Source organism: Candidatus Thiothrix sulfatifontis (assembly GCA_022828425.1).
GTDB lineage: Bacteria > Pseudomonadota > Gammaproteobacteria > Thiotrichales > Thiotrichaceae > Thiothrix > Thiothrix sulfatifontis.
This window is the reverse complement of record CP094685.1, coordinates 2583306-2813991: the sequence shown is the minus strand read 5'-3', so window position 1 is coordinate 2813991 and position 230686 is coordinate 2583306. Positions and strand designations below refer to the sequence as shown.

Annotated in this window: 222 protein-coding genes, 1 tRNA gene, 7 pseudogenes and 1 riboswitch (2 of these 231 only partly in view); of the genes and pseudogenes, 126 read left to right on the top strand and 104 right to left on the bottom strand. The window is 50.0% G+C overall.

Annotated elements, in window-relative coordinates; all coding sequences use genetic code 11:
* Window positions 1–484, bottom strand: partial view of a hypothetical protein gene (locus L3K52_14005; protein ID UOG91303.1) — the start only. The gene continues 1358 nt to the left of window position 1, outside the view; 484 of the gene's 1842 nt are visible here — the first part of the coding sequence; its start codon is at window positions 482–484; its stop codon lies off the left edge, out of view.
* Window positions 485–677: 193 nt separating this feature from the next.
* Between L3K52_14005 and ubiH the strand changes: the two genes are divergently transcribed.
* On the top strand, window positions 678–1892 hold the full coding sequence (gene ubiH, locus L3K52_14000) for a 2-octaprenyl-6-methoxyphenyl hydroxylase (protein UOG91302.1): 1215 nt from the start codon (window positions 678–680) through the stop codon (window positions 1890–1892).
* Window positions 1889–2494 (top strand): 2OG-Fe(II) oxygenase, encoded by a 606-nt coding sequence (locus L3K52_13995; protein ID UOG91301.1) that lies wholly within the window; start codon window positions 1889–1891, stop codon window positions 2492–2494. Before ubiH ends, L3K52_13995 begins: the two co-directional genes overlap by 4 nt.
* Here the strand turns inward: L3K52_13995 and L3K52_13990 are convergent.
* Complete coding sequence (locus L3K52_13990) at window positions 2491–3108, bottom strand: lytic transglycosylase domain-containing protein (protein UOG91300.1); 618 nt, start codon at window positions 3106–3108, stop codon at window positions 2491–2493. The genes L3K52_13995 and L3K52_13990 overlap by 4 nt on opposite strands.
* 141 nt (window positions 3109–3249) lie before the next feature.
* Between L3K52_13990 and bioA the strand changes: the two genes are divergently transcribed.
* From bioA to L3K52_13975, 3 genes are all read left to right on the top strand, one after another.
* Entirely contained in the window at window positions 3250–4551 is a 1302-nt protein-coding gene (gene bioA / locus L3K52_13985; GenBank protein ID UOG91299.1) for an adenosylmethionine--8-amino-7-oxononanoate transaminase, read from the top strand.
* 158 nt (window positions 4552–4709) lie between these two features.
* Window positions 4710–5963, top strand: a complete 1254-nt coding sequence (locus tag L3K52_13980; protein ID UOG91298.1) for a DUF1566 domain-containing protein — start codon at window positions 4710–4712, stop codon at window positions 5961–5963.
* A gap of 208 nt (window positions 5964–6171) precedes the next feature.
* A complete protein-coding gene (locus tag L3K52_13975) occupies window positions 6172–6912 on the top strand; it encodes a hypothetical protein (GenBank protein ID UOG91297.1) in 741 nt (246 codons plus the stop codon).
* Window positions 6913–6960: 48 nt separating this feature from the next.
* Here the strand turns inward: L3K52_13975 and L3K52_13970 are convergent, their stop codons facing one another.
* Window positions 6961–7647, bottom strand: coding sequence for an iron-containing redox enzyme family protein (locus L3K52_13970; GenBank protein UOG91296.1), 687 nt, complete (start codon window positions 7645–7647; stop codon window positions 6961–6963).
* 97 nt (window positions 7648–7744) lie between these two features.
* Here L3K52_13970 and L3K52_13965 point away from each other — a divergent pair, with 97 nt between their 5' ends.
* Window positions 7745–8950: a YihY/virulence factor BrkB family protein gene (locus L3K52_13965; GenBank protein UOG91295.1), complete on the top strand. Its 1206-nt coding sequence runs from the start codon at window positions 7745–7747 to the stop codon at window positions 8948–8950.
* Here L3K52_13965 and L3K52_13960 read toward each other — a convergent pair.
* From L3K52_13960 to rpsF, 12 genes are all read right to left on the bottom strand, one after another.
* Window positions 8928–10262 carry an IS4 family transposase gene (locus L3K52_13960; GenBank protein UOG91294.1) on the bottom strand — a complete coding sequence of 445 codons (1335 nt, stop codon included), beginning with the start codon at window positions 10260–10262 and terminating at the stop codon, window positions 8928–8930. The two genes, L3K52_13965 and L3K52_13960, sit on opposite strands and share 23 nt — an antisense overlap.
* A 28-nt stretch (window positions 10263–10290) precedes the next feature.
* Window positions 10291–10980: an OmpA family protein gene (locus tag L3K52_13955; protein UOG91293.1), complete on the bottom strand. Its 690-nt coding sequence runs from the start codon at window positions 10978–10980 to the stop codon at window positions 10291–10293.
* Between the two features lie 263 nt (window positions 10981–11243).
* A complete protein-coding gene (locus L3K52_13950) occupies window positions 11244–11600 on the bottom strand; it encodes a hypothetical protein (protein ID UOG91292.1) in 357 nt (118 codons plus the stop codon).
* A gap of 38 nt (window positions 11601–11638) precedes the next feature.
* Complete coding sequence (locus L3K52_13945; GenBank protein UOG91291.1) at window positions 11639–12055, bottom strand: periplasmic heavy metal sensor; 417 nt, start codon at window positions 12053–12055, stop codon at window positions 11639–11641.
* Between the two features lie 106 nt (window positions 12056–12161).
* On the bottom strand, window positions 12162–12857 hold the full coding sequence (locus L3K52_13940) for a response regulator (GenBank protein UOG94010.1): 696 nt from the start codon (window positions 12855–12857) through the stop codon (window positions 12162–12164).
* A gap of 20 nt (window positions 12858–12877) precedes the next feature.
* The gene (locus tag L3K52_13935; GenBank protein UOG91290.1) at window positions 12878–14314 is read right to left on the bottom strand and encodes an ATP-binding protein; all 1437 of its coding nucleotides are present in this window, start codon (window positions 14312–14314) and stop codon (window positions 12878–12880) included.
* Between the two features lie 100 nt (window positions 14315–14414).
* Window positions 14415–15101: a hypothetical protein gene (locus L3K52_13930; protein ID UOG91289.1), complete on the bottom strand. Its 687-nt coding sequence runs from the start codon at window positions 15099–15101 to the stop codon at window positions 14415–14417.
* A 91-nt stretch (window positions 15102–15192) separates the two neighbouring features.
* On the bottom strand, window positions 15193–16266 hold the full coding sequence (alr, locus tag L3K52_13925; protein ID UOG91288.1) for an alanine racemase: 1074 nt from the start codon (window positions 16264–16266) through the stop codon (window positions 15193–15195).
* 26 nt (window positions 16267–16292) lie between these two features.
* Window positions 16293–20420, bottom strand: a complete 4128-nt coding sequence (gene dnaB, locus L3K52_13920) for a replicative DNA helicase (GenBank protein ID UOG91287.1) — start codon at window positions 20418–20420, stop codon at window positions 16293–16295.
* Window positions 20421–20553: 133 nt separating this feature from the next.
* A complete protein-coding gene (rplI, locus tag L3K52_13915; protein UOG91286.1) occupies window positions 20554–21000 on the bottom strand; it encodes a 50S ribosomal protein L9 in 447 nt (148 codons plus the stop codon).
* 12 nt (window positions 21001–21012) lie between these two features.
* Entirely contained in the window at window positions 21013–21240 is a 228-nt protein-coding gene (gene rpsR, locus L3K52_13910) for a 30S ribosomal protein S18 (protein UOG91285.1), read from the bottom strand.
* Window positions 21241–21264: 24 nt separating this feature from the next.
* The gene (gene rpsF / locus L3K52_13905; GenBank protein UOG91284.1) at window positions 21265–21657 is read right to left on the bottom strand and encodes a 30S ribosomal protein S6; all 393 of its coding nucleotides are present in this window, start codon (window positions 21655–21657) and stop codon (window positions 21265–21267) included.
* Between the two features lie 251 nt (window positions 21658–21908).
* Between rpsF and L3K52_13900 the strand changes: the two genes are divergently transcribed.
* The 4 genes from L3K52_13900 to L3K52_13885 all read left to right on the top strand — a co-directional run bounded on the left by L3K52_13900 (window position 21909) and on the right by L3K52_13885 (window position 26052).
* Complete coding sequence (locus L3K52_13900; GenBank protein UOG91283.1) at window positions 21909–22760, top strand: serine/threonine protein kinase; 852 nt, start codon at window positions 21909–21911, stop codon at window positions 22758–22760.
* A gap of 67 nt (window positions 22761–22827) precedes the next feature.
* Window positions 22828–23340, top strand: a complete 513-nt coding sequence (gene xrtH, locus L3K52_13895) for an exosortase H (GenBank protein ID UOG91282.1) — start codon at window positions 22828–22830, stop codon at window positions 23338–23340.
* Window positions 23337–23948 (top strand): hypothetical protein, encoded by a 612-nt coding sequence (locus L3K52_13890; protein ID UOG91281.1) that lies wholly within the window; start codon window positions 23337–23339, stop codon window positions 23946–23948. Before xrtH ends, L3K52_13890 begins: the two co-directional genes overlap by 4 nt.
* Window positions 23949–24417: 469 nt before the next feature.
* On the top strand, window positions 24418–26052 hold the full coding sequence (locus L3K52_13885; protein UOG91280.1) for a hypothetical protein: 1635 nt from the start codon (window positions 24418–24420) through the stop codon (window positions 26050–26052).
* A 65-nt stretch (window positions 26053–26117) separates the two neighbouring features.
* On the opposite strand, the gene L3K52_13880 is transcribed toward L3K52_13885, so the two are convergent.
* Window positions 26118–27113, bottom strand: a complete 996-nt coding sequence (locus tag L3K52_13880) for a hypothetical protein (protein UOG91279.1) — start codon at window positions 27111–27113, stop codon at window positions 26118–26120.
* A gap of 114 nt (window positions 27114–27227) precedes the next feature.
* Between L3K52_13880 and L3K52_13875 the strand changes: the two genes are divergently transcribed.
* The 4 genes from L3K52_13875 (at window position 27228) to L3K52_13860 (ending at window position 30638) form a co-directional block, all read left to right on the top strand.
* A complete protein-coding gene (locus tag L3K52_13875; GenBank protein UOG91278.1) occupies window positions 27228–28379 on the top strand; it encodes a deoxyguanosinetriphosphate triphosphohydrolase in 1152 nt (383 codons plus the stop codon).
* A 130-nt stretch (window positions 28380–28509) separates the two neighbouring features.
* Window positions 28510–29835, top strand: a complete 1326-nt coding sequence (locus L3K52_13870; protein ID UOG91277.1) for an IS4 family transposase — start codon at window positions 28510–28512, stop codon at window positions 29833–29835.
* 48 nt (window positions 29836–29883) lie between these two features.
* A complete protein-coding gene (locus tag L3K52_13865; GenBank protein ID UOG91276.1) occupies window positions 29884–30276 on the top strand; it encodes an IS5 family transposase in 393 nt (130 codons plus the stop codon).
* Window positions 30189–30638 carry an IS5 family transposase gene (locus L3K52_13860; protein ID UOG94009.1) on the top strand — a complete coding sequence of 150 codons (450 nt, stop codon included), beginning with the start codon at window positions 30189–30191 and terminating at the stop codon, window positions 30636–30638. Before L3K52_13865 ends, L3K52_13860 begins: the two co-directional genes overlap by 88 nt.
* Window positions 30639–30652: 14 nt before the next feature.
* Here the strand turns inward: L3K52_13860 and L3K52_13855 are convergent, their stop codons facing one another.
* The 5 genes and pseudogenes from L3K52_13855 to L3K52_13835 form a co-directional block, all read right to left on the bottom strand.
* On the bottom strand, window positions 30653–31183 hold the full coding sequence (locus tag L3K52_13855) for a protein phosphatase 2C domain-containing protein (protein ID UOG91275.1): 531 nt from the start codon (window positions 31181–31183) through the stop codon (window positions 30653–30655).
* The gene (locus L3K52_13850) at window positions 31180–31839 is read right to left on the bottom strand and encodes a VWA domain-containing protein (GenBank protein ID UOG91274.1); all 660 of its coding nucleotides are present in this window, start codon (window positions 31837–31839) and stop codon (window positions 31180–31182) included. Before L3K52_13850 ends, L3K52_13855 begins: the two co-directional genes overlap by 4 nt.
* Window positions 31840–31968: 129 nt before the next feature.
* Entirely contained in the window at window positions 31969–32364 is a 396-nt protein-coding gene (locus L3K52_13845; protein UOG91273.1) for a type II toxin-antitoxin system VapC family toxin, read from the bottom strand.
* A gap of 2 nt (window positions 32365–32366) precedes the next feature.
* Window positions 32367–32603, bottom strand: a complete 237-nt coding sequence (locus L3K52_13840; GenBank protein UOG91272.1) for a DUF2281 domain-containing protein — start codon at window positions 32601–32603, stop codon at window positions 32367–32369.
* A 46-nt stretch (window positions 32604–32649) separates the two neighbouring features.
* Window positions 32650–33858, bottom strand: a pseudogene (locus tag L3K52_13835) (ATP-binding cassette domain-containing protein).
* A gap of 320 nt (window positions 33859–34178) precedes the next feature.
* On the opposite strand from L3K52_13835, the gene L3K52_13830 reads away from it, so the two are divergent.
* On the top strand, window positions 34179–35513 hold the full coding sequence (locus tag L3K52_13830; protein ID UOG91271.1) for an IS4 family transposase: 1335 nt from the start codon (window positions 34179–34181) through the stop codon (window positions 35511–35513).
* Here L3K52_13830 and L3K52_13825 read toward each other — a convergent pair.
* The 10 genes from L3K52_13825 to L3K52_13780 all read right to left on the bottom strand — a co-directional run bounded on the left by L3K52_13825 (window position 35491) and on the right by L3K52_13780 (window position 44417).
* Window positions 35491–36171 (bottom strand): 3-keto-5-aminohexanoate cleavage protein, encoded by a 681-nt coding sequence (locus tag L3K52_13825; GenBank protein ID UOG91270.1) that lies wholly within the window; start codon window positions 36169–36171, stop codon window positions 35491–35493. The genes L3K52_13830 and L3K52_13825 overlap by 23 nt on opposite strands.
* Before the next feature lie 37 nt (window positions 36172–36208).
* Complete coding sequence (locus L3K52_13820) at window positions 36209–36358, bottom strand: hypothetical protein (GenBank protein ID UOG91269.1); 150 nt, start codon at window positions 36356–36358, stop codon at window positions 36209–36211.
* The gene (locus L3K52_13815; protein UOG91268.1) at window positions 36355–37437 is read right to left on the bottom strand and encodes a hypothetical protein; all 1083 of its coding nucleotides are present in this window, start codon (window positions 37435–37437) and stop codon (window positions 36355–36357) included. The genes L3K52_13820 and L3K52_13815 overlap by 4 nt, the downstream gene beginning before the upstream one ends.
* Window positions 37434–38285 carry a hypothetical protein gene (locus tag L3K52_13810; GenBank protein ID UOG91267.1) on the bottom strand — a complete coding sequence of 284 codons (852 nt, stop codon included), beginning with the start codon at window positions 38283–38285 and terminating at the stop codon, window positions 37434–37436. Before L3K52_13810 ends, L3K52_13815 begins: the two co-directional genes overlap by 4 nt.
* Window positions 38282–40093 carry an AMP-binding protein gene (locus L3K52_13805; protein UOG91266.1) on the bottom strand — a complete coding sequence of 604 codons (1812 nt, stop codon included), beginning with the start codon at window positions 40091–40093 and terminating at the stop codon, window positions 38282–38284. Before L3K52_13805 ends, L3K52_13810 begins: the two co-directional genes overlap by 4 nt.
* 6 nt (window positions 40094–40099) lie before the next feature.
* The gene (locus L3K52_13800) at window positions 40100–40765 is read right to left on the bottom strand and encodes an acetyltransferase (GenBank protein UOG91265.1); all 666 of its coding nucleotides are present in this window, start codon (window positions 40763–40765) and stop codon (window positions 40100–40102) included.
* A 22-nt stretch (window positions 40766–40787) separates the two neighbouring features.
* Complete coding sequence (gene uvrA / locus L3K52_13795) at window positions 40788–43607, bottom strand: excinuclease ABC subunit UvrA (GenBank protein ID UOG91264.1); 2820 nt, start codon at window positions 43605–43607, stop codon at window positions 40788–40790.
* A gap of 67 nt (window positions 43608–43674) precedes the next feature.
* Window positions 43675–43842 (bottom strand): hypothetical protein, encoded by a 168-nt coding sequence (locus L3K52_13790; GenBank protein UOG91263.1) that lies wholly within the window; start codon window positions 43840–43842, stop codon window positions 43675–43677.
* On the bottom strand, window positions 43842–44069 hold the full coding sequence (locus L3K52_13785; protein ID UOG91262.1) for a hypothetical protein: 228 nt from the start codon (window positions 44067–44069) through the stop codon (window positions 43842–43844). The genes L3K52_13790 and L3K52_13785 overlap by 1 nt, the downstream gene beginning before the upstream one ends.
* Window positions 44070–44195: 126 nt before the next feature.
* Window positions 44196–44417: a hypothetical protein gene (locus tag L3K52_13780; GenBank protein UOG91261.1), complete on the bottom strand. Its 222-nt coding sequence runs from the start codon at window positions 44415–44417 to the stop codon at window positions 44196–44198.
* A gap of 246 nt (window positions 44418–44663) precedes the next feature.
* Between L3K52_13780 and L3K52_13775 the strand changes: the two genes are divergently transcribed.
* From L3K52_13775 to L3K52_13710, 14 genes and pseudogenes are all read left to right on the top strand, one after another.
* Complete coding sequence (locus tag L3K52_13775) at window positions 44664–44942, top strand: hypothetical protein (GenBank protein ID UOG91260.1); 279 nt, start codon at window positions 44664–44666, stop codon at window positions 44940–44942.
* Between the two features lie 82 nt (window positions 44943–45024).
* The gene (locus L3K52_13770) at window positions 45025–45906 is read left to right on the top strand and encodes an IS982 family transposase (protein UOG91259.1); all 882 of its coding nucleotides are present in this window, start codon (window positions 45025–45027) and stop codon (window positions 45904–45906) included.
* A 119-nt stretch (window positions 45907–46025) separates the two neighbouring features.
* The gene (locus L3K52_13765) at window positions 46026–47153 is read left to right on the top strand and encodes an IS4 family transposase (protein UOG91258.1); all 1128 of its coding nucleotides are present in this window, start codon (window positions 46026–46028) and stop codon (window positions 47151–47153) included.
* A 48-nt stretch (window positions 47154–47201) separates the two neighbouring features.
* Window positions 47202–47594: an IS5 family transposase gene (locus L3K52_13760; GenBank protein ID UOG91257.1), complete on the top strand. Its 393-nt coding sequence runs from the start codon at window positions 47202–47204 to the stop codon at window positions 47592–47594.
* Complete coding sequence (locus L3K52_13755; protein UOG94008.1) at window positions 47507–47956, top strand: IS5 family transposase; 450 nt, start codon at window positions 47507–47509, stop codon at window positions 47954–47956. Before L3K52_13760 ends, L3K52_13755 begins: the two co-directional genes overlap by 88 nt.
* 63 nt (window positions 47957–48019) lie before the next feature.
* Window positions 48020–48319 (top strand): hypothetical protein, encoded by a 300-nt coding sequence (locus L3K52_13750; protein ID UOG91256.1) that lies wholly within the window; start codon window positions 48020–48022, stop codon window positions 48317–48319.
* 1 nt (window position 48320) lies between these two features.
* Window positions 48321–49013: pseudogene (locus L3K52_13745) on the top strand (ATP-binding cassette domain-containing protein).
* A 60-nt stretch (window positions 49014–49073) separates the two neighbouring features.
* Window positions 49074–49913 (top strand): Rpn family recombination-promoting nuclease/putative transposase, encoded by an 840-nt coding sequence (locus L3K52_13740; protein UOG91255.1) that lies wholly within the window; start codon window positions 49074–49076, stop codon window positions 49911–49913.
* Between the two features lie 28 nt (window positions 49914–49941).
* Window positions 49942–50324: pseudogene (locus L3K52_13735) on the top strand (ATP-binding cassette domain-containing protein).
* 70 nt (window positions 50325–50394) lie between these two features.
* Window positions 50395–51540, top strand: coding sequence for an ISAs1 family transposase (locus L3K52_13730; GenBank protein ID UOG91254.1), 1146 nt, complete (start codon window positions 50395–50397; stop codon window positions 51538–51540).
* A gap of 25 nt (window positions 51541–51565) precedes the next feature.
* On the top strand, window positions 51566–51745 hold the full coding sequence (locus L3K52_13725; GenBank protein UOG94040.1) for a hypothetical protein: 180 nt from the start codon (window positions 51566–51568) through the stop codon (window positions 51743–51745).
* 60 nt (window positions 51746–51805) lie between these two features.
* The gene (locus L3K52_13720) at window positions 51806–52735 is read left to right on the top strand and encodes an Rpn family recombination-promoting nuclease/putative transposase (GenBank protein ID UOG91253.1); all 930 of its coding nucleotides are present in this window, start codon (window positions 51806–51808) and stop codon (window positions 52733–52735) included.
* 71 nt (window positions 52736–52806) lie between these two features.
* Complete coding sequence (locus L3K52_13715; GenBank protein ID UOG91252.1) at window positions 52807–52986, top strand: hypothetical protein; 180 nt, start codon at window positions 52807–52809, stop codon at window positions 52984–52986.
* A gap of 16 nt (window positions 52987–53002) precedes the next feature.
* Entirely contained in the window at window positions 53003–53485 is a 483-nt protein-coding gene (locus L3K52_13710; GenBank protein UOG91251.1) for an NYN domain-containing protein, read from the top strand.
* On the opposite strand, the gene hflC is transcribed toward L3K52_13710, so the two are convergent.
* The 4 genes and pseudogenes from hflC to L3K52_13690 form a co-directional block, all read right to left on the bottom strand.
* Entirely contained in the window at window positions 53482–54483 is a 1002-nt protein-coding gene (gene hflC / locus L3K52_13705) for a protease modulator HflC (protein ID UOG91250.1), read from the bottom strand. The two genes, L3K52_13710 and hflC, sit on opposite strands and share 4 nt — an antisense overlap.
* Window positions 54480–55317 (bottom strand): annotated as a pseudogene (locus tag L3K52_13700) (protease modulator HflK). Before L3K52_13700 ends, hflC begins: the two are co-directional and overlap by 4 nt.
* A 302-nt stretch (window positions 55318–55619) precedes the next feature.
* Entirely contained in the window at window positions 55620–56042 is a 423-nt protein-coding gene (locus L3K52_13695; protein ID UOG91249.1) for a type II toxin-antitoxin system VapC family toxin, read from the bottom strand.
* Entirely contained in the window at window positions 56039–56266 is a 228-nt protein-coding gene (locus L3K52_13690) for a hypothetical protein (GenBank protein ID UOG91248.1), read from the bottom strand. Before L3K52_13690 ends, L3K52_13695 begins: the two co-directional genes overlap by 4 nt.
* Before the next feature lie 171 nt (window positions 56267–56437).
* Here L3K52_13690 and L3K52_13685 point away from each other — a divergent pair, with 171 nt between their 5' ends.
* The 3 genes from L3K52_13685 to L3K52_13675 all read left to right on the top strand — a co-directional run bounded on the left by L3K52_13685 (window position 56438) and on the right by L3K52_13675 (window position 62741).
* Window positions 56438–61819, top strand: a complete 5382-nt coding sequence (locus tag L3K52_13685; GenBank protein UOG91247.1) for a CHAT domain-containing protein — start codon at window positions 56438–56440, stop codon at window positions 61817–61819.
* A 291-nt stretch (window positions 61820–62110) separates the two neighbouring features.
* On the top strand, window positions 62111–62491 hold the full coding sequence (locus L3K52_13680; GenBank protein UOG91246.1) for a hypothetical protein: 381 nt from the start codon (window positions 62111–62113) through the stop codon (window positions 62489–62491).
* 13 nt (window positions 62492–62504) lie between these two features.
* Window positions 62505–62741 (top strand): UPF0175 family protein, encoded by a 237-nt coding sequence (locus L3K52_13675; protein UOG91245.1) that lies wholly within the window; start codon window positions 62505–62507, stop codon window positions 62739–62741.
* A 416-nt stretch (window positions 62742–63157) separates the two neighbouring features.
* On the opposite strand, the gene L3K52_13670 is transcribed toward L3K52_13675, so the two are convergent.
* From L3K52_13670 to L3K52_13660, 3 genes are all read right to left on the bottom strand, one after another.
* Complete coding sequence (locus L3K52_13670; GenBank protein UOG91244.1) at window positions 63158–63553, bottom strand: type II toxin-antitoxin system VapC family toxin; 396 nt, start codon at window positions 63551–63553, stop codon at window positions 63158–63160.
* The gene (locus L3K52_13665) at window positions 63550–63792 is read right to left on the bottom strand and encodes a DUF2281 domain-containing protein (protein ID UOG91243.1); all 243 of its coding nucleotides are present in this window, start codon (window positions 63790–63792) and stop codon (window positions 63550–63552) included. Before L3K52_13665 ends, L3K52_13670 begins: the two co-directional genes overlap by 4 nt.
* Window positions 63793–63856: 64 nt before the next feature.
* On the bottom strand, window positions 63857–64045 hold the full coding sequence (locus tag L3K52_13660) for a hypothetical protein (GenBank protein UOG91242.1): 189 nt from the start codon (window positions 64043–64045) through the stop codon (window positions 63857–63859).
* A gap of 319 nt (window positions 64046–64364) precedes the next feature.
* On the opposite strand from L3K52_13660, the gene L3K52_13655 reads away from it, so the two are divergent.
* From L3K52_13655 to L3K52_13645, 3 genes are all read left to right on the top strand, one after another.
* Window positions 64365–64586, top strand: a complete 222-nt coding sequence (locus tag L3K52_13655; protein UOG91241.1) for a hypothetical protein — start codon at window positions 64365–64367, stop codon at window positions 64584–64586.
* Between the two features lie 195 nt (window positions 64587–64781).
* Complete coding sequence (locus L3K52_13650; GenBank protein ID UOG91240.1) at window positions 64782–69749, top strand: AAA domain-containing protein; 4968 nt, start codon at window positions 64782–64784, stop codon at window positions 69747–69749.
* Entirely contained in the window at window positions 69749–71164 is a 1416-nt protein-coding gene (locus L3K52_13645; GenBank protein ID UOG91239.1) for a hypothetical protein, read from the top strand. The genes L3K52_13650 and L3K52_13645 overlap by 1 nt, the downstream gene beginning before the upstream one ends.
* Before the next feature lie 138 nt (window positions 71165–71302).
* On the opposite strand, the pseudogene L3K52_13640 reads toward L3K52_13645, so the two are convergent.
* The 9 genes and pseudogenes from L3K52_13640 to L3K52_13600 form a co-directional block, all read right to left on the bottom strand.
* Window positions 71303–72742: pseudogene (locus L3K52_13640) on the bottom strand (DEAD/DEAH box helicase).
* A 20-nt stretch (window positions 72743–72762) separates the two neighbouring features.
* Window positions 72763–73839, bottom strand: a pseudogene (locus L3K52_13635) (acetylornithine transaminase).
* A 25-nt stretch (window positions 73840–73864) separates the two neighbouring features.
* Window positions 73865–75097, bottom strand: coding sequence for an amino acid permease (locus L3K52_13630; GenBank protein UOG91238.1), 1233 nt, complete (start codon window positions 75095–75097; stop codon window positions 73865–73867).
* Between the two features lie 13 nt (window positions 75098–75110).
* On the bottom strand, window positions 75111–75878 hold the full coding sequence (locus L3K52_13625; GenBank protein UOG91237.1) for a YqcI/YcgG family protein: 768 nt from the start codon (window positions 75876–75878) through the stop codon (window positions 75111–75113).
* Window positions 75872–77239, bottom strand: a complete 1368-nt coding sequence (locus L3K52_13620; GenBank protein ID UOG91236.1) for an FAD-dependent oxidoreductase — start codon at window positions 77237–77239, stop codon at window positions 75872–75874. The genes L3K52_13625 and L3K52_13620 overlap by 7 nt, the downstream gene beginning before the upstream one ends.
* A 276-nt stretch (window positions 77240–77515) precedes the next feature.
* Entirely contained in the window at window positions 77516–78496 is a 981-nt protein-coding gene (locus L3K52_13615; GenBank protein ID UOG91235.1) for a diiron oxygenase, read from the bottom strand.
* 97 nt (window positions 78497–78593) lie between these two features.
* Window positions 78594–78818: a hypothetical protein gene (locus L3K52_13610; GenBank protein UOG91234.1), complete on the bottom strand. Its 225-nt coding sequence runs from the start codon at window positions 78816–78818 to the stop codon at window positions 78594–78596.
* A 17-nt stretch (window positions 78819–78835) separates the two neighbouring features.
* Window positions 78836–79534 carry an MOSC domain-containing protein gene (locus tag L3K52_13605; protein UOG91233.1) on the bottom strand — a complete coding sequence of 233 codons (699 nt, stop codon included), beginning with the start codon at window positions 79532–79534 and terminating at the stop codon, window positions 78836–78838.
* Window positions 79531–80235 carry a glutamine amidotransferase gene (locus L3K52_13600; GenBank protein UOG91232.1) on the bottom strand — a complete coding sequence of 235 codons (705 nt, stop codon included), beginning with the start codon at window positions 80233–80235 and terminating at the stop codon, window positions 79531–79533. Before L3K52_13600 ends, L3K52_13605 begins: the two co-directional genes overlap by 4 nt.
* Before the next feature lie 28 nt (window positions 80236–80263).
* Here L3K52_13600 and L3K52_13595 point away from each other — a divergent pair, with 28 nt between their 5' ends.
* Window positions 80264–81562: an aminotransferase class I/II-fold pyridoxal phosphate-dependent enzyme gene (locus L3K52_13595; protein UOG91231.1), complete on the top strand. Its 1299-nt coding sequence runs from the start codon at window positions 80264–80266 to the stop codon at window positions 81560–81562.
* 1 nt (window position 81563) lies between these two features.
* Here L3K52_13595 and mfd read toward each other — a convergent pair whose 3' ends face one another.
* The gene (gene mfd / locus L3K52_13590; GenBank protein UOG91230.1) at window positions 81564–85067 is read right to left on the bottom strand and encodes a transcription-repair coupling factor; all 3504 of its coding nucleotides are present in this window, start codon (window positions 85065–85067) and stop codon (window positions 81564–81566) included.
* Window positions 85068–85263: 196 nt separating this feature from the next.
* Between mfd and minC the strand changes: the two genes are divergently transcribed.
* The 7 genes from minC to L3K52_13555 all read left to right on the top strand — a co-directional run bounded on the left by minC (window position 85264) and on the right by L3K52_13555 (window position 91041).
* Entirely contained in the window at window positions 85264–85992 is a 729-nt protein-coding gene (minC, locus tag L3K52_13585; protein UOG91229.1) for a septum site-determining protein MinC, read from the top strand.
* Between the two features lie 106 nt (window positions 85993–86098).
* Window positions 86099–86905: a septum site-determining protein MinD gene (minD, locus tag L3K52_13580; GenBank protein ID UOG91228.1), complete on the top strand. Its 807-nt coding sequence runs from the start codon at window positions 86099–86101 to the stop codon at window positions 86903–86905.
* Window positions 86906–86908: 3 nt separating this feature from the next.
* A complete protein-coding gene (minE, locus tag L3K52_13575) occupies window positions 86909–87166 on the top strand; it encodes a cell division topological specificity factor MinE (protein ID UOG91227.1) in 258 nt (85 codons plus the stop codon).
* 62 nt (window positions 87167–87228) lie between these two features.
* The gene (gph, locus tag L3K52_13570) at window positions 87229–87900 is read left to right on the top strand and encodes a phosphoglycolate phosphatase (protein ID UOG91226.1); all 672 of its coding nucleotides are present in this window, start codon (window positions 87229–87231) and stop codon (window positions 87898–87900) included.
* Window positions 87888–89210 (top strand): DNA recombination protein RmuC, encoded by a 1323-nt coding sequence (locus tag L3K52_13565; protein UOG91225.1) that lies wholly within the window; start codon window positions 87888–87890, stop codon window positions 89208–89210. Before gph ends, L3K52_13565 begins: the two co-directional genes overlap by 13 nt.
* Entirely contained in the window at window positions 89194–90132 is a 939-nt protein-coding gene (locus L3K52_13560; GenBank protein ID UOG91224.1) for a hypothetical protein, read from the top strand. Before L3K52_13565 ends, L3K52_13560 begins: the two co-directional genes overlap by 17 nt.
* Window positions 90133–90135: 3 nt before the next feature.
* Window positions 90136–91041: a hypothetical protein gene (locus L3K52_13555; protein UOG91223.1), complete on the top strand. Its 906-nt coding sequence runs from the start codon at window positions 90136–90138 to the stop codon at window positions 91039–91041.
* Window position 91042: 1 nt separating this feature from the next.
* Here the strand turns inward: L3K52_13555 and rlmB are convergent, their stop codons facing one another.
* Complete coding sequence (gene rlmB, locus L3K52_13550) at window positions 91043–91786, bottom strand: 23S rRNA (guanosine(2251)-2'-O)-methyltransferase RlmB (GenBank protein ID UOG91222.1); 744 nt, start codon at window positions 91784–91786, stop codon at window positions 91043–91045.
* On the bottom strand, window positions 91786–94122 hold the full coding sequence (gene rnr, locus L3K52_13545; GenBank protein UOG91221.1) for a ribonuclease R: 2337 nt from the start codon (window positions 94120–94122) through the stop codon (window positions 91786–91788). The genes rlmB and rnr overlap by 1 nt, the downstream gene beginning before the upstream one ends.
* A gap of 140 nt (window positions 94123–94262) precedes the next feature.
* Here rnr and L3K52_13540 point away from each other — a divergent pair.
* From L3K52_13540 to L3K52_13395, 30 genes are all read left to right on the top strand, one after another.
* Window positions 94263–94349, top strand: a tRNA-Leu gene (locus tag L3K52_13540).
* A 140-nt stretch (window positions 94350–94489) separates the two neighbouring features.
* Window positions 94490–95722: a tyrosine-type recombinase/integrase gene (locus L3K52_13535; GenBank protein ID UOG91220.1), complete on the top strand. Its 1233-nt coding sequence runs from the start codon at window positions 94490–94492 to the stop codon at window positions 95720–95722.
* 115 nt (window positions 95723–95837) lie between these two features.
* Window positions 95838–96401 carry a hypothetical protein gene (locus tag L3K52_13530; GenBank protein UOG91219.1) on the top strand — a complete coding sequence of 188 codons (564 nt, stop codon included), beginning with the start codon at window positions 95838–95840 and terminating at the stop codon, window positions 96399–96401.
* Between the two features lie 155 nt (window positions 96402–96556).
* Window positions 96557–96796: an AlpA family phage regulatory protein gene (locus tag L3K52_13525; GenBank protein UOG91218.1), complete on the top strand. Its 240-nt coding sequence runs from the start codon at window positions 96557–96559 to the stop codon at window positions 96794–96796.
* Window positions 96797–96918: 122 nt separating this feature from the next.
* Window positions 96919–97146 (top strand): hypothetical protein, encoded by a 228-nt coding sequence (locus tag L3K52_13520; protein UOG91217.1) that lies wholly within the window; start codon window positions 96919–96921, stop codon window positions 97144–97146.
* Window positions 97139–97399, top strand: a complete 261-nt coding sequence (locus tag L3K52_13515) for a hypothetical protein (protein ID UOG91216.1) — start codon at window positions 97139–97141, stop codon at window positions 97397–97399. The genes L3K52_13520 and L3K52_13515 overlap by 8 nt, the downstream gene beginning before the upstream one ends.
* A complete protein-coding gene (locus tag L3K52_13510; protein UOG91215.1) occupies window positions 97387–98646 on the top strand; it encodes an AAA family ATPase in 1260 nt (419 codons plus the stop codon). The genes L3K52_13515 and L3K52_13510 overlap by 13 nt, the downstream gene beginning before the upstream one ends.
* The gene (locus L3K52_13505; protein ID UOG91214.1) at window positions 98643–98978 is read left to right on the top strand and encodes a hypothetical protein; all 336 of its coding nucleotides are present in this window, start codon (window positions 98643–98645) and stop codon (window positions 98976–98978) included. Before L3K52_13510 ends, L3K52_13505 begins: the two co-directional genes overlap by 4 nt.
* A 594-nt stretch (window positions 98979–99572) precedes the next feature.
* A complete protein-coding gene (locus tag L3K52_13500) occupies window positions 99573–99785 on the top strand; it encodes a type II toxin-antitoxin system Phd/YefM family antitoxin (GenBank protein UOG91213.1) in 213 nt (70 codons plus the stop codon).
* Window positions 99786–99906: 121 nt separating this feature from the next.
* Window positions 99907–100464: a ProQ/FinO family protein gene (locus L3K52_13495; GenBank protein ID UOG91212.1), complete on the top strand. Its 558-nt coding sequence runs from the start codon at window positions 99907–99909 to the stop codon at window positions 100462–100464.
* Window positions 100465–100497: 33 nt separating this feature from the next.
* Window positions 100498–100935 (top strand): DUF29 domain-containing protein, encoded by a 438-nt coding sequence (locus L3K52_13490; GenBank protein UOG91211.1) that lies wholly within the window; start codon window positions 100498–100500, stop codon window positions 100933–100935.
* A gap of 27 nt (window positions 100936–100962) precedes the next feature.
* The gene (locus tag L3K52_13485) at window positions 100963–101400 is read left to right on the top strand and encodes a DUF29 domain-containing protein (protein ID UOG91210.1); all 438 of its coding nucleotides are present in this window, start codon (window positions 100963–100965) and stop codon (window positions 101398–101400) included.
* A 27-nt stretch (window positions 101401–101427) separates the two neighbouring features.
* On the top strand, window positions 101428–101862 hold the full coding sequence (locus L3K52_13480; protein UOG91209.1) for a DUF29 domain-containing protein: 435 nt from the start codon (window positions 101428–101430) through the stop codon (window positions 101860–101862).
* Between the two features lie 429 nt (window positions 101863–102291).
* Window positions 102292–102654: a hypothetical protein gene (locus tag L3K52_13475; protein ID UOG91208.1), complete on the top strand. Its 363-nt coding sequence runs from the start codon at window positions 102292–102294 to the stop codon at window positions 102652–102654.
* Window positions 102651–102842 (top strand): AlpA family transcriptional regulator, encoded by a 192-nt coding sequence (locus L3K52_13470; protein UOG91207.1) that lies wholly within the window; start codon window positions 102651–102653, stop codon window positions 102840–102842. Before L3K52_13475 ends, L3K52_13470 begins: the two co-directional genes overlap by 4 nt.
* The gene (locus tag L3K52_13465; GenBank protein UOG91206.1) at window positions 102839–103078 is read left to right on the top strand and encodes a hypothetical protein; all 240 of its coding nucleotides are present in this window, start codon (window positions 102839–102841) and stop codon (window positions 103076–103078) included. Before L3K52_13470 ends, L3K52_13465 begins: the two co-directional genes overlap by 4 nt.
* Complete coding sequence (locus tag L3K52_13460) at window positions 103071–103259, top strand: hypothetical protein (protein ID UOG91205.1); 189 nt, start codon at window positions 103071–103073, stop codon at window positions 103257–103259. The genes L3K52_13465 and L3K52_13460 overlap by 8 nt, the downstream gene beginning before the upstream one ends.
* Window positions 103256–103600: a hypothetical protein gene (locus tag L3K52_13455; protein UOG91204.1), complete on the top strand. Its 345-nt coding sequence runs from the start codon at window positions 103256–103258 to the stop codon at window positions 103598–103600. The genes L3K52_13460 and L3K52_13455 overlap by 4 nt, the downstream gene beginning before the upstream one ends.
* Window positions 103593–104876, top strand: a complete 1284-nt coding sequence (locus L3K52_13450) for a replication initiation factor domain-containing protein (protein UOG91203.1) — start codon at window positions 103593–103595, stop codon at window positions 104874–104876. The genes L3K52_13455 and L3K52_13450 overlap by 8 nt, the downstream gene beginning before the upstream one ends.
* 73 nt (window positions 104877–104949) lie before the next feature.
* Window positions 104950–105162, top strand: coding sequence for a hypothetical protein (locus L3K52_13445; protein UOG91202.1), 213 nt, complete (start codon window positions 104950–104952; stop codon window positions 105160–105162).
* On the top strand, window positions 105159–105392 hold the full coding sequence (locus tag L3K52_13440) for a hypothetical protein (GenBank protein ID UOG91201.1): 234 nt from the start codon (window positions 105159–105161) through the stop codon (window positions 105390–105392). Before L3K52_13445 ends, L3K52_13440 begins: the two co-directional genes overlap by 4 nt.
* A 10-nt stretch (window positions 105393–105402) precedes the next feature.
* Window positions 105403–107034, top strand: a complete 1632-nt coding sequence (locus L3K52_13435; GenBank protein ID UOG91200.1) for a hypothetical protein — start codon at window positions 105403–105405, stop codon at window positions 107032–107034.
* A 48-nt stretch (window positions 107035–107082) separates the two neighbouring features.
* Window positions 107083–107277: a hypothetical protein gene (locus L3K52_13430; GenBank protein UOG91199.1), complete on the top strand. Its 195-nt coding sequence runs from the start codon at window positions 107083–107085 to the stop codon at window positions 107275–107277.
* A gap of 16 nt (window positions 107278–107293) precedes the next feature.
* Window positions 107294–107677: a hypothetical protein gene (locus L3K52_13425; protein ID UOG91198.1), complete on the top strand. Its 384-nt coding sequence runs from the start codon at window positions 107294–107296 to the stop codon at window positions 107675–107677.
* Window positions 107678–108126: 449 nt separating this feature from the next.
* Window positions 108127–108783, top strand: coding sequence for an RluA family pseudouridine synthase (locus L3K52_13420; protein UOG91197.1), 657 nt, complete (start codon window positions 108127–108129; stop codon window positions 108781–108783).
* A gap of 116 nt (window positions 108784–108899) precedes the next feature.
* Window positions 108900–109544, top strand: coding sequence for an OmpA family protein (locus tag L3K52_13415; GenBank protein ID UOG91196.1), 645 nt, complete (start codon window positions 108900–108902; stop codon window positions 109542–109544).
* 99 nt (window positions 109545–109643) lie between these two features.
* A complete protein-coding gene (locus L3K52_13410) occupies window positions 109644–110192 on the top strand; it encodes a CDP-alcohol phosphatidyltransferase family protein (protein ID UOG91195.1) in 549 nt (182 codons plus the stop codon).
* Window positions 110189–111310: an AI-2E family transporter gene (locus L3K52_13405; GenBank protein ID UOG91194.1), complete on the top strand. Its 1122-nt coding sequence runs from the start codon at window positions 110189–110191 to the stop codon at window positions 111308–111310. Before L3K52_13410 ends, L3K52_13405 begins: the two co-directional genes overlap by 4 nt.
* Window positions 111307–112023, top strand: a complete 717-nt coding sequence (hda, locus tag L3K52_13400) for a DnaA regulatory inactivator Hda (protein ID UOG91193.1) — start codon at window positions 111307–111309, stop codon at window positions 112021–112023. The genes L3K52_13405 and hda overlap by 4 nt, the downstream gene beginning before the upstream one ends.
* 16 nt (window positions 112024–112039) lie before the next feature.
* Window positions 112040–112705: a tellurite resistance TerB family protein gene (locus tag L3K52_13395; GenBank protein ID UOG91192.1), complete on the top strand. Its 666-nt coding sequence runs from the start codon at window positions 112040–112042 to the stop codon at window positions 112703–112705.
* Here the strand turns inward: L3K52_13395 and L3K52_13390 are convergent.
* The 3 genes from L3K52_13390 to L3K52_13380 form a co-directional block, all read right to left on the bottom strand.
* The gene (locus tag L3K52_13390; protein UOG91191.1) at window positions 112702–112878 is read right to left on the bottom strand and encodes a hypothetical protein; all 177 of its coding nucleotides are present in this window, start codon (window positions 112876–112878) and stop codon (window positions 112702–112704) included. The genes L3K52_13395 and L3K52_13390 overlap by 4 nt on opposite strands.
* 89 nt (window positions 112879–112967) lie before the next feature.
* The gene (dsbD, locus tag L3K52_13385; GenBank protein ID UOG91190.1) at window positions 112968–115190 is read right to left on the bottom strand and encodes a protein-disulfide reductase DsbD; all 2223 of its coding nucleotides are present in this window, start codon (window positions 115188–115190) and stop codon (window positions 112968–112970) included.
* A gap of 373 nt (window positions 115191–115563) precedes the next feature.
* Window positions 115564–115893, bottom strand: a complete 330-nt coding sequence (locus tag L3K52_13380; protein ID UOG91189.1) for an H-NS histone family protein — start codon at window positions 115891–115893, stop codon at window positions 115564–115566.
* Between the two features lie 275 nt (window positions 115894–116168).
* Here L3K52_13380 and L3K52_13375 point away from each other — a divergent pair, with 275 nt between their 5' ends.
* The 8 genes from L3K52_13375 (at window position 116169) to L3K52_13340 (ending at window position 122940) form a co-directional block, all read left to right on the top strand.
* A complete protein-coding gene (locus L3K52_13375) occupies window positions 116169–117002 on the top strand; it encodes a diguanylate cyclase (GenBank protein UOG91188.1) in 834 nt (277 codons plus the stop codon).
* Between the two features lie 23 nt (window positions 117003–117025).
* Window positions 117026–118360 carry an IS4 family transposase gene (locus tag L3K52_13370; protein ID UOG91187.1) on the top strand — a complete coding sequence of 445 codons (1335 nt, stop codon included), beginning with the start codon at window positions 117026–117028 and terminating at the stop codon, window positions 118358–118360.
* A gap of 3 nt (window positions 118361–118363) precedes the next feature.
* Window positions 118364–119560, top strand: coding sequence for an EAL domain-containing protein (locus L3K52_13365; protein ID UOG91186.1), 1197 nt, complete (start codon window positions 118364–118366; stop codon window positions 119558–119560).
* A 77-nt stretch (window positions 119561–119637) separates the two neighbouring features.
* The gene (locus L3K52_13360; GenBank protein ID UOG91185.1) at window positions 119638–120108 is read left to right on the top strand and encodes an FxsA family protein; all 471 of its coding nucleotides are present in this window, start codon (window positions 119638–119640) and stop codon (window positions 120106–120108) included.
* Between the two features lie 98 nt (window positions 120109–120206).
* Window positions 120207–120497 (top strand): co-chaperone GroES, encoded by a 291-nt coding sequence (gene groES / locus L3K52_13355; protein ID UOG91184.1) that lies wholly within the window; start codon window positions 120207–120209, stop codon window positions 120495–120497.
* Between the two features lie 15 nt (window positions 120498–120512).
* Complete coding sequence (gene groL / locus L3K52_13350) at window positions 120513–122153, top strand: chaperonin GroEL (GenBank protein UOG91183.1); 1641 nt, start codon at window positions 120513–120515, stop codon at window positions 122151–122153.
* A gap of 161 nt (window positions 122154–122314) precedes the next feature.
* Window positions 122315–122542 carry an antitoxin gene (locus L3K52_13345; protein ID UOG91182.1) on the top strand — a complete coding sequence of 76 codons (228 nt, stop codon included), beginning with the start codon at window positions 122315–122317 and terminating at the stop codon, window positions 122540–122542.
* Window positions 122542–122940, top strand: a complete 399-nt coding sequence (locus tag L3K52_13340; protein ID UOG91181.1) for a type II toxin-antitoxin system VapC family toxin — start codon at window positions 122542–122544, stop codon at window positions 122938–122940. Before L3K52_13345 ends, L3K52_13340 begins: the two co-directional genes overlap by 1 nt.
* Here the strand turns inward: L3K52_13340 and L3K52_13335 are convergent.
* From L3K52_13335 to L3K52_13310, 6 genes are all read right to left on the bottom strand, one after another.
* Entirely contained in the window at window positions 122917–123639 is a 723-nt protein-coding gene (locus L3K52_13335) for a hypothetical protein (protein UOG91180.1), read from the bottom strand. The two genes, L3K52_13340 and L3K52_13335, sit on opposite strands and share 24 nt — an antisense overlap.
* A 26-nt stretch (window positions 123640–123665) precedes the next feature.
* A complete protein-coding gene (locus L3K52_13330) occupies window positions 123666–125900 on the bottom strand; it encodes a DarT ssDNA thymidine ADP-ribosyltransferase family protein (protein ID UOG91179.1) in 2235 nt (744 codons plus the stop codon).
* Entirely contained in the window at window positions 125881–126552 is a 672-nt protein-coding gene (locus L3K52_13325) for a hypothetical protein (GenBank protein ID UOG91178.1), read from the bottom strand. Before L3K52_13325 ends, L3K52_13330 begins: the two co-directional genes overlap by 20 nt.
* 39 nt (window positions 126553–126591) lie before the next feature.
* Window positions 126592–126969 (bottom strand): transposase family protein, encoded by a 378-nt coding sequence (locus L3K52_13320; protein UOG94007.1) that lies wholly within the window; start codon window positions 126967–126969, stop codon window positions 126592–126594.
* Window positions 126957–127502 (bottom strand): transposase, encoded by a 546-nt coding sequence (locus L3K52_13315; protein ID UOG91177.1) that lies wholly within the window; start codon window positions 127500–127502, stop codon window positions 126957–126959. Before L3K52_13315 ends, L3K52_13320 begins: the two co-directional genes overlap by 13 nt.
* Window positions 127503–127600: 98 nt before the next feature.
* Window positions 127601–127882 carry a hypothetical protein gene (locus L3K52_13310; GenBank protein UOG91176.1) on the bottom strand — a complete coding sequence of 94 codons (282 nt, stop codon included), beginning with the start codon at window positions 127880–127882 and terminating at the stop codon, window positions 127601–127603.
* Window positions 127883–128117: 235 nt separating this feature from the next.
* Between L3K52_13310 and L3K52_13305 the strand changes: the two genes are divergently transcribed.
* Window positions 128118–129281, top strand: a complete 1164-nt coding sequence (locus L3K52_13305; protein UOG91175.1) for an ATP-binding protein — start codon at window positions 128118–128120, stop codon at window positions 129279–129281.
* Window positions 129282–129286: 5 nt separating this feature from the next.
* Here L3K52_13305 and L3K52_13300 read toward each other — a convergent pair whose 3' ends face one another.
* From L3K52_13300 to L3K52_13285, 4 genes are read right to left on the bottom strand one after another with little or no spacing between them, the layout of a single operon-like run.
* Window positions 129287–130213 carry a 2OG-Fe(II) oxygenase gene (locus tag L3K52_13300; protein UOG91174.1) on the bottom strand — a complete coding sequence of 309 codons (927 nt, stop codon included), beginning with the start codon at window positions 130211–130213 and terminating at the stop codon, window positions 129287–129289.
* A complete protein-coding gene (locus tag L3K52_13295; GenBank protein UOG91173.1) occupies window positions 130213–131340 on the bottom strand; it encodes an FAD-dependent oxidoreductase in 1128 nt (375 codons plus the stop codon). Before L3K52_13295 ends, L3K52_13300 begins: the two co-directional genes overlap by 1 nt.
* Window positions 131341–131368: 28 nt before the next feature.
* Window positions 131369–132754, bottom strand: coding sequence for a cysteine--tRNA ligase (cysS, locus tag L3K52_13290; GenBank protein ID UOG91172.1), 1386 nt, complete (start codon window positions 132752–132754; stop codon window positions 131369–131371).
* A 17-nt stretch (window positions 132755–132771) separates the two neighbouring features.
* Window positions 132772–133191, bottom strand: coding sequence for an OsmC family protein (locus tag L3K52_13285; protein ID UOG91171.1), 420 nt, complete (start codon window positions 133189–133191; stop codon window positions 132772–132774).
* A 201-nt stretch (window positions 133192–133392) separates the two neighbouring features.
* Between L3K52_13285 and pta the strand changes: the two genes are divergently transcribed.
* The 3 genes from pta to L3K52_13270 are packed head-to-tail and all read left to right on the top strand — an operon-like array spanning window position 133393 to window position 137802.
* Window positions 133393–135483: a phosphate acetyltransferase gene (gene pta / locus L3K52_13280; protein ID UOG91170.1), complete on the top strand. Its 2091-nt coding sequence runs from the start codon at window positions 133393–133395 to the stop codon at window positions 135481–135483.
* On the top strand, window positions 135480–136622 hold the full coding sequence (locus tag L3K52_13275; protein ID UOG91169.1) for an acetate kinase: 1143 nt from the start codon (window positions 135480–135482) through the stop codon (window positions 136620–136622). The genes pta and L3K52_13275 overlap by 4 nt, the downstream gene beginning before the upstream one ends.
* Window positions 136564–137802: an FGGY-family carbohydrate kinase gene (locus L3K52_13270; GenBank protein UOG91168.1), complete on the top strand. Its 1239-nt coding sequence runs from the start codon at window positions 136564–136566 to the stop codon at window positions 137800–137802. Before L3K52_13275 ends, L3K52_13270 begins: the two co-directional genes overlap by 59 nt.
* Here L3K52_13270 and L3K52_13265 read toward each other — a convergent pair.
* Together L3K52_13265 and L3K52_13260 are read right to left on the bottom strand one after the other, a co-directional pair.
* The gene (locus tag L3K52_13265; GenBank protein UOG91167.1) at window positions 137799–139181 is read right to left on the bottom strand and encodes a VWA-like domain-containing protein; all 1383 of its coding nucleotides are present in this window, start codon (window positions 139179–139181) and stop codon (window positions 137799–137801) included. The two genes, L3K52_13270 and L3K52_13265, sit on opposite strands and share 4 nt — an antisense overlap.
* 62 nt (window positions 139182–139243) lie before the next feature.
* Window positions 139244–140437, bottom strand: coding sequence for a S8 family serine peptidase (locus L3K52_13260; GenBank protein ID UOG91166.1), 1194 nt, complete (start codon window positions 140435–140437; stop codon window positions 139244–139246).
* Window positions 140438–140576: 139 nt separating this feature from the next.
* Here L3K52_13260 and uvrC point away from each other — a divergent pair, with 139 nt between their 5' ends.
* Window positions 140577–142409 (top strand): excinuclease ABC subunit UvrC, encoded by a 1833-nt coding sequence (gene uvrC / locus L3K52_13255; GenBank protein UOG91165.1) that lies wholly within the window; start codon window positions 140577–140579, stop codon window positions 142407–142409.
* A 1-nt stretch (window position 142410) separates the two neighbouring features.
* Entirely contained in the window at window positions 142411–142959 is a 549-nt protein-coding gene (gene pgsA / locus L3K52_13250) for a CDP-diacylglycerol--glycerol-3-phosphate 3-phosphatidyltransferase (GenBank protein UOG91164.1), read from the top strand.
* On the opposite strand, the gene L3K52_13245 is transcribed toward pgsA, so the two are convergent.
* The 11 genes from L3K52_13245 to L3K52_13195 all read right to left on the bottom strand — a co-directional run bounded on the left by L3K52_13245 (window position 142954) and on the right by L3K52_13195 (window position 151360).
* On the bottom strand, window positions 142954–144171 hold the full coding sequence (locus L3K52_13245) for a hypothetical protein (protein ID UOG91163.1): 1218 nt from the start codon (window positions 144169–144171) through the stop codon (window positions 142954–142956). The two genes, pgsA and L3K52_13245, sit on opposite strands and share 6 nt — an antisense overlap.
* 95 nt (window positions 144172–144266) lie before the next feature.
* Window positions 144267–144899: a hypothetical protein gene (locus L3K52_13240; GenBank protein ID UOG91162.1), complete on the bottom strand. Its 633-nt coding sequence runs from the start codon at window positions 144897–144899 to the stop codon at window positions 144267–144269.
* A 153-nt stretch (window positions 144900–145052) separates the two neighbouring features.
* Window positions 145053–146126, bottom strand: coding sequence for an OmpA family protein (locus L3K52_13235; protein UOG91161.1), 1074 nt, complete (start codon window positions 146124–146126; stop codon window positions 145053–145055).
* 135 nt (window positions 146127–146261) lie between these two features.
* Window positions 146262–146681, bottom strand: a complete 420-nt coding sequence (locus L3K52_13230; GenBank protein ID UOG91160.1) for a rhodanese-like domain-containing protein — start codon at window positions 146679–146681, stop codon at window positions 146262–146264.
* A gap of 3 nt (window positions 146682–146684) precedes the next feature.
* Window positions 146685–146957, bottom strand: coding sequence for a succinate dehydrogenase assembly factor 2 (locus L3K52_13225; protein UOG91159.1), 273 nt, complete (start codon window positions 146955–146957; stop codon window positions 146685–146687).
* Window positions 146950–147186, bottom strand: a complete 237-nt coding sequence (locus tag L3K52_13220; GenBank protein UOG91158.1) for a succinate dehydrogenase assembly factor 2 — start codon at window positions 147184–147186, stop codon at window positions 146950–146952. The genes L3K52_13225 and L3K52_13220 overlap by 8 nt, the downstream gene beginning before the upstream one ends.
* Before the next feature lie 59 nt (window positions 147187–147245).
* On the bottom strand, window positions 147246–148025 hold the full coding sequence (locus tag L3K52_13215; GenBank protein UOG91157.1) for a succinate dehydrogenase iron-sulfur subunit: 780 nt from the start codon (window positions 148023–148025) through the stop codon (window positions 147246–147248).
* Window positions 148026–148039: 14 nt separating this feature from the next.
* Window positions 148040–149827, bottom strand: a complete 1788-nt coding sequence (sdhA, locus tag L3K52_13210; protein UOG91156.1) for a succinate dehydrogenase flavoprotein subunit — start codon at window positions 149825–149827, stop codon at window positions 148040–148042.
* Window positions 149828–149849: 22 nt separating this feature from the next.
* A complete protein-coding gene (gene sdhD / locus L3K52_13205) occupies window positions 149850–150227 on the bottom strand; it encodes a succinate dehydrogenase, hydrophobic membrane anchor protein (protein ID UOG91155.1) in 378 nt (125 codons plus the stop codon).
* 23 nt (window positions 150228–150250) lie between these two features.
* Window positions 150251–150628 carry a succinate dehydrogenase, cytochrome b556 subunit gene (sdhC, locus tag L3K52_13200; protein ID UOG91154.1) on the bottom strand — a complete coding sequence of 126 codons (378 nt, stop codon included), beginning with the start codon at window positions 150626–150628 and terminating at the stop codon, window positions 150251–150253.
* 42 nt (window positions 150629–150670) lie between these two features.
* Window positions 150671–151360 carry a GntR family transcriptional regulator gene (locus L3K52_13195; GenBank protein ID UOG91153.1) on the bottom strand — a complete coding sequence of 230 codons (690 nt, stop codon included), beginning with the start codon at window positions 151358–151360 and terminating at the stop codon, window positions 150671–150673.
* A gap of 262 nt (window positions 151361–151622) precedes the next feature.
* Between L3K52_13195 and L3K52_13190 the strand changes: the two genes are divergently transcribed.
* The 17 genes from L3K52_13190 to L3K52_13110 all read left to right on the top strand — a co-directional run bounded on the left by L3K52_13190 (window position 151623) and on the right by L3K52_13110 (window position 174221).
* Window positions 151623–154340: a 2-oxoglutarate dehydrogenase E1 component gene (locus L3K52_13190; protein ID UOG91152.1), complete on the top strand. Its 2718-nt coding sequence runs from the start codon at window positions 151623–151625 to the stop codon at window positions 154338–154340.
* Window positions 154337–155467 carry an AFG1 family ATPase gene (locus L3K52_13185; protein ID UOG91151.1) on the top strand — a complete coding sequence of 377 codons (1131 nt, stop codon included), beginning with the start codon at window positions 154337–154339 and terminating at the stop codon, window positions 155465–155467. The genes L3K52_13190 and L3K52_13185 overlap by 4 nt, the downstream gene beginning before the upstream one ends.
* 58 nt (window positions 155468–155525) lie before the next feature.
* The gene (locus L3K52_13180; GenBank protein UOG91150.1) at window positions 155526–155885 is read left to right on the top strand and encodes a hypothetical protein; all 360 of its coding nucleotides are present in this window, start codon (window positions 155526–155528) and stop codon (window positions 155883–155885) included.
* A 129-nt stretch (window positions 155886–156014) separates the two neighbouring features.
* On the top strand, window positions 156015–158837 hold the full coding sequence (locus L3K52_13175; protein UOG91149.1) for a monovalent cation/H+ antiporter subunit A: 2823 nt from the start codon (window positions 156015–156017) through the stop codon (window positions 158835–158837).
* Window positions 158837–159172 (top strand): Na+/H+ antiporter subunit C, encoded by a 336-nt coding sequence (locus tag L3K52_13170; GenBank protein ID UOG91148.1) that lies wholly within the window; start codon window positions 158837–158839, stop codon window positions 159170–159172. The genes L3K52_13175 and L3K52_13170 overlap by 1 nt, the downstream gene beginning before the upstream one ends.
* Window positions 159169–160704: a monovalent cation/H+ antiporter subunit D gene (locus tag L3K52_13165; GenBank protein ID UOG91147.1), complete on the top strand. Its 1536-nt coding sequence runs from the start codon at window positions 159169–159171 to the stop codon at window positions 160702–160704. Before L3K52_13170 ends, L3K52_13165 begins: the two co-directional genes overlap by 4 nt.
* A 2-nt stretch (window positions 160705–160706) precedes the next feature.
* Window positions 160707–161201, top strand: a complete 495-nt coding sequence (locus L3K52_13160) for a Na+/H+ antiporter subunit E (protein UOG91146.1) — start codon at window positions 160707–160709, stop codon at window positions 161199–161201.
* Window positions 161195–161464 (top strand): K+/H+ antiporter subunit F, encoded by a 270-nt coding sequence (locus tag L3K52_13155; GenBank protein ID UOG91145.1) that lies wholly within the window; start codon window positions 161195–161197, stop codon window positions 161462–161464. Before L3K52_13160 ends, L3K52_13155 begins: the two co-directional genes overlap by 7 nt.
* Window positions 161465–161468: 4 nt before the next feature.
* Window positions 161469–161780, top strand: coding sequence for a Na+/H+ antiporter subunit G (locus tag L3K52_13150; protein UOG91144.1), 312 nt, complete (start codon window positions 161469–161471; stop codon window positions 161778–161780).
* Window positions 161781–161835: 55 nt separating this feature from the next.
* Window positions 161836–162621 (top strand): DUF2189 domain-containing protein, encoded by a 786-nt coding sequence (locus tag L3K52_13145; protein UOG91143.1) that lies wholly within the window; start codon window positions 161836–161838, stop codon window positions 162619–162621.
* Window positions 162618–163388, top strand: coding sequence for a hypothetical protein (locus L3K52_13140; GenBank protein ID UOG91142.1), 771 nt, complete (start codon window positions 162618–162620; stop codon window positions 163386–163388). Before L3K52_13145 ends, L3K52_13140 begins: the two co-directional genes overlap by 4 nt.
* A 74-nt stretch (window positions 163389–163462) precedes the next feature.
* On the top strand, window positions 163463–166516 hold the full coding sequence (locus tag L3K52_13135; protein ID UOG91141.1) for a DEAD/DEAH box helicase family protein: 3054 nt from the start codon (window positions 163463–163465) through the stop codon (window positions 166514–166516).
* Window positions 166517–166520: 4 nt separating this feature from the next.
* The gene (locus L3K52_13130) at window positions 166521–168182 is read left to right on the top strand and encodes a putative DNA binding domain-containing protein (protein UOG91140.1); all 1662 of its coding nucleotides are present in this window, start codon (window positions 166521–166523) and stop codon (window positions 168180–168182) included.
* Window positions 168183–168231: 49 nt separating this feature from the next.
* Window positions 168232–169869: a type I restriction-modification system subunit M gene (locus L3K52_13125; GenBank protein UOG91139.1), complete on the top strand. Its 1638-nt coding sequence runs from the start codon at window positions 168232–168234 to the stop codon at window positions 169867–169869.
* A 365-nt stretch (window positions 169870–170234) separates the two neighbouring features.
* Window positions 170235–171464 carry a restriction endonuclease subunit S gene (locus L3K52_13120; protein ID UOG91138.1) on the top strand — a complete coding sequence of 410 codons (1230 nt, stop codon included), beginning with the start codon at window positions 170235–170237 and terminating at the stop codon, window positions 171462–171464.
* Window positions 171461–173182, top strand: coding sequence for an ATP-binding protein (locus tag L3K52_13115; GenBank protein UOG91137.1), 1722 nt, complete (start codon window positions 171461–171463; stop codon window positions 173180–173182). Before L3K52_13120 ends, L3K52_13115 begins: the two co-directional genes overlap by 4 nt.
* 70 nt (window positions 173183–173252) lie before the next feature.
* Window positions 173253–174221, top strand: coding sequence for a calcium/sodium antiporter (locus L3K52_13110; protein ID UOG91136.1), 969 nt, complete (start codon window positions 173253–173255; stop codon window positions 174219–174221).
* Window positions 174222–174263: 42 nt separating this feature from the next.
* Here L3K52_13110 and tsaD read toward each other — a convergent pair whose 3' ends face one another.
* On the bottom strand, window positions 174264–175265 hold the full coding sequence (tsaD, locus tag L3K52_13105) for a tRNA (adenosine(37)-N6)-threonylcarbamoyltransferase complex transferase subunit TsaD (protein UOG91135.1): 1002 nt from the start codon (window positions 175263–175265) through the stop codon (window positions 174264–174266).
* A 154-nt stretch (window positions 175266–175419) separates the two neighbouring features.
* Here tsaD and L3K52_13100 point away from each other — a divergent pair.
* The 3 genes and pseudogenes from L3K52_13100 to L3K52_13090 all read left to right on the top strand — a co-directional run bounded on the left by L3K52_13100 (window position 175420) and on the right by L3K52_13090 (window position 178652).
* Window positions 175420–176937: pseudogene (locus tag L3K52_13100) on the top strand (fumarate hydratase).
* Window positions 176938–177002: 65 nt separating this feature from the next.
* Complete coding sequence (locus L3K52_13095) at window positions 177003–177341, top strand: DUF1820 family protein (GenBank protein UOG91134.1); 339 nt, start codon at window positions 177003–177005, stop codon at window positions 177339–177341.
* A 78-nt stretch (window positions 177342–177419) separates the two neighbouring features.
* Window positions 177420–178652, top strand: a complete 1233-nt coding sequence (locus tag L3K52_13090) for a lytic murein transglycosylase (protein UOG91133.1) — start codon at window positions 177420–177422, stop codon at window positions 178650–178652.
* Window positions 178653–178659: 7 nt separating this feature from the next.
* Here L3K52_13090 and L3K52_13085 read toward each other — a convergent pair whose 3' ends face one another.
* From L3K52_13085 to L3K52_13050, 8 genes are all read right to left on the bottom strand, one after another.
* Window positions 178660–179076 (bottom strand): hypothetical protein, encoded by a 417-nt coding sequence (locus L3K52_13085; protein ID UOG91132.1) that lies wholly within the window; start codon window positions 179074–179076, stop codon window positions 178660–178662.
* An 84-nt stretch (window positions 179077–179160) separates the two neighbouring features.
* Window positions 179161–180804: an SWIM zinc finger domain-containing protein gene (locus L3K52_13080; GenBank protein ID UOG91131.1), complete on the bottom strand. Its 1644-nt coding sequence runs from the start codon at window positions 180802–180804 to the stop codon at window positions 179161–179163.
* Window positions 180804–184286 carry a hypothetical protein gene (locus tag L3K52_13075; GenBank protein UOG91130.1) on the bottom strand — a complete coding sequence of 1161 codons (3483 nt, stop codon included), beginning with the start codon at window positions 184284–184286 and terminating at the stop codon, window positions 180804–180806. Before L3K52_13075 ends, L3K52_13080 begins: the two co-directional genes overlap by 1 nt.
* The gene (locus L3K52_13070) at window positions 184283–185842 is read right to left on the bottom strand and encodes a reverse transcriptase family protein (protein UOG91129.1); all 1560 of its coding nucleotides are present in this window, start codon (window positions 185840–185842) and stop codon (window positions 184283–184285) included. Before L3K52_13070 ends, L3K52_13075 begins: the two co-directional genes overlap by 4 nt.
* A 323-nt stretch (window positions 185843–186165) precedes the next feature.
* A complete protein-coding gene (locus tag L3K52_13065; GenBank protein UOG91128.1) occupies window positions 186166–187404 on the bottom strand; it encodes an ATP-binding protein in 1239 nt (412 codons plus the stop codon).
* 54 nt (window positions 187405–187458) lie between these two features.
* Window positions 187459–188640: an alanine--glyoxylate aminotransferase family protein gene (locus tag L3K52_13060; protein ID UOG91127.1), complete on the bottom strand. Its 1182-nt coding sequence runs from the start codon at window positions 188638–188640 to the stop codon at window positions 187459–187461.
* A gap of 80 nt (window positions 188641–188720) precedes the next feature.
* Complete coding sequence (locus L3K52_13055) at window positions 188721–190052, bottom strand: hypothetical protein (protein UOG91126.1); 1332 nt, start codon at window positions 190050–190052, stop codon at window positions 188721–188723.
* A complete protein-coding gene (locus tag L3K52_13050) occupies window positions 190045–192246 on the bottom strand; it encodes a hypothetical protein (protein ID UOG91125.1) in 2202 nt (733 codons plus the stop codon). Before L3K52_13050 ends, L3K52_13055 begins: the two co-directional genes overlap by 8 nt.
* 108 nt (window positions 192247–192354) lie before the next feature.
* On the opposite strand from L3K52_13050, the gene L3K52_13045 reads away from it, so the two are divergent.
* Window positions 192355–193113 (top strand): IclR family transcriptional regulator, encoded by a 759-nt coding sequence (locus L3K52_13045; protein ID UOG91124.1) that lies wholly within the window; start codon window positions 192355–192357, stop codon window positions 193111–193113.
* Window positions 193114–193126: 13 nt separating this feature from the next.
* On the opposite strand, the gene L3K52_13040 is transcribed toward L3K52_13045, so the two are convergent.
* The 7 genes from L3K52_13040 to L3K52_13010 form a co-directional block, all read right to left on the bottom strand.
* Window positions 193127–193609 carry a DUF3368 domain-containing protein gene (locus L3K52_13040; GenBank protein ID UOG91123.1) on the bottom strand — a complete coding sequence of 161 codons (483 nt, stop codon included), beginning with the start codon at window positions 193607–193609 and terminating at the stop codon, window positions 193127–193129.
* Between the two features lie 5 nt (window positions 193610–193614).
* Window positions 193615–193944: a UPF0175 family protein gene (locus L3K52_13035; protein ID UOG91122.1), complete on the bottom strand. Its 330-nt coding sequence runs from the start codon at window positions 193942–193944 to the stop codon at window positions 193615–193617.
* Between the two features lie 71 nt (window positions 193945–194015).
* The gene (locus L3K52_13030; protein ID UOG91121.1) at window positions 194016–194969 is read right to left on the bottom strand and encodes an HpcH/HpaI aldolase/citrate lyase family protein; all 954 of its coding nucleotides are present in this window, start codon (window positions 194967–194969) and stop codon (window positions 194016–194018) included.
* A complete protein-coding gene (locus L3K52_13025; protein ID UOG91120.1) occupies window positions 194966–196039 on the bottom strand; it encodes a cysteine protease StiP family protein in 1074 nt (357 codons plus the stop codon). The genes L3K52_13030 and L3K52_13025 overlap by 4 nt, the downstream gene beginning before the upstream one ends.
* Complete coding sequence (locus L3K52_13020; GenBank protein ID UOG91119.1) at window positions 196036–196770, bottom strand: hypothetical protein; 735 nt, start codon at window positions 196768–196770, stop codon at window positions 196036–196038. Before L3K52_13020 ends, L3K52_13025 begins: the two co-directional genes overlap by 4 nt.
* Window positions 196767–197873, bottom strand: coding sequence for a phosphoribosyltransferase family protein (locus L3K52_13015; GenBank protein UOG91118.1), 1107 nt, complete (start codon window positions 197871–197873; stop codon window positions 196767–196769). Before L3K52_13015 ends, L3K52_13020 begins: the two co-directional genes overlap by 4 nt.
* 21 nt (window positions 197874–197894) lie before the next feature.
* Window positions 197895–199028: a trypsin-like peptidase domain-containing protein gene (locus tag L3K52_13010; GenBank protein UOG91117.1), complete on the bottom strand. Its 1134-nt coding sequence runs from the start codon at window positions 199026–199028 to the stop codon at window positions 197895–197897.
* 134 nt (window positions 199029–199162) lie between these two features.
* On the opposite strand from L3K52_13010, the gene L3K52_13005 reads away from it, so the two are divergent.
* The 7 genes from L3K52_13005 (at window position 199163) to L3K52_12975 (ending at window position 204937) form a co-directional block, all read left to right on the top strand.
* Window positions 199163–200188 carry an ATP-grasp domain-containing protein gene (locus L3K52_13005; GenBank protein ID UOG91116.1) on the top strand — a complete coding sequence of 342 codons (1026 nt, stop codon included), beginning with the start codon at window positions 199163–199165 and terminating at the stop codon, window positions 200186–200188.
* A gap of 91 nt (window positions 200189–200279) precedes the next feature.
* Window positions 200280–200879: a TerD family protein gene (locus tag L3K52_13000; protein UOG91115.1), complete on the top strand. Its 600-nt coding sequence runs from the start codon at window positions 200280–200282 to the stop codon at window positions 200877–200879.
* A 10-nt stretch (window positions 200880–200889) separates the two neighbouring features.
* Entirely contained in the window at window positions 200890–202107 is a 1218-nt protein-coding gene (locus L3K52_12995) for a TerD domain-containing protein (protein UOG91114.1), read from the top strand.
* Window positions 202108–202131: 24 nt separating this feature from the next.
* Entirely contained in the window at window positions 202132–202710 is a 579-nt protein-coding gene (locus L3K52_12990) for a TerD family protein (GenBank protein ID UOG91113.1), read from the top strand.
* A gap of 37 nt (window positions 202711–202747) precedes the next feature.
* Entirely contained in the window at window positions 202748–203326 is a 579-nt protein-coding gene (locus tag L3K52_12985; GenBank protein ID UOG91112.1) for a TerD family protein, read from the top strand.
* 95 nt (window positions 203327–203421) lie between these two features.
* Window positions 203422–204462, top strand: coding sequence for a DUF475 domain-containing protein (locus L3K52_12980; GenBank protein ID UOG91111.1), 1041 nt, complete (start codon window positions 203422–203424; stop codon window positions 204460–204462).
* A gap of 19 nt (window positions 204463–204481) precedes the next feature.
* Complete coding sequence (locus L3K52_12975; protein UOG91110.1) at window positions 204482–204937, top strand: tellurite resistance TerB family protein; 456 nt, start codon at window positions 204482–204484, stop codon at window positions 204935–204937.
* Between the two features lie 3 nt (window positions 204938–204940).
* On the opposite strand, the gene nhaR is transcribed toward L3K52_12975, so the two are convergent.
* Genes nhaR through L3K52_12955 form a run of 4 tightly spaced genes read right to left on the bottom strand, consistent with a single transcriptional unit; the run spans window position 204941 to window position 212328 of the window.
* Complete coding sequence (nhaR, locus tag L3K52_12970; protein UOG91109.1) at window positions 204941–205846, bottom strand: transcriptional activator NhaR; 906 nt, start codon at window positions 205844–205846, stop codon at window positions 204941–204943.
* A 2-nt stretch (window positions 205847–205848) separates the two neighbouring features.
* Window positions 205849–208734, bottom strand: coding sequence for a UvrD-helicase domain-containing protein (locus tag L3K52_12965; GenBank protein ID UOG91108.1), 2886 nt, complete (start codon window positions 208732–208734; stop codon window positions 205849–205851).
* Entirely contained in the window at window positions 208734–210110 is a 1377-nt protein-coding gene (locus L3K52_12960; GenBank protein ID UOG91107.1) for a hypothetical protein, read from the bottom strand. Before L3K52_12960 ends, L3K52_12965 begins: the two co-directional genes overlap by 1 nt.
* Before the next feature lie 40 nt (window positions 210111–210150).
* Window positions 210151–212328 (bottom strand): hypothetical protein, encoded by a 2178-nt coding sequence (locus L3K52_12955; GenBank protein ID UOG91106.1) that lies wholly within the window; start codon window positions 212326–212328, stop codon window positions 210151–210153.
* Between the two features lie 204 nt (window positions 212329–212532).
* Here L3K52_12955 and L3K52_12950 point away from each other — a divergent pair, with 204 nt between their 5' ends.
* The 6 genes from L3K52_12950 to L3K52_12925 are packed head-to-tail and all read left to right on the top strand — an operon-like array spanning window position 212533 to window position 217879.
* A complete protein-coding gene (locus L3K52_12950) occupies window positions 212533–213474 on the top strand; it encodes a DUF6174 domain-containing protein (protein ID UOG91105.1) in 942 nt (313 codons plus the stop codon).
* Complete coding sequence (locus L3K52_12945) at window positions 213474–214364, top strand: hypothetical protein (GenBank protein UOG91104.1); 891 nt, start codon at window positions 213474–213476, stop codon at window positions 214362–214364. Before L3K52_12950 ends, L3K52_12945 begins: the two co-directional genes overlap by 1 nt.
* A 39-nt stretch (window positions 214365–214403) precedes the next feature.
* Window positions 214404–215015, top strand: a complete 612-nt coding sequence (locus L3K52_12940; protein ID UOG91103.1) for a paraquat-inducible protein A — start codon at window positions 214404–214406, stop codon at window positions 215013–215015.
* Entirely contained in the window at window positions 215008–215640 is a 633-nt protein-coding gene (locus L3K52_12935; protein ID UOG91102.1) for a paraquat-inducible protein A, read from the top strand. The genes L3K52_12940 and L3K52_12935 overlap by 8 nt, the downstream gene beginning before the upstream one ends.
* Complete coding sequence (locus tag L3K52_12930) at window positions 215637–217301, top strand: MlaD family protein (protein ID UOG91101.1); 1665 nt, start codon at window positions 215637–215639, stop codon at window positions 217299–217301. The genes L3K52_12935 and L3K52_12930 overlap by 4 nt, the downstream gene beginning before the upstream one ends.
* 2 nt (window positions 217302–217303) lie before the next feature.
* Window positions 217304–217879, top strand: a complete 576-nt coding sequence (locus tag L3K52_12925; GenBank protein UOG91100.1) for a PqiC family protein — start codon at window positions 217304–217306, stop codon at window positions 217877–217879.
* Here the strand turns inward: L3K52_12925 and L3K52_12920 are convergent.
* Window positions 217876–218454 (bottom strand): YceI family protein, encoded by a 579-nt coding sequence (locus L3K52_12920; GenBank protein ID UOG91099.1) that lies wholly within the window; start codon window positions 218452–218454, stop codon window positions 217876–217878. The two genes, L3K52_12925 and L3K52_12920, sit on opposite strands and share 4 nt — an antisense overlap.
* 221 nt (window positions 218455–218675) lie before the next feature.
* Here L3K52_12920 and L3K52_12915 point away from each other — a divergent pair, with 221 nt between their 5' ends.
* The 4 genes from L3K52_12915 (at window position 218676) to gcvP (ending at window position 223613) form a co-directional block, all read left to right on the top strand.
* Complete coding sequence (locus L3K52_12915) at window positions 218676–218891, top strand: hypothetical protein (protein ID UOG91098.1); 216 nt, start codon at window positions 218676–218678, stop codon at window positions 218889–218891.
* An 86-nt stretch (window positions 218892–218977) separates the two neighbouring features.
* Window positions 218978–219078: riboswitch (glycine riboswitch) on the top strand.
* 168 nt (window positions 219079–219246) lie between these two features.
* Window positions 219247–220329 carry a glycine cleavage system aminomethyltransferase GcvT gene (gene gcvT, locus L3K52_12910; protein ID UOG91097.1) on the top strand — a complete coding sequence of 361 codons (1083 nt, stop codon included), beginning with the start codon at window positions 219247–219249 and terminating at the stop codon, window positions 220327–220329.
* Window positions 220330–220346: 17 nt separating this feature from the next.
* On the top strand, window positions 220347–220733 hold the full coding sequence (gcvH, locus tag L3K52_12905) for a glycine cleavage system protein GcvH (protein UOG91096.1): 387 nt from the start codon (window positions 220347–220349) through the stop codon (window positions 220731–220733).
* Between the two features lie 15 nt (window positions 220734–220748).
* Complete coding sequence (gene gcvP, locus L3K52_12900; protein UOG91095.1) at window positions 220749–223613, top strand: aminomethyl-transferring glycine dehydrogenase; 2865 nt, start codon at window positions 220749–220751, stop codon at window positions 223611–223613.
* A gap of 59 nt (window positions 223614–223672) precedes the next feature.
* Here the strand turns inward: gcvP and L3K52_12895 are convergent, their stop codons facing one another.
* Complete coding sequence (locus tag L3K52_12895) at window positions 223673–225244, bottom strand: tetratricopeptide repeat protein (protein ID UOG91094.1); 1572 nt, start codon at window positions 225242–225244, stop codon at window positions 223673–223675.
* Complete coding sequence (locus L3K52_12890; protein UOG91093.1) at window positions 225228–226523, bottom strand: AAA family ATPase; 1296 nt, start codon at window positions 226521–226523, stop codon at window positions 225228–225230. Before L3K52_12890 ends, L3K52_12895 begins: the two co-directional genes overlap by 17 nt.
* Window positions 226524–226731: 208 nt before the next feature.
* On the opposite strand from L3K52_12890, the gene L3K52_12885 reads away from it, so the two are divergent.
* Window positions 226732–227121, top strand: a complete 390-nt coding sequence (locus L3K52_12885; GenBank protein UOG91092.1) for a hypothetical protein — start codon at window positions 226732–226734, stop codon at window positions 227119–227121.
* A gap of 143 nt (window positions 227122–227264) precedes the next feature.
* On the opposite strand, the gene L3K52_12880 is transcribed toward L3K52_12885, so the two are convergent.
* The 5 genes from L3K52_12880 to L3K52_12860 all read right to left on the bottom strand — a co-directional run.
* A complete protein-coding gene (locus L3K52_12880; GenBank protein UOG91091.1) occupies window positions 227265–227600 on the bottom strand; it encodes a XisI protein in 336 nt (111 codons plus the stop codon).
* On the bottom strand, window positions 227588–228004 hold the full coding sequence (locus L3K52_12875; protein UOG91090.1) for a XisH family protein: 417 nt from the start codon (window positions 228002–228004) through the stop codon (window positions 227588–227590). Before L3K52_12875 ends, L3K52_12880 begins: the two co-directional genes overlap by 13 nt.
* An 80-nt stretch (window positions 228005–228084) precedes the next feature.
* The gene (locus L3K52_12870) at window positions 228085–228708 is read right to left on the bottom strand and encodes a hypothetical protein (GenBank protein UOG91089.1); all 624 of its coding nucleotides are present in this window, start codon (window positions 228706–228708) and stop codon (window positions 228085–228087) included.
* A 414-nt stretch (window positions 228709–229122) separates the two neighbouring features.
* Window positions 229123–229899: a dienelactone hydrolase family protein gene (locus tag L3K52_12865; GenBank protein ID UOG91088.1), complete on the bottom strand. Its 777-nt coding sequence runs from the start codon at window positions 229897–229899 to the stop codon at window positions 229123–229125.
* A gap of 79 nt (window positions 229900–229978) precedes the next feature.
* Window positions 229979–230686, bottom strand: the 3' portion of a protein-coding gene (locus tag L3K52_12860) for a DEAD/DEAH box helicase family protein (protein ID UOG91087.1). The gene runs 2832 nt beyond the window's last position; the window shows 708 of its 3540 coding nt (coding positions 2833–3540); its start codon lies off the right edge, out of view; it ends in the stop codon at window positions 229979–229981.

The following is a 230686-nucleotide window of genomic DNA, read 5'->3' as shown; positions in this document are numbered from 1 at the left end:
CATGACCGAGTTCATGCGACACAATGTCGTGGGATAAACACGTCCAGATGGGCGCTCGGCGGAATGGCGAGGTGAAAGAGCCAAAGTTGAGCGACGGCGACATCGGGTCGTAATAAGCGTTAGGGCCGTCGAAGGCGTGTGGGCGCAGAATGAGCTGGGCATCGTGTTTCCATTTCATTTCGCGCCCAATGGCATTTTCCACCAGATTGAGCGAGTAGGCTGTCACTGCAAAGGTATTGACTTGGTGAAATTGCGGGTTGTCGATGAAATCACCCTTTTTGTTCAGGGTGGCAAAGGACAGGTCGGCGGTCGCCCAATCCAGCCCTTGGTAGAGCCGTGAACCGTATTCGTCGGTGTCTTGTAGGCTTAGTTTGCCGGAACTCATCCCCGCCAGAAAATCGGTTTCTAGGGGGAATTCGTAGTCTTGATACAAGTCAGGTGCGGATGGGTCTTGCAATAGCATCCCCATGGGTTTGGTGGTCATGATGTACTCCTTCTCGCTCATTAAATGGATGACGTGAAAGGTATTATTTCGCAGCCCCTCTGCTGGAATAAGCAGGCTTATCGTGTTGCCCCTTTGCTTAGAGTATAGGCGGTTTTCAGTAAGTTGGCATTTCTTGACAGCGTATCTGCTTTGTTCAAGGATTGCAGTACGATTTCAGCCAGTGAGCAGCGTTATGTTGGATATTTTGATTGTCGGCGGTGGGATGGTAGGGGCAAGTTTAGCCGTGGCACTTCAGCCCTTGAAGTTGCAGGTGGGGTTGATCGAAGCATTCCCTTTCGGGGCGGCAGAACAGCCGAGTTACGACGACCGTTCGATTGCGTTGGCGTATGGTTCGAGCCGCTTGTATCAGGGGATGGGCTTGTGGCACAAGCTGCATTCGGGGGTGGAGGCGATTCAGCACATCCATATTTCGGATCGCGGGCATTTTGGCGCAACCCGTTTGTCAGCGGTGCAAGCGCGTGTGCCTGCCTTGGGTTATGTGGTGGAAAGTCGGGTATTGGGGCGCTTGCTGTATGACGAATTGGCGGCGGGTGACATTGCGCAATACGTTCCCGCCAGCGTGTTTGCGGTGGAACAGGATGCGGATGGCGTGACGGTGCGTATCGAGCGCGATGGTGTGGTAGATACGTTAAAAACCCGTTTGCTGGTGGTGTCGGATGGGGTGAATTCTAACGTGCGCGAGATGCTGGGCATTGCGGTGACGCGGCGTGAATACCAGCAGACGGCGGTCATTGCGAATGTCACCACGGCAGAACCGCATCGCCACACCGCTTACGAACGCTTTACCCCGCATGGCCCTCTGGCATTGTTGCCCTTGACGCAAGGGCGCTATTCGCTGGTGTGGACGCACGATGAAAAGGATGTTGCGGCTACGATGGCATTGGATGACGCAGCATTCTTGCGCAAACTCCAGGCGGAATTTGGCTATCGGCAAGGCGAATTTGTCAGGGTAGGGCAGCGCTCTGCTTACCCGTTGGTGTTGCAGAAATCGGTGTGTGAAGTGGCGGGGCGAGCGGTGTTGATTGGCAATGCCTCCCACGCGCTGCATCCGGTGGCGGGGCAGGGCTTGAATCTTGGGTTGCGCGATGTGGCAACCTTGGCAGATTTGCTGGCGGCGGCGGCGCAAACGGGTGCAGACCCCGGCAATGCGGTGTTGCTGAGTGCGTATGAGCAGCGGCGGCAGCCGGATTACGCGGCGGTCGTGCGCTATACCGATACGCTGGTGCGGGTGTTTTCTAACGATTTTGCACCGTTGGGTCATGCGCGTGCCGGGGGCTTGTTGGCGGTGGATCGGATACCGGCGTTGCGGCAGTGGATTACGCGTCAAAGCATGGGCTTGAATCATCAGCAAGCGCGGTTGTCGCGGGGTTTAGGGTTGCGGGTATGATGGATGCGGTAGTGGATGGCTTGGTTGAACGCGGCTGGGTGGTATTGCCAGATTTGCTGTCAGTGGCGCAGTGCCGTGAATTGCGTGAGCAAGCGCAGGCGAATCGGGCAGCGGGTGCGTTTCACGCGGCGGGGATTGGACGTGGGCAAGGCTTGAAGGTGAATGAGGCGATTCGCGGGGATGAGGTGTTGTGGTTGGAGCAGGCTGAGACGGGCGCATTGGCGGATTATCAAGGTTTCATCGAAAGCTTGCGGGTGAATTTGAATCAGGCGTTGTATTTGGGTTTGGCGGAATTTGAAGCGCATTTGGCAGTGTATCCGCCGGGCGCGTGTTATCAGCAACATCTGGATAATTTTCGGGGTACGTCAGCACGGATTATTAGCGCGGTGTTGTATTTGAACGAGGCATGGGCGGAAGCGGATGGCGGGCAATTGCGCTTGTATACCCGTGGTGACGCTAGGGAGGAATACGTGGATATATTTCCCCATGCTGGACAGTTGGTGTTATTCCGCAGTGATGTGTTTTGGCACGAAGTGCTCCCGGCGACGCGGGAGCGCTTTAGCTTGACGGGGTGGCTGCGTCGTCGTGGGGACGTTGTTTAATCGCTGAATTCATCCCATTTGAAGCGTTGTTCTGGCTTGGGTTGTGGTTTGACGATATAGCTGGCTCTAATAACCTGTGGTTGCACGACGCGAGCTTGGGGGCGTTTACCGTTACTGGCTAATTTGCCGTAGGCGTTGAGTACCCGGCGAGTGTATACAGCGGTTTCAGCGATGGGGACGTTCGCGCCGTAGCGGTCGACTCGGCCTTCCCCGGCGTTATAGGCGGCAATCGCGTGCGGGATGCTGCCGTTGTAACGGTTTAATAACCAACGCAAATAGCGCGTGCCACCGTCAATGTTTTCTGCCGGGTTAAAGCGGTCGTTCACTCCAAAGCGTTTCGCGGTAGCGGGGATCAGTTGCATTAAACCGCCTGCGCCTTTGTGAGATTGTGCATCATTGCGGAAGCAACTTTCGGCGGTGATTACCGCAGTGATCAGGGCAGGGTTGATGCGGTAGCGCATTGCGGAGTTGGTAATGGCTTCGTCGTAAATTTGGGCTTTCTGACGTAACACGTTCACATGCTGTTGGTCACATGATCCCGCAAGGCTACTGGTCGACACGCCCAGCAATATTATGCACACAACGAGGTGCGCGAAGAACTGTTCTAGTTTCATAGACAAATTGTACACACTACTGAAAAGACACGCCGAAGATCATAGCCTAGAATGGTGGTGGGGAACAGGGTTTGTGTGGGTTCTGAATAGTCGAGTACAGTATGCTCACCTTAATAGGAACAAAAAGCACGGTAAATTTGTATGAATATCCTTGACCTCGACCGCCGCCACGTCTGGCATCCTTTCACGCAAGCCCAAACCGCGCCTGACCCCATTCCGATTGCGTCCGCGCAGGGTATTCGTCTTTACGCCGAAGACGGGCGCGAATTCCTCGACCTGATTTCCTCTTGGTGGGTGAATATTCACGGACACGCTCACCCCACGATTGCCGCCGCGATTGCCCGCCAAGCGCACACGCTGGAACAGGTGATTTTCGCCGGATTCACGCACCAACCCGCCGCGCAATTGGCATACGAACTGGTGCAACGCTTGCCGGTTGGCCTTACTCGCGTGTTTTTCAGCGATGACGGCTCCACAGCGGTGGAGGTGGCGTTGAAAATGGCGCTGCAATACTGGCGCAATCACGGTGAAACCCAGCGTACCCGTTTTCTCGCCTTTGAAGGCGGCTATCATGGCGACACGGTGGGGGCGATGTCGGCGGGTAAAGGTTGCGGATTTTTTGACACTTACGGCAGCCTGTTGTTTGAAGTCGGTTTGTTGCCTTTTCCCGCAACGTGGGATGGCGATGCGGCGGTAGTCGCCAAAGAGCAAGCCGCTTTAACACAACTCGACACCTACCTTGCTGACCAGGGCGATACCCTCGCAGCCGTTATCATGGAGCCGTTGGTGCAAGGTTCCGCTGGGATGCGCATGTGCCGCCCCGAATTTTTGCAAGCCGTAGCTACCCGTTTGCGTAAAGCCGGTATCTTACTGATTTTTGACGAAGTAATGACGGGTTTTGGGCGCACGGGTGCGCTGTTCGCCTCCCTCAAAGCACAAGTGACACCGGATATTATTTGCCTGTCGAAAGGGCTGACAGCCGGGTTTTTGCCCATGTCGGTGACAGTAGCCAGCGAAGCCATTTACGCGGCATTTTTGGGGGAAAGCTTTGATCGAGCGTTGGTGCATGGGCATTCTTTCACCGCGAATCCCTTGGGTTGTGCGGCAGCGTTGGCATCCTTACAAGTGTTTGCCGATGAACAGACGCTGGCAAAATTGCCGCAAATCGAATGCTGGCAACGGCAAGGGCTGGCAACCTTGGCAGGGCATCCGTTGGTGCAACGCGTGCGGGTGATGGGAACGATTGCAGCGTTCGACGTGGTGACAGAGGATGCGGGTTATACCTCGGCGATTGGGACGCAACTCAAAGCGTTTTTCCATGAGCGCGGCTTATTATTGCGCCCGCTGGGGAATGTGGTGTATGTGTTGCCACCGTATTGTGTAACCGAAGCGGAGCTGAAACAGGCGTATGGTATTATTTTGGAAGGTTTAAACTTGCTATAAAATTTATATATTAATATTGTTTTTAATTAGTTTTTAACATTATTCATAATTAAATTGGATGATGTATTCATGACTTGCCGCTGTATTTCTAAATAAGATTGCGTTTATAATATTTTTGAATATTAATATTAACTCGATAAAGCGACGGGAGATTGTTTATGTCAATTATTTCTATCTATAGCCAATTCAATAATGATGGACTCATCGTTAAGAGAATGAGTATTGCCGTATCGTGTGTATTGTTATCAACCATATTAGGCGCTTGCAGCGGTAACAATGGTGGTTCTGAAGCGAGCGACGGTACCGGCACAACAACAGGCACCACCGGAACAGGCACCACCGGAACAGGCACCACCGGAACAGGCACCACCGGAACAGGCACCACCGGAACAGGCACCACCGGAACAGGCACCACCGGAACAGGCACCACCGGAACAGGTACCACCGGAACAGGCACCACCGGAACAGGCACCACCGGAACAGGCACCACCGGAACAGGCACCACCGGAACAGGTACCACCGGAACAGGCACCACCGGAACAGGCACCACCGGAACAGGCACCACCGGAACAGGCACCACCGGAACAGGCACCACCGGAACAGGCACCACCGGAACAGGCAACACCGGAACAGGCACCACCGGAACAGGTACCACAGGAACAGGCACGACAGGAACAGGCACGACAGGAACAGGCACGACAGGAACAGGCACCACCGGAACAGGCACCACCGGAACAGGTACCACAGGAACAGGCACAACAGGAACAGGCACAACAGGAACAGGCACAACAGGAACAGGCACAACAGGAACAGGCACAACAGGAACAGGCACAACAGGAACAGGCACAACAGGAACAGGCACAACAGGAACAGGCACCACCGGCTTTCCTTCTTCATTTGTTAAGTTGGACGTTGATGGCAGTGAATTACCAGCCGACGCCGATGTGTGGAGCTGTATTCTGGACACCAAAACTGGCTTGATCTGGGAAGTCAAAACCAATGATGGCGGTTTGCGTGATAAAGACTGGCGCTATCAATACAATGGCTCATCTGGTTTGATGCCCGTCGGGACTGAGTATCCTTGTACGGGTATTTATGCGTGCAATCCAATTTCATACATTGAAGCCTTAAATACTTATGGCGTTTGCGGTAAAACTGATTGGCATTTACCGACCGACGTTCAAATGAGTGGCGTAGGTGAACCGCATTCTGAACCACCGCATATTAATTTAGCGGCTTTCCCGAACTTCAATACCGATTTACCTTACTGCATTGCGAAATCAAACCCCGGTCATTATCAAGGCATTCATTTTGGTATGCAGATCCCTGAAGGGACTGAGTTGCTGGATGCTTTAAAAGTGAACATGTCAGATTACGATTTTCAGTGCCGGGTATTGGCGGTTAGCTATTAATAATTAACTAATAATAATTTTGATGAAAAATGTGTTGGAGTTAATGGTTTAATCCAGACTCCAACACTATTTCGTGAGAAAAATCTATCAGGCTGATAAATCAAATCCACTACCAGCTTATTCAATCTATTTAAAGTAATACGAAAGACTGTGCTATAAATAATGCGCGAGGTTAATTTCATTACTGATTAATAAGGATATTAGGTTTATGGATAATAAACAGTGCCAATCAATAACGCGCATGACTGGTTTACTGCTGGTCAGCCTGTCAGCGTTAGCAGGTTGCTCTTCTTTGGATAATATGCGCAATTTGAATAATAATACCACAAGTACCGCACTCAGTGCCGGTGACATTGCGGATTATGCCGCTAATCAAGAAGCCGTGTATCAAGCCCTATTGAGTTTAGCGGGTCTCCCCGGACAACCAGCAACAACCGATGAATGGGGTCAAGTCATTATGGCTGGCGTGCAGTATTCCAATCAGAAATGCGAAAACTATTTAGAAGCAGTGGATTGGGCGAAGCAAGGTCGGCAGCGTGATAGCAATTTGCTGGGTCAGGTTGGTACGTTCACTAACGGGGTCATGGGCATTACGGATGCCAGTGCTCGCGATTTAGCACTGACAGCCGCCGCCTTTGGCGCTACCAGTGTTGGTTTTAATACCTTGAATCAAGATCCGTTGGCGGGGTTAGAAGCTTCTGCCGTGCGCAGTGTTGTGCACACCGCGCAACAGCAATACGTTAAAGATTTGGATTTCAACCAATACACCAATCGCATTAGTGCTTTTAATGCGTTGCAAGGTTATATCCGCTTGTGTATGCCGGGGAATATCGCCGCTGAAGCCAATCAAGCAGTACGCAACACTCAAGTGCCTGAGTCAAGCAATAGCGACGTTATTAGCAGCGAGGCGTTGACGGTACCCGCCGTCCCTTTCACGTCACCGCAATAACCGATTAATAGGCTACAGACCGCTACGGTATTAACGGCTGTAGCGGTATTATTTAGCAAACACTTCGCGTTGTAACCCATTTAATTGCACGATCCGCGCATTCAGGTTGAGATTAATGCCGCGCCATAAAGAATCTTGCCCTTCGCGGGTTTCCAAATGCGGCATAATGGCTTCTTCAATCATGCGTGAATGTTCAATATCCAGCCCAATATGCCCGACGAACAATTCAAGCGCATCGTCATCCAAACCCGGTACGGTACGCAAACCCGTCAACAACAGGCGATAATACGGTGGAATCGGCCATTCACCGGCAATGCCTGCCACCCCGACGGCGGCCAGCCAGTCAGTGCCTTGGGTAAGGCGCATCATGGTGTCAATGTAACCTTGCTGTTCGGGCGTGATCGGCGGGTTGGCAATCTCTTCTGGGCTGCAATCCACTGCGCGTAGCAGCTTGCGGTAAACTTCCATGTGTGATTTTGACGGGTCGCCATTGCCGTATTCATCGTACAAAATATCCGCCAGCACTGCTTGAATGCGCTCATCGGGGGTCACACCCAGCGCATTTGCCTGATACAGGCGGGTGCGTAAAATATGCGGGTAATACAACAGCGCGAAGGTGCGGGCTTGTTGAAACGTCAGCGCTTGTGTCGAAAACTGTTGCAGGAACGGATGGCGCAGGAACGGGTGGTTATTGACCCGTTCTTTGAGTTCTTGCAGGAAAACAGGTGCGTTCATGTGCGAGTGCCTTCTAAAATGGGGGAGTTGCGTAACTGTAGCAGCAGTGTGCGGCAAAGCCGAATTTTCCATAAGTTTCTACTGATATACCACCGGAATGATCAAGAAATTGCTGATTTTTACCCGCGCACTCGCTATCGCCCTGTTTCATGATATGCATCAGGGGAGCATTACGCTGCGGGCGATGGGCTTGGTCTACACCACCTTGCTGTCCTTAGTGCCGTTGTTGGCGCTGAGTTTTTCAGTGCTCAAAGGTTTCGGGGTGCACAATCAGATGGAGCCGTTGTTGTTGGCGCTGTTAGAGCCAATGGGGGATAAAGCAGAGGAATTAACCCGTCAGGTATTGGGTTTCGTCGATAATTTGCAGGTGGGGGTGTTGGGTGTCGCGGGCTTGGCTATTTTGTTCTACACCGTGGTGTCGCTGATGCAAAAGGTGGAAGAGGCGTTTAATCACGTGTGGCGGGTGAAACGTCAACGCTCGATATTGCTGCAATTTCGGGATTACCTGAGTGTGGTGCTGGTGGGGCCGGTATTGATCTTTTCGGCGTTAGGGCTATGGACGGCGTTGGCGAATTCCGCGTGGTTGCATTCGTCGGCGGTGTTGGAAACGGGCTTGGCGGTATTGGTGCAATTGAGTCCCACTTTGCTGATTGTATTGGCGTTTACTTTTATTTACCTGTTTATGCCGAATACGCGGGTCAAGCCCTTGGCAGCATTTGGCGGCGCATTAATTGCTGGCATCGTGTGGCAAGTGGCAGGGTGGTTGTTTGCGGCGTTTGTGGTGAGTTCGGGGCAGCAAACCGCGATTTATTCGATTTTTGCCAGCTTGTTTTTATTCATGTTATGGTTATATGTGGGCTGGATTATTGTGCTGACTGGGGCACGATTGGCGTATTATTTTCAGCACCCGGATGCGGTGTATTTGCCCCAGCAACCCACTGAAACCAGTGCGCAAACCCGCGAATTATTGGCCGCAGCGGTATTGCGCGAAGTCGGGCAACGCTTCATCAGCAAGCAAGCACCGCCGTCATTGGATGCGCTGAGCCATGCGATTCCGGTATCCCGTTTGCTGTTGGAAGAATCGTTGGACGATTTGGTCAATTACGGCATTCTCAGCCGCGATGACGATGACCCGACGCATTATTTGTTACGCATCAGCCCGGAAACGCTCACGGTGGCGGATATTCGCCGCTATTTTTGGCAAGGGAGCAAGCAGCAACAACGGCAAGCCGCCCAAATTCAGCAGCAGACAGGGTTTAGTGCATCTCTTTATACACAAATCAGTCCTCCCCCAACTCACTAGCCATCTGAATCCCATAAATACAGTCCAGCACCCTTGAGTAGCCAAGCCAGATACTTTTAGCCCCCGGTTCGCCATCGCATTTTCTGCCCAAAAAGCCCCCCAGTTCTGCCAGATTGCGGATCACTTGATTGAGGGTGGGTATGCCATCGGGTAGTGCTTTTTTGCCGAGCCGGAAAGATACTTTCCATTCCAGCGGGTCAAACACCAGATCAGCCGGAAGTTCTGGGCAGGTACGCCCCAACCGCATCAGAAACATAATCCGCCAGGCCACCATGATGTAGAGCGCGAGGGCTTTTTCGATGCGCTCTTTAGTGTCCAGTTGCAGTTTTTCGACGCGACAGCCGACTTTCAGGACATCAAAAAACATCTCGATTTCCCAACGCGCCCGATACCAGTCGATGAGTTCACAGGCGGCATCGGCGGTCTCTACACAACGGTTGGTGACTAAACGCCAAATGAGGGACGATTTTCCGGCGGGTGGGTTGATTTCTTTGGCTTGAACCAAGGTCAATAGCATTGGATGCTTACTTTTGGGACGCAGGGTATAACGTAACACCTTGATTTCTTGTACCACTTTGCGAGGCTTTTCACCCTGCTTGCGCGGTTTGGTAAAGGTGATACGAGTCAACGCCTGTTGTTGATCAATGGCATCCCACAGTTTGAGGTCATCCCCCAAGGCGCGGTTATGTTGCGCCCGTATCAGCAGGTCAGCCGGGTAATCCAAGGCTTGCGCCCGTTTGAGTAAGTCATAAAAGTCGCTTTCACGGTCGCCCGTATAGATGAGGCGGTGTTCAGGGCAGCGTGCCGCCAGTTCGGCTACCCGTTCATACCCTTCAATCCAGCGACGGCTTTCTTTGATGCCGGGGTTGGCAAGATCCGCCGCTTTGCTCAAGCCCCGTGACCACATCCACGTATCGGTGATCCCCAATGGCAGACGGTCTGGGGTGATACACAAGGTCGGATGCAGGTACATCCCGCGTTGCTTATCGTAGGATAAACGCCCCAAACCCTCGGTTTCCTGCCCATTGAAATCCAGTTCGGTGGTGTCTTGAATACACAGGATAATCCGCGAATCTTGCTGACGGATTCGACACTCGGTCGCTTCAAAGTGGGATGCCATCAAAGCATCATGGCTCACCGCTTCATTCCAGAAGAAACGGTACGTCGCCAAGGTGCTTGACCAACTTTGACAAGCTTTCGGGATGCTCGATTGGGGGGCTTTTAGCATGGCGTTGAGGATATGGGCAGCGCGTGTTTCGAGACGCTTGTCTCCCAAATCAAGATCGGTGAGTTCGGTAGATGACCAGTTCATGGGTGAAAATTGCTTATCCTACATCAGCTTAGGGACTTGTGTATAAGGAGATGGCTTGAACCAACGCAACGCCGACTTCATTAGCGCGAATCAACGATAACTCGGTATTATTTTTAGCAGTGCCAACCTCGTCAGTATGTCCGCGAATTAATAATTTGATGTCGGGGTTCGCATGCAACAATGCCACCACTTGCTGAATCTGCGTGCTGGATTGGTTATTCGGTTTGCTCGAACCCGAATCAAATTTAATTTCGTCAAAAATAATCGGCTTATTAAGTTCTCGCTGAATAATGGCATCGCGAAACGCCAGCCCTGCATTGGCACTCGCGGAACCAACCGGCCCTGCTTCTAATGTGGCTGCTGTGGGTGTGGTAACAGCAGGCGTTGCCGATATATCAGGCACGGAGACTGGTGTGTTTTGAAGCGGTGCTGGCGCGGTTTTAGCGCTTAGCGTTGCGCTACCACCGTCAGTTTTTTTGGCATCCGGCGCTACGTTTGCGTCATTAACTTCCGCTGTTGCTGTTGCCACAGGTGTTTGTGGTGCTGCCAGCATGACCACTTGCGGCGTTGAAGTATTAGCCGCCATCAAAGCCGCTTCATCACTGTCGCCATGATTCAAAAACCAATAAAGCAAGCCAAACAATAGGATAACCACACCGGCAATCACGTATTCTTGCAGCGGTGTCAGGTCATCATTATCTGCGGTACTGTCCAACATATTCACCTTCCCTGTTGACTGTTCTGAAATGTGTTACGCTAATTCTAGTCAACTTTTTCAGATAGACAGATTTTTTAACGCAATTTAATCAGCAACAGACACTTATTAAAGAAATTTTTAGTGAATTAGCTTTATTGAATTTATTTTATAAATCATTAAAATAAATAAATTTTTTCGATAACAAAAAAATGGGCAGTCCATAGACTGCCCGAAGCGAGGTGAAATATGACTCAAATTAAGACCAGCGAAAAAATCAAACCAACTTAAAAACCGCCCCAATTACCCGCAGCAGGTGCGGCTGGTGCTGGTGCATTGCCTTGAAAACCGCCCATGCGATTGCCTTTGCGTTCGCCGCGTTGCTGTTCCATTTCTTGGAATTTAGCCGCTTGTTCCGGTGTCAACAGTGCCTGAATGCGCTGGTTGGTTTCATCGCGCAATGCCTGCATTCTGGCTTGCTGCTCTTGCATAATGCTATCCACTTGCGCCGCTTGGGTGTCGCTCAGACCGAGGAATGTTTTCATGCGATCCATGCCTTTGCCGCCGCCAAAACCGTAGTCAGCCATCGCAACAGACGTGCCTAACAAGGCAGCCAAAGACGTGATGATTAATGCTTTTTTCATGAGTAGTGTTTCCTATTTTGTTAATGGTATTGAGTTATTTAGAAAGTGTTGCTTTCAAGACGCTTTTTGACCGCTTCCAAGCGCTCTTGTTGGCGTTTTTGACGTTCCTCTTGCATTTGCTTGAACGTTGTTGCCTGTTCTGGGGTCAGAATTGCCGCTATCTTGGTTTCGTTTTCGGTTTGCAGTGCCTGCATTTGCGCTTGCATTTGGGTGCGCAGGGCTTCCATTTTGGCACGTTGCTCTTGCTTGATGGTATCAAACTGGGCTTTTTGAGCGTCATCCAACTTCAGCTTTTCAGTGAGCATTTCGCCCATCATCGCGCCGCGCCCGCCGAAGCCGCCATGCCCGCCTTTGCCACCACAAGCGCCTTTACCGCCGCCGAAACCGTGATCCGCAAATGCCACGGAAACGCCCAGTGCGCCAATCAATGCTGCTGCCATTAATACTTTTTTCATGTTATGTCCCTTTTGTGTGACTTGGTTGATGAGGAACATAGTACGGGTGAATTGCGCATCAAATTTGCTGCAATTGTGCAAACAATGCGGAAGTCACACGGCGAGATCACACCTCGAACTTGTAGCCCACCGAGTAGACCGAGTGGATGAGTTCGTGATCCGGCAATATTTCTGACAGTTTTTTACGTAACTTTTTGATATGGCTGTCAATCGTGCGATCAGACACAATGCGATTATCGGTGTACACCTTATTCATTAGTTGATCACGCCCGAAGATTCTGCCCGGTTGTTGTTGCAAGGTTGCCAGCAATTCAAATTCCACCAACGTTAGGGTGATTTCCTGTTGCCCAGCCATGACCAATAAACGGTCGCGATCCAATGCCAGCAAAGCCGTCTTAGGGCTGGAATGGATAGCCATGCTAGGGGTATCGCTGGGCATAATCTGCCAGCGTCGTAGCACCGCTTTGACCCGTGCCACCACTTCACGCGGGCTAAACGGCTTGCAAATATAGTCATCGGCACCGAGTTCTAAGCCCAATAAGCGGTCAATTTCCTCGACCCGCGCCGTTAGCATAATGATCGGCAGCAGCGAAAACTGGCGAATTTCCTTACACACTTCCAAGCCATCTTTGCCGGGTAGCATGAGATCCAACAAAATGAGGCTGGGCGGCGTTTGGCGTACCCAATCCCCCACTCCCACCCCACTATTAAGCCAATGGGTGCGATAATTGGCGTTTTGCAGGTATTTTTGCAGCAAATCGGCAATTTTGGGTTCATCTTCGACAATCAGAATCTGTTCCATCGGTTCCATGCCTTTATCCATTAGCGATGCAGCGGTAAGTGAACACGAATTTGCAGCCCACCCAGTGTTGCATGAGCGGCGCTAATCGTGCCACCGTGCGCTTCAACGATATTACGGCAAATGCTCAAGCCCAAACCAGCGCCGCCCGTCGCACGGTTGCGCGAACTTTCCACACGGAATAAACGTTCAAACAATTGGGGCAGCGCTTCGTTTGGCACACCCGGCGCAGAATCTTCAAACAAAATATCCATCCATTCTGCCTGCAACTGGCTGCTGATGTGTAATTGCCCCGGCTTATCGGTATAGCGCAGGCTATTTTCCAACAAATTTTTGAACAATTGTTGCAAACGTTGCGGATCGCCTTGCACCAGTACGGCTTGCTGCGCCAAACCTTGGGTTTGCACCTGTAGCCCCTGTTCTTGCAAAACGGTATGGTGCAAAGTCAGGGTTTCACGCAATAACGCAACAATATCAAGCGTTTCCTTGTGATAACTGAGCGCCCCGCTGTCTGACATCGAAAGGTCATAAAGGTCACTGACCAAGCGCTGTAAATGGCTCACTTCCTGATGCAACGAAGCCAGGGTAGCGGTATCCGGCTGATTAATGCCATCTTGCAGCGCTTCAATTTCGCCGCGCAAAATCGCCAGCGGGGTACGCAATTCATGCGCAATATCGGCAATCCACTGCTTGCGCGAGGTCTCATTTTGCTGCAAACGTTCCGCTAATTGGTTGAAATCGCGGGTCAGCAAGCCCAGCTCATCACGCCCTTGCGGTGTCATGCGCAAACTGTAATTGCCGTCAGTGAGTTGGCGCGTCCCCTTACGCAAAGCTTGAATCGGCTTGCCCAAATGCCGCGCCAATAAAAACGATAGCAGCCCCGCCATGGGCAGTGCGAGTAGCAACACCACCAGCCACACCGTGCGTTGCAAACGCTCCGCAAAGTCCACGTCCACTTTTTCGGTCAGACTTTGGCGGCGGTGCATTCCCAAATAGCCAATGGTTTTACCCGCTGACTTTAGCTCCAGCAAATTGTCTGGCATACCCAAGCGGCTGCTGCCTTTCACCACGGCGCGTTTGGCATCCAATAACACAATGCGCCCGACAAAGCGCTCCATGCGTTGCGCAATGTGCACCCGTGGCGGAGGCATTCTGCCTGATTCATGGTCACGTTCACGCAGGAGAGGGGGGGGCGGTTCAGCACCAAACTTGTCGCCATTCACCGGAAAAAAGCTGCTGCGTACCGCTGATAGGAGGATGGATGTCCAGAGTTGGGGATTTTGTTCAAGTTCTTCCCAACTGCCACGGGCTTCGTAGACGTCCACTAAACGGCTTTCCAATTGCGTTAGCGAACGATTTTCCTGTTCATTGAGATAATCCAGAAAGCTGCGATTGAGCCGGTATTGCAAAATGCCACCCAACCCGCCCGCAATCAGCAGGCAGGCAAGGAAGATAGCCATAAACAGTTTGGTGCGAATACTTAATATCATGATGCAAATAGAGACAACGGCAACTCAAGAATAGTTGCAAGTCTAGCACCATACGTATCAGCGCTGGTTATTATTGGTATTTAATTTCCAGCCAAATATGGCCTTTGCTGCCCGATTTTTTAACTTGCACCACTTCAATTTCACGACCGGGGGCTACGTTGCCAAGCGACTTGCTTAACTTGCCGCCTTCGCTACGCTTGCCGGGGGGATTTTCACGCACAGTAGCGCCCCACGTTAATGCATACTTAGCGCCACTGACGGGCAATTCCGCGCCAATTTTCAAACCTTGCTCCGACCACTTGCCATTAGCAAATTGTCCGGCATAAATCCAACCCGTAGCAGCGGGTGGCTCAATTATTTTTTCTGATACTTCAACGGGAGCAGCAGGGGTATTTTCTGGCATTTCCGGGGGTGTTTCCGTGAGTGCGGCTAACGCTGGAACCGTGACAGCCGTTGTCTCTGGTTCCGCTTGATCAGCAGCAATGGCAACAGTTGGACTGCTTGCAGGAATAGCGGGGGTGAGTTCAGGTTCAGGCTCTAAAGCCGCTGCAATTGCTTGCGGCTCTGGAACCTTGTCTACGCGTGGCGCTTCAATGGTTTGGGTAACGGTATTACTGGCGTTGCTGGCAACAATGCTTTGCGAAAACAGAAAAGCCATGCCCGCCATCAACAACGTAGTACCAATCACCAAGCCGATCAATTCACGTTTCATTTGTTCGCGGCGACCATTTTTCACCGCGTATACTGCTGTTGCCATTCCAAGCCCATCCATGATTTGATTAATCTGTACAAAAAATAGGATAGCAAATTCTTATTTAATTATCAGCAACAAAAAAATATTTATTCCATCAAAGATATTCATGCTTGCAAAGATTGCCTGCGTTACACAAAATCTCATAACTGATCGTCCCAGCGGCTTGCGCAACCCGGTCGACAGACAGGTGTTTGCCCCACAATTCCACCTGATCACCCACCCGCGCTTCAATGGCGGTGAGGTCGATTACGATCATATCCATCGACACGCGCCCTAGCAGACGGGTTTGCTTGCCATTGATCCAAACTGGCGTACCCGTTGGCGCATGGCGTGGGTAGCCGTCGGCATAACCAATCGCCACTACACCAGTACGGGTGTCTTCTGGGCATACCCAACTTGCCCCGTAGCCAATGCTTTCGCCTTGCGGAATGGTGTGAATCGAAATCAGCGGTGCAACCAAGCTCATCACCGGCTGCAACCCGTCACGCTTAGCATCGCCATTCACAAACGGGGAAGAGCCATACAACATAATGCCGGGGCGTACCCAATTCACATGGGTTTGCGGCCAGCCTAGAATACTGGCGGAATTGCCAATGCTACGCGGTGCCTGCAATCCAGCGGTGTATTTGGCAAAGCGTTCCAGTTGTTGCGGAGTTTTGTCGCTATCCAAGTCGTCGGCACACGCCATGTGTGTCATCAACCACGGGTTGGGCTTGACGTTCGGGTGCTTCTGCAAGCGCTCAAATAAGTGCGGCGCTTGCTCTACTGGAAAGCCCAGACGGTGCATTCCGGTATCCAGTTTCAGCGCGACATCCACTTTGACCGAGGCGGGCGCATTATCGAGCAATTCCAGTTGGGAAAGATCGTGCAGCACCACGCGAAAACGGTGTTCGGCGGCAGTTTTCATGCCTTGCAAATGATTGAAACCTTGCAACACCAAAATCGGGTGGATAAAGCGGGCTTGGCGCAATTCGGTCGCTTCCGACAAACATGAGACCGCGAAACCGTTAGCATTGCTGAGGGTTTCGGCAGCTTTGAGCATATTGTGTCCGTAAGCATTGGCCTTAATCACCGCCATTGCCAAACTATTCGGCGCGACTTCGCGGCAGCGTGCAAGGTTATGCCGCAGTGCAGCAGTATCAATAATGGCGCGTGCAGATCGTTTCATGCAGGCAGTGTAGCGGTTTGTAACAATTATTCAAATCCTGGGGTATAAATGTCAGGGGTATAATTCTCAAAACGGGTGTATTTACCGAGGAAGGTTAAACGCAGACTGCCAATCGGCCCATTACGCTGCTTGGCAATGATGATTTCTGCTGTGCCTTTGTCGGGGGATTCGGGGTTGTAGACTTCATCGCGATAGATAAAGATGATTAAGTCAGCATCTTGTTCAATCGCGCCCGAATTGTGGCTCACAATCCCATCCGCCAACCAACAGGCATTACCCGGAACAGTTAAATCAAAGACTTCAGCTTCACCCGCTGGTTCAACTGCGACCACTCTATCCCAAAATAAACCGTCACTCACCAATGTGCGCAAGGCATCATCATTCAAAATCTCAGCATAACTACTCAAAGTATCGCGTGACGGGGCAAAGTTAAAATGCGCATTGCCACCATAAGCCGTGCCACGCAAACTTGCCATGCGGCGATGCGTAATCCCTTGTTGCTGCATCTGCGCACGAACATAGTCAAACACGCTTTCTGGCAAGGTATCCACATTGGTATTATCAACGGTACTGTTCAGCAAGCACATGAGTTCGTCGCTATTATCCGCACGTGACCCAAATGCCCCAATCTCACGCATAAAGAGGCGTTGCTGGGTTACACCAGAAACATCGGCAGTAAACCAACCCTCTATACTTTCCGCAGTAGTGATATGTTTGATACGTGCCACAATCCCGAAACGTAGCAACAAAGCCGCAACATCCCGAATCAGCAGTTCACTGGCAGTGGCAAAATAAATGCGGCATTTAGTTTTCCCCACATGAATACTGCCATCGGTCGCCCACAAATGACGCAGAAATAGTGCCAATTGCGCATTAGGTAATTGAAACACACCCGCTGGCAAATATTTTTCACGCGAACGTTGCCCGAATATACCCAAGTCTTTTAGCCACTTGCCTACCCCTTGCGGATGCCAACGGTTGCCATTTCCGCTAATCACAAGCTGATGCCAATTACCTTTGCCGGGATAACGAGTCACGGTAGAACCCAGTGCTTCGGCAGCTTGTGTGACGGCTTGGCTGTTTGCTTCACAGGCGGTGGTATAGCGTAAGGGTTGGTGTTTAATGTAGCTACCATCACCCACCAAATGCGCCAGTAAAATAATTTCATGCTCAGGCCATGGCTGCGGCTGTGCTGGTTCTGGTAAATGATGTGCCAATGCAATACGGTCGCCGGGTTGCAATTCTCCAGCATATTGCCAATCCCACAAGGCGCGTAAACGGTGCTCTTTGGAACAACAAATCGTTCGCCCACTGGCAAAGCTAACACGCACGGTTTCTTTCTTACCAACTGACCACACTAAATCCGTAACGGCAGTTTCCAATTGTCCAGCAGCATTCACCGACACAACGCTAGGCGTTTGCCCAACCAAATCACGGATAGGTACGCGCCGCCCATCTGCCAACATAACTAAGGTATCGCCGGTAACGCATTCACGTAAATCCGACATCACTGGGCGCTTATTGGGGCGTTGTTCCAAGCTGCGATTAAGCTGTGACAGGGCAATCACGGGAACCGCGAGTTCTTTTGCCAACGACTTCAAACCGCGTGAGATTTCGGAAATTTCCGCAGTGCGGTTGTCGGTGCTCGTGCCAGTTTGCATCAATTGCAAGTAGTCCAACACAATCAAGCCGAGTTGCCCGTGTTCACGCATTAAGCGGCGGGCGCGGGCGCGAACTTCGGTCGGGGAAAGCGCAGGGCTGTCGTCGATGAACATGGGAACATCGGCAAAAATTTTCACCGCCGTGGCAATGCGCGGCCAATCTTCATCGGTGAGTTTGCCCGTCCGAATGCGGTGTTGATCTACCCGTCCCATCGAAGACAGCAAACGCAAAGTGAGCTGTTCGGCGGGCATCTCCATGCTGAATACAGCGGTCGGGAGTTTTTTGTGCGCAGCGGCATATTCGGCGATATTCATCGAAAAAGTAGTGTTATGCACCAACACATCATCAGCAACAAAATTGTGCGTATCCGGTACGCTCAAATCATAGACTTGCTGTTCACCCAAATAATCAATGGATTCAATTTCATCCCAATAAAGATCACTGTGCGCAAGCGTAGCAAGTGTCTCGGACGATAATGCGGCTGCCATTTCTGCCAATAACTCACGACCTATGCCGCGCTTACCCACATGGAAATTATGTCCGGGTTTACGCCCCATGCGATGAGCTAACTCTGCCCAAGTCAAATCGCTTTTGCAGTCTGCAACAATTGCCCATGTTTCACTTGGTAACGTATCTAAAATGACTTTGGGTGTTTTTTCTTGGCTGACCGTCAAGGCTTTTTGCACGGCTTCTTCTTTACCGTACACGCCAATTTCTTCTAAAAATTGGCGAACGTGTTGCTGATGTGTAATACGCAATTCATAGGCGGCACGATATTCACCCTGATACCGTATTTGCCGATGGCGTAATTTCGCAAGAATGCCAAAACGTACCAATAAATGCTGCATATCCCGCGCTAATGCATAGCTAACCGTGCTATAGGAAATACCCGCTTGAACACCGTTTTGGACGTAAACACTGCCATCACACGCAAACGCCCGATTCAAAAAAACCGCCATCAGCGCACGCGGCAATTCATATACAGGCGCCGGTATACGCTTTTCATAAGCATTTTTGCCCATCAAACCCAACGTTTGTAACCATTCCGTCACCGGATTTGGCGCAGAACGGGTAGTGGCAGCACTGCCATGTGGCATCAATGCAGAGGGTTCTAGCTGAAGTTGCCGACACAAAATACCGAACATATCCCCAGCAGGAACTGCTTTACCTACTGACCAATAATGTACCGTTGCCACGGCAACGCCTAATTGTCGCGCCAATGCATTCAAACTTAAGGAAAGTTCTTGCAAGCGGTGTTTAAAACGCGCAGCAAAATCTTGCCTTGCTTCGTGCTGAAATACGGTATCGGTTGCGACACGGATACTGGGGGTGCGTTGCCCCTTGCTGTCTTCCAAGCGCCATTGCACACCCGGAAAATCGTCGAGTGCGGCAATAAAATCTTGGCGAATTCGAGGGTTAATATTGGTGAATTGCGGGCAACTTTGCGTCAAGCCACCATCAGTTAAAAAATAAGCAATGAGTTTGGTGCGCTGTTCTGACAGCGTGCCTTTGCCAAAAAACGGTAAAATACGTGGCACAGCAATGCGTTTACCGACCTGAATATCCGCTAATGGCTTCCAACCTTCAATCGTGAGAAAAGGATGCGTCAGCGTGGTGGTGATTTCACGCCCAAGCGCCGTGCGTACCCGGAAAACGGGTTTGATACCATCATCAACATATTGCGACGGTTGCGCGACTTGCAAACGCATCTGTGCGTTTAGCGTAGCCAACGAACCTTGTTGTCGGGCAATCAAATCGTCAATAACTTCCAAACGCCCCGTGAGCGGATTCAATACGCGGCTGCCAGTAACAATGCATTTTCCCATGGATGGTCTCCCAGCCACGATGATCAAATCTCCTTTCTGCAAGCCTGAGGTCATTTCATCCAATTGGCTGTAGCCGGTGGAAACGCCGGTAATATTGGTGTCGAGTTTGCTTAATTCTTCGATGTGCGCCAAAGTAACTTTAAGTAGACTTTTCAGCGGTTTGAATACTTGGCCTTGCCGTGTGCCTTGCTCTGCGATCTTGAAAACCTTTTGTTCGGCTTCATCCAGCAATTCTTTGCTGGGGCGACCTTGGGCAGTGAAGGCGGAATCGGCAATGCCGGTCCCCACGCTAATCAATTGGCGCAGCACCGACTTTTCACGCACGATGTCAGCATACGCACGGATATTGGCAGCGCTGGGTGTGTCTTTCGCCATCGTCGCCAAATAAGCAAAGCCACCGGCATTTTCCAGTTCATTACGCTGCTTGAGCCATTCCGACACCGTGACCAAATCCAGCGGTTTGCTGTCTTCGACCAAATCGGCGATAGCGCGGAAAATCAGGCGATGGTCTTGCCTATAGAAATCGCTTTCGATTATTTTATCCGCAATGGTATCCCACGCGGTACTGTCGTTAGCTAAGCCACTCAACAACAAGCCGCCCAGAACAGATTGTTCGGCTTCGATGGAGTGGGGGGGGATTTTGAGGGATTCGTATGAGTCTGCCATGGGTGCAGTTTAACGAAAATTAGCGGTAAACGTTAGGGATAGAACAGTGGGAAAACTGTGGATAAATAAAAATACCCCGCCACACGATCAAGCATGGCGGGGCATTTTTCACAAGATATTGTTAAATCAGAAATTATTCTGCTTCAACGACAACCTTGATGGTGGTATCGACTTCGGCGTGCAAATGTACGCCGATTTCAAATTCACCCAAATGGCGGATAGCGCCATCCGGCATACGGATTTCACGGCGTTCGATTTCGATACCAGCAGCTTGAATCGCTTCCGCGATTTCAATATTGGATACCGAACCGAACAATTTGCCTTCGTTACCCGCTTTGCCTTTGATGGTCAACACCATCTCAGCCAGTTGGTCACGACGCGCTTGTGCGGCTGCCAGAATCGCTTCGGCTTCGGCTTCTAATTCAGCGCGACGGACTTCAAAAGCAGCTAAATTGGCTTTAGTTGCCATTTGCGCCTTGCCTTGTGGAACAAGGAAGTTGCGGGCATAACCAGGGCGCACTGACACAACATTGCCGAGCGTGCCAAGGTTTTCCACTTTTTTCAAAAGAATAACTTGCATCGTACTCACCTTTTACTTGTGCTGATCAGTGTATGCCAGCAACGCGAGGAAACGCGCCCGCTTGATAGCGGTTGCCAGTTGACGCTGATAAATCGCTTTAGTACCTGTAATGCGGCTGGGTACGATTTTGCCGGTTTCGGTGATAAAGCTCTTCAGGATTTCGAGATCTTTGTAATCAATCTCGGTGATCTTTTCAGCCGTGAAACGGCAGTATTTTTTGCGGCGGAATTGACGTGACATATATTAGCTCCAGATCAACCGTAATTATTCGTCATCGGATGATGAGTAATCATCATCTGACACAGGCTCTTCACGCATACGTCTAGCAGGCTTGCCTTCCGCGTCTTTTCTCAACGGGGATGGCTCAGTGACAGCCTTATCCATGCGCATGGTGACATTACGGATAACCGCGTCGTTGAAGCGGAAAATGCTTTCCAGTTCAGCCAGTGTTTCCGCGCCGCATTCGATATTCATCAGCACATAGTGTGCTTTATGCAGCTTATTGATCGGGTAAGCCAATTGGCGACGGCCCCAATCTTCCAAACGGTGGATTGCGCCACCGCTTTCTTGCACCATACTACGGTAGCGTTCTACCATCGCAGGTACTTGTTCACTCTGATCCGGGTGGACCAGAAAGACAATTTCATAATGTCTCATGACAGTTTCCTTTCGGGTTAAAAGCCTCCCATGAATGGTGAGGCAAGGATCTTGGGCAGATGCCCATAGAAAAGCGCGGAATTATGGGTGACTCCGCCCCGTTTGTCAATTCCGATTGCACCCGATTTCCTTGTTGATACTAGGTGAGACGACATACCCGTCGCCAATGTCCTACACTATTTACAGCGGTCGATTACCACACCAACATTTTATGAATGAGGGCTAATGAACAAGTACACAGGAACAGCGGCGTGAAACACCCTTTATTGGCGCAGTATCCGCTGGCATTACCGGGCTATCAGCAAATCGAGACGTTGCATGAAAGCGACAATGCCATCATTCTGTTGGCGCGAAAGACCGACGGCGCAGCGGTGGTGATTAAACGTTTCAAATTTGATGCCAGTCACTTGGCACAAGATTTAATTGACGAATTCATTTTGGAAAGCAAAGCCTTGGCACTGCTTGCGCACCCTGGGCTGGTGCAGCCGCTGGATGCGGGCATCAGCTCTGGCACCTTGTACATGATTATGGAATATGTGCCCGGCACTACTTTGCGGCGGCACTTAGCGGCATCGGGCAACCCCTCATCAGCGCAAGCGTTGCAATGGTTTGAAGAAATTGCGCTTGCGCTGGGCGTGATTCACGGCATCGGGCTGCTGCATCAAGACCTTAAAACCTCCAATATTATTGTGCGCCACGACCAATCATTGGCCTTGCTGGATTTTGGTTTAGAAACCCGTTTGTTGGTCGCCAGTGGCTTTTTGCGTGAAGATGAAATTTACTGTACGCCCTACTATATTAGCCCCGAGCGCATTATTGGCGACCCACCGGATGAACGTACCGATTTGTACGCCTTGGGGGTGATACTTTATGAATTGCTAGTGGGTCGCAAGCCCTACGAATCGACCACATTAGCGGAACTATTGAAAAAACATGCACTTGCCCCCATACCATCCTTACCGGATAACTTGTCTGCTTACCAACCGTTAATTAACGGCTTATTGGCGAAGTTCCCTGAAAACAGGCTACAGTCAGTCGAAACAGCCGTACAACTTTTGCATGAAATATCGCAACGGCGTAACACGGGAAGTTCTTTAACGTGAAGCGCTACCCATCCGCTCTAACATCAGCTAAAATGATAGCGTTATAAAAAATACAAGAAAGTGAGCTATGGTACGTTTCCTTCTGTTGTTTCTATTGGTGCAAGGCGTTTTGTTTGGGGTAGAAATGCTTCAACCCGTGCAAACCGCTGTTATCCTGCCGTGGACGAGCGTGTTAGCTGACGTGAGCGGTTGGTTAATGACCGCGTTCGACCCCAATGTAGCTACCGCCGGTAAAGTCGTGCGCAGCACGGTGAATGGCTTTGCGGTATCGATTGAGCCGGGGTGCAATGGGGTTGAGGCGATGATTGTATTGCTGGCAGCAATTATGGCATTCCCTGCCCCCTTCTTGTACAAACTGACGGGGTTATTGTGGGGCTTCATTGCCATTCAAGGCATGAATCTGTTGCGAATCATTAGTTTATTTTACCTTGGACAATGGAGTCAGGCACTGTTTGATTGGGCGCATCTGTACATTTGGCAAGCCCTGATTATGCTGGATGCCCTTATCGTCTTTTTGGTGTGGATTCGTTATTTGCCGGGGCAGCAGCGCCAAACACAATCAGCCGAGGCAGTGGCATGACACACAAGCCCCTGCACCGCTTTATGTTGGGCGTACTGATTTTTTTTCCACTCACGTTTTTCCTGTGGTATGCCAGTGCCACCTACCACCTTGCCCCTATCACGTTGATAACCGGCAAACTCGTGAGCATCGTTGTGCCTGAAGCGCTCATGTGGCTACGTTTAGACGGGCACATGCTGGTGTTAGCCTCTAACTTTGGACACGATAGCACTGGGATGATCGTCTCGCCCCCCGTCGGTGATGACGTCTTGGGGTTCCAGCTTAACCCGCTGATTTACAGCTACAGTTTGCCGCTGTTGATGGCATTAATACTCGCCACCCCAAGCCCGCACAAATGGTCGAATTTATTGTGGGGTATCCTTTTGATCCTACCCACTGAAATCTTCAGCATGACATTCAGCGTATTGAAAACACTGACTTTTGACGTTGGGGCAGCATTTCAAACACAACAGAGCATTTCACCCACTGAAGCGGATTTTATTGCGCTGGGCTACCAAGTCGGAACCTTGCTACTGCCGATGATTGCACCATTAATTATTTGGGTTGCACTCAATCGGGACTTTTTGCTTCAGCTTGCACCACAATGGGAACAAGCCTTCGCCCGTTAACCACGCCATTTGTCGGAAAAAATCACAAATATTGGATTTATAAGGGAATACCCCAGTGTTCCCGACCACTCACGCGCTTGAGGATCGTTATAAAATAGCGTTTACTCCGCAACCGATGAACACTCACTAACAAAACGGATGATAACCATGGAACGCTCACTTAAAAACTTATACGTCGCCATCACAATTATGGCACTGATGATATTGTTGAATGTCATTCTCACAGTGAACGGTTTATCGCCATTCGCACTGTAATTAGATTCTTCACATCGTGAAATCATTTCACTTTATCGGCTTATGAATGCTTCTTCATGAGGCTATGTAGTTTAATGTTATTGTATCCATTGGCTCATAAATAAAAACAATAGTTCAAATTAATGCAAACCTATGGATTTAGACTAGAATAACTGAACTTATAACCCCAACGAAAAAGGATTGACTTATGGGAGGCGATCCTGGAGAAGATTATATGGCTACTGTATTACCCAATTATCCGCACACCACAACCGGCAAATTATCAACAGGTCTGGCTGGTATCGTGGGATTGCTTGGTATGACACTGTTTTCGCCGAGTGCATTCGCTGTTTCCTGTGATTTCAGAAATGGTGACGTATTCAAGGAAATTTGTGGTTACATCGCAGCGGGTGATGTGCAAATCGGCGGGCAACTAAAGCTGCATGTCGCAAGCACAACGTCTGATTTCAGCGTACACATGCGGCGGGCGGGCAACCAAAATTCCAGCTTACAAAGTGTTAGCTTAAGTGGGGCAGGCAATCACAATCCCGCGCCTAATAGCTATAACGGCCTCAACTGGGGGTCTGCTTTCTCAGTGAACATCCCCGCTAACTGGACTAGCGGCATTTACGAGGTTAGCCTCAATAATGGCAAAGGCGATTACTCCGAATTCGTGGCGATCAAATCAGCGCAGCCGGGTAGTCATTCTAAAGTTTTAATTCTCGACAGCTTACCCACGAAAGTTGCTTACTCACCCATTGGCGGTAAGTCAATGTACGGCTTTAACTCAACGAATGGTGCATCACCTGAAGTTTCCACCGAACGCCCAACAGGTCGTGGCCAGTGGGCAGAGCACCGTGAATTTGTCAGTTGGCTCGATCAGCAAGGCATTGCTTACGAAGCTGCTTCCATGATGGATTTGCACCGTGACCCTTCATTATTAGGCCATTACAACTTGGTTATGCTAGTCGGGCATAATGAGTACTGGTCTAAAGAAATGCGAGATAATTGGGATAACTACCTCGCGGCGGGCGGCAATGGTGCTATTTTTAGCGGCAATACCATGTGGTGGCAAGTACGTTTCAGTGCCGATAATAAGCACATGATTTGTTACAAAAATGCCAACAATGATCCGTTGAAAAGTGATAATAGTCGCGTTACCACCAACTGGTTCACCTCTCCAGTTAATAGACCCGAAAATCTTTCCACCGGAGTTAGTTTCCGACACGGTGGCTACGCGAACTACACCGAAGGCGGAATTAATCATTATCTTAACGAAGGCTTCACTGTGACCGACGCCTCGCATTGGGCATTTGAGGGTACTGGGTTAAGCAATCAAGGTATCTTTGGTCATAAAACGGTTGGTTATGAAGTCGATGGCGCATTGTTCAAAATGGTGAATGGTAAACCTGTCGTCACGGGCGAAGACGGCACACCCACCAACTTCCAAGTTTTAGCGACGACTCCAGCATATGCAATCAACTCACCCTTTCTAACCCCTGGTATTCTACCCAATAATCACGGCAATCAAGGCTGGGGAACCCTTGGGGTATTTAAGCCCACCACAACAAGTGGCACGGTTTTTGTAGCGCCAACCATATCGTGGGGAACAGGTTTAAGTGACCCGCAAGTAGCGCAAATTACCCGCAACGTCATTGAACGCTTGAAATACCGCACCCAAGAAACACCCAGCCCAAGCGGCAATACCAATTCAGGCGCAACCACCAATACCAGTACATCAACCAACAATACGTCGAGCGAACCTCAGATAGCCGCATCAACCAACGCTGGTGGTGGCGGTAGCCTGCCACTAAGCGCAGTCTTGTTAGGTTTACTGGCAATCTTCGGCTTAAAAGCACGCAAGCCATAACAGAAAAAACCGCAATTGCTCACTCTTCAGCAGTTGCGGTTTACCCACTTTCAGCAGTCGGAATCTTATTCGTCTTGATTCGATTGTGGCGGCTGGGCGTGGGAATCTTTGTCTTTTTTCCACGACTCCAAACTGATCACTTTGTCTGGTGTATCACTGCGCTTACCTGCCACGTGCGCGTGACCCAACAACACCGAAGGATTTCCCGCTAGGAATTCGCGCATCAAGCGTAACTTTAAGCTGTTAGGAAATTTGCTTTGGCTCTGATCATTTTCCAACGCCTCAGCTTCTTCCTCGGTTAGGGAATTAACCAGCTTTTCCCAACGTTCATTCAACGCTTGTTCGATGCTGGCGCTGTCCGCTTCCAATTTCGCCAACACATCCGCCGGTAATGAATTCAAATATTCATCAATATTGCCCAGAATCTTACCAAAGCGCATTTCCAATAAAGCGCGAAGCACTTCATCCGTCCACTGCTCTTCCGCATATTTCGCAAAGCTATCGGTTTCACTGATCAATAGGCCATCGGCACTTACCGAACCTTGCTCTTCGCCGTAACGCCGCCACAAAATATGCAATTGCGGTAAAAATTGTTCCAAGCGCAAATATTCATCCGTCGATTTGGGCTGAAATGTTACCGGCCTGAATTGCGGGTAAAGCTGGCAAAACTGATACAGCGCACTCACGTATTGAAACGGGTCAAAAGTCAGCGTGATGACGTTTTCATCAAAATCTTCCAGCGGCTCGTCGTCCTCATCGTCTGCCAATTCAATATCAAGGAACGGCTCATAATGCTCATACACAACATCCCAGAGGATTTTATCATCACGATGCCGCACGAAAATGGCGGACTCCACCTGAAATTCCGGTAAATCGGGGGTGGTATTCACGATCCAATAATCACCCGTTGCTTGAGCGCTGCGCACCAGCGCACGGAAATCCAATAATCCAAACGGAATTTCCATTATCCGATCCGGGTGGCTATACCCTTCGAGAACCACCAGTTGCACCGACGGCGAACCGCCTTCGAGCGTAACCACAAACGATAGACTTTCTTCCATAATTCCAACTTAATCTGCTTATCAAGCTATATTACCACGAACGCCCACTATTCCCAGCAAACCTTAAGCGCCCTACACTACGGCATTACAGCCATCGTGATGACGGAGTTCGAGATGCATACAACTGCTTGTTACGCAGCACAACCGGAACATACCCAAGGGCGGCGTTATCCCGAAGCGCCGCCGCAATACCGTAGCGAATTCCAGCGCGACCGCGACCGCATTATCCATTCCAAAGCTTTCCGGCGGCTGGAATACAAAACCCAGGTTTTCGTCAATCACGAAGGCGATTTATACCGCACCCGCCTGACCCATTCGCTGGAAGTGGCGCAAATTGCGCGTTCAGTTGCCCGCAGCATGGGCTTGAATGAAGACCTCACCGAAGCGATTGCGCTCGCCCACGATTTAGGCCACACCCCGTTCGGACACGCGGGGCAAGACGAACTCAATGCCTGCATGAAAGATTTCGGCGGGTTTGAACACAACCTGCAATCGCTGCGGGTGGTGGATGTGCTGGAAGACAGCTACGCCGACTTTCCCGGCATCAACCTCACCTTTGAAACCCGCGAAGGCATCCTCAAACACTGCGCCCTCAAACACGCCCAAACTTTGGGCGATGTCGGGCAACGCTTTCTCAATAAAACCCAGCCCACGCTGGAAGCCCAACTCACCAATCTGGCAGATGAAATTGCCTACAACAACCACGACATTGAAGACGGCTTACGCTCCGGCCTGATCAGCTTGGAACAATTACAGCAAGTGCCAGTCTTTGCCCAAGAATATCAGACTGTATTGCAACAATATCCCGCACTGCAAGGCCGACGCCTGATCCGCGAAACCTTGCGGCGCATGATCGGGCGCATGGTGGTGGATTTAATCGAAAGCAGCCAAGCCGCCATCCAAGCCTCCGGGGTGCAAACCTTGGCAGAAGTTCGCGCCCAACCAGTGGCGTTGATGCGCTATGGCGATGAAATGCGGCAGCAAAAAAATGGGCTGAAAAAATTCCTGCACGACAACCTGTATTTTCACCCTACGGTATACCGCATGACTTGGCGAGCACGCCAAGTAGTACGGGCATTATTTGACGCATATTTGCAAGACACCCGTTTGCTGACACCCAAATATCAGGCGTTTGCGAAACGTTACAAAACCGAGATGGGGGACGCGGGACGTGCGCGCGCCATTGCTGATTTTATTGCGGGGATGACCGACCGCTACGCCATGCGCGAATACGGGCAATTGTTTGACTTGTCAGGGTTGCGTTGAGGCCGGTGCTGCTAACAGTTGTTGCAGTGTCAGGTGCGGATTATTATCCAGCGCGATCAATTGCGCCTCACTAAACCCATCTCCTTATACACAAGTCCCTAAGCTGATGTAGGATAAGCAATTTTCACCCATGAACTGGTCATCTACCGAACTCACCGATCTTGATTTGGGAGACAAGCGTCTCGAAACACGCGCTGCCCATATTCTCAATGCCATGCTAAAAGCCCCCCAATCGAGCATCCCGAAAGCTTGCCAAAGTTGGTCAAGCACCTTGGCGACGTACCGTTTCTTCTGGAATGAAGCGGTGAGCCATGATGCTTTGATGGCATCCCACTTTGAAGCGACAGAGTGCCGAATTCGTCAACAAGATTCGCGAATTATCCTGTGTATTCAAGATACGACCGAACTGGACTTCAATGGACAGGAAACCGAGGGTTTGGGGCGTTTATCCTACGATAAGCAACGCGGGATGTACCTGCATCCGACCTTGTGTATTACCCCAGAACGTTTGCCGTTGGGCATCACCGATACGTGGATGTGGTCACGGGGATTGAGCAAAGCGGCGGATCTTGCCAACCCCGGCATCAAAGAAAGCCGTCGCTGGATTGAAGGGTATGAACGGGTAGCCGAACTGGCGGCACGCTGCCCTGAACACCGCCTCATCTATACGGGCGACCGTGAAAGCGACTTTTATGACTTACTCAAACGGGCGCAAGCCTTGGATTACCCGGCTGACCTGCTGATACGGGCGCAACATAACCGCGCCTTGGGGGATGACCTCAAACTGTGGGATGCCATTGATCAACAACAGGCGTTGACTCGTATCACCTTTACCAAACCGCGCAAGCAGGGTGAAAAGCCTCGCAAAGTGGTACAAGAAATCAAGGTGTTACGTTACACCCTGCGTCCCAAAAGTAAGCATCCGATGCTATTGACCTTGGTTCAAGCCAAAGAAATCAACCCACCCGCCGGAAAATCGCCCCTCATTTGGCGTTTAGTCACCAACCGTTGTGTAGAGACCGCCGATGCCGCCTGTGAACTCATCGATTGGTATCGGGCGCGTTGGGAAATCGAGATGTTTTTTGATGTCCTGAAAGTCGGCTGTCGCGTCGAAAAACTGCAACTGGACACTAAAGAGCGCATCGAAAAAGCCCTCGCGCTCTACATCATGGTGGCTTGGCGGATTATGTTTCTGATGCGGTTGGGGCGTACCTGCCCAGAACTTCCGGCTGATCTGGTGTTTGACCCGCTGGAATGGAAAGTATCCTTCCGGCTCGGCAAAAAAGCACTACCCGATGGCATACCTACCCTCAATCAAGTGATCCGCAATCTAGCGGAACTGGGGGGCTTTTTGGGCAGAAAATGCGATGGCGAACCGGGGGCTAAAAGTATCTGGCTTGGCTACTCAAGGGTGCTGGACTGTATTTATGGGATTCAGATGGCTAGGTTCTGTTGACATTGTGAGGGTTGAATTGGTTAAAATGCTGCTTTTCAAGGTATTCCAATGAATCGCTACTATTTGACGGATGATCAATGGTCATTGCTGCATGAATTTCTGCGTGTTCATCCCCGTGTTTACGTGGGTGATTCTGGACGTTGTCGTCACTTTCTTAATGGTGTTTTATGGATACTCCGTTCGGGCAGCCAATGGCGTAGTTTGCCGCCCGAATACGGTCAGTGGAACAGTGTTTTCAAGCGGTATGACCGTTGGGTAACAGCGGGTATTTGGGATGAGATGTTCGCAGCGGTCAGCCTTGATGCGGATTTACAGGAAGGTTTTATCGACAGCACGATTGTGCGTGCTCATGCCTGCGCAGCGGGCGCAAAAAAAGTGATGCCGAAGCTGAGGCTCTCGGACGTTCCAAAGGTGGATTTAGCTGTAAAATCCATGCGTTAACGGATGCGTTGGGTTATCCCTTGCGATTTATTCTAACCCCCGGTCAAGCGTCCGATATTGGTCAAGCAGAGGCGCTGGTCACGTCTATTCCCCTTAAAAGACTCATGGCTGATAAAGGTTATGATTCAAAAGCCTTCGTGGAATATTTGGAAAAACAAGGGATCGAAGCACTGATTCCTTCAAAATCCAATGCGCTTGAGCCTCGGAAATGTGATTGGGTCGCTTACAAAGAACGTCACTTGATCGAGTGCTTTTTTGGAAAGATGAAACACTATCGACGCGTCTTTTCACGGTTTGAAAAGAAAGCGCAAAATTTTCTGGGCTTCCTCGCGTTTGTCGCTGTATTAATTTGGACTCGATGAAATGTCAACAGAGCCTAGTGAGTTGGGGGAGGACTGATTTGTGTATAAAGAGATGCGTTATCGGTAGCAAAGTAAGTCATGTTAGCGTATTCCCTTGACATTGGTTCGATAGGAACATGAAACCCATCTCCAATATCAATGACAACACCACCATCACCTATTTGCATTACCAGCGTACTTTGTGAGAAAGATAACAACCCCAAAAAAGTACAAGCATAATCACGCGCTCGAAGCCCTTCTTTCTCAGTATGATCATCAATAGCACGTCTTATCATCAACATACAGTCAATAGCTAACGCCTCATGCAAAGTGAATTCTGGCAAGAAATACTGTTTGGTAAAAAACTCGGCTGCGACTTCGATGGCTAATTCGGCTCCCTTTCCGCCACGCATTGCACTCCCAGCCCCATCTGCAACAAACATGTAAAGTAATGAGTCTTTATCCGATGCAGATTCTATTGAGGCAAAACAGCTATCCTGACATTCTCCACCTGTAGCAGTGTGCGATGTGCCTGCGGCTGATGCAGCAACAATTCGCCAACTCACACTGATGCCCAACCTGTTGGAGGCTGAAGTGCGACCTCTGCACCGGGCGTAGAATGTGATACCGAACGTAACGAGGTAGACAACCAAGAGAACAACTCACGGAATCTTAATCCATCAAGCATCAATGGTTCTCGAACACTGATTTGTTTGAGAATATCCATATTCGCACCTTTCACGCCTATTGTGAAAAATGCAAAAGATTTAGATGCTTCACCTTCTCGAACAGCGGCTGCGGCAGCTTGCCAGTTATCAGTCGGCCCACCATCTGTAATAAGGAACACCCACGGACGGTAGTAGGAAATGCCATTAGCTCGATATTCGCTCTTGCGTTGCTTCACCATATCAAGCCCTTGAAGAATCGCACTTCCCATCGGAGTATCACCCTGAGCCACCAAGTATGGGGGGTAAAACGTCGTGGTACTTTGGAAGGGAAGTTCTGTCCGAACTGGCCCAAATGTCACAATGCCAACCTCCACCCGCTTCATGGCGAGAGAATCAGCGGCAAGTTCATCCTTAAATGTCACCAGCCCTGAATTCAGTTCAGTGATCGGCTGTCCTCCCATTGAACCAGAAACGTCTAGTAACAACAGACATGGGCAACGCGGTTCTGGATTATCTGCAAATTCACTTGTTGCGAAAGAAATTTGTTCGATCATATTTTCTCCATACAGACATGAGTAACGCGGCAAAGCCACGACCATTATTCAATCAAATATGGCATAAGACAAGAAAATAGGTAACATATCTCGACTGATATGAAAAGAAATATGGGGATCAGCTACGTTTCAGCAAGGTGGATAAGGCAATAGCTGCAAACCGTCAATAAAGCGGTAATCCTTCTGGTTCTTGCTAATCAATGGGATAGCAGCTTCTATCGCAGTAGCAGCAATCAACCCATCAGGAATCAGCAAACCGTGGCTTAAACGGTATTGTTGCAACAGTTCTAAGCCCCGCTGTGAAATACTTGCCGATAAATGGATGACCTGAAAACGCCGCAAAAATTTGGCCAATTCGCGTAGCTCAGTTTTGTTGCGGCAACCGACCACCAATTCCATTTGGGTCACAATACTGACAGCAAGACCGGATGTTGATTCGATATTTTGCAATACAGTAACCGCCATCTCATCTTTGTGAGCCGCATCAATCAGAATATCCGTATCAACTAACGTCAACTCAGCCATCCTTAGCCCCACTCCTTACGGCGTAACTCGCGCACCCACTGGCTACTATCCTGCATGTCCTTACGCTCACGCCACATGCCGATGAATGCCTCTTCTGCCAACGCTGCACGGGCAACTTTCTTTTTTGCAGGTTTGGCTTTTTGGTAACGAACTTTCAGAAAATCAATGAAATCGGCAACTTGCTGTTGCGCATCAGGGGGAAGGGAAGAAAATCCCTCCATTACCGTTTGTGTATTCATGGCTAACCTCATGACGACAATGATTTTTTACATGATCGGTACTGTATCACAACATCCGCTTCAGAAACTCCCCCGTAAACGACCCCTCAGTTTCCGCCACCGCTTCCGGCGTACCCACAGCAATCACATGCCCCCCACGACTTCCACCTTCCGGCCCCAAGTCCACCACCCAATCCGCCGTCTTGATCACGTCGAGATTATGCTCGATCACCACCACGGTATTGCCGCTGTCACGCAAACGGTGTAGCACTTGCAGCAACTGGTCAACGTCGTGGAAATGCAGCCCCGTGGTAGGCTCGTCCAGAATATAAATCGTCTTGCCCGTGCCGCGTTTGGAAAGCTCTTTCGCCAACTTGACGCGCTGCGCTTCGCCACCCGAAAGCGTGGTGGCATTTTGCCCCAGCGTGATGTACGACAGCCCCACGTCCATCAGCGTTTGCAGCTTGGTGTGGATCGACGGCACGGCGGCGAAGAATTCGCAGGCATCTTCCACCGTCATCGCCAGCACTTCGCTGATATTCTTGCCCTTGTAGCGGATGTCGAGGGTTTCGCGGTTGTAACGCTTGCCGTCGCACACTTCGCAGGTCACGTATACGTCCGGCAAAAAGTGCATTTCGACCTTGATCAAACCGTCGCCGGAACAGGCTTCGCAGCGTCCGCCCTTGACGTTGAACGAAAACCGCCCCGGCAAATAACCACGTGAACGCGCTTCTTGCGTCGCTGCGAACATATCCCGAATCGCGGTAAACACGCCCGTGTAGGTGGCGGGGTTGGAACGCGGGGTACGCCCAATCGGGCTTTGGTCGATGTCGATGATTTTGTCGATTTGCTCCACGCCCAACACTTCGCGCACCGGGGCAACTTCCACGCTGCTGTCGTGCAGATGCCGCGCCAGAAACGGGTACAGCGTGCGGTTGATCAGCGTCGATTTGCCCGACCCCGACACGCCGGTGATGCAGGTCAGCAGCCCCAGCGGAATTTCCAGCGACACATCGTTGAGGTTATTGCCGGTCGCGCCAATCAGTTTGATGGTGCGTTCGGGGTTGAACGGGGTTCTTGTGCTTGGCATGGTGATTTTGCGCCGCCCGGACATGAATTGCCCCGTCACCGAATCCGGCGTGGCAAACACTTCTTCCGGTGTGCCTTGCGCAATAATGTAGCCGCCATGCACACCCGCGCCGGGGCCAATATCCAACACATGATCGGCGGAACGGATCGCGTCTTCGTCATGCTCGACCACGATCACGGTATTGCCAAAGCTAGGAGAAACAAATGACCATGAGTGATGTTTGCTTTGTAGAAGATCAGCCTTCTATACCTAACTTTACTCTTACTTTAGTACGTTCCATTAAGGGGCGTTCAAATAACGTCGCTTGTTGTATAATTCTTGTCAATAAATCCGTATTGGTTGCTAATTGTGTACGTTTCTGATCAAACCAAATGTTATCTTCCAATCCCACACGTACTGCATCGGCAAATAGTAAGCCAAGACCATTACTAATGAGTTGGGTTCGCCCAAGCCCATCTCCTTATACACAAGTCCCCAAACTGATGTAAGATAAGCAATTTTCACCCATGAACTGGTCATCTACCGAACTCACCGATCTTGATTTGGGAGACAAGCGTCTCGAAACACGCGCCGCTCATATCCTCAAAGCGATGCTGAAAGCCCCCCAATCGAGCATCCCGAAAGCTTGTCAAAGTTGGTCAAGCACCTTGGCGACGTACCGTTTCTTCTGGAATGAAGCGGTGAGCCATGATGCTTTGATGGCATCCCACTTTGAAGCGACCGAGTGTCGAATCCGTCAGCAAGATTCGCGGATTATCCTGTGTATTCAAGACACCACCGAACTGGATTTCAATGGGCAGGAAACCGAGGGTTTGGGGCGTTTATCCTACGATAAGCAACGCGGGATGTACCTGCATCCGACCTTGTGTATCACCCCAGACCGTCTGCCATTGGGGATCACCGATACGTGGATGTGGTCACGGGGCTTGAGCAAAGCGGCGGATCTTGCCAACCCCGGCATCAAAGAAAGCCGTCGCTGGATTGAAGGGTATGAACGGGTAGCCGAACTGGCGGCACGCTGCCCTGAACACCGCCTCATCTATACGGGCGACCGTGAAAGCGACTTTTATGACTTACTCAAACGGGCGCAAGCCTTGGATTACCCGGCTGACCTGCTGATACGGGCGCAACATAACCGCGCCTTGGGGGATGACCTCAAACTGTGGGATGCCATTGATCAACAACAGGCGTTGACTCGTATCACCTTTACCAAACCGCGCAAGCAGGGTGAAAAGCCTCGCAAAGTGGTACAAGAAATCAAGGTGTTACGTTATACCCTGCGTCCCAAAAGTAAGCATCCAATGCTATTGACCTTGGTTCAAGCCAAAGAAATCAACCCACCCGCCGGAAAATCGCCCCTCATTTGGCGTTTAGTCACCAACCGTTGTGTAGAGACCGCCGATGCCGCCTGTGAACTCATCGACTGGTATCGGGCGCGTTGGGAAATCGAGATGTTTTTTGATGTCCTGAAAGTCGGCTGTCGCGTCGAAAAACTGCAACTGGACACTAAAGAGCGCATCGAAAAAGCCCTCGCGCTCTACATCATGGTGGCCTGGCGGATTATGTTTCTGATGCGGTTGGGGCGTACCTGCCCAGAACTTCCGGCTGATCTGGTGTTTGACCCGCTGGAATGGAAAGTATCCTTCCGGCTCGGCAAAAAAGCACTACCCGATGGCATACCTACCCTCAATCAAGTGATCCGCAATCTAGCGGAACTGGGGGGCTTTTTGGGCAGAAAATGCGATGGCGAACCGGGGGCTAAAAGTATCTGGCTTGGCTACTCAAGGGTGCTGGACTGTATTTATGGGATTCAGATGGCTAGTGAGTTGGGGGAGGACTGATTTGTGTATAAAGAGATGGCCCAAGCCCTGCTACACCGATAATACACTCATCAGGTAGGGCTGCAAAAATAGCTCCCAACTGAATTAAATCAACCTGTGCGCCAGCAATATTACCAAGTAATATATTAACATAAAAAGGAGGTGTAATAATTTTCTCTTTAGCCAAAACATGTATAAAGTTAGCCATTCCTAAATCAAAAACTTCTAGTTCTGGTTTTATTCCACACTCTTTCATCTTTGCAGCTAGTCTACGTATAGTTCCAGGTGTGTTGATACTTGCTGAACCGATAAAATTCATCGATCCAGGTGTCAGACTCGCCATATCTGGCTTTCTATCTCCTTCCAAATCAATAACTTGAGTTCGTTTAGCAAAATCAGCATCTGATCGTCCGCTGGTAGTAACACAAATAATCATATCTTTTCCGTGCGGTAACTTTCGAATACTTGAAATGATTTCTCCGTATTGTTCAGGGTCTGATGTATGCTTACTTTGTTCGTCCCTAGCATGAATGTGTACCATCTGTACGCCAAGTTTAATAGCTTGCTCTACATCCGAAAGGATTTCCTTTGTCGTTAAAGGTATATAAGGAGTCATTTCTTTGGTTGGAATGACTCCAGTGCAAGCCAGATTAATAATTAACTCAGATTTTTCTTTCATAAATTTAAACTTTCCAAAAAAGCTGCTTAAGCAGTGATTAACCTATATCAAGATAATTCATCGGATCAGGATTGCGACCAATTAATACAATGATGGCAACCAGCGTTAACGTATAAATACTTATTGCCATCAGTAATGCCAATGGCTTAGGCAGATATTTTTCAAGAAATGCGGTAAGAGGCGTCATAATGGTAAACCTAAAATTTTAGCGATCACTGGGTTGGCAAGGGATAACCACCCTAATACATAAAAAGGCGACAGTTTGGCTAATTTGGTTGCATTTTTATGTATTTTTGGATTTTTATTGAGCATATTCTTCACTAATCTTGTTAAGATAATTCCAATAACTTGCCACAAAGCCCATAATACGTAATAAACTGATGACTCATGCCATAGACCAATGACCAACATAGCAGCAATTAATCCGATAACTGGGGAGCGAGTTAATGCAGTAATAGGCTGAAACACATAGTCTCTGACCCATTGAGAAAGCGTAATATGCCAGCGCAGCCAGAAATCAATGAGATCCTTTGCTAACCAAGGACGATTGAAATTTTCCTCAAGACGTAGCCCCATCATCAAAGACAAACCAAGCGCAATGCTGCTATAACCAGAAAATACGAAATATAACTCAATCCAATCTATGATTGAATAAATCCAGACCACAAAGAAATTTTGGGTTTGAAAAATACCTGCCAATATATTTGCTTCAACTTGATTAATTAACCAACCACCTAGAATAACTACTTGAGCAATGCCAAACAGTAAACGCTCCGCACCAGTGAAAAATTCGCTTGCATCCCATCTACGCCTTGCAATTTGTCGCTCAAAAATTTGAAACCGATTAATAGGCCCTGCCATTAAAGTAGGTAAGAATAATTGATAGCGTAAATTATTAATTACACCAAGGCGAATAATTTTCCCCATCCACCAATCAAATAAAATATGTAAGTTGCGAAGTGTAAAATAAGCCCCACCAACCCATAAAAATTGGGGAAGTTCTCGAAAAAATAGCAATGATATGGTTAACAAACTAGCGCCACATAACATCAAATAACTTTTACCACCCCAACGATCTCCTACAAACATAATTATGGCAACGAGTAGGCTACTGCTAACCAACCAAACTGCCGAAAGGGGTGATACACTAATTATACAAAGTAGGCTCCATACGGCTAAGATTTCCCATGTATTTCGTTTAATTAACCAAGAAAACAAAACAGCAAAAAGACTGCAAAAAATCAGGAAAAGTGCTTCTGGATTCATTTTTGTGTATTCCACCAAACTTTCAATTCTTGCAAAAATCTTTGCCGCCCTGTGCTATTCATATGAGCACTATCCCAGAAGTTTTCATTTTCCCAAAAACTATCAGGCTGAAATAATGGAAGGTTAAGTTGTTTAGCTAAATTTTGATGAAATGACCCCAGATTTTTTGTTGCCACATCTCCTATAAACTGAGCACTCCACATTGAACGTGGTGGAGCAATTAAGATCACTTTGACACCTTTTCTTTTTAAAGAATTAATCAACTTATATAATTCTTCGGAATGCTTAGGCAGTCGTAAATACAAAGGGTATTTTTTTGCCTCGTTTAAATTAACTTGGAATGTATTAGCCAATCTACTAGCATCATCCGCCGTCATGACCTCATGCGAAGAACCGCGCCCTAGTAGCTTATTGAGTTTTAAAGCCAAGTCCTGACTTTTCTGTTTCATTAATACTGCAATGGATAATGAAGAAGATTGACGTGAATTATCTTTCTTATGTGCAAAATCGAAAACAAATGGATTTGTTTCAAAAAATATAAGCTTCACATCTTGGTGCAAAAGTTTTTCCAGTAAACGCAGTACTTGTTCTTCACTGATGCTGGAAACTGCCAAGCGCACATGAGGTCTCCCATCTCCCAATATTCCCCCATTGTCTCCAGAACCTAGTCCCGGTACCGCGTAACGCATCAGAGAAGATCCAATCACAACGATCGGCGCTTTTGGTATTGCTTGCTCTGTTGGGTCAGTAATAGTATTGGGTAACGGATACAAAGCTACCACCAATATAAAAATACCGGATAAAGCAATAGAAACAAGCCAGATTGCTAACAAACGAGGTATTTTCATTTTAACAAATCTTTGACAGTTGTTACCAATTCACCAAGATTACGGATACTTGCAGCTTTTGCCACCGGAATTCTGATCGAGAAATGACTTTCCATCGCAATAATAAGCGCAATTTGGGAAAAACTATCCCAGCTTCGAACAGAAGCGGGGCTTGAATCTGCTTGAAGTAACTTAGGATCTATGTGTAAGACCTGTGCCGCAACCTGATAAACCTCTCCAGAAACATCACGAGAATTTCTTTCTTGTGTGTATTCTTTTTTACGACTAAGCATCATCAAAAGCTCTTCTCTCAGCTCTTTTAATTTAGGTTTACCCGCATCCCCTCGCGGTATAGAAGCCAAAGAAATAATTCTTTTAGGTACTTTAAGTGCTTCAAGGTTAGAACGCGCATATTCTAATAAAGTATCTTCATCAATTCTCTCGTCTGACAAAACAACCGCCGTTACAGGAACTTCATCAAAGTTAGGGTCTGGCATTGAAACAGTAACTGCCTCAATTACTGATGGGTGTGTCAGTAGAACTTCATCAATTTCTTCAGGGCGAATCAAAAATCCACCTGACATAATAATTGTTTTCAAGCGACCTAATATTTTATAAGAACCATCCGAACAAGATTGCACCAGATCCCCTGTTTTCATCCAGCCATCTTGTGTGAACGTTTCTGTTGTACGCTTAGAATTTTTCCAATAACCTAAGAAAATATTATCACCGCGTAATTGCAATTCACCAATTTCAGAATCCACATCATCGGCATTTCTAATGCGAGCTTCACAATCAATCGGCTTTCCAATGCTACCAAAACCACCCATTTCTGAATGAAAATCTCCAGAATAAAGAGCAGAGGTAACAGTTTCTGTTAGACCGTATTGATTGGAAATGCTTTTGCCAAATCGATTTTGTAAACGCCCCCACAGCTCTTGCTCAAGTTTTGCAGCGACTGAGATTAAATGAAGGCATTCACTGGAGTCAAAGTAATCATCATGATTCGCATATTGATCAATAAGCGACCATATCGTAGGAACGGTAATAAAATGAGTAGCCTTTTCTTGGCGCACTCGATTTAACCAATTTTCAAGGTTACTGATTTTAAATCCACCTGATCGAATCAAGGTTGCTGCATTAGCCATAGCCAATAAAATTCCTTGCACCAAACCGTCAGCATGAGCTAGAACCATATCGTTAAATAGTCGTACATTTGGGTTGCAGTCAAATAATCGCGATATAGTTTGCAAATTAGCAATAATATTTTTTCGGGAAATCATTACTCCACTGGGAGCTTGTGTAGTGCCCGATGTAAACAGTATATAGGCTAAATCATCATTTACTTTTGGTAAATGAGGCTCTCGTATCGCGGTCGGCAAATTCAAACCACAATGATGCATTGCGCTGCGTTTATGGCTGAAGTTGAATAACTTTTTACGGGGGTAATTATTAGAATCGTGAATTACAATGCGAGCAGGGATTTGTTTTACCCAATCTTCGTCTAAGCGACTATAATCAATGATAACAAGAGCGGGTTCTGTAGAGCTGACAATTGAAGCAACGCGCCGATGAGGCGTATCAGGTGTTAACATAATAGGGACTACACCATCTAATAGAGAGGCGATAAACCCGACAATAGCAGCCCCTTCATTGTGAGTAAGGATGATAACTCTACTGGATGGCAAGATATTATATTCATCAAATAACGTTACTAAGCGGTTAATAAGCTCAATAAGATCACTATGACTTAACCGATACTCAGGCGTTACCAAGAAATCGTTATTTTTGGATTTTTTAAGGTTTTTCCAAATAGAATGAAAGTCCATTGAGTTCTACTCTCCATCTTCTACATACAGGCTTGATTTTGCGGGATTATAAGAACGCTCTTGAGCAGGATTCCCTACTACTAATACCCCATCAGGAACATGCTTACGAACTACTGAACCGGCGGCTATCAGTGCATTTTCACCAATGCGAATATCAGGAAGTATGGTTGCCCCTGCCCCAATCATAGTACCAGCACCTATATGTATGTTCCCAGCCAGGGTTGCTCCGGGTCCAATACTTACATAATCACCTAATACAGTGTGGTGTCCCAAAGATACTGCGCGATTAACCAATACACCATTACCGATCATGGAGACTGCCCCGACGACAACGCCTGCATTAATAAAGCTTCCCTCTCCGATACGTACAGACCGTGCCAGTATCGCGCTTGGATCAATTAATGGGTCATCCAAAACAAAACCTAACTGTTGTGCCTGAGCAATCAACGCTGCTCGGCGGGATGGAGTAAAAGCACAAGCAATGAATCTTTTACCTATGATAGAAGGAGGGAGTTCATTAATATTAACAACGCGGGATTGATCAACTAATCGAGGTGAACCATTCACGCTGACTGCCATTTCTATCTTAAGCCCTAGTCGATGACAGGTTTCCTCATACTCCACAACCAGCGGAGATCTCACGCCAAACAAAATCATTTTTGACAAACCCACTTAATAAATTTCCGTGGCTTTATCATAACATCCGCTTCAAAAATTGCCCAGTAAACGACCCTTCCGCCTCCGCCACCTGCTCCGGCGTACCCACCGCAATCACATGCCCCCCACGACTCCCACCTTCCGGCCCCAAATCCACCACCCAGTCCGCCGTCTTGATCACATCCAGATTATGCTCAATCACCACCACGGTATTGCCGCCGTCACGCAAGCGATGCAGCACTTGCAGCAACTGGTCAACGTCGTGGAAATGCAGCCCCGTGGTCGGCTCATCCAAAATATAAATCGTCTTGCCCGTGCCGCGTTTGGAAAGCTCTTTCGCCAGCTTGACGCGCTGCGCCTCGCCGCCGGAAAGCGTGGTCGCATTTTGCCCCAGCGTGATGTACGACAGCCCTACGTCCATCAGCGTTTGCAGTTTGGTGTGGATCGACGGCACAGCGGCGAAGAATTCGCAGGCATCTTCCACCGTCATCGCCAGCACTTCGCTGATATTCTTGCCCTTGTAGCGGATGTCGAGGGTTTCGCGGTTGTAACGCTTGCCTTCGCACACTTCGCAAGTCACGTACACATCCGGCAAAAAGTGCATTTCGACCTTGATCAAACCGTCGCCGGAACAGGCTTCGCAGCGTCCGCCCTTGACGTTGAACGAAAACCGTCCCGGCAAATAACCGCGTGAGCGTGCTTCTTGCGTCGCCGCAAACATATCGCGAATCGCGGTAAACACGCCCGTGTAGGTCGCGGGGTTGGAACGCGGGGTGCGCCCAATCGGGCTTTGGTCGATGTCGATGATTTTGTCGATTTGCTCCACGCCCAGCACTTCGCGCACCGGGGCAACTTCCACGCTGCTATCGTGCAGATGCCGCGCCAGAAACGGGTACAGCGTGCGGTTGATCAGCGTCGATTTGCCCGACCCCGACACGCCGGTGATACAAGTCAGCAGCCCCAGCGGAATTTCCAGCGATACATCATTGAGGTTATTGCCGGTCGCGCCGATCAGCTTGATGGTGCGTTCGGGGTTGAATGGGGTGCGTTGCGCGGGCATGGTGATTTTGCGCCGCCCCGACATGAATTGCCCCGTCACCGAATCCGGCGTGGCAAACACTTCTTCGGGTGTGCCTTGCGCAATAATGTAGCCGCCATGCACACCCGCACCGGGGCCAATATCCAGCACATGATCGGCGGAACGGATCGCGTCTTCGTCATGCTCGACCACGATCACGGTATTGCCGAGGTCGCGCAGGCGGAACAACGTTTTCAGCAAGCGGGCGTTGTCGCGCTGGTGCAAACCGATGGATGGCTCATCCAGCACGTACATCACCCCGACCAGCCCCGCGCCAATTTGCGACGCGAGGCGGATGCGTTGTGCTTCGCCGCCGGAGAGCGTTTCCGCGCTGCGGCTCAGGGTCAGATAATCCAGCCCGACATTGACCAGAAATTCCAGGCGCAAGGCAATTTCGCGCAAAATCTTGTCGGCGATTTGCCCCTGCGTCCCCGGCAAATTCAGGCTGCGGAAAAACGCATGGCTTTCGCCAATCGGCAAATGGGTGATCGCTGGCAAGTTGCGCCCCGCGATGAACACGTTCCGCGCCTGTTCGTTCAAGCGTGTGCCGCCGCAATCCGGGCAAGCACGGCTGGCAAGGTATTTCGCCAATTCTTCGCGCACCGCACTCGAATCGGTTTCGCGGTAACGGCGTTTGAGGTTGTTTAATACGCCTTCAAAAGTGTGCGAACGGGTGTAAATTTGCCCTTTTTGCCCGACGTAGGTGAATTCCACCTCCTCCAAACCGCTGCCGTGCAAGATCAGTTTGTGGACAGAAGCGGGCAATTCGTCCCACGGCTGTTCCACGTCAAAGCTGAAATGTTCTGCCAAAGATGTGAGTATCTGGAAGTAGTAGGCGTTGCGCCGATCCCAGCCGCGCACTGCGCCACCCGCAAGGCTCATCGACGGGTTTGCCACCACCCGTTGCGGGTCGAAAAACTGTTCCACGCCCAAACCGTCGCAAGTCTGGCACGCGCCAGCGGGTGCGTTGAACGAGAACAAGCGCGGTTCGAGTTCGGTCAGCGACCAGCCGCAATGCGGGCAGGCGTAGTTGGCGGAAAAAATCATGTCTTCGCCGTCACCGTCCATCCACGCCACTGTTGCCAGCCCGTTGGCGAGTTTCAGCGCGGTTTCAAGCGATTCGGCGAGGCGCAACTGCATGTCGTCGCGGACTTTGAAGCGGTCAATCACCACTTCGATGGTGTGTTTCTTGCGCAATTCCAGCGTCGGCGGCACGTCCAGTTCGTAGACCACGCCATTCACCCGCGCCCGCAAATAGCCTTGCGCCCGCAACGAATCAAACAGTTGCACATGCTCGCCCTTGCGTTCGCGTACCACCGGAGCCAGCAACATCAGCTTGCTGCCTTCGGGCAAACTCAATACCTGATCGACCATCTGACTGACGGTTTGCACTTGCAAATCAACGTGATGCGTCGGGCAACGTGGCACACCGGCACGCGCATACAGCAGGCGCAGGTAGTCGTAAATCTCGGTAATCGTGCCGACGGTGGAACGCGGGTTGTGCGAAGTGGTTTTCTGCTCGATGGAAATCGCCGGGGAAAGCCCTTCGATGTGGTCAATGTCCGGCTTTTCCATCATCGACAGGAACTGGCGGGCGTAGGCGGACAGCGACTCGACGTAACGCCGCTGCCCTTCCGCAAAAATCGTGTCGAACGCCAACGACGACTTGCCCGACCCCGACAAGCCCGTGATCACGATCAGCTTGTCACGCGGCAGGTCAAGGTCGATGTTTTTCAGGTTGTGGGTGCGTGCGCCGCGAATGCGGATGAATTTTTCCATAGGGTGTGCAAGCTCGTGCCGAACAAAAGACGAAGTTTAGCAGGTTTCGGGGGGAAGGGAGATTTCCCTATTTTATGCTGCTATGGTCAGCGGCAAATTCGCTCCAGCCCAAAAATTCGATTTTGGTGATAATCGAAATATTGAAGCTATCCGCCAGAATCTCATGGATACGCTCATCATCTGTGAGACCGTTAAAGTAGTAGATAATAATATTGGTATCAAATAGATAAGCCATTACTGCCAGCCTTCGCGTGCTTCTCTCAGGTAGGCATCAATAGCCGCTTTGGGTTGTCGCCCCGCGCCGAAGAAAGCCCTAGGATTGAACACTGCGGGTGTAGTAGCGGGTGATGTCTCATGGGTCAAAACAATGATTCTGGCATGAGCCTTGTGCAAATTTCGGTAGATGTCGGGGATGCGGATCATCCCGTTTTCAATGTCTGTTTCAAACTCAATGGCGTACATGGCGGGTTCCTTTATGTGAGCTTCAAGGATAGCATATCGCAATAGCTACGCAGCCTGTTGCTGGAACAAGACTGCTTTTTTGCCGACGGACAGAATTTTGTTACTGACAAACTGATTTCCTAAAAATCAGTCAACAATGCCTGCAACATCAATTTTTTTGTTACTTTTGCCATACTCACGATGAATAACAGCAGACTCAATATCTATAGCCTCGCCCAAATACTGTTGCGCAAAAGAACTCAGAAAACCCGGTTGGCAAAGCATCTTCCCAAACAGCCACGTGACCGCAAGCTCAGGGCTGAACTGCATGTTTTGTTTAGCAATATTGATATACGTTTTAGTCTTCATTGTATTTTTCCTTATTATGCTACATTATTTTTCAGATAGTTGTGAATGTTACATGCCACCGTAATTATTTCAATTTATAGTGGTGGAAGGCACGTTGGTACAACGTGTCAAAAATATCACCGTGCTGGATTTTAAGCATATTTGATCCTCATTCATTGGAAGTATGAGCTAGGGGGTTGAAGCCGTCTCTTGGCATCTCCTTATACACAAGTCCCCAAACTGATGTAAGATAAGCAATTTCCACCCATGAACTGGTCATCTACCGAACTCACCGATCTTGATTTGGGAGACAAGCGTCTCGAAACACGCGCCGCTCATATCCTCAAAGCGATGCTGAAAGCCCCCCAATCGAGCATCCCGAAAGCTTGTCAAAGTTGGTCAAGCACCTTGGCGACGTACCGTTTCTTCTGGAATGAAGCGGTGAGCCATGATGCTTTGATGGCATCCCACTTTGAAGCGACCGAGTGTCGAATCCGTCAGCAAGATTCGCGGATTATCCTGACGCCGTGTGCAACTTTTCTCTGAGCCTCCATACATCGCCTCGTCCCAAAGTTAAGCAGGGCAAGGTATCCTCAAGGATAGCGAATCCAAACGAGAGGAGGACACCATGCCCTTGGAAGACTTTATCACCCATGTGTACTGCCTGATAGACGACTGGCTGAAGAAACTGCCGGTTATTTTGCGCCACCGTGGTTTCAGCCCGGTCTTCAGTGATGCCGAAGTGCTGACATTGGAGGTGGTGGCTGAATTTATGGGATATGAACAGGACAAACAGGCTTGGGAGTATTTCCGTCGCCACTGGCTGGAGTGGTTTCCCAAGCTTCCCAGCCGTAGCACTTATGTCCGCCAAGCGGCACATTTGTGGCGGGTAAAGCAGCAGCTTCATGCTGACCTGTGCAGGGAAATGGGTGTGATGGGAAACGGCGTGCACCGCGTGGATGGTTTCCCCCTGAAGCTGTGTAATTTTCGGCGTGCGAACCATTGCCGTTTGTTCGCGGGATTGGCGGGCTACGGCTACTGTGCATCCAAAGACCAGCACTACTATGGTTTTCAGGCCGTCTTGTTGGTGAGCGGTTGTGGTGTGGTCACGGGCATCAACGTGATGGCAGCCAATCATGATGAAGCTGACGGCATCTGGGAATGCCTGCATGGACAAACGGGCCTTATGCCGGGGGATAAGGGGTTTATCCGACCTATCCACCAAGCAGGGTTGCAAGCCATCGGCCTGAATTTGCAAACCCCACTGCGCCGTAATATGCAGGATGACCGCCCCAAGGAATACGTTCAGGAACTCATGCGGGAGCGGCGTTTGGTCGAGACGGTCATTGGGCAATTGACGGAGCGTTTCCATATCCAGCGTATCCGGGCACGGGATAGGTGGCACCTGACCGTCAGGATTTTTCGCAAAGTGTTGAGCCATACCGTGGCAGTATTCCTTAATAGGATGCTTGGTAACTCATCCTTACAGTTGGTCAACTTGCTGGTGTAACGGTGGGAGAAAAATAAGTGGGTTCATCACTTACTTACAGTTGGTCAACTTGCTGGTGTAACGGTGGGAGAAAAATAAGTGGGTTCATCACTTACTGTCAACGGGCGGTACGATTCGCAATGTGTCCAATTCGGGATAATCGACATCAGATCAATGTTGCACACGGCGTTATCCTGTGTATTCAAGACACCACCGAACTGGATTTCAATGGGCAGGAAACCGAGGGTTTGGGGCGTTTATCCTACGATAAGCAACGCGGGATGTACCTGCATCCGACCTTGTGTATCACCCCAGACCGTCTGCCATTGGGGATCACCGATACGTGGATGTGGTCACGGGGCTTGAGCAAAGCGGCGGATCTTGCCAACCCCGGCATCAAAGAAAGCCGTCGCTGGATTGAAGGGTATGAACGGGTAGCCGAACTGGCGGCACGCTGCCCTGAACACCGCCTCATCTATACGGGCGACCGTGAAAGCGACTTTTATGACTTACTCAAACGGGCGCAAGCCTTGGATTACCCGGCTGACCTGCTGATACGGGCGCAACATAACCGCGCCTTGGGGGATGACCTCAAACTGTGGGATGCCATTGATCAACAACAGGCGTTGACTCGTATCACTTTTACCAAACCGCGCAAGCAGGGTGAAAAGCCTCGCAAAGTGGTACAAGAAATCAAGGTGTTACGTTATACCCTGCGTCCCAAAAGTAAGCATCCAATGCTATTGACCTTGGTTCAAGCCAAAGAAATCAACCCACCCGCCGGAAAATCGTCCCTCATTTGGCGTTTAGTCACCAACCGTTGTGTAGAGACCGCCGATGCCGCCTGTGAACTCATCGATTGGTATCGGGCGCGTTGGGAAATCGAGATGTTTTTTGATGTCCTGAAAGTCGGCTGTCGCGTCGAAAAACTGCAACTGGACACTAAAGAGCGCATCGAAAAAGCCCTCGCGCTCTACATCATGGTGGCTTGGCGGATTATGTTTCTGATGCGGTTGGGGCGTACCTGCCCAGAACTTCCGGCTGATCTGGTGTTTGACCCGCTGGAATGGAAAGTATCCTTCCGGCTCGGCAAAAAAGCACTACCCGATGGCATACCTACCCTCAATCAAGTGATCCGCAATCTAGCGGAACTGGGGGGCTTTTTGGGCAGAAAATGCGATGGCGAACCGGGGGCTAAAAGTATCTGGCTTGGCTACTCAAGGGTGCTGGACTGTATTTATGGGATTCAGATGGCTAGGTTCTGTTGACATTGTGAGGGTTGAATTGGTTAAAATGCTGCTTTTCAAGGTATTCCAATGAATCGCTACTATTTGACGGATGATCAATGGTCATTGCTGCATGAATTTCTGCGTGTTCATCCCCGTGTTTACGTGGGTGATTCTGGACGTTGTCGTCACTTTCTTAATGGTGTTTTATGGATACTCCGTTCGGGCAGCCAATGGCGTAGTTTGCCGCCCGAATACGGTCAGTGGAACAGTGTTTTCAAGCGGTATGACCGTTGGGTAACAGCGGGTATTTGGGATGAGATGTTCGCAGCGGTCAGCCTTGATGCGGATTTACAGGAAGGTTTTATCGACAGCACGATTGTGCGTGCTCATGCCTGCGCAGCGGGCGCAAAAAAAGTGATGCCGAAGCTGAGGCTCTCGGACGTTCCAAAGGTGGATTTAGCTGTAAAATCCATGCGTTAACGGATGCGTTGGGTTATCCCTTGCGATTTATTCTAACCCCCGGTCAAGCGTCCGATATTGGTCAAGCAGAGGCGCTGGTCACGTCTATTCCCCTTAAAAGACTCATGGCTGATAAAGGTTATGATTCAAAAGCCTTCGTGGAATATTTGGAAAAACAAGGGATCGAAGCACTGATTCCTTCAAAATCCAATGCGCTTGAGCCTCGGAAATGTGATTGGGTCGCTTACAAAGAACGTCACTTGATCGAGTGCTTTTTTGGAAAGATGAAACACTATCGACGCGTCTTTTCACGGTTTGAAAAGAAAGCGCAAAATTTTCTGGGCTTCCTCGCGTTTGTCGCCGTATTAATTTGGACTCGATGAAATGTCAACAGAGCCTAGTGAGTTGGGGGAGGACTGATTTGTGTATAAAGAGATGGGTATAAAGTGCAAGCTGTGCGTGGATTTGGGGAGGTTTTGACTCGTGCAGTGGTAGATTGGAGGAAATCCTGCGAACGCCGATATGTTTTTAATCCCCATAATGCAGTATCTGAAGCTGACAAGAATGCTGTTCGATCTCAAATTGCTGCACGTAAACGTGTTATTGAATCATCACTGATGGCAGGTGTGTCGGATTTGCAGATGCTTCGGCAAGAAGCAGCTATCAAGCTCAATGCTCTTTATCCTCAGATGGAGGCTGCGGCAAAAAAATTGGCACAAGCTCAGGCGGATGTAAAGTTATTGTAGTATCACGGATATGTTTGCAGCGACGCAAAAAGCGCGTTCACGCGGCTATTTGCCGGGACGGTTTTCGTTCAACGTCAAAGGCGGACGCTGCGAAGCCTGTTCCGGCGATGATTTGATCAAGGTCGAAATGCACTTTTTGCCGGGCGTGTACGTGACCTGCGAAGTGTGCGACGGCAAGCGTTACAACCGCGAAACCCTCGACATCCGCTACAAGGGCAAGAACATCAGCGAAATGTTGGCAATGACGGTGGAAGATGCCTGCGAATTTTTCGCCGCCGTGCCGTCGATTCACACCAAGCTGCAAACGTTGATGGACGTGGGGCTGTCGTACATCACGCTGGGGCAAAATGCGACTACGCTTTCGGGCGGCGAAGCACAGCGCGTCAAGCTGGCGAAAGAGCTGTCCAAACGCGGCACGGGCAAGACGATTTATATTCTGGACGAGCCGACCACGGGGCTGCATTTCCACGACGTTGATCAATTGCTGCAAGTGCTGCACCGCTTGCGTGACGGCGGCAATACCGTGGTGGTGATCGAGCATAATCTGGATGTGATCAAGACGGCGGACTGGGTGGTGGACTTGGGGCCGGAAGGCGGGAGTCGTGGGTGGCATATCATTGCAGTGGGTACGCCGGAGCAGGTGGCGGAAACGGAAGGGTCGTTTACGGGGGAGTTCCTGAAACGGATGTTGTGATAGGGTTGTAGTTTGTATTTGCTATAATGGGTCTGTACTTACTTCACCGGATTTACCGCCATGCGCTTCCTCGACGTAAAAACCGATTTCGCCTTCAAAAAAGTGTTCGGCAGCGAGCAGAGCAAGCCGATCCTGATCAGTTTCCTCAATGCATTGCTGAACTACAGCAATGGTGATGAAATCATTGATCTGACTATCATCGACCCGTACCAAGCACCGAAAATCCTTGGTATGAAAGATACTTACGTTGATGTGAAGGCGGTCTGCGCCAACGGCAGCACAGTCATCATCGAAATGCAGGTGCTGAACGTGGAAGGCTTTGAAAAGCGCGTCCTCTACAATGCAGCGAAAGCCTATTCCGCGCAACTGGGCAAAGGCGAAAAATACCATTTGCTGAACCCGGTTATTGCCCTGACCCTGACCGACTTTGTGATGTTCCCCGACCAGCCGGAAGTGTTCAGCCACTACCGCCTGATCGAAAAGCAGACCTTGGCACACTATAGCGGTGATTTAGAACTGGTGTTTATCGAACTGCCCAAGTTCATTAAGGAATTGGATGAACTCACCAATATCAGCGAAAAATGGGTTTACTTTGTCAAAAATGCAGGCAGTTTAGATTACGTTCCCGATACGCTTAAAGCTGAACAGTGCATCGTTGATGCTTTCAATATTGCCAACCGTGCGGGACTGTCGGAGGAGGAACTGGATGCACAGGAAAAGCGCCATGATTTCATTCGTCTGCAACGAGGTTCGATTGACAAAGCTGTGAAGGATGCGGTGAAAGAAAACTCTATGGAAATTGCTCGCAACTTATTGGATGTTTTGGACAACCCGACTATTGCCCAAAAAACAGGTTTGACAGTAGAGGAAGTCAGCGCATTGCGCCAATCTGTTGCATGACAAACTTTGCTGGATGTGTACATGACACTGCGAAGTGTGCGACGGCAAGCGTTACAACCGCGAAACCCTCGACATCCGCTACAAGGGCAAGAATATCAGCGAAGTGCTGGCGATGACGGTGGAAGATGCCTGCGAATTCTTCGCCGCCGTGCCGTCGATCCACACCAAACTGCAAACGCTGATGGACGTAGGGCTGTCTTACATCACGCTGGGGAAAATGCCACTACGCTTTCCGGCGGCGAAGCGCAGCGGGTCAAGTTGGCGAAAGATCTGTCCAAACGTGGCACGGGCAAGACGATTTATATTCTGGATGAGCCGACTACGGGGCTGCATTTCCACGACGTTGATCAGTTGCTGCAAGTGCTGCATCGCTTGCGCGATGGTGGCAATACCGTGGTGGTGATCGAGTAGGGCAATCGCATTAAAATGTTCTTGACAAAATCCCCTTAAGCTTGTTTCCCTTCAAGCTTTTGGTAGCCTGATGAAACTCCGTCCGACAGCCTCGATAGTTGAACATTTTGCATCAATCCCTGACCCACGCTTGGATCGTCGCAAGCGCCACAAACTGAGTGACATTTTCTTTATCACGCTGTGTGCAGTGATTTGCGGCGCGGATGACTGGGCATCTATCGAACAGTTTGGCAGAGCCAAAGAAAAGTGGTTCACCCGCGTACTGGATTTGAAGCATGGCATCCCGTCACACGATACCTTTGGGCGCGTTTTTGGGCTAATCGACAGCCAGCAGTTCAGTGAGTGTTTTAGCCGCTGGGTGGCTGACTTGGGCGACCTCAGTGACGGTGAAATCATTGCCATTGATGGTAAATGCCTGCGCCGTAGCCTGGATAGCGCATCGGATAAATCGGCCATTTACATGGTCAGTGCTTGGGCAACCCAAAACCAGTTGGTGCTGGGTCAGCAGCGGGTGGATGACAAGTCCAATGAAATCACCGCCATCCCTAAGTTATTGATGCAAATTAATATTGCAGGTGCAGTAGTGACGCTGGATGCAATGGGATGCCAAACGGCGATTGCCCAACAAATCGTGGACAAGGACGCTGATTACCTGCTCAGCCTGAAAGGCAACCAAGGCACACTCCACCAAGATGTGAAGCTGTTCTTTGAATCTGCCAACACTTGCCCACCCGTTGGACATATCAGCTATGACGGTGGACATGGACGGATTGAGACCCGCAGTGTACGAGCCACCTCAGCTATTGACTGGTCAAAGAAAGACCATTCCCATTGGCCTAAGCTCACCAGTATCATTGCCGTTACTGCCACCCGTGAATGCAAGAACAAAACCACCGAAGAAACCCGTTACTTCATCACTAGTATGGATGCCTCAAACCCTGAACGTTTGGGACAAATCGTGCGGGCGCATTGGGGCATCGAGAACAACCTGCATTGGGTATTGGACTATGCTTTCCGCGAAGATGACCAACGGATGCGTTCCGGCAATAGCGATGCGAACATGGCGGTTGTCCGGCATATCGCTCTCAACTTGGTCAAAACTGAGAAAACTGTCAAGCTTGGCGTGAAAAACAAACGACTCAATGCAGGCTGGGATGAGGACTACCTGCTAAAAATCGTCACAGGCAGACCGGGGGATACAAAGCCTAAAACTTAGAACTTTGTAAAACAAGATATTTTTAATGCGATTGCCCTGGGTGATCGAGCATAATCTGGACGTGATCAAGACGGCGGATTGGGTGGTGAATTTGGGGCCGGAAGGCGGGAGTCGTGGGTGGCATATTATTGCGGTGGGTACGCCGGAGCAGGTGGCTGAAACTGAGGGGTCGTTTACGGGGGAGTTCCTGAAACGGATGTTGTGATAGGGTTGTAGTTTGTATTTGCTATAATGAGTCTGTACTTACTTCACCGGATTTATCGCCATGCGCTTCCTCGACGTAAAAACCGATTTCGCCTTCAAAAAAGTGTTCGGCAGCGAGCAAAGCAAGCCTATTCTGATTAGCTTCCTCAATGCTTTGCTGGACTACCACGATGGTGATGAAATCACCGATCTGACCATCATCGACCCGTACCAAGCCCCGAAAATCCTTGGTATGAAAGATACTTACGTCGATGTGAAAGCGGTTTGCGCCAACGGTAGCACGGTCATCATCGAAATGCAGGTGCTGAACGTGGAAGGTTTTGAAAAACGTGTGCTCTATAACGCAGCCAAAGCCTATTCCGCTCAACTGGGCAAAGGTGAAAAATACCACTTGTTGAACCCGGTCATTGCCTTGACTCTGACCGACTTTGTGATGTTCCCCGATCAGCAGGAAGTATTCAGTCATTATCGTCTGATCGAAAAGCAGACCTTGGCAAACTATAGCGGTGATCTGGAACTGGTGTTTATCGAGCTACCCAAGTTCACCAAGGAACTGGTGGATTTGGTCAATATCAGTGATAAATGGGTATATTTCGTCAAAAATGCGGGCAGTCTTGATTATGTGCCGGATTCACTCAAGACAGACCCCTGTATTGTGGATGCTTTCGGTATTGCCAACCAAGCAGGGCTGACCGAAGAAGAAATGGAAGCACAGGAACAACGTTACGATTTTCTGCGGATACAGCGGGCATTGCACGATGAAAGGAAAGCTGTGGAAATAAAGCTGATAGAGGCGGAAGAAAAACAGCAAGCAGCGGAAGAAAAACGGCAAGCAGCGGAAGTACGAGCAGTAACAGCGGAAAAAGCATTGCTAGAAAGCAAAACAAATTTTGCCCGTAGCTTGTTGGATATTTTGGACGATACAACGATTGCCTTGAAAACAAGTTTGACAGTAAAGGAAGTCAGCGCATTGCGCCAATCTGTCGCGTGATAAGTTGGACTCGGTGCGTTGTACATAGGCTGTTGCAATGGCTTACCCAGCAAAAAACGAAAGGCAATACCATGGTTTCAGGGCAGCACCTCAAACGCTGGAGCAAGAATAAGGAATTGCGCATCAATGACCATGATCAGTTCGTGAAAGATGCCCGTGAAATGTTCCAACTGGTATTCAACCTGATTGAAGATGAAGTGGAACATCTCTACCCCACCGTGCGGGTGGTACAAGCCACCATGTCGAAGTAATGGTTGCTCAGGTTGAATGAAAAAAGTCAGTCTCTTCGTCGATGTACAAAACATCTACTACACCACCCGCGCTGCTTATGGATGCAGTTTCGACTACAACCGTTTCTGGGCGCAAGCTACCGCCGGGCGTGAAGTGGTGCAAGCGCGTGCCTATGCGATTGGTCGCGGCGACGAGAAACAGATGCAGTTTCAAAACATCCTGCGAGCAATTGGTTTTGAGGTGAAACTTAAACCCTACATCCAACGCAGCGACGGTTCTGCCAAAGGCGACTGGGATGTAGGTATCACGCTGGATGTGATCGAAGCCGCTGCCAACACCGACATTATTGTGTTGGCATCCGGCGATGGCGATTTCGATCAGTTGCTGCTGCGGGCATACCAACGCTACGGGGTGGAAACCGAGGCGTATGGTGTCCCCGGTTTGACTGCCAATTCCCTCATCAATGCCGCGACCCGTTACGTACCGATTGACGACAGCCTGCTATTGGGCAAACGCTAATCCCCTGACGGTGGCGCAGCATACGTTTCCGGCAATGCCGCCGTGCCTTTCAGCAAGCGGAAAATATCGCTATCGGTCGACAAAATCAGGCTGGTATCCGGTGTCATCACCGCCTGATAAGCATCCAAAGTGCGGGTAAAGGCGTAAAAGTCAGCCGCTGCCTGACTCTGGTTATAAGCCTTGGCGTAAATTTCGGTGGCTTGTGCATCGCCTTTGCCGCGAATGTTTTCCACTTGGCGATAGGCTTCGGATTGGATGCGGTTCAGGTCGCGGGTCATATTGCCGCGAATCCGTGCCGCTTCGCCATTGCCTTCGGAGCGGAAACGTTCAGCAATCTGGCGGCGTTCGCTGATCATGCGTTCGTAGATTTTGGGTTCGACACTGGCGTTGTAATTGATGCGTTTGAAACGAATATCCAGCAACTCCACCCCGAACACTTTGAGCTTTTCCGCAGCGGCTTTGTAGATTTCTTGTTCTACCAAGACGCGCCCTTTTTGGATCGGCACGAGTGAACCCACCACATTGTTGGTGTCTGCGCCATCAGCCGCGCCTTCCACCAACGTCGGGTCTTTGAGGGGAATACGCCCTTTGGTGGTGCGCACAATTTCAATCAATTCGTGTTTGGCAACCGCGTTACGGGTTTCACTGCCGAGGATGTCATCCAAACGCGATAAGGCGCTGCGTTCGTCGCGTAAGCGCAGGAAATAGGGGAGTGGTTCCACAATGCGCCAGCGGGCAAACAAATCCACCGAGATGTAGAGTTTGTCTTTAGTCGGCATATCCGAAGGGCTGCCATCCCACGGCAGTACCCGTTTGTCGATGCGGTTTACCTCTTGAATAAACGGGATTTTCATTTTTAAGCCTGCTTCGGTCACGGGTTCTTTCACCGGTTTGCCGAATTGGGTCAGGATTACTTGCTGCGCTTCACCCACGGTATAGAACGCATTGAACAAGACAAACGCCAGTAAACCGGCAAGCACTAGGAGTAAACGGTTCATGGTGTTGCCTCCGCTGGGGTTTTCTGTGAGGTGTTGAGGTTGAGCAGGGGTAACAGGTTTTTCATGCCTTCATCCACCACGATTTTGTTTTGAATGCCGGGTAAGATGGCTTGCATGGTTTCCAGATACAAACGCCGTTGGGTAATGTCGGGGGCTTTTTGGTATTCGGTGAACACCGCGTTGAAACGTGCCACGTCGCCTTCGGCTTCGTTGACGCGCTTGAGGCGGTAGCCTTCGGCTTCGCGGATACGCTGGTCTTTTTCACCTTCTGCCAAGGGAATGACTTTGTTGTAATCACGGCGGGCTTCGTTAATGAGCTTTTCTTTTTCCTGTTGCGCTTGGTTGACTTCGTTAAAAGATTCTTGCACCGGGCGCGGCGGGTTAATGTTCTTCAATTGCACTTGGTCGATGCTCACGCCCCACCACTTCGCGCATCACCGATTCCGAGGCATTGCGCAAGGTAATGCCCGGTTCGCGCACCGCAAACAAATAGTTGGTAGGTTCAGCAATGCGGTATTGCACCACCCATTCCACCAGTGCCACATTCAAATCGCCTGTGACCATCGGTGATTCTGCCGCAGGGTTGTCGGAGTATTGGTCGACGTTGGTTGCGCCTTCGGTATAAAAGCCGAATTCCTGTTTTAACTGGCGTTTGACCGGCAAAATGGTGGCGACATCCACGCCCAAGGGAATTTTAAAATGCAAACCGGGTTGGACTTCTGCCTGAAATTTCCCAAAACGTTGCACGATAGCCACGGAATCGCTGGGGACGGTGTACCAAGATGACCATGCGGTGATGCCGAATAGGATAATGATCACAGGGGCAATGCCCATTAGCTTGAAGCGTGGCAAACGTGGTCGCGAGGTCATAGGAAAGGATGGTATTGGGTTCACGCGGAATTCCCTCCAGTCATAAAAGTTTTGTGATTATGATCATGACTCTACGCCGTACTGTGTGGTTTAGCGAGAAGCTTCCGAGGAAATGGGGTTGGGGGCGGATAAAGATTGCATCGGCGTGTTGGCAGTGTCGGGTTATGTGTATGGTAGTTTTTCCTCTGTATGGCGGCATTGGAAAAGTGCCGGATGTGGAGCCGAAAGCGGCAGATCGTTTGCCGGATGGGGTTTGATAGTATTTGCTAATACGATTTTATTAACGGCAACTCAATCCAAACCGCAGGCAAAATCTTCAAATCTTTGAAATGCTTATCAGCCGAAACAAGACACTGGCATTGATGATGGAGCGCTAACGCCACATGCACAGCATCCATACTTTTCAGGTTTTCCAGTCTGGAAATATCCAGCGCCTCGCTGAAAACCTCTGGATAGCTGGGTAATACGCCACCGCATTGCACAAAAACATTCCGGTATGTCTGCAATACAGTGTCATCACCATTTTTGTAGGGTTTGATCAGAACTTCCAGCGCGACAGCCTCAGAGACAACAAACGACCAGCCATCCTGCGCAAGCTCTGCCAGTTTCGCGTCAATAATGGGGCGATACTCTTTTAATCCCTCAAAGCGGGTAATCCACACGGAAGAATCAACATAAGCCAACTTCACGCGCTTTCCCTCATTGCTCGCAGGTCAGCCAATATGTCGTCAATATGCCGATGTTGTAAGGGCAATTTATCGACCTCACGCAATGCGGCTGAAATAGCTTGCCAGTTAGAAACAGCGTGATTTTCTTCATGTACGACGGACAAAACAACTTTTTTGCCCCTGAATTGGGGAGGAAGCGATGCCCGCAAGCTACCGTCTTGATTGACTTCAGCGTGAACGATCATGGGTATTTCTCCATAAAATGGTGTTAGCTAAACTCTAACATGATGTTGTCACGTTCAACAAAAACGTTTTACCGCACGACTTCCAGCCGCACCTCCGCCTGGCGTTTCCTATTGTATAACCCCCCGTTTTGTACTAAACAATAGGCAGCCGAAAAATAATGCGGGGGACGCATGGATTCTATCAAGATCAGTGGCAAGTTGACCGGGCAAGACTTTCCACTCAAAAACCACGGCGCTTATGCCGACATTCTCACCATTACCTGCCAACAAGAAGTCACGCTGGAAGCCTTACGCAGTGGCGGTAAAAGCGTCGAACTCAACAACCTTGACCCTGACACCTTGGTCGAACTCGAATTTGAAAGCGGGTTCAAACGTTGGGTGCGAGTGGGCGAATTGCGGGCGCAAGCCACCCAAGAAACCAGCCGCTCTGCCAGCAACGAATTCATGCTCACGCCCGCCAGTTTTGACGTGCATAAGCAGCGCGGCCCAGTTGGGTTAGTGTTGAAGTTTCTGCGGGTGCTGAATGTTGATTCGGTCAGTGAGATGAGCGACGCTTTATCCGAGCTGTTAATCGACAAGCTGGAAACCCGCAAAATTCCGCAACCCGGCGTGTACCGCTGCCATAACACCGATCAATTAACGTTGGAATGGGTCACACAAGCCGGAGATATTGATACCAGCAAGCCGGTATTGCTGTTTTTGCACGGCACGTTTTCCAGCACCGATGGCAGTTTCGGCGACTTGTGGGAATCGCGCCAAGGCTATAATGCCGCCGCTTGGTTACAACGCTTGTTCGCGCCTTACGGTCAGCAAGTGTTCGCACTGGAACATCACACCCTCACCATCAGCCCGGTGCACAATGCGCTGCAAGTGTTGCGCTTATTGCCGCCACACACGCGCTTGCACCTGATTAGCCATTCACGCGGCGGCTTGGTGGGGGAATTGCTGTGCCAAGGCGTGTTGCAGCGTAAAACCCGCGAGTCCGGCGCTAAGTTTTTGGAGAGCGAGGAGATTTTCTCCAAGGCAGAACTTCAGCCGTTTGAACAGCAGGCGCGTATTCACGATCTGGAAGGATTGCAGGAAATTGCCGCCTTGCTGACGGATAAACACATTAAAGTGGAACGCTTTGCACGGGTAGCGTGTCCGGGGCGTGGCACGGTGTTAGCTTCGGAACGGCTGGAAGATAATTTGTCGATTATCTTCAATGTGTTGGGCTTTATTCCTTCACCTCGCTTGCAGATGTTAGCGGAATTTGTACGCATGGTGCTAATGGCAACCGCCCGCAAACGTATCGACCCGCAAGAATTACCGGGGTTGGAGGCGATGATGCCCGCCTCCCCATTAATCCGTTTGCTGAATCGCCCAGATGTGCAACTCGATTCTGACATGACCGTGATTTCGGGGGATATGCGTGCCTCGACGATTTTGGGGCATTTTAAGGAATGGGTGACGCAACGCTTTTTCGGCGAAGAAAACGATTTTGTGGTGAATACGGCCGGGATGTACGGCGGGGCGCGGCGCTTGCAGGGAATGCGGTTTTATCTGGATCAGGGCGATGACAGCAGCCATTTCAATTATTTTCGTAAAGGCGAGGTGCGCGACCGTTTGCTCAGTGCCTTGCAACACCCCGATACCGATTTGCGCTTGCGCCCGCTGTTGAACGAGACACCGGTGGCACGTCCGGCAGCGCGTTCTGGGCGTAATGCGCAAGCCGCCAAGCGTAGCACGGTGTATTTTCTGCCCGGTTTTATGGGGTCGACGCTGCAAATCAACGACACACCCATCTGGTTGGATATGTCGGCATTGAGTTGGGGGGATTTTTCGCGTCTGCAAATCGACAGTGCCGGGGTGCAAGCCGAAGGGGTGTTGGATGCGCCGTATCGTCCTTTGCTTAATATGTTAGCGGCTAGTCATACGCTGGTGGAATTTGCCTACGATTGGCGGCGTTCGTTTGCGGAAGCGGGGCGGCGGCTGGCGGATGCGCTGGAACAGGAATTGGAGCAAGCCAAAGCCAGCAATAGCAAGTTGGTGGTGCGCTTGCTGGCGCATTCCAGCGGGGGCTTGGTGGCCTTGGCGTTGATGAGTGAAGCGCCTAAGGTGTGGCAACGCTTGCGCGAAGAGGCGGATTGCCGCGTGGTGATGCTGGGTACGCCCTTACAGGGAACGTATACGGCGGTGCAATTGTTGCTGGGGCAACACCGTTTACTCAGCCTGTTGAATTTGCTGGATGGGCGCATGGATGAGCGCGAAGCGCAGTCATTGGCACAGCAGTTTGCGCGTTATCCCGGTGTGCTGGAATTGTTGCCTGCGGCGTATTTGCACGAAGAGCGTTGGCAAACGTTGCTGGGGGAAGCGTTTCACGCTTGGCCTGCCCGCCATTTGTTGGCGGATGCACGGCGGATACGCGAACAATTACGTGCGGTAGAGCTGGACACGCAACGCCTGTTGTACCTCTACGGCAAGTCGAGCCTCACGCCGGATGAGGTGGCGGAACACCAAGGTGGCTGGCGTTTTCATGCCAGTGGCGCGGGAGATGGCGTGAGCTTGTGGGGGGAATTGCCCGCGAAATTGCCGACTTGGTATTTGCCGGTGGAACACGGGCGTATGGCCAGCCACAGTGAGCATTTTCAGACCTTGCAATATTTGCTCGACGATGGGGTGTCGCGGCAATTGGCAACCCAGCCGCCCGCTATCGGCAAGGCGACAGGGGAATGGTTGCCGACGCTGCGCGGCGAATTGTTTCCCGATGAACAGGAATTGCTGGCAGCGGCCTTGGGCTACCACACGCGCATGACGCAAGCAGAAGTGCGTTCACCCGTGGAAGTGCGCGTGGTGCATGGCAATCTGGAACAAGTCACGCATCCGGTGGTAGTCGGGCATTACGCGGGGGATTCCATCCTCAGTGCCGAAGCTTTGCTGGATAAACGTTTGCAGGGGCGGCTCGGTGAATTGCATCGCATGGGTTTGTATCCGGGCGAATTGGGTACGTCACACGTGTTCCTGAATCCGGGGCAAAAACCGGGGGGCGCGGTGATTGTGGGCTTGGGCGAAGTCGGCAAGCTGACGGCGGGGGAATTAACCGCGAGTTTTACCCGTGCGCTGATGGATTATTCCTTGAAAATCCGCGAAGCCTTGGAGCAAACCCCGCCGAGCAATCCACTGGCAGAAGCGGAAGCCGTGCCGGTGCATGTGGCGACCTTGCTGATCGGCACGGTGGGTGGCGGCAGTGTGACCTTGGCGGATTCGATTACGGCAATTTTGCGGGCGATTGCGCGGGCGAATCAGGCGTTGGATAAGAGCGAGCGCGGCTTGCGCTTGCGTTTGCAGGTGGTGGAATTCATCGAGCTGTACGAAGATCGCGCGGTAGAAGCGGCGCGTTTGGTGCAAGATTTTGTGTTGATGCCAGAATTTCGCAACGATTTCAACGTGAAGAGCCTGATGCAATGCTTGCCGGGTAAACGGCGGCGAGTGATGTACAACGATCCGCCGGGTTGGTGGCGGCGGATTCAGGTGGAAGCGAGCGCCGATGGTTTGAAATACACCGCGTTGACCGATAAGGCACGCGCCGAACAGGTATTGCAAGCCACCCAGCGTAAGTTGGTCGATCAGTTTATCGACAAAGCGATCACCTCCAGCGCGGATGACCCGGATACCGGCAAAATTTTGTTTGAATTATTGCTGCCCGCCGCGATGAAAGAACAAGCACCGAATGCCGAAAATTTGGTGATGGTGCTGGATAGCGCCGCGTCTGCCTACCCGTGGGAATTGCTCTACAACCGTTTTGACCACGAATCCCAACCGCTGGCGGTGCGGTTTGGGTTGGTGCGTCAGCTACAGGTGGGGCAATACCGCCAGCATGTGGTAAACCCCTTGGAACGTTCGGCACTGGTGATCGGCGATCCGCCCGTGAATGGTGAGTTTGTGCGCTTGCCCGCTGCCCGGCAGGAGGCCGAAACCGTGGCAAACCTGCTGGAATCCGGTGGTTTCAGCACCGTGACCCGCGAAATTGGCACGGATTCACACGCCATTTTAAAAGCGTTGCACACGGGTGATTATCGGGTGCTGCATCTGGCGGGGCATGGTGTGTACCGCTACCGCCCTGACCCTGAGAGCGCGTTGGAAGTCAGCGGCATGGTGTTGGGCGATGGCATTTTCCTTACGCCGGTCGAAATCGGGCAGATGCGCAAAGTGCCGGAATTGGCCTTCATCAATTGCTGTCATCTCGCGCAAATGGACTTTATGAGCGCCGAGGTGCAAACCGCTGTGAGCAGCGACCGCAGCAAATTAGCGGCAAGTTTGGCGCAGGAATTAATTCGCATGGGGGTACGGGCTGTCATTGCGGCGGGCTGGGCGATTAATGACAGTGCGGCAAAAGTGTTTGCTGAACAGTGTTACCAGGCGTTGTTGCAAGGGCATACGTTTGGCATGGCAACTTTGTTGGCACGGCGCGAAACTTGGCAGCAATACCCGCAGAGCAATACGTGGGGCGCTTATCAGTGTTACGGCGACCCGGATTACAAGCTGTTGAGCCGCCAACCGGATAGCAATGCCGATGACAAGACGCTGGATAGCTGGCGCTTCGTGGCGGAAGTCGAGGTGGTGGCGGAGTTGCAAAACCTGATTCATGCCGCCGACACCGCGCAACCGGGGGACATTGCGTGGTTGCAGGAACGGTTGCCGCAATTGCATCGGGCGATTCCGGCGGAATGGTTGGCTCATGCGGATATTTTGTATGCCTTGGGGCGGGCTTACGGCAAGTTGGATATGTTTGTTCCGGCGCTGGATGCGTATCAAGCGGCGCTGGATTCGCCGCAAGCCGATTACCCGGTGATCTTGCTGGAAGACAAAGTGAGTGTGCAAACCGCGTTGGCCTTGGCATGGGCGCAGGGCAAGGTAGCAGCACCGGAGACGCGGCTGGCGGAATCCCCCGCTGCGTTAATGGCGGACAGTTTCAAAACCCTGCAATTGCTGGACGGTTTGGGGAATAGCCTGCAACGCTTTGAAGAAGTGGGCAAATTCTGGAAGCGTAGCGCCTTAATGGTCACTGGCGAGGAGCGGGCGAATGCGTTGCGCGAAATGGAGCAAGCGTATCGGCGGGCGCATGAGTTTGCCTTGCAGGAAACCCACGCGGTGGCGGGGTATCCGCTGATCAATTGGCTGACGTGCAAGGTGGTGCGTTATTTGCGCGGGCATGTGAAACAGTTGGATCGGCAGGAACTCAAACACTGGTTGGAACAAGCGCGGCAATGTGCCGAGTCGGGTGAGCGGGGAACGGCGGCGTTTTGTTCGGGGATTACCCGTGCGGAATACAGCTTGCTGCATTACTTGATCGGCGCACGTTTGAACGAAACCATTCAGGTGCAAAAAGTGGTGGCGGATTATGTGCAAGCCGTCGGGCGCGGGGCAGCACCCCGGCAATTACGGTTTGTGCGTGAGCATTTGGATTTTTTGCGCACCATGTTGGGTGAATTTCAGGAAGAGAAGCCGCAGTTGCGCCCGGTGGTGATGGCGTTGATGGAAATCGAAGAGAAATTGTCTTTTACTGCTGCTTAAGCATTGCCTGTTCCAGTTTTTCAGTTTGGCTTGCAGGTATTCGAGAAAATCCAGTACTTCTCGCGTTTGAATGTGCAGGGCATCCAGTTTTGCCTTTTGAAGCAGCTTCGCGTATCACTGTTACCAGTGCTGCGTGTGCCCCAGGCTACCGGCGTGGAAACGCCGGGTATGTCACAAGCTCAAGTCACTCTGTTTACAAGTGTGGAGAATCGCTGTAGTTCAGACTGATTTTGGGTAGCTCTCATCAGGCAGTGCTAAACTTGTGATATTGGCACTAACGGGATGTAGCCCATGTTTGACCTGTTTTTTACCGTTTTTCCGGCTGTTTCAGTCGTTTTCAAGTTGGGTTTTGAACCCACGGAAGCCTGTTTCTACGAGTTGACGGCGGAGCAATACGAAGAAGCTTGGCGGCAAGGGCAAGACAGGGGCGTGACGCTGTACATGGTTCTGTCACCGCAAGGGAAAACCCAGCCCGGTGAGGTGGTCGTTGTCAGTGAGGCGGAAAAAGCCAGCCTGCTCAAAGCAGCGGAAGTGATTGAACTTTACTGCCAGAAAAGCGGTAAAGTGTTCGACGATTATGGGAGCAAGTTGCGGTTTGTGGCGGAATTGTTGCCTCCGGTGTTTGCCAAGGATACGGATTTCAAGCAGCCGCATTTGAGTGTGGTCGGGTAAGGAGGAGTGACAGGTGGACAGTGATTATATTTCGGGTGAGGAACTGGGCGATAAACTGTTGCAGTCAGTGCGTGAGATGAAGTTGGGGATAGCCATCCGTGAGTATGCAAACGGAGCGGTATCGCTAGAAAAGTCCGCAGCTATTGCAGGGCTTGATCGCGTGGATTTTCTGGCAGCATTGGCAGCGGAACAGGTGGAGGTGTTTACCGTGGATATGGATAGCCTCAAGCGGGAACTGGAACATGGTTAACAACACACAAACGCCCCCAGTATTTCCCTCTGTTCCCGTTGGCAGGGTGTATCGCAGCGGACGTTCTGATGTATCCGCCAAAGCCCGTTCATTACTCTTTGAAAGCCGTGCGGAAGCATTACTGAAAAGGCGCAAAGCATGTTGATTGCTGATATGGGCGCGGTCTATAAGGTTAGCCTTACAGGGTATAACGCGGTTTCCTGATGTTGCGAACATACGCTGTTGGGTCTGCCATTTTTTCACAGTCTGCCTACATGCCGAATCCGGGCGTGTCTGCCCAAGAATGCTTTTCGCGTTTTTTTCAGCAGTCTTTTCTGGCTGGCGCAGCATGAAGCGTTCGTTCCAGGCCATTGCCGCGCCCGACCGTACCGGGGGATGGGGTGTTCTTTGCCTTGAGTGCTACCGATGCGGACATGCTACCTCATGCTGGGCTGTGGGGTGTATTTGTGTAGTTGTAAGCCATCAACAACTTCAAAGTGTTTGGCATTTCCCGTTGCCAACGCCAGCCCGTATTCCAACGCGGTTGCTGCAATCAGTGCGTCGGCAAGTTGCATAGAGTGGCTATGGAAATAGCGGCGAACCAATCCTACGGCGCGTTCTGAAATGCTGTCATTGATAGGCAGGCGCGATACCGCCATATTTTTGAGTGTTTTGTCGATGGCTTGGGCTTCGCGCTTGTTTTTTGCACCCTGAATCAGTTCCATGTAGGTCACATCAGAAATGGCTAGGTCGTCAAAGCTGTCCAGAAATGTACTCGCTTGCGGGTTTTTGCGTGTTACCCAAATCAATACGTCGGTATCAACCAAAATCAAAAGCGTGACCTCCGCAGATTGCGGACGTAAGCGGCTGGGTCTGCCATTTCTGCGCGGTCTTGCCATAAGCCGTAGAGTGGCGTATCGCTCCAACTGGTTTTGCGTTTTCCAGCAGTTTTGGTGGTTGGTTTGACAGGGTAGCGGCTGCGAATAAATTCGATGTAGTGCAATACTTCGCGCTGGGCACTTTCAGGCAAGCCGCGAGTTTGCTGGGTGATTTGTTGCTCCAAGGTTTGCATGGTATCGTTGTCCTGAGAACTGTGTTGACAGTTAGTATAAGGGGCTTTTTACGAATTGCCAAAGCTAAAGGATTTGGGCAATTTTGCTGGAAATGTCCAGTTCCGGCAGGTTCTGGATGGCGGCAAGCCTGCGTTCGGCTGCATCCGTGTTACCACTGGCGCATTCTGCCATGACGAATTCCGAAATGAACAGGTCATAGTCAAATCGTGCCGTATCCCACCAGTTGCGGGTTGCCTCTTGGTGGGCAGCCATCAGCAGGCTTGGATTGCGCCATGCTGTTAGTAGTTGGTATGGTTGTTTCGATGTAATCGCTTGGTTTCATGGGGAACAATATACACCAGACGGGATTTGTCGGAATTATTTCAGTGCTTTATTTTTGGCTATAAATTGGGTTAAGCTGCCAGTCATGTTGCGTAAGTTGTACAAGGGGCGATCACTGACGCAAGCGTAAGGGCTTTGCCGAAATCCGCTTGCCGGACGGCTCATTGCATCAGGCCGAAATCCATTGGTACGAAGCCAGCGGAACTGGCAAGAAAGAATTCAAAATCAAATACTTCATCGAGTAATTGTCATGTCTGAACATACATTCGCCATTTGTATCAAGAACGAAGATTACGAAGCGTCACTGGAACTGCGCAAGTTGTACGAAGTGCTGCCTGACCCGAAGAGTGAGCAGTTGGGGATGGTTCGGGTGATGGATGAGTCGGGCGAGGATTATTTGTACCCTCAAGAGTTTTTTGTGCGGATTAGCTTGCCTGAAGTGGTGGAAGAACAAGTGTTGCTGGCAGCATGAATTACATTTGACATGAATAGTTTCTGTTTTTGTGAAAGTGGTCACTATTGTTTATAAAAAAATACGATATTATACTCAAATTTTGAGGAAATATTGCGGCAATAAATTGTAAATTTTTTGTGTTTGCTAAAAATTTAGGAGTTTTTTCATTAAATCTTGCAGTGATTTTGTCTGGTTGGGCTAAAGGAGATACATTTGGAAGTTAAAGTTTGGGAAGGTGGTCTTCAATCTCAAGAAATTGAAGCTATTGAAAAGATAAAACAAGCATTTAGTGAAAAGCCTAATACGACAGAAAAAAATAAATCAAGTCGTGGTGGTTCTCTACAAGATCAGCTTAGGGAGAAAACAGGTAAGGATTCAATGTTTCCTTGGAAAGGTTACGCTGGATTTCGTTTTATTGACTCACGAGGCAATGAAGGTGAGTTTGATCTTGTTATTGTGACGCATTGCAATATTATTATCGTTGAATTGAAAGATTGGAATAATGGTGAAGTCACATCTAATGGTGGAAATTGGCATAAAAATGATCGTCTGATGGGACGATCTCCGGTTAGTGTCACTCAGAAAAAAGTTTACTTATTACAAAACAAATTAGGAAAATATAAACACAAGTTTACCAATAAGGGATATGTTCCTCATATTGAATTTTTCGTGGTAATGAGTGGAAATGCTGACTTTTCAAAATTAAGTATGGATGATGAGAAGAATCATGTCATATCTTTAACTAATTTTAATGATTTCCAAGATCGAAATATTTTTAATAAAAGATTTCGGCCACATCCAAGCTCCCAAGTGTTAAATCAAGACTTTGCTCTATTTGATGAAATTTTCTTGGGGAGTAAGACAGAGCCTAAATCAATAGTGGTTGATGGTTATAGAGCAAAAGATCTTATTTTTGAACATCCACGGAAAATTTATAAAGAATTTCAAGCAATATCGGAAATATCAAAGCAAGATGAAGCATTGTTACGATTATGGAACTTTAATAATTTACACGGTACAAAAGCAAATACATTAAATGGACGTTTTGAAATTATTTCAAGGGAGCGTGAAGTTTTACAGTTTATTAAACATGCAGATCATGATCTCTATAAGAATTGTTTAAGATCATTAACAAGTTTACAAAGAGATGACGTAACTACAGAATATAGGGAGGTTTATGAACTACCTCCCAGTCATATGAGATTAAATGAATTTATTGGAAAGTATTGCCAATTAGTTTCAGAAAATGACCGTATAAATATCGTCAAACTTTTAATCGCAAAGTTTGCCACTCTACATTCGATGAAAATTGCTCATCGTGATATTGGTGACCATAGTTTATGGTTATCACCAAGTAAGGAAATTGCACTTTCAAATTTCATCTCTGCTTATCATCAGCCATCAGGAACAGTCGGTGATTATCGAAAAGAACTTTCTGTCGATAGTATTATGGGGTTTGATCTAATTTCAACGAAAAACAACATTACTCCTTTTGAGCAAGATGTGCAGGCTTTAGGCGTAGTTGGATGGCATATTCTGACAGCTCAGCGTTTATCTAAGAAAAGTCTTGGAAGTATACAGCAGCAATTAAATGAAAGTGACGCTTGGTATGCACATGTATTTATAAATGCTATAAATGGTGATAAAATTACAAATGCCATTGATTTTTTTGAAGAAATTAAAAAACTTGAACCAAAAAATAATTCAGTTATTGATTTTGATAATAGCAGATTAGAACCATATCGAAAACCTATTAGTCATACAAGGCAGTATAGAGAAGATAATGATTTTATTATTGAAACAGAAGAAAAAGAAGTTTATCTGTCTGATGGCTATTTAGTTAAAGCATGGTTAAATATTAACATCTCTTCTGATTTACCTTCTTTGAGCTATAAAGCGCTCCATTTTTTAGAGAGAATTGAGAAAATTTATTCGATTTCACCATCATATTTGCCAAAAATTCGTGATTTTGGTATTGCGGTAAAATCATCCAGTTTATATTTAGTAACAGATTTTGTGGAAGGTAAGCATTGGGATGAGATTGAATTAAATAAAGAGCAAAAGTTGGTTGCCATTATCCAGCTTGTCATATCTATTGAGCATTTGCATGGTCTTGGAATAAGTCATGGTGATTTACATCCAAAAAACTTACTTGTTTCAGATTTTGGCGAATGCGTTACTTTTATTGATATTCCCGATTTCAACAATACTGAAGAGGATTTAAAAAACCATCGTTATAGTCCAGAAAACATTGATACTTGCACTGCATTTGAGCGTGATAATTTTGCAGTGATGCGTATGAGTTGCGAATTATTAGGTATGGAGTGGGGTTATGATTCGATTGATTATCCACAGATTAGTTCAGTTGTTTTGCTTGAATTAAGAGATATACTGTTTGGCTTTAAAAGTCTGTTACGTTTTCATAAAACTATAAGTTCCTTGTCAAACGAAGTAGATGCAGAGTTAGTAGCTATTACAATAAGAGGAAACTTCGCTCCATCAATTATTTATCCAGATAATGGTCATCTTTATGTTAAGATTGAAAAAAGTCATAAAGATAATTCTGATGCGCGAGTGCGTTTTATTGGGGTTGGCGGAAATTTCGATGCAATATATAAAATTCAGGAAAATTCTTTTACCATTGGTTTTCCTCCAAAACAGTGGAATTCTATAAAAAAAGAAGATGCAGATTCGAGTCAGCTTGACTTGCAATTTCCAATAAAAATTATGCCGGGAGAGAATAATGATCTTAATGCTATATCTCAACGACTTGCGAATAATGAAGAATTTAAACGAGCAGTAACTTTATTATTTAAAGATGATGAAAGTGATGGATTGACTGAGCAGCTACGTGAAGCTTTCCAAAAAATTGATGACTTGGAAGTTATTGATAGTTTTGAAGTTCCTGAAATTTCAACCTCAAAGCTTTGGAAGGCAATTCTTAAGACAGAAACTGAGTCATATCCTTATATTGAAGTTTATGCTGATCCAGTTCCTGCAAAAGAAAGCTCAGGGGAATTAATTATTCCATATAAGTCTGATGTTGATGTACTTGGTGGTTTCAATAAAATTGATGAAATCGAGGCGATATTAGTTGATGATGATAAAGAAATAGCACTTGGAAATGTTTTGTTGAAAAAATCATTAATTAATGAAGTTAGGTTGGAAAAGGTTCGAGGGCGTGCATATAAATTAAAAGAAGGCGATTTGGTATTTTTTAGAACAAAGCAAGATCGAGCATCGTATATTAAACGTAAAGTGGCATTGGAGAGATTACTTGATAGAGAAAGTGTAATTCCTGATATAGTGGATTACTTCGAGCCATCCTGTAAAAAGCCCGCAGTTATATACAACATAGATGTTACCAATAATGATTTAGATCGTTATGATAGAGATGATGAGCATGGTAATGAAATTAGTCTTAATGCTCAACAACGAGAAGGCTTTATAAAACTTGTCAAAAATGGACCTTTATCCATGCTGCAAGGCCCCCCCGGTACAGGAAAAACAGAGTTCATTGCTGCATTTGTTCATTTTCTTATAGAAAAAGGTGTGGCTAAACAAATACTTTTAGTAAGTCAGTCCCATGAGGCAGTAAATACTGCCGCAGAAAGAATACGTAAGCACTGTTCAAGATTAGGAACACATTTAGAAGTGGTTCGATTTAGCAATAGAGAAGGTGCAGTTTCAGTTGGATTAAAAGATGTATATTCAAATTCAATTATCTCTGAAAAAAGAGAGTTATTTAAAGCTGAATTTAAGTATCGTATCGAAATGCTTAGTGACGCTCTAGGATTGCAAGCTGAGTATTTATCTAGGTTAGTCAGTGCCGAATTAAAGATTTTCAATCAAATTGATAAATATGTTTCCTTATTTAATACTTTGGCTACTAAAGATGTAGATGATCATGACAAGAAGGAAATAAAGAAACTGATTGCTGAGATGGATTCTAGACTTAGAGAGTCTTTAAAAGTAGATTATGATCTGGACCTTTCCGCTGGTGATGACCTTAGAAAGTCAAGAGAGCTTTTGGTATCAAAATTAGATGATGATTTTAATATTCGTCCTGATGAATCTCGTCATGCTCAAGCTTTGGCAAAGATAACACGGGAGATGCTTAATGTTTTAGAAACCGACCGCGTAAACTATGATGAGTTTCTTGCTCGTTCAAGACAGCTAGTGACTGGTACATGTGTCGGTATCGGTCAGCCTCACATTGGCATTCAAAATAACCAGTATGATTGGGTTATTATTGATGAGGCTGCACGCTCTATAGCTAGTGAATTAGCAATTGCCATGCAGTCTGGTAAACGTATCTTATTAGTAGGAGATCATCAACAATTACCTCCTCTTTATTCTAAGCCACATAAACAAGCACTTGCTAGAAAGCTAGGGATTCCAGTTAAAGGAGAGGAGTTGGATGAATTACTACAAAGTGATTTTGCTCGCGCATTTGAATCATCATATGGTCATCAAACAGGTGTTCAACTATTAACTCAGTATCGTATGGCACCTGAAATAGGTAATTTAGTTTCGCATACTTTTTATGACGAAAAGTTAAAAAATGGAGACAGAATAATTCCTGATATATATGTAAATGAATTACAAGTGTTGAAAAAAACGGTTACATGGATAGATACATCTTTGATGAAAGAAAGAGCATATCATCGAGATGATCGTGGTTCCAGTATTTATAATCGCCATGAAGCTGATGTTATAATTAAAATATTAAAGTCTTTTTCTAAGAATGATAATTTTGTTTATGAATTATCCAAAATAGCAAAAAAAGATGAACCAGCTATTGGAGTTATTTGTATGTACAGTGAGCAGAAAAAGCTTATTAGGCAAAAGTTTAATGAAGTGTCATGGGATGATGGCTTTAAAGAATTAATTAAGATAGACACTGTGGATAGTTATCAGGGCAAGGAAAATAGAATAATTATTTTATCAATTACGGCTTATGATAAAGAGCAAGCGCCTAGATTTCTTCGCTCTCCCAATCGAATTAATGTTGCTTTATCTCGCGCTATGGACAGGCTTATTATAGTAGGAGCCACCGATATGTGGCGTACTAAAAATCGAAACTTGCCACTTGGTAGAGTGGTTTCATATATGCTTGATAAAGGTAGTGAAAACGGTTATATATTTTTAGATAGTAATAAAGCAGTGGAGCAATTCTAATGAAAACTGAATTAACGGCTGCATATCATGATGTGGATTTCTTATTGCCTGTTCATCGATTTAATATACGATTTTCTTATGTAACCAATAAAGGTCTCCCGTTTATTAGGGAGTTTATTCTTCGTCTTTTACATATATCCCCGATGACAAAATTGCAAATAGCTAATTATTTTGGTTTGTCAGCGAATGAAATAGAAGAAGCTATTTCGGATTTAATGAAGCGTGGCGAGGTGCAATTTATTGATTCTGGTAAGTTAGGCTTAACTTTTCATTCAAGGAATTATTTTATTTCACTTGGTTTTCCTCCGCAGCTTTCCACTGTTATGGAAACTGGTGGTGTATTTTCATTTGAGCTTATAAGCTTTTACTGTGTGGGCAAGGGAAGAACTAATGAGAAGTGGAGTGCAGGAATTGCATTGCAGGCCAATAATGAAAATATTGCAAACAGTGAGAAAAATGCACAAATAAGTTTTCAGCATCAGTTCTATGAAATTCTTGAGAAAGGCTTTATTCCCCAAGTTCGTAATAATGAAGCAGCAGAAAAGCCATCGATTTATACTGTTGAATCTGTCAACAAACTTGGGCAAGAACCGATTCGTTTAAGCGTTGAGTTCCGTATAGATGAAGATGGAATGCCTGTTGAGAGAGCAGACTTTAATATTCTTACTGACTCTTCTTTAGTTCATGAGTCAATTACTTCAACTTTATCTAATATTTATGTATCTAGCAATATTCCCGATATTGCTAGTGCCATGAATTTGTTGGAAGATAAAGAAACTCAAAAATTTTTGACGAATAATTCGGTTGATTTGAGATTGCTTTCAGATAGTCTTTCATCTGAAAATTTAGATAATTATTCTAGAAGTTATTTTCTTGGGCCTATTTACAAAAGAGATAACTGGAAAAGCTTGGTGAATATAATTAATGATATTTTAAATAGTGACTCAAATATATTAGATTTTATATGGGTTGCGCCTTCTGATGTCTTCTGGGGAAAAAGTCTTAAATGGCTATCTTGTGTTGAAGATTTTTTTAATCAAGCTGCCTCCAATGAGAAAAAAGTGCTTTATAGCCCAAAATTGTTTTTGCCGATATGTGGAGAAAAAGATAAAAAAGGTATTAAAGATTGGCGAAAAGACTTGAAATCATATGATAAAGGCTTATATGGGTTGCTAGAGGGGCTGTTAAATGGGTGCGTGGAAATTTTATTGATACCAGGGAAGCTGGCTGTTATCTGTTATCATATTCGTTATCCAAACGCACTTCCTGTCACACTTCCTCTTGGATTTTTTACTAAAGAATTAGATGTGATCAGTAAAGTCGAAAAAGTGGTAAACGAGTATCTTGTTGGCTTTCAGGCATTTGATAAACCAAATAATCTAGGTTTGTTAAAAGATCTGGTCGACAAAAATTGATTTTTAGATGCTTTGATAAATACATTTCTCTATATTCCTTATGACAATTGATTTCGACTTTAATGTTTGCATTAATTTATCATAAATTTTAAGAATGTCGACTCTTCAATTGTCATGAGGAAACTCTCTTACATTGAGTTAAATCTCCCCCATCAACTTCACCACCCACTCCTCCCGCTCCTCCACCGTCGGGAGTTCAATCTCAAACCTTAACTTATCCTGCCCATCCAGCTTAAACACCCACGGGCGTTTCTGGATCAACGTAATCACCTTCATCGGGTCAATATTCGGTTTGTCGTCAAAGATAATCCGCCCACCCTTGACGTGCATATCCAGCTTGCGGATGCCCAATTCCTGCGCCAGCAGCTTGACCCGCGTGACGCTGAACAGCGTCTTGGTCGGTTCTGGCAGCAGCCCGAAGCGGTCGATCATTTCCACCCGCAATTCGTCCAGTGCCGCCTGCGATTCCGCGCTGGCAATGCGTTTGTAGAGGATCAGCCGCGCATGGACATCCGGCAAATAATCGTCCGGGATCAACGCAGGCGCACCCAATTCCACCGTGGTGCGGCGGCTGGTGGCGCTCAATTCCGGCACTTTGCCCGATTTCAACGCCTTCACCGCCCGTTCCAGCAAGTCGTTGTAGAGGTTGAAACCGATTTCCTGAATCTGCCCGCTTTGCCCTTCGCCGAGCAATTCGCCCGCGCCGCGAATCTCCAGATCGTGCGTCGCCAGCGTGAAACCAACCCCCAATTCTTCCAGCGATTCAATCGCTTCCAGCCGCTTGACCGCATCCGGCGTAAGCGCGGATTTCGGCGGCGCAATCAGATAGGCATAAGCGCGGTGGTGCGAACGCCCGACCCGCCCGCGCAACTGGTGCAACTGCGCCAGCCCCAGCTTGTCAGCACGGTTGATCAAAATCGTGTTGGCGGTCGGCACGTCGATGCCGCTTTCAATGATGGTGGTGGCAATCAGAATCTGGAAACGCTGGTGGTAAAAGTCGCTCATGATGCTTTCCAGATCGTGCGCCCGCATCTGCCCGTGGGCATGGCGCACCGTCACACCGGGCAACATCGCGCTCAGTTCCTGCTCCACCTTGTCGATGGTTTTGACCTCATTGTGCAGCACGTACACCTGCCCGCCGCGTGACAATTCCCGCGCACACGCTTCCTGAATGATGGTCTTGTTCCACTCGCACACAAAGGTTTTGATCGCGTGGCGTTGCGTCGGCGGGGTGGCAATGATCGACAAATCGCGCAAGCCCGACAGCGACATATTCAGCGTGCGCGGAATCGGCGTGGCGGTCATGGTCAACATATCGACATTGGCACGCAGCTTTTTCATCTGCTCCTTGTCGCGCACCCCGAAGCGGTGTTCTTCGTCGATAATCACCAGCCCCAGTTGCTTGAAATGCACATCGTCCTGCAACAGCTTGTGCGTACCGATCACGATGTCGATCTTGCCGGAGGCGAGTGCCTCCAGTGCCTTGCTGGTTTCCTTGCCGGTCTTGAAGCGTGACAGCGATTTAATCACAAACGGTCAGTTGACAAAACTGCGCTTAAAATGGTCGTCATTTGCTTGATTTCTGTCTCTGCCACATTCAATGCAGGCATAAAGCGCAAAGTATGTGGCTGTGGTGTGTTGATCAATAAGCCTTGTTCAAAGCAGGCTTGTACAATGGCAGCAGCATCTAATGTTCCTGTATCCAATGCTAACAACAAACCTCTGCCTCGTATTTCGCCTAAGCCAGATTGGAGGGAAAGCGAGGAGAGAGCATCACGCAATAGCTGGCTACGTTCGCGGACTGTTGATAAAAAATCAGGTTGGGTGATGGCTTGAATAACACTGTAAGCAACGGCTGTCATGAGCGGATTACCATTGTATGTGCCGCCTTGTTCGCCTGCGGTGAATACACAAGCGTGGTGTTTTGCCAGTAACGCGGAAATCGGTACACCACCGCCCAACCCTTTGCCCAGTGTCATGATGTCAGGTTCAATGCCGTAGCCTTGGTAGGCAAACAAATCGCCTGTCCTGCCCATGCCTGTTTGGACTTCATCGCAAATCAGCAGCAGGTTATGTTCATCTGCAAGCTGACGTAAGGTGTGCAGGAATTCGGGTGTAGCGGGGATAACACCTGCTTCACCTTGAATCGGTTCAATCATGATGGCGACGGTTTCGGTATCAATGGCTTGCCGTACTGCTTCGGCTTCATTAAACGAGACTTTGGTAAACCCCGGCGTTTTGGGTTCAAACATCGGTGCGAATGCTGGTTTGCCGCTGGCTGCCATTGTGGTTAATGTTCTGCCGTGAAAACTGTTATCGAAAGTTATTATTTTCCATGCTCCATTTTTATGTACCTTTCCCCATTTACGCGCCAGTTTGATTGCACCTTCGTTGGCTTCTGCACCACTATTAGCAAAAAATACCTGATCGAAAACAGAGTGGTGTGTCAACTCTTCAGCACATTCTAACATTGGGCGATTATAAAATGCGGGGCTGGCATTAATTAGACGGCTGCTTTGTTGGTTAAGTGTATTGGTAATTACAGCGGGGCAGTGCCCTAGTGTGTTCACAGCCCAACCCTGAACAAAATCAAGGTATTGTTTGCCATTATGATCGGTCAGCCAACTGCCACTACCTTGTTCAAAAATAAGCTCAGGTCGTGAAGCGGTTTGCATAATATTGCGAAAAATAGTTTGCATATTAATTCTTGTTTCCCGTAAAATTTATTGCATATGAAATGATTAGTATTGCTAGGGGATATAGCAGAAAAACACCTCCAAAAATAATGATTATTGATATGATTAAGACAACGGTGATTGATATTATTTTAAATAATAGTTTTTTGGATAAGAAAAAAAGAGCACAACTTGCTACTCCATATAAAATAAGAAAGTTTTGTCCTGCTATGGATAGCATACTTTCAATGCTAAGGAAATTATAATAGTCTAATGCCAAAACAAATAATAATGCTGTGTTCGTGAGAATAATGGCATAAATAGGTGTGCCTTGTTTATTCGTAAGGCTAAAATACTTTGGTATAATCTTGTCCCGACTGAGAGAGTATACTAATCTTGAAACTCCCCATATAGCACCAAATAAATTGGCAAACACAATAAGTGTTGCCAACAGTGATACAAGCAATACAGCCTTATCACCCAGTGCCTTCTTCAATATTCCAATGAATGGAGTAAGAGGATCTGTTATGTTTTCTTCTTGTTGAACAAGAAAAGCCACAGTAAGATAAAGTATAGTTGTAATCAAAAAAGAAAATAACATAGCTATTGGAAAATCACGTTTTGGGTTTTTGAACTCTTCAGCAGAATGAGCACCAATTTCCCATCCGGTGAATGCAAAAAATATAATCATAAAAGGAGAGAATAAATCAAATATATTATTATTGATATGTGGTAGCTTTATGGTTTCTATTCCTTGAGCATCTCTTATTGCAAAAAAAAGTAGAATTATAATAAAAACTATAACCGTAGAGCCAATAGTCGTGGTGATGGTGGAAATATGCTTTCCAGAAAAAAGATGTAATAGCGTTGGTAACAATATTAATAGTGCAGCGTAAAAATGATATTGAAAAGGGAGTATTGCTGACAAGTAATAAGCACCTGTTAGTGCAATTGATGGTAAACCGAATGCCACAGCTCCTAGAAGTAACAATGTTGCAAAGTTTCTCCCGATATTTCCAAATGCCTTTTCTGCATAATAAGCAACTCCCCCAGAATTGGGAAAGTATACTCCTAGGATGGTAAAAATAATTAGAATTGGAACTGATATGAGTGAAACCAATGCCCATGAAATAATCGCATTTTGACCAACTTGCTGATAAACAATTCCTGGTAATATCAATAATCCAGCGCCGATTACAATGTTGAGAAATAAAGCGGTTCCACTAAAAAAACCTAATGTCTTTTTCAGTTCATACATAATAATATCCTTGTTATTGATGTTTTACTAAATTAAAGTTTAGTGGACACTTGGTGGATGGAGAGTCATTATCATCTGGTATCATATACTGAGGCCATTCAAGATCGCCATCTTGATAATGTCCCAGATAAGGACTCCGAGAAATCAGATCATATTTGTCAATATTATTTCTAATTCTTTCCCTTATTTTATGGCCTTTTTTATTATTTCCCGCAAACTTATCAAATCGTTCTCGTGGGTTAATTACAAATACTAGTGTGTCGCATAAGTTCCTGCTATTTCTATTTTTATGATTTGGGTGACTTACATTGATGAATATTTGAACTCCTGAAAAGCACATCGTCCAGAATTCTTGATTTGGATTTTTAGGCAAACAACCATTCCATGCTATTTTGTCATGGTCTATAAGATATTGAAGCGAATCAAAAAATATTTTTTCGTAATGATGTGTGCTAAATATAAACTTAACAGGCTCAAATAAGACAATTAATGGTTCGATATTATTTATATTTTCATCTGATTGTTGAGTCTCTTCCAGAAAGGAAGATAGCTCATTTGCAAAACTGTTGAAGTCATAAGTGTGCTGATCTTCACACCAATTTACAGTGAGAAATCTAAAGTTTAGTAGGGAAAATACTCTTCTTGCGAAAATGCAAGGGAAATTATTTTCATGATTTAATGACGGATTAAGTTTTTTTGATATTTGATCAATTAATGGATATGTCCATTGAAGAGTTTTAGGTAACTTTATACTTGGGAAATCTTGCTGACTAATTAACATTGGAAATCCTCTTGGTGAATATTTGAACTTTGAGAATTAGGTGTTATTGTTTTTGCGGTACACTTGTAAAAGCCAATTGGTTTGTTTTTGATGAAATAGTTTATGTGATAATAATCATTGTCATGAGATAGAATCTCTTTCTTATAATCATGGTTGTTTATTCCTTTTGTTTTCATTTCTAAGGAGCATGTTTTAGCTTTCATTGTTATCACTGAGTCTGGGTTTTTGTATTTTTTATCAAATCTTCCACAAATTGTATTAGCTGCAATCTCTACTTGATGCATAATATTATCAATAAAGAAGGCTGTTTCTCCAGAATGTTCAATGCAATCGCCAATTGCCCATATGTTTGGGTCAGATGTCATCATGTAGTCATCTACTTTTATACCAGAACCAGTAGCAATTTCGGTGTTAAGAGCTAAATGTATGTTAGGTTTTAAACCTACGACAGAAATTATTATGTCGTAGGTTATTTTCTTTCCTGAACTAAAGTTAACAAGAAAATTATTTTTATTTTTTTCTATAGATAAAATGCTGCAATTAAGAATAAACTTAACTCCGGCTTTACTAAACTTATTTTGAATGAAACTGGATACTTCTTCCGAAGCAATTTTAGATAAGATTCTAGGTGATATATCATGCAGCCATATTTTATGTCCAGCACGTGATAAATCATCTGATATTTCACAGCCGACTAATCCTGCGCCTACCACCAAGATACTTTTGTAGTTATTTAATAAATTACTAGCAAGTGCTTCATATTGATCAAGATTATTCAAAAAGAAAATATATGGCTGAATATTTTTTGGAAATATTTTGATAGGGGATGCTCCTACAGAAAGAACAAGTTTTTCATAACTGTATTTTCCTGATGATGTTATTAGTTGTTTTGAAATTCTATTTATCCCTAAAACTTCTGTTTTTGAGTATAAGTTAACATTAAGAAGACTAGCTCTATCATGTCCATGAGCGAGAACTAAATCGGTTTTAGTTTTTCTTTGGGATATGGACTCAGATATAGATGGCTTGTAATAATAATCACCATCATCTAACGTTATAATAGTGATTGTCATATTTAGATCATGAGACCTTAATCTTTCTGCAAGAGACCAGCCTGCTATACCTGCCCCGACAATAACAGTATGCGTTGTACTGTGATGTATTGAATCGTCTACTATATCTTCAACTTGGCTGCATTCGTATTCATCAAATAAGTCACGAGAATCACCACATGTTGAACAAAACCAATTATTGGGTAAATCAGAAAATTTTGTTCTTGGAGGAATATTAAATATAGGGTCACCAATGAACTCATTATAAATGTGACCGCATGTTTTGCACTTGTAACATTTGTATTCCATAAAATATACTCCTTAGATTACTTTAATGAGGCAGCTATAGTTAATAGCATACAGCAACTTTTGATCAGTTGTTTGCTTGAGGGTCATGCCTGATTAAAAATTAAAGATCTTGCAGATCTTTAGAGATGCCCGTGGTAGAGTATCAAAGCATATGGTTTATAAAATAATAGAAAGAATTTTAAGCTATTGATGGTTTAACTGTTATCAATAGCATTTTTTAAATGCATTGCTACCACGAATATCTCAAAGAACCACTTTATGTACTAGCATGAAAATTTAAGATAATAACCCTTGGCGCTCAAAAGACTCTTTACCTTCTATCATGTCAAATACTCCTACTTCTGATGCGAGTTGGATTAATTCGGAATAGTCGATTCTATTTAAGTTTATTTCTGACTCTGCACGGCAATCACCAATCACTTCATTCGTATATTTAAAGTTTAATTGGTTAAGTATTGTCTCCCATACAATAAATTCTTGACTTGCAAACCAATGAACAGGCAATGGTAATACTTGGCAAAAGAAAGTTTTTTCTTTGTAACTTAGGTGATGAAATATTTCTTTTGTGAGATTGCGAAAAATACTGCTATGAGCCAACTCATCTTTTCGATGATAATCTGTTGTAATTCTATTAACTGGTTGAACTTCATCAGCATTTGCTAATAAACTTAAGTAGTCACTAATGAAAACTTCTGACACAACACAGGCTGCTAGTCTCACTAGTTTTTTCTGCCAATCATGAGAGTATCTGCTAACTTCTTTCTCAATATTATTTACCAAGTCAAAACTTGGAAGTTTTAATTCAAGAAGTCCTCTCTGTTTTCTGCAAGTATAACAAGTATTCAATACCATCAATATATGATATGCTTCATCAACTAATGTTTCTGCTGCTAACCATCTTATTATATGGTTACTTGTTCCGGGTAATTCAGAATAGATGAGTTGATTGCAAACGGGAGATATTATTTTTGCTTCTATATCAATGGTTTTTTCATTATATGCAATCCACCCAGATGAGAGAATAAGCGTTCTTGTCTCGTCATCAATTTCTAGGTAACGTGGGTGTTCGTGAAAGGGTAAAAGTGAATCAATAAAGTCATCGTGATCAGGATTGTAAATTAAATCAACTTCAATTTCATCATTCTTGACTTGGGCGCGACTTGACCATGATTTCCCCAGTTTGTCAAGAATTAAGATGCAATTATTATCCGATTGTTCAGTGTGGTTTTCTGGCAATTCCATGCTTTGACTAATCATTTAATTAACTCCATATCATGTTTTAGAAAATCATCTCTGCTCTATCAAATATTAGGTTCTCTTAAAAAATAAATTTAAATTTATCTGAAATAGGTTTTTAACAAAAAATAGGCTCGCTCATCAATAAACGCAAACCTTGAGAAGTATACTCAACAATACGGTGTTCATCAGTTGCGACTAGAACCTCAATATGATAACCAGCATCAGAGGGGAAACGATTTTGTATATCCTCTAATGCCTCATCTGTCCACGGCACATTAATATCAATATGACACCATGCCCGTGCGTTATACGAAACTATCAGTCGATAGTGTTTTACCATTGTTTAGCTTTCCTACCTTATTGTTTTGGGCCATCTATACGGGAGTCCCAATTTTCAATTTCACCACATTGCAAACGGTTTTCTATTGTCCGCTTCCAAGACTTTACTAATGGCAAATGTAGCATTTGTTCAAGAGAGGGGTAATGCAACGGATTCTTGTAGAAAAACTCCATCAAACGGGCTAATGTCCACTCTGGATAGGGACGATTTACCAGATCAATAGTATCACTTGCTTTGAGTATCCCTGCCTGTAACACGCGGCAATACCAACCCGTGCGTAAACTCGACTGTAGTCGTCGTGCCATATCAGGTACGCCGAATCTGTCATTGAGCTTCCAGCAAGGTTGGCGTGCTTGCGAAACTTCCATTAATACACTGCCTACACAAAGCTGATCACCTAAACAAATAGTGGATTCAGTTATGCCCTTTGTCCTAATGTTTTCACCGAAAGCACCCGCCTTAATGAGTGCAGGAAGCATACCTAATTCTTCAATCCACTTAGGGTAATGTTCAAGTGCGTAAAAGTGTACGGCCTTATCTGCACCTCCATGTACTCGCAAGTCACCTTGTTCATCACCTTCAAGTCCATTAGCATTTACTGAAACGGTTGAATAAACAGCTTGCTTATCAATCGCACTGTAAGTACCCGGTCGTGTGTAAGGTTTTGCTTTTCCCGTTAGCACTGACTCAACAATACCCAATGCGTTTTGTTTCACAACAACTCCAATCTATCCAGCCAACGCCCAAACACAGTTTCAGCGGCGTGTTGTAATGTGACTTTAAACTGATTGGATTGTGTACGGATAGTGTTGGGATCAATACCAGCAAGGCTTAATTCAAGTGCATGGCCTATCAGCCATTGTTCGAGGCGTTTGGTATCAACCTCAAGGTGGAATTGTAAGCCAAGTGCATAATCGCCCAAAGCAAATGCTTGATGGGGACAAAGGTTAGTGGTTGCCAAACTTTCAGTACCTGCTGGCATATCAAATTGATCACCATGCCAATGCAAAACGTGTACATCGGGTGTGAGTTCAGCAAGGACTGACGCTTTGCCCGCTTCGGTTAGTTGCAAAGGAGCAAAGCCGATTTCTTTGTGACCCATACTAGCCACTGTAGCTCCTAATGCCCGTGCCATCAGTTGCGCCCCTAGACAAATACCGAGTATCGGTTTCTGTGCAACTAGGCGGTGTTGGATGAGTTCCAACTCCTGCTGCAAAAAGGGGTATGCCTTTTCATCATAAGCACCAATGGGCGCACCCAGCACCACCAGCAAATCAATGTTATCGGGATCAAGTGTCCATAGTTCATGCACACCCATGTCGTAGTAGTAGATTTTGTAACCTTTGCGAATCAATAGAGGCTCAAGTACACCCAAATCTTCAAAAGGTACGTGACGTAATGCAATAAGGGTTTTCATTTTTGTACCAATACAATATAATTAACGAATGAGTACATATTACATCAAGGCATCCAACGCTGTCGAGATTCTTGTCAGTTTGGAAGAACAAATTCGTTTAGGGGTGCTAAAGCCCGGTGAATCGCTGCCTGCCATCCGTGAGCTTGCGCAGCAGATTGGTGTTAGCCCTAATACAGTCGCTACGGCGTATGCCAAGTTACGGGATGCGGGTTTGGTTGTTTCTGACGGGCGACGGGGTACGACGGTAGCTTTACCACCGAGCCACGGCGATATGCTGACGGAACTACCCGCAGGGTTGATTGATTTAGCCAGTGGTAATGTCGATGGTAATCTTCTGCCACCACTCAATGCCGCGTTGTTGGCAAAGCAAGGATCACTGACAGGTTATGATGCCAGCGGCGATGCTTCCTGTTTGCTGGATGTTGCTCGTCGTTGGTTGACAAAAGAACAGCTTCCATCTGCGGAGATGGGGGTATTTTCTGGAACATTGGAAGCTATTGCCATTGCACTACGATTGCGCGTAACACCAGGGGCGCGTGTATGGGTGGAAGACCCATGCTGGCCACCATTGTTAGCATTATTGGCAAGTTTGCGTATCAAGCCTGTACCGTTGCCAATGGATGCACACGGCTGTCTTGTACCTGAACCTGACAAGCAGGTGATGGCAATGATTTTGACACTTCGCGCCCATAATCCGACAGGGGCAACCTTGAGTGAGGAGCGGTTGAATGCAATGGCAGCCCTGATGCAACAACAACCCCATACTTTATTTATTTTGGATGGCTATTGGGGGCCGATTGCAGATCAGCCTTTACCAAAGCTGAATTTGCCAGCCAACTGGCTTTATATTCTCTCTGTGAGCAAATTTTTAGGGCCTGATTTGCGGGTTGCTGTCGTGAGTGGTTCGGCGGCTATTGTAGCGGATATGAGGCGGCAACAATCGTTGGGGCCACGGTGGGTTAGCTTGCTGTTACAAAAGTTGGCGGCTCATTTGTGGTTGGAAAGCGAGCAAAATAAAGTCCTAAGTTATGCCCAACAAAGCTATGCTGTGCGTCGTGCGGCACTGGTTCATGGCTTGGCTGATTTGGGGTTAGCTATTCCCATTACAGGGGAAGGATTGCATGTCTGGCTACCTGTAGCCGATGAAGCCTCGACGTTGCAGGCATTAGCCGCGAAGGGCTGGGGAGTGCAGGCCGGTCATCCCTTTCGGCTTCAATCGCCGCCTGCTATCCGTATTAGTCTTGGTAATTTGACGGTGGACGAGGCTGGTGTGCTGGCTAGGGATATTGTCTCCAGTTTGCATCGCCCCAAACGTTCATGGATATAAATCACCCCCTAATTTCCCCCATCAACTTAACCACCCACTCCTCCCGCTCCTCCACCGTCGGGAGTTCAATCTCAAACCTTAACTTATCCTGCCCATCCAGCTTAAACACCCACGGGCGTTTCTGGATCAACGTAATCACCTTCATCGGGTCAATATTCGGTTTGTCGTCAAAGATAATCCGCCCACCCTTGACGTGCATATCCAGCTTGCGGATGCCCAATTCCTGCGCCAGCAGCTTGACCCGCGTGACGCTGAACAGCGTCTTGGTCGGTTCTGGCAGCAGCCCGAAGCGGTCGATCATTTCCACCCGCAATTCGTCCAGTGCCGCCTGCGATTCCGCGCTGGCAATGCGTTTGTAGAGGATCAGCCGCGCATGGACATCCGGCAAATAATCGTCCGGGATCAACGCAGGCGCACCCAATTCCACCGTGGTGCGGCGGCTGGTGGCGCTCAATTCCGGCACTTTGCCCGATTTCAACGCCTTCACCGCCCGTTCCAGCAAGTCGTTGTAGAGGTTGAAACCGATTTCCTGAATCTGCCCGCTTTGCCCTTCGCCGAGCAATTCGCCCGCGCCGCGAATCTCCAGATCGTGCGTCGCCAGCGTGAAACCAACCCCCAATTCTTCCAGCGATTCAATCGCTTCCAGCCGCTTGACCGCATCCGGCGTAAGCGCGGATTTCGGCGGCGCAATCAGATAGGCATAAGCGCGGTGGTGCGAACGCCCGACCCGCCCGCGCAACTGGTGCAACTGCGCCAGCCCCAGCTTGTCAGCACGGTTGATCAAAATCGTGTTGGCGGTCGGCACGTCGATGCCGCTTTCAATGATGGTGGTGGCAATCAGAATCTGGAAACGCTGGTGGTAAAAGTCGCTCATGATGCTTTCCAGATCGTGCGCCCGCATCTGCCCGTGGGCATGGCGCACCGTCACACCGGGCAACATCGCGCTCAGTTCCTGCTCCACCTTGTCGATGGTTTTGACCTCATTGTGCAGCACGTACACCTGCCCGCCGCGTGACAATTCCCGCGCACACGCTTCCTGAATGATGGTCTTGTTCCACTCGCACACAAAGGTTTTGATCGCGTGGCGTTGCGTCGGCGGGGTGGCAATGATCGACAAATCGCGCAAGCCCGACAGCGACATATTCAGCGTGCGCGGAATCGGCGTGGCGGTCATGGTCAACATATCGACATTGGCACGCAGCTTTTTCATCTGCTCCTTGTCGCGCACCCCGAAGCGGTGTTCTTCGTCGATAATCACCAGCCCCAGTTGCTTGAAATGCACATCGTCCTGCAACAGCTTGTGCGTACCGATCACGATGTCGATCTTGCCGGAGGCGAGTGCCTCCAGTGCCTTGCTGGTTTCCTTGCCGGTCTTGAAGCGTGACAGCGATTCGATATTGAACGGCCAGTCGGCAAAACGGTCACGGAAATTGTTCAAATGCTGCTGCGCCAGTAAGGTGGTCGGCGCAATCATTGCCACTTGCTTGCCCGCATTCGCCGCCACGAACGCCGCCCGCATCGCCACTTCGGTCTTGCCGAAACCCACGTCGCCGCACACCACCCGATCCATCGGCTGCGCGGAACGCATGTCCTTGATCACGTTTTCAATCGCCAGTGCCTGATCCGGCGTTTCCTCAAACGGGAACGCGCCCGCAAACAAGCGATAATCGTTGTCGTCAAACGGGAAGCTATGCCCCTGTTGCGCGGCACGGCGGGCGTGGATGTCGAGCAATTCCGCCGCCACATCGCGGGCTTTTTCCGCTGCTTTTTGCCGTGCTTTGTCCCACTGCTCATTGCCGAGACGGTGCAAGGGCGCGTGTTCCGGGTCAGCCCCGGTATAACGGCTGACCAGATGCAGCGCAGCAACGGGGACGTACAGCTTGTCGTGGTTGGCGTATTCGATCAGCAAATATTCCGCCGTCACCCCGCCCGCCGTGACCGTTTCCAGCCCCAGATAACGTCCGACCCCGTGTTCCTCGTGTACCACGGGTGCGCCTGCGTTGAGGTCGGTGAGGTTGCGGATGATGGCATCGGCATCGCGGGTAGCTTTGCGGCGACGGCGTTGCTGCTGGATTTGCACCCCGTGCAGCAGGTTTTCGGGAATGACCGCAATCTTCGCATCGGGCAGCCAGAAACCGTTTTCCAGCGGCGCGACCGTGACCGCCATTTCCGCTTTGCTGTTGAAGAAATCCTGCCAAGTTTCCAGCGTTTTAACCGCAATACCGTTGTCTTTCAGCAGGGTGAGGAAGGCTTCACGCCGTCCGGCGGATTCGGCGGTGAATAGCACGCGCCCTTTCAGGTCTTTGAGGAAGTTGAACAGCAGGAATAGGGGCTGTTCTTGGCGGGCGTGGATGAGCAGCGAGGGCAGGGCGGCGACCCCATAATCCACCGTAGGGGCGTATTGCATACGCCCTCTTTCTCTTTCTTTTTCTCCCTCGTCTTCTGTTGAAGAGGAAGAGGGCGTATGCAATACGCCCCTACCGCGTTGTACATCAACCCGTGGGTAATCCTCCAACCAACTCCCCAACATCGCCGCCGTCAGGAACAATTTCTCCGGCGCAAGCAACGGTCGTTCAATATCATGCCGCCGCTGCTCATAGCGATACTCTACCGTCTCCCAGAACGTCTTAACCGCCGCATCCACACCCTCAGCGAGTACCAACAAGGTCTTCTTCGGCAAATAATCAAACAACGTCGCCGTATGCTCAAAAAACAGCGGCAAGTAATATTCAATCCCCGCTGGCGGCTTGCCCTGAGTCACCCCTTCGTAAATGCGGCTGCGGGTTAAATCCCCCTCAACCTGCGCCCGATAATTTTGGCGGAAGGTGCGGATGCCCGCTTCATCCAGCGGAAATTCCCGCGCGGGCAACAATTCAATGCTATCCACCACGACATCCGTGCGCTGCGTTTCTGGATTGAAAGTGCGGATCGAATCCACTTCTTCATCAAATAAATCAATGCGATACGGCGTATGACTGCCCATCGGAAACAAATCCAGCAATGAGCCACGTGTTGCGTATTCGCCGTGCGCCATGACTTGGCTGACGTTGCGATAGCCTGCTTCTTCGAGTTGCTTGCGCAATTTGTCGATATTGAGCGGTGAACCTTTGCGCACCATAAAAGTATGCCCGTGCACATAACTGGTCGGTGCAAGCCGATGCAGCAAAGTAGTGGCTGGCACAATCAGAATGCCGCGCTTCAGGTTTTGCAGCGTTGCCAGCGTTTTTAGGCGTTCGGAAATAATGTCTTCGTGCGGTGAAAACACGTCGTAGGGCAACGTTTCCCAATCCGGTAAGATGAGACGCGGAATGTCCGGCGCAAAAAAGTGCAGCGCGGCATCCATTTGGTAGGCGCTATGCACATCCGGCACCGCCAGCAGCAACAAGCCATCAAACCCTTGGGCGGATTGGGCAATCAGCCAGTCGAGGGATGCACCATACAGTTGCCCCCAGCGGATGTGACCATTGGGGTTGGCGGGGAATTGGGGCTTGAGCAGTACAGGCATGAATCCGAGCTTTTATTTTATAAAGCCCGAATTCTAGCGGATGGTGGCGGGTTTGTCCTGAGAACTAACCATTTCAGCGGTATCTTGCTTTACATGCGTGCCGTTTTCGTGGAAATTAACAATATATAATGCCTTGTGTCGGTTAAGATTAGCGCTAATATCACATTCAAATGTTTTTTAGTCAGGAGTCAGGGTTGTGGCGGAAGAACCAGTTGAAATAAAGGGCGAAATGACCTTGCTGAGTGTATTGCGGCTGGCATCCGTCGATTTGGATATTATTCAGAATGGCGTGAAAAGTAAGCAAAATAGTTTGCCGCAATTGTTTGATAATAGCCCGCTGTTGGTGGATTGCAGTCAATTGGGCGCAAGTTGCGTTGAGTTGGATTTTGCGGCATTGCGTAAGCTATTGCTGGCATTAGGCTTTATTCCAGTAGGGATACGTAACATTGCTGAAGAATGCCGCGAATTAGCGGTTCACGCAGGATGGGCGGTTTTGCGTTCCGGGCGAGCGACAGGCGCACCGAGTCGTAGTGAACGCCCGGTTGATGCTGTAACGGAAGAGGTTTTGACGGAGGATGCGCCTTGCCACCCGCTAACGAGCGTGAAAGTGGTTAATCGTCCGTTGCGTTCCGGTCAGCAAGTGTATTTTCCTGAAGGTAATCTGGTCATTTTACAGCACACCAGTGCCGGTTCGGAAATTCTGGCCGGTGGCTCGGTACACGTTTACGGCTCGCTGCGTGGGCGTGTGTTAGCCGGTATTGGCGGTGATACCAGTGCGCGGATTTTCTGCCAGAAGCTAGAGGCAGAACTGGTGTCGATTGCCGGGCATTACCGTTTGTTGGATGACATTGAAACCAATTTGAAAGGTTCCCCCGCCATGGTTTGGCTGGATGGCGAAAAATTGAAAATCACGCCAATGTTCTGAAAACTTCTCATTTTTATACTAAATAATAGCGGTTGCATCTGTTAATATCATTAAGGCGTTATTCAGGTGATACCCGTCACGCGGTGTTAATAAAAAGGAGCATCTTTTGAGCAGAATAGTTGTCGTTACCTCAGGTAAAGGCGGAGTTGGCAAAACCACAACCAGTGCAGCATTTGCGACCGGGCTTGCCATGCACGGTTACAAGACCGCTGTGATCGATTTCGATGTCGGGTTGCGCAATCTTGACCTGATTATGGGGTGTGAGCGCCGCGTGGTATACGATTTCGTCAACGTTATCAATGGTGAAGCGTCATTGAATCAAGCCTTGATTCGGGATAAACACGTGGAAAATCTGTACGTTTTGCCTGCATCACAAACCCGCGATAAGGATGCCTTGACCGCCGAGGGCGTGGGCAAAGTAATGGATGAATTGCACACGCTTGGTTTCGACTTCATTGTCTGCGATTCCCCCGCCGGGATTGAGCGCGGTGCGCACATGGCGATGTATTACGCTGACGATGCGGTGGTGGTCACTAACCCGGAAGTTTCTTCCGTGCGCGATTCCGACCGCATTTTAGGCTTGTTACAGAGCAAAACCCACCGGGCAGAACGCGGCGAGAGCGTGCGCGAACATTTGCTAATCACTCGCTACTCCCCCACACGCGTACAAGCAGGTGAAATGTTGGGCATGGAAGATATTCTTGAAATTCTCGCCGTGCCATTGATAGGGGTGATCCCCGAATCAGCCAGCGTTTTGCAAGCGTCTAACAGCGGCAACCCAGTTATTCTCGATAAAACCAGTGATGCCGGTCAAGCATACGAGGATTTTGTGCGCCGCTTTTTGGGTGAAATGGTTCCGCACCGCTTCTTGGAAGTGGAGAAAAAGGGTTTCTTTAAAAAGCTGTTTGGGTGATTTATGGCATGGTTTAATTATTTTACACAAACAAAACAGACCAGTGCCAAGGTTGCCAAAGAGCGCTTGCAAATTGTGATCGCACACGAGCGCATTGACCGCAATGGCCCGGAATATTTGCCGCAATTACGCCGCGACATTATGGAAGTGATTCGGAAATACGTGTTGATTACCGAAGATCAAGTCACCGTTCAATTCGAGAAAGGGACTGATTTCGATGTGCTGGAGTTAAATATCGCTCTACCTGAGCGCGACCACTGATAAAAAGTTGGCGAAAGAGGCATAATCACCGCTCAAAAATACCGATTGTATGGATGCGTCTGATGCCAATAACTGTTGTTTCACCGATAAAGTGCGTACTGTTCGATCTGGATGGTACCTTGCTGGATACCGCACCCGATTTATTGGCTGCGTTAAACGCGGTACTGAGCGCTGAAGGGCGCGAACATTTTACCCTTGCGCAAGCACGGCATACCGTTTCCCATGGCAGCATTGGCATGTTGGAATTGGCGTTTGGAACGGCACAAAGTGCTGCTGATTTACAACGCCGTCGTGAGATATTTCTCGATTATTATCAAACCAATATCAGTTGCCATTCGTGTTTGTTTGACGCCATGCCTGACGTATTGGAAACCTTGGAAGCAGGCGGAATTCCGTGGGGCATTGTGACTAACAAGCCGGAATACTTGACGTTTCCTTTATTAACAGCCTTGAATTTACACACTCGGCCCGCGTGCATTATTGGTGGCGATACTTTGTCCGTGGCTAAGCCGCACCCTGAACCGCTGTTGTTAGCCGCGCACCGTTGCGGCATTCCGCCCGCGCAATGCTTGTACGTGGGCGATGCAGAACGCGACATTGTGGCGGGGCGCGATGCGGGGATGCAAACCCTGATTGCCGAATGGGGTTACTTGAACGTGAATAACGAGCATTGTGCGTGGCCTGCGAATGGTAGTCTTGCACATCCGGCCGAATTGTTGGCGTGGCTGACTTGATGGAGAGTGCTTCGTTTCAATTAGGCGCGTTCATTGATGACAATATTGTGGTGGTTACGGCGCTGATTATGTTTGCGCTGGGGGCATTGCTGGCACATTTTGTTTACAGTGTCCCGTTACGGCAGGCACAACGTGAAGTAGAGCGCCTACAACTTTTGCGGCAAACCGAAGAGCAAATCAATGAGGAACGCTTGCGAATGTTGGATGATGCGCAAGACCGCTTGCATCATACCTTCGCCTCGTTGTCGCAGCGAGCGTTGCGCGATAACAATACCCAGTTTCTGCAATTGGCGCACGAAACGCTGGGGCGGTTTCAGGTGGAATCGCGTACCGATTTGGAACAACGCCAGTTGTCGATTCAGCATTTGGTTGATCCGATTCGGGATGCATTGGCAAAAACCGAGGCACAAATTCAGCAGATTGAAAAAGATCGGCTCACAAGTTTCGGGGTTTTGAGTCAGCAAATTCGCGGCATGATGCACGATCAAACTGCCTTGCGCGATGCAACCGGGCGTTTAGCATCGGCGTTGCGTACTCCTGGTATTCGTGGGCAATGGGGTGAATTGAGTTTACGGCGGATTGCTGAACTCTCCGGCATGATTGAACACTGCGATTTCGTCGAACAAGCCCAGCGCAGCAATGGGGAACGCACGATCCGCCCGGATATGGTGATCCGAATGCCCGATGCGCGGGAAATGATCGTCGATGCGAAAGCGCCGATGGATGCTTACCTTGATGCGGTCAACGCGGATAACGAAGACAGTCGCAAGCGGCATTTGCAACGCCATGCCCGCCATGTGCGCGATCACGTCAAAGTGCTGGCAGGTAAACGTTACTGGGAACAGTTTGAGCAATCGCCGGATTTTGTCGTGCTATTCATCCCCGGCGAACAATTTTTGGGGGCGGCGTTAGAGCAAGATAAAACCCTGTTGCACGATTCCCTGAATGACAAAGTGATTCTGGCGACACCGAGTACGCTGGTGGCGTTGTTACGAGCGGTGGCGTTTGGTTGGAAACAAACGGTATTAGCTGAAAATGCCAGCAAGGTACGCGATTTGGGGGAGGAATTACACAAACGCCTCACGGTTTTCCTTGACCATCTGGAGCGTTTGGGGCGTAATCTCGGCAGCAGCGTGGATACCTACAACAAGGCGCTAGGTTCGCTGGAACGCAGTGTGTTGCCGGGCGTGCGTAAATTGTCGGAGTTGGGAATTTCATCGGGGCGCACGGTGACGGAACCTGTGCCAATTGAAGCTGTGCCACGCCATCCGTATATCAAGGATACTGAAACTGATGTTGAAACCGATTAAAACGCGCTATTACCTCACGTTGTTGCAGATGCTGGTCGTCTTGTTCTTGCTAGGCGCGGTGGTGGTGTTTAACAAAACACAAATGACGCAATTTTTCTATTCGACGCAGGCTGGGCAATTGGGGCTGGTACTGAATGGAATTATTTTGCTGATTTTCTTGGTCGGGCTGGTGCGCATGATTTTTATGTTCTTGGGTTTCACCCGTGAACAAGACACATTGCAACGCTTTTTGAAGCGCGTGAGTGAAAATGCGCCGAACCCCGCTTACGGTTTACCGGAAGCTGCGATGATTGTGGATCGTTATCACGCGGTGCAAACCATTGCCCGCCAGCACGCGGCGGTGAATCAAGCGGCACTGGCATCTACCTTAGCCGCCGGAATGTCAACGCAATTTACCTTGGTAAGATTTGTGCATAACATTCTGATTTTAGGGGGCGTATTCGGTACGGTGGTGTCGTTGTCGATTGCATTGATGGGGGCGGCAGGCTTGCTGGATTCGCCGGAAAACATGCAGCAAATGGGCACGATTATTGGCGGCATGTCGAATGCCTTGAGCACCACGATTACGGCGATTGTCTGTTATGTGTTCTTTGCGTATTTCCATTTGCGTTTACAAGATGCGCGGACGCAATTGCTGGTTAATGTTGAAAACGTGACCACGCTGTATATCATGCCGCGCTTTAAGCACGCAGAAAATAGTTTGATGAATGACGTGGCAGTGTTAACGGCGGAATTGCGTAAAGCTGCTGAAGCTATTCATGTGATTCAGGATCGTTTCTTACACGCGGGCGAACGCCTGCAATTGGCAGCCGATGATTTGCAAACGGCGGTCAGTCAGAGCGGGGATAATATTCGGGTCATCCGCGATTCGGTGCGCGAAGGTTTCCGCCTTGATGCAAAAACCGATAACATCAAGGGGTAGGGCATGAGTGACGGGCATTTCTCTTTTGCCTCGCTGATCAGCTCGCGGGATGAATACGAGGAAAGTTTCTGGCCATCTTTCACTGATATTATGATGGTCATTACCATGATTTTCCTGATTGTCACGGTGGCGACAGTATTGACCAATACGCGCTTGCTGAACAATTTGCGCAACAGCGTCCTATCTGAGCAGGCGGCTCAAGTTGAAGCCCAGCAATCTGCGCTCGAAGCTCAACGTGCCGCCCAAGAAGCGCAACGGGCGGCGTTTGAAGCGCAAAAAGCCACCCAACAAGCCGAATTCCAACTTCAGGCGAACGCCACGTTGGAAGAGCAGCTCGATTATTTGCAACAGCGCTCTGCCAGTTTGGAAATGGAATTATTGCGCAGCCGTGCGGAAACCGAAGCGGCGCGTAGTAGCAGTACGGATAAAGACGCAGAATTGACGCGCTTGCAAACCCTCAGCCGTGAACAGGCGGATACGCTAGGTTTGCGCGACAAAGCGATTGTTGAATTACAAACCAATTTAGACGAGAAAAGTTCACAAGCCATTGGTTTACAGACGAAAGTGGATGAAAGTGAGAAGAAGTTGCTAAGCCTGCAAGGTGAATTCACCGAACTTGATCAGAAATACCAGAAACTGCTCAAACCCGCCCGTTCCGCCAAAGGCAAACAGGTGGTGGAAGTGGTGTACAGCAAAAACGGTTACAGCATCCGCAAGCCGGGGGAAACGGCAGCGCGTGGCGTCAACCGTTCCGCATTGGACGGCGAGTTAAGTGCCTTGAAAACCCAGCATGGCACGGATTTGTACGTGAAAGTCATTATTCCCGACAATAGCGGCTTGTCGTACAACGAAGCGTGGCGGTTTACCAGCGAGATGCTGAAAAAGTACGACTACTATTCTGAACCATGAGTTATGACTTTTGCCGCTGGCGTAGCGCTTCGTACAAGCATACGCCGGTCGCAACCGACACGTTCAAGCTCGACACTTGCCCCGCCATCGGGATCGAAATCAGGTAGTCGCACGATTCTTCCGTGAGGCGGCGAATCCCCGCACCTTCTGCACCCATCACCAGCGCCATCGGCCCTTTTAGATCGGCTTGATACAAGGTTTGCTTGGCTTTATCACTCGTACCTGTCAGCCAAATGCCGCGACTTTTCAGCGTTTCCAACGTGCGGGCAAGGTTGGTGACGGGGATAAATGGGATGATTTCCGCCGCACCGGAGGCGACTTTACGCACAGTCGGGGTAATGCTGGCAGCATTATCCTTGGGTGCAATCACGGCGTGTACGCCAGCCCCTTCAGCGGTACGCAAACACGCGCCCAGATTGTGCGGGTCAGTCACGCCATCCAATACCAGCAAAAACGGCGGTTCGCTCATGCCGTCGAGCATGTCGTAGAAGTCATTTTCTGTCCACGCTTTGAGTTTGTAATACTCGGCAACAATCCCTTGGTGGCGGTTATTGCCTGCCATCTTGTCGAGTTTGTCCTCGTCAATGAGGATGACGCGCATTCCGTTTTCTTCCGCCATCTTTTCCAGTTTTTTCAGGCGGTCGTTGCGGCTGCGTTTGTCCAGCCAGATTTGTCCGAGGTTTTCGGTATCGTTGCGCAAGGCGCTTTCAACGGCATGTACGCCGCAAATAATGGATTTTGACATTAGGTGGTCGGTTTCTTCTTGCGGGGTTTTCTGTTGGCCGGTTTTTTGGGACTGGCAGGTTTCTGGCTGGCGGTCGGGTCAGACTTTGGCTCGCGTTCCGTTTTGCTGGCGGGTTTACGGCTGCGGCTGCTGGGCTTTTTGGTGCGCGTTGCTTCCGTTTCACCCTCGACTTTGGCGAGTACGAAGTCGATTTTGCGTTCGTCCAAATCGACACGTGCCACGGTGACGTTGATGGCATCGCCAAGGCGGTAAATGCGCCCAGAGTTTTCGCCGGTCAATTGGTGATGCGCGGCATCAAAGTGGTAGTAATCGCTGGTTAATGCAGTGATGTGAATCAAGCCTTCCACGAAAATGTCTTTGAGTTCGACGAATAAACCAAAGCCCATCACGCTGGTAATGACGCCACCGAAGGTTTCGCCAATGTGTTCCTGCATGTATTCGCATTTCAGCCATGCGGTCACGTCGCGGGTCGCATCGTCGGCACGGCGTTCGGTCATGGAACAGTGTTCGCCGAGGGCTACCATGTCTTTGTGCGAATAGTGATAGTCTTTGACTTTGCCGCCGCGCACTAAGTGGCGGATGGCACGGTGTACCAGCAAGTCGGGGTAGCGCCGGATCGGTGAGGTGAAATGCGCGTAAAACGGTTGTGCCAAGCCGAAATGCCCGTTGGAGTCGGGGCTGTAGACCGCTTGTGACATGGAGCGCAGCAACACGGTTTGAATCATATTACGGTCTGGGCGGTCGCCTAGGCTATTCAACAGCGCGGTGTAATCGTTCGGGGTGGGTTCGTCGCCACCACCCAAACTCAGGGCGAGGCTGGCGAGGAATTGGCGCAAATCCGCGAGCTTTTCCGGCGTGGGGCCTTTGTGGGCGCGGTGTAATGCGGGGATTTTGTACTTGCTGAGGTAGGTTGCGGCGCAGACGTTGGCGAGGATCATGCACTCTTCGATCAGCTTGTGCGCGTCATTGCGTTCGGTTGGAACAATGGCTTCGATTTTGCGTTCGGCATCAAACACGATGCGCGTTTCAGCGGTTTCAAAGTCGATTGCACCACGGCGGTCACGCGCTTTGCGCAGGACGTGGTAGAGCGAATACAGGTCGTCGAGGTGTTCGCAGAGTTCTTGCGGGTGTTGGCGGCGGGCATCCATATTGCGCTCGACCACGATTTTCGCCATCTCGGTGTAAGTGAGGCGGGCGGCGGAGTGCATAATGCCTTCGACGAATTGGTAGCTGATCAGTTTGCCGCGTGCACCGATTTGGATGTCGCAAATCATGCACAGCCGGTCAACGTGTGGGTTGAGGGAGCACAAGCCGTTAGACAATATTTCGGGCAACATCGGGATGACTTTGCCGGGGAAATACACCGATGTGCCGCGTTCGGTGGCTTCGCGCCCAATGGCGGAATCGGCTTGCACGTAGTGCGATACGTCGGCAATCGCGACCAGTAAACGCCAGCCGTTGCCGTCGCGTTCGCAGTACACTGCGTCGTCGAAGTCTTTGGCATCTTCGCCGTCGATGGTGACGAACGGGGTGTCGCGTAGGTCTTCGCGGCGTGGGTCGGCTTTGTCCGCTTCGGGCACTTCGTAGCCGAATTTATCCGCTTCTTCGGTGATGTCGCTTGACCAGCCGTGCGGCAGTTGGTGGCTGCGGATGGCGACGTCGATTTCCATGCCGGGAGCCATGTGGTCGCCGAGTACTTCGACGATTTTGCCGGTGGGTTGGGCGCGTTTGGAGGGTTGTTCAACAATCGCGGCGACGACGATTTGACCGGGTTTGGCGTTGCCTGCGGCATCCGGCGGAATCATGATGTCTTGGCTGATGCGCGAATTGTCAGGCGTGACAAAGCCGATATTGCCTTCCATGAAATAGCGCCCGACGACTTGGGTGGTGCCGCGTTCCAAGACTTCGACGACTGCACCTTCGCGGCGACCTTTGGGGTCAAGACCGCGCACGCTGCACAGGGCGCGGTCGCCGTGCATCAGGAGTTGCATTTGCTTGGCGTGCAGGAAGAGGTCGGGTGTGCCGTCATCCGGTTTCAGAAAGCCGAAGCCGTCGGGGTGTCCGATGACGCGCCCGGCAATCAGGTCGGTACGTTCGATTGGGACGTATTCGCGACGGCGGTTGTAGAGTAATTGCCCGTCGCGTTCCATGGCGCGTAGGCGTTTTTTCAGGGCATCGACATCACGTTCGTCGTGTAGATGCAACGCGTCTGCAAGGGTCACAAAGTCCAGCGGCTGCCCGCCTTCCGTCAGCACAGATAAGATGATTTCACGGCTGGGAATGGGGTTATCGTATTTTTCGGCTTCGCGCTGACTATGGGGATCGTTAAACTTCAAATTGTGTCCTTTTGGGGTTTGTGCTGTTGTATGTTGGCATTGTACCAAAAAAATGCAATAAAAACGCGGTTTGGTGTTTGACAAGATGCAGTGAGCGCTATATATTTCGCGTCTCACAAGGCATTACCGTTTTGTGAATTGCCGAGATGGCGGAATTGGTAGACGCGCTAGTTTCAGGTATTAGTGGGGGCAACCCCGTGGAGGTTCGAGTCCTCTTCCCGGCACCAGATTTGAATCCTAGACTCACGAAAAGCCCGCTAGAATGCGGGCTTTCTCGTTTCTGACGTTCTAGTTGGTACGGTAAAGAATCGTGACATCCGGGTAAAAAGCGGGTAAGAATAATTTTTTTTACCCGCAGGTATCCACCATGCTGAAAGACGTGAATATCAAGAACGCCAAACCACAAGAAAAGCCCTACCGACTGCCGGATGGTGAATGGCTGTATCTGGAAATCCGCCCCAACCGCAAGAGCGGTCAAGCGGGTAAAAAAGTGTGGTTATTGAAGTACCGCCAACCGGATACCCGCAAGGAAAGCATTCTGACCATTGGTGAGTACCCGAAGGTATCCATTAAGCAAGCCCGCCATGCCGCAGATGAAGCACGGGATTTGCTGAAGCGCTTCATAGACCCCAACACCCACAAGAAAGACGAATTGATCAAACAGGGCAGGGTAGCGGCTAATACCTTTGAGATAGTGGCGCGTGAATGGCACGCTAACAACTATGAGAAGTGGAAGCCGACCAATGCCGCTAAGATACTGAGGCGCTTAGAGCTGGATGTGTTTCCATACATTGGTGAGCGACCGATAACAGCGCTTGAACCTCCCGATATACTGGATGTGTGCAGAAAGATAGAATCCCGTGGTGCGTTTGAGTATGCCAGCCGCATTAAGCAATTCATTGCAGCGGTGTACCGCTATGCAATCGTAACCGGCAAAGCACGGCATAACCCCGCTTCAGATTTACGCGGCGCATTGAAGGCGTACAAGCAACAACACCATGCCGCCTTATCGAATGCCGACCTCCCGCAATTCTTCCGTGATCTTGAAGCCGATAGCAGCATGGTGCTGAAGCTGGCAATCCGTTTCACCCTGCTGACCTTCGTTAGAACCGAAGAGGTGCGGGGGGCGCAATGGTCAGAAATCGACTGGGAAAAGGCAGTATGGAATATTCCGGGTGAGCGCATGAAAATGAAGCTACCACACACCGTGCCGTTATCGCGTCAAGCCCTTGACCTATTGCGCGAACTTCAGCCGCTTACTGGCGATTCAGACTTTCTGTTCTACACCCAGCGGCGTACCGTGCCAATGAGTGAGAACGCCATGCTTCAACTTATCCGGCGTATCGGCTGGAAGGAGAAAACCACCGTGCATGGTTTCCGGGCGTTGGCATCCAGTAATTTCTATGATGCGGGCTTTCGTTCTGAAGCCATTGAAAAGCAACTGGCACACAAAGAGCCGAACGCGGTTAAGGGTGCTTACAATCACATGGCGCGTTTCTGGGAAGAGCGGGTTAGGCTTATGCAATGGTGGGCGGATTTCCTCGACTCACAGCAACACGGTGCAAAAGTAATCCCATTCCGCACCTATGCCGCCACCTAACCACCATCCGCTATACTTTCACTTCCAGCGGATAGGGTAGCTCCCGACAAAGCCGAAACCTTCAACGGCTTTCCGCTGGTTTTCATTTGAGGGTTTGCACCGTGAAGGGGTGTTTATGCATATTCCACATATTCCATTAGGTGATGAAGAATGCTTGCCAGTCTTTGGGGGATTGGATGTTAGATGGCTTTATCAGTTCAAAGAGCGATTTCAAACAAGAGCCGACGTAAAGGCTTTTATAGAACAAGTGATTAAATCCACTGGCAAAACAAAGCTGGAAACAATAACCAAACAAGTTAGACCACAGGGCGCATTTGAAGGGGAGCGGTGCAAATTGGTGGATGCTTTGTTTGTGATGGGTAGCGAGATAAACAGATTTGAGCGCGATAACTTCTTAAATCATCCCGTACCCTCACAAGAGCAACCGGCGCATGATTCCCTAGATAATCCGGGCGGCGATTTTGATTCAGATAGTGAGCACTACCCGAAGGAATTAGACATTGCCAACATTGCATGGCGGGCAGTAGCGAAAAACGGGCAGGGCGGGGAAGGCACGCCAAAGCAGCGGCTTAAGCGTTGGCTTGAAGGTAGCGGGCATGATCTAAGTGCACCTGAGATAGAAAGAATTGCAGCGGTTTGCAATTGGGATAAGTCACCGGGAAGACCAAAAAACAAGTAAATATCCAAGGTATTATTTTCCTTAAATATCAATAATATAAAAAATAGCTAAGGTATTGTTTTGGGTTAATGGGTTAAATATTTGATCTATTACCAGCCAACAGAAACACGCAATCTGTAACCGTCCCATGTGGGACTATTACGGAGTAGACAAAAATGTTAAAGCCTATAAATCAAGATCCGCATCCAATTAGCGGTGTACCCCAACCCCATGACCGTGCAGCGCGGTTGCCAGAGGTCATCCAGATTACGCAAAGATCAAAAACAATGATTTATGAGGATATTCGGGCGGGGCGTTTTCCGGCGGGTTTTCTCATCGGCAAGAAGGCGCGGGCGTGGATGTTATCCGACGTGATGGGGTGGCTGGCAAGCCGCAAGCAAGGCGGTGCAATGTGAGCCAAACAAAAAAATACGCACTCGCAAAAATCAAACTTGGTTTGATTTGTATCCGCGTCGGGATAATTGAGTTTTTTGGCTGGGATAAATACACGAGCGGCAAATAATAGGGGTAAGGCTTCATGGCACGCAAAAAAAAGCCGCCCACTAAAGGCGGCAATCAAGACACAATTCACAGCGGGAATTATAGCAACACCAACGACCATAAGCAGCGGCTTATTCGCAAGTTCCCGATAATTCGCTTATATGCGCCAATCTTCCCGGCTGGTGCGCACGAAGAGGGCATTCACGACCTGAACGACTTGGTTAATTACGCACGGCGCAAAGTCGAAGGCGGGGGCGATGAATAGCAAGGAACCCGATCAAGATAACTATGACCCATTTACCGATGCAGAGCAGGTATATGTAATGGAGTCGATCAGCCGTAATGCTCGTGTGCGTAGCGTGTCGCTGAAGCTGGCGGCGAAGTACCGGGAAGACGCAGCGCTATTCAATCAATACGCCAACAACTGGGAGAATCAAGCGCGTGATTGCTCCTACCTGCTTTATTTGGCATACAACCGTAGGTTTGCATTGGAGGACGCGGGTAAATGGACGATTTAGACGAAATCTTAAGTGATTACAAACCCGCTGAATGCGGCGGTGAATTACCACCACACAAGGAACAGCACGATAGGGCAGGGTATCAGCACCATGCCGAATGGCGCGGTAATCGCCATACAGCCGATGACCACGACCACGTTAGGCTTGTATCCTGGCTTTCCATTACCCCGCGTCAAATGGAATGGGCGTGGCAGTATTGGCTACCTAAAGGCAAGTTGTCATTGCTGGTAGGTGCACCCAAGACGGGCAAAACATTGCTGGCAATTGACCTAGCGGCAACGATTACCAGCGGCGGCAAGTTTCCAGATGGTACGCGGGCGGATAAATCCACCGTCATTTTCTGGACGGCTGAAGATGACCTCGACGACACCATTGTTCCACGGTTCAAGGCGGCGGGGGGCGACTTGGCAAACGTGCGGTTTATCGACCACACGGTTTCCAGTGGACGCGGGCAACCGTTCAACCCGGCGCAAGACATGCCCTTGCTGATGGATGCGATACACCGCATGGACAAGCCGCCTGCTTTGTTGATCATTGACCCAGTGGTAAGCGTAACCCAAGACATGAACAATGCTTTACAGGTGCGTATGTCATTGCTACCCGTGGTGGAAATGGCGCAACAACACGGCATGGCAGTGTTGGGTATAACCCATTTCCGTAAATCGTCGGGCGAATCGGGAAACATTGGTGAGCGCATCATCGGCAGTTCTGCTTTCCTACAGGTGGCGCGGATGGTGTGGTACGCGATGAAACCGCCTGATATGGATTCAACCCGCTTGTTTTGGAAAGGCGATACAAATCTAGCAGAATCAGACGAAGGCTTTCTTTACGAAGTCGAAAGCCGTGAAGCTGAATTCCCTGAACATCTCGTGACGGTGCAAACGGCGGGCATTGTATGGGGTGAGAAGGTGGATGGTGAAGCCTTGCAAGCCATTATCAAACCTGATGGCAAAGCCGACACCGCACCAGTGCAGGCGGAAGCAGAGGATTTCTTGAAGCAGTTCCTCGCAACTGGTGCACGGCTGAAGGCGGATATTGACGCAGAGGCAGACAATCAGGGGATTACCCGCATTGCTTTGACTCGTGCTAAGAAGTCGTTAGGTATCAAACACCGTAGACGGCGCGGCGATAGTAAGTATGAGTGGTATCTGAAAACCGATCATGTTGATCAACCACACACACATGATAAACATGATCAAGTTGATAAACATGATAAACAAGCCGAACAGGAAACGTTTGTTCTATGAACGTTGCCAGCATCTTGCAAGCGTGTGAGCGGCAGGGTGTGGCGTTGGTGGTCAAGGATGACCACCTTCATATTCAAGCACCCAAAGGCGTGTTATCAGCTAACACATTAGATTTTATAAAGAAATATAAGGAAGGGATTAAAGAACATCTACTAACAACTTTATCAAGTCGATCATCTTTATCATGTTATTCAACTGTGTCAGATGATCAACAAGAAGCCTATGAGGAACGAGCCGCGATTATGGAATATGACGGCGGGTTAAGCAGGGCAGAGGCGGAACGCGCAGCGCAACAGCTTGACCATCATGTTTATCATCGCCCACACACATGATAAACATGATCAAGTTGATAAACATGATAAACCAACCAAGCTACTGGGTTATTGGTGCGTGGTTGCGCACTGATAACCAGACGTGATATTGGTAAAAAAGGAAAAATAATCTGTCCAGAATCTTGGAAGGGGGAAGCCGCGTCTAAAATTCATTAGACCACTACTGAGAAAGACGGCTTGCAGGGGAGAGGATTTGCCATGGTGCGTTGATAAGTCGGCATATTTCCACTTAAAGGTACTCCAGATGGGGTGATAAGTACGGGTCTATGACTTGCGGGTTTGCGTTAGTTAGTGGGCAAAAAAACCGGCGTTTCGTGTCGCTTTGGGGTGAGTTGTCAGTTTGTTGTACAAGCCCCGTTTGCCGTGCAATTGTCGACACTATTTCACCCCGGCGGTGAATCCCCCCCTTGCTGGCGTGAGCTTGCCACCGGGGGAAGGGGGAAGTGCTATTTATGGTGTTTTCGTGGCTTTTGGTAGGGTTTGGGGTGCTTTACGCTGGAAAAAGGGCAATTTGTCAGGGAGTCAACACGCTGCTGACACCACCGCGCAACACTGGTATCTTGTCACTCACCTGTACAACAAAGGAAAGAAACCATGCAGACAGTAACCTACAGTGACGCCCGCAATAACCTAGCAACCCTGCTAGACAAAGCCGTAAATGAGCATCAGCCGATTACCATCACCCGCAAAAATGGCAAAAGCGCGGTACTGGTAGACCTTGATGATTACACCAAACTAGCCGCCTATAACCCGAATTGGCTGGAAGAGGAACTTGATAAAATCGCAAGGGAAGAGGGGCGACGCTAACGGCTTTCATCCGCAATCGTCCGATCACTGGTACACTCACCCCATACAACACCCTGAACGTTTTGTTGACGGCAACAGCACGTTCAGCGGGAAACCTTGCAACGTATCCAGCGAGTAACACATGAGTAACACCACCGACAAACCCCGACAAACGATCAGCATCACGCGCAAGCCTGTCACGCCTGCCACCGCTACCACCGCACCAGAAAACGGCGTGGTGAAGCGTACCGGCAAGCGCATCATTACCCGCGATCAACTGCCAGCGGCGCGGGTATCCATCGGCAAGCCCACTTACAACAAGCCGGGCGCGAAACCAAAGCCCAAAGCCAAGCGCAAGCCAAGACAGCCACCCAAACCGCCCAAAACGCCACCCAGCGACCTGAGAGCGCGTGAGCTATCCGATAGCCTGAACAATTTCCCCGTATGGCTTGACTGTCTGCCGCTTGCCCTTGGCATTGAAAAGCAGATATTCCGCCACATTGCCGACTTGCACTTGTCCGCATCCAAGCGCGTCGTAAGCAAAATGTTGCACTACCACACCCACAAACGCGCCTACCTGCTGGCAGTAGGTCAAGGCGGTATGCGCCGCAACCTTGATGGAACTGAAGCGGGCGCGATAACTGAGGGTGAACGCGATCACGCCGGGCGGGTATTGGCAGCAATGCCGCAATCAACCTAGAATCAAATCTTGAACCAATACGGAGGCGTACCCATGGGCGCGGCTACAAAGTACGACACAGACTTTTATGGATGGGCAATGGAACAAGCCAACCTGTTGAAGCATGGGCAGGTGGGCGCGTTAGACCTTGAAAACCTGATAGAAGAGATTGAAGGCATGGGCAAAAGTCAGGCTAACCAGTTACACAACCGGCTTGAACTGCTGCTGATGCACTTGCTCAAATGGCAATACCAACCCAACTTTCAGGGTTCAAGCTGGCAACGCACCATTAACGAACAGCGGCGGCGCATTGCTAAACACATCGGCAAGAATCCAAGCCTGAAAGCCAAGTTAGACGAAACCTATCTTGATGCGTATGACGATGCGCGGAACAGTGCGGTATTAGAAACCGGCTTAAATCTGGCAACCTTCCCTGAACTCTGCCCGTGGCGCTTTGAACAAGCCATGAACCCCGAATTCTGGCCTGAATGACTGCCACCAACCAACGGAGGGCGCAACATGGGCGCGATACAGTACGAAACCGATTATTACGGCTGGACACAAGAGCAAGCCGACTTGATGCGGCATAGACGCTTAGCAGAACTCGACCTTGAAAACCTGATAGAAGAGATTGAAAGCATGGGCAAGGCGCAAAAGGAGGCGTTACGGTCACGGTTGCGCGTATTGCTGGCACACCTGCTGAAATGGCAGTTTCAGGCGGATTACCCGTATCGGCGTAGCTGGGAACTCACCATTAAGAACCAACGTGATGAACTCGAATACCACCTTGCTGATAATCCCGGTTTAAGACCAAAGATTCCCGAAACCCTGCCAGCGTCTTACCGCTTAGCTATCCGTGATGCAGCGAAGGAAACCGGCATTAATGAGAAAGCCTTTCCCCCTGAATGCCCGTGGAGCTTTGAACAAGCCATGAACCCTGAGTTCTGGCCTGAATGACTGCCACCAACCAACGGAGGGCGCAACATGGGCGCGATACAGTACGAAACCGATTATTACGGCTGGACACTGGAACAAGCCGACCTGATCAAGAATAAGCGGCTAGATGAACTCGACCTTGACCACCTGTTAGAGGAACTCGAAAGCATGGGCGCATCAGAAAAGCGGGAACTGCTGAACCGATTGCGTGTGCTGCTGATGCACTTGCTCAAATGGCAGTACCAGCCTGAATTCAGAGGGCGTAGTTGGGTGAACACCATCCGCGAACAGCGCCGCATGATACCCGTGCATCTGAAGCAGAATCCAAGCCTAAAGGGTAAGTTGGATGAATTCATGTTAGATGGGTATGAATTAGGGCGTGGTGGTGCTGCTGATGAAACCGGGCTACCTGAAAGCACCTTTCCCCCTGAATGCCCGTGGCGCTTTGAACAAGCCATGAACCCCGAATTCTGGCCTGACTAACAGCCACCCATCGAAACCCGATCAAGCAAGCCGGGAACATCAACCGGCTATTTAGCGCCCACATATCAATACCAAATCAAACTAATCACGCCATAAAGTAGCACTATACGCTACCCCATAAAAAAACCCCGCACTTTATCGGCAAGTCGCTTGCATCCGTCTGCATTCTGGCGTTAGCATTTACTCGCAGTCTGAAAGTTCAGGCAGCAAACAGCAAAATTCTGGGGACTCTTTTCCCACTTGTGGCGGCAACACCGCCCACACGCACGGCGGTTTTTTTTCGCCTGTAGGATGCGCAAAGCGGTTAAAGCCGGGTATGCGTGGACTACAAGACGGTGAAAACCGAAACAAGCGCGTCGTTTCCACAAGAACGAAAAGAGTACCTGGCAATTTTTGCCAAATCTTTGAAAAACTTGTGAGTACGAAACGATGAACGCATCTATCAGCATGGGCGCATCCGCCCCAAATCCCCTACAGGCGCTCGCACGTCTGTTGTCCAGTGGCACACCGTCACACACCATCCCACTTGCACCGCGCAACCCTAGCGCCCAAATCCTGCAAATTATCGCCTCTGACACTGGCCTGATTGCCTATTGCAACGGTTCACCCGTGGCATGGATAGCGCCGGGCTACCACGACGGGCAAGCCGACAACAAGCCGCTACGCTGCGACTTCGTAGACGTGGCCTATATCCGCCAAAACCGCTGTGGCATCAACCTTGAAACCCATGACTTTGACACCCTCGAAGAAGCAATCGACTTCGTGAACAGCGTGTGCGGGGGTGCAGCATGAATCAAGAACGCTTCATCCGCTTGCACGAAGTCATCCAGATGACCGGCATCAGCAAAACCACCGTGTACGAATACATCAGACGCGGCGCATTCCCAAAGCAATACCACCTCACCACCAGAATTTCAGCGTGGAAGCTAAGTGAAATCACCGCATGGGTTGATTCCCGCACGAATGGGGGTGCTGCATGAGCCAAGCCAACCCCAACCCACTGAAAGCCCTGATTCAGCCGCTTGAAGATATTTCATGCCAAGTGTCTGAACTTGAAGCACTCCTCGAAACCATCCATGACGGCGGCACTCACGATGCACGCACCGGCGGGCTAGTAAGCATTGCCGAACGCCTAATGCACCAGTTGCAAGATGACGTGATAAGCATCATCACCACCTGCCACAACTACGGCAAAGAAGGGGTGAGCCATGAGTAAGCCTAACACTACCGGCGCAATCGTCGCCCCTATCCCCTTTGATGACCGTGTGGCACTGGTGCACGAAGAAATCCAGCGCCGCAAATCCGAAGCCAACCCCGAAAACGCCACCCACTTCGTCGCGCGTTTGTGGGTGTCTTGGCTGAATCGCAACGTGCTAAGCGCAGAGGTGGCGTTATGAACGAACCAACATTATCACTAGTCAAGCTCGCACAAGAGCTTTGCAACAGCGGGCGCACCCCACAAGAGGCCGTCAGTGGTTTGCTGGTGGCGGCGCTCAATAATAAGAGCCTCGAATACCTGCAAGGTGCAGACGTTAATCAAGCCATTGCGGAACTGGAGCGCCGTTTCAGCGGCTACCTGATCAAGCCATGGGAAAGCGCCCTACAAGAATTAGGCTATGCCCTCGAATGCATCCGCCAATTAGTAGCACTGGCAGAAGAGCACGAAACCGACGCGGCGGTGTGTGTACGCGTCGCGCAACGTTTCTTGAAAAAGTTTGAGGGTAGCAACCATGGCTAAGCGTTTCGACCGTGACGAATGGGAAGATTCCCTCACCCGCATTAACCGCATTCTGGCAGAGAAACACGCCCGCGAAAGCGGCGCGTTTTCCGCTGTTTCTGGCGACGCTGGCGGCGCTGAATATCCCCCGTACTGTAATACGGGGGGTTATGACGATTCCCACAAAATCAGCAAGTTACAAAAAACCGAAAAATCCTATGACCTGAATGTGACGGCTGTTGACTGGTTGCGCCTAACCACTACCGACCTTGATGCATACGCGCAAACCATGGGCGATTTGCTGGCAGATGGCGGCCTTTTCAACCATGCCGATATGGATGTTAAGTGGACGGATAAAGGAATGCACGGCTATGACTCTTCAGCCGCTATCCTGATATGGAAGGACAATGACTACCTGACAGTAGGCCACATTGCCAAGGCTGAATCAGGCCGCAATAAAGGCGGATTGCTGGAGCTAACCGGAACAGGTTGCAAAGTGCTGCAACTTGAACACCCTGCTTTGTGGCTGGAATTGTTCAACTTGTTGCAGTACCACGACTGGCGAATCTCCCGCGTTGACGTGGCGTTAGACCTGCATGGCGAATACGCCCGCGAAATGGGCTACACCGTGCCAAGCCTGCTACTGCAAGCCAAGAATAGCGGCCTGTTCCAGTCCGACCGCCTACGCAATCCCAACATGAAGCAATCATTTAGCATGGCGGGCGATTGGTCGGATTTAGCCATTGGCAACATTACCCCGCACACCTATGACCCGTTAGAACATTGCCCGGCGGGTTTGACTGCCTATATCGGCAACCGTAAAACAGCCGATGATTTTTTTCGGGTATACGAAAAAGGCAAAGAGCTATTAGGTGGCATGGCGGAACCCGAAAGCATAGATCGGGGCTGGATCCGCATTGAGCACGAAATGAGCCGCAAAGCCACCGGGCGCAATATCCCGCTTGAAGTCATGTTACGGCCTGATGCGTACTTTTGTGAAAGCCGATCAGGTGTGCGCACAATTCTCGATGCAGTCCGTGAACGCCAGTCATTAGAGGCCGCGCTTCAGTACCAGCGTGAACAATTCAAACGTGAGAAAGGCTTGCTGCTATTCAAAAAGCTGCATTGGGCGCGTCATTCTTACGGGCGCTTAGTGCGCACGCTGGTTGAACAAGGCATGGAAGCGAGCGAAATTGTCGATATGCTTTCTCGCATCAGCGGCTTAAAAGAATTCGTATTCGATCTGGCAGACCCACCACAAGAATACGCGCGGTTTCGGGTAGAGGTGGCTGTATGAGCAAGATATTAAAATTTACCTTTAGACTCGTTGGAACAACTTCCCACGCTCAAAAAACCGGAGGTGATGCGGTATGAAAACCGATTATTACATCAACCTAGATAACGAAGTTGTACAGGTAGAAATGCTCGAATGGCTCGAAGATGGTACGTACTTTGACGAAGATCAAAACGATGATGAAAGCATTCTTGTGGAACTGCCATGTTCTCGTTATTGCATTGGTGATGAAGATGGCGACGGCATCAGCGTATGGCTGAATGACGCTATGCAGGAGGTCATTGTATGAACCACCTACCCCACTACTATGACGCAATCACACTGGCAATCATCGGCTTGTGTGGCATTGCCCACCTTATCACCGCATCCAACAGCACCAGCCTATTCACCGCGATCATGCCCATTTTCGGCGTGGTGGCTTGCGTAGCGTATGGGCTGGTTTGTTTCGCATCTCGCAGAGGTAGTTTACTCAAACTGCTGTTTGTCGCTGGTGCATTAACAACGTTCTGGATTCAATAAGGGGTGATGTATGACCGATAAATTAACCAACGCTTACGCCCTCCACGCAGAGCTAAGCGACCAACACAAAACCGTCAGTGAAGAAAGACACGCGCTGACAGCCAACCACTACGCCCAACAGTTTTTCACTGTGGCAACGTGGATTATCTACCTACTGTTCGCGGCGGCGATGTATGCCGCTCCTCTGTGGGTGCTGCAATCGTTTTTCGGAGCGAATGCAGGCAACTACCTTGCCATTGTCGTGATCGGGGTGTTTTTGGTGGTGTTCCCCACTGCCCTAGCGCTCGGCAAACATGCAGGCTACCGCGCATTAAGCAAACGGGGTATCGACCCGCGATACATGGGCGCGATCATTGCGTTTTTCATTGCCAGCGGCATTTACTTTGAAATGACCAGTGCCAGTTCGCAGCAGCAGGAAAAGGCGCATTTTGCGGTGGAAAGCTCCAACGCGGGCAAGTCGATCATGGATAGCAATGTATCCACCGGGACAAGCGCCTATGCTTCTCTAATCGCTGATGCTGAATACAAGCTGGTATCCTGCAAACGGAAATTAGCAGAGGGATTAGTAAAAGACTGCGATAATTCGACGGCGAAAGTTAATAGCCTAAAAGAGCAATCAGCAGCCGACCGCCAAGCCGCGATTACTGCCAATTCTGAGGCGATTACAGCCAAACAATCGGCACTCGAAAAAGAGCGTGAAAGCCATGCATTGCCCATTGCTAAATCATTCTCTGAATTGTTTGGTTCAAGCGTGGCTACTGGTGCGGTAATCGCTGCATTAATTGCGGCCTTGATCTTTGAAATTAGCCATTCATTAACGATCTATAACGAATGGCGCATTAAAAAGGAGCTTATTTTATTAGAAGGTGGTTTGAAGCAATTGAAAATAGATTACTTCCACAATACCGGCAAACAGTTTGATGCTACCGACTTTAAAGAAGGTGAAGTTATCGACCTAATGCAGATGCGCGAAAATGGCAAAATCGAACATTTTAACGACCGCCTGCAAGATAGCTACCCTACCCCAAACGACGGCAGTTTTAAAAAATCCGGTATTGGCTTTACCGCAAACGTTGGCAACCATTCTGGGAAAACCTCGTTTGGTTTTATTCCCGATCGTGGCACAACTGAGAGCCTTGATGCAGAAAACCGCAAGCGCTACCCGCAACAAATCCTCTACCCGAAGCACGAAGTGCGGACGGCGGACGACTACGAAATGATACCGCGCAAGGAGCGCCAACACCCACCACTAGCAGCAGAAAAACCCCGTGTAGAACAGGCTGAAAAACCCCGTGTAGAACCCCGTGCACGGGGTTTGCTGAAACCTGACAAAAACCCCGTGCACGGGGTTTCAGGCGAACCAGTGACAGGGCAGCAAGCCCAACAAGGAGAGGGGATGGATAGCATCTATCCGGCATGGGTGGCGGCGGTTCATTCTGGTGAGTGCAAGGCATCCATAGACAGCACCCGTTCATGGATTCAGAAACGGATTGCGCCGGTAATGACTGGCAGTAAAACAAATGACCTGAAACGCATAGATCAAATGCGCAAGGGTTTTTTCAGCCGTGCGATTAAAGAAGGGTTAATGCAAGTGAACCCCGCTTATACCAACGGCGGAAAGAAATACATCTGGATTGGCTAATTAATCGGGGGCGTGAAATATCGCCCCAAACTTAAAGAGGATACGACTATGCAAGATCAAAACATGAAACCCGTTTACTACTGGTTAGATGGCTATTGGATTTGCGACAAAGAGGAAGCTGATTTGATGGATGAAATAAACGCTTTCGGCTCGATACATGGAACGGCTTATTTCCCGATTGATGCAACTGAGGCAAGTATTGACAAGGGAGTGAGTGAAATACTGAAAACCATTATCAAGTAACAAAAGCGGGCAAGCAATGAAACGGAACAAATCGAAATTACGGGGTAAGCGGCTTGATACGGTGAAGTCCAAAACGTTGGGCTTACTGACTGATGACCCTATCGGCGCATTGTTGGGGATGGACAAGGCTTATATGCAATTCCAATCACAACACGGAGTAGGCGGGCTGGCGCAGGTTACAAGTAACGGTGTAGACCTGCTGGCAATCATGGCAAGCAAACAGGGTACAGGTCAATTCAAGGCATTCATGAAAGACCTGATGCGGGAATACAGTCAGGTAACATTCTGGTTAGTGCATTCGCCACTGTTACGCGAGATTCTGACCAACTACGGATTTTCTCAGGTAGAGGAATTGCAGCACGGCGCAATGGTTCGCGGTATGCGCTGGCAGGAGGAGTAGCACCTGACCCGCATCAACTGACGATCAAGAGCCGGGCATGTTCCCGGCTTTTTTGCATCATCGGAAAAACCGAATGATCACACCCCTATAAAAAGGGTATACCCATGTTAGAGACTGAAACACCCTTCAAAAAGCCTATAAATAGGGTTGTTTTTGCACTTATTAGAGGGTTGTCTATCAGGTTCTAAAGGCTATTTAGAAAATAAGGGGATGTTTACAAGGTTCATTGCCAAGGTTCACTGGGAGGGGGAGTTTTGGTACAGTCAGATGCTAATTTAAGTTTCTGAGGTGGAAAGTGGGTAAAAAAGCGGGTTATTTTGTTTTTGGTGTTTTGATTGCGCCTTATTTAACAATGGCTTGCTTGATATATTTGCGTTCTCTTCCCGCACCAGATTTAAAGGCTAGTTAGCAATAACTGGCCTTTTTTGCGTCTAGCACATAGGCTTTCTGTGACTGATTATAATCCCCCAGCCCACACCGGCTTAAACATCCTCCACCTTGACGACTCTCTAATTGTGGTTGATAAACCCGCTGGTTTACTTTCAGTCCCCGGTCGTGGCGACGACAAACAGGACTGTATGATTACCCGCGTGCAAGCCGAACTCCCCGCCGCGCTCACCGTTCATCGCCTCGATATGGGCACGTCCGGCATTATGGTAATCGCGCGTGGTAAAGCGATGGAACGCGCTTTAAGCATTTTGTTTCAAACTCGCCAAGTCCACAAACGCTACGTTGCTGTCGTCGCAGGGCAGATCCCGCAAACGCAGGGTGAAATCGACTTGCCGCTGATTACCGATTGGCCTAATCGCCCGCGCCAAATGGTCAGCTTTGAACGGGGTAAACCGTCACAAACGCGCTATCAAGTGCTGGCATACGATACCACCACGGATACGACCCGCGTAGACCTAGAACCGTTGACAGGGCGCACTCACCAACTCCGCGTCCACCTGCAAGCGCTCGGACACCCGATTCTCGGCGATGAGCTATACGCCAGCCCCGCCGTCTGTGCGCTATCTGCGCGTTTACTGCTTCACGCCGCTGCTATTGCCTTCCCACACCCGCAATCAGGGGAGATTTTAAGCATTAACAGCCCGATTCCTTTTTAATGGCTAGTATCCTGCGCGGGTTTACGTCAAAATTCGTACAATCGTTATCGGGAACTCTGTGGGCTAACTGGGTTCTAACCCGTGACGATATACTATAAATTATTGAGGTGTTCATTATGAAAATTTCCATGCGTACCCTGTTGATTGGTACTGTTTCTGCGGCATTGATGGCGGGTTGTAGCCCTACGGGTGAAATGACGCGTGCGCAACAGGGCGCTTTGATTGGGGCTATCGGTGGTGCGGTTGTGGGTAAAAATACCGGCGACAAAGACAAAGGTCATACCATTGCTGGCGCAGTCGTCGGTGGTCTGGCGGGTGCTGCTATCGGCAACTACATGGATCAACAAGAAGCAGCATTGCGCCAAAACATGCAAGGCACGGGCGTAGAAGTGACGCGTCAGGACAATAATATTGTTCTCACTATGCCTGATGCGATTACTTTCGATTTTGGTCAAGCTGCTGTTAAGCCGCAGTTTTACGGCGTGCTGAATAGTTTGGCGAACACCTTGAATCAATTCCCAGAAACACGTGTCCAAATCGCAGGGCATACCGATAATATCGGCAGTGACACTGCTAACCTGCAATTATCACAGCAACGTGCTAACAGCGTGCGCAGTTACATGGCCAGTACCGGCGTCGCTGCACAACGTATGCAGGCTGTTGGTTACGGTGAAAGCCGCCCTGTTGCGGATAACAGCAGCGATTACGGACGTGCGCAAAACCGCCGCGTTGAAATTACGTTGATTCCTGTTCAACAGTAATACAAGCGTTATAGTCTGAAATCCGGCACATAGACTATAATCCGTTGTAAGATGAAGGCTCCATAGGGAGCCTTCTTTGTGTATAAAAGTGGATTTAACGTGCGGGAACAAATTCCAAACATTATTACCGTGATTCGCATCCTTTCCGTTGCACCGATTTGTTGGTTGCTGTGGAAGGGATCTTACGGTTTTGCCCTGACCCTGTTGATGCTGGCGGGTTTGTCGGATGCCTTGGATGGCTTCTTGGCACGGCGCTATGGCTGGTTTACGCGCTTAGGGGCAATGCTTGACCCGGTGGCTGACAAGCTGTTTGTGGTATCCGTATTCATTGTATTTGGCTTGAAAGGCAGCTTACCTTGGTGGTTAGTGGCCTTGGTGATTGGGCGTGACATGGTGATTGTGTTAGGCGCAATTGTGTATCGCTTGGTGATGGGGGAGTTGGAAATGCGCCCTTTGATGATCAGCAAGCTCAATACGGGCTTACAAATTTCTTTGTTGGCAACCACGCTGCTGCACGTGGCAATCTATGCTTTGCCCAATTGGTTTAATCTGGGCTTACAGTGGACAGTGGCAGTGACAACGGTTCTGAGTGGCTTTGCTTACGTGTTGCTCTGGAGCCGCTACGCATGGAGGAAATATCACGCATGATACTCAATAGTGGACGTTGGTTTTGGTTAGTGACCAGCAGCATTGCGCTGGCGCTACTGTATATACTTTCACCGATTTTAACCCCTTTTGTGGCAGCGGCGTTGCTGGCTTATTTGGGTGATCCGCTGGTTGACCGCCTTGAGTCGTGGAAATTGTCGCGCACATTGTCGGTAACGGTGGTTTTTCTAACAATATTTTTATTGTTATTACTGTTTTTTCTGTTTCTGGTTCCGGTACTGGAAACGCAGATTAAGCTGTTTATCAATCAAGTTCCTCACTATCTCGATTGGATTGTGAATGTTTTAGGGCCTTATCTGCACCAAAAATTTGGGGTGGATACCAGTGTCTTAGAAGTCGAACAAATTAAAAAGGTGATCGCCTCGCATTGGAAAGAAACCGGCGGGTTGATTCGGAATGCGATTCAAACCATTTCTAACTCTGGGTTTGTAGTGTTGGGGTGGATAGCAAACTTGGCGTTAATTCCGATTATTACGTTTTATTTATTGCGTGATTGGGATCGGATGGTGGCCTATGTTGACGATTTGTTGCCGCGCTCCATTGAACCCTTGATGGCTAAACTGGCGCGTGAGTCCGATGAAGTCTTGGGTGCATTTCTGCGTGGGCAATTGTTGGTAATGCTGGCATTAGCCATATTCTATTCGATTGGTTTGTCCTTGGTGGGGCTAGAGTTTGCATTACTCATTGGCTTGATTGCTGGGTTAGTAAGCTTTGTTCCCTACCTTGGTTTGATTGTCGGTGTGGTGATTGCCGGTATTGCCATTTTATTTCAGACTCAGGATATATTTGCGCTGTTCTGGGTATTGGCGGTGTTTGGGATTGCGCAAATGATTGAAGGCACTATTCTCACCCCTTTATTGGTGGGGGAGCGAATTGGTTTGCACCCTGTAACTGTTATTTTTGCGATATTAGCCGGTGGGCAATTGTTTGGATTTTTTGGGGTACTGTTGGCACTGCCAGTAGCAGCAGTGTTAGCAGTGATCATGCGGCATATTCATAGCACTTACAAGCAGAGCCATATTTACAGCATTGATAAACCTGAGCCATTGGATGTCATTGATTTGGACAGCAGCGTCGACGAGGCGAAACAATCGGCATGACACAACAACTGACGTTGAATGTGGGAATGCGTGAAGGCCATCGTTTCAGTTCGTTTTTTGTGACGCCTGAAAATGCTGAATTGTTAGGAATTTTGAAAAACGGTTTTGAGCGCGAATTCCCCCAAATCTTTTTGTGGGGTGATGCCGAAGCCGGGAAATCGCATTTATTGCAAGCTTATTGTGAACGTTATTATCAGCGCGGTTTGATGGCGGCTTACGTACCGCTAGGCCGTTGCTCTCAATACGGCACGCGTGTGTTAGCCGGTGTCGAAGGTAAGCATTTGGTCGCGGTGGATGAACTCGATGCCGTCATCGGGCAGCGTGACTGGGAAGTAGCGCTCATGAATTTAATCAATGCCTGCCGCGCTAATCACCAGCCGCTAATGCTGGCGGCTCGCACCAATCCCCGTGAAATGGCCTGTGTGTTACCCGATTTTTTATCACGCTTATTGTGGGGCGCGGACTATCGGGTGCATCCGGTTCACGGTGGACAATGTTTGCAAGCAATGGCATGGCGTGCGCATCAGCGCGGCTTTGAGCTATCCGAACACGTCATGAAATACATTGAGCGGCATTACCCGCAAAATATCACTGTTCTCATGGCAATGTTGGATCACTTGGATACGACCAGTTTGACGAAAGGACGCAAAATCACCCGCGAATTTATTCGTGAAGTGATGCAAAAGAATACCACTACATTATCGTTAAAATAAGGAGACTCAGATGGACATGAAGAATTTTTTAGATCAAATGCTGCAATCCAGCAAAGAACTGGCGCACCAAGGCCAGAGCATGGCAGAGCAAAAGCTCGGTATTCCGGCCGAAGGCGAACAACGTGAGCAAATGTTGTCTGGCATGAAAACAGGCGCGGCAGCCGCTGGTGTATTAGCCCTGTTGTTAGGAACCAGTGCCGGGCGACGGGTCACGGGGGCGGCGGTTAAAGTTGGCAGTCTAGCCGCTTTAGGCGGCTTGGCTTATCAAATGTACCGCCAGTGGGAAGTGAATGCGGGTAGTGTTGACCCTACGGTGGGAGGCGAGCCTGCACAATTAGAAGCGCCTCCTGCACCCAGGGCGACGGCTGAGATTCTGCTGAAAGCCATGATTGCAGCGGCTAAAGCGGATGGGCACGTGGATTCTGCGGAATTAGCCAATATTCGTCAGCAATTGGAAGGTCTCAAGGCTGACGATGCTGTCAATGACATGATTCTGCACGAATTATCTCAACCCTTAGATGCGAAGCAAATCGCAGCCTTGGCTAACAATGATTCAGCGGTAGCAACCGAAATCTATTTGGTCTCGGCCGCTATTATCGACAATGCGAACGAGGCAGAGAAAACCTATTTAGACGATTTGCGCAGTGCTTTGCAATTGCCTGAAGCCGTTTCTGCGCCTTAATCTTCAAATACATCTTTCAGACGACGTTCTAGCGCTTTACGCTCTAAATAGTCTTCGAGATTGCGCCGCACCACATGTGGTTTAATTTTTTTACCATCTGAGGGTGCGGTTGTTTTCTCTAATCGGAAAATCTCGTCTTCTTGTTCTGTGTAATAGTCTTTGTTATCACGCATGAAATAACTCCTGTTGTCGTTATTCTGTTGATTTTAATCAATCTAATATGGGTGACGATTGTATGCACTATTAACTTAACTCATGCTGATTATTTTACCGCTTGCTGAATGAAGGTTGTTGCTTGTGAGCGTAATTGTTCTGGGGTGACATCACCGACGAGACGCAAAGCTCGCAACTCTTTGCCTGTATTGTCAAAAAAGACCAAAGCGGGCGGCGCAATTACATCGAAACGCTTCTGCAATGCTACATCGTGCTCATTTTGTGCCGTGACATCTACTTGCAAAAAGAGCGTATTCCCCAGTGTTTTGATTGCGGTTGAATCTTTGAATGTCGTTTTTTCCATGGTTTGGCAATAGCTGCACCAATCAGCATAGAAATCTAACATTACTGGGCGTTGTTGATCTTTGGCTTGTTGCAATGCTGTCTCTAGCGCTACAACGCTTTGAATGCGTTGAAATGCAATGGATTCAGTGGCTTCATGAGTAAGTACGCCCACTGAGAAAACGCCTTTGAGCGGTTGCAGTAAGTTGGTGCTGCCAGCGGACAAACCAAACAGGATTAACGCGCCATAAAACAATTGCAGCATCCCCGTGCTTTTCCAAAAACGTCCCCAGCCTCCAGCGTCTTCTTCAATTTTTTCCAACGCACCCATGTAAACACCGGATGAAACTAGCAAAATACCCGTGAGCGCCATGGTGATCTCGATAGAAACGATGCGACTGAGCATGTAAATTGCCACACCCAGCATAATAATACCGAAGAGTGCTTTGACGGTATCCATCCAGACACCAGCGCGTGGCAGTAGATGCCCGGCAGATGCACCAATCAGAATCAAGGGAACACCAATTCCCATGCCTAATGAGAATAAAGCCGCAGCCCCTAACCATGCATTATTGCTTTGAGTGATGAACGTTAAAATACCCGCAATGGCGGGGCCAGCACACGGTCCAACAATCAAGGTAGAAAGGAAACCCATAATCGCCGCACCAACAAAACTACCGCTTTCTTGTTTATTGCTGATTTCATTTAAACGGCTTTGCAAGCTGTTAGGTAATTGTAAGTCGTAAAAACCAAACATTGAAAGTGCGAGCGCTACAAAAAGAGCACTCATTAAACCGATAGCGACGGGGTGTTGCAACACAGCTTGAAGATTTTGCCCGAAGTAACCAAAAACGAAACCAATAATCGCGTAAGCAATGGCGCCTGAAACGACGTAAGTGACAGACAGCCACAGCGCTTTGCGGGAAGAGGTATTGCCATACCCGGCGATGATCCCAGAAAGGATGGGAACCATCGGGAAAATACAGGGCGTAAAAGCGAGCAATAAACCCAAGCCAAAGGTAATAGCAATGATTTGCGGCAGTGAGCTGTCCTCAAGGCGTTGCGTCAACGCGTCTTGTTTATTGAGAGGTACTTGCGCAATTGTATTGCTTTCGGCATCAGTGAGTGGCTTTGCCTCGGCTAAACCCGTCAGCGTCAATTCGCGGCTCTGTTTGACAGGGGGGTAGCAAATACCTGTGCTATCGGAACAGCCTTGATACTCGGTTTCTACCACCAATTTTTGCAGCCCAGTCGATTGCAGTATCGGAACTTTGACATCAATGTCTTGCTCATACACTTCAATCTTACCAAAGTATTCATCATCGACCATTTTGCCGGTCGGAAAAATCGGTTGACCGAGGGTGACACCTTGTGGCTCTTTAACGCTAAATTGAATTTTCGGGCGATATAAATGGTGATCCGGTTGGATAATCCAATGCGCATTTAACATGCCTTTATCAACTGCGCTCAGCTCAAACACAAATGCTTGTTCCACCGGGATTGCACCGCCTGCTGTACCGGGCTTTTGAGCTTGTTTGATAATATTGGTTAATGTTGCGTCTGACGTCTTTACAGGCTTCTCAGCAGCACTATCCAGTGCCGCCAATTGTAATGTTGCCGTTTTTTTCTGAGGCGGATAACACAGGCCAGCGTCAGCACACCCTTGATATCGAACCTTTAAAGCCAACTCCAAGGCTTGCGAGCGGGTTTGGTTGCGCTCAATTGGAATTTCAATCACCACCTGGTTGTGATAAACCTCGGTTCGACCAAAAGTAGGGTCATTTTTGCTGTCACCGCTTGGAAAGGCAGGCGCTGCAAAGCTTAAATTCGGCGTTTCCGGCTCAAACACAAAGCGTTCGCGGTAAAGGTAGTAACCTTGCGCAATATCCCACGTCGCTTTAATTTTATCGGGTGCAATCACTTCAGCCTTGAATTTGAAGGCTTGGTCGGGTGGTAGCATGTCTTCCTGCTTGAGTGCGTGAGCTTGCATTGAAGCCACCAATAGCAACAGGAAGCAGAGTAATTTTCTCATTGTTGGGCGCTCTCTAACCTGCACACAGGGGACAAGCTGTTGGCCTGATCCGGCAGAAGTGTCATTACAAGTAGACAATCCATCATTTCTTAGCGTGGTTTAATTGAATTCAAGTAATAGTAGAGTAAATGTCAGGAATCGGCAAAATATCTTGACAGCATTTTGCGTTGTCTTGCATGTTTTTATTTGTCAAGGGGGAAGTAACATAATTTTACACGAAAATGTTGTGCTTTATGCAGTGGCGTGTTGCCTAAATACAACAAAGTGGCGGTTACTCAAAAACGAAAGCCCAAAAAATTTGGGCTTTCGTTAAGTAATGCTTTATCTGCAATTATTCAGGAATCAAACAATCATTCAATTCACGACCTGTGGATACCCACTCTTCAACCCAGCCGGGTTTTCTGCCACGCCCGCTCCATGTTTGTTCAGGATTATTGGGGTTGCTGTATTTTGCTTTCACAATGCGCTTTTTAGCAGGACGCATCTGCATGACTTCTATAACTTCTTCAAGCGTAAAGCCTGAGCGCTCAACCATATCTTCAATCGCTTCGCGTAGACTCAACAGTTCACCGTCACGGCGATTGGCAATCGCACTATCAATACTGCCTTTGAGTTTTTCAAGTTCTGCAACACTGAGATTAGAAATATCGACATGAGACATGAATAACACCATTCCTTTTGCATTATGTTTAAATGATTTAATTTCACATATTCTCTTTATTTAAAGTACTTGTCAAGCAAGGTTTCTTATAAAGATACGTATCCGTTATTTAAAACAATCACCGTTAGCCAGTTACGCTGCAAAAAACAGGTCAACTCAGTTTGATGGTTTTTTATCAGACGGGCGGCGTGGCAATTGTCAAGTAAATTGGCTATAATTAAGGTGATAATTTAATCATAACTATTATAGTAAAGACCTGTTATTAGGGGGATTTGATGCGATTTGTCGTTCCGATCCTGTCATTGGTTGCGTTGGCAGTCGTTTTTGTCTGGGTAGTGTCCAGCGGTCAGCTAAACAATACTTCCATGACAGATGCACTGTCTGTTTCACACGGTCTTGTGCCGTATTTATTGTTTGGCATGTTTGTTGCGCAAGTGGCCGCCGTTTATCTGTTGGTGCGTTTCAATCAGCGCATTCCTTTGGCAGCATTAACGGCTAATGATACGGCAGTGGTCGATAAACCTCTCCAAGAGCAGGTAAATACTGAGTGGGTTTTGGATGCTTTAGCCGGTGGGGTGATTGTTGCCAATCAACAGGGCATTATTACTTACATGAACACCAGTGCCGAGAAATTGACACTGTGGCAGCGCGATAAAGTGTTAGGTGAACATGTTAGCAGTGTGTTGAAATTGGAAGACTTACAAGGTAACGCTTTAGGCGAAAAAGCATTTGAAACCAACATGCTTCACCCTAATTATCCGCTGCAATTTGGGCAAGTGAAACTGTATCCGCGTGTTGGTGAAGAACGTTTTGTCGAATTAAACACGACGTGCATACTCGATAACTGTAAAGCGATTGTGTTTATCTTCCGTGATGTGACCGCCGATCGCAAAGTTATTAACCGTTTGTACCGCCAAGCATCGCGTGATGCATTAACCGATTTGATGAATCGCACCAGTTTTGAGCAGTATGTGGAGCAACTGGCGCATGATACCTCCGCACTGACTCGTAGCCATGTATTAGCCAGCGTGGATTTGGACAATTTCAAAATTATCAATGATACCTGCGGGCATTTAGCCCATCTCCTTATACACAAGTCCCCAAACTGATGTAAGATAAGCAATTTTCACCCATGAACTGGTCATCTACCGAACTCACCGATCTTGATTTGGGAGACAAGCGTCTCGAAACACGCGCTGCCCATATCCTCAACGCCATGCTCAAAGCCCCCCAATCGAGCATCCCGAAAGCTTGCCAAAGTTGGTCAAGCACCTTGGCGACGTACCGTTTCTTCTGGAATGAAGCGGTGAGCCATGATGCTTTGATGGCATCCCACTTTGAAGCGACCGAGTGTCGAATCCGTCAGCAAGATTCGCGGATTATCCTGTGTATTCAAGACACCACCGAACTGGATTTCAATGGGCAGGAAACCGAGGGTTTGGGGCGTTTATCCTACGATAAGCAACGCGGGATGTACCTGCATCCGACCTTGTGTATCACCCCAGACCGTCTGCCATTGGGGATCACCGATACGTGGATGTGGTCACGGGGCTTGAGCAAAGCGGCGGATCTTGCCAACCCCGGCATCAAAGAAAGCCGTCGCTGGATTGAAGGGTATGAACGGGTAGCCGAACTGGCGGCACGCTGCCCTGAACACCGCCTCATCTATACGGGCGACCGTGAAAGCGACTTTTATGACTTACTCAAACGGGCGCAAGCCTTGGATTACCCGGCTGACCTGCTGATACGGGCGCAACATAACCGCGCCTTGGGGGATGACCTCAAACTGTGGGATGCCATTGATCAACAACAGGCGTTGACTCGTATCACCTTTACCAAACCGCGCAAGCAGGGTGAAAAGCCTCGCAAAGTGGTACAAGAAATCAAGGTGTTACGTTATACCCTGCGTCCCAAAAGTAAGCATCCAATGCTATTGACCTTGGTTCAAGCCAAAGAAATCAACCCACCCGCCGGAAAATCGCCCCTCATTTGGCGTTTAGTCACCAACCGTTGTGTAGAGACCGCCGATGCCGCCTGTGAACTCATCGACTGGTATCGGGCGCGTTGGGAAATCGAGATGTTTTTTGATGTCCTGAAAGTCGGCTGTCGCGTCGAAAAACTGCAACTGGACACTAAAGAGCGCATCGAAAAAGCCCTCGCGCTCTACATCATGGTGGCCTGGCGGATTATGTTTCTGATGCGGTTGGGGCGTACCTGCCCAGAACTTCCGGCTGATCTGGTGTTTGACCCGCTGGAATGGAAAGTATCTTTCCGGCTCGGCAAAAAAGCACTACCCGATGGCATACCTACCCTCAATCAAGTGATCCGCAATCTAGCGGAACTGGGGGGCTTTTTGGGCAGAAAATGCGATGGCGAACCGGGGGCTAAAAGTATCTGGCTTGGCTACTCAAGGGTGCTGGACTGTATTTATGGGATTCAGATGGCTAGTGAGTTGGGGGAGGACTGATTTGTGTATAAAGAGATGCATTTAGCCGGGGATGAATTGCTGAAACAGGTTGCGCAAATCTTCCGGCGCTCAGTTCGGGTTTCCGATAAAGTGGCGCGTATTGGTGGGGATGAATTCGCTGTATTTTTAGAGGGTTGCGGCTTGGAAAAAGGCCGTAGCATTATGGAGTCTATCTTAACCGAATTGCGCAATTTTCGCTTTAGTTGGGAAGGTAAGGTCTTTTCGATTGGTGCCAGCGTTGGCTTAATCGAGTTTATGCCATCTTCCAATTTGCAGATTAAGCAGTTGTTTTCTGATGCTGATAAGGCGTGTTACACCGCTAAGGCCTTGGGGCGTAACCAAGTGTTTGTTCATGAAGAAGAGAAGCGTGAACAAATGTCTAACCAGCGGGTGCATGATTGGAGCAAATTGTTAAAAGATGCCTTGCGCGAAGACCGCTTCATTCTGTTTGCGCAGCCGGTGATGCCGTTGCATTCCGAGCGTAATCAAAGTTTTCGCCAATACGAAATTTTGTTGCGTTTGCCATTTCGCCAAGCCTTATTGAATCCGGGTAGCTTTTTGCCGGTTGCTGATCGTTTGGATTTAATGACCAGTATTGACCGTTGGATTATCCGTAAATCATTGGAAATGTTGGCAGGTTGCCGCAGTGATAACGTTCACGGTTCCCCCTGCATGGAAACGCGCTTGATGATCAATTTATCCGGTCAGTCGGTGCAAGATGCGCGTTTATTTCCGTATGTGGAACAACAGATCAAACAGTTTGGGATTGACCCCGGCATGATTTGCTTTGAGATTTCCGAATCCGTCGCCATCAGTAATTTTGTCCACGCCAAACGGGTGATGAATGCCTTGCACAGTTTGGGTTGCCATTTGGTGCTCGATGATTTCGGCAGCGGCTTCTCGTCACTCAGTTATTTACGCGAATTGCCGCTCAGTTATCTCAAAATTGACGGTAATTTTGTCCACAATTTGGTATCCAGCCCCGTCGATGCGGCGATGGTGAAAGCGGTGCACGAAGTGGGGCAGGTGATGAACTTATTAACGATTGCGGAACTGGTGGAAGATGGCGAAACCTTGGTGCGTTTGCGTCAAATCGGCGTCGACTTCGCGCAAGGCTATTACTGTGGACGTCCGATTCCTTTGGTGCAATTGCGTGAACGTATTCACAATGAGCAAGCGCTCAACGCGAAAGCTGCCTGATTTGGTGGGGTTGCCTTGAAAATACCCTGTTCAGACCGATATAGTTGAAATTATTAGTTTGAATGGAATCTTGTGTCATGCGTCGCTTCCCCGTGTTTTCTGTGCTGTTTTTGGTGATTCCATTCATTGAGCTGTGGTTGCTCATCAAAGTCGGCAGTGCCATTGGCGCACTGGCGACGATTCTGCTGTTAATCCTTTCTGGCTTCTTGGGGATGTATTTATTGCGTCACCAAGGGCTATCCACGCTGGCAAAATTCCAACGCGATGTGCAAGCGGGGCAACGCCCGGCTAAGTCCTTGCTGGAAGGCATGATGATGTTGCTGGGTGGTTTGCTGTTCATTATCCCCGGCTTTTTCACCGATATAATAGGGTTAATCTTATTATTACCCCCCACGCGCTACCTACTGGTGAAGTTCTTGCTGAAGAACGGTGTCGTGTCCGTCGGCGGCTATCAACCCACGTCCGCACCCCGTTCTTCCGGCGCTGACATCGAAGGCGAAGTCATTCGCCGTACCGATGATACAAAAAATTCACTCGACCGCCCTTGACTTTGCCCTAGCCATCCCTATTATTAGCACTCACTAGCCTTGAGTGCTAACAACAACCCTAATGTCCTAATCCGATTGGTTTGAGGAGAATACTGACCATGAATATCCGTCCATTGCATGACCGCGTTGTAGTACGCCGTATGGAAGAAGAGCGCAAAACTGCCAGCGGCATCATCATCCCTGACAATGCTACTGAAAAGCCTGATCGCGGCGAAGTCCTCGCGGTAGGCCCTGGCAAAGTAGGCGATGACAATGAGCGCGTTGCGCTGCAAGTTAAAGTCGGTGACAAAGTTCTGTTCGGTAAATACGCCGGTACAACAGTGAAAATCGACGGTGATGAAGTTCTCATCATGCGTGAAGAAGACCTGCTGGCAATTATCGAAGGCTAATAAGAGGATTATAAAATGAGTGCTAAAGAAGTACGTTTTGGTGATGACGCTCGCGTTCGCATGGTTCGCGGCATTAATGTTCTGGCAAACGCTGTAAAAGTTACTCTTGGCCCTAAGGGTCGTAACGTTGTGCTGGAAAAATCGTTCGGCGCACCGACTGTGACCAAAGACGGCGTTTCTGTTGCCAAAGAAATCGAACTGGAAGACAAGTTCGAGAACATGGGCGCACAACTGGTTAAAGAAGTTTCAAGCAAGACTTCTGACGCAGCAGGTGACGGCACAACAACGGCAACCGTGTTGGCGCAAGCTATCGTGCGTGAAGGCATGAAGTCTGTGACCGCTGGCATGAACCCAATGGATCTGAAGCGCGGTATCGACAAAGCAGTCATCGCTGCGGTTGCTGAACTGCACAAGATGTCTAAGCCTTGCGCAGACACCAATGCCATTGCCCAAGTCGGTAGCATTTCTGCTAACTCTGACGATGCTATCGGCAACATCATTGCTACCGCAATGGACAAAGTTGGCAAAGAAGGCGTCATCACCGTTGAAGAAGGCTCAGGTCTGGACAACGAACTGGACGTGGTTGAAGGTATGCAGTTCGACCGTGGCTACCTGTCCCCGTACTTTGTGAACAATCAACAAAGCATGTCGGCTGAACTGGAAAGCCCGTTCGTACTGTTGTACGACAAGAAAATTTCCAACATCCGTGAACTGCTGCCAGCCCTCGAAGGCGCTGCTAAAGCAGGCAAACCACTGATGATCATCGCGGAAGACATCGAAGGCGAAGCGCTGGCGACACTGGTGGTGAACAACATCCGTGGTATCGTTAAAGTGGCAGCGGTTAAAGCACCGGGCTTTGGCGACCGTCGTAAAGCCATGTTGCAAGATATCGCTATCCTGACCGGCGGTACTGTGATTTCTGAAGAAGTCGGTTTGGCGTTGGATAAAGTCACGCTGGACGATCTGGGTCAAGCGAAACGCATCAATATCACCAAAGACAACACCACCATCATTGATGGCGCGGGTTCTCCTGATGACATCAAGGCGCGTGTTGACCAAGTGCGTTCACAAATCGAAACCACTTCATCCGATTACGACCGTGAAAAACTGCAAGAGCGCGTTGCCAAATTGGCTGGCGGCGTTGCGGTCATCAAGGTCGGTGCTGCTACCGAAATCGAGATGAAAGAAAAGAAAGCTCGCGTTGAAGATGCCCTGCACGCTACCCGTGCTGCGGTTGAAGAAGGCGTTGTTCCTGGCGGTGGTGTTGCACTGGTACGTGCGCTGCAAGCGATTGCAGACCTGAAAGGTGACAACCATGAGCAAGACGTAGGTATCCAAATCGCTATGCGTGCGATGGAAGAGCCACTGCGCCAAATCTGCGCTAACGCTGGTGATGAGCCATCCGTTATCCTGAACGCGGTAAAAGCGGGCGAAGGTAACTACGGTTACAACGCACGTACTTCCGAGTACGGCGATATGATCGCAATGGGTATCCTTGACCCAACTAAAGTTACCCGTACTGCCTTGCAGAACGCGGCATCTGTTTCTGGCTTGATCATCACGACCGAAGCAATGGTCGCTGAAATGCCGAAGAAAGATGGCGGCGCTGCAATGCCTGATATGGGCGGCATGGGTGGTATGGGCGGCATGATGTAATCCTTGCGGATTACTTCCCCCCATCCCCGACCCTTCCCCCGCAAGGGGTGAAGGGAGGAAGAAGCCCCGCTGGTCGGGGTTTTCTTTTGTGGGTAATGCTTGAGTTCATGCGCTAAAAAGTCTATATTTTTGGTATATACTTTTTAATGAGGAGGCGCGTGATGCAAACAGCAAAAATCTTTCAGAATGGGCGTTCGCAAGCCATTCGTTTACCCAAAGCCTTTCGGTTGTCGGGTACTGAAGTCAAAATTTCCCGCGATGGCAATCGCATTATCCTTGAACCGCTAGAGCAATCTTGGGACGATTGGCTGCTTGCCATCGAACAGTTTTCAGACGATTTCATGGCGCAAGGGCGTGACCAGCCTGCCGTGCAAGAGCGGGAGTGGTGATGAAGTACTTGCTGGATACCAATATTTGTATTTACCTCATCAAGGAAAAACCACCAGAAGTGTTGATGCGTTTTACGGCATTGAAACCAGCACAAGTGTTCATTTCAGCCGTTACGGTGTTTGAATTGTATTATGGCGTTGAAAATAGTCAGGCTCACAAACGCAACTTGACCGCGTTGGAAAAATTCCTGCGCCCGATGACTGTCCTCGATTTTACCCCTGAAGACGCAAAACAAGCTGCACGGATTCGTGCCGACCTTAAACGCAAAGGTACACCGATTGGGGCTTATGATCTGCAAATTGCCGCGACAGCGTTAGCCAATGGCTTGACGGTCGTGACCAATAACACTGATGAGTTTCAGCGGGTTGTTGGGTTAAGGCTGGAGAATTGGGTTTAGTGGCAGTCCTGCTTGAACACTTTCGTCTTGCCGTGCGTTGCTGACTACGGCTTTTGTTACAACCTCAAGAAAGGCAGATTTTGATGAAGTTGCGTAATCAAGTAAATTGCGACGTTGCAAAGATACAAAAAGTGCAACAGAATATGCCTGACAGTTAATTGATCGCTCTGGATTGAACTCAATGTCCGTAAATGCAGAGTAGTCACGTATTTGATCTGCATAGGTTGGTTGCTTCTTTAGTGCGTTTATGTAAAGCCAATCGTAGAAGGCAGTCAATGGTTCGAGTTCCCAATTAACACCAAAAAATCTGAAACCTACAAGCCTTCCAGATTCTTGTATTCTGGGGTCTTTCTTGGCTTCTATGGATGTTTTTTCTAAGATGTCCAAAAATGGGCCGCCATGCTCAAAAACTTTGCTGCTTTGATATGCTGATTCAACACTGAATGTTCTATTGAATTTTACTGTACTGATCATTAAGTTGAATGCGCTGAGGGCAACTCCGATAGGTTCACGTGACTTGCTAGAAATTTCTAACATTTTGGTTATGTCAGGTAACTGCATAGCTGACGTATGTAGCGAGTCAATAGATTTTTGTTTTTGACTAACGGCCATGCCAGGAAACCACTGAAATTCAACATATTGAGTGGTAACAAGTATATCACCCTCAATCGTTGAAATATAAATTGGACGTTTAGCCATAAATTGCTATTTCCTGTTCGGTTAAATCAAGAAGATCGGCGTGCATAACTGCGTGATGCGAATAAGCCTTTACTGTCAGCATGAATCCATGTCTTGCGATCACCAATGACATCAATAAACTTTTCTTTCGTGGCAGATGAGTTAAATACTACACCTGCGATTAGCTGTGGTTCAATGAGATCAAAGACAAGAATTTCAGCTTGGACATCAGTTGGATCGAAGCTCTTCAGGTTCTGTTCTGTCCGTGATGTTGCTTCTTGTATCTCATCGAACAGTTCTAAGAGTGACTGCGATGTTTTTAGAGCTTCTATTGGTTGGCTACTAATTTTAGCATCAGCAGCATTGTGTTTGCAGAATGCACAATCTTTATCCCATAAAATAGATTGTTGAAGCACAAGTACGACCCATTCTTGTTCTTGGTTTTCCATGCGGTACTTGTAGAACATTTTGCTGTTTGGGTGTCCTATTGATATTGACGTGGCATCTTTATGACCGTCTAGACGAAGTTTATCGTTTCTATAAATGACATTATCATCTTCTTTGTTAAGTTCATCAAGACGATCTAGCGGATAAATGCCATTTTTTATAATTGAATCAAGATTTTTAGCGTTAGTAAAGTGAACTAAGTATGTAATTTTTAATTTCTCTGAAATTTCGCGAATTTCTTTTTTGCGTATAGTTTTTTCAAAGTTATAGGGGTTGTCTTCCTTTATGATATTTTCAAAGTACTTATAAACTTCAAAACCATCAGATGATAATGGTGAGTACTTTGATCCTAGATGGACTTTTAACTGTCTTATATCAAGATTGTTAAGATTTAAAAGATTTTTCATTTCAATCGGAAAATCTTCTATCGGATTGCCACTCAATGACAAAGTTTGTAGCTCTCTAAGCTCCCCAATTTCTTTTGGAAGATTGGAAATCAAATTATCATCTAAGTCAAGTCGAATCAAACCGCTAATCTTGCAAATTTCACTAGGTATTTCAGTGACTTGATTGTCATTAAGACAAATTGCTTGTAGATTTTTTAGTTTTCCGATTGATGATGGTAGTTTCGATATGTTACACGATGGTAAATGCAAGTATTCCAACTCGATCAATTCAGATTTATTCCGAGGAAATCCTGTTTGTCGATACACTAGCGAGTCAAATGGTTGTAATTTCGGTAATTTATATTTTTCTGCCCAAAAGATTAACTCATTAAACCATTCATTATCATCACCTGCATATTCAAGTTCTTTCTGTCTCTCTGCTTCTTCAATCATATTGAAGATTTTTTTATCACATTGTTTTCCACTAATGGCATTAAGCAGTTGCAAACCTGAAATACCAATTAAGTTTGAAATATAATTTGTTAACCTGACAGCTTCAGTTACTTTGCCTGCCATTGTAATTGGATATTGATTCATTCCGTTTGCGCTTAAAATAAGCATTTCAAGAATTTCTTGGTCTTTGATGATTTTTTTAAGATGTTCATACTTTCTAATGCCTAATGATTGATCCATTTGGCTGTCAATTTTGTATTTATTATTATTAATCAAGGAACTAGAAAGATTAGTAAGAATTTTTGTTCTTACTAGTAGCATTTTCTTTGGCTCTCTACTGAAGCAGCAAAGAACGCTTTTCATCAGAAAAAATGCTTCTGCCGTATTAGGATTATCTTTTATATTGAGGTATTCAGAACTTTGAAAGCCGATGCTTAGCACAAAAGATCTGTGGTCTCCACCAAGATCGTGCAATTCCTTCATTTCTTCTAGACAAAAATATCGAACAAGCTCTTTGTCGTTATGTAATTTTTTTGTTAGTTCTTCTGCCCATCGTTTAGTGAAATTCTCAATTCCGTCAGTCACTAATTTATTTCTTATTGCATCGCCGTTCTCTTTGTTTATAACCATCAATGGTGCTATCGCATTCATGTTCTGATTCAATGCGCTGAGGTGCATTTTTACGGATGGCGACGGGCTTGTCATCTCCATTTGAAGGGCATGTGCGTAGTCGTCCCATGCATCGAGATACCGTTCTTGGTATTGATATGATGCACCTCTATTGATGAAGGGTGCTGGGTATATGTCTAAAACTGCAATCGAGCGAGTGAAAAGCTCTATCGCCTTGTCGTGTTGATTCGCGGATGCACTTTTGATTCCTTGGAGAAAAAGTTCTTCTCCTTCTGCTGATTTCGTATTGTACCTATTTATAATTTTTTTTATTAAGTTAAACATGGCTTTTTCAGTGTGACCAATATTAATTCCATTTAATTTCATCCCTTAGTATTGATCCTTTATAAAGCAGGTCTGCTTTATAAATTGCATAGCCAAAATTCTCTTGAATTTCAAAAGAAAATGCTTCTTTATGGGACAGTTTGTTATCTACAGATATTGGTTTTAGAGCAATAACAGGAGAGCCTTCTGCTTTAACGGAAGTATAAATAATGCCATCTACGCTATTTCCATCTAAAAATAGTGATGCAAGGATGGAAGTTATAATATATAATCTTTCAGATTCTTTTCTTCTTAGTATGTCTGAAAAAAAAGCATCACTTAGTTGAAATGCAGTAAAAACATATTGATCAAGCTTTTTTTCTGAATATTCGTATACAGACTTAAAATATGCATATGTGTCTTCTGACAAAAAAGAAGGTTTTATTTCTTTTCTGATGTAATCATATATTCCAATATAATTAACATTAACTTCACTCGTAGTTATTGATGTAAGAATATTAATTTTCTCGTTTTTAAGCGCATTAATTTCTGAAAAAGCAATATTAAATCCACCATAATCATCATTAAAATAAATACAGCCATAATAAATAGCATCTCCACCTTTATTGAGTCTGCCTCTAGGTGCTACTATGCCAGAGTTATATGGGATATATGAAAGTCTGCTAACTTTATCAAAGCATGGCTTATTAGACATTATCTATAAATAATTTTTATCTAAAAGTTTTTAAAACTTTCAATAGATGGGATTTCTCATGGAGTTTCTCAGGTTGTGTAGTCCGCAAGCAATTTCCATAATCTGGTCATCAAAGTCATCTTTTAAATTACGGTACACATCTTTCAGGCATCGGCAGCGTTTAATACCACTGATGATATGTTCAACGACTACCCTGCGGGCAGAAATTTGACGGTTTTCTTCTTTTTCTTGCGGGGTCAGGCATTTATTCCGTGGCTTCTTTTTTGGCTCAATGACGGTGACACCTTTTCCCATGTCAGCCCCCTTGAAGCCTAAATCACGTAAAATCACAGAACCCTCCGGTAATCGGGTCTGCTCCTCATCGGCAATTTTCTTGTCATGCTTCTTGCCTGAGTGGGTATTCCCTAAGTATTTGATATGTCTGTCAGCACAGCCAACGATGACATTGTTTTTAACCGTATGGGATTTTTTTTACCACTATAGTATTCACGCTGGACATCATTATCCACGGGGCGCTGGATTCTCCGCTCTGTTCCGTCAATAACCAATTCCTGTTGCCCTTCTTCTGCTAGCCGTCCCATTAATTCTGAGCATAGTCGAATGGGCTTATGTCCCATCTTATCCAATGCACTTTGTAATACCGGGCATAAGCGGTGTATCCAGTGGTTTGCCACACTTTGGGGAAGATCAAATGAATGCGCCAGCACTTCTTGTAAAGGATAGGTCTTCAGGTAAAACAGAATGAAAAACAGTTTGTCTTCTATTAATGCCAGTTTCCCATCAGAACGACCCCGCGTCTCATCAACACGTTTGCCCCGTGCGTGTAGGTCAGTTTGGTAAGCTGCGCTGAACAGTTCGAGCAAACCCAAAAACTCCTTGACGTTGAGACTGGTCATGGCAACAAATGCCTTTTCATTGGATTTCAATGCGTTAAAGCTGTACTCCGCCATGCCGTTAGTCCCTACTCTAGGCTATTATTACTGTTAGGAATTTACGCTCTGGATGTGCATTTTGCCATTTATAATTATTATCTATATATTTTAGTTTTTTATAGATAATGTCTATTATCTAAACGATCAAATTTGACTGCTCTAAGTATTTTAGTATCAATGCTGAGTGGAATATCAAGTGTTATTGTATAGTAACCAACCAAATGATCTAGAAGTGCAACAATTCTTTCTTCACTTAAAATTAATTTCCCATCAATAAAATCATTTAGTTGATTGATTATTGTTGATGCAAATTGAGCATGATAAAAAGCTTTATGGTTAATTGTAGAAGCTTTAGTATCAATAAGGCTTTTAATTTTCTGATCTAATTTATTACTCATATTTGGGTGGATTGCCTATCAAGGGGTTAATTATTATCCTTAAAAAAGACGCTCTGTCATTTTCGGCAATTCTACTGATAAATTTTATGCATTGATACATCTTCCCGACGAGTGAGAAGCGACATGACCAATCCGTCACAAAGGTACACTGCCGGAATGCCAATGATTTCGGGGTTTTCTTTTGTCTGCCAGAACTGCATACTTGGCTAATCAGGAATTTAGATTGTGATTAGCCATGATTAAGCGTAACGCTGCGGATTTATTGAAGAAATTGGCTGTGGGTTTCCCTGTGGTGTCGATTACTGGGCCACGTCAGAGCGGTAAAACGACCTTGGCGCAGCATTGTTTTGCGGAAAAACCTTACGTCACGCTGGAAGACCCTGATACCCGCGACTATGCCTTGCATGATCCGCGTAGCTTTCTGGCGCAGTTTCCTGATGGTGCGATTCTGGATGAAGTTCAACGTTGCCCCGATTTGTTTTCCTACCTGCAAGGCATTGTTGACCGCGATGGACGTATGGGCTTGTTTATCCTGACAGGTTCGCAGCAGTTCAGTTTGAAAGAGGGGATCAGCCAATCGTTGGCAGGACGGGTCGGCATGGTGCATTTATTGCCCTTGGCTCAGGATGAATTGCTGGCAGCGGGGGATTTGCCGACGACGTTGGATGAATTTCTCTACAAAGGTGCGTACCCGCCGATTTATACCCGCCCGGTGGAGGCGTTCCAATGGTATGCCAACTATGTCAGCACCTATCTGGAGCGGGATGTGCGGCAATTGATCAATGTGCAGGATTTGGCCTTGTTCCAGCGTTTTTTGCGGGTATGCGCCCATCACGTTGGGCAATTGGTCAACCTGACGCAGATTGCGAATGATTGCGGCATTTCCCAGAAAACGGTGGAGGCGTGGCTGTCGGTGCTGGAAGCGAGTTATCTGGTGGTGCGTTTGCAGCCCTGGTATCGCAATTTCAACAAGCGTCTGGTGAAAACGCCGAAACTGTATTTTTATGATACTGGCTTGGTGTGCTGGTTGTTGGGTATTCGTGAGGTCGAACAGGTGAAGTTTCATGCTATGCGCGGCGCATTGTTTGAAAATCTGGTGATCAGCGAATGCCATAAACACCTGTTTAATCAGGGCGAACACCCCGAAATCTGGTTCTGGCGTGACCGTAGCGGGCATGAAGTGGATATGGTGCTGGAACGTGGCGGGAAATTTCGCGCCGTCGAAGTCAAATCCGGTCAAACCCTGAGCCAAGACCAGTTCAAAGGCTTGCAGTTTTGGCAGGAATTGACGGGCAACGCAGGCAAAACCTTGTTGGTCTACGGCGGGGAACAGGCGCAACAGCGAACAGTGGCACAAGTTGTACCTTGGCGGAATCTAGCGGAATTGTGTGGCAACTAACTCCATTACTGAAAGCAAAGCTGCCAAGTCGATAACAAGCGTGTAAACCTTTCCCTTCCCGCCAGTTCACCCCGCAAGATTTCCCAGCGAGCCAAATCAAACGAATCCCGATACAAATACGCCACCCAGTCCGCCAGTCGCACCGCTGCATAAGTTTCCGCATCGTGCGTAGCGCCGCCATCCAACCCTGCACTGTACTGGTAGCCACTCACAACCGTTGCCGCATCATAGCCCCAACGATGCAGTGCAATCGCCGCCGTCCCTGCCCGATATGTCACTTCTTCCGGCAATCGTGCTTCGGCATCGGCAGCAATCGGGTCGAGTGCTGCGGGTAATTCCGAGAAATGCAGGTTGGCAAACAAGGCTTGAATGTGCGCCTCAAGTTCAGGTGTATTCGCGACATGCCAGAAATTGAAGACCACAGTTTGGCGTGGCTGAGTCACTTCGGTGACACCATGATAAGACTTCGGGTGCAGCAAAAACCCAAAGGCTTTGTTGTGTTCAGGGTTAACCTTGAAGACGGCTTCGCCCTCTGGTGAGGCAAATAATTCCAGCACCCCGCCATGTTCAGCTTGCCAGTGCTGATTGAGTTGCACGACCAATCGCGCAATTTCATAGCCCAATAAAGGGCGGTCGCTGTGGATACCGATGACGTGTCCGGGCAGCATCCGTTGCGCCGTGACAATGAAACGCTCCACGAGTGGTAATCCGGTAATTTCACGCATTCGCGCAAGTATGTCGGCATGAAACCTTGCTGGAATCGCGTCGGTAACGTCGCGCAACGAACAACGGTAAAACGCCCCATCCCGATGCTGCCACTCACTTTCTTGCAAAAAAAGCCGCTCAAGCACCGCGCACTGTTCCTCAGAAAAGGCGGCATCCACAGCAAAAAACGGGAAGGGGTAAGCGTGGTGCTTGGGTTGCAAGAGCATCAACGATACTGACGCAAATACCACCATTCAAACCCGCGCTTCATCCAGTGGAACACGCGGGATGCAGGCAGCACCAGTGAACGCTTTTCTGTCCGTGAAATCAGCATTCCTTTATTGACCGAATCGACAATACACACCAACTCGATTTTGAAGGTGGCGTCAGCAGCTGTGTTGTTCAATTCGCCGAGCAGGTTTTTCGCCGCCGCTTCAGCTTGCAAATCCGCCATGTGCGCTTGCTTCGGCATCCAGTCGGGGCCGGGAAAACTGCCGGAATCGCCTGCTACATAAACCTTGTCCCAGCCTTCGACCTTGCAATGCTTATCGGCTTTGAGCAAACCGCCCGCAGAACGGGGCAGGGTGGTGTTATCGAACCATAGGTTGCCGGTCATTCCCGGCATGAACAGGATCAAGTCAGCGTTGAATTCGCCACCTTCTGTCGTCACTTTCTCGGCGCTGAAACTTTTCATCTTGTGACCAAGGTGCGTTTCGATTTCACGCTTGCCCATTTCGGACAACAAGCCGGACATGGCTTTGGGGCCAAGGCGATTACCCGGTTGTGGGGCAGGGCTGAAAAATACCAGATGGAATTTATCGCGGCGGTTTTGCTGGCGTAGCAAGGTATCAATGCCGAACAGGAACTCGAACATCGGCCCGCCACGCATCGCGCTAGGCTCATTCGGATTGCCTGCAAACCCGATAGCGATCGTGCCGCTCTGCATTTCTTTTAGGCGATCACGGATTTTTTCAGCCGCGCTAATGCCTTCACACGGGGTGATGGCGTGTTCAATCCCCGGCAATTTTTTGAGGAAGCGCCCGCCAGAGCCAATAATTAAACCGTCGTTAGCAATGTCGCCAGTGTCGGTTTCGACAATTCGCCCGCCATCACGCAGCCCCGTGACATTGCCTTGGTGGAACTTAACGTTCATGCGCTGGAAAAAATTACCTAGCGGTATGGTTAAATCGTCACGGGTACGTAAGCCATTCGGAATCCAGATAATTCCCGGCAGGTAATGCAATTCTGCCAGTGGTGCAACCAGCGTAATTTCAGCATTGCGGTCGTGTTTGCGTAATTCACGCACAGCACTCAGAGCGGCAAAACCCGCCCCGATAATCGTAATTTTTTTCATAGTCATTCCATAGTATTTGGCGGGGTTCTTACGCGCGTTTCCAAGTAGTGCCGCCCGCACTATCTTCCAGAATCACGCCTTGGGCTTTGAGTTCGTCACGGATACGGTCAGATTCTGCCCATTGTTTGGCTTTGCGGGCATCTAAGCGTTGTTGAATGAGGGCTTCGATGCTGGCTTCATCCAAACCATCGGCAGTGCTACTGCCTTTGAACCAGCTTTCGGGGTCATCCTGCAATAAGCCTAGCGTATTACCCAGACGTTGCAATAATGCTCCCAAACTTGCCGCAGTCGCGTCACTTTGGGTTTTGCGAATGCGGTTAATGTCGCTGGCTAGTTCAAACAGCACCGCAAGCGCTTCCGGGGTGTTGAAATCATCATCCATTGCTGCGATGAAACGTTTTTCGTAGTCGGTATACGCCGCAGGCAAGGATTCCGGCAAGCCGCGCATCGCAGTATACAAGCGTGACAGCGAGGCGTGTGCTGCATCTAACTGATCCGTGCCGTAATTCAACTGGCTGCGGTAATGGCTGTTGAGGATGAAAAAGCGAATATCCGCTGCTTTGTATTCACGCAACACTTCGCGGATGGTGAAAAAATTACCCAATGATTTGGACATTTTCTCATCATTGACGCGGATAAAGCCGTTATGCATCCAGTAATTGACGTGTTTGTGACCGATGCAGCCTTCGCTTTGCGCGATTTCATTTTCATGGTGCGGGAACTGCAAATCGCTGCCGCCGCCATGAATGTCGAAATGATCACCCAGCAATTTCTGCGACATGGCAGAACATTCGATGTGCCAGCCGGGGCGACCTTGCCCCCACGGTGCATCCCATGCCGGTTCGCCGGGTTTCACGGCTTTCCACAGCACGAAATCGAGCGGATCGTCTTTTACCTCGTCTACCGCCACCCGTTCGCCCGCGCGTAATTCGTCCAGCTTGCGCCCGGAAAGTTTGCCGTAGCCGTCAAATTTCGAGACATCGTAATACACGTCGCCGTTTTTGCCTTGATACGCCATGCCTTTGTCGAGCAAAGTTTGAATCATCGCCAGCATTTCGGGGACATTGCCGGTGGCTCGCGGTTCCGAAGTCGGGCGGCGTACATTGAGCGCGTCTTCGTCTTCGTGCATCGCGTCGATGAAACGTTGGGTCAACGCCTCAATCGGCTCATTATTGTCGGCAGCGCGTTTGATGATCTTGTCATCAATGTCGGTAATATTGCGCACATAATCAACCGCGTAACCACTGGCTTTGAGGTAACGGTATACCGTGTCGAACACCACCATGACCCGTGCATGACCGAGGTGACAATAGTCATACACCGTCATGCCGCACACGTACATGCGTACTTGCTGTGGTTCGATGGGTTTGAAGACTTCTTTCTGGCGGGTCAGGCTATTGTAAATGTGCAACATGAGGGTTCTTCAACAAGTTAATCAATCAATTTAGTCAGGATACTAGCACCATTGCTCAAGGTTTTGTGTACCGGACAACGGTCGGCAATATCCAGTAAGCGTTCGCGTTGGTCAGCGGTTAAATCCCCTAGCAGTTGGATGTCACGCTCAAATACGCTTTGTTTATTAGCATCACGGCTATGGCGCAGCGTGACGATAACGTTTTCGACCGGCCATTTTTTGCGTTCGGCATACATGCGAATTGTCATCGCGGTGCAAGCGCCAAGCGCGGCTTTGAGGTATTGATAGGGTGCCGCGCCAAGGTCATCACCGCCGAGAGGCACGGGTTCGTCGGCAACCATTTGGTGCTTGCCTGCATTAATGTCACAGGTGTAGGTGCCTGTGGTGTCACGCAAATTGACGATGACGGTGTGAGGGTCTTTGGGTTGTGCGTCCATGGGTTTCCTTGCTCTGAGACTGTAAAGGAATGGTAGCGGAAAGGTAGGCGGGCTGCCAGCTTGTCGCGTTATTCAGCGCGTAAACAGTAAAATTACATCGCTTAACCAACCCTTCATGAAACCGCATTGGCGCTGCTTCGTGAATTGCTTTATGATGATTGTTGCAATGCACAAAATTAGCGGAATTCCAAGGGGTACAGCGTGTTTCACAGCATCTACATCGCCGGGGCAGAACCCCATAGCGGCAAATCTATCATCGTTTTGGGGATGATGGAAATGCTCCGTGCCATGACACCTAAAGTGGGTTTTTTTCGCCCGGTCATTCCCGAAAATAACGGCAATGACCCGCTGATTCACCTGATTTCCAAGCGTTACGGGCTGGATATGGTCGGCAGCGAACTCTACGGCTGTACCGAAGACGTTGCCCGCAAAATGGTGGCGGAAGGCAATCACGATGAACTCCTCAAACTGATCCTCGCCAAATACCGCGCCGTACAAGAAAAAATGGACATTGTGGTGTGCGCCGGAACGGATTTCAGCGGTGCAAGCACGGCGCTGGAGCTGGATTTCAACGCCAGTCTCGCCAATCACTTTGGCTGCTTGTTCATGCCGATTGTCAAAGGCCAAGGGCGCACTGCCAGTGAAATTGCTGATGCAGTGCGAATGCTGGAAGAGCACTTGGCTACAGGATTGCATTGTGAATTGCTGGCTGCTTTTGCCAACCGTGTACCGCCTACTGAAGTCAACGAGCTGTCTGCATTATTGCAAGGGTCGCGTTTCCCGTTTTACATCCTGCCTGAAAAAAGCTCGTTGGAACGCCCGACCGTGGGTGAAATTGCGCGTGCGCTGCATTTCGATTGCCTCTACGGTACGCCAGATTCGCTGAACCACGAAGTGTCGCGCTACAAAGTGGCGGCGATGCAGGTGCAAGATTTCCTTGGACATCTGGAAAATTGCACGCTGATTATTACCCCCGGCGACCGTTCTGACATTATTCTTGGCAGTCTGGCGGCGGATGCCTCCAGCAATTACCCGATGATTGCGGGGCTGGTGTTGACGGGCGGGCAACAACCCGCGCCACAAGTCAGCAAGCTGCTGGAGGGCATGGACGCGTTGCGTTTGCCGATTTTGTCTTCACCGCTGGATACTTTCGAGACGGCACTCAAAGTGAACGAAGTGGAGGGCAGCATTCTACCTTCTGACGAGCGCAAGATCGCGGTGGCGCTAGGCTTGATGGAATCGTGCGTGGATATGCACCAGTTGCGCCAATTGATTATTGAGAATGTGGGGCAACGCATGACCCCGCTAATGTTTGAATACGAACTGATCCAGCGTGCCAAAACGCAGCGCAAGCACATTGTGTTGCCAGAAAGTAACGACGAGCGCGTGTTGCGAGCGGCGGAAATCCTGTCCTTACGTGATGTGGTGACAGTGAGTTTGCTGGGGGTTGAAGCTGAAGTACGTGCCAAAGCCGCGCATTTGGGGCTGAAATTGCGTGATGTGGCGATTATTGATCCGCGTCAATCGCCGTTGCGCCGCGAGTTTGCCGATGCGTATTTCGAGTTACGCAAACACAAGTGTCTCGCCCCGGAATTTGCGTGGGATACGATGGCGGATGTGAGTTATTTCGGCACAATGATGGTGCAGTTGGGCTATGCCGATGGGATGGTGTCCGGTGCGGCGCATACCACCCAGCACACGATTCGTCCTGCATTTGAAATCATTAAAACCAAACCGGGTTGTTCCTTGGTTTCCAGCGTGTTTTTCATGTGCTTGGAAGATCGGGTACTGGTGTATGGCGATTGCGCAGTCAACCCCAATCCGAATGCTGAACAGCTCGCCGATATTGCGGTAACGTCTGCTGACACGGCGCGGATGTTTGGGATTGAGCCACGCACGGCGTTGCTGTCGTATTCGTCGGGCGAATCCGGCAAAGGTGATGATGTGGAAATGGTGCGCACGGCGGTGCAGCTTGCTCATGCGCGTCGCCCTGAGCTGAAACTCGATGGCCCGATGCAATACGACGCGGCAGTGGATGCTGAAGTGGGCAGTTCCAAAATGCCGAATAGCGACGTGGCGGGCAAAGCGACTGTGTTTATTTTCCCCGATCTGAATACCGGCAATAACACCTACAAAGCGGTGCAACGTTCCGCGAATGCGGTCGCGATTGGCCCAGTCTTACAAGGTTTGAACAAGCCCGTGAACGACCTTAGCCGTGGCTGTACGGTGACGGATATTGTGAATACGGTGGTGATTACCGCGATTCAGGCGCAACAGGAGAGTGCTGCATGAAAATAATATTGGTGCTGAATGCGGGCAGTTCGTCACTTAAATACCAAGTGTTTGACATGGAAAACCAGCAGGTGCTGGTCGGCGGTTTGCTGGATCGTATTGGTGAGGCAGGCGCTGAAATGGCCTCGCATCAAGAAGCGCTGGCGCGGATTATGCTGCATTTGCAGGCAGCAGGCATTACTGAGATTGACGCGATTGGTCATCGCGTGGTGCACGGTGGCGAACACTTTAAGCAGCCTGCGCTAATTGATGCGGCGGTGGTGGAGGCTATCCGCGCCATGATTCCGTTAGCACCGCTGCACAATCCGGCGAATTTAGCGGGGATTGAAGTGGCGCAACGCTTGTTTCCAAGCGTGCCGCAGGTGGCGGTATTTGATACCGCGTTTCACCAAACCATGCCGCCGGTGGCGTTCCGTTATGCGGTGCCAGTTGAGCTGTATCGGGAACACAAGGTGCGGCGTTATGGCTTTCATGGCACGTCGCACCATTACGTGGCGCAACAAGCGGCAGCGTATTTGCAACGCGATTTGGCTGACCTCAACCTGATCACCTTGCATTTGGGGAATGGTTGCAGTGCGACGGCGATTGCTAAGGGTAAAAGCGTCGATACCTCAATGGGCATGACCCCGATGGAAGGCTTGGTGATGGGGACACGCTGCGGCGATATTGACCCTGCCTTGCATTTTTACTTGCAACGCGAAACGGGTTTGTCGCCGGATGCGGTGGAAAGCCTGTTCAATAAGAAAAGCGGTTTGAAAGGCTTGTGTGGCGTAGGTGATATGCGCGAAGTGCAGGCGCTGGCGGATACCGGCGACACCGATGCGCAATTGGCTGAGGCGATGTTTGCGTATCGGGTGAAAAAATACATCGGCGCGTACAGTGCGGTGTTGGGGCAGGTCGATGCGGTGATTTTCACCGGCGGGATTGGCGAGCATTCGGCACGCATTCGGGCGCAAGTGTGTGCCAATTTGCAGGTATTCGGCGTACACCCCGACCTTGCTAAAAATGCGGCGCACACGGCGGGCATTCTGGCATTTCAGCAGGAAACTGCTACCCTCAAACTTTTGGTGATCCCGACCAATGAGGAGCTTGAAATTGCCCGCAGTACCGCTCAACAGTTGTTTTTACGCCGGTCTTGATTTAGGCACATCCGGTTGTCGCTTGATCGCTATTGATGGCAATCAGGCGGTGCGAGCGGAGGCGCGGGTGATTTATCCTGCTGATGCGGAGCAATCACCGGCATTGTGGTGGGATGCTGTGCAGCAAGTCATGGCTGAAATTCCTGAAACTATCCGCGCTAATCTGCAAGGGATTGCGGTGGATGGTACGTCTGGCACGATTTTGTTGGCGGATGCTGACGGCAATCCGACTACGCCTGCGTTGATGTATAACGATGCACGGGCATTGGAACAATCGCGCCGGATTGCCGCCGTTGCGCCGCGTGCGAGTGGGGCGCATGGCGCAACCAGCAGCCTCGCTAAACTGTTGTGGTTGCTGGAACATTACCCTGATAAACCGCACGCTTATGCCTTGCACCAAGCGGATTGGATTGCGGGTAAGTTGGCGGGACAATTCGGTTTCAGTGATGAAAACAATTGTTTGAAGCTGGGCTATGATCCGGTAAAGCGCGAATGGCCTGCATGGGTGAAAAGTTTAGTGCCAGAACATTTGTTGCCAACGGTGTATGTGCCGGGACAGAGGGTAGGGGGGGGCATTATTCACGCCGGAACCACGGACAGCATCGCCGCGTTTATCGCGACGGGGGCAAGTGAATTAGGCGATGCGGTAACGTCGCTGGGTAGCACGATTGCCCTGAAAATCATCAGCGACAAGCCTATCTTTGCACCCGAATTTGGCATTTACAGCCATCGTTTAGGCGATAAGTGGTTGGCAGGTGGGGCATCTAACAGCGGTGGAGCGGTATTGTTGCAGCATTTTTCCCGCGATGATTTGCAGCGTTTGACCCCGCTACTCAGACCCGAAATCCCCACAGGATTGGACTATTACCCACTGACAAAAGCGGGGGAACGCTTCCCTCATGCTGATCCACAATGGCAGCCCCGCTTAACCCCGCGTCCGGCGGATGATGTGCAGTTTCTGCAAGCGATGCTTGAAGGCATGAGCCGGATTGAACACGCAGGTTGGCAACGTTTGCATGAGTTGGGTGCGCCTTACCCGAAAAACTTGCGCACGGTTGGTGGTGGCAGTCGCAATCCGGCATGGATGCAAATGCGGGCAAGGCTGATCGGCGTGCCGCTGCTGCCTTCCACGCATGATGAAGCGGCGTTTGGTGCAGCATTATTGGCGTGTGCTGCTTAATTCAACTGTACCCGCGTCCCCCACGGCACGGGCGACTTGCCTTTCACCAACCAAATCACCGGATAATTGGGTTGCACTTTGGGGAAATACCCCTGCGCATCGGTGAAATACACCAAAATATCCGGTTGTCGATCTTGGGTTTGCACCCATTCAAACACCGGGCGGAAATCGGTCGAGCCGCCACCGGGCATGGCTTGCGGCAAGGTCGCTTCCTCCCACGGTTCAAAACGGCGCGGAAAACCTTCCACCACTTCGGAATCACACGCCAGTAACGTGACGGCAGCGCGAACTTGCCCTTTGATGGCGTTGATTTCCGATAAACAGTCCTGCAATTCCTTGTCATTCACCGAGCCACTCACGTCCAGCGCGACCACCGCATTGATTTGGTAGCTTTTGAGTGTCGGGAAAATTGCAGGATCGCCCCGGCGCGAGGAGGGGCGGGCGTAGCTGTAGTCGTCGCGTGCCACCGCCGTCATGTAGTGTGCCAGCAAGGTGCGCCAAGGCAAGCGCGGTTGCAGCAATTCTTCCACCAAGCGTTTCATGACACCGCTGAGTTTTCCAGCTTGTTGCGCTTGTTGGGCGGCTCCGGCAAGGCGTTGTTGCCATTGCACGCTGAGATCTTCGGCTTCTTGTTGGTTTAACGGCGGGGGAGGTGGTTCTCCGTCTTCACTGGGTTCGTCGGGGGATTGTTGTTGGGTGTTGCCGTCACCTTCGCTGGCATCTTGTGGTTGGGATTCGGCTTCGCCGGATTCGCCCGCGTCTTGTTGATCAGGCTGTTGCGACGGGGTGTCGGTGTCGGGTTCGGTGTCCGTGTCGGATTCTTCGGGGGTGTCGTCCGCGTTGGTCGGGTTGTCTTGTTTGTCGCGGTTATCCAGCGGGTTTTCGCTTGTGTCGCTGCTGCCTTCCGACGGGTTGGTTTCCTTGTCGTAAAGGTGCTGATCCATCGTTTCGGTCATGTCGTTGTCGTCGAGGAGCGGGTAAATCTCCTCGGCGCTCATGCCGACGTATTCGCGCATCATGATCATGCCGGGTGGCGGTTTCAGCCCGTCGGCAATCAGAATGGGGTTGATGGCATAATCGCACGCCAAATCCCAGCGGTGTTTGACGCGGTGGGCGCGGCGGGCGAAATGTGACAGGGCGCAGTGCAGGGCTTCGTGTGCCAACACAAATTGCGCTTCGTCGGTGCGCAATTCCTGCACGTATTCGGGGTTGTAATAAAACTTACGCGCATCCGTGCCGGTGGTGGGACACCATGCGGGGTTGGCAACCTGTAACGGCAGGCGCAGCACTAATGCACCCAGAAACGGTTTATCCAAAATCAGTTTGGTGCGGGCGGCGACCAGTTTGTTTTCGACGGCTTTGAGATCAATATCAGGCATGGTGACAGCTTATTGACGAAAACTTCGATGGTAAAACGCGCCGCGCACGGGTGCAAATGGGCTTAGTTCAGCGGGGCTTGCACAATGCCCGTGCCTACGTCGTCTTCTTCACTCTTGGGGGCAAGTGATGCGTAAGTGCCACTGGCGACTAATTGTGCCATTAGGCTTGGGTTTTCGACGCGCCCGGTCATTTCCAGTTGGCGTTGCGCCCAGAGTACCGCGATACCTGCGGCGTGCGGGGTCGCCATGCTGGTGCCATCCATGCTGGTGAGTTTGGTGCTACCGGCTTCAGCGGAGAGAATTTCAACACCGGGAGCCGCAATATCGGCCTGATTGTTTGAAAATTCAGCAATAACAAAGCCCTTGTCTGATTCACCGAGAGCGCCGACGGCAATAATGCCGGTGCCTGCGGCGGGTGGCGCGACTGAAATTTCATACTTGGGGCGCATACTTTCGTTACCGGAGGCGGCAACAATAATCGCACCTTGCCCAAAGCTGCCGTATGCCTGCACAAAGCTGGCGAGTTCGGTGAAAAGATTAACGTTAGCCCGGTATTCTTCCAATGCCATTGACGTGGCTGGGTTTACGTGCATTCCTTCGGTTTTGACCAGCCAATCGACGTAACCGGGAAAGTCGATCCCGACCGACATCGACATGACGTGTGCGCCTTCGTGCAATGCCCATTGAATCGCTTTGGCAAGCGTGGCGGAAGTGCCACCGCCTTCGCCCAACACTTTGCCAATGAGGGCGCGTTCGATATGACGTGCGATACCGATGCGCGTGCCATTCACATCCTGCCCGAAAATCGTCCCAGCACAATGCGTGCCGTGACCATCAAGATCGTTGGGGTCTTCCTTGGTAAAGTTTTGCTGGAGCAAGTTCACGCCTGCAAACGCGGGGTGATGAGGGTCGATGCCGCTATCCAACACCGCGACGGTCACGCCCGTGCCATCAAAACGCGATTCGTGGGCGCGTACTGCTTTGACACCCCATGTGATTGTGGGGTCTGCGGGGGGCGGTGTTACTGTGTCGGCCATTTGGCGTTTGACCGGGGCGATGAGTTTCAGTGGCATGGGCAGGGCAATCGCACGGGTGCGCGGATCACGGCGTAAATCGTTGCGTTCGCGTTTGGTCAGGTCGGCTTCTTCCATTTTCATGGTGGCGACCCCGGTGCTCGCGCTGCGCATCCCCATGCCGCCACGTGTGGGTGAAAAGACTTCCCGGCTACGCAGAATAATGTATTTTTCGGTGCTCATCTTGATTTCCCCGTTTACGATAAAAGTAAGGCAGAATACTGGTAACTATAGTCGGCTTTGCGCCTGTAATCCCGCAATTTTTATACAGCTTGATTAACTTCAACAGCAACTTCCGGCGTGCTGTGGCAAAATAGCCACTATGCAAACCAACCCCCCGAATTTTGATCCGCAAGACTTTCTCAAGACCGCCCCGCACAAGCCGGGCGTGTACCGGATGCTGGGCAAAGATGGCACGGTGCTTTACGTCGGCAAAGCCAAAGACCTAAAAAATCGCCTCTCCAGTTACTTTCGCGGCACACTGACCAATTCGCGTATTTTTGCGATGGTCAAGCAAATTTGTAACGTGGAAATCGCCATCACCAACACCGAAGCCGAAGCGCTGTTGTTGGAAAGCAACCTGATTAAACAGCATTCGCCGCGCTACAATATTTTGCTGAAGGACGGCAAAGGCTACCCTTACATCCACATCACGGCAGGCGCCTACCCGCGCATTGAATTTTATCGCGGTTCGCGCAAGCAGCCTGGGCAATATTTTGGCCCTTACCCCAGCGTAGGGGCGGTGCGTCAAACCATGCATTTAATGAAAAAATTGTTCAAAGCGCGGCAGTGTGAAGACAGTTATTTCGCCAACCGTTCGCGCCCGTGTTTGGAATACCAAATCAAGCGTTGCAGCGGGCCTTGTGTTGGTATGATTGACAAGCACGACTACGACCAAAGCATTCGTCACGCGGTGCAATTCCTGCAAGGGCGCACCCAAGAAGTGATTGACGAGCTGGTGCAGAAAATGGAAAGCGCCGCGCAGGTACTGAATTTCGAGAAAGCCGCTGAACACCGCGATTTGATCGAAAGTTTGCGGCATATTTCCCAGCAACAATACGTCAGCGGCGGCAACGGGAATGTGGATGTGGTGTCGATTTGCTTGGGGTCAGGCGTTGCCAGCGTGCAGGTATTCACGGTACGCAATGGTAACAATCTCGGCAACCGCAACTTTTTCCCCAAATTGCCCGACGGCGAGGCTGCCAGTGCAGAAATTCTCAGCTCATTTTTGGCACAGTATTATTTGGGTCATGACGTACCGGGTGAAATTCTGGTGTCAGAATTGCCTGATGACGCTGATGTTTTAGCCGATATGCTCACCCTAAAGCAAGGACGCAAAGTATTGATTCGCCAACCGCAACGCGGCGAACGCAGTAAATGGGTGGAATTAGCGCAACGCAACGCTGAACAAGCCCTGCAAATGCAAATACTTTCCAAAGCTGGAATGCAACAACGCCTTTTCGCCCTCAAGGAAGCGCTAGGCATGAGTGAATTGCCCGCCCGCATGGAATGTTTCGATATTAGCCACACGATGGGCGAAGCCACGGTCGCGTCTTGTGTGGTGTTTGATCTGAATGGGCCACTCAAAGCGGAATATCGGCGGTATAATATTGACGGTATTCAACCCGGTGATGATTACGCGGCAATGCATCAAGCACTGACGCGTCGGTTTCGTCGCGCGGTTGAGCAAGCCGGTAAACGGCCTGATATTCTGTTTATTGATGGCGGCAAAGGTCAGGTATCGCAAGCTTTGGCGGTGTTGCGCGAATTAAACGTGACGGGCGTGGATGTTGTCGGCGTGGCGAAAGGCGAGGGGCGCAAACCGGGGTTGGAAACTTTGATTATTGAGCAAGGCAGCGAGCGTTTGGCATTGCCTGAGCATTCGGCGGCCTTGCACTTGATTCAACAAATTCGCGATGAAGCCCACCGTTTCGCGATTACCGGGCATCGGGCACGGCGGCAAAAAGCGCGTACCCAATCGCCATTGGAGCAAATTGCCGGTTTGGGTGCAAAGCGGCGGCAAGTATTGCTGCAACAATTTGGTGGCTTGAAAGCGATTGAACGCGCCAGTACAGAAGAGTTGGCAAAAGTATCGGGGATTAGCCCGGCATTGGCGCGTAAAATTTACGATTTCTTTAACGGAGAAGAGAGTTGATATGGTATTCAACCTGCCGGTGTTGCTGACATGGCTGCGGATTGCGTTTATTCCGCTGTTAGTATTCCTGTTTTATCTGGACAAGCCATGGGCACCCTTAGCGGCGGCTCTCTTGTTCGCGATTGCCGGTTTGACCGATTGGGCAGATGGCTATTTGGCGCGTTTATGGCAACAAGAATCGCGTTTCGGTGCGTTTCTCGACCCGGTTGCTGACAAGTTGATCGTGGCAGTCGCACTGATTTTACTGGTGGAACGCGAAGTGAATATTTGGATCACGCTGGCAACCGTGATCATTATCGGGCGCGAACTGGTGATTTCGGCGTTGCGCGAGTGGATGGCGGAATCCGGCAATCGTTCCAAAGTAGCGGTGGCTTTCATGGGCAAGCTGAAAACCACCGCGCAAATCATTGCGCTGATTTGCTTGTTGTATAACCACGATTTGTTTGGAGTGTTGCCCCTGCGCGAAATCGGTTTAGTCGCATTATTTATTGCGACGGTACTGACCGTCTGGTCGATGGTGCTGTACCTGCGCAGTGCGTTCAGTTCATAAGCTGTCTTGGTATGCTTTTAATTCTTCCCAGTCCCCTTTTGCAGCGAGCGCTGCTTGCTTTGGCCAACTTGACGTGTCGTGTTGGCTGAATTGTTCGTCTTCTACGATTAACAGGGCTTGCAGTTTTTGGTGCGAAGTTTCTGCTAATTGCTGGTAAGTGTGGATGCCCGCACGGTGTAAGATAGAAGCAAACGTGGGGCCAATTCCTGCCAATTTTTGCAAGTCGTCATGCTTTAGGGACAAATTGCTGGCAAGTTTATCGGTGAGTTCTTTGGCGCTGGCTGCCAGCGTAGCGAATGTTGAACTGCCTTTCACCAACGTTTCCGAGCCGAAGGTGCTTCCTTTTGAACTGAGATCGTTACCGATTTCTTTGGCTTTGTGCAGCCATTCGTTGCTGAGGGGCGCGGCTTTTTCTTTGAGGTGTTCCACGCTGTCTTTGGCTTTGTGCAGCCATTCGTTGGCAGTGGGTGTGGCTCTTTCGGTAAGTTGTTCCACACTGTCTTTGGCTTTGTGCAGCCAATCGTTCAACACGTTTAGCGTGGTGTCTTTGCTGGTTTGGTTGTCGGTTGCTTCTGGCGTATCCGGTGCATCAATAATGGGTTTGTGGGGGTCGATGGCAGCGAGTAATGGATCAGTTTTCATGGTTGTTAATTCATCTGGTGGATCAATAATCGGTTTGTGCGGGTCAAGATTGGCTAACAGTGGGTCAAGTTTCCATGATTCGGTTGGTATCGGTTCATTGTGCATGGTGGTTGCCTCCAGTGTGTTATCTGGTTCTGGTGTTTCTAAATCAATGATGGGTTTGTGTGGGTCGATTGCAGCCAGCAGCGGGTCAATTTCTGGCAGCAGGGGTAATTCGTCATGCGTCGGCAAATCGTCAGTCATCGGTAAAGTCACAAGGGGTACTTTAGGGACGTAGACATCTATCACAGCTTGCGGGCGCGAAAATTGGGGTACTTCAAGTTCAGGCGCTGGCATGACAGGCTTCGCGCGTAAATTTGGCGTGTGAATGTCGAAATCACGGGTGTGATATTTGCCGGTTGGTACGGGGGTGATGCCAAGTGGAACGATTTTTTTCTTGATGTGGCAGCAAACGCCCATTTGACGCAAGAAGCGGCAAAGTAAGATGCCAACGACAAAGCTCAGTAGCAGTAGCGCGATGACTTCCCCTGTTGCCATGCCAAATGTATAAGGGGGAGGCGTGTTATTCATGATTGGCATTCCTTATTCAATGCATGAGAAATGGCGACCAAATTAGCATCCTGCTAACAAAAACCGGCAATTTGCCGGTTTTTGTGGGGGGGCATTTAGATTTGTCCGCCGATTAGCAGGTTTTGGTATTCCTTGAGGCGTTCCCACTCGCCCTTATTAGCCAATTCTGCTTGGTAAGGCCAGCTTTTAGGGTCATGCATTTTAAACTGACTGCCTGCTTCTTCCAGTATCGGCTTGAGTTCTTCCGGCGTCATGGAGGCGAGTTGCGCGAAGTTACGGACGCCCGCTGCGTTGAGCACTTGCTCCAGTTTGGGGCCAATACCTTCCAGTTTTTTAAGATCATCTTTATGACCCAAGGCTATGCTAGTGAGACCAGGCGCAATATCACCCATGCTGGTGGTGCTGCCCGCATCAATCACCTCGTGACGAAGGGGCACGTTCGGTACCGGGGGTTCAGGGTTACGCAATAGGCTATTAATATCCGCTGTGTAGCCGCCAGCTTTCAGATCTTTGCTGGGAAATTCGCGTGGAGTACGCTGACCTTCCGGTGTGGTGCTGGTATGACCTAAGGAAAATTCTCTGGTTTTAAGCGGCTGACTGGCGCAGCAAATACCCAATTTACGCAATAGCCAGCACAGCAGCATCCCCAGCAAAAAGGCGCCTAGCAGCAATAAAACGATTTCCAGACTGGCAACACCGAAGGTGTAGTCGGCAGTTGTTTGCTTCATGAATTACTCCTCATGACCTGAGCGGTTGCGAAAATAACAGAACAGGAAACCCAACAAGAATGCACCTGCGAGCATGAGGATGACTTCCAGACTGGCGCTGGTCATGTCATAACGGCTTGTAATGTCTTTAAACATGGTAACAACTCCAATCGTTTATTTTACTGGGGTGATTTCAACACGGCGGTTTTTCTTGCGACCGTCTTCCGTATTGTTGTCAGCAATCGGTTTGTCGGCGCCTTCAGAAGCGGCTGATACGCGGTCTTTAGGGGCACCAAGGTCAATCAAGGTTTTTTGGAGCATTTCGGCACGTTTCAAGCCGAGGGCTTTGTTCTTAGCAGGATCACCTTTGTTGTCAGTGTGACCGACGATAGTCACTTTTGCGCTGCTATTGTCCTTGAGGAATTGTGCCACTTTCTCAAAATATTCTTTGGTGCTGGTGGCTAATTGTGGGTTTGCGGAGCCTGTAGGGAAGGTGAGGACAGCAGGACTAATGTCACCATTTTGAGTGGTGCTAGTGGTTTCCATGGTAACTTTATCAGCGTCAGCTTTGTCCGTTTCGGCTTTGGCTTGTGCTTCAGCAGCGGCTTTATCCGCATCGGCTTTGGCTTGTGCTTCAGCAGCGGTTTTATCCGCATCGGCTTTGGCTTGTGCTTCAGCAGCGGCTTTATCCGCATCGGCTTTGGCTTGTGCTTCAGCAGCGGCTTTATCAGTGTCAACTTTATTCGCGTCAGTTTTGCCCGCATCGGCTGCTTGGATAACGTCACTGCCGTTAGCCGCAGGGTCAAGATAATCCGCCAGTTGGTTGTTGTTGGTGTCGGTTGCATCATCAACATTGCCGTCGCCGTTCGGATCGGCCTTTTCAGCCGCTGTCAACACGCCGTCACCGTCGTCGTCATCGTCTAGTGCGTCAATTTTGCCGTCGCCATCGGTGTCTTGTGGGTCGCGCGCTAACTCGATGAAGTCAGAAATGCCGTCACCGTCACTGTCTTCTTTGTTAGAATCCAATCCTAGGGTTTTTTCTTTTGCATCGGGAATACCGTCGCTATCGGTGTCGGTAGTGTCATCGTTTGGCAATGCCGCAACGCCGGTTGCTGCCGCACCTACGGCCACTTGCGCAGCGGTGGTTTCAGTGCCGCAGAAGCCTTTCACTTTGCAGGTGTACCACCACCAGCTACCTACTCCCCAGATACCGGCTAACAGTAGCACGATTAATGATTTCGTTTTCATGCAGGTGAAACTCCTTGTCTCGGAAAATGTTTGAATGACGTCACTAGACACACTTTTTATAGTATGCAATACCGTGGATTACAACCGCGTTATTCTTTGCATGAAAATAGCATGAACGGTAGAGATTTGCTGACTTTAGCACTGTTCCCACGGCAAGCCGTGAAAACGCCAGCCGCCCAATGTGCTCCGATGCTGCTGTTCATCCCGTTCACCTTCAAACCCTTCGTTGATGTGCATGACGTGTTGAAAACCCGCATCCAGCAAGGCATTAGCGGCTTCACGCGAGCGTTTACCGCTGCGGCAAATTAAAATGACCTGCGCTGTTTTGGGGGGTATTTCTTTAAAACGGCTTGCCAACAATTGCTCAATTTCGTTGGCAAAATGTGGATTAACTTCCCAGTCGGGTTCGTCAATCCACGCAATGTGTACTGACCCGACGGGATGACCGACAAACAAATATTCCATCGCAGAACGAATATCAACCAAAATGCTGTGCGGGCTGGTTTGCAATAAGGCGTGAGCAGCGGTAGGGGAAAGCTCGTGTAATTCCGTCATGGGTTATCCTCCGGCGTTGTTGTCATGGTGCTGGCGCACTTTTTCAATAATAGCGCACATGCCGGTATCGCGGGGCTGGCGATTACCAATTAGCCAATCGAGAATTTCTTGATCCTTCGATTTTAATAAACGCTCGAATGCAAATTGCTCACCCATGTCGAGCGTTTGAAAGCAATCCTGCAAGAAATTTCCCAACGGGCGATCCAATGCCTGCAACGTGCGCCGACATGCCCAGCGTAGCCGTACCAAGCGTTCAGCTTGTTGCTGTTCAGTCATTGACGACACGCAGTTTGGCAATCAGGTCGTTGTATTCGTTAGGAAAGGGAATCGTGTCTAGCAGCATGTCCCAGATGAGTGGGTCTTGCATTGCCAGCAATTCGTCCAAGCGTTGCTGCTCAATTGGGCTGGCAGTGGGGTAATGGCGTTCTAAATAGTGCTGGAAAATGACATCCAGTTCTTTCAAACCGCGCCGACAACGCATTTTCAAGCGGGAAAGTTCACTCATGGTGCCGTGTCCTGTTAGGGTGAGAATAGGGGCGAAAAATCTTTCGCCCCTACAACGGCTTAACGCCGTTCGATCATCTTTTTCTTGAGTTCTGCAATGGATTTCGCCGGGTTCAACCCCTTCGGACACGTATTCGTGCAGTTCATAATGGTGTGGCAACGGTAAAGTTTGAACGGGTCTTCCAAATTGTCCAGACGTTCGCCCGTGGCTTCATCACGGCTATCCACCACCCAACGATTGGCTTGCAGCAATACCGCAGGCCCCAAATAACGGTCACTGTTCCACCAGTAGCTGGGGCAAGACGTTGAACAGCACGCGCATAAAATGCACTCGTAGTGATTGTCCAGTTTCTTGCGGTCTTCCGGCGATTGCAGGCGTTCGCGATCCGGGGGCGCAGGCGTTTGGGTCTGCATCCACGGCTTGATCGAGGCATATTGCGCGTAGAAATGCGTCAAATCGGGGATCAAATCCTTCACCACTTCCATGTGTGGCAAAGGGCTGATTTGCACATCGCCCTCGCAAGCGTCAATCGCTTTGATACACGCCAGTGTGTTGGTGCCGTCGATATTCATCGAGCACGAACCGCAAATTCCTTCACGGCACGAGCGGCGGAAAGTCAAGGTCGGGTCAATCTCGTTCTTGATTTTCAGCAAGGCATCCAACACCATCGGCCCGCATTGGTCGAGGTCGATTTCGTAGGTATCCCAACGCGGATTTTCGCCGCTATCCGGGTCGTAACGGTAAACCCGGAAATTTTTCACGCGGGTCGCACCGGCAGGGGCAGCCCAGGTTTTGCCACTCTTGACGATTGAGTTAGCCGGTAAAGTAAATTCAGCCATGACAATGCTCCCTGTTAGTAAACCCGTTTCTTCGGCGCTATGTATTCAATGTCATCCGTCAACGTGTAGGTGTGGACGGGGCGGTAGTCGATGGATACTTTGCCGGTCTCATCGACCCATGCGATCGAGTGCTTCATCCACTCATCATCGTTACGCTCCGGGAAGTCTTCACGGGCATGAGCGCCCCGGCTTTCTTCACGGTTCATCGCGCATTGAATCGAGGTTTGAGCGCAATCCAGCATATTGGCCAATTCAAACGTTTCCATTAGATCCGAGTTCCAAATCAAACTGCGGTCTTTTAACCCAATGTCACTGAAGCTGGCATAAATGGCGTTCATTTTATCCATGCCTTCCTGCAAGGTTTCAGCGCTGCGGAAAACGGCTGCGTGCTTTTGCATGGTATGCTGCATCGCTTCCCGGATTTGTGCGGTGTTAGCGGTGCCATCGCCCTGATGAATGCGTTTGAAACGTGCCAGTGCTTTTTCCACGCCTGCTGCTGGTAGCTCAGGTTGAGTCGCGCCGGGGGTAACGGTTTCGCCACAACGGTTGGCAGCAGCACGCCCAAATACCACGATGTCGAGCAAGGAATTCGAGCCGAGGCGGTTCGCGCCATGCACCGAAACGCACGCACATTCGCCAATCGCCATCAAGCCTGGAACCACGCTGTCGGTTTCGCCATCTTTCAATGTGACCACTTCGCCGTGGTAATTGGTGGGAATGCCGCCCATGTTGTAATGCACAGTGGGCAGTACTGGAATCGGCTGTTTGGTCACATCCACACCCGCAAAAATACGCGCACTCTCGGCGATACCCGGTAGACGCTCATTGATAACTTCAGGGCCTAAGTGTTCCAGATGCAAATAAATATGGTCTTGTTTCGCCCCAACGCCGCGACCTTCATTGATTTCAATGGTCATGGAGCGGCTCACCACGTCACGCGAGGCCAAGTCTTTGGCATTTGGCGCGTAACGTTCCATGAAACGTTCACCGTTGGCATTGGTCAGGTAGCCACCTTCGCCGCGCACCCCTTCGGTAATTAAACAGCCTGCGCCGTAAATGCCGGTCGGGTGGAACTGGGTAAATTCCATGTCTTGCAATGGCAAACCTGCTCGCGTCACCATGCCGTTACCGTCGCCGGTACAGGTGTGCGCCGAGGTTGCCGAGAAATACGCCCGCCCGTAACCGCCGGTTGCCAACACGACTTTCTGCGCCCGGAAAATACGCAGAATGCCGCTGGCTAAATCCCACGCCAGCACCCCACGGCACACGCCCTCCTCGTCCATAATCAGGTCGGTCGCGAAATGCTCAACGAAAAATACCGCGTCGTGACGCAAGGATTGCTGATACAGCGTGTGCAGAATCGCATGACCCGTGCGGTCAGCCGCCGCACAAGTGCGATGCGCAATGCCTTTACCGAATTCGGTGGTCATCCCGCCGAACGGACGCTGATAAATGCGGCCTTCTTCCGTGCGCGAAAACGGCACACCTTGGTGTTCCAGCTCGATCACTGCCGGAATCGCTTCGCGGCACATGTATTCAATCGCGTCTTGGTCGCCCAGCCAGTCCGAGCCTTTTACGGTGTCGTACATATGCCATTGCCATTTATCCGGCCCCATATTGCCGAGCGCGGCGGACATCCCACCTTGCGCTGCCACCGTATGGCTACGGGTCGGGAATACTTTGGTAATACATGCCGTGGACAAGCCTTTTACCGCCATCCCGAAAGTAGCACGCAAACCCGCACCACCCGCGCCCACGACCACGACATCGTAGGTATGATGTTCAATTTTGTATTCAGTCATTGTGTAATCAACCTCTGTGTCATTAGCCCGCGAATGCGACCCGTAAAATACTCAAAATGCTGCTGGTTCCCAGCAACACCAGCACCAGTTTCATGCCAATTAATGCGGCAAGCTTGATGCCTTCGTGATGCACATAATCTTCAATCACCACGGTCAAGCCCAGACTGGCATGGAAGAACGCCGTGAACACAAACAAGGTCAGCATGGTAGTGGTGAACGGTTCTGCAAACCACGCGGCAACGCTGGCATAATCATTACCCGTGTGGGCAGCCACCGAAAATACCATCCATAAAACCAATGGAATCAAGGCAATAGCAGTGACGCGCTGTGTCCACCAATGGCTAACCCCGCTGGTGGTTCCCAGACCGCTGGCACGTTTGAAAGGTGTCAATAAACTCATGTGTAGCAATTCCTCAACAGGGTTCAAGCAACAAGCCAAAGCAGGACAGTCAGCGCGAACGACGCGCCCACCACAATTTTACCGCCCAAGTAAACGCTAGGCAGATCCAAACCATGCCCGCTGTCCCACACCAAATGGCGGATACCGTTAGACAGGTGATAAAATAATGCCCAAGACCAACCAAACAACACCAGTTTGCCGAACCATGAGCCAAGAATTGCATTCGCATTCGCAAAAGATTCCGCACCCCCGGCAATGGCAGCCAGCCAATACGTCACCAGCAGTGTACCGATAGCCAACACCACCCCCGTGCCTCGGTGCAGGATCGACAGCACCGACGTGAGTTGCGGCTTGTACACCTGCAAGTGGGGTGAAAGCGGTCGTTTGTTCGCGGTCTTCATAGAGTATCCCCGTTAATAAAAAGCTAGAAAGCGTGTACGCGGTTAGGTGTCTGAGATCGGCATCTGTTCCAATAACTTGCAAGCATAATCCCGCGAAGCCCGGATATGATGGCGCATCAGCGTTTCCGCCATTTCCCCATCGCGCCGCTCAATCGCTGACACGATCAGGTTGTGTTCCTGAAAAGCTTGTTCGCTGCGACTAAACCCGGACTTGAGGCGGAAACGGTAGAACCGTACCAAGTCATACAAGTCCTGACATAACATGCGAATCAGGCGTTTATTCTTGCTGCCTTGAATAATCGAAAAGTGAAAATCCAAGTCAACGTCGTGTTGTGAATAGCTTTGGTGCTGCGCAATTTCGGCTTGGTGGCGTTCCAGAATCTTGCGCAAATGTACCAATTCCTCTGCTGTCATGTGTTCGGCGGCGAGTCGTGCCGCCATACCTTCGGTGGCTTCGCGTATTTGGTAAATTTCCAACAGTTGCTCTGTGGAAAATCCGATGATGCGTGCACCAATATTGGGCTTGCGCGTCACCAAATTGCAGTTTTCCAGTTTGCCGATCGCTTCACGCAACGAACCTCTGCTCACGCCATAAGCTGCTGCCAGCTCTGGCTCACTAATTTTTTTCCCAGCGGGGATTTCACCCACCAAAATGGCACGGCGCAAATCAAGAAATAACTTGTCTGCAATCGTTACCGGATCCTGCAATTTGCAGGCAGTCAGAAAGGCCATGGTGCTACCTCGTTTTGTCGACATCTTGTCTGTTGTGTTGACAATAATACCGCGAAACAGCGTTTTTTCAAGAAAAACATCCTGACATTGTTGACACTTTGAAGCTATAATGTCGACACTATAACCAAGAAATGACAGTGTTTACCCCGAATACGTGGGTAGCAACGCACCTTAAGACACCAAGATGTCGACAATGCACTACTTTGTTGCACTGCGTCAAGTCAGAAATGTTTGCTATTTACCATCAATGCAGGTTGGAGATATGAAAAGCGATACGCTATACCTAGAGGAAATGTACGGGCAATACTTGCGTGAGCCTGCGCTTGTGCCGACAAGCTTACAAACCTACTTTGCTTCCCTGCCTCCAGCAGGTATTCCCTTGGCACAAAGCACCGATATGGAGCATGAGCGCAAGCAGGTTAAAGTCTTGCAGCTTATCAATGCTTACCGCTTCCTTGGTCATTTCCACGCCAAAACCAATCCGCTGGATGAAAATACCCCGGCGTTTGTGAAGGAATTAACGCTGGCCTATCACTCGTTGAGTGAGGCGGATCTGAATACCACCTTTAATACCGGCTCCTTGGTTGCCGCCGATCAACTGACTTTGCGTGAAATCATTGCGCAATTAGAAGCCACGTATTGCGGCTCAATTGGGGTGCAATACATGCACACCACTAGCACCGAGCAAAAGCGCTGGGTGCAACAACGTTTAGAAAGTGTGCGTTCTACCCCCACGTTTAGCCCGGCTGAGAAGCTGGAGATCCTCGACCGTCTTACCGCCGCAGAAGGTTTGGAGCGTTACCTGCACACCAACTACGTCGGGCAAAAGCGCTTCTCATTGGAAGGCGGCGAAAGCTTGATTCCGATGCTCAATACCCTGATCCAGCACGGCGGCAGCTTGGGTGCGCAGGAAATGGTCATCGGCATGGCGCACCGGGGGCGTCTCAATGTGCTGGTCAATGTATTGGGTAAAGCGCCCGCATTGTTGTTCGGTGAATTTGAAGGCAAATACGCGAATAACGGCGACCGTACCGGCGATGTGAAATACCACATGGGTTTTGCTTCCGACATGATGACCCCCGGCGGGCCGTTGCACGTCGCGATGGCGTTCAACCCTTCGCATTTGGAAATCGTTGGCCCGGTGGTGCAAGGGGCGGTACGCGCTCGTCAAGACCGTTGGGATGATGCCGGTGGCGACAAGATTATTCCGGTGGTATTGCACGGGGATGCGGCATTCGCGGGGCAGGGCGTGAACATGGAAATGCTGCAAATGGCGGATACCCGTGGCTACCGCACTTACGGCACGATTCATATTGTGATTAACAATCAGGTAGGCTTTACCACCAGTACTGCCGCTGATGCGCGTTCTACCTATTACTGCACCGACGTTGCCAAGATGGTTGATTCGCCGGTATTCCACGTCAACGGCGATGACCCGGAAGCGGTGGTGCTGATAACACAAATCGCCTTCGATTTCCGCGCGAAATTCGACAAAGATGTGGTGATTGACTTGGTGTGCTACCGCCGCCACGGTCACAACGAAGCCGACGAGCCATCCGCCACCCAACCCGTGATGTACCGCAAAATCCGCGCATTGCCGACTACTCGCGAACTGTATGCACGGCGTTTGACAGGTGAGGGTGTGATTACGGCAGAAGACGCGCAGGAACGGGTGCAACGTTGCCGCCAGCAATTGACCAACGGTGCGCCGACCGTGCCGCATTTGCTGGAAAAGGGTGAAGTGCAGAATCCACACCCGGTTAAATGGGGACGTTTTGCCGCTGGTGCATGGGATATGCCGGTGGATACCACCATCAGTGCGGATGCCGTCAAAAACCTCGGTGCCAAGCTCACCGTGTACCCGGAAGATTTCAAGCTCAATTCCCGCGTTGCCCGCATCGTGGCTGACCGCAAGAAGATGGCGGCGGGCGAACAGCTGATGGACTGGGGTTTCTGTGAAAACTTGGCTTACGCCTCGCTGATTGACGAAGGCTATCCGATTCGTTTGTCGGGTGAAGACTGCGGGCGTGGTACGTTTTTCCATCGCCATGCGGTATTCCACGAACAGGAAAGCGGCGCAACCTTCGTGCCCTTGCAACACCTTTCCGAAGCGCAAATGCCGTTTGTGGTCATCGACTCCTTGCTCTCGGAAGAAGCAGTGCTGGCATTTGAATACGGTTATGCCACTACCGAAGCCAATACGCTCGTCATCTGGGAGGCGCAATTCGGCGACTTCGCTAACTGTGCGCAAGTGGTCATTGACCAGTTTATCAGCTCCGGTGAACAGAAATGGGGGCGTTTATGCGGGCTGGTGATGTTATTGCCACACGGCTTTGAAGGGCAGGGGCCGGAACACTCGTCAGCGCGGTTGGAACGATACTTGCAGTTGTGCGCCCAAAACAATATGCAGGTGTGCGTACCGAGTACGCCTGCGCAAGCGTTCCACATGTTGCGCCGCCAGATGGTGCGTGATTACCGCGCCCCGCTGATTGTGATGACCCCGAAAAGCTTGTTGCGCCACCCCTTGGCGGTGAACAGCATGGAAGACCTTACCGAGCGTGGCTTCCAGAATGTCATCGACGAAATCGACGCGCTGGACCCGCTGAAGGTAACGCGCTTGGTCATGTGCAGCGGCAAGGTGTATTACGACCTGCTGGAACAGCGCCGTAAAGTCGGGCTGGATGACGTGGCCTTGGTGCGTATTGAACAGATCTACCCGTTCCCGGAAGCGGATATGAATGTGATATTGGATCGTTACCCGAATATCGCCGTGAATGTGTGGTGTCAGGAAGAGCCGTTGAATCAGGGCGCATGGTTAAGCATTCAGCCCGCGTTGCGTCTCGTATTGGGTGGCATGGCGCGTTTGGATGTGGTAAGCCGCCCCGCTTCAGCGTCGCCGGCGGTGGGTAGTGCCAAAGTTCATGCTGCACAGCAGCAAGAATTGGTGAATAATGCCTTAGGAATCAGGGTTGAGTCATGAAAGAAGGAAACGTTATGCCGCTATTGAAGCATTACCACGACGCCATCAAGGAGGGCGCGATCCAACACGATCCCGCCCAACTCGAAGGTATCAAGGTCTTGCAAGAGGTTTGGAATGGCTTGCTCAAACCGCGTGAAACGGCGCGTGTGGCACGTTCGCGGGGTTTGTTGGCGGTGTTTTCCAAGCGGCATGACGTAGTGATTGAGCCAGTGCGCGGCGCTTACCTGTGGGGGGGCGTCGGGCGCGGCAAAACTTGGTTGATGGATATGTTCTATTCGCGTCTGCCGCTGACCGAAAAGCGGCGGATGCATTACCACCATTTCATGTTCTTCATTCATGAGGAACTGAAACGGCTGGCGCACCATCGTAGCCCATTGGAGGCATTGGCGGCGCAATTGGCACAAGAAGTGCGCCTGTTGTGCATCGACGAATTCCACGTCATGGACATTGTGGACGCGATGTTGTTGCACGGTTTGCTGGATGCGATGTGCAAACACGGCATTACTTTGGTAACGACGTCTAACCGTCCGCCGGATGATTTGTATTTGAACGGTTTGCAGCGCGAACGTTTTTTACCTGCGATTGCGTTACTGAAAAAGCATACGCATGTGGTCGAGTTGGATAACCAGATTGACTACCGCATGTTGAAGCGTGTCAGCCAAGACAGCTTTTTGGAAGACGACGATGCGGTGTTGGTGGAACACGAGCTGGAAAAATGTTTCGCGGAACTCGCCAGCGGTGCGATTGAAGTGGGGCAGGACATTGACGTGCAAGGGCGTTGCTTGCCGACGCATCGTTTGTCTGAAAACATTGTGTGGTTTGATTTCAAGACTTTGTGTGAAACGGCGCGTTCTACCCGCGATTACATCGAGTTGGCAGAACGTTTTGATTACATTGTGTTATCGGGTCTGCATGTGTTGACCGAGGAACACGAGTCGGCAGCACGGCGTTTCCTGAATCTGATTGATGAATTGTATGACCGGCAGGTGCAGTTTATTTTTTCCACGACGATTGCGCTGGATAATTTGTATCAGGGTGAGAAATTGCGCTTTGAATTTCAGCGGGCGTTGAGTCGCTTGAATGAGATGCAAGGTGACGATTATCAGTCGGTGCGTTTTGCTGAATAAAAAATAGCCATTTTGGTTGGTCACGGGTAAAATACCTCAAAACGCGAGGTGTTTATTAATGAAGACTACGACGAAAACGGCATCAGTAAAGGGCTTGCTGATGTTGGGGATGCTGTTGAACGTAACAGCTTGTGGCACGGTATCTACGCCGCTGTCTTATCATTCTATCCATTCGATTACCAAACCGTTTGCGTTGCGCACCAACGATATGCAGTTGCAGCAACGCCAGTGCACGAATAGCTATTTGTTGATGCAGGATTGTGATGCGGTGGTGCGGCGTGATTTCCGTCTCAGGGATAACGTGCGCGAGAATGTGTTCGATAACTTGTCTGATCGCTTGTTTGCGAATGGTCGTTCCAACGGTAAAGCACGCTGGCGGCTGAAGCGCGATCGGGTGGAATGGCAATACCGTTTTTAAGCGCGTTGGGTGGGCGGGATCAGTATTGCATTAACCCCGCCAGCGTGACGGAATCAGCACTTCATGGTTTTGTTCGGGTAGAATCGGAACACCGTCGGAAGCGACCCGGCTTTGTTGCAATGGTGCTGAATGGATGTTTCAACGATTAATCTGCCATTAGCGGTGTTGTTGCCCTTTGTGGGGGCGGCAGCGGTGGCGTGGGCTGCGCATTTTCATCGGGTGGCAGCGGCATGGCTGGCGGGAGTCACGACCTTGTTGGCGTTGGGGTTGCTGTACCCTGCATTGAGCGAAGTGTTTGCGGGCGAGACGGTGATTCAATCTTGGGCGTGGATGCCCGCTATCGGGCTGGATTTCGCCTTCCGTTTGGATGGTCTGGGGGCGTTGTTTGCCCTGATGATCCTTGTCATTGGCCTGTTGGTCATTCTCTATGCACGTTATTATTTGTCTGCTAAAGATTCAATGGGGCGGTTTTTCGCCTACATGTTGATCTTTATGGGATCGATGCTGGGCGTGGTGCTGTCGGAAAACCTGTTGCAATTGATGGTGTTCTGGGAAATGACTTCGCTGAGTTCGTTCCTGCTGATCAGTTATTGGCAACATCGCAAAGAGGCTCCGCAAGGAGCGCGAATGGCGTTGGCCATCACCGGCGGCGGCGGATTGGCTTTGCTGGCGGGGATTTTGCTGTTGGGGCAGATGGCAGGCAGTTATAACTTGTCGGATGTGTTGCTGGCGGGCGAACAAATTCGTGCTCATGCCTTGTATTTGCCGACCTTGGTGTTGATTGCGATTGGTGTATTTACCAAATCGGCGCAATTTCCGTTTCATTTCTGGTTGCCGAATGCAATGGCAGCACCGACTCCCGTTTCCGCGTATTTGCACTCCGCTACGATGGTGAAAGCGGGGATTTTCCTATTGGCGCGGTTTTTTCCGGTGTTGTCGGGTACGCCGGAATGGTCGTGGCTGATCGGCACGGTGGGGATGATTACCTTACTGCTGGGTGCGTTTGTGGCATTGTTTCAGCACGATCTGAAAGGCTTGCTGGCGTATTCGACCATTAGCCATTTGGGGCTGATCACGCTGTTGTTTGGGCTGGGAACGGAACTGGCAGCGGTGGCGGCACTGTTCCACATTATCAATCACGCTACGTTTAAGGCGTCGCTGTTTATGGTGGCGGGGATTATTGACCATGAAACCGGCACGCGGGATATGCGTCGCATTAATGGTTTGCTGAAATACATGCCGCATACGGCGGTGTTGGCGATGATTGCGGCGGCGGCGATGGCGGGTGTGCCGTTGCTGAACGGTTTTTTGAGCAAGGAAATGTTCTTTGATCAGGCGGTGGTGGCTTCCAGTACGTCGGTTTGGGCATTGACTATTCCGGTGTTGGCAACGTTGGCTGGGGTGTTTTCGGTGGCGTATTCGCTGCGCTTTATCCATGACGTGTTTTTCAACGGTGAGCCGGTGAATTTGCCGAAAACGCTGCATGAGCCGCCGCCGTTTATGCGGATTCCGGTGGATGTGCTGGTGGTGTTGTGCATTGCGGTGGGGATGTTGCCGATGTTTACGGTCGCGCCGTTGCTGGCAGTGGCGGTGCAGGGGACATTGCAGGGCGTTCCGCCCGAATACAGTCTGGCGATTTGGCACGGGCTGAATGAGCCGTTGCTGATGAGTTTTATCGCGCTGGTGGGCGGGATTGCGGTGTATGCGGTGCGTAAGCCTTTGTTTGCGTGGTATGAATCGCGGGTGCGTGGTCAGCAATTGCGGCATTTGTATGACTGGAAAATCGACAAACTGTTGCAGGTGGCGCGTACTGTGACCCGTGGGTTTGACCGGGGTTCGTTGCAGGATATGTTGTTCTGGGTGCTGGGTTTTACCTTGCTGATGGGAACTGCGGGTTTCTTGTCGAGTGCTGCGCCCTTGTTAGGCGAACGGGCATTGTTGCCGCTGGATGCGGTGAGTTTGGCTGTGGGGGCAACCTTGATTCTTGCCAGTTTGTTGAGCGTGGTATTGCATCGGGAACGTTTGATTGCGCTGGTGGTATTGGGTGCAGTAGGGCTGGTGGTGTCACTGGCATTTGTGAAATTTTCCGCACCGGATTTGGCGTTGACGCAATTGTCGGTGGAAATCGTCACGATTGTATTGCTGATGCTGGCCTTGTATTTCCTGCCGCAATACACCCCGCGCACCAGTGCGATGTGGCGCAAATGGCGTGACGGTATTTTGGCAGGCTTGTTGGGTTTGGGGGCGGCGGTATTGGCGTTGGCGGTGATGACCCGTGAGACAGCGACACTGGCGGATTATTTCGTGACGCAAAGTGTGCCGGGCGGTGGTGGCACGAATGTGGTGAATGTGATTCTGGTGGACTTCAGGGGTTTTGATACCTTGGGGGAAATTGCGGTGCTGGCGTTGGCAGGCTTGGGGATTTTTTCCTTGTTGCAACAGATTAAGTTGTATGCGCCTGCGGAAGATAGCAGCGGGCGGGCTTGGGCGTTGGAAGCGCATCCGCTTATTTTGCAAACCTTTAGCCGGGTGTTGTTCCCGCTGATGTTGATGGTGGCGGTGTTTGTGTTCCTGCGCGGGCATAACTTGCCGGGTGGCGGTTTTATTGCGGGGTTGATTGCGGCGTTGGCGATTGTGTTGCAGAACTTGGCGAATGGGATTGGCTGGACGGCGCAACGGATTCGTACTGACATGCATTCGTGGCTGGCGGCGGGTTTGCTGGTGGCGGCGGGTACGGGGATGGTGGCGATGGCATTAGGGTATCCGTTCCTCACGTCGGCTTATACCCATGTGCATTGGCCTATCGTGGGTGATTTTGAGCTGGCGAGTGCGATGTTCTTTGATACCGGGGTGTTTCTGGTGGTGGTTGGCGCAACGGTGATGATATTGGTGGAGCTGGGCAAGCTGAACCGGGCGGATGCGCCCGCACCTGTGCTGCAAGGAGACGTGTAATGGAATTGCTGATTGCCTTGAGTATTGGGGTGCTGGTGGCTTGCGGGGTGTATCTGGTGTTGCGTGCCAGTACCTTTCCGGTGGTGATGGGGCTGACCTTGTTGTCGTATGCCACCAATTTGTTCTTGTTTGCGATGGGGCGGCTGGCAATTGGTGTGCCTGCGATTGTGCGCCCGGATGCAGCGGGATATGCCGACCCGTTGCCGCAAGCACTGGTGTTGACGGCGATTGTGATTGCTTTCGGGATGACGGCGTTTGCCATCGTACTGGCGTTGAAAGCGCGGGGCGAAACGGGCAGTGATCATGTGGATGGGAAAGAGGGGGAATCGTCATGATGCACTTGCCGATTCTTCCGATTCTGTTGCCTTTGTTGGCGGGAATCCTCTTGCTGTTACTGCGTCCGCTGGGTTTGCAGGTGCAGCGCATGGTGGGTTTTGCCGCCACGTTTGCTTTGCTGATGCTGGCGGTGTGGTTGTTTGATGACGCGCTGGCGGGGCAGCGGCAGGTGTATGCACTGGGTAATTGGCCTGCGCCATTTGGCATTACCCTAGTGTTTGATCAGCTTGCGGCGTTGATGCTGTTGGTGACAGCAATACTGGCAGTTGGGGCGTTGTGGTATGCGATTGTCACCGAGATTGACGCACAAGGTAGCCATTTCCATGTGCTGTTCCAGATGCAATTGTTTGGCTTGAACGGGGCGTTCCTGACTGGGGATGCGTTTAACCTGTTCGTGTTCTTTGAGGTGTTGTTGCTGGCTTCTTACAGCTTGTTGCTGCATGGCGGTGGCAAGGAACGCACCGTGGCGGGTCTGCATTATGTGGTGGTGAATCTGATCGGTTCGACGGTGTTTCTGTTTGCGTTGGGGGCGTTGTACGGCGCGTTGGGGACGTTGAATATCGCGGATATGGCGGCGAAAGTGGCGGCATTACCGGCGGAGCGTGAAGGGCTGGTGATGGCGGCGGGTTTGTTGCTGTTGCTGGTGTTCGGGCTGAAGGCGGCGATGTTTCCGCTGTATTTGTGGTTGCCTGCGGCGTATGCGCGGACTTCTGCGCCGGTGGCGGCGTTGTTTGCGATTATGACCAAGGTGGGGGTGTACGCAATTATTCGGGTGCATGGCACGGTGTTTGGCGCGGATGCGGGCAGTTTGGCGTATTTCTATGCGCCGTGGTTGCTGGGCTTGGGGCTGATTACCTTGGTGCTGGCGGCGTTGGGTGTGTTGGCAGCGTTTCGCTTGCGCTTTCAGGTGGCGTATCTGGTGTTGGCTTCGGTGGCGATGTTGCTGATTGCGGTGGGGCTGCATTCTGAAACGGGGCTGGCGGCGGCTTTGTATTATCTGGTGCATTCCACCTTGCTGGCGGGTGGCTTGTTTTTGCTGGCGGATGTGATTGTGCGCGGGCGTGGGGCGTATGTTGATCGTTTTGACCCCGGACTGCGCTTGCCACACCATGCTTTGCTGGGTGGTTTGTTTATGTTTGCGGCGGTGGCGGCTTTGGGTTTGCCGCCGTTGTCGGGGTTTTTTGGCAAGCTGTGGATTTTGCAGGCGGCATTGGAACATCCGTGGCGTTGGGCGGTGTTGGCAATAGTTTTGCTAAGCAGTGCCTTGTTGTTGATTGCCTTGGCGCGTAGCGGTTCGGTGCTGTTTTACAAGGTGAAAGATCATCCTGATGCGGCTGACCCGGTATTGCCGACGCAGATTCCGGCGTTTGGGCTGAGTCTGGTGGCGGTGTTGTGGTTGTTGGCTGCTGTGCCGTTGCTGGTGGTGTTGGCGCATCCGGTTGCGGAAATCATGCAGCAAATCGCGGCGCAAACCTTGGATACGGCGGGGTATCGAGCGGCAGTGTTTGACCCTGCGGTGGGAGGTAAATAAGCATGTTGAAACGATTGTTGCCGCATCCGCTATTGAGCGTGTTTTTGTTGCTGATCTGGTTATTGTTGAACAATACCCTGGCAATGGGGCATGTGGTGCTGGGGGCGGGTTTGGCGTTGCTGATTCCGTTTTTGACCGTGGGATTTTGGCCGGAACGGGTGTGTGTGCAGCGTCCGTGGGTGTTGTTGAAGTTTGTGGCGGTGGTGTTGTGGGATATTGTGGTGGCGAATCTGCATGTGGCGGCGTTGATTTTGGGTTCGACGCGCAAGCTCCAGCCTGCGTTTATGCTGTTGGAACTGGACATCCGTTCGCCGTTGGGGGTGAGTTTGCTGGCGAATACGATTTCGCTGACACCGGGGACGGTTTCGTGTGAAGTGTCGGCTGACCGGCGGCAATTGCTGATTCACGCGCTGCATGTGACGGATGTGGAGGCGAGCATTCGGGAAATGAAGCAGCGTTACGAACAACCGTTGATGGAGGTGTTACGCGAATGTTGAGCATGGTGTTACCGTGGGCTTTCGGGATGGTGTCGTTGGCCTTGTTGTTGAGCCTGTACCGCTTGCTGGTGGGGCCGGATGTGCCTGACCGGATTCTGGCGTTGGATACCTTGTACCTGAATACGATTGCCTTGCTGGTGTTGTTTGGGTTGTTGCAAGGCAGTGCGTTGTATTTTGAGGCGGCGTTGCTGATTGCGGTGATGGGTTTTGTGGGCACGATTGCGTTGAGCAAGTATTTGCTGCGCGGCGATATTATGGAGTAGGGCGATGTTGGATGTAATCTTGGCAGTATTGGTGTTGGTGGGGGCGTTTTTTACGCTGGTGGGGTCGTGGGGTTTGGCGAAAATGCCGGACTTTTTTATGCGCCTGCACGGGCCGACCAAGGCGACGACCATTGGGGTGGGGGCGGTGTTGCTGGCTTCGGCCTTGTATTTTTCGTTCAATACCGATGGGGTGAGCTTGCATGAAGTGCTGGTGACGCTGTTTTTGTTCATGACCGCGCCGGTGAGTGCGCACATGATGGCGAAAGCGGCGTTGCATTTGCGGGTGAAGCAGGTGGAGCGTACACGCCAACCGTAGTTGAATCAGGGATGACAGACTCGTATGATGAAAATCCATTAAGGAGGAAATGATAATGATAGAGCCAATCAGCGTCGAACAGCCGTTCACTGAATACCCCGTGCGTCAGGTCGAATTTTCCAATATTCCTAAGTGGTTAAGCCAAGGATGGGATGATTTTAAAGCGAACCCGTTGTCCAGCCTTTTGTATGGCGCCATTTTTGGGGTGGTCGGACTTTTAATGGGCATTCTGTCTGTGGGCAACCCTGGTTTCTATGTGGCGGAGGCGGCAGGCTTTATGCTATTGGGACCGTTTTTAGCATTGGGTTTGTACGATTTGAGTTATCGCCGGGCGCAAGGTGAACCGACCCGATTTTTGCAGTCGGCGGTGGCGTTGCAACGTAATCCGCTTAATTTGACCTTGTATGCAGTGTTTTTGGGAGCGTTGATGTTGCTCTGGTTAGGAATGTCGGCGGTGGTGATGCGCTTGTTTTTTGGTGATTTGCCTGCGGCGGAGCAAACGTACCTGGGGTTTGTGAATTTGTTATTGGCAACCAAGATTGGTTGGTTATTTACGCTGGCGTTTTTGTCGGTGGGGTTGATGTTTGCGCTGGTGTCATTCGTGACCGGCGTGGCGACCGTGCCGATGTTGCTGGAGCGCAAGGTGAGTTTGGTCACGGCGTTAAATGCCAGTATTCGCGCTATTTTAGCCAATTGGCAGGTGATGATCGGGTGGGCAGCGACGATTGCGGTGATTATTGGGCTGGGTATTGTGACGTTTGATGTTGGGTTGGTGATTGCGATGCCGCTGATTTCGTATGCCAGTTGGCACGCTTACCGCGATATGGTTGATGCGGTATGACGCTTGAGGAACTCAACAATGAAGTTCTAGGGTGTGTCAATACTGGAGAACTAAGCTATGATACAAGCATTGATGAAATCGACCGTCGTACTTTGTTTGAGTTTTTACAAATAGCTGATCTTTTGGATGCTCCTGAGCAGAACATTGATTTGCTGTGTTTGTTACAAGACCTGAACCTTGCAACAGAGCAGGGTAATATAAACCTTGCTGCTGTTTTGTTTTTTGCTAAACGACTTCATCATATTAACCCAGACTTCATCGTCAAAGCGGTGACATTTCCCGGCAATGTGATTGAATCCAGCAGCTATGTGGATAGCGAAGATATTGGCGGCAGGCTACGCGACGTGTTTGATGATACCTTGCGTTTTATTATGCGTAACTTGCACAAGCGGCAGGGTCAGCAAAGTTTTAATTCGGTGGGTGAGCCTGAAGTACCGCGTTTGGTATTTGAAGAGTTGCTGGTTAATGCACTGATTCATCGCGATTATTTTATCAGTGCGCCGATTCGGGTGTTGGTTTACGCCAACCGTATTGAGATTGTTAGCCCCGGTCACTTGCCAAATAATCTTACGGTTGAAAAAGTGAAAGCGGGTAACTCGAATTTGCGCAATCCTATCTTGGCCTCGTTCATTGCCAAGAAACTATTGCCCTACCGTGGCTTAGGTTCAGGGATTCTACGTGCGTTGGAAGCGTGGTCGCAGATTGATTTCAAGGATGATCGTGAGGGGTGTTTGTTTACCGTTACGGTGTGGCGGCCTGCGGATTAAAGCTTGTCACTTCTATAGATTCATTTTGCTTATTGATTGATAATAATTCATCACTCGATAAGGGCTTATAGCTGATGGCATTCAACGAAGACACGCGGGTAAAAATCCCCACACTCCTGCACTTGACTCGGCTAGGTTACACGTATCTGTCTTTGAAAACGGCGCAATGGGATGAGGAAACCAATATTTTCCCGCGCTTGTTTCGTGAAGCCATCAGCCGTATTAACCCGGAACTGGAGTCGGCGGACGTTGAGCGGCTGCGCGAAGATACCAGCCTGCTACTGAACAATGAGGATTTGGGCAAAGCGTTTTATGAGCAACTAACGCAGCGTTCCGGCACGCGCTTGCTTGACTTCGATAATTTCAACAATAACAGCTTTCACGTCGTCACTGAGTTGACTTGTAGAAATGGCGATGATGAATTTCGCCCCGACATTACCCTGTTGATTAATGGGATGCCGCTGGTGTTCATTGAGGTCAAAAAACCGCATAACCGCGATGGAGTGCTGGCGGAACGTAGCCGTATCAATGCGCGTTTTCAGAACAAGAAATTCCGACGCTTTATCAATATCACCCAGTTGATGCTGTTTTCCAATAATATGGAATACGACAATGATTCGCCTGAGCCGCTGGAGGGTGCGTTTTACGCTTCAACGTCTTATCAGCAGGCAATGTTTAACTATTTCCGTGAAGAAGAACCGCTGAACATTGCCGCTTTGCTACGCCCCGAAAATGGCGATGTGGAAACAGCGGTACTCAGGGATAATAACTGCCTGATCATCAAAAACAGCCCGGAATTCATTACCAATAAAGATGCGGATACGCCAACCAACCGTTTGTGCACGTCGCTTTTGAGCCGTGAACGCCTACGCTTCATCCTGCGTTATGCCATTGCCTATGTGAAAGAGAAAAACGGCTGGGAACAGCAGGTGATGCGCTACCCGCAACTGTTCGCCACCAAAGCGATTGAGCAAAAGCTTAACGCAGGCAAGCGCAAGGGCATTATCTGGCACACCCAAGGCAGCGGAAAAACCGCGTTGGCGTATTACAGCACCCGCTATCTGGTGGACTATTTCCAGCAGCAAAAAGTCATTCCGAAGTTTTATTTCATCGTGGATCGGCTGGATTTGCTCAAGCAGGCTTCCCGCGAATTTGTCAGCCGGGGTTTAACGGTTCATGCGATCAATTCCCGCGAAGCCTTCGCGCAGGACATCAAGCAAACCACCGCGATTCACAATGACACCGGCAAGCTCGAAATTACCGTGGTCAATATCCAGAAATTCAAAGATGACCCTGAAGTGATGCGCGTGAAAGATTACGCGGTCAGTATCCAGCGCATTTACTTTCTGGATGAGGTTCACCGCAGCTACAATCCTGAGGGTAGCTTTCTGGCCAATCTTGAGCAATCGGACAAAAACGCCATCAAGATTGGGTTGACGGGTACGCCGTTATTGGGCAAGGATTCCAATTCCAAAGCCCTGTTTGGCGATTACATCCACAAGTATTACTACAACAAGTCCATTGCCGATGGTTACACCTTGCGCCTGATCCGTGAGGCGATTGAAACCAATTACCAGCTTGCTTTGCAGGAGGCACTGGCAAAAATCGAGGTACAAAAGGGCAAGGTTTCCACCAAGGAAATCTACGCGCATCACGCCTTTGTGAAACCCATGCTCGCTTACATCGTGCGTGATTTTGAAAAAAGCCGCACCACGCTGAATGACAATACCATTGGCGGCATGGTGATTTGCGATAGCTCTGAACAGGCAAAAGAAATGTTTGCGCAGTTTCAGGCGGATTATGCGTTCAAATCGGCAGCAGAAATGCCGGGTGGTTATGACGCAGGCGTATTGCTGGCAAACAAAGTAAAGACCGCCGCGCTGATTCTGCATGATATTGGCTCGAAGGAAGAGCGTGATACGTGGGTGGAAGATTTCAAGGCGGGCAATATCGACCTGCTGTTTGTGTACAACATGCTGCTGACCGGCTTTGATGCCAAACGCTTGAAAAAACTCTATCTGGGGCGGGTGATCCGCGACCATAACCTGTTGCAAGCCTTGACCCGCGTAAACCGCACTTACAAACAGCACCGTTATGGCTATGTGGTGGATTTTGCGGATATTCGCAGCGAATTCGACAAGACCAATAAAGCCTATTTCGATGAGCTACAAAGCGAATTGGGCGATGAAATGGAGCACTACTCCAAGCTGTTCAAATCCGCCGAGGAAATTGCAGCAGAGTTGGAAGCGGTCAAGGATGTGTTGTTTCAATACGATACCCTGAACAAAGAACTGTTCTCGCGTCAAATCGCCGAAATTCAAGATCGGGCACAAGTGTTGGCACTCAAAAAAGCCTTGGCGGATGCCCGCAGCCTGTACAACTTGTGCCGTCTGTTTGGCTTCGATGCGTTGTTGCAATGCCTGCCGTTCGCGCAAATCAACGCGCTGTACAACGAAGTTGATAACCATCTGGCGATGCTCAACCTCAAAGACCGCCTTGAAAACCAGTCCGATACCAGCGGCTTGCTGAACATGGCACTGGAAGAGGTGCTGTTCAAATTCGTCAAAATCGGTGAGGAAGAACTCAAGCTGGCGGATGAGTTGAAAGATGCGCTGCGCCGCGCCCGCGAAACCATGACCAGCAATTTCGACCCCAAAGACCCCGCCTTCGTGCAACTCAAAGAGGAACTGGAACGCCTGTTCAAAAACCGCAACCTCAAGGAAGTCAGTCAGGAAGAGATGAAGCACAATATGCTCACCCTCAACAAAATTCAGGACAAGGTGCGGAAAATCAACCGCAAAAACCGTTTGCTGCAAACCAAGTACGAGGGTGACATCAAATTTGTGCGCGTCCACAAACGGCTGGTAGAGAACGGCGCAATCTCTGATAATGAGCGGCGCATTTTCGAGGCGCTGCGGCTGGTGAAACAACAAGCCGATGACAGCGTGATGCAAAACAGGAACATCCTCGACAACGACAGCTATTTTGAGCGCATGATGCAGCGGAATGTGGTGGAACAGTTCCATCTGGCGCAAAACATCAAGCTAACCCCCGATAGCACGCGCTATATCAATCAGCTTGTCGTGAAAGAGTATCTGGATGAATTTAACGGAGTAACCCCTTGGTAGGCTTATGATGGAGCAATCAGCACTGATGACCTTACTGGATGAATTGATCCAGTCATGGGAAAACGAAGTCATCGAATTCAAACAAGCCGAAAATGACTACAAGACCGACCGCATCGGTGAATACTTTTCAGCATTGGCGAACGAAGCCAACTTGCGCGATGTTGGCAGCGCGTGGCTGATATTCGGCGTGGACAACAAAAGCCGCGCAGTCGTCGGTACTCACTACCGCCCTAATCCAGAGCAACTGCAAAGCACCAAAATGCAGATTGCGCAAAATACCGAACCCAGCATTACGTTTCGCCACATCCATGAGTTGCAACATCCGCAAGGTCGAGTGGTGCTATTTGAAGTTCCCGCTGCCCCTAAGGGTTTGCCTATTGCGTGGAAAGGGCATTACTACGCCCGTGCCGGGGAAAGCCTTACCCACTTGGGTTTGGATAAATTGGACGAGATTCGCCAGCAAACCATCAATACCGACTGGTCAGCGCAAGTCGTGCCTCACGCCAAGCTGGAACATCTGGACGAAAAAGCGTTGCAGAAAGCCCGCGAATCGTTCGCCCGCAAATACGCCAACCGTTTTCCTGATAATGAGGTCATGAACTGGTCAGTCCCGACCTTTCTGGATCGTGCCAAAGTTACCCAAGATGGCAAAATCACCCGCACTGCCTTGTTATTGCTCGGCAAACCGGAATCCGCCCACCTGTTATCACCACACCCCGCGCAACTGACATGGCGGCTCGAAGGGCAAGAACGCGCCTATGAACACTTCGGTCTACCGTTTTTGCTCAACACGACTGTGTTGTATCAGAAAATACGCAATATCCAGCTACGCCTGCTGCCCAATGACGAATTGCTGGCGGTAGAAGTTGCAAAATATGACCAGAAAGTGGTGCTAGAAGCCTTGCATAATTGCATCGTCCATCAGGATTACAGCCGTCATGGGCGCATCGTGGTGATTGAACAACCCGACAAACTGATTTTTGAAAACGAAGGGACGTTTTTCGAGGGAACGCCAGAGGCTTATATTATCGGTGAAAAGACCCCACGCCGTTACCGTAACCCGTTTCTTGCTCAAGCCATGACCGAACTCAACATGATCGACACGATGGGTTACGGCATCCATGAAATGTACCGCAGCCAAGCCAGACGCTACCTGCCCATGCCAGATTACAGTTTGGAAGAACCCAATTTGGTGCGTTTGACGGTATACGGTGGTGTGGTTGACCCTGCTTACAGTCGCTTATTAATGCAGAAAACCGGCTTACCTTTCACGGATATTCTGGCACTCGACAGGGTACAGAAAAATCTGCCACTCCCGGAAACGATGCTCAAACATTTACGCTTAACAGGCTTGGTTGAAGGTCGCAAACCGCATTTGCATGTGTCCGCCGGGATTGCTGCTGCCACGGATAAAAAGGCAGATTACATCAAGACACGCGCTCAGGATGATGATTATTACGCCAAATTAATCACGGATTTTCTTGGAAAGTACGGTCAGGCTTCAAGAAAAGACATAGATGATTTACTGCTCAATAAATTAAGTGATGCACTCGATGAGAACCAAAAAGAAAATAAAATTGGCAATCTTATCAGTAAATTAAGAATAGCCACGGTTATTTATAATGCCGGTACACGCGGCACTCCAGAATGGCGTTTATGCAAATAGTCTAAGAAAGCAAACCGATATTTAAGAAAGGATTTAAGAAAGAAGGCCAATGAAACTGAACCGCGATTTTAAGAAAAGCACCACCGAACTGATCGACAACCTGAAAAACATCTGCGCCGCTTACGGGTTGGGTAATGACGGCAATGAATTCAAGATCATTACGCAGGTTTTCCTGTACAAATTCCTGTGCGACAAGCTGGCGTATGAGCTGAAGAAAGCCGATAAAGCCACCGCCAACGCGCCAAATTGGGAACAGCATATCGCCAGTCTCGACATTGATGATTATGAAATGTTGACCATGCTGCTGCCCGAAGGCACAGCGTATTTGCGCCCGGAACACTTGATTTCCAATTTGTTTGCGCGGCAAAACGAGGATAATTTCGCCAAGCTGTTTGATGATACCTTGCGTGAAATTGCCATCCTCAATAGTGATATTTTCTCGGTGAAAACCGGGGGCGGGGCGCAAATTCGCCTGTTTGATGCACTCAGCCAGTTCATTTCAGACCCCGGTGAGCGCGACAATTTCTGTAAGGCGATTATCAATAAGTTGGTGAATTTCAGCTTTGAACATATTTTTACGCAGGGCTTTGATTTCTTTGCGGATATTTTTGAGTACCTGATTAAGGACTACAACAAGGACAGCGGCGGCAAATACGCGGAATATTACACCCCGCACGCGGTCGCCAAGATTATGGCGGCGATTCTGGTGCCAACCGAGGTGCGCGGCAAAGTGATGAACGTCAAGTGCTACGACCCGTCGGCGGGTTCGGGGACGTTGCTGATGAACCTTGCCCATGCGATTGGGGAGAGTCGGTGCAGCATTTATTCGCAGGATATTTCGCAAAAATCATCCGGGCTGTTGCGGCTTAACCTGATTTTGAACAATCTGGTGCATTCCATTCCGAATATTATTCAGGGCAATACGATTTCGTTGCCGTATCACAAGGATGGGGCTGAGCTGGCGCAGTTTGATTACATTGTTTCCAATCCGCCGTTCAAGATGGATTTTAGCGATTTCCGCGATGATTTGGATAGCAAGGAAAACAAGGCGCGTTTCTTTGCGGGGATTCCGAATGTGCCGAATAAAGCCAAGGATAAAATGGCGATTTATTTGCTGTTTATCCAGCACATTATGTATTCACTGAAAGACAAGGGCAGGGCGGCGATTGTTGTCCCGACCGGGTTTATTACGGCGCAATCCGGCATTGATAAGAGCATCCGGGAGCGGTTGGTGGAACAGAACATGCTGGCGGGTGTGGTGTCGATGCCGAGCAATATTTTTGCGACCACGGGGACGAATGTCTCGATTTTGTTCATCGACAAGGGCAACCAAGACAAGGTGGTGCTGATTGATGCCTCTAACCTTGGCGAAACCGTCAAGGATGGCAAGAACCAGAAAACGGTGCTTACGGTGGCGGAAGAGCAGCGCATTATCGACACCTTCAACGCCAAGCAAGCGGTGGATGATTTTTCGGTGGTGGTCAGTTACGACCAAATCAAAGCCAAAAACTACTCTTTCAGCGCGGGGCAATACTTCGACGTAAAGATCGAATACACCGACATCACCGCCGCCGAATTCGCCACCAAAATGAAAGGCTTCACTGACAACCTCGATGCACTGTTTGCCGAATCCCGCACTCTCGAAACCGAGATCAAAACCCAGTTAGCGAGTTTGAAGTATGAGTAATTTCTCGCTACATCAATCGTGCAGCAGCCTGCTGCACAATTCAGATTCGCACTTTCTATTAGTGCAACAGGCTGTTGCACAATTGGCTTCTTCTACACTTGGCAAGTGTCCAACTACACAAGTTTGGTGGATTGATTTACTGCCAGACTCCGAACTTTCCCCCCATCCCCAACCCCTTCCCCCGCAAGGGGTGAAGGGGCTAAGAGCGGTAGTTTCAGCCGGAATTTCAGGCAATACCACACAGAATGCTCCTCTTGCTCCCTTCACCCCTTGCGGGGGAAGGGTTGGGGATGGGGGGAACGGCGAAGCCGAATCTCACAGCTTCGAAACTCAACTAGCGAGCCTCAAAATCAGTGGATAATTTCATGAAAGCAATTGGTGAAATTGCAGAGGTTTTTGATGGGCCACATGCAACGCCTGAAAAGATAGAAGTTGGGCCATATTTTTTGAGTATTTCCAGTTTAATTAATGGTTCTCTCGATTTATCAAAATCCGCTCACCTTAGTGAAACAGATTATATTAAATGGACAAAACGAGTTACACCTCAAGAAGGTGATCTTCTCTTTTCTTATGAAACCCGTTTGGGTGAAGCTGCACTTATGCCTAAGGGTATAAAAGCGTGTCTTGGTCGACGTATGGGATTGCTCAGACCTGATAAAAGCAAGGTGATTCCTGAATATCTGTTGTACACCTATTTATCGCCTGCTTTTCAGGGGGTTATTGTTGCTAATACAATAACAGGTGCAACAGTTGATCGTATCGCACTCAATGAGTTACCGAAATTTCGCATTCGGATTCCTGCATTAAGTGAGCAGAAATCCGTAGCAAAGCTTTTGTCTTCCATCGACAAAAAAATCGAAATCAACAACCGCATTAACGCCGAACTCGAAGCAATGGCAAAAACCCTCTATGACTACTGGTTTGTGCAATTCGATTTCCCCGATGAAAACGGCAAACCGTATAAGTCATCGGGCGGAAAGATGTTGTATAGCAATGAGTTGAAGCGGGAGATTCCGGCGGGTTGGGAATTAAAGTCACTATCTGATCTAACTTCTGTATTAACTGGGAAAGAAGATGCAAACTTTTCAAATCCAAATGGTAAGTATTCTTACTTCACTTGTGGAGAAGAGATATTACGATGCAATGAATATGTCTTTGATGGAAAGGCAGTGCTAGTCGCAGGCAATGGTAATTTTAATGTAAAAATGTATCATGGGAAATTTAACGCTTATCAACGAACGTATGTTTTAATTCCTAACGATGAACAGTTTTATGCTCTTTTATATTTTGCAGTAATTAACCGTATAGATAGTATAACTAAGTGTTCTCGTGGTTCTATTGTTAAGTTTATGACGAAGGGAGATTTGGCAGATATTAAGATGTCTATGCCCAAATCGAATAAATGTAGTGATTTGCTTGTATCTGTAATTAACAACTTACTGCTTTCTACATTGGCTTACAAAAAAGAAAATCAGCGGTTGGCAGCATTGCGGGATTGGTTGTTGCCGATGTTGATGAATGGGCAGGTGCGGGTGGATAGCGCGGCGGATGACCTATACTCACCAGAGCAAAGCGCAGGAACGAGGCAAGTATGAAACTGAAACTCCCCTACGGCATCAGCCACTACAAAACGGTTATCGAAGAAGGTTACACCTACGTCGACAAAACCGGCTGGATTCAAACCCTTGAAGACGCCAGCCGTTACAACCTGATCATGCGCCCACGCCGCTTCGGGAAAAGCTTGTTCGTCTCGATGCTCGCGTATTACTACGACATCAAAGCCAAGGACGACTTCCACCGCCTGTTCGGTCATCTCGCCGCCGGTCAGAACCCAACCGGCAACCAGAACCGCTACCAAATCCTGTTTCTGGAATTCAGCGGCATCAGCACGGATGACCCGCAAAGCATTTATTCGGCATTTAATAATAAAATCACACTGGCAATAGCCACGTTCCTGAAAAAATACCACTATCCAGCAGAAAGTTTAGATCGTTTGTATCAGCTTGATTCTCCGACTCCCGCTGATAAGCTGAATTATCTGCTTAGCCTACTGGATGATCAAAAGATTTACCTGATTATTGACGAATATGACCATTTCGCCAATGCGCTGTTAGCGGAAGACTTGCACTACTTCTGCAAAATCATGGGGAAGGGCGGCTTCGTGCGGGCGTTTTATGAAAGCATCAAAGCCGCAACACAGCAAGGAAGCATCGACCGCCTGATCATTACTGGCGTTACCCCCATCATGCTGGATAGCCTGACATCCGGTTTCAACATGGTTGAAAACCTTTCGCTATTGCCCGCGTTTAACGAAGCCATTGGTTTAACACAAGCAGAAACGACCTCGCTGATTTATCCGTTGACTGAGCAGTGTGCCATCAATGCCGATACCCTGATGGCAACCTTGAAAGATTGGTATAACGGCTACGTCTTCGCCAGTAAAGGGCAGCCGATGTACAACGCTAATATGGTGTTGTATTTCCTGAAACACGTTGATGCCAAAAATTGTGCCTTTCCTGAAGAAATGTTGGATGAAAATATTGCTTCCGATTACCGCAATATCATGCGTATGTTTTCCATCGGCGACCGTGATACCAATTATGCCGTGCTGGAAGAATTGATCAGTGAAGGGGAAGTCACCGCGCAACAGCGGCGCAAATTCGATTTTGACAAAGGTTTTGATCGCGAAGACTTTATCAGCCTGCTGTGCTACATGGGTTTCGTTTCACTGGCGGGTTCTGAGTTTGGTGTGCAGCGTTTTCGTATTCCTAACCATGTTATCAAGCGGCTGTATTTTGCCTATTTTAAGGTCGAGATCGAGCGTAAAAACCAGTTCAGCATTCCGCCCCAAAAGCTGCAACAAGCGGTGACTGCGCTGGCTTTGCACAATGACATCGAACCCTTGCGGCATGAAATTCAGTCGATATTAATGGTGTTATCCAACCGCGATTTCATGCAAATGGATGAAAAGCACCTCAAGGTATTGTTGGTGACGTTGTTGTATCAATCTTCCATCTATTTCATCAAAAGCGAGCCGGAGGTCAATCACAAATACCCGGATATTCTGTTGCTTGAGCGCAGCCCGTATCCGGTTAAACACCAGCATTTGATCGAGCTGAAATACTGCAAGAAATCTGAGCGGAAAAAACACCCGCACCTGTGGGATGACAAACGCGCCGAAGGCATCCAGCAAGTACAGGGCTATCAACAATTACCGGATATTCAAATACTCGAAAAGCTTTCCTGCTGGGTCATCGTCACTGACGGTGAAGACGTTGCGGCAGAAAATGTCGCATTCGCTAGTCAGCGGTAGGGGATTCTGGCAGACCTTGTTTAGAAATGGCATAAATCATCCTGTCTCATCAAACGCAAAGGATGCCAGTATGTTGTTATCACTAGCTGCTATTGTTGTCGGCCTTGCTGTATTGGTATGGAGCGCCGATAAATTTGTCGAAGGCGCTGCTGCCACCGCAAAACATTTAGGAATGCCCTCACTGCTGATCGGAATGGTGGTCGTCGGGTTTGGTACTTCTGCCCCTGAAATGACCGTATCGGCCTTTGCCGCGTGGGAAGGCAATCCCGCCTTGGCGTTGGGCAATGCCTACGGTTCCAATATTTTAAATATCGCCTTGATATTAGGGATAACCGCCGTGATTGCGGTGATTGCAGTGCATTCGGATATTGTCCGTAAAGAAATGCCGATTTTGCTGGCGGTGACGCTGTTGTCGGGTTTGTTGTTATGGGACAAGGAAATCAGCCGTTGGGATGCGGTTATTTTGCTGGTGGTGTTTTTCGGGGTTATGGGTTGGTCTATTTACTCGGCGCTGCGTGGGCGGAATGATGCGCTGTCTGCGGAGGTAGAAGAAGAATTGGCAAGCCACCCGATGACGTTGAAAACCGCCTTGGTATGGTTGGCGGTCGGTTTGGTGTTGTTGATCATTAGTTCGCGGATTCTGGTGTGGGGTGCGGTGGATATTGCGAATGCCTTAGGGGTCAGCGATTTGATTATTGGGCTGACGATTGTCGCGCTGGGTACTTCATTGCCGGAATTGGCATCTTCCATTGCGGCGGCTCGCAAAGGCGAATCCGATTTGGCACTGGGCAATATTGTCGGCTCGAATCTGTTTAATACCTTGGCAGTGGTCGGGATTGCCGGGGCAATTGCCCCGATTGCGGTTGCCGATGAAGTGCTGACCCGTGATTTCCCGGTCATGTTGGCAGTCACCTTCGGCTTGTTTGTGATGGCTTATGGTTTCCGCAAACCGGGACACCTGACCCATTGGGAAGGCATTTTGATGTTAAGTGTGTATTTCGGGTATACCGGCTGGTTGATTTACACCGTGGTCGCATAAGTAACAGGTAGGGGAGGGGCATGGTAAACGGTTTCCATGCGATTAAATCGCGTCCAACTCGGTCAACGCCCAACGCGGACGCGCATTAATCACCGCCGCTTCACTCGCCCCTGCCAGTAACCTTAACGCACCCGCATACGCAATCATCGCGCCATTATCGGTGCAAAACGCCAAACGCGGGAAATACACCTCCGCCTGCAACTCCGCCAGCCGCGCCCGCAAACGTCGATTTGCGCCCACGCCACCCGCCACCACCAGCCGCTTACGCCCCGCCTGTTCCAACGCCCGCCGACATTTAATAAACAGCGTATCCACCACCGCCTCCTCAAATGCCCGCGCAATATCCGCCTTATCCTGCTCCGTCTGCCCAGACTTTTGCCACGTCGTCAGTGAAAACGTCTTCAAGCCGCTGAAGCTGAAATCACAGCCCGGTCGATCCACCATCGGGCGCGGAAATTTGTAAATCCCCTCACGTCCTTGTTCCGCCAGCTTCGCCAGCAACGGCCCCCCCGGATACTCCAACCCCATCAGTTTCGCGGTCTTGTCAAACGCCTCACCCGCCGCATCATCCACGCTTTCGCCCAGAATGTGGTATTCGCCAATGCGCGGCACATCCACCAACATGGTATGCCCACCCGATACCAGCAACGCCACAAACGGCAATTCCGGCGGATTTTCTTCCAACATCGGCGCGAGCAAATGCCCCTCCATGTGATGCACGCCCACGGCAGGAACATTCAAGCCCCACGCCATCGACCGCGCAATCGCAGCCCCCGTCAGCAATGCCCCGATCAGCCCCGGCCCTGCGGTGTACGCAATGCCATCAATACCCGCCATCGTCATGTCTGCATCCACCAACGCCTCGCGCAGCAACGGCAACACGCGGCGGATATGATCCCGCGATGCCAATTCCGGCACCACACCGCCGTATTCCGCGTGCATCGCAATTTGGCTGAACAAGCGATGCGCCAACAAGCCTTTGTCGGTGTCGTACAACGCCACGCCGGTTTCATCACAAGAGCTTTCAATTCCAAGTACGCGCATGAGGGTCTTCTGGGGTTGAATAGAGGTGAAACAGTATATAGCTTAACGTCACGGCATGAAATAATGGTATTCACACGCATTTTCGCCTACGATTGTGCGCCACAACAAAAACAGTCTCCGCCCGCAGTTGATCAACCACCAAGGGAATAGAGCCATGACCATTATTAAGCAAGCCGACGTAATCGCCAGTGTCGCGGATGCGCTGCAATTCATCTCATACTACCACCCGCTCGACTTCATCGAAGCGATGCACCAAGCGTGGGAGCGTGAAGAATCCCCTGCCGCGAAGGATTCCATCGCGCAAATCCTCGTCAATTCGCGCATGTGTGCCGAAGGGCATCGCCCGATTTGCCAAGATACCGGCATCGTTACCGTGTTCGTCAAAGTCGGCATGAACGTGCAGTGGGAAGGCGACATGAGCCTCACTGACATGATCAACGAAGGCGTGCGCCGTGCGTACCTGAACCCCGATAACGTGTTGCGTGCCTCCATCCTCGCTGATCCTGCGGGTGCGCGGAAAAACACCAAGGACAATACGCCAGCGGTCATTCATTACGAAATCGTCCCCGGCGACAAAGTGGTGTTTGATGTGGCAGCCAAAGGCGGCGGTTCTGAAAACAAATCCAAAATGGTCATGCTCAACCCGTCCGACAGCATTGTGGATTGGGTGTTGAAAACCGTGCCGACCATGGGAGCAGGGTGGTGTCCACCGGGAATGCTCGGTATTGGTATTGGCGGCACGGCGGAAAAAGCCGCTGTCATGGCAAAAGAAGTGCTGATGGAATCCATCGACATTCAAGCGCTGCAAGCGCGTGGCGCACAAAACCGCGTCGAAGAATTGCGTCTGGAACTCTACGAAAAGGTGAACAATCTCGGCGTAGGCGCACAAGGTTTGGGCGGCTTAACCACGGTGCTGGATGTCAAAATCAAAGACTTCCCCACCCACGCCGCCTCGTTGCCCGTGTGCATGATCCCCAACTGTGCGGCGACGCGCCACACGCATTTCGTGCTGGACGGTTCAGGCGCAGCGCTGCAAACCCCACCAGACCTGTCCAACTGGCCGCAAATCTCGCTGGACGGCGGCGCATCAGCCACGCGCGTCAACCTCGACACCATCACCCCCGAACAAGTACGCAACCTGAAACCGGGCGAAACCGTCTTGCTGTCGGGCAAAATGCTCACGGGGCGTGACGCGGCGCACAAGCGCATGATCGACATGCTCAACAAAGGCGAAACAACTGCCGGTCGATTTGAAAGGACGCTTCATTTACTACGTCGGCCCGGTTGATCCGGTACGTGATGAAGTGGTCGGCCCTGCTGGCCCACTACGTCCACCCGTATGGATAAATTTACCCGCCAAATCCTGCAACAAACCGGCTTGCTGGGCATGATCGGTAAATCCGAACGCGGCCCCATTGCGATTGAAGCGATCAAGGAATTCGGCGCGGTGTACCTGATGGCAGTCGGTGGCGCGGCGTATTTGGTGTCCAAAGCGATTACCGGCGCGAAAGTGCTGGCGTTCCCCGAACTCGGCATGGAAGCGATTTACGAATTCGAGGTCAAAGATATGCCCGTGACGGTGGCTGTGGATAGCAACGGCGAGTCGGTGCATAACACCGGCCCTGAGAAGTGGAAGCAGATCATCGACAGGCGAATGTTAGTGGGAAAGTGACTTCCCGCTGGTTTTCTGCTACAACTAAAGCTATTTCCCCATTATTATTCCTTGAGGCAACACCGTTGAGCAGCGACCGCAGCATTTACCGCATTTCTTTCGTCAACCAAGACAAGATTTACGAAATCTTTGCTAAACAAGTCTATGAATCAGACTTGTATGGCTTTGTTGTGGTTGAAGAAATCGTTTTCGGTACGCAAAGCACGGTGGTCATCGACCCCGGCGAAGAACGCCTCAAAACCGAGTTTGAAGCTGTGAAGCGCAGTTTCATTCCCATTCATTCGGTGATTCGCATTGACGAGGTAGAGCGCACTGGCGTCAGTAAAATCCATGCGCTTGAATCCGGGAGCGTGGCGGGCAATGTTAGCCCGTTTGCGCGTCCGGTTGGCAAGAAAAAAGACTAAAGTTTGGCCTTCCACAAGCGTTTTCAGCCAAGTCTGCTATTATATACCGATGATTTGTCGAGTGTGTGGAACGGCTGAATGAACCAGAAGTGGTTACATGGGTTGCCGGTAGTGTTATTGCTTATAATGGTGTTGTTCGGATACAGCACCACGATTGATAGTGCGTTTGATGCATGGAAGCAGCAATTTCGCCAGGTTGCCATTACGGAAGGTATTAACGCGGAGACCGTGGATAGGGCTTTGCGCGGTTTGCTGCCTGATAAAAAAGTTCTGCGCTTGGAGGCACATCAGCCGGAATTTACTAAAACCGTATGGGAATACCTCGAAACCGCCGCTTCGCCGGAGCGCATTGCCAACGGGCAAAAGCTCTTACGTGATTATGCCCCGCTGCTACAGCGCATCCACACCCAATACGGTGTACAGCCCGAATACCTTTTGGCTATTTGGGGGCTGGAAAGCAATTTTGGCAACCATACCGGGCGTTACAGCATTGTACGTTCCTTAGCGACGCTGGCGTATGCGGGGGAAACGGAACGGCGAGAATTCTGGCAAAAACAACTCATTGCAGCTTTAAAAATTGTGCAAAATGGTGACATGCCGCCGATTTCGATGCAAGGTTCGTGGGCAGGCGCTATTGGACACACCCAGTTTATCCCCACAACGTTTGAAAGCTATGCGGTTGATTTTGACGGCGACGGGCATCGCGATCTGGTCAACAGTATTCCCGACGCGCTGGCCTCCACCGCCAATTATCTCGCCAGTTCCGGTTGGGAACGTGACCAGCCGTGGGGTTTTGAAGTGCGCTTGCCTGCTAAATTCGACTGGTCGCAAGCGGATGTGGATTTCTGGTTGCCATTGAATATCTGGGAAACCATTGCGGGTGTGAGCGCGGTCAATGGGCAAGCCTTGGAGAGCAGCACTAGCAGTGCGTTTGTGCTGTTACCTGCGGGGTATCGGGGGCCAGCGTTTTTGGCATTGCGCAATTTTGATGCGATTCTCAAGTACAACAATGCACAAAATTACGCGCTCGCTGTCGGCTATTTGGGTGATCGTATCCAAGGCAAACCGCCGTTGTTGGCAACTTGGCCTAAAGAAGATGTGCCGCTAAGTCACGCAGAAAAAGTCGAGTTACAAACCTTATTGACGGCAGCGGGTTACAGTACGGATGGTTTGGATGGCAAGTTGGGACCAAACACCCGTGCTGCGGTACGCCGCTGGCAAATGGATAACAATCTACCAGCGGATGGTTACGCGACGTTACAGCATTTGAATGCATTGCGCCAACGTGTTGCTGAAAAGACAGCCAACTAATGTGTGTTTAATGTGCTTCAGGGACGCCCTGCCACAACATTTCATAGCCGACTTCATAGGTATCATCACAAAATGCCGCTAATTGTGAGAATTTCTCTTTAAACAATTTGTCAGCATGAGATTTTTCGTGTTGTTCAAAAGACTTCCAATAAGTCACGATAACAATGTCGCCCATGTTTTGCTTAACGCGCTTATTTTTGTGACTGTCATTGCTACCGACGCTGCCTTCTTCGGAAATAAAACCGGCATTGCGGTACACTTGTCCACCAATAAATCCACCGTTATCGTCGCCGTAATTATTTTTGACGACATTGCACATTTCGCCCAATAACAATTCTACGTCTTCAATAGTGACGCCTTCTTTCAAGTCAACCACGTTAAATAACATCGCTGATCCAAAGGGTATTTCAATGGGATTAAACATAAAGGTTTCCTCTTGCTACCAATATTACGATGATTGAATTGTAGAGGCTCTTGGTTTCGATTACGCATAAACCCCAGTGTTTTACTAGGAATTGGTATTGTGCGTTCCTAACCGCACCGCCAACATATGCTCACACGGCCCTTGATTCAGCTTGTTCTGAATATAAAAGTGGCAAGAACACTTCGCTTCCACCAAGCGCATATCCGCATCCAGCGTAATCTCTGGCTGGTAAGTATGCGCGTTATCAATCACTTCGCCGCGCACTAACTGCCGTCCATTCTGCTGCGCTTCCCGCGCCACCACCATCACCAATCCCGCCTTACGGAAATTATCCGCCCGCGCTTCGCGTTCATTGCTGAAACGCAGCTTATCCATCGGTAACGGGTCTTTGCTGAGTTCGCGGATGCGGTACACATCTTTATCCATGTCGTACAACACCCGCCCGTATTGCGAATAAATCCCCAACGCCGATTTCACCGTCAACTCATCCAACCCCAGCCGCAACGCCAGCGACGTGGCGCTTTCCTGCCAAGTAGTCTGCAACGCCGCAAACACGCGCTCGGCAGTCACGCTATCCACTTCACCACGCGGAGCCATCAGGTCGAAATTGCCCATCCGCGAAAAATCATTGGCACTCCAGCCCGACAAGCCCAAGGTAAACGTCATGTACTCCATTTCCGCCACCCAAAAGCTCGGCAAACCCGAACCCAGCAAACTCACGCGGAAATGCTTCACAATCGGTAACAAACGTTCCAGAATGAACAAGCGCCTCCGTCCCCAAATCCGCACTTCCTGCGCCGCATTGCCCGTGTAAACACTGCGCGGACAGATCAAAGTTTCGCCCCACGGATCAAACTTTACCTGAATCGGCTGATCCGGTGTCAGGCAAAATCGCAAGGAACGTGGCCCGGTTTTTTCCTTATGCCGCTTCAAAAACAGCAAGATATTGTACATATCCATTGGGTGCAGATTGAATGTTGTAAAGGGCAAACTCATCGCCGAACTGACTTGCAGAAAACCGCGCACCCAACTATCTGGCAGGTCGATTTTCTCCTCCTTAAAGTCATCACTCAGATTAGTTTTCACCTCAAATCCCGACGGATCAATCACAAATTCGGTGCGCTTGTAATCACGGATTTTCTGGAATTCCTGATACAACTCGTGCGAATAGTCGATATTGGTCGTGCCGTAAGCGTGTTCGCGCACATTCTGAAACACTTCGTAGCGGCAGCTCAGTTTGCCGTAACTGGATTCGTCCTGCGAAAAGCATTCAAAGAAAAGGCTGTCGGGGTGAACCGTGATCACCGGATCAAGCACAAACCACGCATCCATATCGTTCTTGTACAAATACTGGAAATACTTGGAACGCGCTGTATAAAACGGCGATAAAACCGCACTTTCGGCGTGTTGCACTTCGCGCATTTGCTGACGTAATTCATCCAGTTGCGCTTTGATTTGCCCATGCTTCGCCATCGCTTCCGCTAAAAACACATCCTCTTGCGTTTTCAACCACGCTTTGTAATCGGATTTGTCCTTGGGCTGGAACGCCATATCCGACACCACTACTTGATGCAGCGCGGACATGGCTTCGCGGAAGGGGATATGTTGCCCCAAATCCGCTGCAAAAAACGTCGGGTTGCGCAGCGCATCCGGCACAAAGGACATATTCGTTTCACGGCTATTTGTCGATACTTGCGAGTTGCCGTTATATTTTCTGGAAAACTCCATCAGAAAGCCCTCACTGCGGGTGCGATCACGTGCACTGGCGTTTGTTGGATGCCGTAGCGGTTTTGCAATTCAAACAAGGTCTTGATGTAACGCGCTTTATCGGCAATCACGCGGCTCAGGGATTGGTCGGTGAACAAGGTCGCCACCATACGAGCGACTTGCTCATCCTTGCCGGATTCGGTGAACAGAAAGGCAATCACGCGATCTTTGACCAAACGCCCACGATTGACTTGTGACAGCACGGTATTGAAATAGCCTTGCAACTGGAGGATGGTGTCGGGCTTGTCGCTGGCGTATTGCTGCAAGAAATTCGACACGAACAACTGCACGTTATTGGCAGGGTGTTGGCTCAGTTGCAGCAAATAGTGTTCGCCTTCGCCGTGTTCAAAGCCGCGCAATACCAGTTCGCGCCCAAATTGCTGCACATCGTGGTAAACCTGATCACAGACCGCAACCACGCGCTCGCTTGTCCAAAAGTCAGCCTCAAACGTAGCAAATAGGGCAATCGCTTGGGCGCGGGTATCATCCCAACGGTTATCCAAAATCCGTACCGCTTCTGCAAATTGTTCCGTCACCCGCGTGGCATCCGCTTGCAATGCTGCCATTGCCCACGCTCGTACTTGCAAGGTGGGGATTTTAGTCAGCATCGTCAACTGCTTAATCGAAAACGCGCTGGCAGAGTGTGCGGGTAAGATCAATGCCCCGGCACGTTCCGCCAATTTGCTTTTCGCTGTCAGTAACCGCCACAGCAAGTTCTGGTCAATCTCTGCGTGAATCGGTGCAACCGCTTGCACAATCACCAGCATATCGTCGCTGTAACCTTCGACAGGTTCGGCTTTGAACAGCACCGGCAAAATGTGCGCAAAAATGTCTTTCTGGAAAGCCGCATCGTTGACCGCCAACACCGCCAGCCGCGCACCACGGCGCAATTCAGCATTTTCATCGGTCAGCGCATTGAACAGCAGCACGCGGTATTCGCGTTTTTCGGCATCGCTTAATTTGCCAATCAGCGCAATCCCCAAAGCTTGCAACGCAGGTTCGGGGCGAGCCAATAATAGCGGCAACAGCGTATGGTTGTTAGGCATCGCGTACACGTAATTCTTGGCGAACAACTGCACATCATCGTGTGGCGAAAGCAGCAAATCCAACAACAAATCTGGGTTTTTCGCAAAATGCGCCGGGGTCAGATTCGCCAAACCGTGATGACGAATGGCGGCAAAATGCGCATTTAAGAGCGCGAATACCACGTCGGTTTGCTGCAAGCTGTCGCGCAAATGCTCCAACGCCAGCAACGCGGTATTTTCGTAAGGGCGCACCACCAGCTCCAGCCACGTCGCTTGCGTTTGCTCCTGCAAAAATGCGGTTTGTGGTTGCAAGCGACGGTAGGCAAAATCGTTCACCATCGCTGCTTTGCAGTGGCGCAAAATGTAGAGCAAATCCTGACCCGCATACGCCCACAAAGTGGCAAACGCTTCCGGCTGATTGGCTTCGGTGGAACGGTTTTCCTGCAAAAACCATGAACCCTTGTAGTCTTGTTCGTACAAGTGGCTGTGGCGGTGCAGGATGAAATTCATTGCTACCAAATCGGGGAAATGGATTAGTTGTTTTTTTGGGGTACGTTGCGCCACGGATGACGCATCGTCCGCCAATACCAGTATTTCCCGTGCCAGTTGCAGGTAATCGTTGGGCGAAAATTTGCCGAGATTGCGTAAATGGCGCACGGTGCGGCGGCGTAAATAGCGTTTGCTTTGTTGGGTGAAACTGGGATTTTCTTCGCGCCAGCTTTGCCGTCTGCCATCGTCGGGTGTGGTTTCCAGCCGATGATTCAAGATCGCCAGCGCGGTGTGATCGTCCAAAAACTCTGCCATTTTGTAGAGCTTGCGGAAGGAGGCTGTGAATGAGTGATTCACGGGCGCGTTTTGAATGGCGGTGAATGCCGATGCGCGTTTTTCCGGCTGAATGCTGGCAAGCGCGTACAAATTCACGACATGCTGGCTGTAATGTTCCAGCAATTGCTCCTTGGGCTGGAGGGCTTCTTGGCGCAAATCGACGAAGCGGTCTTGGAACAAGCGGCGCACATGGTATGCCAGCGCGGTGTCGTATTTGCTGCGGATGGCGGGGCTAACGTTGTGTTGATAGCCGTAAAACCAGTTGTCGATATTGAGCGTGGGGACGATGCGTTTGACCACATCATCATACGCTTGATGTGTGTGCAAAATGGCGTAGCAGTGTTGCAAACGATCGGCGGATACGGCTTGCTGGCGTTTGCTTTGCAGCTCGTAGTAGTGAATGACCCGTTGCCACAAGCTGCTGATATTTTTCACTTTGCCGGTAGCTTTCAGGGCATTTTGCAGGTTGCGTTTGGAATCGCCCCACAGGTATTGCACATTGCCTTCGCGGGCGCGGTCAATATTCCAGCTATCGTTTGCCAGCACGGTTTCCAGATTCATGCCTGCCAACAGTTGGGTGTACAGGTCGAAATCGGCTTGGTACTCGTGCTTTTTTTGATCGAGCCGGGCGTTATAGTGGTAGCGCAACACGTCCTGAATTGCGGATTCGAGTTCCGGCGCGGCGGCTTTGTTGGCTTGAATTTGCGCGTAACTGGAGGCATCGACGCGCAGTTGGATGAAATCCTGATCGGCATCCGTCAACACGGTTTGGCTTAAGGCTTGTTCGACAGCGGCAGTCAGTCCTTGCCAGTGCAGCACATGCTGGATGTATGCCCGATCTTCGGTGTTCACACGGTCGAAGGACATCGCGGCGTAGTGATCGAAAGCTTGGATGGCTTCGATGGCTTGCACGGCATCCAACGTTTGGTCGAATTCCGGCAAGCAACTTTCCGGTGGTTGCCCCACTTGCAAACACGCAAATTGATAGAGATGCGCGGGGATTTTGTCTTGGAGCTGCTGCAATACGGCGAACGCGGCAGGGTCACGGGTGCGCCCCGCTGCCCATGCGATGCTGTAATACGTCATCGCGTCGTCTTTGGCTTTGGCAGGCAGATTGGCGAGCAGGGCTTGCAGTGCGGCGGTCAGGTCGGGAATGCGCAATTCACCCGCTTTCCACACGCTGCGGCTCAGGCGGTAGCCGTCAATCGTAATCGTGTCGCTCTCGGCGAATTTTTGCAGACGTTCGAGAATTTGCTGGTTGCGGCTTTGGGCTTTTTTGCCTTTGCGGGGCGCGGCGGCAGGTTGCGCGGCAGCACTTGCGCCGATGGTTTCGCCCGTTACGGGGTTGTAGCCCATCAGCACTTGGTAGCCTTTATTCATCTTGCTAACCAGCAGGCTATCGGCGACTTTTTTGGCTTTGGCAGAATCCACGGGCGCGGCGGTTTTGCTGCCTTCGGTCAACGGTTTACCGGAACGTCCGTAGCGGAAATTCACCAGATAGCTATCATCGGCGGCTTCCACAATGTCAACTTCGTACACTTTGTCGGATGTGCCATCCTGAAAGCGTAGGGTAGTACGGCGAATCAGTTTCATGATTTACCTCCGATGATTTGTTGGACTTCGATAAGCACGTCGCGGTGTTGAATCGTGTCATCCAGCGTCGGCGTTGGTTTGACGGACGCAACCTGCATGGATTCCAGCGGTAACTTGCCTTGTGCGGCACGTTCACGGAATTGCGTGTTAGTAAACTTCATCGCCACGTTGGGTTTGCCGTGTTTTTGCTGGATGGCGGCAATCTGTTCCAGAAACCGGCTGCCTTTTTCGGGGTTCACCATGCGCACGTAATGCGCGTAACTTTTGATGCTTGCCAGAATGTTGTAACTGTTGCCCCAGCTTTTATCGCCGTAGCCGTCTTTGTCGATCTGGAACAGCAGGGCGCGGAATTGCTTGAGCTTTTTGTTATCGACCGACAGGTGTTGGTTGACCACAATGCCAGTGACTTCCTGCTTGCTGCCCTGTTTCATGATGCGGGTTTTGTCGGGGTGGACGTTGAAACCTTCCGCTGTCACCGTGGCTTTTGCACCGTATAACAAGGCGGGAACGGCGGCAGTATCCGTACCAGAAAACGTCAAGTCATCGGCGTAACGGGTGTAGGCAAAACCGTGTTTGGTCGCCAAGCCTTGCAAGCGTTTGTCCAGCGTGCGGCAAATCACGTTACTCAAGGCGGGGCTGGTGGGTGCGCCTTGTGGCAAGCGGCGGCTAGTGCTGTTGAGGTAATAACGTTGCTCATCCATTTCCACCGTTTGCGTATCGGCTTCAGAACACAGCAACGCGAGCAGGGACGCGACCTCGTTATTGTAGCCAAGTTGCGCAAACGTGCCTTTGATTCGCGGGTAAGTGACGGTGGGGAAAAAGTCTTTCAGATCCATATTGATCACGACTTTTTGCGCCAGATGCGGCTGGGCATTGCTGACAATGCTGCGCCCGGTGACGAAACCGTGCGCTTGTTCGGTGAGTTCCAGCGGTTGCAGAATAGTGTCCAACACCCAGTATTGCAGACGTTTCAAACGCGGCATCGGCGCGGAAATCAGGCGCGTACCGCCGGACTTTTTCTGCATCGCAAAATGTTGGTAGTGGCACACCCGCGAGACTTGATTGCTGTAGGTCAGAAAGCGCAATTCGTTGAGGGTAATGCCCATGCCTGCGGCGAGTTCGGCGGCGTTGGAATAGACAGGTAAACCTAGACTGTTGAGGCGTTCGGCATCCGAGAGATCATCAGCGGCAGAGGGTTTGAATCCGGCAGCGTCACCGAGGTAATGGATGTGATTTTGCTGTTTTTCGTGCCAAGCCTGTGCGCGTTGGTAACGCTCGACTTCGCGTTTGACCTTGGTATCAATGCGTTGCTGACGCGCCGCTGCCATGCGTTCTTGGTGGATGGCTTTGAGGGCAGCTTTGGGGTCGGTAATTTGCGACGCTAAGGCATTGATTTGGCGTTGCAAATCACCACGGCGTTTGATCAGGGATGCTGCCAGCGTCGGCTGTGCGTCTTCCTTCCAGTAGCCCAAGCGTTGCATCTCACTGAGGATGTATTCATCCTTGGAGGTTTCTTTAATCTTGTCGTAGAGTTGCTGGCGGGTGAGTTGGCTCATGCAAATCCCTGATTTTCTGTTATTTTTAATGAAATAGCCGACACGAAGTCGGCTATTGGGCAGTAAATACCTTCGTTCATCCAGAAGATCAGCTTGCTACACTCGATGCGGGGACGACTAGTAGTGCGATATTGGTTTCCTAGAAACGCAATGCAATTCGCACTACTAGTCAGTCCCCGCCCTAGTAAAGAGCAAGCTGATGTCGCTTTGACAGGCTTTTTGCGCGAACAGCGATCCACTGTTCAACAGGCAAGGGTTCATTTACTGTGGGATTAGATTAGTAAATTTTATTTGTGGCGTCAAATTTGGGCGGATAAGCGGGCTTACAAACACTGCACGGGTATTTGCACGATTTTATCCGTCAGTAGCTCTACCCGTTTGCCCCGATTGATCACAATACCGTAGCGGCTATTGGTATCGGTCAAAAAGTTTTCTAAGCCGCGTAAGGCGCGTGGTTGAATGGTGGCGTTTAGTTTGACTTCCACCGGAATAGTGCCGAAATCACCTTCAATCACCAAATCGACTTCCGATTTATCAATGGTGCGGTAGTAACTGAATTCCAGCCGTGTTGCTAGGGTTGTTTGTAGACCGCGAATCAATTCTTCAGTCACAAAACTTTCAAACGAAAACCCTGCGACGGGGTGTAACAACAGTTGATCGAGGTTGTTGATTCTGAGCAGGTGGTGCAATAAGCCGGAATCGCTGAAAAATCCTTTGTTAGCTTTCTGCACTCTTTTGAGCGGGTTATTGGTGTACGGTTCTAGGTTGCGCCACAGAAAGGTCTGGTGAACGATGTCCAAATAATCTTTAACGGTGGAAACACTGACCTCCAGTACCCGCGCCATATCGCTCATATTGAGTTGATGTCCCGAATATTGCGCCAGCAGCGTGAGAAAACGCCGGTAATTATGGATATTCAGGCGCGGAAACAAGCCCCTAATGTCACGGTTGAGATAGTCGGCAATGTAGTTATCCATCCACTGCTTGTAAAAGGTGGGGATGGTTGCGCTGAGTGTCAGCGGTTCGGGGTAGCCACCTTGCAGCCAAATCGCCATGCTCTGTTCGAGTGTCAGGGCAGGGGTAAGGGATTGGAAATCGCGTAGCTGGGTCTGCTCATTGATCAACAACTCATACAAACTCGACAAGGGCTTTGCGTAATATTCTGTCTGTTTGAACGGTGACATTTCCACCGTCGCAATCCGTCCCGCGAGACTTTCGGTGATGCCTTTCACGATGGAAGGCGAGCTAGAGCCTGTCAGTAAAAACCGTCCTTTGGTGTGACGGTCGCTGTCGATAACGCCGCGTAAGACGTTGAACACATCAGGATATTGTTGCGCTTCATCGATGATCAGGTGTTGGCTGTTGAGCGCGAAAAAGCTGACGGGATCACGGCTGATTAGTTGGTAATCGTCAGGACTTTCCAGGTCGTAATATTTCCAGTCGGGGCGTACTTGTTTGACCAGCGTAGATTTGCCGCACTGACGTGAGCCGATAAGTGCAACCACCGGGAACATTGCCAGTAGTTGCTCGATTTTCGTGTGGAGATGGCGAATTTTATCCATGATATTTATATGCTACTCGTAAATATCATGGATTACAATGAAGTGTGCTTAGTCTTACTGCGCAAAAGCCTGCTTCGCCGCCCGCACTGCGACACCGCTATTAATCTGCGCATTCATCCCCGACAACACCGCATCCAACGCGCCCAAACAATTCAGCACATTCTTCTCATTGCTGGCAAAGCCCATCAAGCCGATGCGCCAGATTTTGCCTGCCAATGCGCCCAAACCTGCGCCGATTTCCAGACTGTAATCGTTGAGCAACGCGGTACGCACCGCCGCCTCATCCACACCTTCCGGCAGCGTGACAGAGTTCAGTTGTGGCAAGCGGTAAGCCTCATCCACCACAAACCGCAAGCCCATTGCTTCGATCCCCGCTTTCAAGGCTTGATGGTTACGCGCATGACGCGCCCATGAATTTTCCAAGCCTTCTTCCTGCAACATCACCAACGATTCGTGCAGCGCGTACAGGGTGTTCACCGCTGCGGTGTGGTGGTAAGCGCGTTTGCCCGTGCCGCCCCAGTAAGCCATGACCAGATTCATGTCCATGAACCAGCTTTGCACCGGAGTTTTGCGGTTTTTAATGCGTTCAATCGCCCGTTCACCGAAACTTACCGGGGAAATGCCGGGGACGCACGACAAGCATTTTTGCGTACCGGAATAAATCGCGTCGATTTCCCACTCATCCACTTTCAGCGGCGTGCCTGCCAGTGAAGTCACCGCATCCACGATGGTCAAGCAACCGTAATCGTGTGCCAATTTCACCAGCGTTTGTGCGTCCGATTGCGCCCCCGTGGAGGTTTCGGCGTGGACAAACGCCACGACTTTCGCATCAGGATTGGCTTTCAATGCCGCTTCCACTTTGTTCGGGTCAACCGGCTTGCCCCAGTCATCCATCACCATGATCGCGGTTGCGCCGCAACGCTCGACGTTTTCCTTCATGCGTCCGCCGAACACACCGTTTTGGCAAACGATTACCTTATCACCCGGCTCGACCAGATTCACAAAGCAGGTTTCCATGCCCGCAGAACCGGGCGCAGACACCGCCATTGTCAGCGCGTTTTTGGTTTGGAAAGCGTATTGCAGCATCGCTTTCACTTCATCCATCATGCCCACGAACATCGGGTCAAGATGCCCCAGCGTCGGGCGAGCCATTGCCCCCAGAACACGCGGGCTAACGTCGGAAGGGCCAGGCCCCATGAGAGTGCGAACAGGCGGGTGGAAAGATTTCACGGTCATGCGTCTAGGTTCTCTACTGAATGAGGTAAAACCCCAATCATACTATGGAAAAATAACAGGGCAAATGTAGGGTAATCACGTTACGAAGCACTTAGCAAGCCATACACCTCCGCCAACGCCTCATCCCCCCCCACATTGCCGGGGAAAATCACCACCGGCAATTGGGGAAAACGCGGATGATCATCGGGGCAGATCACTACCGAACACCCCGCCCGAATCTGCCCCAACACCCGCGCAGTACGCAACGCCAGCCCTTTGCTCAAGGTATCGTTCGAGGTAATCCCGCCCTTGCTGATTAAAAAGCCAATGTCCCTAGGCAAGTGTTGTACCAACCGCACCAAAAACGCCGCTACCCGATCCCCAAACGCCAACCGTTCGGCTTTACTGGCAAACTGCTTTTCGCCACGACTGGTGTACAACACCACGCCACGATTCTGCTGATTCGCCGCCTGCAACTGCGCTTGCAAATCCGCAAATAAAGCGGCCTCATCCGCCACCAGTTGCTCAAGGTCGATATGCAGCGGCAATACATCGGTATGCGCCAGCAAATACTGCAATTGCAGCGTCGATTTACCCACATGCGACCCCATCAGGATCACGCCTGCCTTGCCATTGCGCACAAATTGCGCCATTGCCGCCGGAGCAACAGGTTGCGGGGGCAGGGCGGCAAACGCGGTCAGCAAACTCGCGGCACTGCGAAACAGAAACCGCTTGCCCGTCTGTGCCGCCGCCAACACTTGCTGCGCAAATTGATCCAAGTCGCTTTGCTGCTCGGCATCCACCACGCAACACACATTATCGTGTAACGCCTGCAACCGTTCCCCCAATAATGCACCGCGCACGTCTTGCAAATCGAAGCGTTGCACCACGCTGGCGGGAATGCGCCCACCCGTTTTTTCCGCGACATAATCCGGCAAAAAGGCGGTGCTGAACCCAAACACCGAATCCTTGGCAAACTCGGTGTCATGCACGGGGACAGGTTCGCCATCCACCAGCAAATAATGCGTGCCGTCACGGGTAATGCGCCCGCCTTCAAAAAACGCAGGGACAAGGAAATGCGCATCAAACGGCCCCAGTTCCGCCGCAATCACATCGGTTTCCACCGGATAATGCCCGCGCAAGGTCGAATCCGACCGGCTGACCACCACGGGTTGAATCGTCACACCCGCGGCCGCTGCTTGCGCCAAGGCTTCCCGCAAGTTGATGCAAATTTCCCGCGTCACGCTTGCAGCACTCGCCGCATCCATCCCGCGTGTATTGCTCAGCACGAAAAACAGCGGTGCATCATCGTGCAAGGCTTCCAGCAAAGTGGCGACATCCCAGCGGGTGAGCAGCAGGCAACTGTGTACCGTTTGCGAACCCGTCGGGTCGTCGTCGATGGCAATGATTTTGGTGAGTGCGGTGTTATTCATGCGCCTCACCTACCATGCCGAGCGCACACGCGGTGAGCTTATCCGCCGTAATGCCGTTATAAGCCATGAGTTCGTTGGCACTGGCGGTGGTTTCGCCCCGTTGCCAGCCGAACAGGTCACGCTTGGGCGCACGGCTGCGTAACAACACGGATTCGAGCGCAATCGTTCCGCCGCCGCTAACCCCGATCAGCGCATCGCCATCAAACAGCCCGTGGAAATCGGTATCGCTCATGAATGCGCCATCCGCCTCGGAACTGTGTTGCCAAGCGACATCGGCAGCCCGGTACAAGCGGCGCGGATTGGCAACGCACACAATGCGTACCCGATAGCCCGCCGCTTCCAGCTTGTCTTTCGCTTCAAACACCGGCTGGTAAATCATGTCACCCGTGACCGCAAACACGATGGTTTCCCAACTGCTATCGCGTGATTCGTACAGTGTGACCGCGCCTTGCTCAATTGCGGCGTTGGCTTGCGACGGTGTGGTGTAAACCGTCAGCGGCGATTTGGAGGCAATAATGCTGATGTTTTTATTGACCTGTTCCACCGCCCAGCCGTAAGCGGCTTGGATCATATTGGCATCCGCCGGATACAGCAGGTACACATTGCCGTTGCGCATTTGCCCGCCGATGTAGTTTTCGATTTCGGGGCGTTGGTGCGTCCAACCGTTGCGCCCTTGCTCCAACGCACCAGCGGTAAACATGGTCACGACGGCGGGGGTTTTGCGGCGCAATTCTGCCATTGCCTGCCCCACGGTTTGCACGATCGGCCAGCCGTTGATGGCGAAACTTTCATACGACAACCACAGCGAACGCCCGCCAAACAGCGCCAAGGCAGCGGCGAATCCGGCGCAAGCGTCTTCGTTGAGCGGTTCGTACACTTGCCCCGTCGGGCTTTGGTTGTAGAGCGGGTCAACGGTCGGGTGGCGGATTTTCAAGACATCGTTGATGATTTTCATATTCGAGGCTTCGTTGCCATCGGCATTGGTAACGACGAACAGCGGGTCACGCTTGCCCAGTTCCGCAACCATCTGCCCCATCGCAGTCGCGGGCACGGCTTTATCACCGACCGCGAAATCTTGCCGGGGCAAGTTGCTGGCATCCGGCAGGGTGCGTTCAAATTCGGTCACGACTGTGCGGCTGGCAGAACCGCCACCGGCACGTTGCAGGGTGGTGCGTACCAATTCCCACGCAGCAGGGGTGAGTGCGCCTTTTTCCAAGGCGGCTGCAATCGCGGGTTTCTGCACTGTGTCACCGGGGTAAAGGTTGTGCGATTTTGCGCCGTGGATGTGAATCCCTGAACCTTTGATTTGCTTGATAATCAGCACCGACATTGTGCCGTTCATGGCGCTATCGGCGGCGGCTTTTGCGCCTTCCAAAACTGCACGGGTGAAGGCAGTCCGCGCCGCATCGCTGAACAGGGTGCTATCCACATACGCGCCTTCCTGCCCTGCGTCGTCGAAATCTTTCGCGTCGATCAGCACCACGTTGCCGAAATCGTGCGCTTTCCAGTAGTCCCGCATTTGCGCATTGCTCATCAGCGACACCATCGAATGGTGTTCCTGACTGAAACCGTTCCACACCAAGACCGGCAAGAAATTGGTGACATCGGGGTAGCTGGTGTGGAAGTGCTTGAATGCCGACAAAATGTACGGTTCGCCCAAACCGCCATCGCCGATGGTGCAGGGGAACAACTTGTCACGGTTCAAATACGCGCCTGCCATTGCAAAATGTTGCCCTTGACCCAAAGGGCCAGCGGGAGCGAGCAAGCCCGGAATTGCGCCGGATAAATGCCCCAACAAGCCGTCGCGTTCGCGGAAACGTGCTTGCAAATCGTTCATGGTATGAATGCCCATGTCTGCCAGCGAGCCGTCGAGGAACATCGCGCTGTAGAAACCGGGCGCGTGATGCCCCACTTCCGTGACGATATTGGTATGCCCCAACAGCACCAACGCCGCGTAAGCATCGGCAGAACTGGCAAAGCCGCCGGGATGCCCGGATTCTTTCGAGGCGCACAATTGCAGCGTGGTATAGCGCAAGGCATCCACGATTAAGCGGCATTGGTAAACGGCTTGGTCGTTGATTTCGGTGATCGCGGTTTGATCGGCAGCAATCGCGGAACTCGCGCCGTATTGCGTGAACGCGCTGGATGGTGCGCCGAAATGCAAGATGCCTTCGCAGAAAGTGGGTGCAGTCATGGTCGTGTCTCCTGAATGTGTTGCTATGGGCTAACAATAAGCGTCCTTGTGATTTATCGCAATACGGTATGGTTTCCACATTGTGGGAAATTGTTCTATACTGTTGCCATGAAAGCAGAAACCGACACCACCCGCATCCAAGTCATCGACCGCGCCGCCGCGTTGCTCGATGCTATCGCCCGTTACCCTGAACCGATCAGCCTGAAAGTGTTGAGTGCGGAAACCGGGTTACACACCTCCACCGCACACCGCATCCTCAGTTCCCTGATCGACAACCGCTTTGTGGAACGTGATCCGGCGGGGCGTTACCGGCTGGGGATTCACCTGTTGCAATTGGGGGTGCGTTTGCACAATAAGATCGACTTGCGTTCGGTGGCGTTGCCCTACATGGAATCCTTGCGCGATCAATTGAACGAGTCGGTCAACCTCACGTTGCGTGAAGGTGACGTGGTGGTGTACATCGAAAAAGCCACGCCGAACCGCATGATGCATGTGCAACAAGTGGTCGGCAGCCGTGCGCCGTTGCACGTTACCGCCGTCGGCAAGCTGATGTTGGGGGTGGGCAGTGATGACGATATTCGCAGCTACGCGCAGCGCACCAATTTACCTGCGTATACCCGCAACACGTTATCGAGCTTGCCGCAATTGTTGGGCGTTTGCCAGCAAGCGGCGCAACAGGGTTACGCGCTGGATAATGAAGAGGCAGAAATCGGGGTGGGGTGCATTGGCGTGCTGATTTATGACAGCACGGGTCGGGCGGTGGCGGGCTTGTCGGTATCTGCGCCGATGGAACGGCGGCAGATGGCGTGGGTGGAGGCGGTGCAGGCGGCGGGCAAGGCGATTTCGGCGCAGTTGGGGGGCGGATAATAAACTTTTCGTTTCAACTTTCAAGCAGGAGTCGTTTCAAATCCACACTCATGCGAAATTCTGCTTTTTCCAAGTCTGCCAAAATATCCGGGATTTGTTGACTGGAAATATAACCTTGGTGTTTCAGCGCACCCAATACGCCGACTAACCCCGTGATGTGCAAACCCATAAGTGTTGCCATTTTGCGCCCTGCTTTTTCATCAATGAGCAAAGGCAGTTTGAGTTGATCCGCCAGTAAGATCGCTTCTGATTCGCCAGGGTCAAGTTGCAATAACAATACTGCCAGCCGTTGATCTGTTTGTAACGCCGTGGTGCGAATAAAGCCTGCTTGTTGCAAACTAAACCAAATGGAATCCGGCATTTCACCACGTTCTACTTCTTGTGCCACTATCGGCGGGACAACAATATGGGTGAATAATTTCGTCAGTAATTCAATACGCCCGATATTCAACAGCGTGATTAACGGCGAGCTATCCGCAACAATTAAAGCTGGCATACGGGTTAAGCTTTTAGCAAAAAGTCGATTTCTGCGGTGACTTCATCCGCAGGATAATCAATCATGGGAAGCCCCATGCGTGCCAAAACATGCCGTAACTCGCGTTTATCCATTTGCAGCAGTTCCGCCATTTTTCCCAAGGATATGTCACCGTTACGCCATGCTTGCAGCGCGGTGGCTTTGGTCAAGCCTATCTGTAAGTTTTCATCGGTCAATGGCACAGCAACGCCAATGGGTTTGCCGTGTTTGGTGATGAAAACATATTCATTTTGTTCGAGTGAGTGCGTTAGGCTGGCGGGATTATTCCGCAGTTCACGGATAGCGATAGCGTGCATGGTCAGATACCTCTGTACTACGTTATGCAGGTACAGATAATACTATGCTGAAACAGCGCATAAGTGAACTGTTAATACAACGCCACACACTCTTTCTCCATCCCCTCATCCACCGCCACCGCGTGCAAATGGCAGCCAAAATGCTTGGCACGTTCCATCACTTGCACCGCCCAATGGTGATGCGTCGCTGGTTCGCACATCGCGCCTTCAAACTGGAACACCGCAGGCATGGCATCATCCAAAATCCGCAACGCCGCTTCGTAATCCCGGCTATCGACTTTCAACGCCTGATGGATCACCGCAATCTGGCTGGGGTGAATCACCGTTTTGCCCACCAAACCGTGCAGCAAATCGCGCTGGAATTCGGCTTGCAAAATGGTGTGATCCTGAAAATATTCAAACACGGGCGCAGTCAGATGAAAACCTGCCGGAACAAAATGCGTCACCAGCATCGCCACCACATACCCCAACGGGCCATCGTACAAAGTATGGGCATGGTGAGTTCGCAAACGCAAACACGACAGTAAATCGTTGCCGCCAATCCGCAACGCCAATATCCGCGATTTAATCCCGTCATCTTGCAAACGTTCGCACAATTCGCGTACTGCCAGCACATCCAATACTTGCGCCGTTTCCAGGGTGGGCATAAACAGCAAATGCGCGGGCGCAGCTTGCACCACGGCATACCACGCCGCAAACGATTGATTATCAAACTTGGGCAGCACAAAGCCGTCAATGCACTCAATGCCTTGCATCGCCAATAGCTTGTGCGCCATCTGGGGATGACGCGGGCGAATAAATACCAGCGGTACGCCGCGCTCTTGCCCGCGCAGTTCGTGCAAACAGTGTTGCAGGTTAGTCAAGCTGGCGGCGACTTCATCTTCACGCACCGCGTCTTCGAGGCAAATCACCATCGAGCGCAGATCGGGGATTTTCTGCCGCAAAATCACCTCCAGCAAATCGGGGCGTGTTGCTGGCATGTATAAGGTTGCGCCTAACTGGTAAGGAGAAATTCGTGTGGTCATGTGGTCTTCTTGATTATGGTTATCGCACGGTATGGCGCAAGCCCATCCCCAACCGCTTGCAGGGGAATCCCCCGCGCTTCGGCAAGATGGCGTAATAAGCGGATATTCGGGTCATCGAGGCGCTGCACCAGAATGTGTTCTGGCACGCGCCGCATGACCGCACGGGTGGCTTCCGCAATCCCCGGTTTCAAGCGATTAAGGTTGGTAATGTCATAGGTTTCAACCAGTTGTGCAATCGTGGTTTGCGATTGCGCCAGCAGGGTGTGGCGCAACGCATCTGACCAATCCGCTGCACTGACACCTTGCTGAAGACGACGGCAAGCATCCACCGTATCGACAAACCATTGGCTAACATCGTATTCCGCCAAATGCGTGTAATTGACACAAGCGTGCCAGCCGCCATCCTCGCGTAAAATCGAGCGCGACACCAAGCCGGAAACAGTCGAGCCTAAAACGCCAAACGGAATCAGCCAATCTTCGCCGGATGCTGCCAGCCACGCTTTGCCGGTCGGGTCAGCCAACACCACCAAGGGAATGTCGCCATCAGGGTAACGTTTGCCCAATGAGCGTTGTAATTCGCCATGAATTGCGCCTTTGCCGACCCAGCCATCGACCCACACCAGATCGGCGAACGCATGGCGTTGCTCAATCCAGTCCACCGCCGCTTGGTCTATGCCTTTGTCACGCACAATGCTGATGCCGTAATGCTCGCTTTCCACCCCCAATTCGCGCAAAGCTCGTACCAGCAATACGCCCAACGGCACACCTGCCCGCACGAAACTGACCAGCACAATCGGGCGGTTTGGGCGACGTTGCTGCAAGGCCAGTGCCAAGGCTTGCACTTCGCGGGCAAGGCGTTCCAGCCCATCCTCCAGTGCTTGCTCGAACAAGGCTTGATGCGCGTCGGAGGGCGGCGATTCCAGCGTCAGCATTTCGGAATAATGGCGTTGCCCACTTTGAATCAGGCGTTCCTTTTCCTCCACGGGCGTAGTTTCCATCACGATTTGCCGCAACAAAAACGTGACATCGCTGGCAGCATACGAGCCGTGAAAACCGTGGGTTGCGCTCATGGTAATTGCCTGCAAATTTGCGTGTTGGGCGGAAACGCGGCGAAGTCACACAAGCGCATGAAGCCCAAATCGGACACGCTATCACCCATGCCGAATACCGGAGTGCGCCCGTGTTCAGCCGTATGCCGCCGCAGAATTTCTGCCGCCGCTGCGCGTTTATTGACGAAATCGGGCAGCAGCGCCAAGTTGTTGCCATTCATGTGGGTGTAGAAGCCTTGCAAGTTAAGGGTTTCACGTAAGCTGTGCAGCAGTTGCTGGAGGTCTGTCACGCTGGCGGTATTGCTTTTGACCACCAGATACGCCGCGCTGTCTTCTACCGATTCCAGCCAGCCGCGTAAAGATAACCCTAGCGTTTCACCGATTTGCAGCGCGGTTGCCAACATGTCTGGTAGGCGGTCTTGGTAAGCGGCAAGTTGCGGCTGGATGTGTGAATGCCAGTCGGGGTCAAGCGTGCCATCCGCTTGCAGAATCGCCGCGCCGTGAACGCACACCGCGCCGTGCTGGAAAGGCAGATGGACACGTTTGAAAGAGGCAATTCCCCGTGCAGTGACCGGAATCACGGTCATGCAGTCCAGCGCCCAGTGGATGAAATCGTGTTGCCAAGGGTGCATAAAGCTACTGCTGTCGTTGGTTTTGCCTTGCGCGGCGGGGATTTTATCCGCATCCACTGGCATTTTGCGGGCAGTCTGGAACAGCGTGTCATCCAAATCGGTGAGTAATAAAGGCTTCACGGGTAGAACTCCACACAGGTTGGGTTCAAGATGCTGATCAGCGCTTTATCGAGCAAATGCGCGGGCGGTTCGCTGCACAGCAGGATGCGGTCGTAGTCGGTTGGCACGACGTTGTAGAGGAAGTTGGGGATGCCTTGCCCGTAATTGTCGTGCAAGCAATAGCGGTGTTGGATACTGTGACCCAAGGCAATTGGTGAACGGGTGGTCGCGCTGAAATGTACCGTCGCGCCTTGTTGTTCGAGGTATTCCGCCAGTAGGTACGGAGGCCAAACAAATTCGCCTGTGCCGAGGACGAGGATACGTTCGCCGGGAGTGACGTTCAGTTGCTGTGCAATCGGGGTAAGCAGATGTTGGCGCATACCCAACCGTCCCCAATCATTGGCAGGGTTCGCGTGCCATTCGCCCGTGCCCAAAACATCGACTTGCGGCATTTCCGGCGGGGGCGCATCGTTGGCTTGCCAGTCCCAATGTCCTGATAGCAGTGAAACGGCAATAGCGCGTTCGCCTAAACGTTCGGCGGCAGCACCGCCCGACCAGTCGGTGAGGGTGGCAGCAACGATGTGTTCAAACTGATCCAGCCCGGCGCGTTGCAAGGCTTCCAGCAAATTGGCGAAGGTTTTGCCGGTGGAGGCTTCGTCATCGACCAACACCAAGCTACGTGCCGTGCGTAGCAATTCGACATCGGCAGCGTGTTGCGGCAGATGCAGTACTTGCTGGGTGGCGTGGCTGTGTTCTTCGCGGAATTCGACCAGAATCGGCAAGTCCAGCGGGTGGCGCGTGGTGCAAAGGTATAGCGTGTCGTCACGGCTGCGGCTGAGGGCTTGTTGCACACCCGCACCCATAGCAATCGCGGTTTCTGCCATGCCGATGACCACGACTGGCCCCGGCAAGTCAGCGGGGATTTGCGCGGCAAGCGTATCCGTGGCGTTGCGCATGACGGCTGGTGATACCGGAATGTGCCTGCCCAACACTTTAGAGACAAACAGAAAAGCGCGTTTCGGGTTGCGGCGTTGCGCAAAGCCGAAGAGTTCATCCGGCGAATGTGTGCCAGATTCGATAGTCAGGTTGAGCGTGCCCTGTTCGAGGGCGACATTGATTTGCATGAAACATCCGTTGGTAGTTATTTAGCTGGCGCATTCTACACGCCAGATGGCGTTTTGGGTTTGCGTCACCATTTGCGCGGCTGACAGCGTTTGCGCACTGCTTTGTAGCTGGTATTGAATATTAGCCGCTTCCATTAATGCAATCGCCAAACTGTGACGGATGGCAAAATTCATGTTCTGCGCGTGCGTAAACGTGGACGACACCACGCCCAACACTGCGCCCGTTTCATCCAGCAAGGGACTGCCGCTGGAACCGGGTTGTATCGGTGCGGTGAATTGCAAGAGGCGAATGTCGTTGTGCGCTCCGAATAAGCCGGAAATAACCCCTTGTGTGACTTGAATGCCGCTGCCCATCAAACTTGCCAGCGGATAGCCCAGCGTGGTGATGCTTTGCGCCAAACCGACACCGCTGCTGCGAAACGGGAGTGGTTGTAGGTGACTCGGTGTTGCTACCCGCAACAATGCCAGATCGTTGGTACTGTCGCTGATAATCGGTTCAGCATCGAGATTGCCTTGCAGCGAACTCAGGCGGATACGGCTTGCGCCGTCTGCCACATGTGCGTTGGTCATGAAGACATTCGGAGCAACCAGAAACGCTGTGCCTGTCCAGTTACCGGACTGACGTTCGGGGTTGTTTGGGGTGTTGAAGGGTGAGCTTTCATCCACCTCCATGCCCATTCTGCGCCCTAGTGCGGCAAGCCCATACGCGGAGGTTTCTGCCAGAGCGCGTACTTTCCATTGCCCCGCTCGCTGGTAAAATTCGGCGGCAATCAGCGCGGAGGCTTGCATGTCCCCCAAAGCAATGCTGTGGCTGAAAACGTCATCCATTTGCACACTGACATTGCTGCCAACATTCAGCGGCCCGCGTGCGCCGTAGCGGTACAGCACTAGGCACAAGCGCGTAATGTTGGGATTGGATAGCACGCTGGTATCCAGTGTCAGGGCGTAGCTCGTGCCTGCGTCATTCAGCTTGGCGCTTGCCCATTCGGTGGCATTGGCATGGGCTAATTGCGGGGGAATGACTAACTGTTTGGCTTCATTCACCGGCAACACTGCCAGCCCTAAATCGTGGCGGATGTCGTGCGGAAAGGTGAGGGCGACTGTCCAGCGGTTGCCGGTCAGTGGCAGGTTTGCTCCTAGGGGTAAATTCATCATAATTATTGTTACCGAGCTGGATGATTATGGGCAGTATGATAGCAAGAATTTGGGTGAAAATGCCTGAATTTATTGCGGAGAATCGGGCATACTAGCGCCTGTCACCATTACTACAATTCTAAACAGGGCATACCATGCGCATTTGGTTCAATAAAACATTTTCCAGCATTAACACGGTGTTTAACAACATGCGTCAGGCGCGTGTGGGGCAAGGCGTTACCGTGATTTCAACGCACACGAATCCGGCAGCTTCAGTATTTTTGGCTGCGGATGAAGCATGGCACGAGCCGCCCGGCTTGGTGGGTGCAGCTTATTTGGATTGGTGCTTGAATTTTTGCCAGCAGCAGCGCATTGATTACTTCTGGCCCGCTAAAGAATCCGTATTGCTGGTGCGCCATCGAGCGGATTTCGCGCAAATCGGCACACAAGTTATCGCAGTGGCTACCCCCGAAACGCTGACCTTGTTGAATGACAAAGGGGAATTTTACCGCTTAGTGCCGCCAACAGTGGCGTCTGCAATGGCGTGCATTGCGGTGACGGATGCCAACAGTTTTGATCAGGCGGTAGCGGAACTCTCGCAACACCACACGGCTTTGTGCATAAAACCGGCGGTATCGGTGTTTGGTTTGGGCTTCCGTATTTTGGATACGCAGCGCGACAGCATTACGCATTTGTTGGAAGGGGTCGAATACGAAATCCCGCTGGCGGAATTACGCGCAGGCATGGCACACACCCCAACATTTCCCACCTTGTTGGTGATGGAACATTTGCCGGGTGATGAATGGAGTGTGGATTGTGCGGGGCGTGACGGGCAATTGTTATGCGCGATTCAACGCCGAAAGCACCCGCAAGCCGGTTACGGGCAGGAAATCGACAATAACGCGGCGGTGCAAGGCATGGTTGAGCGTTTGACCGCGCATTACTGCTTGAATGGTTTGTTCAATATTCAGTTCAAGGCCAATGCATTGGGCGAACCACGTTTGCTAGAAATTAACCCGCGCCCTGCCGGTGGTTTCGGCTTGGCATGTCTGGCGGGCGTTAATCTGGCGGAAGTTTTCCTGCAAAGTTTGCGCGGGGAAACGCCGGTCATCGCCCCATTGCGCTACGGTTTGCGGGTGGCAGAAATCAGTACGCCGGTGGTATTGCAACCGTTAAGCTGAAATAACCTGACAATTCTGGGTGAGTGTTGCCTGCCTTTGGGCGACTCTCTAAGATGTGATGACTTGATAATACAAAAGGATGGAGATTCTCATGGCTGTAAGTTTAAGCAAAGGTCAACGCATTTCGCTGGAAAAAACCGGCGGCGGTGGCTTGAGTAAAGTACGTATGGGCTTGGGCTGGGATCCGGCAGAAGCACCGAAAAAAAGCGGTTTCTTCGGTAGCATGTTTGGCGGCGGCGCGGCGGCAGACATTGACTTGGACGCTTCCTGCCTGTTGCTGGATGCACAAAAAAACCTGCTGGATGTGGTGTGGTTCCGCCAATTGCAAAGCCGCGACGGTTCAATCAAGCATTCCGGCGACAATCTGACGGGCGAAGGTTCGGGCGATGATGAAGTGATTTTCGTCGATTTGACCCGTTTACCGGGGAATGTGGCGTATCTGGCGTTCACGGTCTGCTCGTTCCGTGGGCAAACCTTCAATGAAGTTGGAGGCGCATTCTGCCGTTTGGTGGATGACAGCAATAACACCGAAATGGCGAAATTCAACCTGTCCGACAAAGGCGCACACACCGGCGTAGTCATGGCGATTGTGAGCCGTAACGGTGCAGGTTGGGAGATGAAAGCAGTCGGCACACCGACGGCTGGCGCAGTCGCCAACGACATGATGCCTGCGGTATTGGCAGCACTCTAGGAGTAACGCGATGTCAGTGACCCAACTGGTGGCTGGGGCAAATTGCCCGGTACCGCGTGAAAAACTGCACGTTGAAGTCCTGCTATCGCCTGCCCAAGTCAGTGGGGCAGAGGTGGATATTTCCGCCTTTGTCTTAACGGCTACCGGCAAAGTGCGCGGCGATGATGACATGGTGTTTTACGGGCAACCGCGCCCCGGTAATGGCAGTGTGGCGTTTGTCGGCAACAGTGCCGGTCGTGCTGAATTCGCCGTTGACCTGCCGAATGTATTGGCAGGCACCGAAAAAATAGCCTTCACCGCCACCATTCACGAAAACCGCACCAATTTCGGCGCATTCACCAATTTGCAAGTCACCGTGAAAAACGCGGCGGGGCAGGCGGTATTGCAAGCCACTTTGCCCGCTAATGGCAGGGTTGAATCCGCGCTGATTCTGGGCGAATTGTACCTGCGCCAAGGGCAGTGGAAATTCCGCGCCGTTGGGCAAGGTTTCGCGGGTGGTTTAAAGCCCTTAGCGGAACATTTCGGGGTAGAAATCAGTGACCCCACACCAGCGGCAGCACCGCCAGTAACACCTCCGCCTGCACCCACGAAAAAGCCTATTTCCCTGAGCAAAGTGACGCTGGATAAAGCCAAACCGCGTGTCAGTCTGGAAAAGAAAACCGAAGGCTTCGGCGAAATCCGCATCAACCTGAACTGGAATCGTGGTCAAGCACCGGCTGCGAAAAGTGGCGGTTTGCTGGGCGGCTTATTCGGCGGCGGTAGCAATAAAGGCATGGATCTGGATGTCGGTTGTTTGTACGAACAGCGCGACGGCACGATTAGCGCGATTCAAGCCCTCGGCAACCGCTTTGGTTCGTTCCGCTCTGACCCGTTTATCGAGTTGAAAGGCGATGACCGCACGGGCGCGATCAGTGAAGGTGAATGGCTGCACATTAACGGGCAACAGTGGCAAACCTTTAAGCGGGTTCTGGTGTACGCCTTTATCTACGAAGGTGCGCCGAACTGGGCACAAACCGATGGTGTCGTCACTATTTATGTGCCGAATGAACCCCCGTTAGAAATTCGCTTGACCGAAGGCAGCAATTCACTGGGCATGTGTGCGGTGTTGGTGTTGGAAAATGTCAATGGTGCCTTGCAGGTTAATCGCGAAGTGCGTTATTTCAAAGGGCATCAGGAAATGGATCAAGCCTATCATTGGGGTTTAAACTGGCGGGCAGGTTCAAAATAAGTGTTAAAATAAAAGGAATGTGAGATGGCTTTAAGTTTACAAAAAGGCGGCAATCTTTCTTTAAGCAAAACCGATCCCAGTTTAACCAAAATTCTTATTGGTTTGGGGTGGGATGAGCGCAGTACCGATGGCGCAGGTTTCGACCTTGATGCCAGTGCATTTTTGCTGACCGCGAGCGGTAAAGTGCGCGGCGATGCGGATTTTATTTTTTACAATCAACTGAAATCCACCGACGGTTCCGTTGAACACACGGGCGATAATCGTACCGGGCAAGGTGATGGCGATGATGAATCCATGAGAGTGGATTTGAGCAAAGTGCCTGCCGACATTACCAAGGTGGCGTTTACTGTGACGATTCACGATGCCGAAGCGCGTCGGCAGAATTTCGGTCAAGTCGCCAATGCGTTTATTCGTGTGGTTAATGATGTTACCGGCACGGAAATCGTGCGTTACGATTTGGCAGAAGATTATTCCACTGAAACCGCGATGGTGTTCGGTGAGTTGTACCGCAACAACGAGGAATGGAAATTTCGTGCCGTTGGGCAAGGTTATGCGGGCGGTTTAAAGGCCATGTGTGACCAATACGGCATTAGCATTGGTTAAGTTTTTTATTCAATGATTAAGATAATGGAGTTTTACAATGGCTGTTAGTTTACAAAAAGGTGGCAACGTTTCGTTAACCAAAGAAGCCCCCGGTTTGACCGGCGTATTGGTAGGTTTGGGTTGGGATACCCGTGCGACCGATGGCGCTGGTTTTGACTTGGATGCCTCCGCATTTATGTTAGGCGAAGACGGTAAAGTGTTGTCGGATGACTCGTTTATTTTCTACAACAATAAGAAATCCGCGTGCGGCAACGTCGAACATCTGGGTGATAACAAAACCGGCGAAGGCGAGGGCGATGACGAACAAGTGAAGCTGAACCTTGCAGGCATGGGTGAAAATGTTAAGAAATTGGTATTCGCTGTGACTATCCATGATGCAGAAGCCCGCAAACAAAACTTTGGGCAAGTCAGCAATGCGTATATCCGCTTGGTGAACGCTGCGGATAATACTGAAATTGCGCGTTACGACCTGTCTGAAGATGCCAGCGTGGAAACGGCTATGTTGTTTGGCGAAGTGTATCGTCACAATGCTGAGTGGAAATTCAAAGCGGTCGGTCAAGGTTTTGCGGGTGGTTTAGGCCCGATGGCTGCCTCTATGGGCGTTAATCTTGGCTAAATACGGTCAGGCATGGTTCGCCATGCACGTATGATTTGACAGGCATCTCGTTGCAGATGCCTGTTTTGTTTGTTCTTAACTAAAGTATTAACCTTATGTTTCAGGATTTTAAATATTCGTTTTTAGTCACCTTCCTCTGTGTGGGTTTGGCGATTTGGTGGGGTGCGACCACTTCGATGGGCATAGCTACGGCCATTTTCTTGGTGGTGGTGTTAGGCGTCATGGAAGTGAGCCTGTCTTTTGATAATGCGGTGGTGAATGCTTCTGTCCTCAGGGAGATGGATGAAAAATGGCAACAGCTATTTTTAACCGTCGGTATTCTGATTGCGGTATTCGGGATGCGTTTAGTGTTCCCGATTGTGATTGTGGCGGTGGCGACGGGGCTAGGTACGATTGATGTCATGAGCATGGCGTTGAATAATCCAGAGGAATATTCCCGCCATTTGATGGAAAGCCATGCGGGTATTGCGGCGTTTGGTGGCATGTTCTTGTTGTTGGTGTTCCTGAGCTTTATGTTCGACAACGAAAAGGATGTTCACTGGATTCATGCCATCGAAGAACGCATGAGTGCGATGGGCAAGCTCGACGTGATTAGCGTGCTATTGTCGTTGATCGTGTTGTTCTTATTGCAGCATTTCCTGCCGATTGATGATAAAACCCGTTTAACCGTATTGGTGGCGGGTTTGGCTGGCGTGGTGTTATACATTGCGGTCAGTAGTTTAGACGTGTTTTTTGAAGACGAAGCGGAAGGTGAAGCGGTTGTCAACAGTGTTAAACGTAACGGTTTGGCAGGCTTTTTATACCTTGAAGTATTGGATGCATCCTTCTCATTTGACGGCGTAATTGGCGCGTTTGCGATCACCAAAGATGTCGTCATTATTATGTTGGGTCTGGCGATTGGCGCAATGTTTGTGCGCTCTCTGACTGTGCATTTGGTACACAAAGGCACCTTGGACGAATACATTTATCTGGAACACGGTGCGCATTACGGTATCGGTGCGTTGGCGGTGATTATGCTGTTTAGTATTCACTACCATATTCCCGAAGTGATTACTGGCTTGATCGGCGTGACGTTTATTGTGTTGTCGATTGTGTCTTCACTGCGTCACAAAAAGAAATTATTGGCGGAAGCCTAACTTGTAAGGAGATTATTCGATGTCATTTTTTGATACCTTGAAAGAAAAAGCCGGGGAAGCCCGCGCTAAACTAACCGCTGAAATCGGTAAGTTCAAAAACCGTGAATTCATGGAAGCGTGCGTTGCCGGTTGCGCGTTGGTTGCCGCTGCGGATGGCAGCATCGATTCTGCTGAAAAGCAGAAGATGATGAAATTCATCCAACAATCGGATGAATTGAAAGTGTTTGAAACCAAAGACGTCATCACGTTCTTCAACAAAGTTGCGGAAAACTTCGAGTTCGACAATGAAATCGGTAAAGCAGAAGCCCTGAAAATCATTAGCAAACTGCGCAGTAAACCCGACGCTGCGCGTTTGATGGTACGCGTATGTTGCGCCATTGGCAGTGCCGACGGCGAATTTGACGCTAAAGAGAAGCAGATGGTGCGTGAAATGTGCCGTGATTTGAATGTGTCACCCGAAGATTTCGGCGTGTAATCATCACAGCTTAGCTTTGGGTTGCAGCCAATCCTGCGCACTCTTGGTAATCGCCAAGACCGCAGGATGGCTGATTCGCCGTTCCACCGAAATCGCAAAAAACTGCTCCATTACGCCGTCGGCTCGCCCGATACAATGAATATCCGTTTCCTGAGTAAACGTATCTTCCTGCACCGAGGGTGCGACAAAAACACCCGCACCGCCGAAACCAAACGCCCGCATGAGCGCACTGTCATCAAATTCTCCAATAATATTCGGCTGCACTTTCTGTTGATGAAACCAATTCATGAGTTCATTGCGTACTGACGTGCCTTCACTGGGAATCAGCAACGGTGCGCTGTGCAAGCATTGCGGGAATTCACCCAGCAAGTCTGCTTTTACTGTGGTGTGGGCAAAAAAGCTAATGCCACTAAACCCCAAACGGTGTGAAAAACCTTTGATTGGCAGTGTATTGGGAAGCGGCTTATCCGCAATTACCAGTTCAATGCGGTGCATGGCAAGCTCCCCCAGCAAGTCAGGTAAAGGCCCTTCGTGGCACACAATGTGAATTTGCGGGCTGAGCAACATCGCCGGTTCCAGCAATTTATAGGCAATGGTTTTGGGAACCACATCGACGATGCCAACCCGAAACAGCCGTGCCTGCCCGGAAGGGTGGGTTTGTAAAGCTTGTTCCAAAGCACTGCCCAGTTGGAAAATTTCATCGGCATAACGCCGCGTGGTATGCCCCGCATCGGTGAGTTCCAGATTGCGGCCTTGTTTGCGGAAGAGTTTGACGCCGAGGGATTCTTCCAGCAATTGCAATTGCCCGCTAATGGTTTGCGGGGTCAGGTTCAGGCTTTCGCAGGCACGCACAATGCTGCCTAAAGTCGCCACTTCACGAAAGTAGTATAAGTGTTTGTAATTGATCACGATTAACTGTCCTGAATCTTACGTAATTCTTGTTCGCACAGGGATTTTAACATGGAAAGTGCATCATTCAGCATGGCAGTGCGCACTTGCTGAAGCTGGTGTTTAATGTGGTCGCGTCCCGCATCCAGCCAAGCGTCCCAGCGGGCTTGATCGTGCTCGCTCCACCAATCCGGGGTATCGGCGGGGTGGTAAGCCAACTTGTCGAGATCCAGCATGTCGTAAATATTGACCCACTCACCTTCCACTTTCAACATGAGGCTGGGGTTGAACAGGTAATGCCCTTGGCGCACCCGATAGAACAGTTTGCGGTTGTAACGGTCGTCGCGATACATCTCGTTTTTCGAGAAAATGCTGGAAATATAGGCGCGTTGTTTGCGTTGTGGGCTTAATACCTCCGGTGGGAAATGTGCCACTGCGTCAATAATGTCTTGCGTACCAAAGCCACCGTTTCCACCGATTTTAAGAGGCAGGGCGCGGTAAAACAGTGCAATCATTAGATTGAGCAGGAAAAACTCCATGCTGTGCTGATCGAGTTTTAATAATTTGCCGTCAATTTGAATGCTTAAACTGTCGGGGGCGAGTTGCCGGTAAATGCTGGCAAGGTGATGTTTGGCGTATTTCTCGTCTTTGCTGGCTTGTTGCAAGGCAATCTGAAACGCGGTGAAGTGGTTATTATCCACGTATTCGGGGTTGGCACCGAGTGCCGCCAGTTCATTAATCAGGCTTGAGTTGCCCAACCAAGCCGCCACCATCAGCGGGGTTTGGTTGAACGGGTTGCGGAAATCCACGCCAAATTTATTGAGCTGGTTGCGCAAAGCCACTGGATTTTTAAGCTGATAAGGCAGGTAATATTTCTGCTGTAATTGCTTGATGCCATTGGCAGGATGCCGTGCAGGTTTGAACTCAACCTTGATTAAATCGCGTAGGCATTGCCGGTCTTCGTATACCAGCGCGACTTCAAACAGAGCCAGCCGGGCTTTTTTATCGCCCTGCTGAATGGCTTGGGTGTGCAATTGCTGCAAGGTTTCGCCGGTATAAACTGCCCAATCCGGGTTTTGTTGCTGGAGAATTTCTTGGCGGATACGGTCAGCTTGTTCTTGCTTGCCTTGCAACTCAAGTTTGTGGGCTTCGCGTTGCCATTCTTCGCGGCTGGAATTTTGGTTAGCGAGATTGAGCGTCTCTTGCGCATCATGCAAGCCTAGCAAATCCAGCACGTGTTGTTTGGATTCGGCCTCGATCCAGTACAAATTACGCACAGCACGGGTCAGGGCAACGTAGAGTGCGTTAATGTAAAACTTGTAGGTTTCCAGCGACTTATCGGTTTTGTTTTTAGCGCGGGCGTAACTCAGGTCTTGTTGCAGGTCGGCGTGAGTCACACCTGCGCTGATTTCGCGGAAGCGTTTGTTTTCTGCACTCAGGAAGTTGTAGAGAATAATATTGTCGTATTCAAGCCCCTTGGCTTCTTGGATCGAGAATACCAGCGGCGTGTTGAAATGTTGTTGCGCTTCGGCTTTTTGTTCGGGGTGCATGACCACCACGGCAAAACGGGTGGAGGTACGGGTTTTGGCATCGAGTTCGCGGCGGATGTTATCGCGGTCTTGCAGGAATACCACATCGCCTTGCACATGCCCATTGCTTTGCACCAGATAATTGCTTTCACGATCAATCGAGCCGAAGCGGGCATTTTTGAGCAGCAAAATCCGGTTTGCCAGTGCGGTGACTTGCGGGGAATTGCGGTAATTGGTGCTCAGGATGCGGATTAAATCGACATCCGCCTGCAATTCGCCGTGGGTGTAAAACAGGCTTTTGAGCTTGCTCCACGAGAAAAAATTGGGGTGGACGATTTGGTTGGAATCGCCACACAGCAAAAATCCCGTGGGGTCGCGCAAGGTTTTGAGAATGAGGAAAAGCTGGATATTGGTTAAATCCTGCACCTCATCCACCACCACGAAATCGTAGCGTGGTGCAACCCGTTCTAGGTATTGGTGGCTGAGAATATTGCTGTCGTAACGTTGATTTTCCTGCAAAAAACTCAGATAGCGACTGAAAATATCGTAAACAACCGGGCGTTCGTCTTCCAAGAAAATCGACTGCTTGATGCCTAGGTTGAGGTATTCGTCGCGGCTGAGGTAAGCGCTGTCAACGGAAGGGCCGGTAATGACCCCTTTGAATTCCTCGAACAATTTGTGTGCATCTTTAATGGGCGTGCGCGGTAAACGGCTGAACCACTGCGCAAATTCGCGGAAATGAAGCGGTTTGCCGCCTGGGACTTGGATGCTTTCGAGAAATTCTTGGAAGGAGAGGAAATCGACGTGTTGTTGCGCGTTTTCGTAGCCGTGGGCGTAATACAGGTCGCGGGAATTTTTCACCAGATACGGCGATAGGGTGACGTATAAGACATCGCCGGGGCAGGCTTTGAGCTTTTCCAGCGTCAAAGCGGTTTTGCCACTGCCTGCCGAACCAATGATCACCAGCGGTGGCGGTAGCTCGAAAACGGCTTGCTGGGTGTCGTCAAACGAAATGATTTTATCCAACAGATTGAAACGCCCGTGTTGGGTGTTGACGTAAGCAAGGTTGGGGGTGTCGTCGGGGGCGTGTTCGAGTGCGGGAATTTTGTCTTCGTCGATGACCGCGCCGTGACTGAGGAAGCGTGAACCGGCGTAATCGTGGCTTTTGAGGTATTCCAGCACCAATGCGTAACGTTGATCTTGGTAGTTGTAAAAAGCCAGCAGCAAACGGTCGCTGCGGTTGAGCCGCGCTCGGTATAAGTTGTCACCGATTTTTTTGACGTCAGCGGACTTGAGATCATCGGCTTCGATGAAAGAGCGCCATTTGCGGAAGCCGGTGATTTTGTCAGGATTCAGTTCGTTATAAAGTAGTATCTGCATTATTCCCAGTTATAACCGTTATCGTTGGACAGTTTTTCGCAAAGTGTTTCCAGTGCGGCTAAAAATGCTTCTTCATCATTTGGCGTGATTTCAAAGGTTGAAAATCCAAGGTAAGCACCGTTTTCATCCTCGCTCTCTTCCCATTCAAGCGTGTAATCATCGTCAGTCGTGTGTTTGGCGCATAATTTTTCAATTTTTGCGGCGACGGTTTCAGCGTTGTCGGTGTAGATATAGAAATCACTTAACGTCAGTGCGGCGGCGGCTTCGCTATCGTCATCGTCGTAACCTTCTATGCTGAAAGCGTAATTTTCAGCGTCTGCCCATTCGTTGCACAACGTATCCAGCGCTTCCAAGAACGTTTCAGGGTCATCCAACGAGATGTCGAAGTTGCTGATAATGGCGTAGGTGACGCCATCTTCTTCACTTTCTTCGTAGTCAAAATAGAAGGCTTCCGCATTGGCATATTGTTCACACAATGCCTCCAATGCTGTAGAAAAATCCTCAACCGCGTCCGTGGCAACATAGAAATCGAACAGTTGGATTGCGCCATCTTCGGCAAAGTAAGAGCTGTCATCTTCGGATTCAATGTCAGCATTAAAATCCAAGTCCTCAACCGCTTTGACGACCCAAGTATCATGTCCGTTGAGTTCAGCGTGAATCACATATTTATAGGGAATGTAGCAATAGCCACGATCCCCCCATGCATTTCCCCAGGAATTACGCACGATGAACATCTTATCTTTGTCTAAATAGCCAACACAAAGCATGGCGTGCCAGCCGTGTTCTTCGCGTACCTGCTCGGTCTTTTTTGGTAAGGGGACGCGCCCACGGTTGTCGGTTGCTTCATCAAACGAAGAGAAAGTGTTCAGACAAAACGCAATGGGATAGCCTTCTGCCAAGGTGTGACGATACAAATCCAAATCTGTTTCGACGTATTCGGCTTCAGCGATTTTGAAATTGGCGGCGTGTTCATAGGCTTCCGCCGCCGGTTCTTCGGTAATGTAGTCTGTGTCGTTAGGCCACAAATTTTCGTGGCACGCACCGTACTTCTTTAATCCTTCAATCGCCGACTGCATGGATGTGCCGTCGTCATTCTCGATGTCATCGTCTTCATAGCGAGCGTTGTAATAAATAAACAAGCGACTGACATCAGCGGATTCCCCCAAATGACGTTTAGCCAAGTATTCATACGCACCCGCGCACGCATTTGCCACGCAACTGTTGCCCACTTGTTCCTCAACCTCAGTCAAATACGGACGTAGGTCAACTTTAGCGGGCAACGGTTTCGCGGCAGAACGGCCAATTTTACGGCGTTTGGCATCCGTGGGGACAGCCCCAACCCGGCAGCCGCCAATTCGATGGCTACGGGGTTTCATGAGCGCAATGCCTCACGGCACAATGTGTTCATCATGCTGTTTACCAGTAAATGCCTTTGCCACCCTGACTTGGCGTTGCGGCTTGCGCCAGTGTGCTAACCACGCCCGCTTTACGCATCAAATCCGCCAATTCACGTTGCTGGCTGGCATCTTGGCACGCGGCGGTGGCTTTGGCGTACAAGCTTTCGGCTTTGCTGCTATTGCCCCATTTTTGCGCCAGTTCTGCCATGTACGCAAAGTGGAAATGGTTTTGAGCTTTGGCTTCGCCTTTATCCAAAATCATTTGTGCTTGCGCGTCGTCATCCAAATGCTCTTTCACGGCTTTGGCGAGTTTGTTGTACTCGAAAGTGCTGGCGTTGCTGGCATCCAGCTTTGCCAGTTGTGCGGCGTAGAATTGTTGTGTCCAAGTTTTGCCAAATTCGGTGTCGCTGAGTTGCTTGCTGACGGTTTCGCCGAGGTTGCGCACGGCTGCAAACGTATTGCTATGGGTGGCGGCTAGATCCAGCAAGCGTGCCAGCCATGCTTTGTCTTTCACCAGATTGCCAACCGCGACGATTAGCGGCTGATAAGCGGCGAAGCTGAAGGTGCCTGCTTGCTGCATCTTTTCTTCCGCCGTGGTCAGCAATTGGCTGGCGTAGGACGTGTCTTCCAGTTCTTCGACCACCGCGTTTGCCAGTGCAATGAATTGGTTGGGGCGCGTCAGGGTTTTTTCCTGATTTTGGAATTCGGTGTAACGCGCTTGGCTGGCTTCACGCTTGAGCAGTTTCCCGCTAATGCGGTCGTTGCGCTCGGCATCATCCGCCAGCAATTGCTTGGATGCGTTTGCGAGTTTGCGCATTTCGTCGAGGGAGCTGACGTTGGCTTCGGCTTTGTCGAGGGCTTGGATGACGACAGTAGCGTCGCCCGGTGTCAGTTTTTGGGCGCGTTGCGCTACATCTAATACTTGTGCGTTGGTGTCGGTCAGCTCCAGTGCTTTTTGCAGGGATGTGGCGGCGAGTGCGGCATCGGCTGGGTTTTTCGCCAGTGCTTCGAGGATGCTGGTTGCGTCAGTGTAAACTTTGCAAGCGTCCACCGCTTTGGCGTACAGCGCGTTGGTTTTGGCAGGGTCTTGCAGGTTGGCGTTGACTTCGCCTGCGAGTGATACCAAGGCGGCAGCGTTAGTGGCTTTGCTTTCCGCAGCAGCGTAAATGCTGGCAACGCGGTCTTTGTCACCGAGGTTATCGTTGACGGCTTTTGCCAACATTGCCAAATCGGTAGGCGTGCTGAGTTTGCTGGCGAGTTTGTCGTAAGCTTTGCCTGCAATGGTTTTGTCATCCATGTTGGCGGCAACGGCACTGGCGAGTTTCAGCAAGTCTTCTTTGCCGCTGAATTCGTTCAGGGCAACGCCGTACATGTCTTTAGCGGTGGCTTGGTCGCCCAGCAAGTTGGCGTAACCCGTGGCAAGGTCGAGATTTTCTTCACCGCTCATCGCGAAGTTTTTGCCTTGTTCCAGTAAGTCTTCGGCTTTGTCTTTATCGCCGAGCAGGTTCATGAAACCGCCTGCGAGCACCACGAATTGCGCGGGGAACATGCAGTTACTTTCGGCATCAGCCAACGTTGCGGCAACCTCTTTGTCATCGCCGAACAGGTCTTTCAAACCTTTCGCGAAAGTGACGACATCGGCCGTTTCGCTGCTGGAGGGTGCAGCTTTTTTGAAGACCATCAGTGCGGTGGTGGGGTTGCCGCTGTTTTTAATGTCGGTCGCGAGTTTCTGGTAGTCGGCAATGCTTTTGCAGTTGACAGTGACTTTGCCGAACAGCTTGTTGGCAAGGGCGTTGTCTTGCAGCGCGTCTTGCACGTAACCGGCGTAAGACAGCAATTCGGTGGTATTGGTGGTTTCGCTGATGGCTTCTTCTAACAAGGCGCGGCCTTTGTCGCGGTCGCCGAGGAATTTGGCAATGCTATAGCCGGTTTCGGCTTTTTCTTTGGCATCAAAGCAGCTATTGGCGGCTTCGTCGTACAGTTCGGCGGCTTTGTCATGATCACCCGTCGCTACATAACCTTCGGCAACCGCGACGTAATGCGCGGGGAAGGAGCAGTTGGATTCGCCTTTCGCCAGTAATTCTTTGGCGTAGTCCAAATCGGCGGGTGCGGCGGCAGCTTGTTTAGCAAGGGCGGCGTATGAGGCTGCGTCGTTGCAGGCGGCGGCTTGTGGGCTGAGTTCTTCGCGGGTTGCCATGTGTCCTCCAAAAGCGGTTGATGCAAAATCGAGACTAACCAGTGTTGTAAAGCATATTGGCGACGGGTTCAAGTGTCGCGCCTAGCCTTACCGCTCATACGGAGAAAATGTCTGTTTGTCCGAAGGTGGTCGGTGCTTGGCGTGTGGACGTGAAAAATGGTAAGCGCTAAATCAGGCATACACACCAGCACAGGAGAATTCAAGATGACAGGCATAACACAGGGCAGTGGAACCAAAACAACCGAGTCTACCGCTACACTGACAGCAGTAACCACTGCGCTTGGCGATGCGGTGAAGTCCATTCAAAGCAAGTCAGATAACAACCCGTTTGGCAACGGCAGTCATGCCGATAAGGAGGCACTAATCAAGCTTGTGATGAACATGATTGAGTTGATTAGTTGCAAGTTGCCGCCGACTGAGCCGCCAACCAAACCACAGCCGAAGCCGTTGCAATTAACCTCGCAACAAGATAAAGCCGTGCGCGAACGTTTCAATGTTGGCAGTGCAATGAGCTACGAAGTGTTGGACAGCAAGAAAGACGGCAAGCTCAGCGCGGGCGATACGCTGGTTATTTCGGGCGGCATTACAGGCGGTGAAATTTCGCGGAAAAAATTGACACAGCAGGATGTGAAAGCAATCAATGCCGGTGGCACTGGCGGTTCAGATGCACAGCAGCACTTGGATGCGAACCGCAAAAAGTGGAACTCGCTGGATATTCAAGATTATTCATTTACCTTGCAACGCAATTGCTTCTGCCGTGGTGACGCTATCCGCCCAATTAATATTGAAGTACGCGATGGGAGTGTGGCTAAGGCTACGTATGCCGATACGGGTGAGCTGCTGCCGGATGATCGCAAGACGAATAAACAGTCTGTTTACAATTTGAATGCGGACGGTGTGTTTAATTTGGTGGAGCAAGGCATCAAGAGCGGTGCGGCTAAGGTCGATGTGAGTTATGACAAGCAATACGGTCTGCCAACGTCGATTTATATTGATCAAAGTTTCCAAATAGCGGATGAGGAGATGGGTTACACGATTTCCAATTTCCAGCCTGAGCCAACGTTTACGACGCTGGCGTGTGGCGAAGAAGGTAATTATTGCCCACCTACTGAAATCTTGCCACCTCAAGTACTACCGATTAAATAATGATCCAAACAACCTGCTTGATGATTGCCGGGGGGGATACCGACCCACAGTTGATGCGGTTGTTGAAACGCGCGGCATTGCATGGCATTCCTGTGCAATGCCTGCTCACTGGGCAAGCCGGTTTGCCGCGTTTGCATTGGGATATTCAGCGCAATCAATTGCTGAATGAGGGCGAGGTGGTGACGGTGAGTGCTGCTTTTATTCGTCAGGATGTGTTCGCTTACCTAAAAAGTAAGGATGCGCAAGATAATGTTGTTGCCCACGAATGGTACGCGGCAGTTTCCGGTTGGTTACTGGCATCACCGGCTATTCGTTTGTGCAATCGCAGATTCCAGTCGTGCGGTACTGTCAATAAGCCGTATGTGCTACGTTTGGCGCTGGAGCGAGGTTTCAAGGTGGCGCAAACCTATGTCAGCAACGATATTCCTGCCATGAATGCGTTAGGTGACAGCGGGGCGTGGATTACCAAGCCCGTCACAGGGGGAGCGTATTGTGTGCCATTGGAACCGTTTGCAGAGCGTTTGAACAACCGTTTGTCTTACCCACAGATTGTGCAGCAGCGTTTGGAACAGCCGGAACTCCGCGTGTTTCGTGTGGGCAATACGTGGTTTGGGTTCAAAATTGTTTCCGATGTGTTGGATTATCGCACGTCATCCGCGACCCGCATGACCGAGGTGGAGGTTCCCGCTGATTTGGTGGAAAAACTCACCTGCTTGTCAGACCATTTGGGGCTGGATTTCGCTGCGGCAGACTTCAAAACCGATCCGCATACCGGCGAATGGCAGTTTTTGGAGATTAATACCAACCCAATGTTTGCGGGATTTGATCAAGTGGCAGCCGGTAAGTTGAGCGATGCGTTGCTGAAGTATCTTGGGCTATTGCAAGAATGATACAATACACCAAGATTTTTATGCTGATCATTAATCATCATGCCAGAAGCCGAGCCGATTGCCTGCCAAGAATGCGGTCAATTACACCGTTACCGAATTATTGCGTCGGGCAAAATCGCTAATTGCAGCCGTTGTGGGGCGGTGCTATACCGCAATCGCCCGAACATGTTGGATTCGGTGCTGGCACTAACCATTGCCGGGCTAATTTTATTCGTATTGACGAATGGGTTCCCCTTGTTAGGTCTTCGCGCACAGGGAGCAGAGCAAGAGCTGCATTTGCTGGGGGCGAGTCTGGCGTTTTGGAATCAGGGCTATCCGATCGTAGCAGGGTTAATTGTTCTCAATATTATTGTTTTTCCTTTGTTTGAATTGCTGACGCTGCTGGTGGTGGTGTTGACTGTGCGCTATCGTTGGCAGCCGGAGATGGCAATTTTTTTATTCCGTTGGATGCGTGAATTTAAGCCTTGGGGAATGCTGGAAGTCTTCATGCTAGGGGTGCTGGTAGCCGTGGTGAAACTGGGTGATTTGGCTACGTTGATTGTAGGGGCTGCTTTTTGGTCATTCGCCGGGCTAGTTTTTACGATGGCTGCGGCCACCGCATTATTGGATCCTTTCACTGTGTGGCGGGCATTGGGAAAAAAGCATGGTTGAGAATGGGGTTTTGCTGCAATGCCGTGTGTGCAGTGGCTTGAGCCATGCGCCTAAGCAATTAAAACGTTTTGATGTGATGCATTGCCCGCGTTGTGGGGCGCGAATGGCATTTCCGCAGCATTCCAACAGTGTCGAAGTCACTTGGGCATTGCTGATTGCAGCGGCTATTCTGTATATTCCAGCCAACTTGTTGCCGATCATGAGTGTGTATATGTTGGGGGCAGGGCAACCGGATACGATTATTACCGGCGTGTACCATTTGTTGGAAGCCGGGCAATGGCCGTTGGCATTGATTGTTTTTGTGGCGAGTATTGTGGTGCCCTTATTGAAACTGTTTACGTTGAGTTTTTTGTTGATCAGTATTCAGCGGCGTTCACACTGGCGGCAACACGACCGAATGCGCTTGTATCGGATCACGGAATACGTGGGGCGTTGGTCAATGGTGGATGTGTTCGTGATTGCGATTTTAACCGGGTTGGTACAATTCGGGAATCTGGCGCGGGTTGATGCAAACTTGGGCAGTTTGTCGTTTGCAGCCGTGGTGGTATTGACCATGCTGGCGGCGCGTACTTTGGATGAGCACTTGATCTGGGATATTGTTCGGCAAGGGGAACGGCAACAATGAATGACAACAATGGGCTGGATAATACGTTGCCGGATGTGGAATTGCGCGAGCAGCGCTGGCCTTCGCCAGTGTGGTTAATTCCGTTGGCGGCCTTATTGATCGGTTTTTGGTTATTGTTTCAAGCCTGGTATGAGCGTGGGCCGACTGTCACCGTGCAATTTTCTAGCGCAGAAGGCATTGAGCCGGGTAAAACCGAAGTGCGTTATCGCGCTGTCACCGTTGGCAAAGTCAAAAAACTCAAATTGGACAATGAACTGAAATACATCGAAGCCATGATTGAATTGAATAAGGAAATTGGGCGACATTTGGGCAGTGATGCGAGTTTTTGGGTGGTTCGCCCGCGTGTAAACCGTTCCGGGGTGTCGGGTTTGAGTACCTTGTTTTCCGGTTCTTACATTGGCATGGATCCGGGAACTGATAACGACGACCAGAGTTTTTATAAAGGCGCGGAACGCCCGCCGGTGATTGCACCGGCAGAAGACGGTAAGCGTTTTTTCTTAATCTCGGATTCTTTGGGTTCAATGGATGTGGGAGCGCCCGTATTTTATAAACAGTTGCAAGTTGGTGAAGTGATTGATTACGAATTATTGAATAATCAAGACCGCGTGCAATTGGAGGTGTTTGTACGGGCGCCTTATTTTCAATACGTGCATGAAAACACGCGTTTTTGGAATGCCAGTGGGGTTGAACTTAATATGAATTCGACCGGGGCAGAGTTTCGGATGGAATCGCTGATTTCTGTGTTAATCGGGGGAATTGCATTTGAAACGCCGACCGGGATTGCCGGTGGAGACGTGAGTAAACAAGGTGATACTTTTGTGTTGTATCGCAATTATGCGGATTCGCGGAAAAAGCAGTACGCCACCAGATTGTATTACGTTATGTATTTTGATGGTTCGGTGCGCGGTATGCGCGTGGGTTCGGCGGTAGAGTTTCAAGGTATTCCGATTGGGCAGGTCGAAAAGATTGACGTGAATATGGATACCGATTCATTGGCGGTACGCGTTCCGGTATTGGTATCGATTCAACCGCAATATTTTGATGAGTCTCTTACTAAAGAAACAGGTGAGGCTGCTATGCGTCAATTGGTGGAAAAAGGAATGCGCGCTAAATTGGATACCGTGAGTTTTTTAACGGGGCAGAAAGTGATTACACTGAGCATGGAAACAAATCCGCCCGCTGCCGCCATTAAAGCCACACAATTTTACAGTGAATTCCCAACCATTGGCACAGCGTTTGAAGAACTGCCTTTCTTAGCCACCGAAATTATGATAAGCCTTGATGAAACCTTGGATGGCATTAATAAACTGGTGAGTAGCGGTAAATTGGATAAAACCGTAGACAGCCTCAATAAAGTATTATTAGAAGCAGAACAAGCGGTGAAGGCCGCTAAAGAAATGCTTAATACGGTAGATAAAAATACCCTGCCCAGTGTCACCAATGATGTCAATAAAATCAGTCAGGATTTGAGTAATACCATGCAGAGAATTCAAGGCTCAATGGTGCAGATTGACCGTTTGACTGCGCAAAACTCCCCAACGCAACAGCAATTGCAAGAAATGTTGGAAGAAGTGACCGCTGCTTCGCGTGCTTTGCGCAGTTTGACTGAAACATTGCAACGCCAACCCAGTTCATTGCTACGCGGTAAACAAGGAGAATAATGATGAGACGATGGTTAGGTGGCTTAATAATGGTGGCATTAAGCGCTTGTGCGAACACGCCTACGCAATATCACACGCTGTCAATGGATACGGGCAGTGCAGCGCTGCCAGTGGTGACTTCAGCAATCAATAGCGTGGGAGTTGGCCCGATTACGTTGCCGACATTGCTGGATCGTGAGGGCATGGTCATCCGCAAAGATGCAACGACGCTGGAAGTATCCGATACGCACTTGTGGGGCGGGCAATTGGAAGATGAATTCCTGCGCACGTTGACCCAACAGTTGCAAAGCCGTTTGCCCAGTACACGCGTGCAAAGCGTGCCGTGGGAACTCAGTCAGACGCCGCAGTACCAGGTGGTGGTTAAGCTCGATCAGTTCGACGGCACACCCAGCGGCAGCGCGTGGCTGCGTGGTGTGTGGCAACTTCAGGCAGGCAGTGATGGCAAGATTCTCACAACTGAGCCGATACTGTTGACCCGTCAGACCCTAGAAGCGGGGGTGACGGGGCTGGTGAAAGCGCAAAGCGGGTTGTTGGCGGATTTAGCCAAGCAGATCGTGCAGCGCTTAGCCGCGTATTAGCCCGCTGCTTGTTTCACAAAGCTTAAGAAAAAGGTAACGGGTACGGCATTGCTGATGCTGGGAAGAGCCGCTATTTCGCGCAAAGCGGTTACGCCAGCCGCCAAATCAAAATCAGCCGCATTCAATACAATCGGGGCAACTGTGGTGATTTGAACGGTGTCACCGACTTCGGTGATCGCCACGGTAGCGGGGATTTCCTTTTTCACACCATGCAAGTCCAAGGTGACATTGAGGGTTTGGATGCCGGGTTTTACGCCGGTTTTGCTCAAATCGACGCGGATATTCGCGTGGGTAAATTTTTTGGTGTCAAACAATTGTTCGCGCATCCGTTGATCGCGAATGTCGATATTGGTGCTGACACTAGCTAAATCAACGCTTAACGAACCTTGTCCCGCCTTGGTAATCGTACCAGAGAGGGTTTTGAACGTGTGGGTTTCGGCAATGTGATCTTTTTTAATGGAAACGAAATGCAGTGCCGATTGCTGATTGTCGAGCACCCAATCCGCTAAAGCAGTGCCAGAAAGTAGCGCGAAACTGAGCGTAGTTTTGCAGATAAAAGGTAGCAGACCTTGCATAACTGGTTTTTCCTGTGAATGGTTAAAATCGACTTGCTTGCAGCTTAACTGAATAGCGCCGTTGGTCGGATATACTGCGGTAACTGCATGGGTTTTTACCCTCCAGAGAACCTTACTTGATTTAAGTCAATTATCAAGAAGGGTTATATGTTACCCTATCGCAAGAGATAGAATGACTTAAAATTTTAACGAAATAACGATACCACATAGGGAGATACCGTATGGCTATTAGCAAAGCTGTTCAGCGTGGCACATTAATCTACATTTACGACCAAAACGGCGAAGCAGTGACCTCCATTTCAGCGCCCAGTCGCTTGCCTACTGATGGTTTGAAGGCGTATGACGCTCAGAGCATTAGCGTGCAGAAAGGCTTGTTATTGTACAACTATGATAAGCAGGGGCGGCAAACTGGCATTACGTCAATGGCAGAACATTGAGCTGCTAAAGTAGGCGCATTTTGATAGTCAAGCGTAAATGGTGCTTTAGTTGCTGCACTGCATCCGCTACAATCATTCGTATTCAGTAAACACTGGCAGGAGAGCGTTGCACACCGCAAGGTTGCCGCAACCGCCGAAGGCGCAATTCCGCCCGGAAACGCTCAGGCAAAAGGACTGGCAGTACTAGATCTGACTCTGGAGAGCAGTGCGGACGCACTCACCGAAGGGTAGTAACCACGTTGCCTGAGCGTAGTCGAAGGCACAGTGGGAATCTCTCAGGTAAACGGACAGAGGGGCGGCAGACTCACGCGGTCTGCCGCCCTTTTTTTGTGCCTGTTAAACTGGAAGAATCCTAATGCAACGTACTGCACTTTACGCCAAGCACCTTGAATCCGGTGCGAAAATGGTCGATTTCGCGGGCTGGGAAATGCCCATTCACTACGGCTCACAACTGCAAGAACACCACCAAGTCCGCAATGATGCGGGCATGTTTGACGTATCGCACATGGTCATCCTCGACCTCGTGGGGGCGCAATCCAAAGCCTTTTTGCACTACCTGCTCGCCAATAACGTTGATAAGCTGAAAGATTCCGGTAAGGCACTGTATAGCTGCATGTTGACCCCTGAAGGCACGGTGATTGATGATTTGATCGTGTATTTCATCACCGAAACCCAATGGCGCATCGTCGTCAACGCTGGTACACGCGATAAAGACATTGCGTGGATGCAAAAACAAATTGCCGCTTTCGACGCTACCCTGACCGAACGTGACGACCTTTCCATGATCGCGGCACAAGGCCCGAATGCACGCGCCAAAGTGCTGGGCATTATGCCAGCGGATGAAGTGGCTATCGTTGAGCCGCTGAAAACCTTCTACGGTGCATTCGTCAACGACTGGTTCATTGCCCGCACGGGTTACACGGGTGAAGACGGCTTTGAAATGATGTTCCCCAACGAACAAGCGCACAAAGTCTGGGATGCATTGTTGGCTGCTGGCATCAAGCCAATTGGTTTGGGCGCACGCGATACCTTGCGCCTAGAAGCAGGCATGAACCTGTATGGCACGGACATGGACGAAACCACTTCACCCTTAGTGTCGGGTTTGGGCTGGACAATCGGTTGGCAGCCGGAAGACCGCGACTTTATCGGGCGCAGCGCGTTGGAAGCACAAAAAGCCGCCGGTATTCCGCAAAAGTTCGTCGGGCTGGTGCTGGAAGGTAAGGGCGTATTGCGCAGTCACATGAAAGTGGTATGCAATGGTGGTGACGGCGAAACCACCAGCGGCACATTTTCGCCTACACTCGGCGTAGCGATTGCGCTGGCGCGTGTGCCAGCAAGCTGCGGCGAGACTTGCGAGGTCGATATTCGCGGCAAATTGCACCCTGCTAAAGTGGTGAAACCCGTGTTCGCCCGCAATGGCAAATCTGTTTTAAATTAAGTTTTTAGGAGTTATTTATGAGCAATGTTCCATCCGATTTGAAATACACCAAATCCCACGAGTGGGTACGCGACAACGGCGACGGCACGGTGACTGTTGGGATTACTGATCACGCGCAAGAGTTGCTGGGTGACTTGGTACACGTTGATTTGCCTGAAGTTGGCACTGAATTCGGTGCAGAAGACGGTTGCGCGGTCGCGGAATCGGTGAAAGCGGCTTCTGATATTTACGCGCCTGTCCCCGGTGTCATCCTTGAAAGCAATGAAGCGGTGCAAGATTCGCCTGAGTTGATCAATTCCGACCCTTACGGTGACGGTTGGTTATTCACCATGCGTGTGGATGACGAAGATGCGCTGGGCGAATTGATGGATGCGGAAGCATACAAAGCGGAATGTGACGAGTAATTAAAGGCAGATACCATGACAACCTTGTACGAACTTGAACAACACGACGATTTTATTGCCCGCCACATTGGTCCCAGCGCGGCGGATACAGCGGCAATGCTGCAAACCGTGGGCGCGGAATCGCTGGATGCGCTGATTGACAGCACTGTGCCTGCGAGCATTCGCTTGCCAGCACCGTTGGCGATTGAAGCAAGCTGTTCCGAAGCCGAAACGTTGGCGTATTTGAAGCAATTGGCGCGGCAAAATACCGTTGCCAAGTCGTACATCGGCATGGGCTATTACGATACGGTCGTGCCGCCGGTCATTTTGCGTAATGTCTTGGAAAATCCCGGTTGGTACACCGCGTATACGCCGTATCAGCCGGAAATTTCCCAAGGGCGGCTGGAAGGCTTGCTCAATTACCAGCAAATGGTCACGGATTTGACGGGCATGGACATTGCCAATGCCTCGTTGTTGGATGAAGCGACCGCAGCGGCGGAAGCGATGACGCTGTGCAAGCGTTCCAACAAGCTCAAATCGGACAAATTTTTTGTGGGTGATGATGTGCATCCGCAAACCATCGACGTGTTGAAAACCCGTGCGGAACACTTTGGGTTTGAATTGGTGATCGGCAACCCGTATAGCGAGTTGGCGGGGCAGGAAGTGTTTGGGGTGTTGCTGCAATACCCTAGCACCACGGGTGAAGTGGTTGATATTGAAGCATTGATTAAGCAGGCGCACGCGCAAAAAGCCTTGATATGTGTAGCATCTGATTTGATGGCGTTGGTAATGTTGAAAGCACCGGGCGAAATGGGTGCGGATGTGGTGGTTGGTAACTCGCAACGTTTCGGCGTGCCAATGGGTTTTGGCGGGCCTCATGCGGCGTTTTTTGCGGTGAAGGATGCGTTTAAGCGCACCATGCCGGGGCGGGTGATCGGGGTTTCGATTGATAGCCACGGCAAGCAGGCGTTGCGCATGGCGATGCAGACCCGTGAGCAGCATATCCGGCGTGAGAAGGCGACTTCCAATATTTGTACGGCGCAGGCGTTGCTGGCGAATATGGCGGGGTTTTATGCGGTGTATCACGGTGCAGCGGGGCTGAAGACGATTGCGGGGCGGATTCATCGGCTGACGAATATTTTGGCGAAGGGGTTGCAGCAGAAGGGTGTGACGCTGCTGAATGATACGTGGTTTGATACGGTGGTGGTGGCTGCTCCCTTCGGCTTCGCTCAGGGAGCAAATGCGGTTAATTTCCGCCATTTCTCTGATGGGAAGATTGGTATCAGCATTGATGAGCGTAAGACTCGTGCGGATATTGCTGAGTTGTTCGATGTGTTGCTGGGTGCTGGGCATGGGTTGGATGTGGAGGCGTTGGATGCTGCGGTTGTCGCGGAAGGTTTCAGCGGTATTCCATCCGGCTACCAGCGCACCAGCGAGTTCCTGACGCATCCGGTATTCAATTCGCACCATTCGGAATCGGAGATGTTGCGTTATTTGAAACGCTTGGAGAATAAGGATTTCTCGCTGGCACACGGGATGATTCCGTTGGGTTCTTGCACCATGAAGTTGAATGCAACCACGGAAATGATTCCGGTGACGTGGAGCGAGTTTGCCAATATTCACCCGTTTGCGCCGCAGGAGCAGACCGTGGGTTATCGCGCCATGATCAAGGAGTTGGAAGATTGGTTGGTGGAAATCACGGGCTATGATGCGATTTCGATGCAGCCGAATTCGGGGGCGCAGGGCGAATACGCGGGGTTGGTGGCGATCCGTCGTTATCAGGCGAGTATGGGGCAGTCGCATCGGGATGTGTGTTTGATTCCGAGTTCGGCGCATGGCACGAATCCGGCTTCGGCGGCGATGGTGAGCCTGAAGGTGGTGGTGGTCGAGTGCGACGTGAACGGTAATGTGGATGTGGCGGATTTGCGTGCCAAGGCGGAAAAACACGCGGCGAATTTATCGTGCTTGATGGTGACTTATCCGTCTACGCATGGGGTGTTTGAGCAGGACATCGTGGAAATTTGCGACATTGTGCATCAGTTCGGCGGGCAGGTGTACATGGATGGCGCGAACATGAACGCGCAAGTGGGCTTGTCGAAACCGGGCAAGATGGGGTCGGATGTGTCGCATTTGAACTTGCACAAGACCTTTGCGATTCCGCACGGCGGCGGTGGCCCTGGCATGGGGCCGATTGGGGTGAAAGCGCATCTTGCACCGTTTTTGTCTAGCCATGCGGTGACTCCGCCGGATGGAATTGCGCCGGGCAATAGTGCGGTGTCGGCTGCTCCGTATGGGAGTGGGGCGATTTTGCCGATTTCGTGGGCGTACATTAAGTTGATGGGCGCGGCGGGTTTGCAGCGGGCGACGGAGATGGCGATTTTGAACGCCAATTACATTATGCAACGCTTGGCTGAGCATTATCCGGTGCTGTTCCGGGGGGCGAATGGGCGGGTGGCGCATGAGTGCATTATCGACATTCGTCCGTTGAAGGCGGCTTCGGGGATTGATGAGTCGGACATCGCGAAACGCTTGATGGATTACGGTTTCCACGCGCCTACCATGTCGTTTCCGGTGGCGGGTACGCTGATGATCGAGCCGACCGAATCCGAGCCGAAAGAGGAGCTTGACCGTTTTTGCGATGCGATGATTGCGATTCGGGAAGAGATTCGCAAGGTGCAGGAGGGCGTGTGGCCTGCGGACAATAATCCGCTGGTGAATGCGCCGCATACGCTGGATGATTTGGTGAATGCTTGGGAACGCCCTTACAGCCAGACCGAGGCGGTGTTCCCGCAGGGTGTTAGCCCGACGGCGAAGTATTGGCCTACCGTGAACCGGATTGATAATGTGTATGGGGATCGGAATTTGGTGTGTTCTTGTCCGAGTGTGGATAGTTATCGGTAAAGACCCTCACCCCCTAGCCCCCTCTCCCGCCAAGCGGTAGAGGAGGGACAAGAGGGGATTTATGCTTTGTTTATCTGCTGCGCCAGCATTTCCCAGCCTTGCAACCCGCCTTTTAAACCGAGATTCCCTGCTAAGTTTTCCAACGCTTCCAGTTCTTGGGCGAGATTCATTTTTTTGGCAAGCCCATAAGCCGCTACCCATGCTTGTACGGCTTCTGCTGCTTTTCCATTTTGAAGGTGAATATGCCCTATATTAAATAAGGTGGTACATAATCCTGTGACGTTGCCAGTTTCCTGTTGAATGGCGAGTGACTTATTGAGGAAGTCGAGAGCGGTATCATAGTCACCACGTGCCTTGAGTATTTGCGCGATATTGTTAAAGGTAGTACTTTCACCGGATTTGTCACCGATTTCCTGTTGAATGGCGAGCGACTTATTCAATAAGTCTAAAGCGGTGTCGTAGTCGCCACGTGTGTTGAAAATTTGAGAAATATTGTTGAGGATAGTGCCTTCGGCGGATTTGTCACCGATTTCCTGTTGAATGACGTGTGACTTATTCAAGAAGTCAAGAGCGGTGTCGTAGTCGCCGCGTGCGTAGGCATTTGTTGCCATATTGTTGAGGGTATTACTTTCGCCGGATTTGTCACCGATTTCCTGTCTTATAGTGAATGATTTATTCAAGAAGTCAAGAGCGGTGTTGTAGTCGCCGCGTATTTGATAGATTTGAGAAATATTGTTGAGAGTATTGCCTTCGCCGAATTTGTCGCCGATATTCTGTTGAATGGCGAGTGATTTATTCAACAAGTCGAGAGCAGTGTCATAGTCGCCGCGTACTTGATAGATTTGAGAGATATTGTTGAGATTAGTGCCTTCGGCGGATTTGTCACTGATTTCCTGTTGAATGGCGAGGGCTTCTTGGTAATAGTTTAACGCCTGTCCGTAGTTACCTAGTGAATTATGTAAGTACGCAATATTTACTAATAAATTGCTACGAATTGAATCAGGGGTGGTGTGTTCTTCCAATAAACTTCTGAGAGTATGTAGCCATTGTTTCTTTTCGGTAATACTTGAACGATTGCCAGAATGAATCCCTTGCTCTGATATTTGTTGGAAAGTATTTTGTTCTGCTTGTTGTAATGTATTTTTATCAGCAGGAAAAACAAATACGCCACTGTACCAATCATAGAAATCAGGTGTCTTCTCTGATAGTAAATTCAACGCATATTGGGGAAGCCAGATAACTAATGGGCGTTTTAACTGGGAGAAAAAACTTCTGCGCCAATTCAGTTGTTGTACCGTGGCACGTAAGCGCTCAGCAGATTGTGTTGGTAGCAATTGCTCTAATCCGAACAGGAAAATAACCGCATCATTGGGAGTATCTTGAACACGGGCAACCAGTAACTCATCTAACGGAATGTGCTGGAGATCACCCCCAAAGGTATTTAAATCAACTTCAATCGGCAAAGGCTGTAAGCGGGTAGCCAGTGAATGAGAGAGTTCACGACGTAATGTAGTGACATTGCATTCCACAAAAAACAACGCAAAATCACCCTTTGCCCGTTGTAACGCTTTTGCCAAACGTGACAAGTCGGGGTAGCGTTCGTACAGGTCGGTTTCACTCGCTAGTTTCATTTTGCAACCGTTTTTCTACCCACGGAATTTGCATCACTGCCGGGTGTACATCGGCCCAACGTCCCCCATTTTGGTATTCGAGAATCAGTCGTAGATTTAATAAGCGAGCATAGCTTTCATCACCCGTGACGCGACGATTGGCACGTACCCACGCCAGTTTCTCAAATTCGTCATCACGTAATAGGCGATCATACTCACGGATAAGGGCTTTCTTGGCATACTCGATTTCAGACGCACCAATTTTGGCTTCGTCGGTATCCGTTGAGAGTCGTATCAAACGCATCAAATCACGCATAACGCCACCACTGAGTTGCGCCAATTCATTAATGACATTGGTTTGTTCAAACGTGGCGGCAACATCGACGCGCCGTGCTACCACTTCACCTAAACAGGCGATGCCTTGATCATTCATTTTGACCATTGGCAATAATTGGACATCATCAAAGTCATTGCCAAGATTAGCGTTAAAAGCCAAGGAAATCGGCATGGTGTAAACAATGTGGCAACGTGGTGCTTTCAATTGTTCGGCATGAACAACGAATAAATGTGCATGGCTGGATTGCTTGTCATCAAGAATGCGATAGTGTATTTTTTCCAAGCCATCAACGATCAGGACAATATCTTTATGCCCACGTTTTTGTACTTTAGAGCGGGCATCCAACAACAAAAAGTTAAGACGCTCAATAAAGACAGCTTGTTCACGTTCCAACTTTTGGCGTGTGGTAATACGGCGACTACTGGCTGTTTTAATTTCTGCGGTAAGGCTTGCCATTAATTTGGCAAAAAATGGAATTTTTGCTTCAGCTTCTATCTGTGTTTTGAGTCCAGCAGACAGTTCGTTTGATTGACCGTTTTCGATGATTTTTTCTTCAAACCATTTGCCGAGATTTTCCAATAATTCATCGTTTAATGCGATGTCACTTTTACGTAACTCTTCTTCTGTTTGCTTGGCAATGCTTAATAACACATCCAAATAGTCGAGGTCGGCAAGGTCAAGTAGCTCCTCAACATCAATGTAAATGGCAAAGAAGTTGCGGCTTTGCAATTCCTTTTTCAATCGCAACAATTCAGTGGACTTGCCACTACCACGATGCCCAGTGAACAATTGTTGGTAAAACTGACCATCATTGCAGCGTTCGATGCGTCGTGCGATGGTGGTAGCAATGACTTTCGTACCACGTACTTCAGCTAAGTCTACATAACGCTCATCTAACGCACTGAGAGGCTTGTCGGGGTCGCAGGCGCGGTACACTTCATCCAGATTCGTTGCGAGGGTCATTGCTATGGCTCTTCCTGTGAGTATCAATAGCTTGGTAGTTTAGCATATTAGGGTGGTATTGCGTTGGTGCGGATATTTTGTGGATTTGTTGTAACTTGTTTGAATTGTTATTTAAATTAGAGCTTTAGGTTGTCTCAGTGAAAATCGGGATACGGATCGTTCGGAACTGCTATCCTTTTGTCAGGTAACAATAGTGGAATAGCCAACCATGCAACTACAACTGAAGCCGGAATTTGAGGAGATCCTCGAACCGCTAGGCGACAATGCAGCCGCTTTCTTTCTCGCTGCTGGTTTGTACTTCGCACATAAAGTCAGCTTTGTCGCTGCTGCCGAGCTTGCCGATCTGAGTTTCAATGAATTCTTGTACCGCCTACAAGAGCATTTCGGCGTAGGTTTTCAGGTATCGGATGACTCGGTGCTTGAAGATTTGCAGACTGTAGCCGGACAACGTGTCGCGGATGATCTGGGAAAGGCACTGCACGATAGCGCCACACGCGGTTTGCCGCTGTCAGACGAGGAACGTGCGCAGTTGCAACGCTGGTACGACGAACAAGATGCCGAAGAAGCCGCCATGTTGGGGCAGAGAGTCGGCGACTGAATCCAAAAGCTCAAAAACACGAGCCTTTCGCCCGAAGAACAAATGGAACTGGATTACTGCATGAAATTAGAACACCAGATGCGCTTGTTTAAAGCCCACGCGCAACGACTCAAGTCAATATTCGATGATTGCCCCATAAAGCGTTAAGCCACCGCATACCCCGTATGCACCCGCACCGCAGGCGAACGGAAACCCAGCACAATATCCCCCCGTGCCACACCGAGATCCATCAATTCTTGGGCAATATCGCCCTCAGTACCATTGTGTTGTAGCCACACTTTCCCGTTGATCAAATCCAAATGGATGACTGAACCGTAAATACGATGCCCATTTTTCCAGCCAACGTGCATCAATTGGTAATGGTCATGCTGTTCATCAAACAGCAGTTGCGTATCCACATCTTTGTCAGCAGCGGAGAGGTCGGCGTACTCCTTCAGCAGATTCTTGATGGCTTGGCGATACAGTATTAACTTATCCATTGTGAGATAACCTCTTGATCCGGTTTGAATACAATCAGTTTAACTTGATACTGGTGAAGTACATCCTGAATAAACGGTTGCGTGAAAAATGAATCGTAAGTGTCAGCAGGCACAGCGAGATAAAGCACGCGGTCAGGTTCTTGCTTGCTCAGAGCTAGGCGATAGTTCATGAATTGACCCAGTGCAGCATGGAATTCTGAAATATCAGAGGCTCGTAAGAAGCATTTAATCTCTACCGCGATTTTTTCCTCATTTTTTGTCGCTGCGAGCAAACGTTCTGCCCCCAAATCTACGTACATGGAGATTGCACCAGCGCGTAACAGAAACGGGTCATCCGTGACGTTCCAGCCGCCTTTTTCCAAGGCGTGTTTTACGGAGTCGTGATAGATGTCTCTGGCTGGCATGGTATGGGTACTTTCTCAATAATCAGCTTTGACTTTAGCAAAAACGCCTGCTTTTGCCCATCGGCTATGCCAAATAAGGGTTATAACCGATAATCCTCCAACGCATCCCGCTCTTGCTGCGAACACCCCCAAAATCTACCTGCTTCCGGCTTTTTCAGCACCGATTCCAGCACATCCAATACCTCTTCCCCAGCATCCAGCCGCTTGTCTTCCTCACTCATGAAGAGTGCCGAAAATTTGCCAGTCATATCCTCACCTGCCCGCAACCGCCGTGCATGGTCAATCACCGACAAGCTGCGATTAATGCAACCGCGCAAGCGGGCTTTTTCATCCTGAGCGTTACGCAAAAATTCAATCCAGCGCAGCGTGACGCGGGCAGTATCGCCCCACAAGTCTTTCAACTCACAGACGCGGCGTTCGATGGCTTCACGTTCCCATGCGCCATCCATGACCTCATATTCGGTGAAAATGCCATGCACCAGCACCACAAACACCGTGTAACGGGCAGCAATCTTGTCATCCTGATAAGCATGTCTGCCGTCGGCATCCAGTTCTACCGCGTCGAAATAGATGCCAATACCGCCCGGCGCACCGCAAACCGCATCACCAGGGTGGTAACGCCCCAGCATGTTTTCAAAGCGTTTGGTTTGCAGCTCAATGTCGCGGTCGTTGATTTTGATCATCAGTGAGTCGAACATGCCCATGTGTCAATCCTTCTGGCAATGTGGATACGGCAAGCATAGAGCATCTACGCAGGCGTTGAATGGACTAATTATCGTCAGGTATGGAAAATCTCAAATATACTGATTACATTCTGTTTTTTATTAAGCATTAGTTAATATTATTGGTTGGCTGTTGTAACTTGTGTAATTATTAGTGTACAATCATCAATGTTATCTAAACTTATCATTGCGAGAGGATAAGCCATGAATGCTGTAGTAGTAACACCTGCCAATGGTAAAGCAGATGCTTCTGTTCGTTGTCCTTATTGTGAAAGTACCATAATATTTTTCCGACATCGTTCATGGTGGCAAAAACTCTTTCACCCTAACAAAAAACTTTGTTATTGCCATGACTGTGAGAAAAAATTCTGGAGAAAATCTTCTTAATTAATTATCTCACTTCAGCCACGCCCGCAAACACCGACCCACTTCCGCAATCTCCTCCGCAAACACATTATGCCCCAGCGGATATTCTGAATACGCCGGAGCGTACCCGCGCTCACTCAGCCAGCCATACGCCTTGTGCGCCAGCAAATCCGGCACAATCGTGTCCTGCTTGCCGTGGAAAATGTGTATCGGCAATTGCGCATTCGCTGCATCCAACACAACCGTATCCACCGTAGCAAAATACGTCGACAGTGCCAGCAAGCCCGCCAGCGGTTTGGGGTAGCTCAATGCGGCCTGATACGCCACCGCGCCGCCTTGCGAAAAGCCCGCGATTACAATGCGTTCGCTGGGAATGCCGCGTGCGATTTCGCGCTCAATCAGCTTGCCCACTTCGCGGGCGGATGCTTGCAATTGCGCCACATCCACCTTGCGGTCGAGGTCGATTTCCAAAATGTCATACCATGCGGGCATCACATAACCGCCGTTGACGGTCACGGGCAACTCCGGCGCGTGTGGAAAAATGAAACGAATCCCATGAGCAGGCGGCAAACCCAGTTCGGGAATAATCGGCACAAAATCGTGCCCATCCGCGCCCAAACCGTGCAGCCAGATGACCGCAGCAGTAGCATGGGAGGTCGGTTCAACTTCGACAGCAGGTAAACATTGTGTCTCCCATTGCTGTAATTCGGTGCGGTAAATGTCCCACACGCAGGGGTCACAACCGCTTTCGCAGCATTCGTTGGGGGCGGGTGGTTGCGGCTTGGCGGTAAGGGGCGCTGTTGGCATAGAGGATTCTCCTGATTTCATTAGCACAACATAGCAATTTGGCGAGGGCGGGGCTAGTTTCTTGTGTGGAGTTTGATTCTTAAGCAGCTTTCTGAATTTTTGGGGTGGTATTCTCCAGCGCATCAAACAAGCCGTCGATCACGTTATCCTTACCCGCAAACAGTGCATCGGGGCCGCCTGAGTGTAAGCTGGTAAAGGGTGCTTCATACAGTGCGCTGGCTTCCATAATCCCGCGAGCGGTCAGTTGTTCGATGATCATTTCAATGAAGCGTATTTGTGCTGGGGTCAGGCTTTTGTCATGCAGGAATTGTGAAAAGGCTTCGTGTGCTGCGCTGTGATCCATTCCCACCATACTACGCACGAAATGCGGGAGCGAAGGGGCTTCATGGCGGGCTAATAAATCCGAAAATAAGGCATTCCCTTCATCTTCACCAATTTGGATCAAGGTGGTTGCCAAGCCTTGCAAATCGGTTTCAGTCAGTGCCTTGTTGGTGCGTAACCGATGAATCACAAGGCTATCCAGATGGGAGCGCAAGTAATCTTTGACCTTTTTATCGTACTGGGTACTGGTCATTTTCGGCATGTCAAAGGGCGCATCCTTTTTGATGTCCAGAATCTCGTCTTTGAAGTTGGTGTAGACAATCTTGCGCTCTCGTTTGTCAATGAATGGCACGAGCGCACGTAGGCGCAAGCGCAAATCTTCGAGAATGTCAGCGTTAGTACCTTCCCAAAACGTTGGTTCCTGCAAGGCTTGCAAATAGCTGATTTGTGTTTTGACAGCGGGGAT

Excerpts from the sequence above, each read along its gene's own strand:
- ubiH (UOG91302.1), top strand. The coding sequence starts at position 678 with ATGTTGGATATTTTGATTGTCGGCGGTGGGATGGTAGGGGCAAGTTTA.
- L3K52_13995 (UOG91301.1), top strand. The coding sequence starts at position 1,889 with ATGATGGATGCGGTAGTGGATGGCTTGGTTGAACGCGGCTGGGTGGTA.
- L3K52_13990 (UOG91300.1), bottom strand. The coding sequence starts at position 3,108 with ATGAAACTAGAACAGTTCTTCGCGCACCTCGTTGTGTGCATAATATTG.
- bioA (UOG91299.1), top strand. The coding sequence starts at position 3,250 with ATGAATATCCTTGACCTCGACCGCCGCCACGTCTGGCATCCTTTCACG.
- L3K52_13980 (UOG91298.1), top strand. The coding sequence starts at position 4,710 with ATGTCAATTATTTCTATCTATAGCCAATTCAATAATGATGGACTCATC.
- L3K52_13975 (UOG91297.1), top strand. The coding sequence starts at position 6,172 with ATGGATAATAAACAGTGCCAATCAATAACGCGCATGACTGGTTTACTG.
- L3K52_13970 (UOG91296.1), bottom strand. The coding sequence starts at position 7,647 with ATGAACGCACCTGTTTTCCTGCAAGAACTCAAAGAACGGGTCAATAAC.
- L3K52_13965 (UOG91295.1), top strand. The coding sequence starts at position 7,745 with ATGATCAAGAAATTGCTGATTTTTACCCGCGCACTCGCTATCGCCCTG.
- L3K52_13960 (UOG91294.1), bottom strand. The coding sequence starts at position 10,262 with ATGAACTGGTCATCTACCGAACTCACCGATCTTGATTTGGGAGACAAG.
- L3K52_13955 (UOG91293.1), bottom strand. The coding sequence starts at position 10,980 with ATGTTGGACAGTACCGCAGATAATGATGACCTGACACCGCTGCAAGAA.
- L3K52_13950 (UOG91292.1), bottom strand. The coding sequence starts at position 11,600 with ATGAAAAAAGCATTAATCATCACGTCTTTGGCTGCCTTGTTAGGCACG.
- L3K52_13945 (UOG91291.1), bottom strand. The coding sequence starts at position 12,055 with ATGAAAAAAGTATTAATGGCAGCAGCATTGATTGGCGCACTGGGCGTT.
- L3K52_13940 (UOG94010.1), bottom strand. The coding sequence starts at position 12,857 with ATGGAACAGATTCTGATTGTCGAAGATGAACCCAAAATTGCCGATTTG.
- L3K52_13935 (UOG91290.1), bottom strand. The coding sequence starts at position 14,314 with ATGGCTATCTTCCTTGCCTGCCTGCTGATTGCGGGCGGGTTGGGTGGC.
- L3K52_13930 (UOG91289.1), bottom strand. The coding sequence starts at position 15,101 with ATGGCAACAGCAGTATACGCGGTGAAAAATGGTCGCCGCGAACAAATG.
- alr (UOG91288.1), bottom strand. The coding sequence starts at position 16,266 with ATGAAACGATCTGCACGCGCCATTATTGATACTGCTGCACTGCGGCAT.
- dnaB (UOG91287.1), bottom strand. The coding sequence starts at position 20,420 with ATGGCAGACTCATACGAATCCCTCAAAATCCCCCCCCACTCCATCGAA.
- rplI (UOG91286.1), bottom strand. The coding sequence starts at position 21,000 with ATGCAAGTTATTCTTTTGAAAAAAGTGGAAAACCTTGGCACGCTCGGC.
- rpsR (UOG91285.1), bottom strand. The coding sequence starts at position 21,240 with ATGTCACGTCAATTCCGCCGCAAAAAATACTGCCGTTTCACGGCTGAA.
- rpsF (UOG91284.1), bottom strand. The coding sequence starts at position 21,657 with ATGAGACATTATGAAATTGTCTTTCTGGTCCACCCGGATCAGAGTGAA.
- xrtH (UOG91282.1), top strand. The coding sequence starts at position 22,828 with ATGGTACGTTTCCTTCTGTTGTTTCTATTGGTGCAAGGCGTTTTGTTT.
- L3K52_13890 (UOG91281.1), top strand. The coding sequence starts at position 23,337 with ATGACACACAAGCCCCTGCACCGCTTTATGTTGGGCGTACTGATTTTT.
- L3K52_13885 (UOG91280.1), top strand. The coding sequence starts at position 24,418 with ATGGCTACTGTATTACCCAATTATCCGCACACCACAACCGGCAAATTA.
- L3K52_13880 (UOG91279.1), bottom strand. The coding sequence starts at position 27,113 with ATGGAAGAAAGTCTATCGTTTGTGGTTACGCTCGAAGGCGGTTCGCCG.
- L3K52_13875 (UOG91278.1), top strand. The coding sequence starts at position 27,228 with ATGCATACAACTGCTTGTTACGCAGCACAACCGGAACATACCCAAGGG.
- L3K52_13870 (UOG91277.1), top strand. The coding sequence starts at position 28,510 with ATGAACTGGTCATCTACCGAACTCACCGATCTTGATTTGGGAGACAAG.
- L3K52_13865 (UOG91276.1), top strand. The coding sequence starts at position 29,884 with ATGAATCGCTACTATTTGACGGATGATCAATGGTCATTGCTGCATGAA.
- L3K52_13850 (UOG91274.1), bottom strand. The coding sequence starts at position 31,839 with ATGATCGAACAAATTTCTTTCGCAACAAGTGAATTTGCAGATAATCCA.
- L3K52_13845 (UOG91273.1), bottom strand. The coding sequence starts at position 32,364 with ATGGCTGAGTTGACGTTAGTTGATACGGATATTCTGATTGATGCGGCT.
- L3K52_13840 (UOG91272.1), bottom strand. The coding sequence starts at position 32,603 with ATGAATACACAAACGGTAATGGAGGGATTTTCTTCCCTTCCCCCTGAT.
- L3K52_13830 (UOG91271.1), top strand. The coding sequence starts at position 34,179 with ATGAACTGGTCATCTACCGAACTCACCGATCTTGATTTGGGAGACAAG.
- L3K52_13825 (UOG91270.1), bottom strand. The coding sequence starts at position 36,171 with ATGAAAGAAAAATCTGAGTTAATTATTAATCTGGCTTGCACTGGAGTC.
- L3K52_13820 (UOG91269.1), bottom strand. The coding sequence starts at position 36,358 with ATGACGCCTCTTACCGCATTTCTTGAAAAATATCTGCCTAAGCCATTG.
- L3K52_13815 (UOG91268.1), bottom strand. The coding sequence starts at position 37,437 with ATGAATCCAGAAGCACTTTTCCTGATTTTTTGCAGTCTTTTTGCTGTT.
- L3K52_13810 (UOG91267.1), bottom strand. The coding sequence starts at position 38,285 with ATGAAAATACCTCGTTTGTTAGCAATCTGGCTTGTTTCTATTGCTTTA.
- L3K52_13805 (UOG91266.1), bottom strand. The coding sequence starts at position 40,093 with ATGGACTTTCATTCTATTTGGAAAAACCTTAAAAAATCCAAAAATAAC.
- uvrA (UOG91264.1), bottom strand. The coding sequence starts at position 43,607 with ATGGAAAAATTCATCCGCATTCGCGGCGCACGCACCCACAACCTGAAA.
- L3K52_13790 (UOG91263.1), bottom strand. The coding sequence starts at position 43,842 with ATGGCTTATCTATTTGATACCAATATTATTATCTACTACTTTAACGGT.
- L3K52_13785 (UOG91262.1), bottom strand. The coding sequence starts at position 44,069 with ATGTACGCCATTGAGTTTGAAACAGACATTGAAAACGGGATGATCCGC.
- L3K52_13780 (UOG91261.1), bottom strand. The coding sequence starts at position 44,417 with ATGAAGACTAAAACGTATATCAATATTGCTAAACAAAACATGCAGTTC.
- L3K52_13775 (UOG91260.1), top strand. The coding sequence starts at position 44,664 with ATGAACTGGTCATCTACCGAACTCACCGATCTTGATTTGGGAGACAAG.
- L3K52_13770 (UOG91259.1), top strand. The coding sequence starts at position 45,025 with ATGCCCTTGGAAGACTTTATCACCCATGTGTACTGCCTGATAGACGAC.
- L3K52_13765 (UOG91258.1), top strand. The coding sequence starts at position 46,026 with ATGTGTCCAATTCGGGATAATCGACATCAGATCAATGTTGCACACGGC.
- L3K52_13760 (UOG91257.1), top strand. The coding sequence starts at position 47,202 with ATGAATCGCTACTATTTGACGGATGATCAATGGTCATTGCTGCATGAA.
- L3K52_13740 (UOG91255.1), top strand. The coding sequence starts at position 49,074 with ATGCGCTTCCTCGACGTAAAAACCGATTTCGCCTTCAAAAAAGTGTTC.
- L3K52_13730 (UOG91254.1), top strand. The coding sequence starts at position 50,395 with ATGAAACTCCGTCCGACAGCCTCGATAGTTGAACATTTTGCATCAATC.
- L3K52_13725 (UOG94040.1), top strand. The coding sequence starts at position 51,566 with ATGCGATTGCCCTGGGTGATCGAGCATAATCTGGACGTGATCAAGACG.
- L3K52_13720 (UOG91253.1), top strand. The coding sequence starts at position 51,806 with ATGCGCTTCCTCGACGTAAAAACCGATTTCGCCTTCAAAAAAGTGTTC.
- L3K52_13715 (UOG91252.1), top strand. The coding sequence starts at position 52,807 with ATGGTTTCAGGGCAGCACCTCAAACGCTGGAGCAAGAATAAGGAATTG.
- L3K52_13710 (UOG91251.1), top strand. The coding sequence starts at position 53,003 with ATGAAAAAAGTCAGTCTCTTCGTCGATGTACAAAACATCTACTACACC.
- hflC (UOG91250.1), bottom strand. The coding sequence starts at position 54,483 with ATGAACCGTTTACTCCTAGTGCTTGCCGGTTTACTGGCGTTTGTCTTG.
- L3K52_13690 (UOG91248.1), bottom strand. The coding sequence starts at position 56,266 with ATGATCGTTCACGCTGAAGTCAATCAAGACGGTAGCTTGCGGGCATCG.
- L3K52_13685 (UOG91247.1), top strand. The coding sequence starts at position 56,438 with ATGGATTCTATCAAGATCAGTGGCAAGTTGACCGGGCAAGACTTTCCA.
- L3K52_13680 (UOG91246.1), top strand. The coding sequence starts at position 62,111 with ATGTTTGACCTGTTTTTTACCGTTTTTCCGGCTGTTTCAGTCGTTTTC.
- L3K52_13665 (UOG91243.1), bottom strand. The coding sequence starts at position 63,792 with ATGCAAACCTTGGAGCAACAAATCACCCAGCAAACTCGCGGCTTGCCT.
- L3K52_13660 (UOG91242.1), bottom strand. The coding sequence starts at position 64,045 with ATGGCTGCCCACCAAGAGGCAACCCGCAACTGGTGGGATACGGCACGA.
- L3K52_13655 (UOG91241.1), top strand. The coding sequence starts at position 64,365 with ATGTCTGAACATACATTCGCCATTTGTATCAAGAACGAAGATTACGAA.
- L3K52_13645 (UOG91239.1), top strand. The coding sequence starts at position 69,749 with ATGAAAACTGAATTAACGGCTGCATATCATGATGTGGATTTCTTATTG.
- L3K52_13630 (UOG91238.1), bottom strand. The coding sequence starts at position 75,097 with ATGTATGAACTGAAAAAGACATTAGGTTTTTTTAGTGGAACCGCTTTA.
- L3K52_13625 (UOG91237.1), bottom strand. The coding sequence starts at position 75,878 with ATGTTAATTAGTCAGCAAGATTTCCCAAGTATAAAGTTACCTAAAACT.
- L3K52_13620 (UOG91236.1), bottom strand. The coding sequence starts at position 77,239 with ATGGAATACAAATGTTACAAGTGCAAAACATGCGGTCACATTTATAAT.
- L3K52_13615 (UOG91235.1), bottom strand. The coding sequence starts at position 78,496 with ATGATTAGTCAAAGCATGGAATTGCCAGAAAACCACACTGAACAATCG.
- L3K52_13610 (UOG91234.1), bottom strand. The coding sequence starts at position 78,818 with ATGGTAAAACACTATCGACTGATAGTTTCGTATAACGCACGGGCATGG.
- L3K52_13600 (UOG91232.1), bottom strand. The coding sequence starts at position 80,235 with ATGAAAACCCTTATTGCATTACGTCACGTACCTTTTGAAGATTTGGGT.
- L3K52_13595 (UOG91231.1), top strand. The coding sequence starts at position 80,264 with ATGAGTACATATTACATCAAGGCATCCAACGCTGTCGAGATTCTTGTC.
- mfd (UOG91230.1), bottom strand. The coding sequence starts at position 85,067 with ATGCCTGTACTGCTCAAGCCCCAATTCCCCGCCAACCCCAATGGTCAC.
- minE (UOG91227.1), top strand. The coding sequence starts at position 86,909 with ATGGCATGGTTTAATTATTTTACACAAACAAAACAGACCAGTGCCAAG.
- gph (UOG91226.1), top strand. The coding sequence starts at position 87,229 with ATGCCAATAACTGTTGTTTCACCGATAAAGTGCGTACTGTTCGATCTG.
- L3K52_13560 (UOG91224.1), top strand. The coding sequence starts at position 89,194 with ATGTTGAAACCGATTAAAACGCGCTATTACCTCACGTTGTTGCAGATG.
- L3K52_13555 (UOG91223.1), top strand. The coding sequence starts at position 90,136 with ATGAGTGACGGGCATTTCTCTTTTGCCTCGCTGATCAGCTCGCGGGAT.
- rlmB (UOG91222.1), bottom strand. The coding sequence starts at position 91,786 with ATGTCAAAATCCATTATTTGCGGCGTACATGCCGTTGAAAGCGCCTTG.
- L3K52_13535 (UOG91220.1), top strand. The coding sequence starts at position 94,490 with ATGCTGAAAGACGTGAATATCAAGAACGCCAAACCACAAGAAAAGCCC.
- L3K52_13530 (UOG91219.1), top strand. The coding sequence starts at position 95,838 with ATGCATATTCCACATATTCCATTAGGTGATGAAGAATGCTTGCCAGTC.
- L3K52_13525 (UOG91218.1), top strand. The coding sequence starts at position 96,557 with ATGTTAAAGCCTATAAATCAAGATCCGCATCCAATTAGCGGTGTACCC.
- L3K52_13520 (UOG91217.1), top strand. The coding sequence starts at position 96,919 with ATGGCACGCAAAAAAAAGCCGCCCACTAAAGGCGGCAATCAAGACACA.
- L3K52_13515 (UOG91216.1), top strand. The coding sequence starts at position 97,139 with ATGAATAGCAAGGAACCCGATCAAGATAACTATGACCCATTTACCGAT.
- L3K52_13510 (UOG91215.1), top strand. The coding sequence starts at position 97,387 with ATGGACGATTTAGACGAAATCTTAAGTGATTACAAACCCGCTGAATGC.
- L3K52_13505 (UOG91214.1), top strand. The coding sequence starts at position 98,643 with ATGAACGTTGCCAGCATCTTGCAAGCGTGTGAGCGGCAGGGTGTGGCG.
- L3K52_13500 (UOG91213.1), top strand. The coding sequence starts at position 99,573 with ATGCAGACAGTAACCTACAGTGACGCCCGCAATAACCTAGCAACCCTG.
- L3K52_13495 (UOG91212.1), top strand. The coding sequence starts at position 99,907 with ATGAGTAACACCACCGACAAACCCCGACAAACGATCAGCATCACGCGC.
- L3K52_13490 (UOG91211.1), top strand. The coding sequence starts at position 100,498 with ATGGGCGCGGCTACAAAGTACGACACAGACTTTTATGGATGGGCAATG.
- L3K52_13485 (UOG91210.1), top strand. The coding sequence starts at position 100,963 with ATGGGCGCGATACAGTACGAAACCGATTATTACGGCTGGACACAAGAG.
- L3K52_13480 (UOG91209.1), top strand. The coding sequence starts at position 101,428 with ATGGGCGCGATACAGTACGAAACCGATTATTACGGCTGGACACTGGAA.
- L3K52_13475 (UOG91208.1), top strand. The coding sequence starts at position 102,292 with ATGAACGCATCTATCAGCATGGGCGCATCCGCCCCAAATCCCCTACAG.
- L3K52_13470 (UOG91207.1), top strand. The coding sequence starts at position 102,651 with ATGAATCAAGAACGCTTCATCCGCTTGCACGAAGTCATCCAGATGACC.
- L3K52_13465 (UOG91206.1), top strand. The coding sequence starts at position 102,839 with ATGAGCCAAGCCAACCCCAACCCACTGAAAGCCCTGATTCAGCCGCTT.
- L3K52_13460 (UOG91205.1), top strand. The coding sequence starts at position 103,071 with ATGAGTAAGCCTAACACTACCGGCGCAATCGTCGCCCCTATCCCCTTT.
- L3K52_13455 (UOG91204.1), top strand. The coding sequence starts at position 103,256 with ATGAACGAACCAACATTATCACTAGTCAAGCTCGCACAAGAGCTTTGC.
- L3K52_13450 (UOG91203.1), top strand. The coding sequence starts at position 103,593 with ATGGCTAAGCGTTTCGACCGTGACGAATGGGAAGATTCCCTCACCCGC.
- L3K52_13445 (UOG91202.1), top strand. The coding sequence starts at position 104,950 with ATGAAAACCGATTATTACATCAACCTAGATAACGAAGTTGTACAGGTA.
- L3K52_13440 (UOG91201.1), top strand. The coding sequence starts at position 105,159 with ATGAACCACCTACCCCACTACTATGACGCAATCACACTGGCAATCATC.
- L3K52_13435 (UOG91200.1), top strand. The coding sequence starts at position 105,403 with ATGACCGATAAATTAACCAACGCTTACGCCCTCCACGCAGAGCTAAGC.
- L3K52_13430 (UOG91199.1), top strand. The coding sequence starts at position 107,083 with ATGCAAGATCAAAACATGAAACCCGTTTACTACTGGTTAGATGGCTAT.
- L3K52_13425 (UOG91198.1), top strand. The coding sequence starts at position 107,294 with ATGAAACGGAACAAATCGAAATTACGGGGTAAGCGGCTTGATACGGTG.
- L3K52_13415 (UOG91196.1), top strand. The coding sequence starts at position 108,900 with ATGAAAATTTCCATGCGTACCCTGTTGATTGGTACTGTTTCTGCGGCA.
- L3K52_13405 (UOG91194.1), top strand. The coding sequence starts at position 110,189 with ATGATACTCAATAGTGGACGTTGGTTTTGGTTAGTGACCAGCAGCATT.
- hda (UOG91193.1), top strand. The coding sequence starts at position 111,307 with ATGACACAACAACTGACGTTGAATGTGGGAATGCGTGAAGGCCATCGT.
- L3K52_13395 (UOG91192.1), top strand. The coding sequence starts at position 112,040 with ATGAAGAATTTTTTAGATCAAATGCTGCAATCCAGCAAAGAACTGGCG.
- L3K52_13390 (UOG91191.1), bottom strand. The coding sequence starts at position 112,878 with ATGCGTGATAACAAAGACTATTACACAGAACAAGAAGACGAGATTTTC.
- dsbD (UOG91190.1), bottom strand. The coding sequence starts at position 115,190 with ATGCAAGCTCACGCACTCAAGCAGGAAGACATGCTACCACCCGACCAA.
- L3K52_13380 (UOG91189.1), bottom strand. The coding sequence starts at position 115,893 with ATGTCTCATGTCGATATTTCTAATCTCAGTGTTGCAGAACTTGAAAAA.
- L3K52_13375 (UOG91188.1), top strand. The coding sequence starts at position 116,169 with ATGCGATTTGTCGTTCCGATCCTGTCATTGGTTGCGTTGGCAGTCGTT.
- L3K52_13370 (UOG91187.1), top strand. The coding sequence starts at position 117,026 with ATGAACTGGTCATCTACCGAACTCACCGATCTTGATTTGGGAGACAAG.
- L3K52_13360 (UOG91185.1), top strand. The coding sequence starts at position 119,638 with ATGCGTCGCTTCCCCGTGTTTTCTGTGCTGTTTTTGGTGATTCCATTC.
- groES (UOG91184.1), top strand. The coding sequence starts at position 120,207 with ATGAATATCCGTCCATTGCATGACCGCGTTGTAGTACGCCGTATGGAA.
- groL (UOG91183.1), top strand. The coding sequence starts at position 120,513 with ATGAGTGCTAAAGAAGTACGTTTTGGTGATGACGCTCGCGTTCGCATG.
- L3K52_13345 (UOG91182.1), top strand. The coding sequence starts at position 122,315 with ATGCAAACAGCAAAAATCTTTCAGAATGGGCGTTCGCAAGCCATTCGT.
- L3K52_13340 (UOG91181.1), top strand. The coding sequence starts at position 122,542 with ATGAAGTACTTGCTGGATACCAATATTTGTATTTACCTCATCAAGGAA.
- L3K52_13335 (UOG91180.1), bottom strand. The coding sequence starts at position 123,639 with ATGGCTAAACGTCCAATTTATATTTCAACGATTGAGGGTGATATACTT.
- L3K52_13330 (UOG91179.1), bottom strand. The coding sequence starts at position 125,900 with ATGAAATTAAATGGAATTAATATTGGTCACACTGAAAAAGCCATGTTT.
- L3K52_13325 (UOG91178.1), bottom strand. The coding sequence starts at position 126,552 with ATGTCTAATAAGCCATGCTTTGATAAAGTTAGCAGACTTTCATATATC.
- L3K52_13315 (UOG91177.1), bottom strand. The coding sequence starts at position 127,502 with ATGGCGGAGTACAGCTTTAACGCATTGAAATCCAATGAAAAGGCATTT.
- L3K52_13310 (UOG91176.1), bottom strand. The coding sequence starts at position 127,882 with ATGAGTAATAAATTAGATCAGAAAATTAAAAGCCTTATTGATACTAAA.
- L3K52_13305 (UOG91175.1), top strand. The coding sequence starts at position 128,118 with ATGATTAAGCGTAACGCTGCGGATTTATTGAAGAAATTGGCTGTGGGT.
- L3K52_13300 (UOG91174.1), bottom strand. The coding sequence starts at position 130,213 with ATGCTCTTGCAACCCAAGCACCACGCTTACCCCTTCCCGTTTTTTGCT.
- L3K52_13295 (UOG91173.1), bottom strand. The coding sequence starts at position 131,340 with ATGAAAAAAATTACGATTATCGGGGCGGGTTTTGCCGCTCTGAGTGCT.
- cysS (UOG91172.1), bottom strand. The coding sequence starts at position 132,754 with ATGTTGCACATTTACAATAGCCTGACCCGCCAGAAAGAAGTCTTCAAA.
- L3K52_13285 (UOG91171.1), bottom strand. The coding sequence starts at position 133,191 with ATGGACGCACAACCCAAAGACCCTCACACCGTCATCGTCAATTTGCGT.
- L3K52_13275 (UOG91169.1), top strand. The coding sequence starts at position 135,480 with ATGAAAATAATATTGGTGCTGAATGCGGGCAGTTCGTCACTTAAATAC.
- L3K52_13270 (UOG91168.1), top strand. The coding sequence starts at position 136,564 with ATGAGGAGCTTGAAATTGCCCGCAGTACCGCTCAACAGTTGTTTTTAC.
- L3K52_13265 (UOG91167.1), bottom strand. The coding sequence starts at position 139,181 with ATGCCTGATATTGATCTCAAAGCCGTCGAAAACAAACTGGTCGCCGCC.
- L3K52_13260 (UOG91166.1), bottom strand. The coding sequence starts at position 140,437 with ATGAGCACCGAAAAATACATTATTCTGCGTAGCCGGGAAGTCTTTTCA.
- uvrC (UOG91165.1), top strand. The coding sequence starts at position 140,577 with ATGCAAACCAACCCCCCGAATTTTGATCCGCAAGACTTTCTCAAGACC.
- pgsA (UOG91164.1), top strand. The coding sequence starts at position 142,411 with ATGGTATTCAACCTGCCGGTGTTGCTGACATGGCTGCGGATTGCGTTT.
- L3K52_13245 (UOG91163.1), bottom strand. The coding sequence starts at position 144,171 with ATGAATAACACGCCTCCCCCTTATACATTTGGCATGGCAACAGGGGAA.
- L3K52_13240 (UOG91162.1), bottom strand. The coding sequence starts at position 144,899 with ATGAAGCAAACAACTGCCGACTACACCTTCGGTGTTGCCAGTCTGGAA.
- L3K52_13235 (UOG91161.1), bottom strand. The coding sequence starts at position 146,126 with ATGAAAACGAAATCATTAATCGTGCTACTGTTAGCCGGTATCTGGGGA.
- L3K52_13230 (UOG91160.1), bottom strand. The coding sequence starts at position 146,681 with ATGACGGAATTACACGAGCTTTCCCCTACCGCTGCTCACGCCTTATTG.
- L3K52_13225 (UOG91159.1), bottom strand. The coding sequence starts at position 146,957 with ATGACTGAACAGCAACAAGCTGAACGCTTGGTACGGCTACGCTGGGCA.
- L3K52_13220 (UOG91158.1), bottom strand. The coding sequence starts at position 147,186 with ATGAGTGAACTTTCCCGCTTGAAAATGCGTTGTCGGCGCGGTTTGAAA.
- L3K52_13215 (UOG91157.1), bottom strand. The coding sequence starts at position 148,025 with ATGGCTGAATTTACTTTACCGGCTAACTCAATCGTCAAGAGTGGCAAA.
- sdhA (UOG91156.1), bottom strand. The coding sequence starts at position 149,827 with ATGACTGAATACAAAATTGAACATCATACCTACGATGTCGTGGTCGTG.
- sdhD (UOG91155.1), bottom strand. The coding sequence starts at position 150,227 with ATGAGTTTATTGACACCTTTCAAACGTGCCAGCGGTCTGGGAACCACC.
- sdhC (UOG91154.1), bottom strand. The coding sequence starts at position 150,628 with ATGAAGACCGCGAACAAACGACCGCTTTCACCCCACTTGCAGGTGTAC.
- L3K52_13195 (UOG91153.1), bottom strand. The coding sequence starts at position 151,360 with ATGGCCTTTCTGACTGCCTGCAAATTGCAGGATCCGGTAACGATTGCA.
- L3K52_13190 (UOG91152.1), top strand. The coding sequence starts at position 151,623 with ATGAAAAGCGATACGCTATACCTAGAGGAAATGTACGGGCAATACTTG.
- L3K52_13185 (UOG91151.1), top strand. The coding sequence starts at position 154,337 with ATGAAAGAAGGAAACGTTATGCCGCTATTGAAGCATTACCACGACGCC.
- L3K52_13180 (UOG91150.1), top strand. The coding sequence starts at position 155,526 with ATGAAGACTACGACGAAAACGGCATCAGTAAAGGGCTTGCTGATGTTG.
- L3K52_13175 (UOG91149.1), top strand. The coding sequence starts at position 156,015 with ATGGATGTTTCAACGATTAATCTGCCATTAGCGGTGTTGTTGCCCTTT.
- L3K52_13170 (UOG91148.1), top strand. The coding sequence starts at position 158,837 with ATGGAATTGCTGATTGCCTTGAGTATTGGGGTGCTGGTGGCTTGCGGG.
- L3K52_13165 (UOG91147.1), top strand. The coding sequence starts at position 159,169 with ATGATGCACTTGCCGATTCTTCCGATTCTGTTGCCTTTGTTGGCGGGA.
- L3K52_13160 (UOG91146.1), top strand. The coding sequence starts at position 160,707 with ATGTTGAAACGATTGTTGCCGCATCCGCTATTGAGCGTGTTTTTGTTG.
- L3K52_13155 (UOG91145.1), top strand. The coding sequence starts at position 161,195 with ATGTTGAGCATGGTGTTACCGTGGGCTTTCGGGATGGTGTCGTTGGCC.
- L3K52_13150 (UOG91144.1), top strand. The coding sequence starts at position 161,469 with ATGTTGGATGTAATCTTGGCAGTATTGGTGTTGGTGGGGGCGTTTTTT.
- L3K52_13145 (UOG91143.1), top strand. The coding sequence starts at position 161,836 with ATGATAGAGCCAATCAGCGTCGAACAGCCGTTCACTGAATACCCCGTG.
- L3K52_13140 (UOG91142.1), top strand. The coding sequence starts at position 162,618 with ATGACGCTTGAGGAACTCAACAATGAAGTTCTAGGGTGTGTCAATACT.
- L3K52_13135 (UOG91141.1), top strand. The coding sequence starts at position 163,463 with ATGGCATTCAACGAAGACACGCGGGTAAAAATCCCCACACTCCTGCAC.
- L3K52_13130 (UOG91140.1), top strand. The coding sequence starts at position 166,521 with ATGATGGAGCAATCAGCACTGATGACCTTACTGGATGAATTGATCCAG.
- L3K52_13125 (UOG91139.1), top strand. The coding sequence starts at position 168,232 with ATGAAACTGAACCGCGATTTTAAGAAAAGCACCACCGAACTGATCGAC.
- L3K52_13120 (UOG91138.1), top strand. The coding sequence starts at position 170,235 with ATGAAAGCAATTGGTGAAATTGCAGAGGTTTTTGATGGGCCACATGCA.
- L3K52_13115 (UOG91137.1), top strand. The coding sequence starts at position 171,461 with ATGAAACTGAAACTCCCCTACGGCATCAGCCACTACAAAACGGTTATC.
- L3K52_13110 (UOG91136.1), top strand. The coding sequence starts at position 173,253 with ATGTTGTTATCACTAGCTGCTATTGTTGTCGGCCTTGCTGTATTGGTA.
- tsaD (UOG91135.1), bottom strand. The coding sequence starts at position 175,265 with ATGCGCGTACTTGGAATTGAAAGCTCTTGTGATGAAACCGGCGTGGCG.
- L3K52_13090 (UOG91133.1), top strand. The coding sequence starts at position 177,420 with ATGAACCAGAAGTGGTTACATGGGTTGCCGGTAGTGTTATTGCTTATA.
- L3K52_13085 (UOG91132.1), bottom strand. The coding sequence starts at position 179,076 with ATGTTTAATCCCATTGAAATACCCTTTGGATCAGCGATGTTATTTAAC.
- L3K52_13080 (UOG91131.1), bottom strand. The coding sequence starts at position 180,804 with ATGGAGTTTTCCAGAAAATATAACGGCAACTCGCAAGTATCGACAAAT.
- L3K52_13075 (UOG91130.1), bottom strand. The coding sequence starts at position 184,286 with ATGAAACTGATTCGCCGTACTACCCTACGCTTTCAGGATGGCACATCC.
- L3K52_13070 (UOG91129.1), bottom strand. The coding sequence starts at position 185,842 with ATGAGCCAACTCACCCGCCAGCAACTCTACGACAAGATTAAAGAAACC.
- L3K52_13065 (UOG91128.1), bottom strand. The coding sequence starts at position 187,404 with ATGGATAAAATTCGCCATCTCCACACGAAAATCGAGCAACTACTGGCA.
- L3K52_13060 (UOG91127.1), bottom strand. The coding sequence starts at position 188,640 with ATGACCGTGAAATCTTTCCACCCGCCTGTTCGCACTCTCATGGGGCCT.
- L3K52_13055 (UOG91126.1), bottom strand. The coding sequence starts at position 190,052 with ATGAATAACACCGCACTCACCAAAATCATTGCCATCGACGACGACCCG.
- L3K52_13050 (UOG91125.1), bottom strand. The coding sequence starts at position 192,246 with ATGACTGCACCCACTTTCTGCGAAGGCATCTTGCATTTCGGCGCACCA.
- L3K52_13045 (UOG91124.1), top strand. The coding sequence starts at position 192,355 with ATGAAAGCAGAAACCGACACCACCCGCATCCAAGTCATCGACCGCGCC.
- L3K52_13040 (UOG91123.1), bottom strand. The coding sequence starts at position 193,609 with ATGCCAGCTTTAATTGTTGCGGATAGCTCGCCGTTAATCACGCTGTTG.
- L3K52_13035 (UOG91122.1), bottom strand. The coding sequence starts at position 193,944 with ATGCACGCTATCGCTATCCGTGAACTGCGGAATAATCCCGCCAGCCTA.
- L3K52_13030 (UOG91121.1), bottom strand. The coding sequence starts at position 194,969 with ATGACCACACGAATTTCTCCTTACCAGTTAGGCGCAACCTTATACATG.
- L3K52_13025 (UOG91120.1), bottom strand. The coding sequence starts at position 196,039 with ATGAGCGCAACCCACGGTTTTCACGGCTCGTATGCTGCCAGCGATGTC.
- L3K52_13015 (UOG91118.1), bottom strand. The coding sequence starts at position 197,873 with ATGCAAATCAATGTCGCCCTCGAACAGGGCACGCTCAACCTGACTATC.
- L3K52_13010 (UOG91117.1), bottom strand. The coding sequence starts at position 199,028 with ATGATGAATTTACCCCTAGGAGCAAACCTGCCACTGACCGGCAACCGC.
- L3K52_13005 (UOG91116.1), top strand. The coding sequence starts at position 199,163 with ATGCGCATTTGGTTCAATAAAACATTTTCCAGCATTAACACGGTGTTT.
- L3K52_13000 (UOG91115.1), top strand. The coding sequence starts at position 200,280 with ATGGCTGTAAGTTTAAGCAAAGGTCAACGCATTTCGCTGGAAAAAACC.
- L3K52_12995 (UOG91114.1), top strand. The coding sequence starts at position 200,890 with ATGTCAGTGACCCAACTGGTGGCTGGGGCAAATTGCCCGGTACCGCGT.
- L3K52_12990 (UOG91113.1), top strand. The coding sequence starts at position 202,132 with ATGGCTTTAAGTTTACAAAAAGGCGGCAATCTTTCTTTAAGCAAAACC.
- L3K52_12985 (UOG91112.1), top strand. The coding sequence starts at position 202,748 with ATGGCTGTTAGTTTACAAAAAGGTGGCAACGTTTCGTTAACCAAAGAA.
- L3K52_12980 (UOG91111.1), top strand. The coding sequence starts at position 203,422 with ATGTTTCAGGATTTTAAATATTCGTTTTTAGTCACCTTCCTCTGTGTG.
- L3K52_12975 (UOG91110.1), top strand. The coding sequence starts at position 204,482 with ATGTCATTTTTTGATACCTTGAAAGAAAAAGCCGGGGAAGCCCGCGCT.
- L3K52_12965 (UOG91108.1), bottom strand. The coding sequence starts at position 208,734 with ATGCAGATACTACTTTATAACGAACTGAATCCTGACAAAATCACCGGC.
- L3K52_12960 (UOG91107.1), bottom strand. The coding sequence starts at position 210,110 with ATGAAACCCCGTAGCCATCGAATTGGCGGCTGCCGGGTTGGGGCTGTC.
- L3K52_12955 (UOG91106.1), bottom strand. The coding sequence starts at position 212,328 with ATGGCAACCCGCGAAGAACTCAGCCCACAAGCCGCCGCCTGCAACGAC.
- L3K52_12950 (UOG91105.1), top strand. The coding sequence starts at position 212,533 with ATGACAGGCATAACACAGGGCAGTGGAACCAAAACAACCGAGTCTACC.
- L3K52_12945 (UOG91104.1), top strand. The coding sequence starts at position 213,474 with ATGATCCAAACAACCTGCTTGATGATTGCCGGGGGGGATACCGACCCA.
- L3K52_12940 (UOG91103.1), top strand. The coding sequence starts at position 214,404 with ATGCCAGAAGCCGAGCCGATTGCCTGCCAAGAATGCGGTCAATTACAC.
- L3K52_12935 (UOG91102.1), top strand. The coding sequence starts at position 215,008 with ATGGTTGAGAATGGGGTTTTGCTGCAATGCCGTGTGTGCAGTGGCTTG.
- L3K52_12930 (UOG91101.1), top strand. The coding sequence starts at position 215,637 with ATGAATGACAACAATGGGCTGGATAATACGTTGCCGGATGTGGAATTG.
- L3K52_12925 (UOG91100.1), top strand. The coding sequence starts at position 217,304 with ATGAGACGATGGTTAGGTGGCTTAATAATGGTGGCATTAAGCGCTTGT.
- L3K52_12920 (UOG91099.1), bottom strand. The coding sequence starts at position 218,454 with ATGCAAGGTCTGCTACCTTTTATCTGCAAAACTACGCTCAGTTTCGCG.
- L3K52_12915 (UOG91098.1), top strand. The coding sequence starts at position 218,676 with ATGGCTATTAGCAAAGCTGTTCAGCGTGGCACATTAATCTACATTTAC.
- gcvT (UOG91097.1), top strand. The coding sequence starts at position 219,247 with ATGCAACGTACTGCACTTTACGCCAAGCACCTTGAATCCGGTGCGAAA.
- gcvH (UOG91096.1), top strand. The coding sequence starts at position 220,347 with ATGAGCAATGTTCCATCCGATTTGAAATACACCAAATCCCACGAGTGG.
- gcvP (UOG91095.1), top strand. The coding sequence starts at position 220,749 with ATGACAACCTTGTACGAACTTGAACAACACGACGATTTTATTGCCCGC.
- L3K52_12895 (UOG91094.1), bottom strand. The coding sequence starts at position 225,244 with ATGAAACTAGCGAGTGAAACCGACCTGTACGAACGCTACCCCGACTTG.
- L3K52_12890 (UOG91093.1), bottom strand. The coding sequence starts at position 226,523 with ATGACCCTCGCAACGAATCTGGATGAAGTGTACCGCGCCTGCGACCCC.
- L3K52_12885 (UOG91092.1), top strand. The coding sequence starts at position 226,732 with ATGCAACTACAACTGAAGCCGGAATTTGAGGAGATCCTCGAACCGCTA.
- L3K52_12880 (UOG91091.1), bottom strand. The coding sequence starts at position 227,600 with ATGGATAAGTTAATACTGTATCGCCAAGCCATCAAGAATCTGCTGAAG.
- L3K52_12875 (UOG91090.1), bottom strand. The coding sequence starts at position 228,004 with ATGCCAGCCAGAGACATCTATCACGACTCCGTAAAACACGCCTTGGAA.
- L3K52_12870 (UOG91089.1), bottom strand. The coding sequence starts at position 228,708 with ATGGGCATGTTCGACTCACTGATGATCAAAATCAACGACCGCGACATT.
- L3K52_12865 (UOG91088.1), bottom strand. The coding sequence starts at position 229,899 with ATGCCAACAGCGCCCCTTACCGCCAAGCCGCAACCACCCGCCCCCAAC.